At 69.8% G+C, this 226474-nt stretch carries 226 protein-coding genes, 1 tRNA gene and 1 pseudogene; 82 read left to right on the top strand and 146 right to left on the bottom strand.

Annotated features, from left to right (window positions below):
- Positions 1-202, top strand: a 202-nt coding sequence (locus ABD708_RS18280; RefSeq protein WP_344757178.1) for a hypothetical protein, incomplete at its 5' end; no start/stop codon positions are given.
- 204 nt (positions 203-406) lie between these two features.
- Here the strand turns inward: ABD708_RS18280 and tyrS are convergent.
- Positions 407-1711, bottom strand: coding sequence for a tyrosine--tRNA ligase (tyrS, locus tag ABD708_RS18275; protein ID WP_344757177.1), 1305 nt, complete (start codon positions 1709-1711; stop codon positions 407-409).
- 118 nt (positions 1712-1829) lie between these two features.
- On the opposite strand from tyrS, the gene ABD708_RS18270 reads away from it, so the two are divergent.
- Positions 1830-2453: a DNA-binding protein gene (locus tag ABD708_RS18270; RefSeq protein ID WP_344757175.1), complete on the top strand. Its 624-nt coding sequence runs from the start codon at positions 1830-1832 to the stop codon at positions 2451-2453.
- A gap of 3 nt (positions 2454-2456) precedes the next feature.
- Positions 2457-3035 (top strand): hypothetical protein, encoded by a 579-nt coding sequence (locus ABD708_RS18265; protein WP_344757173.1) that lies wholly within the window; start codon positions 2457-2459, stop codon positions 3033-3035.
- Here ABD708_RS18265 and ABD708_RS18260 read toward each other — a convergent pair.
- The 14 genes from ABD708_RS18260 to infC all read right to left on the bottom strand — a co-directional run bounded on the left by ABD708_RS18260 (position 2983) and on the right by infC (position 16591).
- Positions 2983-3669: a DNA-3-methyladenine glycosylase gene (locus ABD708_RS18260; RefSeq protein ID WP_344757171.1), complete on the bottom strand. Its 687-nt coding sequence runs from the start codon at positions 3667-3669 to the stop codon at positions 2983-2985. The two genes, ABD708_RS18265 and ABD708_RS18260, sit on opposite strands and share 53 nt — an antisense overlap.
- Position 3670: 1 nt before the next feature.
- A complete protein-coding gene (locus ABD708_RS18255; RefSeq protein WP_344757169.1) occupies positions 3671-3814 on the bottom strand; it encodes a hypothetical protein in 144 nt (47 codons plus the stop codon).
- A complete protein-coding gene (argH, locus tag ABD708_RS18250; protein WP_344757167.1) occupies positions 3814-5259 on the bottom strand; it encodes an argininosuccinate lyase in 1446 nt (481 codons plus the stop codon). Before argH ends, ABD708_RS18255 begins: the two co-directional genes overlap by 1 nt.
- On the bottom strand, positions 5252-6199 hold the full coding sequence (argF, locus tag ABD708_RS18245) for an ornithine carbamoyltransferase (RefSeq protein ID WP_344757165.1): 948 nt from the start codon (positions 6197-6199) through the stop codon (positions 5252-5254). The genes argH and argF overlap by 8 nt, the downstream gene beginning before the upstream one ends.
- The gene (locus tag ABD708_RS18240) at positions 6196-7428 is read right to left on the bottom strand and encodes an acetylornithine transaminase (protein WP_344757163.1); all 1233 of its coding nucleotides are present in this window, start codon (positions 7426-7428) and stop codon (positions 6196-6198) included. The genes argF and ABD708_RS18240 overlap by 4 nt, the downstream gene beginning before the upstream one ends.
- Complete coding sequence (gene argB, locus ABD708_RS18235; protein ID WP_344757161.1) at positions 7425-8357, bottom strand: acetylglutamate kinase; 933 nt, start codon at positions 8355-8357, stop codon at positions 7425-7427. Before argB ends, ABD708_RS18240 begins: the two co-directional genes overlap by 4 nt.
- A 4-nt stretch (positions 8358-8361) precedes the next feature.
- Complete coding sequence (gene argJ, locus ABD708_RS18230) at positions 8362-9522, bottom strand: bifunctional glutamate N-acetyltransferase/amino-acid acetyltransferase ArgJ (protein ID WP_344757159.1); 1161 nt, start codon at positions 9520-9522, stop codon at positions 8362-8364.
- Positions 9519-10559, bottom strand: a complete 1041-nt coding sequence (argC, locus tag ABD708_RS18225) for an N-acetyl-gamma-glutamyl-phosphate reductase (protein ID WP_344757157.1) — start codon at positions 10557-10559, stop codon at positions 9519-9521. Before argC ends, argJ begins: the two co-directional genes overlap by 4 nt.
- Positions 10560-10764: 205 nt before the next feature.
- Positions 10765-13278 carry a phenylalanine--tRNA ligase subunit beta gene (pheT, locus tag ABD708_RS18220; protein WP_344757155.1) on the bottom strand — a complete coding sequence of 838 codons (2514 nt, stop codon included), beginning with the start codon at positions 13276-13278 and terminating at the stop codon, positions 10765-10767.
- Positions 13278-14321: a phenylalanine--tRNA ligase subunit alpha gene (gene pheS, locus ABD708_RS18215; protein ID WP_344757153.1), complete on the bottom strand. Its 1044-nt coding sequence runs from the start codon at positions 14319-14321 to the stop codon at positions 13278-13280. The genes pheT and pheS overlap by 1 nt, the downstream gene beginning before the upstream one ends.
- A 48-nt stretch (positions 14322-14369) precedes the next feature.
- Positions 14370-15170, bottom strand: coding sequence for a TrmH family RNA methyltransferase (locus ABD708_RS18210; RefSeq protein ID WP_344757151.1), 801 nt, complete (start codon positions 15168-15170; stop codon positions 14370-14372).
- 175 nt (positions 15171-15345) lie between these two features.
- Positions 15346-15729 (bottom strand): 50S ribosomal protein L20, encoded by a 384-nt coding sequence (rplT, locus tag ABD708_RS18205; RefSeq protein ID WP_344757149.1) that lies wholly within the window; start codon positions 15727-15729, stop codon positions 15346-15348.
- Positions 15730-15759: 30 nt separating this feature from the next.
- Positions 15760-15954, bottom strand: coding sequence for a 50S ribosomal protein L35 (rpmI, locus tag ABD708_RS18200; protein WP_344757147.1), 195 nt, complete (start codon positions 15952-15954; stop codon positions 15760-15762).
- 4 nt (positions 15955-15958) lie between these two features.
- Positions 15959-16591, bottom strand: coding sequence for a translation initiation factor IF-3 (infC, locus tag ABD708_RS18195; protein ID WP_344757192.1), 633 nt, complete (start codon positions 16589-16591; stop codon positions 15959-15961).
- A gap of 266 nt (positions 16592-16857) precedes the next feature.
- Here infC and ABD708_RS18190 point away from each other — a divergent pair, with 266 nt between their 5' ends.
- Together ABD708_RS18190 and ABD708_RS18185 are read left to right on the top strand one after the other, a co-directional pair.
- Positions 16858-17190, top strand: a complete 333-nt coding sequence (locus ABD708_RS18190) for a DUF1844 domain-containing protein (protein WP_344757145.1) — start codon at positions 16858-16860, stop codon at positions 17188-17190.
- 79 nt (positions 17191-17269) lie between these two features.
- Positions 17270-18187: a hypothetical protein gene (locus ABD708_RS18185; protein WP_344757143.1), complete on the top strand. Its 918-nt coding sequence runs from the start codon at positions 17270-17272 to the stop codon at positions 18185-18187.
- An 8-nt stretch (positions 18188-18195) separates the two neighbouring features.
- On the opposite strand, the gene ABD708_RS18180 is transcribed toward ABD708_RS18185, so the two are convergent.
- From ABD708_RS18180 to ABD708_RS18155, 6 genes are read right to left on the bottom strand one after another with little or no spacing between them, the layout of a single operon-like run.
- Positions 18196-18978 carry an SseB family protein gene (locus ABD708_RS18180; RefSeq protein ID WP_344757141.1) on the bottom strand — a complete coding sequence of 261 codons (783 nt, stop codon included), beginning with the start codon at positions 18976-18978 and terminating at the stop codon, positions 18196-18198.
- The gene (priA, locus tag ABD708_RS18175; RefSeq protein ID WP_344757139.1) at positions 18962-19705 is read right to left on the bottom strand and encodes a bifunctional 1-(5-phosphoribosyl)-5-((5-phosphoribosylamino)methylideneamino)imidazole-4-carboxamide isomerase/phosphoribosylanthranilate isomerase PriA; all 744 of its coding nucleotides are present in this window, start codon (positions 19703-19705) and stop codon (positions 18962-18964) included. The genes ABD708_RS18180 and priA overlap by 17 nt, the downstream gene beginning before the upstream one ends.
- A gap of 35 nt (positions 19706-19740) precedes the next feature.
- Positions 19741-20388: an imidazole glycerol phosphate synthase subunit HisH gene (hisH, locus tag ABD708_RS18170; RefSeq protein WP_344757137.1), complete on the bottom strand. Its 648-nt coding sequence runs from the start codon at positions 20386-20388 to the stop codon at positions 19741-19743.
- Complete coding sequence (hisB, locus tag ABD708_RS18165; protein ID WP_344757135.1) at positions 20385-20993, bottom strand: imidazoleglycerol-phosphate dehydratase HisB; 609 nt, start codon at positions 20991-20993, stop codon at positions 20385-20387. Before hisB ends, hisH begins: the two co-directional genes overlap by 4 nt.
- A gap of 5 nt (positions 20994-20998) precedes the next feature.
- On the bottom strand, positions 20999-22123 hold the full coding sequence (locus tag ABD708_RS18160; RefSeq protein WP_344757133.1) for a histidinol-phosphate transaminase: 1125 nt from the start codon (positions 22121-22123) through the stop codon (positions 20999-21001).
- 40 nt (positions 22124-22163) lie between these two features.
- Positions 22164-22526 (bottom strand): LysM peptidoglycan-binding domain-containing protein, encoded by a 363-nt coding sequence (locus tag ABD708_RS18155; protein WP_344757131.1) that lies wholly within the window; start codon positions 22524-22526, stop codon positions 22164-22166.
- A gap of 249 nt (positions 22527-22775) precedes the next feature.
- Between ABD708_RS18155 and lexA the strand changes: the two genes are divergently transcribed.
- The gene (gene lexA / locus ABD708_RS18150; RefSeq protein ID WP_344757129.1) at positions 22776-23477 is read left to right on the top strand and encodes a transcriptional repressor LexA; all 702 of its coding nucleotides are present in this window, start codon (positions 22776-22778) and stop codon (positions 23475-23477) included.
- A 23-nt stretch (positions 23478-23500) separates the two neighbouring features.
- On the opposite strand, the gene ABD708_RS18145 is transcribed toward lexA, so the two are convergent.
- Together ABD708_RS18145 and hflX are read right to left on the bottom strand one after the other, a co-directional pair.
- The gene (locus ABD708_RS18145; protein WP_344757127.1) at positions 23501-24472 is read right to left on the bottom strand and encodes a methylenetetrahydrofolate reductase; all 972 of its coding nucleotides are present in this window, start codon (positions 24470-24472) and stop codon (positions 23501-23503) included.
- A complete protein-coding gene (gene hflX, locus ABD708_RS18140) occupies positions 24469-26016 on the bottom strand; it encodes a GTPase HflX (protein WP_344757125.1) in 1548 nt (515 codons plus the stop codon). Before hflX ends, ABD708_RS18145 begins: the two co-directional genes overlap by 4 nt.
- A 45-nt stretch (positions 26017-26061) precedes the next feature.
- On the opposite strand from hflX, the gene ABD708_RS18135 reads away from it, so the two are divergent.
- Positions 26062-26679 carry a class I SAM-dependent methyltransferase gene (locus ABD708_RS18135; RefSeq protein WP_344757123.1) on the top strand — a complete coding sequence of 206 codons (618 nt, stop codon included), beginning with the start codon at positions 26062-26064 and terminating at the stop codon, positions 26677-26679.
- 21 nt (positions 26680-26700) lie between these two features.
- Here the strand turns inward: ABD708_RS18135 and dapF are convergent, their stop codons facing one another.
- From dapF to dapA, 14 genes are all read right to left on the bottom strand, one after another.
- Entirely contained in the window at positions 26701-27585 is an 885-nt protein-coding gene (gene dapF / locus ABD708_RS18130) for a diaminopimelate epimerase (protein WP_344757121.1), read from the bottom strand.
- Entirely contained in the window at positions 27498-28514 is a 1017-nt protein-coding gene (gene miaA / locus ABD708_RS18125) for a tRNA (adenosine(37)-N6)-dimethylallyltransferase MiaA (protein ID WP_425553325.1), read from the bottom strand. The genes dapF and miaA overlap by 88 nt, the downstream gene beginning before the upstream one ends.
- 2 nt (positions 28515-28516) lie before the next feature.
- Positions 28517-30157 carry a tRNA (N6-isopentenyl adenosine(37)-C2)-methylthiotransferase MiaB gene (miaB, locus tag ABD708_RS18120; RefSeq protein ID WP_344757119.1) on the bottom strand — a complete coding sequence of 547 codons (1641 nt, stop codon included), beginning with the start codon at positions 30155-30157 and terminating at the stop codon, positions 28517-28519.
- Positions 30158-30219: 62 nt separating this feature from the next.
- Positions 30220-30939: a regulatory protein RecX gene (locus ABD708_RS18115; RefSeq protein ID WP_344757117.1), complete on the bottom strand. Its 720-nt coding sequence runs from the start codon at positions 30937-30939 to the stop codon at positions 30220-30222.
- Positions 30940-30950: 11 nt separating this feature from the next.
- Complete coding sequence (recA, locus tag ABD708_RS18110) at positions 30951-32018, bottom strand: recombinase RecA (protein ID WP_344757115.1); 1068 nt, start codon at positions 32016-32018, stop codon at positions 30951-30953.
- 201 nt (positions 32019-32219) lie between these two features.
- A complete protein-coding gene (locus ABD708_RS18105) occupies positions 32220-32450 on the bottom strand; it encodes a DUF3046 domain-containing protein (RefSeq protein ID WP_344757113.1) in 231 nt (76 codons plus the stop codon).
- Between the two features lie 79 nt (positions 32451-32529).
- A complete protein-coding gene (locus ABD708_RS18100) occupies positions 32530-32844 on the bottom strand; it encodes a helix-turn-helix domain-containing protein (RefSeq protein ID WP_344757111.1) in 315 nt (104 codons plus the stop codon).
- A 145-nt stretch (positions 32845-32989) separates the two neighbouring features.
- On the bottom strand, positions 32990-33499 hold the full coding sequence (locus ABD708_RS18095) for a CinA family protein (protein WP_344757109.1): 510 nt from the start codon (positions 33497-33499) through the stop codon (positions 32990-32992).
- The gene (pgsA, locus tag ABD708_RS18090; protein WP_344757107.1) at positions 33492-34106 is read right to left on the bottom strand and encodes a CDP-diacylglycerol--glycerol-3-phosphate 3-phosphatidyltransferase; all 615 of its coding nucleotides are present in this window, start codon (positions 34104-34106) and stop codon (positions 33492-33494) included. The genes ABD708_RS18095 and pgsA overlap by 8 nt, the downstream gene beginning before the upstream one ends.
- Positions 34107-34134: 28 nt before the next feature.
- Positions 34135-34992: an alpha/beta hydrolase gene (locus ABD708_RS18085; RefSeq protein WP_344757105.1), complete on the bottom strand. Its 858-nt coding sequence runs from the start codon at positions 34990-34992 to the stop codon at positions 34135-34137.
- A gap of 93 nt (positions 34993-35085) precedes the next feature.
- Positions 35086-37896 carry an FtsK/SpoIIIE family DNA translocase gene (locus ABD708_RS18080; RefSeq protein ID WP_344757103.1) on the bottom strand — a complete coding sequence of 937 codons (2811 nt, stop codon included), beginning with the start codon at positions 37894-37896 and terminating at the stop codon, positions 35086-35088.
- A 64-nt stretch (positions 37897-37960) separates the two neighbouring features.
- A complete protein-coding gene (locus ABD708_RS18075) occupies positions 37961-38530 on the bottom strand; it encodes an RBBP9/YdeN family alpha/beta hydrolase (RefSeq protein ID WP_344757101.1) in 570 nt (189 codons plus the stop codon).
- Between the two features lie 4 nt (positions 38531-38534).
- Complete coding sequence (locus ABD708_RS18070; RefSeq protein ID WP_344757099.1) at positions 38535-40211, bottom strand: ribonuclease J; 1677 nt, start codon at positions 40209-40211, stop codon at positions 38535-38537.
- A 42-nt stretch (positions 40212-40253) separates the two neighbouring features.
- Positions 40254-41228 (bottom strand): 4-hydroxy-tetrahydrodipicolinate synthase, encoded by a 975-nt coding sequence (dapA, locus tag ABD708_RS18065; protein WP_344757097.1) that lies wholly within the window; start codon positions 41226-41228, stop codon positions 40254-40256.
- Positions 41229-41325: 97 nt separating this feature from the next.
- On the opposite strand from dapA, the gene ABD708_RS18060 reads away from it, so the two are divergent.
- The 3 genes from ABD708_RS18060 to ABD708_RS18050 all read left to right on the top strand — a co-directional run bounded on the left by ABD708_RS18060 (position 41326) and on the right by ABD708_RS18050 (position 42754).
- Complete coding sequence (locus tag ABD708_RS18060) at positions 41326-41775, top strand: TlpA family protein disulfide reductase (protein ID WP_344757095.1); 450 nt, start codon at positions 41326-41328, stop codon at positions 41773-41775.
- Entirely contained in the window at positions 41762-42250 is a 489-nt protein-coding gene (locus ABD708_RS18055) for a DUF4395 domain-containing protein (protein WP_344757093.1), read from the top strand. Before ABD708_RS18060 ends, ABD708_RS18055 begins: the two co-directional genes overlap by 14 nt.
- A 75-nt stretch (positions 42251-42325) precedes the next feature.
- Positions 42326-42754 carry an OsmC family peroxiredoxin gene (locus tag ABD708_RS18050; RefSeq protein WP_344757091.1) on the top strand — a complete coding sequence of 143 codons (429 nt, stop codon included), beginning with the start codon at positions 42326-42328 and terminating at the stop codon, positions 42752-42754.
- Positions 42755-42778: 24 nt separating this feature from the next.
- Here the strand turns inward: ABD708_RS18050 and ABD708_RS18045 are convergent, their stop codons facing one another.
- Genes ABD708_RS18045 through dapB form a run of 3 tightly spaced genes read right to left on the bottom strand, consistent with a single transcriptional unit; the run spans position 42779 to position 44527 of the window.
- Positions 42779-43315, bottom strand: coding sequence for an adenine phosphoribosyltransferase (locus ABD708_RS18045; protein ID WP_344757089.1), 537 nt, complete (start codon positions 43313-43315; stop codon positions 42779-42781).
- Between the two features lie 10 nt (positions 43316-43325).
- Positions 43326-43766 carry a hypothetical protein gene (locus ABD708_RS18040; protein ID WP_344757087.1) on the bottom strand — a complete coding sequence of 147 codons (441 nt, stop codon included), beginning with the start codon at positions 43764-43766 and terminating at the stop codon, positions 43326-43328.
- Positions 43763-44527, bottom strand: a complete 765-nt coding sequence (gene dapB / locus ABD708_RS18035) for a 4-hydroxy-tetrahydrodipicolinate reductase (RefSeq protein WP_344757085.1) — start codon at positions 44525-44527, stop codon at positions 43763-43765. Before dapB ends, ABD708_RS18040 begins: the two co-directional genes overlap by 4 nt.
- A gap of 24 nt (positions 44528-44551) precedes the next feature.
- Here dapB and ABD708_RS18030 point away from each other — a divergent pair, with 24 nt between their 5' ends.
- Entirely contained in the window at positions 44552-45034 is a 483-nt protein-coding gene (locus tag ABD708_RS18030; RefSeq protein WP_344757083.1) for a GNAT family N-acetyltransferase, read from the top strand.
- A 101-nt stretch (positions 45035-45135) separates the two neighbouring features.
- Here ABD708_RS18030 and ABD708_RS18025 read toward each other — a convergent pair whose 3' ends face one another.
- The gene (locus tag ABD708_RS18025) at positions 45136-45738 is read right to left on the bottom strand and encodes a histidine phosphatase family protein (protein WP_344757081.1); all 603 of its coding nucleotides are present in this window, start codon (positions 45736-45738) and stop codon (positions 45136-45138) included.
- Complete coding sequence (locus ABD708_RS18020) at positions 45735-47090, bottom strand: M16 family metallopeptidase (protein ID WP_344757079.1); 1356 nt, start codon at positions 47088-47090, stop codon at positions 45735-45737. Before ABD708_RS18020 ends, ABD708_RS18025 begins: the two co-directional genes overlap by 4 nt.
- A 207-nt stretch (positions 47091-47297) precedes the next feature.
- Here ABD708_RS18020 and ABD708_RS18015 point away from each other — a divergent pair, with 207 nt between their 5' ends.
- The gene (locus tag ABD708_RS18015) at positions 47298-47912 is read left to right on the top strand and encodes a TetR/AcrR family transcriptional regulator (protein WP_344757077.1); all 615 of its coding nucleotides are present in this window, start codon (positions 47298-47300) and stop codon (positions 47910-47912) included.
- Here ABD708_RS18015 and ABD708_RS18010 read toward each other — a convergent pair.
- The 5 genes from ABD708_RS18010 to ABD708_RS17990 all read right to left on the bottom strand — a co-directional run bounded on the left by ABD708_RS18010 (position 47902) and on the right by ABD708_RS17990 (position 55258).
- Positions 47902-49326: a pyridoxal phosphate-dependent decarboxylase family protein gene (locus ABD708_RS18010; protein ID WP_344757075.1), complete on the bottom strand. Its 1425-nt coding sequence runs from the start codon at positions 49324-49326 to the stop codon at positions 47902-47904. The two genes, ABD708_RS18015 and ABD708_RS18010, sit on opposite strands and share 11 nt — an antisense overlap.
- Positions 49327-49371: 45 nt before the next feature.
- Complete coding sequence (locus ABD708_RS18005; protein ID WP_344757073.1) at positions 49372-50493, bottom strand: aldo/keto reductase; 1122 nt, start codon at positions 50491-50493, stop codon at positions 49372-49374.
- A gap of 216 nt (positions 50494-50709) precedes the next feature.
- Positions 50710-52965, bottom strand: coding sequence for a polyribonucleotide nucleotidyltransferase (locus tag ABD708_RS18000; protein ID WP_344757071.1), 2256 nt, complete (start codon positions 52963-52965; stop codon positions 50710-50712).
- Between the two features lie 218 nt (positions 52966-53183).
- Complete coding sequence (locus tag ABD708_RS17995; RefSeq protein WP_344757069.1) at positions 53184-53963, bottom strand: fructosamine kinase family protein; 780 nt, start codon at positions 53961-53963, stop codon at positions 53184-53186.
- Positions 53964-54043: 80 nt separating this feature from the next.
- Entirely contained in the window at positions 54044-55258 is a 1215-nt protein-coding gene (locus tag ABD708_RS17990) for an MFS transporter (protein ID WP_344757067.1), read from the bottom strand.
- A 90-nt stretch (positions 55259-55348) separates the two neighbouring features.
- Here ABD708_RS17990 and ABD708_RS17985 point away from each other — a divergent pair, with 90 nt between their 5' ends.
- Positions 55349-56251, top strand: coding sequence for a LysR family transcriptional regulator (locus ABD708_RS17985; RefSeq protein ID WP_344757065.1), 903 nt, complete (start codon positions 55349-55351; stop codon positions 56249-56251).
- Here ABD708_RS17985 and ABD708_RS17980 read toward each other — a convergent pair.
- The 3 genes from ABD708_RS17980 to rpsO form a co-directional block, all read right to left on the bottom strand.
- Positions 56233-56730, bottom strand: coding sequence for a VanZ family protein (locus ABD708_RS17980; RefSeq protein WP_344757063.1), 498 nt, complete (start codon positions 56728-56730; stop codon positions 56233-56235). The genes ABD708_RS17985 and ABD708_RS17980 overlap by 19 nt on opposite strands.
- The gene (locus tag ABD708_RS17975) at positions 56730-57338 is read right to left on the bottom strand and encodes a hypothetical protein (protein WP_344757061.1); all 609 of its coding nucleotides are present in this window, start codon (positions 57336-57338) and stop codon (positions 56730-56732) included. Before ABD708_RS17975 ends, ABD708_RS17980 begins: the two co-directional genes overlap by 1 nt.
- A 164-nt stretch (positions 57339-57502) precedes the next feature.
- Positions 57503-57772 (bottom strand): 30S ribosomal protein S15, encoded by a 270-nt coding sequence (gene rpsO / locus ABD708_RS17970; RefSeq protein ID WP_344757059.1) that lies wholly within the window; start codon positions 57770-57772, stop codon positions 57503-57505.
- Between the two features lie 153 nt (positions 57773-57925).
- On the opposite strand from rpsO, the gene ABD708_RS17965 reads away from it, so the two are divergent.
- On the top strand, positions 57926-59272 hold the full coding sequence (locus tag ABD708_RS17965; RefSeq protein WP_344757057.1) for an MFS transporter: 1347 nt from the start codon (positions 57926-57928) through the stop codon (positions 59270-59272).
- Between the two features lie 85 nt (positions 59273-59357).
- On the opposite strand, the gene ABD708_RS17960 is transcribed toward ABD708_RS17965, so the two are convergent.
- The 3 genes from ABD708_RS17960 to ABD708_RS17950 form a co-directional block, all read right to left on the bottom strand.
- Positions 59358-59732: an FKBP-type peptidyl-prolyl cis-trans isomerase gene (locus ABD708_RS17960; RefSeq protein ID WP_344757055.1), complete on the bottom strand. Its 375-nt coding sequence runs from the start codon at positions 59730-59732 to the stop codon at positions 59358-59360.
- A gap of 199 nt (positions 59733-59931) precedes the next feature.
- A complete protein-coding gene (locus ABD708_RS17955; protein ID WP_344757053.1) occupies positions 59932-61104 on the bottom strand; it encodes a PrsW family intramembrane metalloprotease in 1173 nt (390 codons plus the stop codon).
- A gap of 7 nt (positions 61105-61111) precedes the next feature.
- Positions 61112-62494: an FAD-binding oxidoreductase gene (locus ABD708_RS17950; protein ID WP_344757051.1), complete on the bottom strand. Its 1383-nt coding sequence runs from the start codon at positions 62492-62494 to the stop codon at positions 61112-61114.
- Positions 62495-62547: 53 nt separating this feature from the next.
- Here ABD708_RS17950 and ABD708_RS17945 point away from each other — a divergent pair, with 53 nt between their 5' ends.
- Positions 62548-63315 carry a glycosyltransferase family 2 protein gene (locus ABD708_RS17945; protein WP_344757049.1) on the top strand — a complete coding sequence of 256 codons (768 nt, stop codon included), beginning with the start codon at positions 62548-62550 and terminating at the stop codon, positions 63313-63315.
- Here ABD708_RS17945 and ABD708_RS17940 read toward each other — a convergent pair.
- The 7 genes from ABD708_RS17940 to ABD708_RS17910 all read right to left on the bottom strand — a co-directional run bounded on the left by ABD708_RS17940 (position 63302) and on the right by ABD708_RS17910 (position 73024).
- On the bottom strand, positions 63302-64207 hold the full coding sequence (locus ABD708_RS17940) for an alpha/beta fold hydrolase (RefSeq protein ID WP_344757047.1): 906 nt from the start codon (positions 64205-64207) through the stop codon (positions 63302-63304). The two genes, ABD708_RS17945 and ABD708_RS17940, sit on opposite strands and share 14 nt — an antisense overlap.
- A complete protein-coding gene (locus ABD708_RS17935) occupies positions 64204-65100 on the bottom strand; it encodes an alpha/beta fold hydrolase (protein ID WP_344757045.1) in 897 nt (298 codons plus the stop codon). Before ABD708_RS17935 ends, ABD708_RS17940 begins: the two co-directional genes overlap by 4 nt.
- A gap of 132 nt (positions 65101-65232) precedes the next feature.
- Positions 65233-66588, bottom strand: a complete 1356-nt coding sequence (locus tag ABD708_RS17930; protein WP_344757043.1) for an HNH endonuclease signature motif containing protein — start codon at positions 66586-66588, stop codon at positions 65233-65235.
- A 315-nt stretch (positions 66589-66903) separates the two neighbouring features.
- Positions 66904-68643: a hypothetical protein gene (locus tag ABD708_RS17925; protein WP_344757041.1), complete on the bottom strand. Its 1740-nt coding sequence runs from the start codon at positions 68641-68643 to the stop codon at positions 66904-66906.
- Between the two features lie 122 nt (positions 68644-68765).
- Positions 68766-70157: an aspartate ammonia-lyase gene (locus ABD708_RS17920; protein WP_344757039.1), complete on the bottom strand. Its 1392-nt coding sequence runs from the start codon at positions 70155-70157 to the stop codon at positions 68766-68768.
- A gap of 16 nt (positions 70158-70173) precedes the next feature.
- The gene (locus ABD708_RS17915; protein ID WP_344757037.1) at positions 70174-71592 is read right to left on the bottom strand and encodes an aldehyde dehydrogenase family protein; all 1419 of its coding nucleotides are present in this window, start codon (positions 71590-71592) and stop codon (positions 70174-70176) included.
- 16 nt (positions 71593-71608) lie between these two features.
- Positions 71609-73024 (bottom strand): serine hydrolase domain-containing protein, encoded by a 1416-nt coding sequence (locus ABD708_RS17910; RefSeq protein ID WP_344757035.1) that lies wholly within the window; start codon positions 73022-73024, stop codon positions 71609-71611.
- Here ABD708_RS17910 and ABD708_RS17905 point away from each other — a divergent pair.
- The gene (locus ABD708_RS17905; RefSeq protein WP_425553326.1) at positions 73023-75026 is read left to right on the top strand and encodes an APC family permease; all 2004 of its coding nucleotides are present in this window, start codon (positions 73023-73025) and stop codon (positions 75024-75026) included. The genes ABD708_RS17910 and ABD708_RS17905 overlap by 2 nt on opposite strands.
- Here ABD708_RS17905 and ABD708_RS17900 read toward each other — a convergent pair.
- Together ABD708_RS17900 and ABD708_RS17895 are read right to left on the bottom strand one after the other, a co-directional pair.
- Complete coding sequence (locus tag ABD708_RS17900) at positions 74995-75990, bottom strand: alpha/beta hydrolase (protein WP_344757033.1); 996 nt, start codon at positions 75988-75990, stop codon at positions 74995-74997. The two genes, ABD708_RS17905 and ABD708_RS17900, sit on opposite strands and share 32 nt — an antisense overlap.
- Positions 75971-76393 (bottom strand): hypothetical protein, encoded by a 423-nt coding sequence (locus tag ABD708_RS17895; protein ID WP_344757031.1) that lies wholly within the window; start codon positions 76391-76393, stop codon positions 75971-75973. The genes ABD708_RS17900 and ABD708_RS17895 overlap by 20 nt, the downstream gene beginning before the upstream one ends.
- 162 nt (positions 76394-76555) lie before the next feature.
- Here ABD708_RS17895 and ABD708_RS17890 point away from each other — a divergent pair, with 162 nt between their 5' ends.
- Positions 76556-77008, top strand: coding sequence for an Hsp20/alpha crystallin family protein (locus ABD708_RS17890; RefSeq protein WP_344757029.1), 453 nt, complete (start codon positions 76556-76558; stop codon positions 77006-77008).
- Between the two features lie 64 nt (positions 77009-77072).
- Here the strand turns inward: ABD708_RS17890 and ABD708_RS17885 are convergent.
- Positions 77073-77928 (bottom strand): annotated as a pseudogene (locus ABD708_RS17885) (LD-carboxypeptidase).
- A 91-nt stretch (positions 77929-78019) separates the two neighbouring features.
- Positions 78020-78976 (bottom strand): NADP-dependent oxidoreductase, encoded by a 957-nt coding sequence (locus tag ABD708_RS17880; protein WP_344757027.1) that lies wholly within the window; start codon positions 78974-78976, stop codon positions 78020-78022.
- 24 nt (positions 78977-79000) lie between these two features.
- Between ABD708_RS17880 and ABD708_RS17875 the strand changes: the two genes are divergently transcribed.
- Positions 79001-81133 (top strand): S9 family peptidase, encoded by a 2133-nt coding sequence (locus ABD708_RS17875; protein WP_344757025.1) that lies wholly within the window; start codon positions 79001-79003, stop codon positions 81131-81133.
- Positions 81134-81157: 24 nt separating this feature from the next.
- Here the strand turns inward: ABD708_RS17875 and ABD708_RS17870 are convergent, their stop codons facing one another.
- On the bottom strand, positions 81158-82183 hold the full coding sequence (locus ABD708_RS17870) for an ATP-dependent 6-phosphofructokinase (RefSeq protein ID WP_344757022.1): 1026 nt from the start codon (positions 82181-82183) through the stop codon (positions 81158-81160).
- A gap of 22 nt (positions 82184-82205) precedes the next feature.
- Positions 82206-82859, bottom strand: coding sequence for a CYTH domain-containing protein (locus tag ABD708_RS17865; RefSeq protein WP_344757020.1), 654 nt, complete (start codon positions 82857-82859; stop codon positions 82206-82208).
- Positions 82860-82939: 80 nt separating this feature from the next.
- On the opposite strand from ABD708_RS17865, the gene ABD708_RS17860 reads away from it, so the two are divergent.
- Complete coding sequence (locus ABD708_RS17860) at positions 82940-83173, top strand: hypothetical protein (protein WP_344757018.1); 234 nt, start codon at positions 82940-82942, stop codon at positions 83171-83173.
- A 100-nt stretch (positions 83174-83273) separates the two neighbouring features.
- Here the strand turns inward: ABD708_RS17860 and ABD708_RS17855 are convergent, their stop codons facing one another.
- The 5 genes from ABD708_RS17855 to ABD708_RS17835 form a co-directional block, all read right to left on the bottom strand.
- Positions 83274-85439 carry a DEAD/DEAH box helicase gene (locus ABD708_RS17855; protein ID WP_344757016.1) on the bottom strand — a complete coding sequence of 722 codons (2166 nt, stop codon included), beginning with the start codon at positions 85437-85439 and terminating at the stop codon, positions 83274-83276.
- A gap of 295 nt (positions 85440-85734) precedes the next feature.
- On the bottom strand, positions 85735-86070 hold the full coding sequence (locus ABD708_RS17850) for a hypothetical protein (protein WP_344757014.1): 336 nt from the start codon (positions 86068-86070) through the stop codon (positions 85735-85737).
- Between the two features lie 44 nt (positions 86071-86114).
- Positions 86115-86573: an RbsD/FucU family protein gene (locus tag ABD708_RS17845; protein WP_344757186.1), complete on the bottom strand. Its 459-nt coding sequence runs from the start codon at positions 86571-86573 to the stop codon at positions 86115-86117.
- A 137-nt stretch (positions 86574-86710) separates the two neighbouring features.
- Complete coding sequence (locus tag ABD708_RS17840) at positions 86711-87229, bottom strand: GDSL-type esterase/lipase family protein (RefSeq protein WP_344757012.1); 519 nt, start codon at positions 87227-87229, stop codon at positions 86711-86713.
- 69 nt (positions 87230-87298) lie between these two features.
- Positions 87299-88147, bottom strand: a complete 849-nt coding sequence (locus tag ABD708_RS17835) for a LysR family transcriptional regulator (RefSeq protein WP_344757010.1) — start codon at positions 88145-88147, stop codon at positions 87299-87301.
- A 99-nt stretch (positions 88148-88246) separates the two neighbouring features.
- On the opposite strand from ABD708_RS17835, the gene ABD708_RS17830 reads away from it, so the two are divergent.
- Positions 88247-89572 (top strand): MFS transporter, encoded by a 1326-nt coding sequence (locus ABD708_RS17830; protein WP_344757008.1) that lies wholly within the window; start codon positions 88247-88249, stop codon positions 89570-89572.
- A 50-nt stretch (positions 89573-89622) separates the two neighbouring features.
- Entirely contained in the window at positions 89623-90567 is a 945-nt protein-coding gene (locus ABD708_RS17825) for an ROK family protein (protein WP_344757006.1), read from the top strand.
- A 91-nt stretch (positions 90568-90658) separates the two neighbouring features.
- Here ABD708_RS17825 and ABD708_RS17820 read toward each other — a convergent pair whose 3' ends face one another.
- From ABD708_RS17820 to ABD708_RS17800, 5 genes are read right to left on the bottom strand one after another with little or no spacing between them, the layout of a single operon-like run.
- Positions 90659-91591 (bottom strand): bifunctional riboflavin kinase/FAD synthetase, encoded by a 933-nt coding sequence (locus ABD708_RS17820; RefSeq protein WP_344757004.1) that lies wholly within the window; start codon positions 91589-91591, stop codon positions 90659-90661.
- The gene (locus ABD708_RS17815; protein ID WP_344757002.1) at positions 91588-92085 is read right to left on the bottom strand and encodes a hypothetical protein; all 498 of its coding nucleotides are present in this window, start codon (positions 92083-92085) and stop codon (positions 91588-91590) included. Before ABD708_RS17815 ends, ABD708_RS17820 begins: the two co-directional genes overlap by 4 nt.
- Before the next feature lie 25 nt (positions 92086-92110).
- Positions 92111-92479: a hypothetical protein gene (locus ABD708_RS17810; RefSeq protein ID WP_344757000.1), complete on the bottom strand. Its 369-nt coding sequence runs from the start codon at positions 92477-92479 to the stop codon at positions 92111-92113.
- The gene (truB, locus tag ABD708_RS17805) at positions 92480-93463 is read right to left on the bottom strand and encodes a tRNA pseudouridine(55) synthase TruB (RefSeq protein ID WP_344756998.1); all 984 of its coding nucleotides are present in this window, start codon (positions 93461-93463) and stop codon (positions 92480-92482) included.
- Positions 93460-94068, bottom strand: a complete 609-nt coding sequence (locus ABD708_RS17800; RefSeq protein ID WP_344756997.1) for a TetR/AcrR family transcriptional regulator — start codon at positions 94066-94068, stop codon at positions 93460-93462. Before ABD708_RS17800 ends, truB begins: the two co-directional genes overlap by 4 nt.
- A gap of 73 nt (positions 94069-94141) precedes the next feature.
- Between ABD708_RS17800 and ABD708_RS17795 the strand changes: the two genes are divergently transcribed.
- Together ABD708_RS17795 and ABD708_RS17790 are read left to right on the top strand one after the other, a co-directional pair.
- On the top strand, positions 94142-95593 hold the full coding sequence (locus tag ABD708_RS17795; protein ID WP_344756996.1) for a DHA2 family efflux MFS transporter permease subunit: 1452 nt from the start codon (positions 94142-94144) through the stop codon (positions 95591-95593).
- 87 nt (positions 95594-95680) lie between these two features.
- Entirely contained in the window at positions 95681-96661 is a 981-nt protein-coding gene (locus tag ABD708_RS17790; RefSeq protein ID WP_344756994.1) for a ketopantoate reductase family protein, read from the top strand.
- A 63-nt stretch (positions 96662-96724) separates the two neighbouring features.
- On the opposite strand, the gene ABD708_RS17785 is transcribed toward ABD708_RS17790, so the two are convergent.
- From ABD708_RS17785 to ABD708_RS17775, 3 genes are read right to left on the bottom strand one after another with little or no spacing between them, the layout of a single operon-like run.
- Positions 96725-97144, bottom strand: a complete 420-nt coding sequence (locus tag ABD708_RS17785; protein ID WP_344756992.1) for a TIGR03668 family PPOX class F420-dependent oxidoreductase — start codon at positions 97142-97144, stop codon at positions 96725-96727.
- Positions 97145-97149: 5 nt separating this feature from the next.
- On the bottom strand, positions 97150-98181 hold the full coding sequence (locus tag ABD708_RS17780; RefSeq protein WP_344756990.1) for an aldo/keto reductase: 1032 nt from the start codon (positions 98179-98181) through the stop codon (positions 97150-97152).
- Between the two features lie 33 nt (positions 98182-98214).
- Positions 98215-98784 carry a nucleoside/nucleotide kinase family protein gene (locus ABD708_RS17775; RefSeq protein ID WP_344756988.1) on the bottom strand — a complete coding sequence of 190 codons (570 nt, stop codon included), beginning with the start codon at positions 98782-98784 and terminating at the stop codon, positions 98215-98217.
- A 47-nt stretch (positions 98785-98831) separates the two neighbouring features.
- Between ABD708_RS17775 and ABD708_RS17770 the strand changes: the two genes are divergently transcribed.
- From ABD708_RS17770 to ABD708_RS17740, 7 genes are all read left to right on the top strand, one after another.
- Positions 98832-99713 (top strand): HhH-GPD family protein, encoded by an 882-nt coding sequence (locus ABD708_RS17770; protein WP_344756987.1) that lies wholly within the window; start codon positions 98832-98834, stop codon positions 99711-99713.
- 135 nt (positions 99714-99848) lie between these two features.
- Positions 99849-100802, top strand: a complete 954-nt coding sequence (locus ABD708_RS17765; RefSeq protein ID WP_344756986.1) for a J domain-containing protein — start codon at positions 99849-99851, stop codon at positions 100800-100802.
- 69 nt (positions 100803-100871) lie between these two features.
- On the top strand, positions 100872-101891 hold the full coding sequence (locus ABD708_RS17760; protein ID WP_344756984.1) for a siderophore-interacting protein: 1020 nt from the start codon (positions 100872-100874) through the stop codon (positions 101889-101891).
- Position 101892: 1 nt separating this feature from the next.
- Positions 101893-102897, top strand: a complete 1005-nt coding sequence (locus tag ABD708_RS17755; RefSeq protein WP_344756982.1) for a FecCD family ABC transporter permease — start codon at positions 101893-101895, stop codon at positions 102895-102897.
- Between the two features lie 2 nt (positions 102898-102899).
- Entirely contained in the window at positions 102900-103949 is a 1050-nt protein-coding gene (locus tag ABD708_RS17750; RefSeq protein WP_344757184.1) for a FecCD family ABC transporter permease, read from the top strand.
- Positions 103946-104785, top strand: a complete 840-nt coding sequence (locus tag ABD708_RS17745) for an ABC transporter ATP-binding protein (RefSeq protein ID WP_344756980.1) — start codon at positions 103946-103948, stop codon at positions 104783-104785. Before ABD708_RS17750 ends, ABD708_RS17745 begins: the two co-directional genes overlap by 4 nt.
- Positions 104782-105798 carry an iron-siderophore ABC transporter substrate-binding protein gene (locus ABD708_RS17740; RefSeq protein WP_344756978.1) on the top strand — a complete coding sequence of 339 codons (1017 nt, stop codon included), beginning with the start codon at positions 104782-104784 and terminating at the stop codon, positions 105796-105798. The genes ABD708_RS17745 and ABD708_RS17740 overlap by 4 nt, the downstream gene beginning before the upstream one ends.
- A 123-nt stretch (positions 105799-105921) precedes the next feature.
- On the opposite strand, the gene rbfA is transcribed toward ABD708_RS17740, so the two are convergent.
- The 5 genes from rbfA to ABD708_RS17715 all read right to left on the bottom strand — a co-directional run bounded on the left by rbfA (position 105922) and on the right by ABD708_RS17715 (position 111758).
- On the bottom strand, positions 105922-106368 hold the full coding sequence (gene rbfA, locus ABD708_RS17735) for a 30S ribosome-binding factor RbfA (protein WP_344756976.1): 447 nt from the start codon (positions 106366-106368) through the stop codon (positions 105922-105924).
- Entirely contained in the window at positions 106368-109127 is a 2760-nt protein-coding gene (gene infB, locus ABD708_RS17730; protein WP_425553324.1) for a translation initiation factor IF-2, read from the bottom strand. Before infB ends, rbfA begins: the two co-directional genes overlap by 1 nt.
- A gap of 87 nt (positions 109128-109214) precedes the next feature.
- Positions 109215-109472, bottom strand: a complete 258-nt coding sequence (locus ABD708_RS17725; protein WP_344756972.1) for a YlxR family protein — start codon at positions 109470-109472, stop codon at positions 109215-109217.
- A 55-nt stretch (positions 109473-109527) separates the two neighbouring features.
- Positions 109528-110568 (bottom strand): transcription termination factor NusA, encoded by a 1041-nt coding sequence (gene nusA / locus ABD708_RS17720; RefSeq protein WP_344756970.1) that lies wholly within the window; start codon positions 110566-110568, stop codon positions 109528-109530.
- A 233-nt stretch (positions 110569-110801) separates the two neighbouring features.
- Positions 110802-111758, bottom strand: coding sequence for an endonuclease domain-containing protein (locus ABD708_RS17715; protein ID WP_344756968.1), 957 nt, complete (start codon positions 111756-111758; stop codon positions 110802-110804).
- A 217-nt stretch (positions 111759-111975) separates the two neighbouring features.
- On the opposite strand from ABD708_RS17715, the gene ABD708_RS17710 reads away from it, so the two are divergent.
- Positions 111976-112539 (top strand): gamma carbonic anhydrase family protein, encoded by a 564-nt coding sequence (locus ABD708_RS17710; RefSeq protein WP_344756966.1) that lies wholly within the window; start codon positions 111976-111978, stop codon positions 112537-112539.
- Here ABD708_RS17710 and ABD708_RS17705 read toward each other — a convergent pair.
- Positions 112536-113495: an SDR family NAD(P)-dependent oxidoreductase gene (locus ABD708_RS17705; RefSeq protein ID WP_344756964.1), complete on the bottom strand. Its 960-nt coding sequence runs from the start codon at positions 113493-113495 to the stop codon at positions 112536-112538. The two genes, ABD708_RS17710 and ABD708_RS17705, sit on opposite strands and share 4 nt — an antisense overlap.
- Before the next feature lie 58 nt (positions 113496-113553).
- On the opposite strand from ABD708_RS17705, the gene ABD708_RS17700 reads away from it, so the two are divergent.
- Entirely contained in the window at positions 113554-114153 is a 600-nt protein-coding gene (locus tag ABD708_RS17700) for a TetR/AcrR family transcriptional regulator (RefSeq protein ID WP_344756962.1), read from the top strand.
- Positions 114154-114165: 12 nt separating this feature from the next.
- Here the strand turns inward: ABD708_RS17700 and ABD708_RS17695 are convergent, their stop codons facing one another.
- From ABD708_RS17695 to ABD708_RS17685, 3 genes are all read right to left on the bottom strand, one after another.
- Positions 114166-114759, bottom strand: coding sequence for a transglutaminase-like domain-containing protein (locus ABD708_RS17695; RefSeq protein ID WP_344756960.1), 594 nt, complete (start codon positions 114757-114759; stop codon positions 114166-114168).
- A 74-nt stretch (positions 114760-114833) separates the two neighbouring features.
- Positions 114834-115856, bottom strand: a complete 1023-nt coding sequence (locus ABD708_RS17690; RefSeq protein ID WP_344756958.1) for an LLM class flavin-dependent oxidoreductase — start codon at positions 115854-115856, stop codon at positions 114834-114836.
- Between the two features lie 28 nt (positions 115857-115884).
- The gene (locus ABD708_RS17685) at positions 115885-117651 is read right to left on the bottom strand and encodes a proline--tRNA ligase (RefSeq protein ID WP_344756956.1); all 1767 of its coding nucleotides are present in this window, start codon (positions 117649-117651) and stop codon (positions 115885-115887) included.
- Between the two features lie 126 nt (positions 117652-117777).
- On the opposite strand from ABD708_RS17685, the gene ABD708_RS17680 reads away from it, so the two are divergent.
- Together ABD708_RS17680 and ABD708_RS17675 are read left to right on the top strand one after the other, a co-directional pair.
- Positions 117778-117912: a hypothetical protein gene (locus ABD708_RS17680; protein ID WP_344756954.1), complete on the top strand. Its 135-nt coding sequence runs from the start codon at positions 117778-117780 to the stop codon at positions 117910-117912.
- An 18-nt stretch (positions 117913-117930) separates the two neighbouring features.
- On the top strand, positions 117931-119355 hold the full coding sequence (locus ABD708_RS17675; RefSeq protein WP_344756952.1) for an RNB domain-containing ribonuclease: 1425 nt from the start codon (positions 117931-117933) through the stop codon (positions 119353-119355).
- A 71-nt stretch (positions 119356-119426) separates the two neighbouring features.
- On the opposite strand, the gene ABD708_RS17670 is transcribed toward ABD708_RS17675, so the two are convergent.
- The 3 genes from ABD708_RS17670 to ABD708_RS17660 all read right to left on the bottom strand — a co-directional run bounded on the left by ABD708_RS17670 (position 119427) and on the right by ABD708_RS17660 (position 122756).
- Positions 119427-119969, bottom strand: a complete 543-nt coding sequence (locus ABD708_RS17670; protein ID WP_344756950.1) for an RNA polymerase sigma factor — start codon at positions 119967-119969, stop codon at positions 119427-119429.
- A gap of 177 nt (positions 119970-120146) precedes the next feature.
- Entirely contained in the window at positions 120147-121301 is a 1155-nt protein-coding gene (ispG, locus tag ABD708_RS17665) for a flavodoxin-dependent (E)-4-hydroxy-3-methylbut-2-enyl-diphosphate synthase (protein ID WP_344756948.1), read from the bottom strand.
- Between the two features lie 153 nt (positions 121302-121454).
- Positions 121455-122756, bottom strand: a complete 1302-nt coding sequence (locus ABD708_RS17660; RefSeq protein WP_344756946.1) for a M50 family metallopeptidase — start codon at positions 122754-122756, stop codon at positions 121455-121457.
- 101 nt (positions 122757-122857) lie between these two features.
- On the opposite strand from ABD708_RS17660, the gene ABD708_RS17655 reads away from it, so the two are divergent.
- Together ABD708_RS17655 and ABD708_RS17650 are read left to right on the top strand one after the other, a co-directional pair.
- Positions 122858-123772, top strand: coding sequence for a DsbA family protein (locus ABD708_RS17655; RefSeq protein WP_344756944.1), 915 nt, complete (start codon positions 122858-122860; stop codon positions 123770-123772).
- A gap of 62 nt (positions 123773-123834) precedes the next feature.
- The gene (locus ABD708_RS17650; protein ID WP_344756942.1) at positions 123835-124773 is read left to right on the top strand and encodes an NAD-dependent epimerase/dehydratase family protein; all 939 of its coding nucleotides are present in this window, start codon (positions 123835-123837) and stop codon (positions 124771-124773) included.
- Positions 124774-124866: 93 nt separating this feature from the next.
- Here the strand turns inward: ABD708_RS17650 and dxr are convergent, their stop codons facing one another.
- Together dxr and ABD708_RS17640 are read right to left on the bottom strand one after the other, a co-directional pair.
- Positions 124867-125952, bottom strand: coding sequence for a 1-deoxy-D-xylulose-5-phosphate reductoisomerase (dxr, locus tag ABD708_RS17645; protein WP_344757182.1), 1086 nt, complete (start codon positions 125950-125952; stop codon positions 124867-124869).
- Positions 125953-126128: 176 nt separating this feature from the next.
- Positions 126129-127154, bottom strand: a complete 1026-nt coding sequence (locus ABD708_RS17640) for an FKBP-type peptidyl-prolyl cis-trans isomerase (protein ID WP_344756940.1) — start codon at positions 127152-127154, stop codon at positions 126129-126131.
- 92 nt (positions 127155-127246) lie between these two features.
- Between ABD708_RS17640 and ABD708_RS17635 the strand changes: the two genes are divergently transcribed.
- Positions 127247-128173 (top strand): hypothetical protein, encoded by a 927-nt coding sequence (locus tag ABD708_RS17635; protein ID WP_344756938.1) that lies wholly within the window; start codon positions 127247-127249, stop codon positions 128171-128173.
- Positions 128174-128194: 21 nt separating this feature from the next.
- Complete coding sequence (locus ABD708_RS17630; RefSeq protein WP_344756936.1) at positions 128195-128995, top strand: lysophospholipid acyltransferase family protein; 801 nt, start codon at positions 128195-128197, stop codon at positions 128993-128995.
- Here ABD708_RS17630 and ABD708_RS17625 read toward each other — a convergent pair.
- Positions 128964-129452 (bottom strand): OsmC family protein, encoded by a 489-nt coding sequence (locus tag ABD708_RS17625; RefSeq protein ID WP_344756934.1) that lies wholly within the window; start codon positions 129450-129452, stop codon positions 128964-128966. The genes ABD708_RS17630 and ABD708_RS17625 overlap by 32 nt on opposite strands.
- 66 nt (positions 129453-129518) lie before the next feature.
- Between ABD708_RS17625 and ABD708_RS17620 the strand changes: the two genes are divergently transcribed.
- Both ABD708_RS17620 and ald read left to right on the top strand, forming a co-directional pair.
- Complete coding sequence (locus ABD708_RS17620) at positions 129519-130565, top strand: asparaginase (RefSeq protein ID WP_344756932.1); 1047 nt, start codon at positions 129519-129521, stop codon at positions 130563-130565.
- A 139-nt stretch (positions 130566-130704) separates the two neighbouring features.
- Complete coding sequence (gene ald / locus ABD708_RS17615; protein ID WP_344756930.1) at positions 130705-131823, top strand: alanine dehydrogenase; 1119 nt, start codon at positions 130705-130707, stop codon at positions 131821-131823.
- Between the two features lie 177 nt (positions 131824-132000).
- On the opposite strand, the gene ABD708_RS17610 is transcribed toward ald, so the two are convergent.
- The 4 genes from ABD708_RS17610 to ABD708_RS17595 all read right to left on the bottom strand — a co-directional run bounded on the left by ABD708_RS17610 (position 132001) and on the right by ABD708_RS17595 (position 137938).
- Positions 132001-134826: an FtsK/SpoIIIE domain-containing protein gene (locus ABD708_RS17610; protein WP_344756928.1), complete on the bottom strand. Its 2826-nt coding sequence runs from the start codon at positions 134824-134826 to the stop codon at positions 132001-132003.
- Positions 134827-134919: 93 nt separating this feature from the next.
- Positions 134920-135513, bottom strand: coding sequence for a hypothetical protein (locus tag ABD708_RS17605; RefSeq protein WP_344756926.1), 594 nt, complete (start codon positions 135511-135513; stop codon positions 134920-134922).
- Positions 135514-135553: 40 nt separating this feature from the next.
- On the bottom strand, positions 135554-136408 hold the full coding sequence (locus tag ABD708_RS17600) for a PP2C family protein-serine/threonine phosphatase (protein ID WP_344756924.1): 855 nt from the start codon (positions 136406-136408) through the stop codon (positions 135554-135556).
- Positions 136409-136498: 90 nt separating this feature from the next.
- Positions 136499-137938 (bottom strand): aminobutyraldehyde dehydrogenase, encoded by a 1440-nt coding sequence (locus tag ABD708_RS17595; RefSeq protein ID WP_344756922.1) that lies wholly within the window; start codon positions 137936-137938, stop codon positions 136499-136501.
- Positions 137939-138026: 88 nt separating this feature from the next.
- Between ABD708_RS17595 and ABD708_RS17590 the strand changes: the two genes are divergently transcribed.
- Together ABD708_RS17590 and ABD708_RS17585 are read left to right on the top strand one after the other, a co-directional pair.
- On the top strand, positions 138027-138509 hold the full coding sequence (locus ABD708_RS17590) for an Lrp/AsnC family transcriptional regulator (RefSeq protein WP_344756920.1): 483 nt from the start codon (positions 138027-138029) through the stop codon (positions 138507-138509).
- A 34-nt stretch (positions 138510-138543) separates the two neighbouring features.
- A complete protein-coding gene (locus ABD708_RS17585; RefSeq protein WP_344756918.1) occupies positions 138544-139953 on the top strand; it encodes an aspartate aminotransferase family protein in 1410 nt (469 codons plus the stop codon).
- Between the two features lie 90 nt (positions 139954-140043).
- Here the strand turns inward: ABD708_RS17585 and ABD708_RS17580 are convergent, their stop codons facing one another.
- The 5 genes from ABD708_RS17580 to ABD708_RS17560 all read right to left on the bottom strand — a co-directional run bounded on the left by ABD708_RS17580 (position 140044) and on the right by ABD708_RS17560 (position 146402).
- Positions 140044-140799, bottom strand: coding sequence for an HAD-IIB family hydrolase (locus ABD708_RS17580; protein ID WP_344756916.1), 756 nt, complete (start codon positions 140797-140799; stop codon positions 140044-140046).
- 67 nt (positions 140800-140866) lie between these two features.
- Entirely contained in the window at positions 140867-141943 is a 1077-nt protein-coding gene (locus tag ABD708_RS17575) for a DUF4192 family protein (RefSeq protein ID WP_344756914.1), read from the bottom strand.
- A gap of 96 nt (positions 141944-142039) precedes the next feature.
- Positions 142040-144034 carry an ABC transporter ATP-binding protein gene (locus ABD708_RS17570; RefSeq protein WP_344756912.1) on the bottom strand — a complete coding sequence of 665 codons (1995 nt, stop codon included), beginning with the start codon at positions 144032-144034 and terminating at the stop codon, positions 142040-142042.
- Positions 144031-145761: an ABC transporter ATP-binding protein gene (locus tag ABD708_RS17565; RefSeq protein ID WP_344756910.1), complete on the bottom strand. Its 1731-nt coding sequence runs from the start codon at positions 145759-145761 to the stop codon at positions 144031-144033. Before ABD708_RS17565 ends, ABD708_RS17570 begins: the two co-directional genes overlap by 4 nt.
- The gene (locus ABD708_RS17560) at positions 145755-146402 is read right to left on the bottom strand and encodes a TetR/AcrR family transcriptional regulator (RefSeq protein ID WP_344756908.1); all 648 of its coding nucleotides are present in this window, start codon (positions 146400-146402) and stop codon (positions 145755-145757) included. Before ABD708_RS17560 ends, ABD708_RS17565 begins: the two co-directional genes overlap by 7 nt.
- Positions 146403-146478: 76 nt before the next feature.
- Here ABD708_RS17560 and ABD708_RS17555 point away from each other — a divergent pair, with 76 nt between their 5' ends.
- Together ABD708_RS17555 and ABD708_RS17550 are read left to right on the top strand one after the other, a co-directional pair.
- Positions 146479-146736 (top strand): type II toxin-antitoxin system Phd/YefM family antitoxin, encoded by a 258-nt coding sequence (locus ABD708_RS17555; RefSeq protein WP_344756906.1) that lies wholly within the window; start codon positions 146479-146481, stop codon positions 146734-146736.
- Entirely contained in the window at positions 146724-147113 is a 390-nt protein-coding gene (locus ABD708_RS17550; RefSeq protein ID WP_344756904.1) for a PIN domain-containing protein, read from the top strand. The genes ABD708_RS17555 and ABD708_RS17550 overlap by 13 nt, the downstream gene beginning before the upstream one ends.
- A gap of 18 nt (positions 147114-147131) precedes the next feature.
- Here the strand turns inward: ABD708_RS17550 and ABD708_RS17545 are convergent, their stop codons facing one another.
- Both ABD708_RS17545 and ABD708_RS17540 read right to left on the bottom strand, forming a co-directional pair.
- The gene (locus ABD708_RS17545) at positions 147132-148100 is read right to left on the bottom strand and encodes an aldo/keto reductase (protein ID WP_344756902.1); all 969 of its coding nucleotides are present in this window, start codon (positions 148098-148100) and stop codon (positions 147132-147134) included.
- A gap of 24 nt (positions 148101-148124) precedes the next feature.
- The gene (locus ABD708_RS17540) at positions 148125-149186 is read right to left on the bottom strand and encodes a dipeptidase (protein ID WP_344756900.1); all 1062 of its coding nucleotides are present in this window, start codon (positions 149184-149186) and stop codon (positions 148125-148127) included.
- Between the two features lie 153 nt (positions 149187-149339).
- On the opposite strand from ABD708_RS17540, the gene ABD708_RS17535 reads away from it, so the two are divergent.
- The gene (locus ABD708_RS17535; protein ID WP_344756898.1) at positions 149340-149840 is read left to right on the top strand and encodes a methylated-DNA--[protein]-cysteine S-methyltransferase; all 501 of its coding nucleotides are present in this window, start codon (positions 149340-149342) and stop codon (positions 149838-149840) included.
- Positions 149837-150421 (top strand): DNA-3-methyladenine glycosylase I, encoded by a 585-nt coding sequence (locus ABD708_RS17530; RefSeq protein WP_344756896.1) that lies wholly within the window; start codon positions 149837-149839, stop codon positions 150419-150421. The genes ABD708_RS17535 and ABD708_RS17530 overlap by 4 nt, the downstream gene beginning before the upstream one ends.
- Positions 150422-150662: 241 nt before the next feature.
- Here the strand turns inward: ABD708_RS17530 and ABD708_RS17525 are convergent, their stop codons facing one another.
- The 13 genes from ABD708_RS17525 to prmC form a co-directional block, all read right to left on the bottom strand.
- Positions 150663-151418, bottom strand: a complete 756-nt coding sequence (locus tag ABD708_RS17525) for a YaaA family protein (protein ID WP_344756894.1) — start codon at positions 151416-151418, stop codon at positions 150663-150665.
- Between the two features lie 167 nt (positions 151419-151585).
- Positions 151586-151849, bottom strand: coding sequence for a F0F1 ATP synthase subunit epsilon (locus ABD708_RS17520; RefSeq protein ID WP_344756892.1), 264 nt, complete (start codon positions 151847-151849; stop codon positions 151586-151588).
- A gap of 3 nt (positions 151850-151852) precedes the next feature.
- Positions 151853-153325, bottom strand: coding sequence for a F0F1 ATP synthase subunit beta (gene atpD, locus ABD708_RS17515; protein ID WP_344756890.1), 1473 nt, complete (start codon positions 153323-153325; stop codon positions 151853-151855).
- 40 nt (positions 153326-153365) lie between these two features.
- On the bottom strand, positions 153366-154268 hold the full coding sequence (locus ABD708_RS17510) for a F0F1 ATP synthase subunit gamma (protein ID WP_344756888.1): 903 nt from the start codon (positions 154266-154268) through the stop codon (positions 153366-153368).
- Between the two features lie 2 nt (positions 154269-154270).
- Positions 154271-155905 carry a F0F1 ATP synthase subunit alpha gene (gene atpA, locus ABD708_RS17505; protein WP_344756886.1) on the bottom strand — a complete coding sequence of 545 codons (1635 nt, stop codon included), beginning with the start codon at positions 155903-155905 and terminating at the stop codon, positions 154271-154273.
- A gap of 47 nt (positions 155906-155952) precedes the next feature.
- Positions 155953-156747, bottom strand: coding sequence for a F0F1 ATP synthase subunit delta (locus tag ABD708_RS17500; RefSeq protein WP_344756884.1), 795 nt, complete (start codon positions 156745-156747; stop codon positions 155953-155955).
- Positions 156747-157304, bottom strand: a complete 558-nt coding sequence (locus ABD708_RS17495) for a F0F1 ATP synthase subunit B (protein ID WP_344756882.1) — start codon at positions 157302-157304, stop codon at positions 156747-156749. The genes ABD708_RS17500 and ABD708_RS17495 overlap by 1 nt, the downstream gene beginning before the upstream one ends.
- A 31-nt stretch (positions 157305-157335) precedes the next feature.
- A complete protein-coding gene (gene atpE, locus ABD708_RS17490) occupies positions 157336-157560 on the bottom strand; it encodes an ATP synthase F0 subunit C (RefSeq protein ID WP_344756880.1) in 225 nt (74 codons plus the stop codon).
- 46 nt (positions 157561-157606) lie between these two features.
- Entirely contained in the window at positions 157607-158404 is a 798-nt protein-coding gene (gene atpB, locus ABD708_RS17485; protein ID WP_344756876.1) for a F0F1 ATP synthase subunit A, read from the bottom strand.
- 203 nt (positions 158405-158607) lie between these two features.
- The gene (locus ABD708_RS17480) at positions 158608-159081 is read right to left on the bottom strand and encodes a Cg1360 family ATP-synthase-associated protein (protein ID WP_344756874.1); all 474 of its coding nucleotides are present in this window, start codon (positions 159079-159081) and stop codon (positions 158608-158610) included.
- The gene (locus tag ABD708_RS17475) at positions 159078-160328 is read right to left on the bottom strand and encodes an MraY family glycosyltransferase (RefSeq protein WP_344756872.1); all 1251 of its coding nucleotides are present in this window, start codon (positions 160326-160328) and stop codon (positions 159078-159080) included. The genes ABD708_RS17480 and ABD708_RS17475 overlap by 4 nt, the downstream gene beginning before the upstream one ends.
- Before the next feature lie 6 nt (positions 160329-160334).
- On the bottom strand, positions 160335-161123 hold the full coding sequence (locus ABD708_RS17470; protein ID WP_344756870.1) for an L-threonylcarbamoyladenylate synthase: 789 nt from the start codon (positions 161121-161123) through the stop codon (positions 160335-160337).
- A gap of 58 nt (positions 161124-161181) precedes the next feature.
- Positions 161182-162060, bottom strand: a complete 879-nt coding sequence (prmC, locus tag ABD708_RS17465; protein ID WP_344756868.1) for a peptide chain release factor N(5)-glutamine methyltransferase — start codon at positions 162058-162060, stop codon at positions 161182-161184.
- Positions 162061-162085: 25 nt separating this feature from the next.
- On the opposite strand from prmC, the gene cysK reads away from it, so the two are divergent.
- Both cysK and cysE read left to right on the top strand, forming a co-directional pair.
- Positions 162086-163030, top strand: coding sequence for a cysteine synthase A (gene cysK / locus ABD708_RS17460; protein WP_344756866.1), 945 nt, complete (start codon positions 162086-162088; stop codon positions 163028-163030).
- Between the two features lies 1 nt (position 163031).
- Positions 163032-163568: a serine O-acetyltransferase gene (cysE, locus tag ABD708_RS17455; protein ID WP_344756864.1), complete on the top strand. Its 537-nt coding sequence runs from the start codon at positions 163032-163034 to the stop codon at positions 163566-163568.
- A 113-nt stretch (positions 163569-163681) separates the two neighbouring features.
- Here cysE and prfA read toward each other — a convergent pair whose 3' ends face one another.
- The 3 genes from prfA to ABD708_RS17440 all read right to left on the bottom strand — a co-directional run bounded on the left by prfA (position 163682) and on the right by ABD708_RS17440 (position 168015).
- Complete coding sequence (gene prfA, locus ABD708_RS17450; protein ID WP_344756862.1) at positions 163682-164764, bottom strand: peptide chain release factor 1; 1083 nt, start codon at positions 164762-164764, stop codon at positions 163682-163684.
- Complete coding sequence (gene rho / locus ABD708_RS17445; protein WP_344756860.1) at positions 164764-166794, bottom strand: transcription termination factor Rho; 2031 nt, start codon at positions 166792-166794, stop codon at positions 164764-164766. The genes prfA and rho overlap by 1 nt, the downstream gene beginning before the upstream one ends.
- A gap of 273 nt (positions 166795-167067) precedes the next feature.
- The gene (locus tag ABD708_RS17440; protein WP_344756858.1) at positions 167068-168015 is read right to left on the bottom strand and encodes a GlxA family transcriptional regulator; all 948 of its coding nucleotides are present in this window, start codon (positions 168013-168015) and stop codon (positions 167068-167070) included.
- 122 nt (positions 168016-168137) lie between these two features.
- On the opposite strand from ABD708_RS17440, the gene ABD708_RS17435 reads away from it, so the two are divergent.
- Genes ABD708_RS17435 through ABD708_RS17420 form a run of 4 tightly spaced genes read left to right on the top strand, consistent with a single transcriptional unit; the run spans position 168138 to position 169924 of the window.
- On the top strand, positions 168138-168797 hold the full coding sequence (locus ABD708_RS17435) for a DJ-1/PfpI family protein (RefSeq protein WP_344756856.1): 660 nt from the start codon (positions 168138-168140) through the stop codon (positions 168795-168797).
- 46 nt (positions 168798-168843) lie between these two features.
- Positions 168844-169161, top strand: coding sequence for a hypothetical protein (locus ABD708_RS17430; RefSeq protein ID WP_344756854.1), 318 nt, complete (start codon positions 168844-168846; stop codon positions 169159-169161).
- Positions 169158-169643, top strand: coding sequence for a DUF2269 family protein (locus ABD708_RS17425; RefSeq protein WP_344756852.1), 486 nt, complete (start codon positions 169158-169160; stop codon positions 169641-169643). The genes ABD708_RS17430 and ABD708_RS17425 overlap by 4 nt, the downstream gene beginning before the upstream one ends.
- Entirely contained in the window at positions 169640-169924 is a 285-nt protein-coding gene (locus ABD708_RS17420; protein ID WP_344756850.1) for a hypothetical protein, read from the top strand. The genes ABD708_RS17425 and ABD708_RS17420 overlap by 4 nt, the downstream gene beginning before the upstream one ends.
- On the opposite strand, the gene thrB is transcribed toward ABD708_RS17420, so the two are convergent.
- The 7 genes from thrB to argS all read right to left on the bottom strand — a co-directional run bounded on the left by thrB (position 169919) and on the right by argS (position 178623).
- Positions 169919-170872: a homoserine kinase gene (thrB, locus tag ABD708_RS17415; RefSeq protein ID WP_344757180.1), complete on the bottom strand. Its 954-nt coding sequence runs from the start codon at positions 170870-170872 to the stop codon at positions 169919-169921. The genes ABD708_RS17420 and thrB overlap by 6 nt on opposite strands.
- An 83-nt stretch (positions 170873-170955) precedes the next feature.
- A complete protein-coding gene (gene thrC / locus ABD708_RS17410) occupies positions 170956-172050 on the bottom strand; it encodes a threonine synthase (RefSeq protein WP_344756848.1) in 1095 nt (364 codons plus the stop codon).
- A gap of 5 nt (positions 172051-172055) precedes the next feature.
- A complete protein-coding gene (locus tag ABD708_RS17405; RefSeq protein ID WP_344756846.1) occupies positions 172056-173384 on the bottom strand; it encodes a homoserine dehydrogenase in 1329 nt (442 codons plus the stop codon).
- Positions 173381-174787 carry a diaminopimelate decarboxylase gene (gene lysA / locus ABD708_RS17400; protein WP_344756844.1) on the bottom strand — a complete coding sequence of 469 codons (1407 nt, stop codon included), beginning with the start codon at positions 174785-174787 and terminating at the stop codon, positions 173381-173383. The genes ABD708_RS17405 and lysA overlap by 4 nt, the downstream gene beginning before the upstream one ends.
- Positions 174788-174962: 175 nt before the next feature.
- Positions 174963-175577 (bottom strand): DUF559 domain-containing protein, encoded by a 615-nt coding sequence (locus ABD708_RS17395; protein ID WP_344756842.1) that lies wholly within the window; start codon positions 175575-175577, stop codon positions 174963-174965.
- Positions 175578-176200: 623 nt separating this feature from the next.
- A complete protein-coding gene (locus tag ABD708_RS17390) occupies positions 176201-176947 on the bottom strand; it encodes an LmeA family phospholipid-binding protein (protein ID WP_344756840.1) in 747 nt (248 codons plus the stop codon).
- 8 nt (positions 176948-176955) lie between these two features.
- Positions 176956-178623, bottom strand: a complete 1668-nt coding sequence (argS, locus tag ABD708_RS17385) for an arginine--tRNA ligase (RefSeq protein ID WP_344756838.1) — start codon at positions 178621-178623, stop codon at positions 176956-176958.
- A 127-nt stretch (positions 178624-178750) separates the two neighbouring features.
- Here argS and ABD708_RS17380 point away from each other — a divergent pair, with 127 nt between their 5' ends.
- The gene (locus ABD708_RS17380) at positions 178751-179380 is read left to right on the top strand and encodes an iron ABC transporter ATP-binding protein (RefSeq protein ID WP_344756836.1); all 630 of its coding nucleotides are present in this window, start codon (positions 178751-178753) and stop codon (positions 179378-179380) included.
- A 162-nt stretch (positions 179381-179542) separates the two neighbouring features.
- Here the strand turns inward: ABD708_RS17380 and ABD708_RS17375 are convergent, their stop codons facing one another.
- Entirely contained in the window at positions 179543-180367 is an 825-nt protein-coding gene (locus ABD708_RS17375) for an SDR family NAD(P)-dependent oxidoreductase (protein WP_344756834.1), read from the bottom strand.
- Positions 180368-180461: 94 nt separating this feature from the next.
- Here ABD708_RS17375 and ABD708_RS17370 point away from each other — a divergent pair, with 94 nt between their 5' ends.
- Positions 180462-181133, top strand: coding sequence for a PadR family transcriptional regulator (locus ABD708_RS17370; protein ID WP_344756832.1), 672 nt, complete (start codon positions 180462-180464; stop codon positions 181131-181133).
- 83 nt (positions 181134-181216) lie between these two features.
- On the opposite strand, the gene ABD708_RS17365 is transcribed toward ABD708_RS17370, so the two are convergent.
- On the bottom strand, positions 181217-181507 hold the full coding sequence (locus tag ABD708_RS17365) for a hypothetical protein (protein ID WP_344756830.1): 291 nt from the start codon (positions 181505-181507) through the stop codon (positions 181217-181219).
- Between the two features lie 62 nt (positions 181508-181569).
- Positions 181570-184485 carry a helix-turn-helix transcriptional regulator gene (locus ABD708_RS17360; protein WP_344756828.1) on the bottom strand — a complete coding sequence of 972 codons (2916 nt, stop codon included), beginning with the start codon at positions 184483-184485 and terminating at the stop codon, positions 181570-181572.
- Positions 184486-184627: 142 nt separating this feature from the next.
- Between ABD708_RS17360 and ABD708_RS17355 the strand changes: the two genes are divergently transcribed.
- Together ABD708_RS17355 and ABD708_RS17350 are read left to right on the top strand one after the other, a co-directional pair.
- Positions 184628-185707: a phosphotransferase family protein gene (locus tag ABD708_RS17355; protein ID WP_344756826.1), complete on the top strand. Its 1080-nt coding sequence runs from the start codon at positions 184628-184630 to the stop codon at positions 185705-185707.
- Positions 185704-186546 (top strand): T3SS effector HopA1 family protein, encoded by an 843-nt coding sequence (locus tag ABD708_RS17350; protein WP_344756824.1) that lies wholly within the window; start codon positions 185704-185706, stop codon positions 186544-186546. The genes ABD708_RS17355 and ABD708_RS17350 overlap by 4 nt, the downstream gene beginning before the upstream one ends.
- A 241-nt stretch (positions 186547-186787) precedes the next feature.
- Here ABD708_RS17350 and ABD708_RS17345 read toward each other — a convergent pair whose 3' ends face one another.
- A complete protein-coding gene (locus ABD708_RS17345) occupies positions 186788-187471 on the bottom strand; it encodes a DedA family protein (protein WP_344756822.1) in 684 nt (227 codons plus the stop codon).
- A 100-nt stretch (positions 187472-187571) separates the two neighbouring features.
- Here ABD708_RS17345 and ABD708_RS17340 point away from each other — a divergent pair, with 100 nt between their 5' ends.
- Both ABD708_RS17340 and ABD708_RS17335 read left to right on the top strand, forming a co-directional pair.
- Positions 187572-188960: a sensor histidine kinase gene (locus ABD708_RS17340; protein WP_344756820.1), complete on the top strand. Its 1389-nt coding sequence runs from the start codon at positions 187572-187574 to the stop codon at positions 188958-188960.
- Positions 188957-189649, top strand: a complete 693-nt coding sequence (locus ABD708_RS17335) for a response regulator (protein ID WP_344756818.1) — start codon at positions 188957-188959, stop codon at positions 189647-189649. Before ABD708_RS17340 ends, ABD708_RS17335 begins: the two co-directional genes overlap by 4 nt.
- Before the next feature lie 32 nt (positions 189650-189681).
- Here ABD708_RS17335 and map read toward each other — a convergent pair whose 3' ends face one another.
- Positions 189682-190458: a type I methionyl aminopeptidase gene (map, locus tag ABD708_RS17330; RefSeq protein ID WP_344756816.1), complete on the bottom strand. Its 777-nt coding sequence runs from the start codon at positions 190456-190458 to the stop codon at positions 189682-189684.
- A gap of 46 nt (positions 190459-190504) precedes the next feature.
- Between map and ABD708_RS17325 the strand changes: the two genes are divergently transcribed.
- Positions 190505-190768, top strand: coding sequence for a helix-turn-helix domain-containing protein (locus ABD708_RS17325; RefSeq protein ID WP_344756814.1), 264 nt, complete (start codon positions 190505-190507; stop codon positions 190766-190768).
- Between the two features lie 129 nt (positions 190769-190897).
- The gene (locus ABD708_RS17320; protein WP_344756812.1) at positions 190898-191203 is read left to right on the top strand and encodes a hypothetical protein; all 306 of its coding nucleotides are present in this window, start codon (positions 190898-190900) and stop codon (positions 191201-191203) included.
- Positions 191204-191233: 30 nt separating this feature from the next.
- Here the strand turns inward: ABD708_RS17320 and ABD708_RS17315 are convergent, their stop codons facing one another.
- The 3 genes from ABD708_RS17315 to ABD708_RS17305 are packed head-to-tail and all read right to left on the bottom strand — an operon-like array spanning position 191234 to position 197045.
- Positions 191234-194257 carry an FAD-binding and (Fe-S)-binding domain-containing protein gene (locus ABD708_RS17315; protein WP_344756810.1) on the bottom strand — a complete coding sequence of 1008 codons (3024 nt, stop codon included), beginning with the start codon at positions 194255-194257 and terminating at the stop codon, positions 191234-191236.
- Positions 194254-196092 (bottom strand): thiamine pyrophosphate-requiring protein, encoded by a 1839-nt coding sequence (locus tag ABD708_RS17310; RefSeq protein ID WP_344756808.1) that lies wholly within the window; start codon positions 196090-196092, stop codon positions 194254-194256. The genes ABD708_RS17315 and ABD708_RS17310 overlap by 4 nt, the downstream gene beginning before the upstream one ends.
- A gap of 44 nt (positions 196093-196136) precedes the next feature.
- Positions 196137-197045, bottom strand: coding sequence for a Rieske (2Fe-2S) protein (locus ABD708_RS17305; RefSeq protein WP_344756806.1), 909 nt, complete (start codon positions 197043-197045; stop codon positions 196137-196139).
- 125 nt (positions 197046-197170) lie between these two features.
- On the opposite strand from ABD708_RS17305, the gene ABD708_RS17300 reads away from it, so the two are divergent.
- Positions 197171-197635 (top strand): hypothetical protein, encoded by a 465-nt coding sequence (locus ABD708_RS17300; RefSeq protein ID WP_344756804.1) that lies wholly within the window; start codon positions 197171-197173, stop codon positions 197633-197635.
- Between the two features lie 4 nt (positions 197636-197639).
- On the opposite strand, the gene ABD708_RS17295 is transcribed toward ABD708_RS17300, so the two are convergent.
- Positions 197640-198068, bottom strand: a complete 429-nt coding sequence (locus tag ABD708_RS17295) for an iron chaperone (RefSeq protein WP_344756802.1) — start codon at positions 198066-198068, stop codon at positions 197640-197642.
- A 117-nt stretch (positions 198069-198185) separates the two neighbouring features.
- Here ABD708_RS17295 and ABD708_RS17290 point away from each other — a divergent pair, with 117 nt between their 5' ends.
- The 3 genes from ABD708_RS17290 to ABD708_RS17280 are packed head-to-tail and all read left to right on the top strand — an operon-like array spanning position 198186 to position 200114.
- Positions 198186-199190 (top strand): DNA topoisomerase IB, encoded by a 1005-nt coding sequence (locus ABD708_RS17290; protein WP_344756800.1) that lies wholly within the window; start codon positions 198186-198188, stop codon positions 199188-199190.
- A 28-nt stretch (positions 199191-199218) separates the two neighbouring features.
- Complete coding sequence (locus tag ABD708_RS17285) at positions 199219-199605, top strand: ChaB family protein (RefSeq protein WP_344756798.1); 387 nt, start codon at positions 199219-199221, stop codon at positions 199603-199605.
- Positions 199606-199649: 44 nt separating this feature from the next.
- Positions 199650-200114 (top strand): phage tail protein, encoded by a 465-nt coding sequence (locus ABD708_RS17280; protein WP_344756796.1) that lies wholly within the window; start codon positions 199650-199652, stop codon positions 200112-200114.
- Positions 200115-200197: 83 nt separating this feature from the next.
- On the opposite strand, the gene ABD708_RS17275 is transcribed toward ABD708_RS17280, so the two are convergent.
- Positions 200198-201094 (bottom strand): SDR family oxidoreductase, encoded by an 897-nt coding sequence (locus tag ABD708_RS17275; protein WP_344756794.1) that lies wholly within the window; start codon positions 201092-201094, stop codon positions 200198-200200.
- Between the two features lie 136 nt (positions 201095-201230).
- Between ABD708_RS17275 and ABD708_RS17270 the strand changes: the two genes are divergently transcribed.
- Complete coding sequence (locus ABD708_RS17270) at positions 201231-202040, top strand: sigma-70 family RNA polymerase sigma factor (protein WP_344756792.1); 810 nt, start codon at positions 201231-201233, stop codon at positions 202038-202040.
- A gap of 38 nt (positions 202041-202078) precedes the next feature.
- The gene (locus ABD708_RS17265) at positions 202079-203488 is read left to right on the top strand and encodes an aldehyde dehydrogenase family protein (protein ID WP_344756790.1); all 1410 of its coding nucleotides are present in this window, start codon (positions 202079-202081) and stop codon (positions 203486-203488) included.
- Positions 203489-203529: 41 nt separating this feature from the next.
- On the opposite strand, the gene ABD708_RS17260 is transcribed toward ABD708_RS17265, so the two are convergent.
- Both ABD708_RS17260 and ABD708_RS17255 read right to left on the bottom strand, forming a co-directional pair.
- A complete protein-coding gene (locus ABD708_RS17260; RefSeq protein ID WP_344756788.1) occupies positions 203530-204219 on the bottom strand; it encodes a GAF and ANTAR domain-containing protein in 690 nt (229 codons plus the stop codon).
- A 63-nt stretch (positions 204220-204282) separates the two neighbouring features.
- Positions 204283-204621, bottom strand: coding sequence for a DUF7882 family protein (locus tag ABD708_RS17255; RefSeq protein WP_344756786.1), 339 nt, complete (start codon positions 204619-204621; stop codon positions 204283-204285).
- Between the two features lie 134 nt (positions 204622-204755).
- On the opposite strand from ABD708_RS17255, the gene ABD708_RS17250 reads away from it, so the two are divergent.
- Positions 204756-206339, top strand: a complete 1584-nt coding sequence (locus ABD708_RS17250; protein WP_344756784.1) for an alpha-amylase family glycosyl hydrolase — start codon at positions 204756-204758, stop codon at positions 206337-206339.
- Between the two features lie 9 nt (positions 206340-206348).
- Here the strand turns inward: ABD708_RS17250 and ABD708_RS17245 are convergent, their stop codons facing one another.
- Genes ABD708_RS17245 through ABD708_RS17235 form a run of 3 tightly spaced genes read right to left on the bottom strand, consistent with a single transcriptional unit; the run spans position 206349 to position 208124 of the window.
- Positions 206349-207371 carry an SDR family oxidoreductase gene (locus ABD708_RS17245; RefSeq protein WP_344756782.1) on the bottom strand — a complete coding sequence of 341 codons (1023 nt, stop codon included), beginning with the start codon at positions 207369-207371 and terminating at the stop codon, positions 206349-206351.
- Positions 207368-207808: an SRPBCC family protein gene (locus tag ABD708_RS17240; protein WP_344756780.1), complete on the bottom strand. Its 441-nt coding sequence runs from the start codon at positions 207806-207808 to the stop codon at positions 207368-207370. The genes ABD708_RS17245 and ABD708_RS17240 overlap by 4 nt, the downstream gene beginning before the upstream one ends.
- Positions 207809-207863: 55 nt before the next feature.
- On the bottom strand, positions 207864-208124 hold the full coding sequence (locus ABD708_RS17235) for a hypothetical protein (protein ID WP_344756778.1): 261 nt from the start codon (positions 208122-208124) through the stop codon (positions 207864-207866).
- A 257-nt stretch (positions 208125-208381) separates the two neighbouring features.
- Here ABD708_RS17235 and ABD708_RS17230 point away from each other — a divergent pair, with 257 nt between their 5' ends.
- From ABD708_RS17230 to ABD708_RS17190, 9 genes are all read left to right on the top strand, one after another.
- Positions 208382-208573 carry a hypothetical protein gene (locus tag ABD708_RS17230; RefSeq protein WP_344756776.1) on the top strand — a complete coding sequence of 64 codons (192 nt, stop codon included), beginning with the start codon at positions 208382-208384 and terminating at the stop codon, positions 208571-208573.
- A gap of 151 nt (positions 208574-208724) precedes the next feature.
- A complete protein-coding gene (locus ABD708_RS17225) occupies positions 208725-209147 on the top strand; it encodes a RidA family protein (RefSeq protein WP_344756774.1) in 423 nt (140 codons plus the stop codon).
- Between the two features lie 257 nt (positions 209148-209404).
- A complete protein-coding gene (locus ABD708_RS17220) occupies positions 209405-211474 on the top strand; it encodes a hydantoinase/oxoprolinase family protein (protein ID WP_344756772.1) in 2070 nt (689 codons plus the stop codon).
- 2 nt (positions 211475-211476) lie between these two features.
- Entirely contained in the window at positions 211477-213126 is a 1650-nt protein-coding gene (locus ABD708_RS17215) for a hydantoinase B/oxoprolinase family protein (protein ID WP_344756770.1), read from the top strand.
- Between the two features lie 76 nt (positions 213127-213202).
- Positions 213203-214786: an ABC transporter substrate-binding protein gene (locus tag ABD708_RS17210; RefSeq protein ID WP_344756768.1), complete on the top strand. Its 1584-nt coding sequence runs from the start codon at positions 213203-213205 to the stop codon at positions 214784-214786.
- Between the two features lie 20 nt (positions 214787-214806).
- A complete protein-coding gene (locus tag ABD708_RS17205) occupies positions 214807-215754 on the top strand; it encodes an ABC transporter permease (protein ID WP_344756766.1) in 948 nt (315 codons plus the stop codon).
- 23 nt (positions 215755-215777) lie between these two features.
- On the top strand, positions 215778-216608 hold the full coding sequence (locus ABD708_RS17200) for an ABC transporter permease (protein ID WP_344756764.1): 831 nt from the start codon (positions 215778-215780) through the stop codon (positions 216606-216608).
- The gene (locus ABD708_RS17195; RefSeq protein ID WP_344756762.1) at positions 216598-218283 is read left to right on the top strand and encodes a dipeptide ABC transporter ATP-binding protein; all 1686 of its coding nucleotides are present in this window, start codon (positions 216598-216600) and stop codon (positions 218281-218283) included. Before ABD708_RS17200 ends, ABD708_RS17195 begins: the two co-directional genes overlap by 11 nt.
- 13 nt (positions 218284-218296) lie before the next feature.
- Complete coding sequence (locus ABD708_RS17190) at positions 218297-219196, top strand: LysR family transcriptional regulator (RefSeq protein ID WP_344756760.1); 900 nt, start codon at positions 218297-218299, stop codon at positions 219194-219196.
- Positions 219197-219220: 24 nt separating this feature from the next.
- On the opposite strand, the gene ABD708_RS17185 is transcribed toward ABD708_RS17190, so the two are convergent.
- Both ABD708_RS17185 and ABD708_RS17180 read right to left on the bottom strand, forming a co-directional pair.
- A tRNA-Arg gene (locus ABD708_RS17185) sits at positions 219221-219296 on the bottom strand.
- A gap of 146 nt (positions 219297-219442) precedes the next feature.
- Positions 219443-220099, bottom strand: coding sequence for an FMN-dependent NADH-azoreductase (locus ABD708_RS17180; RefSeq protein WP_344756758.1), 657 nt, complete (start codon positions 220097-220099; stop codon positions 219443-219445).
- 148 nt (positions 220100-220247) lie between these two features.
- Here ABD708_RS17180 and ABD708_RS17175 point away from each other — a divergent pair, with 148 nt between their 5' ends.
- Positions 220248-220739, top strand: a complete 492-nt coding sequence (locus ABD708_RS17175) for a MarR family winged helix-turn-helix transcriptional regulator (RefSeq protein WP_344756756.1) — start codon at positions 220248-220250, stop codon at positions 220737-220739.
- A gap of 36 nt (positions 220740-220775) precedes the next feature.
- Here ABD708_RS17175 and ABD708_RS17170 read toward each other — a convergent pair whose 3' ends face one another.
- Positions 220776-221657: a DUF3097 domain-containing protein gene (locus tag ABD708_RS17170; RefSeq protein ID WP_344756754.1), complete on the bottom strand. Its 882-nt coding sequence runs from the start codon at positions 221655-221657 to the stop codon at positions 220776-220778.
- Positions 221658-221773: 116 nt separating this feature from the next.
- Between ABD708_RS17170 and ABD708_RS17165 the strand changes: the two genes are divergently transcribed.
- Genes ABD708_RS17165 through ABD708_RS17145 form a run of 5 tightly spaced genes read left to right on the top strand, consistent with a single transcriptional unit; the run spans position 221774 to position 226350 of the window.
- Positions 221774-222769, top strand: a complete 996-nt coding sequence (locus ABD708_RS17165) for an SDR family oxidoreductase (protein WP_344756752.1) — start codon at positions 221774-221776, stop codon at positions 222767-222769.
- A gap of 47 nt (positions 222770-222816) precedes the next feature.
- Positions 222817-223677, top strand: coding sequence for an arginase family protein (locus tag ABD708_RS17160; RefSeq protein ID WP_344756750.1), 861 nt, complete (start codon positions 222817-222819; stop codon positions 223675-223677).
- A gap of 38 nt (positions 223678-223715) precedes the next feature.
- On the top strand, positions 223716-225155 hold the full coding sequence (locus ABD708_RS17155) for a dihydrolipoyl dehydrogenase family protein (RefSeq protein WP_344756748.1): 1440 nt from the start codon (positions 223716-223718) through the stop codon (positions 225153-225155).
- Positions 225152-225502 carry a Fe-S oxidoreductase gene (locus ABD708_RS17150; RefSeq protein WP_344756746.1) on the top strand — a complete coding sequence of 117 codons (351 nt, stop codon included), beginning with the start codon at positions 225152-225154 and terminating at the stop codon, positions 225500-225502. The genes ABD708_RS17155 and ABD708_RS17150 overlap by 4 nt, the downstream gene beginning before the upstream one ends.
- Positions 225499-226350: an SDR family NAD(P)-dependent oxidoreductase gene (locus ABD708_RS17145; protein WP_344756744.1), complete on the top strand. Its 852-nt coding sequence runs from the start codon at positions 225499-225501 to the stop codon at positions 226348-226350. Before ABD708_RS17150 ends, ABD708_RS17145 begins: the two co-directional genes overlap by 4 nt.
- Positions 226351-226474: the final 124 nt, after the last annotated feature.

Genomic DNA, 226474 nt, shown 5'->3' with positions numbered 1-226474 from the left:
ATCAAAACTGACATTCAATCAATCAAATAAACCAAAGGAATCCAACACCCAACCAAAAACGATCAGGCGCCGGGAATTGGCATTGACAATGTGCACGCTGTTGAGTTCTCAAAGACCGTACGCACCCGGCCTAGACCTTGCGGCCATCACACCGGAGCGACTTTCCAAATTTGCCACGCCTGCTGCTTCCCGCTGGTCGTGACGACACGGCAGGGAGCCGGTGTGGACTTCCCATCCTAGGCACTCGACTCCAGTCAAACAAGTGACCTTCGGAGTGCTGTGATGAGGTCCCGCTTGAGGCCGGCGAGCTGAGCAGCTCAGCCGCACCTTTGGGGTGACAAGTAAGTAATTTACGTGCCGGAGGGCAGCTCCTCAAATCGAAGTGACGGCCCGGGCGTGTCGCGTCCTACTCCTCCGCGAAGACGCCTGCGAGCGTCTTCTTGCCGCGCCGCAGGACCGCCAGCCGACCGGCGATCAGGCGGTCGCCGATCGTCGCCTGATCGTCGTCGATCTTCTGGTTGTTCACGTAGACGCCGCCCTGCGAGATCGCTCGGCGCGAATCCGAGAGGCTGTTGGTGAGGCCGGTCTCGACGAGCAGCTGCGCAACGGAGTCTGCCGGCGAGGCGGACACGCTCGGCAGTTCGCGAAGAGCGGCCTCGAGCGTTGCCGTGTCGAGCTGCTCCAGATCGCCGTTGCCGAAGAGCGCCTGCGATGCGAGAACGGCCGCGTTCGCGGCATCCGCCCCGTGCACCAGAGTCGTCACCTCGAGCGCGAGCGTACGCTGCGCCTCGCGCCGGAACGGCGCATCCGCGACGGCCTGCTCGAGCCGTTCGATCTCGGCCCGCGTGAGGAAGGTGAAGATCTTCAGCAGCGCGACTACGAGCGAGTCGTCCTGGTTGAGCCAGAACTGGTAGAAGGCGTATGGGCTGGTGCGCTTCTCGTCGAGCCAGACGGCGTTGCCCTCGCTCTTGCCGAACTTCTTCCCGTCGGCGTCCTCGATGATCGGAGTCCCGATGGCGTGCGCGGAGACGCCCTCGACGCGCCGGATCAGGTCGGTGCCGCTCGTGAGGTTGCCCCATTGATCGCTGCCACCCGTCTGCAGAACGCAGCCGTGCTGACGGTAGAGCTCGAGGAAGTCGAGGCCCTGGAGGATCTGGTAGCTGAACTCCGTGTACGAGATGCCGGCGTCGGAGTTGAGGCGCGCCGCCACCGCGTCCTTCTTGAGCATGGTTCCGACGCGGTAGTGCTTGCCGATGTCGCGCAAGAAGTCGATCGCACTGAGCTGCCCGAACCAGTCGAGGTTGTTGACGAGGTGCGCCGCGTTGTCGCCCTCGAAGCTCAGGAACCTCGAGACCTGGGCCTGCAGGTAGCCCACCCACTCCGCGACGGTCTCCTTGGTGTTGAGGGTGCGCTCCGAGCTGGGCCGCGGGTCGCCGATGAGCCCGGTCGAGCCGCCGACCAGCGCGAGCGGGTGATGGCCGGCGAGCTGCAGGCGACGCAGCAGCAGAAGCTGCACCAGATTGCCGAGGTGCAGGCTCGGGGCCGTCGGATCGAAGCCGCAGTAGTAGGTGATCGGGTCGCCCGCCAGGAGCTGCTTGAGCTCGTTCTCATCGGTGGAGACGTGGATGAGCCCGCGCCAGACGATCTCATCCCAGATGGTCTCGAAGGAGGGATCGTTGTGCTGCGCGGCCAGGATTTCAGGCGTTGACACGCGGTCAACGGTATCAGCGGGCGTTCGACGGCGAGTTCCAGCATTCGCCTGACTCTTGTGGGGTTAAGGCATCTGACTTTACTATGGTTGAGATAAGCTTGTGGGCTTAAGGAGGCGTATGTTCGTCATCACGGCCGATCAGATCGATTCGCGCGTCAACGCCGACCGGGTTGCTGCCGAGCTCGAGCGGATCAACGCGGCCCACCGGGACGAGCTGGCGCTTCCGGCAGACCGCACCGCAGGCGACGAGCTGCAGGCGCTGACCGAAGACGCGGCAACGACGCTCGCGCTCGCGCTCGAGCTCACCCGCTCGCGCGCCTTCCACGTCGGAATCGGCATCGGCGCGGTACGCGAGCCCCTGCCGGAGGCGACGCGCGAGGCGAGCGGCCCGGCGTTCTTCGCGGCACGCGACGCCGCGACGAGGGCGAAGAAGTCAGGCATCCGTCTCGCCATTCAATGGCAGGGCCAGCCGCAGGCCGACAGCAAGCGCGCAGACGACGCCGAGTCGCTGCTGGCGCTGCTGCTGATCGTGCGCGAGCGGCGATCGGATGCCGGGTGGGAGCTCTTCGACCTGCTCGCCGCCGGCCTCACGCAGGCGGATGCCGCCGCCCGGCTGGGCATCTCGGCTCCGGCCGCCAGCGCACGCGCGAAGGCCGCCAACATCAAGGCGGAGCTGGCCGCCCTGCCCGGCCTCACTAGGCTCTTGGAGCAGACCGACCTCGTGACGAGACAGGAGCACTAGCCGATGTACTACGCCGGTCCCGGGATCATCCTCGCGGTGGTGTTCTGGGCGATGCTCACGCTCGTCGTCGCAGGCGGGGTCGTCTTCTCTGTGCTCTCCGTCAAGGGCGGCCGCTGGATGACGATCGCGACGGGGGCGTTCCTGCTCGTCGCCGTCGTCATGGTCGGGCTGCCGCACCCCGGCGGTCCCTCCGTGCTCGGTGCGGTTCTCGCGCTCGGCGCCGTCGCGATCTCGGCATTCGGCGGCTCGCCCGCGGTCAGGACCGTGCTCGCGCTCGCGACCCGTCAGATCGAGGGCCAGGCGGGCGGGATCCTGGTCGCCCCGCGCGACGCGACCGAGCCGGGCGAGAAGCGGGAGGTGCTGCGCGGCGGGCTCACCATCGGCATCCTCGAGCGGATCGGGACGACGGCCTCGATCCTGGCCGGTGTGCCGGAGGCGATCGCGGTGATCATAGCCATCAAAGGCGTCGGCCGGTTCAGTGAGCTCGGCGCCTCGGAGGCACAGGAGCGCTTCATCATCGGCACCCTTGTCAGCCTGGGGTGGGCGGCTCTGTGCGGGGCGCTCGCGCACCTCGTCTGGTAGTTGAAAGGCGCTGCGCCGAACGGCGCTGCGCAGGGCGGTAGACGGAGACCGTCGGGTCGCCCGCGATCCAGAACCGCCACGGGTACGTCTCTTCCCCACCAGTGCCCGAGACGCCGACGCGCGGGCCGGTGAGGAACGCGGGCGGCTGCGTCTCGAGTGCGAGCGCGAAGGGCGCAGAGAGCGCGTCCGAGCCGTTCTCGTCGAGGCGGATGCCTGCCGCGACCGTGAGACGTGCGGGGCCGCGTGCCAGGTCGCGCGGCGGAGCGGCGCCCCGGCGGGACTGAGCCAGCGGGACGCCCTCGATCACTTCTGCGGCGCGCAGGAGGACCGCGGTCGCCGAGCCCTCTGGCGAGCACACGATGTTCGCACAGACGTGCATGCCGTAGGTGAAGTACACGTAGACGTGTCCGGGTGCCCCGTACATCACGCCGTTGCGGCGGGTCCGGCCGCGGAAGGCGTGCGAGCCGGGGTCGGCGCCGTCACCGAGGTACGCCTCGACCTCGGTGAGACGGAGGACGACGGGTCCGGCATCCGTCTCATGCGTCAGCCGTGCGCCGAGCAGCAGCGGGGCGATCTCGGTGGCCGGCCGCGCGAAGAACTCGCGGTCGGGAACGAAGAGACCCGTGCCGGGCACGTCAGAAGAGCGGGCCGCCGACGGCGATGGTCACGATGATGCCGGCGACGACCATCGCCGCCGCGACGCTCAGGATCGCCCACCAGAGCCAGCGGGGCATCGCCTTCTTCGGACGTGGGGTCGGGTCGAGTTTGAAGCGGGCCATCACAGCGCCTCCTGAGTCGCGCCGATGCGGGCGGTGACCTGCCGGACCCGGTCGGCGAGCAGGGCGCGCTGCTCGGCGACGCGCGCAGGCGCCGTGCCGGCGATGCCGTCGCGGCTCGCGACCGAGCCCTCGACGGTGAGCACCTCGCGCACGGCTGGGGTCAGGTGGGGCGAGATGCGGGCCAGCGACTCGTCGTCGACCTCTTCGAGCCCGATGCCACGGGATTCGGCGAAGGAGACGAGGTTGCCCGTGATCTCGTGCGCGTCGCGGAACGGCACGTGCCGCTTCACGAGCCATTCGGCGACGTCAGTCGCCAGCGAGTAGCCCTCGGGGGCGAGCTCGCGCATGCGGTCGGTGTGGAAGCGCAGGGTCGCGACCATGCCGGTGAACGCCGGAAGCAGGATCTCGAGCGTCTCGATCGAGTCGAAGACCGGCTCCTTGTCCTCCTGCAGATCGCGGTTGTACGCGAGCGGCAGGCCCTTGAGTGTCGTGAGCAGGCCCGTCAGATTGCCGATGAGGCGCCCCGACTTGCCGCGCGCGAGCTCGGCGATGTCCGGGTTCTTCTTCTGGGGCATGATCGACGAGCCCGTCGAGTAGGCGTCGTCGAGGGTGACGAAGCCGAACTCGCGGGTGTTCCAGAGGATGATCTCCTCGGCGAGGCGGGAGAGGTCGATGCCCAGCTGCGCGGTGACGTAGGCGAACTCCGCGACGATGTCGCGCGCGGCGGTCGCGTCGATCGAGTTGGGCACGACGGCGGCGAAGCCGAGTTCGTCGGCGATCAACGCGGCGTCGAGGCCGAGGGTGTTGCCCGCCAGCGCGCCGGAACCGTAAGGCGAGGCATCCGCTCGCCTGCGCCAGTCGTCGAGGCGCTCGAGGTCGCGCACGAGCGGCCAGCAGTGCGCGAGCAGATGGTGTGCCAGCAGGACGGGCTGCGCGTGCTGCAGGTGCGTGCGACCGGGCATGATCGCGTCGGCGTTCGCCTCGGCCTGAGCCGCGAGCGCGTCGATGAGGTCGACGACGAGGCGCGCGAGCTCGGCGGAGTGGTCGCGCAGCAGCATGCGGATGAGCGTCGCGATCTGATCGTTGCGGCTGCGGCCGGCGCGCAGCTTGCCGCCGAGCTCGGCGCCGGCGATCTCGATGAGGCCGCGCTCGAGCGCCGAGTGCACGTCTTCATCGGATGCCGCCGGGACGAACTCACCGGCCGAGACGCGGCGCTGCAGCTCGTCGATCGCCGCGATCATGCCCTCGAGCTCGGCGTCGTCGAGGTAGCCGGCGCGGTGCAGCGCGCGCGCGTGAGCGCGGGAGCCGGTCAGGTCGTAGTCGGCGAGCTGCCAGTCGAAGTGGGTGGACTTGCTGAGCCGGGCGAGCTCGGGCGAGGGGCCGCCCGCGAAGCGGCCGCCCCAGAGCGCGCCGGCTTCGCCCGCGCGGTTGACGTCCTCAGGCATCCGGCCCCTCCTTCTCGTCGGCCTGCGTGAGCAGCCACGCGAGCAGGGCCTTCTGCGCGTGCAGGCGGTTCTCTGCCTCATCCCACACGACGGACTGCGGGCCGTCGATCACCTCGGAGGTGACCTCGTAATCGCGGTAGGCGGGCAGGCAGTGCAGGAAGATCGCGTCGCTCTTGGCGCGCGCCATCAGCTCGGCGTCGACGCGATAATTCGCGAATACCAGTGCACGGGCATCCTTCTCGTCCTCCTGGCCCATCGAGGCCCAGGTGTCCGTGACCACGACGTCGGCACCTGCGGCGCCCTCCCCCGGGTCGGTCAGGACCGTCACCGAGCCGCCCGTCGCCTGGGCGATGCGCTCGGCGTCGGCGACGATGTCCGCCCGCGGCCGGTACTCGGCCGGCGTGACGATGCGCACGTGCATGCCGGCGGTCGCGCCGGCGAGCAGGAAGGAATGCGCCATATTGTTGGCACCGTCGCCGAGGTAGCTGACCGTGAGCCCCGCGAGCCGGCCCTTGTGCTCGCGGATCGTGAGCAGGTCGGCGAGCAGCTGGCAGGGATGGAAATCGTCGGTCAGGGCGTTCACCACGGGGACACCGGCGTATTCGGCCATGGTCTCGAGGGCCGACTGGGCGTACGTGCGCCAGACGATGGCGGCGACCTGGCGGCCGATGATGCGCGCCACGTCGGGAACGGACTCGCGCGTGCCGATCTTGGCCTTGCCGCCGTCGACGAGGAAGGGCATGCCCTGCAGCTCGGCCACGCCGACGGAGAACGAGGTCTGGGTGCGCAGCGTCGGCTTGTCCATGATGAGGGCGACGGTCTGCGGACCGGCGAGCGGGCTCTCGGCGAAGCGGTCGGCCTTGAGGCGCGCGGCGAGGTCGAGGATCTGCGCCTGCTCGGCGGGGGTCACGTCGTCGTCGCGCAGGAAGTGGCGAGTCATGCGGTCACCGCCGCGGCCGATGCTGCCACCTCGGCGAGCGCGGCGCCGAAGCGGGTGCGGAACTCGTCGAGCTCGATGTCGCCGATCACGAGCGGAGGGGCGAGACGGATGCTGTCGGGCCCGGTCGCGTTGATGATGAGCCCCTGCGCGCGCGCGGCGGCGACGAGCGCCTCGGCGACAGGGGTCGCGAGCGCGATGCCGATCAGCAGGCCGCGGCCGCGGGTGCCGGCGATGAGCGGGGAGCCGAAGCCGGCGATGATGCTCTTCAACTGCTCGCCGCGGGCGCGCGCGTTCTCGACCAGTCCGGAGGCCTCGATCTCGCCGAGCACCGCGTTCGCCGCGGCGGTCGCGAGCGGATTGCCGCCGAAGGTCGTGCCGTGCTGGCCGCGGTGGAAGAGAGCGGATGCCGCGCCGAAGGTGACGAGCGCGCCGATCGGGACGCCTCCTGCCATGCCCTTGGCGAGGGTGATCGCGTCGGGGGTGATGCCCTCGTGCTGGAATCCGAACCAGTCCCCCGTGCGGCCCGCGCCGGTCTGCACCTCGTCGACGATGAGGAGCGCGCCGTGCTGCGCGGTGAGCTCGCGCGCCCGGGCGATGAAGCCCTCGGGCAGCTCGATCACGCCCGCCTCGCCCTGCAGGGGCTCGACGAAGAGCGCGGCGACGGTGCCGTCGACGGCGGCTTCGAGCGCCTCGATCGTGGCCGGGATGTGCTCGACGCCCGCGATCATGGGCTGGAACGGGTCGCGCATGTACGCCTTGCCCGTGAGTGCGAGCGCACCCATGGTGCGGCCGTGGAACCCGTTCTGCAACGCGATGATGCGGGTCTTCTCGCCGTTCGCGCCGCGATTGAGACGTGCCAGCTTGAAGGCCGCCTCGTTCGCCTCCGTGCCGGAGTTCGCGAAGAACACCCGGCCGGCGTCGCCCGCACCGGTCAGCCGCTTGAGCCGCTCGGCGAGCTCGAGCTGCGGCGCCGAGGCGAACAGGTTCGAGACGTGCGCGGCGAGCGAGATCTGGCGGGTGACCGCCTCGATGAGCACCGGGTGAGCGTGCCCGAGCGAGTTGACGGCGATGCCGCCGAGGAAGTCCAGGTACTTGTTGCCGTCGGAGTCCCAGACCCAGGCGCCCTGGCCGTGGTCGAGGAGCAGGGGCGGCGTCGCGAAGGTCGAGACGAGGTCGGACTCGTACCGTGACTGCCATGCCCCGGTGGCGTGCGTGCTGTTGTCGGTCATGCGGTGACCTCCGTTCCGATGCCCTGCTGGGTGAAGATCTCGAGCAGGATCGAGTGCGGGATGCGGCCGTCGATGATGGCCGCCTTGGGGACGCCGCCCTGGACCGCGTCGAGGCAGGCCGACATCTTCGGGATCATGCCCGACTCGAGACTCGGGAGAAGCGCGTGCAGCTCGCCGGCCGAAATGCTCGTGAGCATCGAGGCGCGGTCAGGCCAATCTCGGTACAGCCCGGCCACATCGGTGAGGATGACGAGCTTCTCGGCTCCCAGTCCGACGGCGAGGGCTGCGGCCGCGGCATCCGCGTTCACATTCAGCGACTGGCCGGGGACGTCGCCGTCGGGGGCGACCGACGACACGACGGGGATCCGACCGGCCGCGATCTGCGTCAGGATCACGTCGGGGTCGACGGCGACGACATCGCCGACGAGCCCCAGGTCGACGATCTCGCCGTCGACCATCGCACCGCGCTTGCGGCCGGTGAAGAGCCCTGCGTCTTCGCCGGACATCCCGATCGCGACGGCGGGGCTGAGTTCGTTGATCGATCGCACGATGCCGCGGTTGATGTGGCCGGTGAGCACCATGCGCACGACGTCCATCGCCTCGGGCGTCGTCACGCGGTAGCCGCCCTTGAACTCACTGGGGATGCCGAGCTTGTCGAGCATCGCCGAGATCTGCGGGCCGCCGCCATGCACGACGACCGGTTTCAGGCCGACGTGGTGGAGATACAGGATGTCCTCGGCGAAGGTGCGCTGCAGCTCCGGGCTGACCATGGCGTTGCCGCCGAACTTGACCACGACGATCTTGTCGTGGAACGCGCCGAGCCAGGACAACGACTCGATGAGGATCGCGGTCTTCTCGAGCGCCTCCTCGCGAGCGGCGACGATCTCGGCGTCGTCGGGATTGATGGTGGTGAGGGTCTCGTCTGCCATGGTCTCAGCTCGCGTACGCGCTGTTCTCGTGCACGTAGTCGTGCGTGAGGTCGTTAGTCAGGATGGTCGCGGTCTGCGTGCCGACCTTGAGGTCGATGCGGATGTCGACGGCGCGCGGTGTCAGATCGACGAGTTCGCGCGGCTGGTCGGGCTGGCCTGCGGCACAGACGCGCACGCCGTTGAACCAGACGTCGACGTCGTACGGGTCGAACTCGGCCTTGGTCGTGCCGACGGCGGCGAGCACGCGGCCCCAGTTGGGGTCGTTGCCGAAGATGGCGGCCTTGAAGAGGTTGTTGCGGGCGACGGCGCGGCCGACCTCGACGGCGTCGCTCTCGCTCGCCGCGTTCTCGACATGGATCGCGATGTCGTGGGATGCCCCCTCGGCGTCGCCTTGCAGCTGTTCGGCCAGGCTCCGGCAGACGTCGGTGAGGGCCGTCGTGAACTCGGCGAGGTCCGCCGTGACCCCGCTTGCGCCTGAGCCGAGCAGCGCGACCGTGTCGTTGGTCGACATGGCGCCGTCGGAGTCGAGGCGGTCGAAGGTGACGGCCGTCGCGGCGCGCAGCGCCTGGTCGAGCTCCGCACTGCCGAGGACGGCATCGGTCGTGATCACGACGAGCATGGTGGCGAGCCCTGGGGCGAGCATGCCGGCGCCCTTTGCCATGCCGCCGATCGTCCAGCCGGCCGGCGAGGTGCGCACGGCCTGCTTCGCGACCGTGTCGGTCGTCATGATCGCCTCGGCCGCCGCCTGGCCGGCCTCCGGCGTGCCGGCGAGTGCGGCTGCGGCATCCGTCACTCCCGCCGTCACCTTGGCGAGGTCGAGCTGCTCGCCGATCAGGCCGGTGGAGCAGACGAGGACGTCGCCCGCGGAGACGTCGAGCAGGTCGGCGACGCGCTCCGCCGTCGCGTGCGTGGTCTGGAAGCCCTGCGCACCGGTGTAGCAGTTGGCGCCGCCTGAGTTCAGGACGATCGCGGCGACGGTGCCGTCCTTGATGACCTCTTTGCTCCACAGCACGGGATTCGCCTGGCAGCGGTTGCTCGTGAAGACGGTGGCGGCGTTCTGCAGCGGGCCGACGTTGCGCACGAGCGCCACGTCGGACTTGCCCGTCGATTTGAGGCCGGCGGGGACGCCTGCCGCGAGGAAGCCGGCTGCTGCGGTGACGCTCACGGGGCGACTCCGTTCGTGGTCAGCGCGGTGCCCTCTGGCAGGCCCAGCGCGAGGTTGGCGGACTGGATGGCGGCACCCGCGGTGCCCTTGACGAGGTTGTCGACCGCGATCAGAGCGACGACTTTGCCCGCCGCCTCGTCGACGGTCACGCCGATGAGCGCCGTGTTCGCGCCGAGCACGTCGGCCGTGCGCGGCCAGGTGCCCTCGGGCAGCAGCTGCACGAACTGCTCGCCGGCATACGCGGCTTCCCAGGCATCCCGCACCTGCTGCTTCGTGACGCCCGGCTTGAGGGGCGCGGTGACGGTCGCGAGGATGCCGCGCGCCATCGGCACGAGCACGGGCGTGAACGACACCTTCGGGTCGGCGGCGCCCGCGAGCTTCAGGTTCTGGATGATCTCGGGGATGTGCCGGTGGCCGCCGCCGACGCCGTAGGGATTCGCGGAGCCCAGGACCTCACTCGCGAGGTTCGGCAGCTTGAGGCTCTTGCCCGCGCCCGAGGGGCCGACGGCCAGGACCGCCACGATGTCCTCGTCGATGAGCCCCGCGGTGATGCCGGGGGCGATGGCGAGCGAGACCGAGCTCGCGTTGCAGCCGGGCGCCGCGATCTTCTTCGCGCCCACGAGCCGATCGCGCAGCTTGCCGCCGTCGGCCGCGAGCTCGGGCACGCCATAGGCCCACGGCTCGTTGAACTCGCCGCCATAGAACTTCGCCCACGCCGCCTCGTCGGTGAGGCGGTGGTCGGCGCCGCAGTCGACGACAAGCACGTCGTCGGGCAGCTGGGCGGTGATGGCGCCGGAAGCCCCGTGCGGAAGGGCGAGGAACACGACGTCGTGGCCCGCGAGGACCTCGGGCGTCGTCTCCTGCAGGGTGAGGTGCGCGTAGGAGCGCAGGTGCGGCTGCAGCAGGGCGAGCGGCTTGCCTGCGTTCGAAGAGGCGGTCACGGTTGTGACCTCGAGATCCGGGTGGCCTGCGAGCAGCCGCAGGACCTCCCCGCCGGCGTAGCCGGATGCTCCGGCGACGGCGACCGTGTACGTCATGTGGGTTCCACCTTGTTATTTCTGGACGGCGACGGATTCTGAATCACGGCGACGCCTGCGTGGAACCGGCAGACTTCCGGTTACGCGAGCGCCGCCGAGCTTCGGCCGCCCAGGAAACGTCGACGCAGCACGCGACGCGCACCCGAGGGTGCGGCGACGGTGCGGCGGACGGAAGTCATGCGGTCAGCATATCGGTCGCCGCGGGTCACTCGCGAACCGTCGCACCGAACCGCTCGTGCGCGAGCGCCGCCCCTGCGAGCTTCGCCTCGCTGGCCTCGGCCGCCGTCAGCGTGCGGTCGGCCGCTCGGAAGCGCAGCGCGAAGGTGAGGCTCTTGCTGCCGTCGGCGACACCCTGGCCGCGGTAGTCGTCGACCAGTTGGGCATGCTCGAGCAGCTCGCCCGCACCCGTGACGACGGCGCTGAGCACGTCGCCCGCGGGGACCGCGAGCGGCACAACGAGGGAGAGGTCCTGCGTGGCCGCGGGGAACGAGGAGATGGGCGCGACGTCGAGCTGCTCGGGCGACGCGGCGATCAGCTTGCCGAGATCGGCCTCGAAGACAGCGACGACGCGCGGCAGGTCGAGTTCAGCGGCGAGTGCGGGCAACAGCTCGCCTGCGTAGCCGACGGATTCCTCACCGTCGGCGGTCTGGACGAAGAGCTCGGCCGTGCGGCCCGGGTGCAGGCTCGCGTGGGAGCCCTGGCGCACGGCGATCTCCACCCCGACGGCCGCGCCGAGGGTACGGACGGCCGCAAGCGCGTCGGCGAGCCCGGCAGGGACGGCCGGATGACCCGGCTGCTTCGGGGTCGCATTCCCGAGGAACAGGCCGGCGACGTAGCGCGGCTGCGGCGGGATGCTCGCATCGAGCGCGGCGAGCGTCGCCTCATCGGGACGCGCGGTGCCGATCGGCAGCCCGTCGACGCCGTAGCGCGCACCCTCCTCGGGGCGGAAGACGAGCCCGAGCTCGTAGATCGCGAGATCGGTGAGCCCACGCGAGAGGTTGCGCTGCGCGATGTCGATGAGACCCGGGATCAGCGTCGTGCGCAGGAAGGGCACACGCGCGTCGAGCGCGTTCGCGAGCTTCACCGCGGGCACCGGGTCACCGGTCGGCGAGCCGAAGGCGTTGTTCTGCGCGGCCGTGAGGAACGGGTAGGCGAGCACCTCGGTGAGACCGCTACCCGCAAGCACGCTGGCGACCTGGCGTCGCAGCTGCTGCTCGCGGGAGAGCCCGCCGCCCGGCGGGGCCACCGGGATCACGCTCGGAATCCGGTCGTATCCGGAAATGCGCGCGACCTCTTCCGCGAGAGTCGCGGCATCCGTCAGGTCGGGGCGCCACGTGGGCGGAACGACCGTGAGGCCGGAATCCGTGCTGGTCACTTCGGCGCCGATCGCGATCAGGATCCGCTCGACCTCGCTCGGCTCGTAGTCGACGCCGATCAGGCGATCGGCGAAGCCGAGAGGCAGCGCGATCGGCTGTGGCTCCGCCGCGTCGTCGATGACCGCACCCAGAGTGCTTGCGCGGCCGCCCGCGAGCTCTTCCAGGAGTTGCACGACACGCGCGGCCGCGGCGCGCGCGACAGCGGGGTCAACGCCGCGTTCGAATCGCTTGGACGCCTCGGAGGGCAGCTTGTGCCGGCGGGCCGTGCGCGCGATCGACACGGGGTCGAAGTTCGCGGCTTCGACGAGCACGCGGGTCGTCGTATCGGACATCTCGGTGTGCGCGCCGCCCATGACGCCCGCGAGACCGATGGCTCCGGAGTCGTCGGTGATCAGCAGGTCCTCGGCGTCGAGCTTCCTTTCGACGCCGTCGAGAGTGGCCAGCGTCTCGCCGGGCCGTGCGCGGCGCACCGTGATGCCGCCCTGCAGCTTGTCGAGGTCGTAGCCGTGGATCGGCTGGCCGAGCTCGAGCATGACGTAGTTTGTGATGTCGACGGGCAGCGAGAGCGAGCGGATGCCGGCGAGCCGCAGCCGCGCCGCCATCCAGGGCGGCGTCGGGCGGGTCGGGTCGATGCCTTCGACCGCGCGGGCGACGAACACCGAGGCTCCGACGTTCCCACGGATGGGCGCATCGTCGGCGATCGCCAGCGGGAAGCCCTCGGCCGGGGCATCCGTCTGCACCTGATCTGCCGGGTCGCGGAATGCTGCACCGGTCGCGTGGGAGTACTCCCGCGCGATGCCGCGGATCGAGAACGCGTAGCCGCGGTCGGGCGTGACGTTGACCTCGACTGCCGCGTCGTCGAGGCCGAGCAGCGAGATCGCGTCGGCGCCGACCTCGGGGTCGAGGCCGAGCGTCGAGAGCACGAGGATGCCGGCGTGCTCGTCGTTCAGGCCGAGCTCGCGGCCCGAGGCGATCATGCCGTCGCTCACGTGGCCGTATGTCTTGCGCGCCGCGATCGGGAACGGCCCGGGCAGCACGGCGCCGGGAAGCGTGACGGCCACCTTGTCGCCCGGCTGGAAGTTGTGGGCGCCGCAGACGATGCCGCGCACGCCGCCGTTCGCCTCGCCGACGTCGACCTGGCACCAGCGGATGGTCTTGCCGTTGCTCTGCGGCTCCTCGACGAACTCCAGCACCTGCCCGACCACGATGGGGCCGGTGACCTCGAAACGGTGGATCGCCTCCTCCTCGAGGCCGACCTTGACGAGCGCCGCGTGGACGTCCTCAGGGGTCGAGCCGGGAAGAAGATCGACGTACTCGGCGAGCCAGCTGAGTGGGACGCGCATCAGACCACCATTCCGAACTGCTGCGAGAAGCGGATGTCGCCCTCGACCATGTCGCGCATGTCATTGAGCTGCTCGCTGCGGAACTGGAGAGTGCGCTCGATGCCCATGCCGAAGGCGAAGCCGGAATACACCTCGGGGTCGACACCCGCTGCGCGCAGCACGTTGCCGTTCACCATGCCGCAACCGCCCCACTCGATCCAGCGGGGGCCGCCCTTGGCGTTCGGCTGCCAGACGTCCATCTCGGCGCTCGGCTCGGTGAAGGGGAAGAAATTGGGACGCAGGCGGATCTTGGCCTCCTGGCCGAACATCTGGCGTGCGAAGTGCTCGAGCGTGCCGCGCAGATGCGCCATGGTGAGGCCCTTGTCGACCGCGATGCCCTCGACCTGCGAGAAGACGGGCGTGTGGGTCGCGTCGAGCTCGTCCTTGCGGAAGACGCGCCCAGGGGCGACGACGTAAAGCGGCAGCTCTCGGCTCAGAAGCGAGCGGATCTGCACCGGCGAGGTCTGACTGCGCAGAACAAGATGAGAGCCCATGGGGTCCACATAGAACGTGTCCTGCTCGCTGCGCGCCGGATGATCGGCATCCGTGTTGAGCGCGTCGAAATTGAACCACTCGCTCTCGAGCTCGGGCCCTTCGCCGATCTCCCAGCCCATGCCGATGAAGATGTCGCCGATCCGCTCCTGCAGCAGCGAGAGCGGATGCCGGGCGCCGACGCGCCCCGGAATCGCGAGCGCCGTCACGTCGACGGCCTCAGCCGCGAGCTGCGCGCGCTCTTCTGCCGCCGAGATCTCGGACTCCTTCGCGGCGAACGCCTGGTTCACCTGGCCGCGGGCGCCGCCGACGAGCTTGCCGAGCGCGGCCTTCTGGTCATTGGGAACGTTGCGCAGCTGCCCGTTGAGGCGCGCGAGCGGCGAGTGCTCGCCGAGGTGCTGCGCGCGCACGTCCTTGAGGGCGGCGGAGTCGTCGGCTGCGGCGATGGCGGCGAGGGCGGCATCGACGGCAGCGCGGACGGACTCCTCGTTGAGCTCGGGAGTGTCTGACACGATCAACAAGCTTATCCGGGCGGCTCAGCGCCCCCGGACCCGCGGGGCTCAGCTGCGCTGGGCGAACGCCGACTCATAGAGGCAGACGGATGCCGCGGTAGCGAGGTTCATGGACTCGGCGTAGCCGTAGATCGGCACCGTGATCACTCGGTCGACGAGCTCGAGGTCGCCGTCGTCGAGGCCGCGCGCCTCATTGCCGAACACCCACGCGGTGGGCGCGGCGAGCAGGCTCTCGCGGCGCGCAACCAGCAGATCCTCGCCCTTCACATCGGCGGCGAGAACCTGGAGCCCCGCCTCGCGCGCCCGGCCGACGACATCGCCGAGGCTCGCGCCGACGGCGACCGGCAGATGGAAGATCGATCCCGTGGTCGAGCGCACGACCTTCGGGTTGTAGAGGTCGACGCTGCGGCCCGTGAAGATCACGGCATCGGCCCCCGCCGAATCGGCGGCGCGCACGATGGTGCCGGCATTGCCGGGGTCGCGCACCTCCTCGAGCACGGCGATGAGCTTGGGCGCGCTGGCGAAGATGTCTTTGACGGATGTCGGGAACTGGTGCACGACGCCCACGAAGCCCTGCGGCGTGACCGTGTCAGACATCACGGCGAGCACCTCTTCGGTGACGAACTCGACGTCGACGCCCGCGTCGACCGCCGTCTGAGCGATGTCGGTGTACCGTTCGAGCGCGGTCGGCGTCGCATACAGCTCGACGATCAGCTCAGGGCGGTAGCTGAGCACCTCGCTCGCGGCCTGCGGGCCCTCGAGCAGGAACATGCCGGTGTCGGCTCTGGCGCTCTTCTTCGCGAGCTTGGCAACGCTGCGCACGCGCGGAGAGCGGGGATTGTCGAGCACGCTCCGAGTCTACAAACGGGTCGCCTCACGCCGCCGAACCGCCGAGCGGTGCGAAAGGTACGCCTGGAGCGAGTTCAACGTAACTTTCGCACCGCTCCGCGTCTCGTTTGCCTGCCCGGACGACGAAAGGCCCGGCCACCGCAGTGGGTGACCGGGCCTTTCGAGCGGATGCAGGTTACGCAGCCTTGGGGGCCGAGGTGTCAGCCGGGAGCGCTTTCTTGGCGGCCTCGACGAGACCCGCGAAGGTGGCGGGCTCGTTGACGGCCAGCTCGGCGAGGATGCGGCGGTCGACCTCGATGCCGGCCAGGTTCAGACCCTGGATGAGGCGGTTGTAGGTCAGGCCGTTCTGGCGGGCCGCAGCGTTGATGCGCTGGATCCACAGGCGGCGGAACTCGCCCTTGCGAGCGTGGCGGTCGCGGTAGGCGTAGACGAGCGAGTGGGTGACCTGCTCCTTCGCCTTGCGGTAGAGGCGCGAGCGCTGGCCGCGGTAGCCTTCCGCGCGCTCGAGGATGGTCCGGCGCTTCTTGTGTGCGTTTACTGCGCGCTTGACACGAGCCATTTCTTTACTTCCTTAAACGTCGGGCCGGGCTCAGTTGGCGAGCAGGCGCTTGATGATCTTGGCGTCGCTGTTCGGGAGGACCTGGTCCTCGTTGAGGCGACGGGTACGGCGGCTCGACTTGAGCTCGAGGTTGTGGCGCATGCCGGCCTGCTGCTTCATGACCTTGCCGCTGCCGGTGATCTTGAAGCGCTTCTTGGCGCCCGAGTGGGACTTCTGCTTGGGCATTGTGTTATTCCTTCTCGTTCGTCGCCTCGGGCTGAGGGGCCTCAGCCGGCGAGCTGTTCGTGTCCTGCGAACGCGACTCGGCCTTCGCCTGCGCGCGCCGCGCGTTGGCCTCGGCCTTCGCATCCGCCTTGTTCTTCAGCGGACCGATGACCATGACCATGTTTCGACCGTCGATGGTCGGGTTCGATTCGACAGAACCGAATTCCGCCACATCTTCGGCAAATCTCTGAAGCAGACGGACGCCCTGCTCGGGGCGGGACTGCTCACGACCGCGGAAGAGGATCATCGCCTTGACCTTGTCCCCCGTCTGGAGGAATCCGATGGCCCGCTTCATCTTGGTCTCGTAATCGTGCTTGTCGATCTTGAGGCGGAAACGAACCTCTTTGAGGATCGTGTTCGCCTGGTTGCGCCTGGCCTCCTTGGCCTTCTGCGCAGCCTCGTACTTGAACTTGCCGTAGTCCATGATCTTCACCACGGGCGGCTTGGAGTTCGGGGCGACCTCTACGAGGTCGAGATCCGCTTCCTGCGCCAGGCGCAGCGCGACCTCGATCTTCACGACGCCGATCTGCTCGCCGCTGGGGCCGACGAGTCGCACTTCGGGGACGCGGATACGGTCGTTGGTACGGGGATCGCTGATGCGTTGCTCCTCTGTTCGAGAGTGTTTCGGCTGCAGTGCTGCAACGAGAGGAGAACGACTTTCACCGCGACGCCCGCGCACATACGCGTGCAATCACTCGGCACACCCCCGAAGTGCTTGCGGCACCGACCGGCGGACCGGCGGAGGGTATCGACCCGGTAACCTGTTGAGGCGGTCAACGCGGGTGGGAAGAGATTCCACTTTCGTTCCGACGCACAGAGGCGGCGGAGCCAATAGACGAGTCTACCAGACACGAAGGCAGGGTTATGAGCGACGTCGAGGATGCCACCAGGGACATCGCCGAGGTGCCTGCCGCCGAGCTGATCACCACGGTCTCGGTGCACCTGATGAGCGCCGCCGCGGTCAAGCTCGGGCTGGCCGAGAGCGGCGAGGCCGACCTCGATCTCGATGAGGCGCGCAAGCTGGTCGACGCGCTGGCCGGTCTCGTGACGGCATCCGCCCCGCACATCGGCGATCAGCACGCGCGCCCGCTGCGCGACGGCCTGCGCACGTTGCAGCTGGCGTTCCGCGAGGCCTCGCAGATCCCCGACGAGCCGGGCAAGGGCCCCGGCGAGAAGTGGACCGGCTCCGTCGTATGAGCTGATCGACCGGCGATCCCAAGGTCATTCGGCGCTCGCGTCCGGGTTCTGCCCAGACGCCCCGATTAGCGTCGTCGGCGTGGGTAGGCGACAGGCACTCGGATGGCTCGGCGCAGCCGTCTGCTCTGTCGCGCTCGTCATCGCAGGCGGCCTCGTGCTGAGCAGCGTCGCGGTGCACCGCTATCTGCAGGCGTCGAGCTCCGCGCAGCAGCGCGGCGACTCGACCGACGGCGGAGCGACGCCAGAGCCCAGCGAGCTCGCGAGCGTCGAGCGCGCGGTCACCGCTCTGTCGGCCATGCCCGGCGTCGCGACCGCGACGAGCTCGATCGACACGAGCGTCTCGCCCGAGCCGTCCATGATGCTGAGCACCCGCACCGCACCGGCGCCCACGCGCGCCCCGAAGACGCTGAGCTATGACGTCTCTGTGATCATGAACCCCGATGCCAGCTCCGCCGAGTGCGCCGATGTGGTGTTCACCCTGACGCAGCAGCTTCAGAACGCGCGAGTCAACCTCGAGCTGTCCTCGCCGGCGGGTGACGGGCATGCGGCATCCGTCATCGACTACCGCAACGCCTTCGACACCCCTGTGCCGCGCTCGACGGTCGACTCGGTGTCTCGTGCGGTCGCTGTCGCGACCGCCGTGCCCGGCGTGAAGTCGGTCCATGTCACGGTGCCGTACACCTGGAACCTCGCGACCGGCGACCTCTCCGTAGAGCTGGCCGCAGGCGACGAGCACCAGTCGACCGCACTCGAGGACGCGCTGGCGCATACGGCCTTCGCGGGGCTCGACTGGTCGAAGCCGCGGGCCTCTTCGAATGCGCCGAGTGCGACGAGCTCGCCGACGCGGTCGCAGCGTCCTGGCGCCGCCGACTCCCCGGCACCCACGCACTCGCCTGCTCCGACGCACACGCGGCGACCGAGCTCGCCGTCGAAGCCGACCCAGACGTCGACCCCCTCCGTCTCACCGACGCCGACGCCGACCGAGTCGTCGCGCTGAGGGCGCGATCAGGCTTTGATGAGCTGCACCACCAGGGAATCGACGCCGTTCGCGATCTCGGCTGAGGCCGCCCAGCGCTCGGAGAGCCGGCTGACCAGCCGCTGCAGTTCCTCCTGATCGAGGCCGTCGCGCAGGCTGAGGCGCACGGCCACTTCCGCCGCACGCAGACGCTGCGCCGGGTCGGCCGCGACCAGGTCGACGCCGAGGGCGTCCGGCTCGCCTTCGAGCGAACGCGCGAACGCCGCGCGGATCGCGGGGTCGCGATGAGGAGCCGACCACGCGGCTCCCGTCGCGAGCGCATAGACGGCCGGGCGGCGCAGCACGAACTCGGTCGGCCCCGCGGGGTCGATGACGATCAGCTCGGTCTGCTCGCTCGCTGCGGCGAGCGCCACCCGGGGACCGGCAGCCGGCACGGGGCGCGCCTTCGGGTCCCATGCGGCAAGGGCCTCGACCGAGGTGAACGCGGGCAGCACCTTGCGGCCGTCGGGGCCGGCGACCGTGACGATCGACAGCTCCTGCGTCTTGTCGACGAGATGGCCGTCGGGCGCCGTGCCCAGTTCACCCGCGTGAGCGAGCAGCGGGATCAGCAGGCGGGCACCGCGGAAGGCGGCGACCACATCTTCTGCGAGGGCGGTGCCGGCCAGGAATCCGTTCAGCGCCGCGAGCAGCGCGGGGTCTGCGGAACCGTCGTCGGCCGCCGCGGGATTCGGCGTGAAGCTGCGGCCGGCCCATGGCTGGCCGGCCGAGTCGGCGGCCCCACCGAGGTGCGGGGTCTCAGGCACCGGCGACATGGAGCGCCTCGGTCAGGGTGAAGCGCCCTGAGTAGAGGGCCTTGCCGACAATCGCCCCCTCGACACCATTCGGAACGAGGGCGCGCAGCGCCACGATGTCGTCGAGGCTCGAGATGCCGCCCGAGGCGATGACGGGCTTGTCGGTCTTCGCCGTGAGCTCGGCGAGAAGCTCGACGTTCGGGCCGCGCAGCGTGCCGTCCTTCGTGACGTCGGTGACGACGTAGCGCCGGCAGCCCGCCGCTTCGAGACGCGCGAGGACCTCCCACAGCTCGCCCCCCTCGCGGGTCCAACCGCGGGCGGCGAGGGTCGTGCCGCGCACGTCGAGGCCGACCGCGATCGCGTCGCCGTATCTGCCGATCACCGCGTCGGCCCACTCGGGGTTCTCGAGGGCGGCGGTGCCCAGGTTCACCCGCGTGGCGCCGAGCTCGAGGGCGTGCTCGAGCGACGCGTCGTCGCGGATGCCGCCCGAGAGCTCGATCTTGACGCCCTGCACCTCGCGGAGCACGTCGCGCATGACGGAGCGGTTCTCGCCGCGCCCGAACGCCGCGTCGAGGTCGACGAGGTGGATCCACTCCGCGCCCTGCCGTGCCCAATCGAGCGCCGCGTCGATCGGACTGCCGTAGCTCGTCTCGCTCCCCGCCTCGCCCTGGGTGAGACGGACGGCCTGTCCGCCCGCGACGTCGACGGCGGGCAGGAGCACGAGCTGGGGCGCGGTGGGTTCGGTCATCTCTTGCTTTCTGATGGTGCGGGTGCCGGGCACGCTCATGCGCGCAGCGAGTCGACCCAGTTGGTGAGCAGACGGATGCCAGCCTGCCCAGACTTCTCGGGGTGGAACTGCGTGGCGCTGAGCGGGCCGTTCTCGACGGCCGCGACGAATCGCGTGCCATGCTCGGCCCAGGTCACACGAGAAGACGGGAACGGCGCGTGGGTCTCGAGCGTCCAGCTCTGCGCGGCGTAGGAGTGCACGAAGTAGAAGCGCTCGCCTTCGATGCCACGGAACAGCAGGGAGTCCGCAGGCGCATCGACCGTGTTCCAGCCGATGTGCGGCAGCACGGGAGCGTCGAGCTCGGTGACGTCGCCGGGCCACTCCCCCAGTCCCTGGGTCTCGGTGCCGCGCTCGTCACCGCGTTCGAACAGCACCTGCATGCCGACGCAGATGCCGAGGACCGGCCGCCCGCCGGCGAGTCGCCGCTCGATGAGCTCGTCACCGCGCACCGCCTTGAGCTGATCGACCACCGCGCGGAACGCGCCGACTCCGGGCACAAGCAGCCCGTCGGCATCCATCACCGCCTGGCGGTCGCGGGTGATCGTGACGTCGGCGCCCGCCGCCTCAAGCGCCTTCGCAGCCGAGTGCACGTTGCCGCTGCCGTAGTCGAGCAGCGCGACGGTGGGCCGAGCGCGATCGTTCACAGCGCGCCCTTGGTCGAGGGGATGCCGCTGACCGCGGGATCAAGCGCCTTGGCCTGCCGGAATGCGCGCGCGAACGCCTTGAACTCGGCTTCCGCGATGTGGTGCGGGTCGCGGCCGTCGAGCACGCGCACGTGCACCGTGAGCGCGGCGTTGAAGGCGATGGCCTCGAAGACGTGGCGGACCATCGACCCCGTGAAGTGGCCGCCGATGAGGTGCAGCTCGAAACCGGCCGGCTCGCCGGAGTGCACCAAGTACGGACGCCCCGAGACGTCGACGACGGCCTGCACGAGCGCGTCATCGAGGGGCACGACGGCGTCGCCGAAGCGGCCGATGCCGCTCTTGTCACCGAGCGCCTGGCGGATCGCCTGGCCGAGCACGATGCCCGTGTCCTCGACGGTGTGGTGGACGTCGATGTCGGTATCGCCGCTCGCCCGCACGGTGAGGTCTGTCAGCGAGTGCTTCGCGAACGCAGTCAGGAGGTGGTCGTAGAACGGGACAGAGGTCTGGATGTCGGCGCTGCCCGAGCCGTCGAGATCGAGGTTCAGCTCGATGCGCGACTCGCTGGTCTCGCGCGTGATGGCTGCGGTGCGGGGGCCTGCGGTCATGGCCCTCAGCCTACCGGGGCGTGCTCGGCGGAGACGATGGCGCCTGCCCCGTGCCGGGCGACGTAGCGGGCCATCGCGTCGAGGAACTCGCCCGTCTCCGACGCGGTTCCCGCCGAGACGCGCAGGCTGTTCGGGATGCCCATCTCGCGGATGATGATGCCCTCTGCGAGCAGCTCGTCGAACACCTCTCGCGGGTTCGCGACATTGTCGAACAGCACGAAGTTGCTCCACGTGCGGTACGGGTGGAAGCCAAGCTCGCCGAGCCCGGCGACGATCCGGTCGCGCTGCACCTTGATCTCGTCGACCATCGCCAGCATCTCGGGCGCGTGCGCCAGCGCGCCGAGCGCGGCGGCCTGGGTGAGGGCGGACAGGTGGTACGGCAGCCGGACGAGGCGCAGGGCGTCGGCGATCGCCGGGTCCGCGGCGAGATAGCCGAGTCGCACGCCGGCGTAGGCGAAGGCCTTGCTCATGGTGCGCGACACCACGAGGCGCTCTCGCCCCGGCAGCAGCGTGATGGCGCTCGGCTCGCCCGCGGGGAAGAACTCAGCGTATGCTTCGTCGACGATCACGATGCCGGGCGCCGCGTCGTAGACGGCCTCGACGACATCCAGGCCCAGCGGTGTCCCGGTCGGGTTGTTCGGAGAGCACAGGATCACGACGTCGGGCTGTGTGCGTCGCACCCATTCGACGGCGCGCACGGCGGATAGCTCGAAGTCGACGTCACGGTCGCCCGCGATCCATTCGGTTCCCGTACCGGATGCCAGCAGCGGGTACATCGAGTAGGTGGGTGCGAAGCCGAGCACCGTGCGCCCAGGACCCCCGAATGCCTGCAGGAGCTGCTGCAGGATCTCGTTGGAGCCATTGGCGGCCCAGAGATTGTCGCGGTTCAAGCCGTGACCGAGGTAAGCGGCGAGCGCGTCGCGCAGTTCGACGAACTCACGATCGGGATAGCGATTGGCACCGGCGACCGCGTTCGCGAGCCGGGCGAGCACATCGGCCTGCACCTCGTCGGGGATGGGGTGCGTGTTCTCGTTGACGTTCAGCTCGACCCGCACATGCTTCTGCGGCGCCCCGTAGGGCTCGCGCCCACGCAGGTCGTCACGGATCGGCAGATCGGAAAGAGACGTCACCTCACCATCGTAGGCGCGGTACGAGGGAGCACCTTGGCGGTTACTTCGCGTACTGCGGAGGGATCGCGAGCGACTCCCCCGGCGTGACGACCGAGCTCTGCAAGCCGTTCATGTCGACGATCGCATCGATGACCTCGCGAGGGTCGTCGTGGGGCGCCACCGTCTCGGCGATCTGCCAGAGCGACTCGCCGGGGCGCACCGTCACATGCTCGATGCTCGCCGGCGCGCCGGCGGAGACTCCGCCGGCTGCCGCCGAGCCGGAGCTCACGCCGAACCAGACGGCGGCCGCGACGAGCGGCGCGGCCGCAGCGGCCACAAGCACCAGCCTGCCGCGCCGGGTGAGGCGCAGGTGCGAGCGCGCGGCGGGGGCCGCAGCCGTGCGGCGCACGGGCCCTGCAGACATGTGAACTGTGATGCTGGTCATCTCAGTACCTCTACCTTCGTCACCTGATTCGGAACGCATGTTCGACGTATTCGACATTTCCGAACCTATCTTCGATTCGATGTGAGCGCAAGCCCCGGCTCATTAGCGAAGTTATCCACCGGTTTCGGCGACTCGCTCGAACAAATCCCCTACACAGAGGGCGTTTGACGCTAATGTGTGGCTCACTGGTCGAAATGCAACCAGGGACCACTGACATTGGGGATTCACGTGACCACAGACGCCGTCAGCAAGGACACCGGCACCGCACCCAAGCGGCGCACCCGACGCCGCAAGAACCTCAGCGACAAGCAGCTCGCCATCCTCGACGTGATCAAGAAGTCGCTGGCCGCGCGAGGCTATCCGCCGAGCATGCGCGAGATCGGCGACGCCGTGGGCCTCGCCTCGCTGTCGAGCGTGACCCACCAGCTCAACCAGCTCGAGCTCTCCGGCTACCTGCGCCGCGACCCAAACCGGCCGCGCGCGCTCGAGATCCTAATCGACCCGCCCTCGCCGACCGAGCAGACCGATGACTTCGAGGCGAAGGCGCCCGTCGGTGACGCCATGCTCGTGCCGCTCGTCGGCCGCATCGCGGCCGGCGTGCCCATCACGGCGGAACAGCAGGTGGAAGAGGTCTTCCCGCTCCCCCGCCGGCTCGTCGGCAACGGCGACCTCTTCATGCTCAAGGTCGCGGGCGAGTCGATGATCGACGCAGCGATCTGCGATGGCGACTGGGTGGTCGTTCGACAGCAGCAAGACGCGATCAACGGCGACATCGTCGCCGCGATGCTCGAAGGCGAGGCAACCGTCAAGGTGTTCCGGCAGCGTGACGGCCACACCTGGCTGCTGCCGCGGAACTCCGCCTTCGAGCCGATCCTCGGGGACGAGGCGGTCGTGCTCGGCAAGGTCGTGGCGGTGCTGCGCGCCGTCTGAGCGCACTCAGAGGCTCTCGAGACTCAGGGAAGCGGCGCCGCAGCGAAGTCCGGCGCCACGAGCTCGCTGTAGCGCGTCGCGTCGATGAACGCCGCGCGCGCGAGCACCGCCAGCGGTGTCTCGTGCAGGTTGCGGGTGTAGAGATGGATGCCCGGAGCGCCGCCCTCGACCAGCCGCTCCGCCAGCCGCGCCGCGTAGTCGATGCCGACCTCGCGCTGGCCCTCGGAAGTCGTCTCCGCATCGAGCGCAGCGGCGAGGTCAGAGGGCATCGGCTCGCCGGACAGCTCAAGGCTGCGTGCGAGAGCCGGCAGCGTCGTCACGGGCATGATCCCGGGCAGAATCGGGAACTCGACCCCTGCGGCGCGCGCCCTATCGAGCAGGCGGAAGTAGTCGTCGGCGTGGAAGAACAGCTGCGTGATCGCGAGATTGGCACCGGCCGCCTGCTTCGCGAGCAAGGTGTCGATGTCCTGCTCGACGGACCGCGACGAGGGATGCCCGTTCGCGAACGCGGCCACGGCGATGACGATCCGCTCGCGGCCGTCTCGATCAAGGGTGATGCCGCGCGTGCCGGGTAAAGGCACCTCGCGCCACGGAGTGCGCTCGTGCTGCACAGCGTGGATCAGCTGGACGAGCTCGGCCCCCGAGCGAAGATCACCGGGGAAGGCGCCTTCGCTGAACCCCGCCGGGAGGTCACCGCGCACGGCGAGGAAGCTGTGCACTCCGGCATCCAGAAAGGTCCGCACGGTCTCGTGCGTGCCTTGCACGGTCGAGCCCACGCACGTGAGGTGCGCCATGGTGCGCACCTCGGGGTGGTGGTCGATCAGAAGCCTCAGCACGTCGAGCGAGGCGCCCTGCGACGACCCGCCGGCACCGTAGGTCACCGACATGAACTCCGGCCCCGCGGCCGCGAGCCGCGCGATGCGACCGGGCAGCTGCTGCGCGATCAGCGGCGAGCGGGCGGGGTGCAGCTCGAAGGAGAACGGGACGTGCCTCACGCCCGGTCGACCGCCTCGAGTCGGTACGGCTCGAACTGCGCCACGCGGCTGGGGTCGATGAGCGCCGAGACGCGCGTGCCCTCTTCCGTGTACTCCTGCGACGTGACCCGCCCGCGCGCATGCAGCGCCGCGATGACCTCGCCGTGCTCGTACGGCACGAGCAACTCGATCGGCACCGAGCGGTCCGGGATCAGATGGGCGATGCGCGCGAGCACCTCGTCGATGCCCTCACCAGTGCGCGCACTGGCGAACACCGCCCCCGGCACGAGGCCGCGCAGCACGAGACGGGTGTCGTCGTCGATCAGATCCGACTTGTTGAAGACGACGAGCTCGGGGATGTCGCGGGCGCCGACCTCGCCGATCACGTCGCGCACCGTCTGAAGTTGGCTGGCGGGATCGGGATGCGAGGCGTCGACGACGTGGACGATCACCTCGGCGTCCTGCACCTCCTCGAGCGTCGAGCGGAAGGCCTCGACGAGCTGGTGCGGGAGGTTGCGCACGAAGCCGACCGTGTCGGCGAGCGTGTACGGGCGCCCGTCGACGGTCTGCGAGCGGCGCACCGTGGAGTCGAGCGTCGCGAAGAGCGCGTTCTCGACGAGCACGCCGGCCCGCGTGATGCGGTTCAGCATGCTCGACTTGCCGGCGTTGGTGTAGCCGGCGATGGCGACAGACGGCACCTCGTTGCGGCGTCGGTTGGCACGTTTCGCCTCGCGTGCCGGCTTCATCTCCTTGATCTGCCTGCGCAGCTTCGCCATGCGGGAGTGGATGCGGCGGCGGTCGAGCTCGATCTTCGTCTCACCGGGCCCACGGCTTCCCATGCCGTTGCCCGCACCGCCCACCTGGCCGCCGGCCTGGCGGCTCATGGACTCGCCCCAGCCGCGCAGGCGGGGAAGCAGATACTCGAGTTGCGCGAGCTCGACCTGGGCTTTGCCCTCGCGGCTCTTCGCGTGCTGGCTGAAGATGTCGAGGATGACCGCAGTGCGGTCGATGACCTTGACCTTGACGACGTCTTCGAGGGCACGTCGCTGGCTGGGCGCCAGCTCGGTGTCGGCGATCACGGTGTCGGCGCCGAGATGCGCGACGACGGCCGCGAGCTCCTCCGCCTTTCCTCGGCCGAAGTAGGTGCTCGGATCGGGGTGCGGGCGGCGCTGCAGCAAGCCGTCGAGCACCACGGCGCCCGCGGTCTCGGCGAGCGCCGCGAGCTCGCGCAGCGAGTTCTCGGCGTCCTCGAGCGAGCCGCCCGAGTACACCCCGATGAGGATGACGTTCTCGAGCCGCAGCTGCCGGTACTCGACCTCGGTGACGTCCTCGAGCTCGGTGGAGAGCCCGCCGACGCGACGCAGCGCTGCACGGTCGTCACGGTCGAGCTGCTCGCCGTCGGTGTCGCCGAAGCCTGCGGCATCCGTCGTCTGCAATGCCTGCGCGCGCTGCCCGAACAGGGCGTAGCCGGCCGCATGCGAGTCCGCGTTCGCGAGGACGCGGGCGACGACGTCGTCGTCTGCGCGGGTGCCGGTCTCGCTGGAGGTGGTGTGATCTGCGGTCATTATTGAGGACTAACTCTACTTCCGTCGGTGCTGTACGTTTCTGACATGTCTTCCGGTGACCACTACTTCAGCGCGTCACCGGGAAGCGACCCGAAGCTGCGGCCGATCGACGTGCGCCTCGCCGATCGCGATCTCACGGTCACGACCGGCGCCGGGGTGTTCAGCCCCGACCACGTCGACACCGGCACGGCCGTGCTGCTGGCCAATACCCCGGAGCCGCCGCCCGGCGGCCACCTGCTCGATCTGGGCTGCGGTTGGGGGCCGATCGCCCTGTCGCTCGCGCTCGGTTCGCCGCACGCGACGGTGTGGGCCGTCGACGTCAATGAGCGGGCACTCGAACTCGTCGCGCGCAACGCGGCCGACCTCGGACTCACCAATGTGAACGCTGTGCGGCCCGAGGATGTTCCGGCCGAGGTCGCGTTCATGACCATCTGGTCGAACCCGCCCATTCGCGTCGGGAAGAACGAGTTGCACAGCATGCTGCAGACCTGGCTGCCGCGACTCGAGGTGGGGTCGGATGCCTGGCTCGTGGCCGCACGGAATCTGGGCTCCGATTCGCTGCAGCGCTGGCTCGACACCGCGCTGCCCGGCTTCGGCACCACGCGCGCAGCGACCAGTAAGGGCTTCCGGGTGTTGCGAGTGCGCAGGCACGCCGGCCAGTAGTCGGGCCAGACGCCTGCCCGCTCAGGCGAGCGTGATCTCGCCGTCGTAGACGAGCTCAGCAGGGCCCGAGAGGGAGAGGTGCTCGCCGTCGTCCTCGGTGGGGAACATGCGCACGGAGACCGTTCCGCCCGGAATGCTGACCCGCCAGTCGTTGGGCGCCCGGTCGCCGGCCCAGTGGCGGACCGCGAGCGCCGCAGCGACGGTGCCCGTGCCGCACGACAGGGTCTCGCCCACCCCGCGCTCGTGCACGCGCATACGGACGTGGCCGACGCCGTCCTTCACGAGCGGGTCGCCCGGCACCACGAATTCGACGTTAGCACCGTGCTCGGGCGAGGGGTCGATGACGGGAAGGTAGGACAGATCGAGCGCCTCGAGTTCGGCGTCGTCGGAGAGGGCGACCACGACGTGCGGGTTGCCCACGTCGATGCTCAGCCCGGGACGGGCTACCCCCAGCCCCTTGGCGTTCACGAGCGGCTCGTCATCGCCGATCCACCAGCCGCCCATGTCGACCTGGTAGCCGAGGGCCGAGCGCTGCACGTCGCGCACGCCCGCGCGCGTGCCGATGGGCAGGATCGCCCCCGCGGCCAGCTCGACGAGTCCGCTGCGGGTGAGGAACTCGGCATAGACGCGGATGCCATTGCCGCACATCTCGGCGACGGAACCGTCTGCGTTGTAGTAGTCCATGTACCATTCGGCGCCCGGGTTCTCGACGAGCGCCGCAGCGCCGGCATCGAGGCTCCGCGAGCGCACGGCGCGGATGACGCCGTCGGCGCCGATGCCGAAGTGCCGGTCGCAGAGGACCTGGATCTGGGCCGGGGTCAGCTCGAGGGAGCCGTCGGGGTCGGCGAAGAGGATGAAGTCGTTCCCGGTGCCGTGACCCTTGCTGAAGTGGAGCTTGACCGCCATTCGTCCAGCCTATCGACGGCCGCGTGGGCGCGCTGTGAGGCATCCACCGCCTCGGTGTCGAGCCATGCGACGTGCTCGTAGCGCTTGAACCAGCTCACCTGCCGGCGGGCGTAGCGGCGCGTCAGCGCCTGGGTCTGCGCGATCGCCTCTCCCTCGTCGAGCTCGCCGCGCAGCTGCGCGAGCGCCTGCGCATAGCCGATCGCCCGCGAGGCCGTCACGCCGCGCTCGATGCCCGCCGCCCGCAGGCCGTCGGCCTCGTCGACGAGGCCCGCGGCCCACATCGACCGGACCCGCGCGTCGAGCCGCTGCACGAGCAGCTCGCGCGGCGTGGTGAGCCCGATGAGGAGCGACGGATGCCACAGCCGAGGCGACTCGGGCAGGGCGGCGCCGTGCCCGAGCTCGGCAAGCTCATGGATCTCGAGGGCGCGGACGATGCGCCGGCCGTTGGCGGGGTCGAGCTTCGCGGCCGTGGCGGGGTCCGCGGCCCTGAGACGCGCGTAGAGCAGCCCCGGCCCCTGCTCGGCGAGCTCGGCCTCGAGGCGCGCGCGCAGCTCGCGGTCGCGGCCGGGGAAGCGGAAGTCGTAGACCACGCTCGACACGTAGAGACCCGAGCCGCCGACCAGGATCGGGACGGCGCCCCGGGCGAGGACAGTCTCGATCGCGGCGCGCGCGTCGCGCTGGTAGGCGGCAACGCTCGCCTCGTCTGTGACGTCGAGCACATCGAGGAGGTGATGCGGGATGCCGCGCCGGCCTTCGGCCGGGACCTTCGCCGTGCCGATGTCCATGCCGCGGTAGAGCTGCATGGCATCCGCATTGACGATCTCGGCGCGCTCGCCGCGATCACGCAGCAGCTCGGCCAGCCCGATCGCGAGGTCCGTCTTGCCGGTGCCGGTCGCGCCGACGATGACGAGGAGCGGCGCGCGACTCACACTCAGCGCAGTTCGTCGTTCGGGTCGTAGATCGGTGCCGTCGCCACGCTGATGGCGTTCTCGCCGAGCGGCCGCAGGGTCGGCATGCCGAGCGACACGGAGCCCGCCGCGCCGGCTGAGCCGCCGTGGTCGTGGCCGCTCGGGATGCCGCAGGCCTCGGCCTGCTCGCGGTCCCACGCATCGCCGGCGCGGGTGCGGCGGATCGCCAGCGGGGCGCCGTCGACCGAATCGGCGAGCAGGTGGAAGGGCGCGGCATGGGTGACGACGACGGTCACGACGTCGCCGGGGCGCGGCATGGGCGACCCCGCAGGCACCTCGAAATGGACCAGGCGGCTGTCCTCGGCGCGGCCGCTCATGCGGTGCGTCTCGCCGTCCTTCTTGCCCTCGCCCGTGGAGACGAGCACCTCGACGGTGCGGCCGAGCTGCTTCTCGTTCTCCTCGAGCGAGATGCGCTCCTGCAGGGCGATGAGGCGGTCGTAGCGGTCCTGGACGACGGCCTTCGGCACCTGGTCGGCCATGGTCGCGGCCGGCGTGCCGGGGCGGATCGAGTACTGGAAGGTGAAGGCCGATGCGAACCGCGCCTGCTCGACGACGCGCAGCGTCTCCTGGAAGTCCTCCTCGGTCTCGCCGGGGAAGCCGACGATGATGTCGGTCGAGATCGCCGCGTTCGGCATCTTCGCGCGCACGCGGTCGAGGATGCCGAGGAACTTCTCGGAGCGGTAGGAGCGGCGCATGGCCCGCAGGATGCGATCGGAGCCCGACTGCAGCGGCATGTGGAGCTGCGGCATGACGTTCGGCGTCTCGGCCATGGCGTCGATCACGTCGTCGGTGAACGCGGCCGGGTGTGGGCTCGTGAAGCGCACACGCTCGAGGCCCTCGATCTTCCCCGCGGCGCGCAGCAGCTTGCCGAAGGCCTGCCGGTCGCCGAACTCGACGCCGTAGGAGTTCACGTTCTGGCCGAGCAGGGTGACCTCGATCGCACCCTGATCGACGAGCGACTGCACCTCGGCGAGGATCTCACCGGGCCGACGGTCGCGCTCCTTCCCGCGCAGCGACGGCACGATGCAGAAGGTGCAGGTGTTGTTGCACCCGACCGAGATCGACACCCAGCCGCTGTAGCTCGAATCGCGCTTGGTCGGCAGTGTCGAGGGAAAGGTCTCGAGTGCCTCGAGGATCTCGATCTCGGCTTCGTCGTTGTGGCGGGCCCGCTCGAGCAGGCCCGGCAGCGAGCCCATGTTGTGCGTGCCGAACACCACGTCGACCCACGGCGCCTTCTCGAGGATGACGCTCTTGTCCTTCTGGGCGAGACAGCCGCCGACGGCGATCTGCATGCCGGCGTGGCGGCGCTTCACGGAGGCCAGGTGACCCAGATTTCCGTACAGCTTGTTGTCGGCGTTCTCGCGCACCGCGCAGGTGTTGATCACGACGATGTCGGCCTCTTCGCCGTTCGCCGGAAGATAGCCCGCGGCCTCGAGCGAGCCGGCCAGCCGCTCGGAGTCGTGCACGTTCATCTGGCACCCGTAGGTGCGCACCTCGTAGGTGCGGTGCCGCCCGGACTCGTCGACGGCGGCGTCGGACGGAGCGATGAGGGTCGGCGCCTCACTGGGCCGGATCACCTCGCGGCTGGGGATGACGGTGCTCATAGTGCGTCAAGTCTACGATCGCGGCGCCCGGGTGTGCGTCGCCGACCGAGGCCGCTGCTGTCTCAGCGCGCGTCGCGCCTGCTGCGCATCGCGTCGCCGACCGCGATGCCGACCGCCTCGCCGGAGTAGCCGCGCCGCTGCAGGTAGCCGTAGAGGCGCCGCTCCGCCGTCTGGTCGTCGACGTCGCGCAGCTGGCCGACGCGCTTCAGGGCGACCTCGATCGCGCGGTCGAGCTCGTCTTCCTCGTCGTAGTCCTCGAGTGCCGCCGCGATCGCGTCGTCGTCGATGTGCCGACGACGCAGCTCGCGCTCGATGGCCTGCCGCCCCTGGCCCTTCCGCGCTCGCGCGGCATAGACCAACGAGACCGCGAGCGCCTCGTCGTCGAGCAGCCCGACGCTCTCGAGGCGGTCGAGCTCTGCCTCGGCGGCCGCCTCGTCGACCTCGCGCTTGCGCAGCACCTGCTCGAGCTCCCACCGGGACATGCCGCGACGGGCGAGCTGGTGCAGTGACACGTTGGCCGCGCGCTTGCCCGCCTTCTCGCGCACCCGGTCGAGGGTGCGCTCGGCAGCGTCGCGCTCGGCAGCCGCCGCGGCGTCGGCCTCGGCGACCGAGCGCACGGCGGCCGCAGCCGCCTGCGCCCGCTCGGACGGCACCGCGCCCGGCAGATAGGCGATGGCCGCCTCGCCTGCCGGACGCCGCGCCGCGCGCCCCGCACCGCGGCGGCGCCCGTCATCGCCGTCGCCCGCTCGCTCGCTTTCAGAGGGGAAGAACCGCACGACCATGGCAGGCCCCGCTAGGCGCCCTTGCGCTGCGGCAGCTTGGCCACGTTCTCTGCGACGTCGGCCTCGGCCACAGCGTTCGGGTCTTTCACGACGCCGAGCTTGACCAGGATCTTCTGCTCGATCTCGGCGGCGATGTCGGCGTGCTCGATGAGGAAGTTGCGCGAGTTCTCCTTGCCCTGGCCGAGCTGGTCGCCCTCGTACGTGTACCACGCACCGGACTTCTTCACGATGCCGTGCTCCACGCCGAAGTCGAGCAGGCTGCCCTCGCGCGAGATGCCGACGCCGTAGAGGATGTCGAACTCGGCCTGCTTGAACGGCGGCGCCATCTTGTTCTTGACGACCTTGACGCGGGTGCGGTTGCCGACGGCGTCTGCGCCGTCTTTCAGCGTCTCGATGCGACGGATGTCGAGGCGCACCGACGCGTAGAACTTCAGCGCCTTGCCGCCCGAGGTCGTCTCGGGGCTGCCGAAGAACACGCCGACCTTCTCGCGCAGCTGGTTGATGAAGATCATCGTGGTGTTGGTCTGGTTGAGCGCACCGGTCAGCTTGCGCAGCGCCTGAGACATGAGGCGGGCCTGCAGGCCGACGTGGGAGTCGCCCATCTCGCCCTCGATCTCGGCGCGGGGCACGAGCGCGGCGACGGAGTCGATGACGATCAGGTCGATCGAGCCTGAGCGCACCAGCATGTCGGCGATCTCGAGCGCCTGCTCGCCCGTGTCGGGCTGTGAGACGAGCAGCGCGTCGATGTCGACGCCGAGCTTCTTCGCGTATTCGGGATCGAGCGCGTGCTCCGCGTCGACGAAGGCGGCGATGCCGCCGTTCTTCTGCGCGTTCGCGATCGCGTGCAGGGTCAGCGTCGTCTTGCCCGACGACTCAGGCCCGTAGATCTCGACGATGCGGCCGCGCGGCAGGCCGCCGATGCCGAGGGCGACGTCGAGGGCGATCGAGCCCGTCGGAACGACCTCGACAGGCGCGCGCTCGTCACTGCCGAGGCGCATGACGGAGCCCTTGCCGAACTGGCGATCGATCTGTGCGAGCGCGGTCTCAAGCGCCTTTTCGCGATCGGCTGGAGTAGGCATTTCGTTCCTTTCAACAGGACAGCAGCGGTGTCGTCTGCGACAGTACGCGCAGGGTCTGACATCGGCAGGCCGTGCACGCGTATCGGTGTGAAACTCGCCGACGACACGGCCTGTGCTGGTCGAGTCATCGCCGAGGACACGATAGCAACGGTCGAATCCGTGTTCGAGATCGACACGGCGTGTCGCCCGGCGAATGTCGTATCAGCCGCGCTTCTTCGGCTCGACCAGACCGGCGCCGTGCCGGCGCGCCACGGGCACGTCCATCGCCTCGCACAAAGCAAGCCACACGTCACGGGCGGGTACGCCGGCGGCGAGCGCCTGCTCGGCTGTGCGCGAGCCGAGCTCGACGATGACGAGCTCGCGCACGAGCTGGCCGCCGTAGGCCGCTCCGAACTCGTGCTCGACGGCGCGGGTGAACTCGCTCAATCGCATGGTGCTCCCCAGGCTACAAAGAAGAACGACGGATGCCCCGAGCCGAAGCCCGGGGCATCCGTATGGAAAATCGGATCGACTAGCGCTGGCTGACCAGTTCGCCGTCGAAGCCCGCCGCGAAGTCGTCGGGCAGGGCGTCGGGCACCATCGACTCGATGCCCTCGAGCACGGCGAGGCGGTCGCCCACCTCGCGCATGATGACCGAGATGGGGGTGTCGAGTGCTTCGGCGACGGAGGCGAGAATCTCGCTCGACGCCTCCTTCTGCCCGCGCTCGACCTCGCTCAGGTAGCCGAGCGCCACGCTCGCCTTGCTGGCGACCTGGCGAAGAGTACGGCCCTTCTGAAGGCGGAAGTCCCGCAGCACGTCGCCGATCTCCTGACGTACCAGAATCATGGGCGCCCCCTTCCTGCTCGGTCGGCCGAAAATCCGGCCCTGGGTGGAAGCTCTCATTCCGAGGGCTTCTTGCGTTGCACTGTAGTTCACGTTCCCTGCAATCCGCTGGCTAATCGTAGGAAAAGTAACGTGAGCGAAACGGGGTCTATTCCGCGAGCCTCGCGATGAGCGCCGCAACGGCCGCCGCAACGGTCTGAGAACGGATTCCTGCCCGGTCGCCGCTGAGCTGGAGGGCGTCGACCCACGTGTCCTGACCGATGGCGACGCCGACGTAGACCGTGCCGACCGGCTGGCCGCCCTGCGGATCAGGACCGGCGACACCGGTGGTCGCGAGACCGATGTCGGCCGCCCGGCCGCCGACGGCGAGCACCGCCCGCACGCGCTCGGCGAGCTGCCGCGCGACGTCCGGATGCACCGGCCCGTGCTCGCCGAGCAGCGACTCGTCGACGCCGACCACACTGTGCTTGAGCTCAGTGGCGTAGACAACCACGCCCCCGTTGACGACGGCCGAAGCCCCCGCAGGCCGCGTGAGCTCCGCCGTCAGCTGACCGCCCGTGAGCGACTCGGCGACGGCGACGGTGAGCCCCCGCAGGGTGAGCGTCGCGACGAGCCCGGCGGTCGCGTCGATTCCGGCCGCGGTCTGTGAGTCAGGCATCCGTCGCCTCCCCCTGCTGCCGGTGCAGCTTCACGGCGTTCCATGCGTAATCGAGCCCGGAGACGACCGTCAGCACGAGCGCGATGGCCATGAACACCCCGTTCACCCAGTGCACCCAGTCGCCGAGCGGAACCCAGAGCGGCACGAGCGCGAGCGAGATCGCGATCGCCTGCGCGATCGTCTTCAGCTTGCCCCCGCGGCTCGCCGGAATGACGCCGCCGCGGATCACCGCGAAGCGATAGACGGTGATGCCGATCTCGCGCACAAGGATGACGATGGTGACCCACCACCACAGCTCCCCGAGGATCGACAGGCCGACGAGGGCGGCCCCTGTGAGCACCTTGTCGGCGATCGGGTCGAGCAGCTTGCCGAGTTCGGTGACGAGCCCCCGGCTGCGCGCGAGGTAGCCGTCGACGCCGTCGGTCGCGATGCCGACGATGAAGAGCACGGCTGCCCACCAGCGCAGGGGGCCGTCGGCACCCGCGTCGGCGAGGAGCATCCAGAAGAAGACGGGCGCGAACAGGATCCGCACGATCGTGATCGCGTTGGGCAGGTTCCAGTTGCTCGGCCGGGCGGGCCGATCGGCTGCGGCACCGGACTGGGTCATGCCTCCAGCCTACGGGCCGCGCCCCCGGCTACTCCGGCTGAGGGGCGAAGCGGTCGACGAAGGCCAGCGCCTCTTGCGCGACCTCTGCCCAGCCGTGGTCGATGGTCAGCGAGTGGCCGCGCCCCGGGATCTCGAGGAACTCGGTCACACCCGGGTTCTTCTCCTGCTGCGCGAAGGTGCCCTTCGTGATCGCAAGGGGAACCGTGTTGTCGTTCGCGCCGGCGATGACGAGCAGCGGGCCGCGGTCCGGGTTCTTCACATCGACCGTCACCTCATTGTGGAACGGGTTGACGTTCGCGACGACCGCCTGGAAGAGCGGCACGCCCGAGGCGGGCACGTGGTACTCGTCATAGAGGCGACGCGCCTCGTCCTCATCCAGGTTGTTCGCCCACCCGTATTGGAACTGCTCGAAGGTGAGCGCGATCGCCTTGCCGCGGTTGGCCGGGTTGCCGAGCACGGGCGCCGCTGACTTGATCGACGAGAGCGGCACGGCGAGAACGCCCCGGAACGGCGCGTTGTCGATCGTGACCGTGACCGCCGCCGCGCCGGCGCCCGCGATCTTCTGGGCGATCAGTCCGCCGAAGGAGTGGCCGATGACGACCGGCTGCCTGGCGAGCTCGGCGATCGCGGCGAGGTAGTGGTCGGTGACCTGCTGCACCATCTTGTGCGCGAACACCTCAGGGTTCGCACGCGCCTCCTCGACGGTCGGCGGGTCGTCGGGCCAGCCCGGTGCCAGCGTCGTGTAGCCGCTGCCCTCGAACAGCTCGCGCCACGCCTTCCAGCTGCTCGAGAGCAGCCACAGCCCGTGCACGAACACGACGGGAGTCCTGCCCGACGCATTCGCGCGGTCGATCTCCTCCTTCTCCCACGCGGTCAGCTCGGGCATCCGGATCACACCTCTTCGTTCGGTGGTGCCAGGTCTGTGAGTCTTCGTCACATCATGGCGGCAACCGGGCCTGAGCGGAAGATGCGGAAGCGATCAGTCTCGGCCGGTCAGCCCCCAGGCATCCTCATCGGAGGATGCCTCGACCTCCTCGAGTCCGTCGAAGTCCTCGGCGAGCGGGTCGCTGCCGTAGCGATCGTCACCGGACGCGGCGGGTGAGGGAGCGGCGACGGATGCCTGGGGCGGAGCGCTCGGACCCGCGGCCGGCGCCGCGGGCGCGTCCTCGCCGCGGATCTTCGCCAGCACCCCGGGCAGCTGCTCGGCCGTGACGAGCACGTCGCGCGCCTTCGACCCTTCAGAGGGCCCGACGATCTCACGGGACTCGAGCAGGTCCATCAGGCGGCCCGCCTTCGCGAAGCCCACCCGCAGCTTGCGCTGCAGCATCGAGGTCGAGCCGAACTGGGTCGACACGACGAGCTCGGCCGCCGCGAGGAGGAGCTCGAGGTCGTCGCCGATGTCGGAGTCGATCTGCTTCTTCTCCGCGGCGGGCACGACGTCCTGCCGGTAGTCCGGCCGCGCCTGACGGGTGACGTGATCGACGACCTTCTGGATCTCGGACTCGTTGACCCACGCGCCTTGCACGCGCAACGGCTTGCCGGCGCCCATCGGCAGGAACAGGGCGTCGCCCTGGCCGATCAGCTTGTCGGCGCCCGGCTGGTCGAGGATGACGCGCGAGTCGGTCACCGAGGTCACCGCGAAGGCGAGGCGCGAGGGCACGTTCGCCTTGATGAGGCCGGTGACGACGTCGACCGACGGGCGCTGCGTCGCGAGCACGAGGTGGATGCCGGAGGCGCGCGCGAGCTGGGTGATGCGCACGATCGAGTCCTCGACGTCGCGCGGGGCGACCATCATCAGGTCGGCGAGCTCGTCGACCACGACGAGCAGGTACGGATACGGCTTGAGCTGGCGCTCGCTGCCCGGGGGCAGCACGATCTCGTTGTTCACGACGGCCTTGTTGAAGTCGTCGATGTGACGGAAACCGAACGACGCGAGGTCGTCGTAGCGCATGTCCATCTCCTTCACGACCCACTGCAGCGCCTCTGCCGCCTTCTTGGGGTTCGTGATGATGGGCGTGATGAGGTGCGGCACCCCGCCGTAGATGGTGAGCTCGACGCGCTTGGGGTCGATGAGCACCATGCGCACCTCTGTGGGCTTCGCACGCATCAGCAGCGAGGTGATCATCGAGTTGACGAAGGACGACTTGCCGGAGCCTGTCGAACCCGCGACGAGCAGGTGCGGCATCTTGGCGAGGTTCGCGACGACATAGCCGCCGCCCACGTCCTTGCCGACGCCGATCGTCATCGGATGCCTGCTGTTCGTCGCCGCCGCCGATCGCAGCACGTCGCCGAGCGACACCGTCTCGCGGTCGGTGTTCGGGATCTCGATGCCGATGGCGCTCTTGCCGGGGATCGGCGAGAGGATGCGGACCTCGTTCGAGGCGACCGCGTACGACAGGTTCTTCGACAGCGCCGTGACGCGCTCGACCTTGACGCCCGGGCCGAGCTCGATCTCGTACTGGGTCACTGTCGGGCCGCGCGAGAAGCCGGTGACCTTCGCGTCGACGCCGAACTGCGTCAGCACCTCGGTGATGGCGCGCACGACCTCGTCATTGGCGGCCGAGCGGGTCTTCGGCGGCGGACCCGCCGAGAGCGTGTTGGCCGACGGCAGCACGTAGGGCTTGGCGGGCTCAGCCGGCTTGATCACCGGAACGACATCGCCGGCCTCGTCGAGCGGCAACAGGTCGTCTGGAGGAATGACCTCGGTCATGTTGTCGCTGCGCAGCCCGGCCGCGCCGTCGGGGATCTCGCCCGTGAAGCGCTTGACGGCCTCTTCGGCGTTCTCGAGCTCGGCGAAGACGTCGATGCCCGACGGCTCGGGCGCCGGCTCGAGCGCCGACGAGAAGCCGCCCTCGGCGGGCTCGGACTCGCCGAAGACATCCGTCAGCCCGTTCGCGTCGTGCTCGAAGTCGGGATCCTCTTCGCGCCCGCTCTTGTTGCGGCGCCACCACGGCAGCTTGTCGGCGTCGGCCGGAGCGTCGTCGTCGACCCCGTCGAGCTCGACCGCGACGCTCTTCTCGGCCTTGGCGGCCTTCGCCGCCTCGCGCTCCTCGTCGGTCGGCAGGCTCGCACCGAACAGATAGGCGTAGAGCTCGTGCAGACGGCGGCCGATGCGGTTCGGCGGCGTCTTCGTGATGATCAGCAGGCTGAGCGCGAGCAGCACGATCATGATCGCGGTCGCCCCGTACTGCGTGGTGACGTGGATGAGCGACGCGCCGATCATCCAGCCGATGACGCCCCCGGCCTGGGCCAGCACGGGCATGCCGTCGACCGCCTGCGGCCGGTCGCTGAAGATGTGGCACAGACCGGACACGCTGATCAGTGCGATGACGAGGCCGATGCCGATGCGGGTGTTGTCGTGCACGGAGGACGGATGCCGGAACAGCCACACCGCGAAGACAAAGAGCACCACCGGCAGCACGAAGGCAACGCGCCCCAGCAGTCCGCCGAACGACCAGGCGTCGAGCGCGTGCGCCCACGACGCATTGATGAAGAACCACTCGACGCCGGCGCCCGCGACCGCGAGCAGCACGAGGAAGAACGGCAGCCCGTCGCGGCGCTCCTCTTTCGCGAGCGTCTCAGGCCCGAGGGCCCGGGCGGCGGCGCCCACGAGGTGGGCGAGCCCCATCCACGCCTTGGCGATCAGGGCATGCTCGGTGCTCTCCATCACGACGGTCTGATTCGCCGGAAGCTTCTTGGTCGGTGCGGTCTTCTGTCGAGTCGACTGACCGCGCGTGCTGCCGCCGCCCGCACCGCGGGCGCGCGCAGACGACTTGGTGCTCGTGGCCATGGTGCGAACGTAGCCGAGAGGTGCGACATCGTCCCGGAATGGGGTCGGAGAGTCTATGAGCCCGCTACGCGGGGAAGGCGCCGTCGACACACCAGCTCAGCACGTCCGGCCACGGGCCGTACCCGTCGTCGATCGTGAGATGACCGCCGCCCGGCACCAGTCGCACGGGAGCGCCGAGCGCGTCGGCGAACTCGACGGCCGGCCCCGCCGGACAATAGGGGTCGGCGTCACCCGACACGAAGAGCGCCTCGCGGGCGCCCAGGCGTGCGGCATCCGTCACCCTAAAGGCGAACTCGGCGACGATCTCGGCCTCGAGGAGCTCGCCTGCCGGCGCGCTCGCGAGCAGCAGGCGGTCGACCTCGAGGGCGCGATCGCGCTGGGCCGCGTGCAGCCACAGCGCGCACGCGAGGCTGTGGCAGATCACGGTGACGGATTCCGCGCCGTCGAGCGCCTCCAGCTCGGCGTGCAGCGCGGCGAGCCACGCCTCCAGCCGCGGCGCGTCCGCGTCGGGCAGCTGGGGGTAGCGCACGGTGTGGCCGCGCGCCACGAGCTCGTCGTGCAGCCGGCGCTGCCAGTGGCCGACGGGTCGGTGGTTCTCCCAGCCGTGCAGGATGAGGAAGGCGGGCGCGCCCACCCCGCTAGGCCTCGATGACCATCGGCACGATCATGGGACGACGGCGGTAGCTCGTGTTCACCCAGCGGCCCACCGTGCGGCGCACGAGCTGCGTGAGCGCGTGGTTGTCGCGCACGCCGTTGCCCGCCGCCTCGCGCAGCGCCTGCGCGATCTTCGGCTTGACGTCGTCGAACACGGCGTCGTCCTCCGCGAAGCCCCGTGCGTGGATCTCGGGCCCGGCGACGATGCGGCCGGTGGCCGCCTCGACGACGACGATGACCGAGATGAAGCCCTCTTCGCCGAGGATCCGGCGGTCCTTCAGGTCGGCATCCGTGATCTCGCCGACGCTCGAGCCGTCCACGTAGACGTAGCCGATGTCGAGCTGGCCCACGACCTGCGCGACCCCCTCGTGCAGGTCGACGACGGTGCCGTTCGAGGCGAGGATCGTGTTCTCGGCCGGGATGCCGGTCTGGCGCGCGAGCTTCGCGCTGGCATCCAGATGCCGATACTCGCCGTGCACCGGCATGACGAACGTCGGCTTCAGGATGTTGTAGCAGTACAGCAGCTCGCCTGCCGAGGCATGGCCGGAGACGTGCACCTTGGCGTTGCCCTTGTGGACGACGGTCGCGCCGAGCTTCGTCAGGCCGTCGATCACGCGGTAGACCGAGTTCTCGTTGCCGGGGATCAGGCTCGAGGCGAGGATGACGGTGTCGCCGGGGCCGAGCTCGATCTGGTGGTCGAGGTTGGCCATGCGCGCGAGCACCGCCATCGGCTCGCCCTGCGAGCCGGTCGACATGTAGACGATCTTGTTCTCGGGAAGGTCGGCCGCCTTCTTGTAGTCGATCAGCACGCCGTCAGGCACTTTGAGGTAGCCGAGCTCGGCGGCGATGCCCATGTTGCGCACCATCGAGCGGCCGAGCAGCGCCACGCGGCGCCCGTGCTGGGCGGCGGCGTCGAGCACCTGCTGAACGCGATGCACATGGCTCGAGAAGCTCGCCACGACGACGCGGCGCGGCGCGTTCGCGATGACGTTCGCGAGCACGGGGCCGATCTCGCGCTCGATGGGCGTGAAGCCCGGCACGTCGGCGTTGGTCGAGTCGGGCAGGAACAGGTCGACGCCGTTCTCGCCGAGGCGCGAGAAGGCGCGCAGGTCGGTCAGCCGCCCGTCGAGCGGCAGCTGGTCCATCTTGAAGTCGCCCGTGTGCAGCACGACGCCGGCCCAGGTCGTGATGGCGACGGCCAGGGCATCCGGAATGGAGTGGTTGACCGCGATGAACTCGAGCGTGAACGGCCCGAGGGTCTCGACGTCGCCCTCCTTCACCTGCAGCGTGTACGGCTTGATGCGGTGCTCCTTGAGCTTCGCCTCCACGAGCGCCAGGGTCAGGCCCGAGCCGATGAGCGGGATGTCGCCACGCAGCTTGAGCAGATAGGGCACGGCGCCGATGTGGTCCTCGTGGCCGTGCGTGAGCACGATGCCGATGACGTCGTCGAGGCGGTTCCTGATCGGCCCGAAGTCAGGCAGGATCAGGTCGACGCCGAGCTGGTCGGGCTCGGGGAAGAGCACGCCGCAGTCGACGATGAGGATCTTCCCGTCGATCTCGTACACCGTCATGTTGCGCCCGACTTCGCCGAGCCCCCCTGTGGGGAAGACACGCAGGGTGTGCGGCTCGAGTGCGGGCGGGTCGAAGACGGCTTCTGCCATGGATCCTTCTCTGTCGGTTGCGGATGCCTGACCCGAGCGTGCCTAGCGCGTTGCGCCGGCGACCTTGGGCAGGGCGCCGCCCGCGGCCGCGTTGCGGTCGGGGCGGAAGTTGCGGAAGTCGACGCCGTCGACCTCGCGGACGAGGCTGAGCTCGTCCTCGATGACGGCGGCTTCGTTGTCCTCGGGGCCGACGAGCGGCAGCCGCACGCGCGGCGAGCCGATGCGGCCGAGGCCGTGCAGGATGTACTTCGCCGAGACGGTGCCGGGGATGTGCGTCATGACGGCGCGCACGAGCGGCTCGAGCTTCCGATGCTGGGCCGTCGCGGCCTTGAGGTCGCCCCGGTTCACGGCGTCCACGATGGTGCGATAGGGGCGGGCCGTGATGTTCGCCGTCACGCCGATCAGCCCGGAGGCGCCGATCGCGAGGTGCGGCAGCACGTTGGCGTCGTCGCCGGAGAAGTACAGGAGATCGGTGTTGTTGAGCACCCGGCTCACCTCGGCGAAGTCGCCCTTGGCGTCCTTCACGGCGCGGATGTTGGGATGCTTTGCGGCCCGCAGCAGTGTCTCGTAGGTGATCGGGACCCCGGTGCGGCCCGGGATGTCGTAGAGGATCACCGGCAGGTCCGTCGCATCGGCGATCAGCCGGAAATGCGTCAAGATGCCCGACTGCGTCGGCTTGTTGTAGTACGGCGTGACGATCATGATGCCGTCGATGCCGAGCTTCTCGCTCTTCTTGTAGAGCTGGATCGCGTGCGCGGTCTCGTTCGAGCCGCCCGCCTGGATGATCTTGGCCCGCCCCGCCGCGACGCTTTTCGCGACCTCGATGAGCCTCAGCTTCTCGGCGTCCGTCAGCGTCGACGTCTCGCCCGTGGTGCCCGAGACGACGATTCCGTCTGCCCCGTTCACGATCACGTCGTCGATGTGCTTCTCGACGCCGGCCCAGTCCACTTCGCCGTCGGCGGTCATGGGCGTGACCAGGGCGACCAGCACCTGGCCGAACGGGTTCTCGGTCGACATGCCCTTCAGGTTACCGGTTCGCCCCGCCTTGGAACTGCGTCACTATTCGTCACGTCCCGCCCGAAGACGTCCGCGCGCACGTACCGTTGAATGCGAAATGTCTCCTCTCGCAGCAGTCCTCGCGGTCGTCGGCCTCATCGCCGTGACGACCGTCGTCGGCCTGATCTGGAAGCGGCGCAACGGTCGCGTGAGGCTCGCGGCCGACACCGCAGAGATCGTGAGGCCGACGGATGTCGGCACCGACGCCCCCTTCGGAGAGAGGGCGACCCTGCTGCAGTTCTCCACCGAGTTCTGCGCCTACTGCCCGGCCACCCGCCGGGTGCTCGGCGGTCTCGCCGATCACAACGACGGCGTCGAGCACGTCGACGTCGACCTGACGAACTCCCCCGAGCTCGCGCAGCGCTTCCGCGTGCTGCAGACGCCGACCACGCTGCTGCTCGACGGCCGCGGCGCGGTGCGGGCGCGGATCGGCGGCGCTCCGAAGCGCGCCGAGCTCGAGGCATCCCTCGCAGACATCCTGAATGGAACCCGACATGTCGCAGCCTGATCTCCGCCCCCTGCCCGGAACCCAGGGCATCGACCCGCGCGGGCCCCGATTCTCCGCCGGCATCACCGCCGTGCTGCTCGCCGTCGACCTCGTGCTCGGTCTCGTCGGCGCGACGCTCGCCGCCTGGATCCTGCTCGTGGTGATCGCCGTGCTGTTCCTCTGGGGCGCGGTCGCCGGTGTGCAGAGGCATCCGTACGGCGCGCTCTACCGCGCGCTGGCGCGCCCGCGCCTCGCGGCGCCCGCCGAGCTCGAGGACCCCGCTCCCCCGACCTTCGCGCAGCTCGTCGGCCTGATCATCACCGGCATCGGCGTGATCCTCGGGATCTGGTTCCCCGTGATCGTCGTGATCGCCGCCGCGCTCGCCTTCGTCGCCGCGTTCCTCAACTCGGTGTTCGGCTACTGCCTCGGCTGCCAGATCTATCTGCTGCTCGTCCGCGCGGGACTCATCCGCCGCGGCACAGGGTCTGCCGCGTAACCCTCCCCGCTCATAGGCTGGCGGGGAACCGCCCCTGCGGATGCGGGGCGGCCGACCCAACCGAGGAGGCACCCCATGGCTCTCACGAGCGAAGCATCGGCCGTCTGGACCGGCGACCTGGCGAGCGGCAGCGGCGACATCACGCTCGACTCGTCCAAGCTGGCGACGTTCTCCTACAACTGGAAGGCGCGCTCAGAGGGCGAGAGCGGCGTCTCGACGCCGGAGGAGCTGCTGGCCGCCGCGCACGCGGGCTGCTTCGCGATGGCGTTCTCCAACGAGCTCGCCTCTGCCGGGCACACCGCGACCCGCGTCGCGGCGACGGCCGCCGTGACCTTCGATGCCGGCCAGGGCGGCATCACCGGCAGCCACCTGACGGTGGATGCCGAGGTCCCCGGCATCTCGGAGGACAAGTTCCAGCAGATCGCCGCGGCCGCGAAGGCCGGCTGCCCGGTCTCGAAGGCGCTCGCCGGCGTCGAGATCACCCTCGAGGCGAAGCTGAGCTGACCGGCGTCATTGCGCTGCTAGCACCTAGTACTTCAGCAAGGAGAACGTCTCGATGCCGCGGGCCTCGAGCTTGGCGCGGCCGCCCAGCCCGTCGAGCTCGAGGGCCACGGCGAAACCGGCAACCTGCCAGCCGGCCCGTTCGATGAGGTTCACCGCGGCAAGAGCCGTGCCGCCCGTCGCGAGCACGTCGTCCACGATCAGCACCCGGCTCCCGGGCGGCAGCTGGTCGACGTGCACCTCGAGAGCTGCGGTGCTGTACTCGAGCGCGTACTCCTGACTGAGCACGGCGCGGGGCAGCTTCCCCGCCTTGCGCACACTCAGCACGCCCGCACCCGACACGAGCGAGGCGGCGCCGGCGATCAGGAATCCGCGCGCCTCCAGGCCACCGAGGTAGTCGAAGCGGCCGGCGAACGGAGCGGTGAGCGCCTCGGCGAGTGCCTTGAGCGCCGGGCCGTCGGCGAACACCGGCGTCAGGTCGCGGAAGGTCACGCCGTGCTCGGGGAAGTCGGGGATCGACGCGATCAGGCTGTCGACAAGGGCTGCTTCGGGGGTGAGGGTCACGGGAAGAAGCCTAGGCGCGCGGCCGGGAGAGCCGGATCGCCTCGCGCAGCGCCCAGCGGGCGCGTCGGCGGTCGCCTGAAGCGTCATAGGCGAGCCCGAGCCGGAACCACGCCCGCCAGCTCTCGGGCTCGGCTTCGACCTCTGCCTTGTACTTCGGAAACTCCTCGTCGGCGGCCTCGCGCACGGGGCGGCCGGATGCCGTGACCGCGTTCTCGACGGGCAGCCCGCCCTCCGCTGCGAGCTGCTTCACGAGCCGCTCGGTCTGGAACCCGAAGCGGATCTCGCGCCACAGCGCCCAGATCGCGATGAGCGGGAACACGATCAACGCCGAGCCCGCGACGATGCCGAGCGTCGTGCCCGCCTCGAACAGCAGCACCGCGCGCTGCCCCGCGATCACGATGTAGATCAGCAGCAGCAGCGCCATGAACAGCGCGGCGAGGCGGTTCCTCATCGCTCGCCCGGTGCGATCCCGAGGTCGATCAGTGCGTCGAGACCGACGGTCAGCCCGGTGCGCTCGGCCGCGGCGCGGAGCGCGAGCAGGATGCCGGCCGAGTACGCGCTCGGGCTGATGACGTCGTGCCTGATGACGAGGGTCTCGCCGTCCGCGCCGAAGGTGACCTCCTGCCGGGCGGAGACGCCGGGCAGCCGCAGGCTGTGGATCGGCACGGTGCCGACCTGCTGGCCGCGGGCGCGCTGGTCGATGTGCGGCGCCGCGACCGGGCCGAGCTCGCCGCGCGCGGCCTGGATCAGCTCGGCCGTGCGCACGGCCGTGCCCGACGGCGAGTCGACCTTGCCCGCGCCGTGCGTCTCGACGATCTCGATCGCGTCGAAGAACCGGCTCGCCGCCGCCGCGAAGGCGGTGCCGAGGGCGCTGCCGAGCGAGAAGTTGGGGATGACGACGACGCCGCGCTCCGGATGCCGCGCGAGCAGCGTGCTCAGGCCGGCCAGGCGCTCCGACGACCAGCCCGAGGTGCCGACGACGACGTTGCGGCCGTGCGTCACGGCGTAGTCGACGATGCCTGCGCTCACCTGGGGAAGCGTCACGTCGAGGACGACGTCGCTCGGGGCATCCGCCGGCCCCAGCATGTCGGCGTGCTCGCTCGCCGATCCGAGTCGCGCCACCACCTCGAAGCCGTCGGTGCGGTCGAGCAGCGCCGTCGCCGCAGAGCCCAGCTTGCCGGTCGCGCCGACCACGGCCACGCGGATCGTCATACTGTCCAGCCTAATGTTGATGGGGTGCCCTTCGAATCCGTGCCCGTGGCCGACGCCCGCGCCCAAGAGCTGCTGGCCGAGTACTTCGAATACCGCATCGCGACGTTTCCGTTGATGGGTGGCTACGTCGTGAAGCTGCCCGACGCCGCGGTGTTCACCCTCCCTGCCGGGGAGTTCGTGCTCGCGCTCGATGAGACGGGAGCGGCGATCGGATGCGGCGGCATCCGCCGTCTGCCCGATGACGTCCTCGGCGGCGAGCCGCGCGCGGTATGGGAGGTCAAGCACCTGTGGGTGCGGGACGCCGGCCGCGGACGGGGCACGGGCCGTGCGCTGCTCGCCGAGCTCGAGCGCCGGGCCGTCGGCCACGGCGCGACGACGATCGTGCTCGACACGAACAGGAGCCTCGTCGCCGCGAACAGGCTGTACACCTCGAGCGGCTACCTCTCGATCCCGCCCTACAACGACAACGGGAACGCGACCACCTGGTTCCGCAAGGACCTCTGCTGACGCAAGACGCTCTACGAGCCGGCGACGTGCTCACCGGCGAACGCATGGACTCGAGAAGCCGACTGCGGCGCGCCGGGCAGGGACCGGCGCGCAAGACAAACTCAGAACGGCAAGATCTCGGGCAAGCCGGTGCGCAGCTCGGCGGGCAGATGGCCGAGGTCGTTGAAGACCAGCAGCTCCGGCTTCTTGGCCGGACGGTGGCGGATGACCGTGAGCGACGCGTTCGCCGCGTTGAGGCCGAGCCAGCGCCAGGTGGGGGCATCCATCACCTCGCGCACGAACCAGGCGATCACGAAGTTGTGCGTGATCAGCAGGTCATGGCGATCGGCGCGCGACGGCGCGAGGAACTCGGCGACCGCGTCGTCCATCTGCGCGCGTCCCGCCTCGATCTGCGCCTCGCTGACGCCGTGGAAGAACGGCTCGAAGGATTTGGGGGTTCCCGGCTCCGGACCGGAGGGGATGCAGTCGAAGAGCAGGTTCGACGGCTCCGGTTCGATCGCGGGCAGCCGCTCCGCCAGCACGCGCGCGGTCTGCTCGCCGCGGGTGAGCGGCGAGTGATACGTGCCCGTGAACGGCACGCCCCCGAGCCGATCGGCCAGCATGCGGACCTGGCGGATGCCGCGCGGCGACAGGGGCCCGTCCTCCATGCCGTGCTCCGCGTCCTGCTGCTCGCCGTGGCGCACGAGGTACAGATAGTGCGTCATCCGATGCCCAACCCCTCGAAGGCGCTCTCGTCGAGGTCGCCCACCGCAGCCAGGGTCGGCGGCACCGCCGCCAGCTCGGCCGCGAGCTCACGTACCTCGGGCGCCGTGACGAGCGTGAGGCGGCGCAGGCTCTCGTCGAGGTCGCTGAACTCGCCCATGCTGATCTCGGCGCGGCCGAGCCGGGTCATCCGCGTGTCAGAGTCCTCGAGGGCGAGCGCCGTGGCGCCGGAGAGCTGCCCGACGGCTCGCCGCAGCTCCTCGCCCGTGATCCCGAACTCGGCGAGACGGGCGAGCTCTTCGCGAGCCAGCTCGACGACCTGGGGAGCCTTGTGCGGCGCGCAGCCGGCGTAGACGCCGAACAGGCCGGCATCCGAGAATCCCGCGGCGAAGGAGTAGACCGAGTACGCCAGCCCGCGCTTCTCGCGGATCTCCTGGAACAGGCGGCTCGACATGCCGCCGCCGAGCACCGAGTTGAGCACCGCGAGGGCCGTGCGCCGCTCATCGGTCGCGACGAGTCCGGGGACGCCGAGAAACAGGTTCACCTGCTCGACCGGGCGCTGCATCGTCACCACACGGGACCGGTACCCGAGTTCCGCCGGCGCCACCGGACGCCTGGCCGCGGGTTCGCCCTGGTCGGCGAACCCACCGCGGGCGAGCGCTGCCGTGACGTCGGCGACGAGGCGGTCGTGGTCGACGGCGCCCGCCGCGGCGACGACGAGCTGCTCCGGGCGGTGGGTCGCCCGGTAGTGCTGCCAGACGCCGTCTCGCGTCGCGGCGCGGATCGTGGCGGGGTCGCCGCCGATCGGACGGCCGAGCGGATGCCCGCCCAAGACGGCCTTGTAGAGCTGCTCGCTCGCGGCGTCGGCCGGATCGTCCTCGGCCATCGCGAGCTCTTCGAGGATCACCTGGCGCTCGTTGTCGAACTCGTCGGGGTCGATCAGGCTCGCGGTGATCATGTCGCCGATGACCTCGACCGCCATCGGCAGGTCCTTGTCCTGCACCTTGGCGTAGTAGCAGGTGTACTCCTTGCTCGTCGCCGCATTGTGCTCACCGCCGACCGCGTCGAACGACACGGCGATATCGAGAGCGGTGCGCGTCTGCGTACCCTTGAACAGCAGGTGCTCGAGGAAGTGCGTCGAGCCGAAGCTCGCGCTGTGTCCCTCGCCCGCACCGGTCTCATCGCGCGAGCCGACGGTCACCCAGAATCCGACCGTGGCGCTGCGCGCACCCGGCACGCGCTCGCTCAGCACGCGGGCGCCGCCCGGCAGGACCGTGCGACGCACCAGCGCGTCGCCGGATGCCGCGAACGCCAGCTCCGTCACATCCAGCGGAAGAGTCACAGCGCCGTTCATCACCTGCCACTCTATGGGGCTGCCGGAGCGCACCGCACGGCGGACGGATCCCCCTCTCCTTGTGACACACCGAGACGGCGTGTCCCCTGGAATGAGGACGCCCGGGCGCGCCGCTGGATATACTGTCGACCTGAGCGCCGGCCCCACAAGCGCGCTAGTTTTTCCCCGCCATCAGCATTTTCATAGCCCGCCAGAAGGACTCGCTGAATGATTCCGACCGCCGTCGCCCCACGGCCCCCCGCCCCCGCCAAGCTGAAGATCCTCGAAGTCGCGGATCGACTCTTCTACAACGAGGGCATTCACACGGTCGGTGTCGACCGGATCATCAACGAAGCGCACGTCACCAAGGCGACCTTCTACAAGCACTACCGCTCGAAGGACCTGCTGATCGTCGCCTATGTCGAAGGCAGGCACCTGCGAGCGAAGTACCTGATCGACGAGGCGCGGGCGAACCTCACCGACCCGGCCGCCGTGATGCGCGCGCTCGCGACCCTGATCGGGCAGATCGCCACCCGGCCCGGCTTCCACGGCTGCCCGTTCATCAACGCCGCCGCGCAGTTCAGCGACGCCGCGCACCCCGTACGGCAGGCGGTCTCGCGCCACCGCGCGTGGGAGCGCGCCCTCATCGTCGATGTCGTCGCCGAGCTCGGCCACCCCGCCCCCGAGGACGCGGTCGACGACCTGGTCCTGTTCCGGGACGGCGCGCTCTCGGGCAGCAACGTCGGCGACCCCGAGCGTGCCTATCGGGCATTGGCACGAGCCGTCGAGCGCATCATCGCCGAGCGGTCGGCCGGGGCGGGCGAGCAGCTGCTCAGCGCGTAGGCACGGCTTCCGCCGCAGCTGCCTCGGGCGCCGCGGCGAGACCGAGCTGCGCCGCCGCACGGGCGGCAGCATCGAGCGTGCGCGCCACGGCTGCGGCATCCGTCTGCGCGTTGCTGACCGAGAATCGCAGCACCGCCCGCCCGTGCCAGCGCGACGGCGACGCATAGGCGACCCCGCCCGCGAGCAGGGCGTCGCCCAGCGCGAGCGTGGCCGCGTCGTCCGGAGCGGCCACGCAGACCTGGGTGAACACCACGTCGTTGACGATGCGGAGGCCGGGGATGCCGCGCAGTCCGGCCTCGAGCGCGGCGGCCGCCGCAGCGAGCCCGTCGACCAGCGCCGCGACCCCGTCGCGGCCGAGCTCGCGCAAGGCGGCCCACACGGGAACGCCCCGTGCACGCCGCGAGAGCTCGGGCACGAGATCGTGCGGCTCCGACATGCTGCCGTCCTCGGGGAGGTAGGCCGCGGTGAAGCCCATCGCCTCGGTGAGCGCGCTGCGGTCGGCCACGACCGCGACACCGCAGTCGTACGGCGTGTTGAGGGTCTTGTGCGCGTCGGTCGCCCACGAGTCGGCTTCGGCGAGGCCGGCGGTCAGGTGCCGCAGTCGCGGCGACGCGGCGGCCCACAGTCCGAACGCGCCGTCGATGTGCGCCCACGCGCCCGCGGCGTGAACGACCTCGATCGCGGCGGCGAAGTCGTCGAAGCCGCCCGAGTGCACATTGCCGGCCTGCAGCGCCACGATCGCAGGCCCCTCCCCCTCCGCCAGAGCGCGCTCGAGCGCCGCGACGTCGACGCGGCCCTGGTCGTCGGCGGGAATCAGCTGCGGCAGGCCGAGCCCCGCCATACGACCCGCGGATTCGACGGACTCATGTCGCTCGGCCCCGGCGAGGAACCGCACGCGCGGACCGCCGGCGAGCCCGTCGCGGCCGCTGTTCCAGCCGACGCGGTCGAGCACGCGGTCGCGCGCCGCCGTGAGGCAGGTGAAATTCGCGGTCGTGGCGCCCGTCACGAAGCCGAGCCCTGCGGACGCCGGCAACCCGAGCAGCTCGAGCAGCCACCCCGCCGCGAGTTCCTCCGCGCCGGTCGTCGTCGGGGTCAGCCGCATCCCCGTGTTCTGATCCCAAGCGCTCACCAGCCAGTCGGCGCCGAGCGCGGCCGGCAGCGTACCGCCGATGACGAAGCCGAAGAAGCGGGGAGAGGGCATGCCGACGAGACCCGGCTCGCCGGCGACCGCCAGGCGCTCGACGACCTCTCGCGCAGAGGCACCGGTGGCCGGCAGCTCGCGCCCCAGGGCGTCTTTGATCTGGTCGATGTCGGCCTGCGGTGCGATCGGCCGCTCAGGCAGCTCGGCGAGCCAACGGCTCGCATGCCGGTGCGCGACCTCCAGCGCGGCGTCGAATTCCTCGAGCTCACTCATGAGACGGCATCATGGCCCGACGCGGGCGACGCCGCCATACGCGGTTCAGCGAACCGTTTCGACCGCCCTGTCGAGCTCGAGCATCTGCGCGCGCGTGAGGCGCACCGCCGCAGCGTCCATCAGCAGGTCGACCTGCTCCGGGCGCGTGACCTGCACGATCGGCGCGACCACGCCGCGCTTGGCGAGCAGCCAGGCGAGCTGCGTCGTCGCCGGCGGGGCACCGAGCTCGGCCGAGACCCGATCGAGCGCGACGCCGATGCGGTGCTCGCGCCCCCGGCCGGCGAGCACATCGGCGGCCCGCTCGGGCTCGGGCTTCACGACGCGCGCGTTCATGGCTTGGCTGAGGCGTGCGCTGCGACCCCACCCGGCCAGCACCTTGGGCGGCAAAGAGGGGCTCGCGAGCGCGAGCGAGGCAGCCGTCGCATCGGGGAGAAAGCTGAGCTGCTGTGCTGCGGCGACCATGCGCATCTCCGCGTCGTCGGTCGATTTGCCGGTGATGTCCCAGTCGAGGCGCACCGCGACGATGCGCGGCAGCCCGTTGCCCGCAAGCACCCGCGCCTCGAGCAACGCGTCGCCGCTCGCACCGACGGCGCCGAGGTGGCGCACCTTGCCCGCGGCGACCAGCTCGTCAGCGGCGCCGAGCAACTGCTCGAGCCCGAGATCGAGGCGGGCGGCCTCGCTGAGGTCGAGCACGAGGAGGTCGATGCGGGCGAGCCGCAGGCGCCGAAGAGCCGCCTCGACCGCACGCACAAGCCGGTTCGGCCCGCTGGCGCGCTCGCCGTCACGCTCGACCGAGGGCGTCAGCAGCGTCAGCGCCTTGCTCGGCCGGTTGCCGGCGAGCCAGGCCGCCACCAGTTCCTGGCTGCGGCCGGAGCCGTCGTCGTCGCTCACGTCGTAGAGGCTGCCCCCGCGGGTCGCGAAGCGGTGCAGGATGCGCTCCGCCGCGACCTCGTCGACGGCCGCCAACCGGGCGGTTCCGAGCGCGAGCGGGAACACCGAGAGCTCGGTCTCGCCGACGCGGCGCTCGGCCAGGATCGGCACGGGGCGGGTGAACGCGGCATCATCTTCGGCGAAGATCAGCGCTTCGCTCTCGACGCCCGTCTCCAGCGCGCCCCTGCCCGATTGGCTGACATGCGCTCGTGCTCCCACGGGCGAGTAGTCGCTCACGTGGCCCCCTTCCCCTGTGAGAACGGCGCGCCCCCGCACCGGCCTCACGGGATGAGGTTATGTCAGCCCTCCGACATCGGCTGCATCGGTGCGGGCGAATCACGCAACCGTTATCAAATGTTCGCCGAAGCGACAACAGGCAGAACACAAGAGAAGACGGATGCCCGTCCCAGATCGGCTGGGGCGGGCATCCGTCTTCGTTGAATCGCTGTTCGCCTACTCGGCGGCGACGGTCTCCTCCGCGGGAGCCGCGGCCTCGGCCTCGGCGATCACCGGGGCGAGCGAGAGCTTGCCGCGGTCGTCGATCTTGGTGATCTCGACGAGGATCTTCTGGCCGACGCCGAGCACGTCCTCGACGTTCTCGACGCGCTTGCCGCCGGCGAGCTTGCGCACCTCGGAGATGTGCAGCAGGCCGTCCTTGCCGGGAAGCAGCGAAATGAACGCACCAAAGGTCGCGATCTTGACGACCGTGCCCAGGAACTGCTCGCCGACCTCGGGGTTCGTCGGGTTCGCGATCGCGTTGACCTGCGCGCGGGCCGCCTCGGCGCTCGGGCCGTCGGTAGCGCCGATGTACACGGTGCCGTCCTCTTCGATCGAGATCTCGGCGCCGGTCTCGTCCTGGATGGCGTTGATCGTCTTGCCCTTCGGGCCGATCAGCTCACCGATCTTGTCGGTCGGGATCTGCACGCTGATGACGCGCGGCGCCGTCGGAGCCATCTCGTCAGGGCCGTCGATCGCCTGGTTGATGACGCCCAGGATCGTGATGCGGGCATCGTGCGCCTGCTGCAGCGCACCGGCGAGGACGGACGAGGGGATGCCGTCGAGCTTGGTGTCCAGCTGGATGGCCGTGACGAACTCGCTCGTGCCGGCGACCTTGAAGTCCATGTCGCCGAGCGCGTCCTCCGCGCCGAGGATGTCGGTGAGGGCCGCGTACTTGGTCTCGCCGTCGACCGTCTCGGAGATGAGCCCCATCGCGATGCCCGCGACCGGCGCCTTGAGCGGCACGCCCGCGTTGAGCAGCGAGAGCGTCGAGGCGCAGACGGAGCCCATCGAGGTCGAGCCGTTCGAGCCGAGCGCCTCGGACACCTGGCGGATGGCGTACGGGAACTCCTCACGCGAGGGCAGCACCGGGACGAGCGCGCGCTCGGCCAGGAATCCGTGCCCGATCTCGCGGCGCTTGGGGCTGCCGACCCGGCCGGTCTCACCGGTCGAGTACGGCGGGAAGTTGTAGTGGTGCAGGTAGCGCTTGTGCGTCACCGGCGACAGCGAGTCGATCTGCTGCTCCATCTTGAGCATGTTCAGCGTGGTGACGCCCAGGATCTGGGTCTCGCCGCGCTGGAAGATCGCCGAGCCATGGACGCGCGGGATGACCTGCACCTCGGCGTCGAGCGGGCGGATGTCGCGCAGGCCGCGGCCATCGATGCGGACGCCCTCGGAGAGGACGCGGCCACGCATGACCTTCTTGGTGACCGACTTGTAGGCCGCAGAGACCTCGCCGGTGGCCGACTCGGGCAGCTCGCCCGCCTGGACCTTGGCCGCGATGGTCTCCTTGACGCGCGCCTTGAGGGCGTCGTCGGCGTTCTGCCGCTCGATCTTGTCGGCGATCTGGTAGATCGGACCGAGCTCGGCGAGAGAGAGCGCCTCGACAGCGGCGTAGGTCTCAGCCGTGTACGGCAGGAAGATCGGGTAGTCCTGGACCTCCTTCGCCGACTGCGCGGCGAGCTTCGCCTGCGCCTCGACGAGGGTCTTGATGAACGGCTTCGCGGCCTCGAGACCCTGGGCGACGACGTCCTCGGAGGGCTTGGTCGCGCCGGCCTTGATGAGATCCCAGCTGTGCTCGGTGGCCTCGGCCTCGACCATCATGATCGCGACGTCCTCGTTGCCGGCGGCGTCGGTGATGACGCGGCCCGCGACGACGATGTCGAACACCGCGTTCTCGAGCTGCGAGTTCTTGGGGAAGGCGACCCACTGGCCATCGATGAGCGCAAGGCGCACCCCGGCGATCGGGCCGCTGAAGGGCAGGCCGGAGATCTGGGTCGAGGCGGATGCCGCGTTGATCGCGAGCGCGTCGTAGAACTCGTCGGGCGCGATCGAAAGCACGGTGATGACGATCTGCACCTCGTTGCGGATGCCGTCGGCGAACGACGGGCGCAGGGGACGGTCGATGAGACGGCAGACGAGGATCGCCTCGGTCGAGGGGCGGCCCTCGCGGCGGAAGAACGAGCCGGGGATCTTGCCGGCGGCGTACGAGCGCTCCTCGACGTCGACGGTCAGCGGGAAGAAGTCGAAGTTGTCCTTCGGCTGCTTGCTGACGCTCGTCGCGGAGAGCAGCATCGTGTCCTCGTCGAGGTAGGCGGCGACGGCGCCCTGCGCCTGCTGCGCGAGGCGGCCGGTCTCGAACCGGACGACGCGCTTGCCGAACTTGCCGTTGTCGAGAACGGCCTCGGCGAACTTGATTTCGGGACCTTCCATTGAGGTCTTACTCCTTTGAGTTTTCCGCGCCGCCGTGTTGCGGCCGCGGGCATACGCGAGGAGCAGGGATCAGACAGGACTGAGAGCGGTTGCGCTCGTGCTGGCCACCAGTAGAAGGTCACGGATGCCTGTGCTGTCGCACCGCGCCCGGAATCCACCACCGAGGACCAGCCCCTGTCGGCCTGCCCCTACCGCCGAAATGCTACCAGTGACCGCCTTCAGACTCCCGGAAGAGCGAGCACTCGCCTCGCCGCGTCGACGAGCTCGACGCCGTAGCCGCGGCCGTAGCTCGCGGCGTGCACCGCGAGGGGGTGCAGTTGGTGCACGGGAATCCGCTCGCGCCAGCCGTCCCGCAGCGGATGTTCGGATTCATAGCCAGCGACGATCTCGTCGAGGTACGGCGCGCCGAACAGTGCGAGCATGGCGAGGTCGGTCTCGCGATGGCCGCCGTGCGCGGCGGGGTCGATCAGGACGGCGCCCGTGTCATCCCACAGCAGGTTGCCGTTCCACAGGTCGCCGTGCAGACGCGCGGGCGGCTCGTCGTCGTCGAGCGCACCGCTCGCGATCAGCTCGCAGACATGACGGACGCCGCGCGCCTCGTCGCCTGTCACGCTGCCCGCGCTCTCCGCGATCTCGAGGAACGGCAGCACGCGGTCGCGGGCGTAGAACGCGCCCCAACTGGGCTCGTTCGCATATGTCTGCGGACGCTTCCCGATGAAGCCGGGGCCGTCCCACCCGGTGGGCGGCGCCCCGAATGCCTCGGCCCCGGCGCCGTGGGTGCGGGCGAGCGCGGCGCCGAACTCGCGGGCTGCGACTGCTGTCGGGCGGGCAGGGCGGATGCGCTCGAGCTCGATGCGGCCGGGCGAGACGGCGATCACCCGCGCGATGCGCGCTCCCCCGGCATCCGCCGTCTCCGCCAGCCAACGGAGCCCGGCCGCCTCCGCCTCGAAGAAGCCGTCGGGTGCGGCCGGGTTCTGCTTGACCAGCGTCTCGCTCACTCTCCCAGTCTCGCCCGGTCGTCAAGAACTCACGTCTCGCGGCCGCTCGGCGGGCTGTCGTGACGACCGGGGAGTTGCGTTCAATGACGGCGCAGCGACGGGATCGCTGTGACGACGACGATCACCAGCACGGCGAGGGCGAAGACCGTGAGCACGTTCGCGATCGGGAAGAAGGCGAGCGCGACACCGACGGCGATGACCGGCACCGTCAGCCCGGCGTATGCCGAGAGGAACATGCCCGAGAGTACCTCCCCGCGGTTGTCGGGCCCCGCTGAGGCCACCGCGACGGCGATCGACGAGCTGAACACGAGCCCGACGCCCGCCCCCGCCAGCATGCCGGCGACGAGCAGCAGGGCGAGCGACGGCGTGAAGCCGACGACCGCGACGAGCCCGAGGCCCGCGATCATGAGTGCGACGCCGAGTTGCAGCTTGGCACGACGGGCCAGGCGCGCGGTCGCCAGCTGGGAGACGGCGCTCGCCCCTGTCACGGCGAAGGCGACGACGCCGGCGATGAGGTGCCCGCTCAGGTGCAGCAGACCGATGACGATGCTCGCGGTGAGCGCAGTGAAGAAGCCCATCACACTGAATGCGGCGGCGGCTCCGATCGCAGCGGCGATGAAGGCCCCGCGCGCCTCGGGCGGCACGACGACCTTTTGCGGGGCGTAGGGGCGGCGTGCGGCGACGGTGTCGACCGTCTCGGGAACGAAAGCCAGGAAGACGATCGCCAGCACGATGATCACGAGGAACACCTCGAACGGGGTGAGGATCGGAGCCGGCAGGAACTGTGCGATCACACCCCCGAGCAGCGGGCCGAGGGCGATGCCCCCGAGGTTCACCGCCGACGCGACGGTTCCCGAGACGCGGCCGTCCTCGTGCGGGTGCGAGACCTTGCGCAGTTCACCCAGGTGCGCGGTGGCCGCTGCGGTCAGCGTCCCAATGCCGGCGCCGGAGACGAAGCGTGCGAGCAGGAGACCGCTGACGTCGTTCCAGAACAGGAACAGCAGTGCGGCGAGCGCCTGGATCGCGAGCGATGCGAGCACGAGGCGGCGGCGGCCGAGCCAATCGCTGACGTGACCGGCGAGATAGAGCGCGAGCATCACCCCGACCGCGTACGCGGCGAAGACGACCGTGATCACGTAGGCAGGGAACCCGTCGCGCTGCTCGTAGATCGGGTAGAGCGGGGTCGGCACCGCCGCGAACGCCATCGCCGTCATGAATGCGGCGGAGACGATCCAGAAGCCCGTGCGGTGTGCGGCCCGGCCGGCGGTGCGGTTCTCGGCTGTCATTGTGCTCATGCCAGGAAGAACGGCGGGCGGCATCCGTTCATTCATCATCGGCGACGAATGTTCTTGCACGCACCAATCGGATTCCTCGATAATCGGCTCGTGGACGAACGCCAGCTCGAGATCTTCGCCGCCGTCGCCGAAGAGAGCAGCTTCAGCCGGGCGGCGCGCCGGCTGTTCGCGGCGCAGTCGACGGTGTCGGCCGCGGTGCGCTCGCTCGAGCAGGAGCTGGGCGCGAAGCTGTTCGAGCGCTCGACGCGCTCGGTCGAGCTCACGCCGTTCGGTGAATCCGTTCTCGGCGACGCGCGCGCTGCGCTCGAGGCGATGGAGCGCATTCGCGCACGTGCCTCACCGGGCGCAGAGGGCCTGCGGGGCCGGGTGCGTCTCGGCATCTTCTCGAACCTCGAGTACCTGGATCTGCCCGAGCTGCTCGGCCGGTTCCATCGCGAGCACCCACTCGTGAATCTGCGGCTCGTCGTTTCGAGCGCGGGCTCGACCGGGCTCGTCGACGACCTGCGTCACTCGCGCCTCGACGTTGCGCTGGTCGGGCTGCCGCCGCAGGATCTCGGCGGCCTCGACGTCGCCCCGCTCGGGGAGGCCGAGTTCGTCGCCGTGCTGCCCGCCGGGCATCCGCTCGCCTCCCGCCGCAGCGTGAAGCTCGCCGAGCTCGCGGGCGAGTCCTTCGTCGACACGCCGCCCGGCTTCGGGAATCGGGTCGTCGTCGACCGCGCTTTCGAGCGACTGGGAAAGCCACGAACGGTCGTCGCCGAGGTTCCCGAGCTGCCGGCCGTGCCGCTCTACGTCGCCGAGGGGCTCGGCATCGCCGTCGTGCCCCTGATCACGACCGTGAGCGGGGCGCGCCTCGTGACGGTACCGCTGAAAGACGGCCCGGTGTGGACGCTCTCGGCCGTCGCCCGGCCACAGCACAACGCGGCCGCCGCCGCTCTGCTCGAGCTGCTCACGACGCATCGCGGCAGCACGGAGCCTCAGGCCACGTTGCGGTAGCGCGTCAGCTCGGCCTCGAGCTCGCGGATGCGGTGCCGGTCTCGCTCGCGCCGATAGGCGGGGATCGTCACGATCAACGCGACGATCACCCCGACCAGGCCGCCCACGCTGTTCGACACGATGTCACGCACATCGGACACCCTGCCGGGGATGAAGCGCTGGGCGGTCTCGATGAAGCCCGTCATCGCGACACAGAGCAGCACGGCGGCCCACCAGAAGCGGCGGCCGAGCAGCAGCACCAAGAAGAGCCCGATCGGGGCGAACATGGCCACGTTCGCGAGGAACTCCGCATGGTCGTACGTGAGCTGGGCCGCAAGGCGGGGCCAGTGCGGCGCCGTGAACGCACGCGCGTCGTGCAGCAGCACGAGCACCCAGTCCTGGCGCTGGTGGTCGAGGGGCTGGGGGCCGAGCGTGATCCACGCGACGAGCGCGAGATAGGCGAGGGTGAGCGGCGCGAGAATCGGGTGGCGGCGGAACATCAGACGGCCACTTCCTGCTCGCCGACGCGCAGGCCCTCGAGCCGCACGTCGATCGTGAACGAGCGCGCGGCGCCCTTCACCTCGGCCGGCACGACCGCGAAGCGGCCCGCCGCGCGCAACCGGTCGACGACGGGCTGCCAGGCCACCTGCGCCTGATCGCCGAGACGACCGACGTGATGGAATCCGTCGTCGGCAAGCAGGTACACGGCGATGTCGGAGCGCAGGTTCCACCAGTTGCCGACATCCGGGATCACGAGCGCGCGCGGTGCGCCCGCGCTGCGGGCGAGCGCCGCGCCGATGCTGATCTGGTGGCGGGTGACGTCTGCGACGGTGATCGGATGCCCCGCGGCGGGCACCTCGACGAGGTCGAGCCCCTCGATACGGGCAAGCCGGCCCTCCGCCGTGAAGTTCGGACCGCGCCGGCGCGCTGCCGCCGCCATGCCGGCGGCCACGACGATGGCGAAGACGATCGTCACCACGATGCCCGCGAGGTAGGCGGCACCCGCCCCGACGTCGTGCAGCGAGCCCGTGACGAGCATGAGCAGGAGCAGCACCGCCCAGGGCAGCGGCGCCCACCGCAGGAAGGGCTTACGACGTGGCCTGGGCATCTCGCCAGGCTAACGGCACAGTGCTGAACACGTGCCGCACGACCGGTGTGAGACGGGTGGCGAGCGGCGCATCGTGAGCGGACCGTTATACCCCGGCATCCGTGCGCATCGAAAAGGGCCGCCACCCGAAACGGGTGACGGCCCTCGAAGCCGTGATAGGTGTCTCAGCGGCGCAGACCCAGTCGCTCGATCAGCGAGCGGTAGCGCTCGATGTCGATCTCCTGCAGGTAGCCCAGCAGGCGGCGACGGTGACCGACCAGGATCAGCAGGCCACGACGCGAGTGGTGGTCGTGCTTGTGCTCCTTGAGGTGCTCGGTCAGGTCCTTGATCCGCTTGGTGAGGATCGCGACCTGGACCTCAGGGGATCCGGTGTCACCGGGGTGGGTAGCGTACTCGTCGATGATCGCCTTCTTGGCCTCTGCATCAAGTGCCATGGATGGGATCCCCTTTCTCTCGCTGCGCGGTGCCCGGGGCAGGATGCCTGAGCTCTCTTGTTCCGCGGCCGTTGGACGGCAACCTTGAAAGTCTAACAGAGCACGAGGCCCGCCCAGGCCCGAGCACGCCCGCCGCTGCCGTAGCCTGGATCGGTGACAGACCCGGACCATGCCGACCCCGTCCGGGCCGCGGCTGCGGCGCCGCGCCGCTCGCTGTTCGTCGATCTCACGCCCCTGCGCGAGAGCCCGCCGTTCGCGCGGCTCTGGGCGGGCACAGCGATCGCCGGCATCGGCAGCCAGATCACCATCGTGGCCGTCGGCCTGCTGATCTACGACCTCACGCATTCGACCCTCGCCGTCTCGCTCGTCGCGCTGTTCGCGCTGCCGCCGATGATCGTCGTCGGCATCTACGGCGGCATGCTCGCCGACGTGTTCGACCGCCGGAAGGTGGCGCTCGTCGCCGCCGTCGGCGCATGGGCCTCCACCGCGGGAATCTGCGCGCTCGCGTGGGCGCACTCCCCGGCCGTCTGGCCGCTGTACCTGCTGACCATGCTCAACACCGTCGCGGCGACCGTGCTGTCCTCCGCAGACACCGCAAGCACGCCGCGGCTGCTGCGGAAGGAGCTGCTGCCCGCGGCGTCTGCCCTCAACGGCATCTCGACGGGCATCATGGTCACCGTCGGGCCCGCCGTCGCGGGGGTGCTCGTGGCGGCCGTCGGCTACGGGCCGACGTTCTCGATCGACGTCATCACCTTCACCTGCGCCTTCCTCGGCGTGCTGACCCTGCCGCCGATCGTGCCGGAGGGCGGCGCCGAGCGGCCCGGACTGCGCTCACTGGCTGAGGGTGCCCGGTTCCTGGTGCACGCCGCGAACATCCGCACCTCGTTCATCGCCGACATCATCGCGATGACCTTCGGGCAGCCCCGCGTGCTGTTCCCCGCCGTCGGCGCGCTGCTCATCGGCGGCGGGGCGGTGACGGTGGGCGTGCTGACCGCCGCCTACGCGATCGGCGGACTGCTGTCGAGCGTGTTCTCCGGACCGCTCGGGCACGTGCGGGCTCAGGGCCGCGCAGTGGGGCGCGCGATCACGGTCTACGGCCTTGCGATCCTCGTGTTCGGGGCCGTGCTGCTCGTGCAGACCATTGACGGGCGCGGGCGAGTCGGTGCCGACTGGTCGGAGGTGCACCTCCCGGCTCTGGCCGCCGGCGCCGCCGCGCTGTTCGTCGCGGGCGGGGCCGACAACGTGAGCGCGATCTTCCGCGGGACGATCCTGCAGGCATCCGCCCCCGACGCCATGCGCGGGCGCATCCAGAGCGTCTTCATCGTCGTCGTGACCGCGGGGCCCCGCCTCGGTGACCTGTACATCGGCGCGATGAGCACGATCGCGGCGCTCTGGGCGGGGCCGGTGGTCGGCGGCATCCTGATCGTGGCGCTCATGCTGCTCTATGTGCGTCGGCAGCGCTCGTTCCGCGCGTACGACGCGCTGCGGCCGGTTCCCTAGACACAGATGCGCCCGCCGCCGACAAGCGTGCCCAGGGCGATGGGCGCGGCTGTCGGCGGCGGGCACAGTTCAGGTGGTCGAGGCCCTACTTCACGCCAAGCAGGTCGATCACGAAGATCAGCGTCTGGCCACCGAGCGGGTGACCGCTGCCTGCGGGGCCGTAGGCGAGCTGCGGCGGGATGGTCAGCTTGCGCCGGCCGCCGACCTTCATGCCGGGGATGCCTTCCTGCCAGCCTGCGATGAGACCGCGCAGCGGGAACTGGATGGACTGGCCCCGGCTCCATGAGGAGTCGAACTCCTCGCCGCTGTCGAAGCCCACTCCGACGTAGTGCACGTCGACGGTGGCGCCAGGGACGGCCTCTGCACCGTCACCGACCTCGAGGTCGACGATCTCGAGCTCGGTGGGAGCGGGGCCCTCTGGCGCCTCGATCTCGGGCTTGGTCTTATCGGTATCTGCCATGCCCTCCATCCAAGCGGTGGGCTCATGCCGATGCAAAGCGCGGCGGGGATGCTTCAGTGGATGCCCAGCCGCACTTGCCTGATCGCGGCACCTGCGGGACACTGGAAACACGAACTCGTCGACCACTCGAGTTGCCGGCACAGCCGCACCAGGGTCGGCGAGTTTTACTGTGTGCGGCGCCGCTGCTGCGCCCCGGCACTCAGCCGGAGAGGACGCGCTGCCGATCAGCCGTCACGACGCGCAGCAGCCGGATCTCGTCGCGCTGCGCCCGCGCCCTGCTGTGGTCGCTCTGGATGCGCTGCCGAGTGTATGCGAGCGCGGTGGCGTCGCGGATGAAGCGGCGCATCGCGCGCTTCGTGCGCGGACCATGGCTCTTCGCCCACAGCCTGGCCTGCCGCCGACCGCCACTCGTGCCAAGCAGGTCCACTTCGGCCGCGGTGAACCAGCCGGCGCGCGCGTACAGCGTCAGCGCCTGGTAGGTGAGCTGGGCGTCGCGCCGGCGCGCGAACAGCACGAAGGCCGCGACCAGCCCGAAGATCGGCAGCTCGACGATCAGGTAGAAGAAGAACGCGCCGTTCTCGTTCAGCGCGGAGCCGAGGTTGAAACCTGCGTGCAGCACGATCGCGAGGGCGAGGCCACCGAGGAAGAGACCGATCGTGCGGCCGACGCGGCGGGGGCCGCGCGCGGCGTAGCCCAGCGCGATGCCGGTACACGAGGTGAAGGTCAGGTGCGCGAACGGAGAGAGCACGCCGCGCACGTAGAAGGTGTAGGCGAGATCGGTGTCCCCGCCGTCGCGCAGTGCGAGCCCGAAGTATTGGATGTTCTCGACGAAGGCGAAGCCCGCCGCGATCGTCGCCGCATACACGACCCCGTCGACCGGCCCATCGAAGGTGCGTTGCGCGATCAGGAAGATCAGGAGCACACCGACGCCCTTCGCGACCTCTTCGACGATCGGGGACTGCACCGTGATCATGAAGAACTGGCTGCGGCTCACGCCGAGGTGATGGCTGTAGACGTTCAGCGTCTCATCGACCACGAGCGCCGTGAGGATCGAGACGCCGGCGCCCCACATGAAGGCGAACACCCGTGCGGCGAACGGCTCGGGCTCCCAGCGGTCGACCCAGCGCACCACGGCGAGCACCGCGACGAGCGGCACGAGGGCGATCAGCCCGTTGAGGACCACGCCGCTGACGCCGAGCACGCTCACGAGGTAGGAGACGACCCACATCACCGCGATCGCGCAGACGGCGATGCCGACGACCACCACGACGGTCGTGGTGAGGTTCCGCGGCCGGCCGGAGGGCGCAGGCAGCACCGACGAGATCGGCCCGGTCGCCGACGTCGGCGGCGCATACGGATCAGTGGCGCTCATCGGAACCTCACTCGGTGATCTCGAACACCTTGCCGGGGTTGAGGATGCCCCGCGGGTCGAAGACGGCCTTCACACGGCGTTGAAGAGCATATGAGTCGGCACCGAGCTCGTCGATGAGATGGTGGCGCTTCAGGATGCCGACGCCGTGCTCGCCGGTCAGCGTGCCGCCCATCGCGAGCGCCGCGCGGAAGAGCTCGTCGGCCGCGGCCTTCAGCTGCGGCGTGAGCAGTCCGCCCTCGACCACGAAGTTCGGGTGCAGGTTGCCGTCGCCGGCGTGCGCCACGGTCGGGATGCGGACGCCGTGGCGCTCCGAGATCTCCGCGATGGCGTCGAAGGCGTCGGCGAGGCGCGAGCGCGGCACCGACACGTCCTCGATGAGCACCTCGCCGCTCGCCGCCAGGGCGGGATGGAAGGCGCGACGGATTCCGAGCAGCTGCTCCCCCGTTGCGGCATCCGTCGACACCCGCGGCTCGCCGCCTTCCCGCTCGATCAATTCGACGGCCCGCAGCACGGTCTCGGGGGCAGGCGACTCGTCGAACTGCACGAGCAGGAATCCGTCGCCCGTCGTCGGGCCCATGGCGTCGCGGATGACCGCGTCGCCGAGATAGCCGCGGACCGCCTCGAGCGCCTGGCCGTCGACCAGCTCCATCACGGCGGGACGCAGCTGCGCCTCGACGATCGCGCTCGACGCGAGCGCCGCCTGGCGAACCCGGGGGAAGAAGGCGCCGATCGTGACCACGTCGCCCGCGGGTCGCGGCAGCGCCCGCACCGTCGCCTCGACGACGACGCCCAGCGTGCCCTCCGAGCCGACGAACAGCGCCGTGAGGTCGTAACCCGTGACGCCCTTGACGGTGCGGTGCCCGGTCTCGAGCAGCCGGCCGTCGGCGAGCACCACCTTGAGGCCGAGCACCGCCTCGCGGGTGACGCCGTACTTCGCGCACAGCAGGCCGCCCGCGTTGGTCGCGATGTTGCCGCCGATCGACGAGATCGCCTTGCTGGCGGGGTCGGGTGCGTACCAGAGGCCATACGGCGCGAGCGCGTCGTCGAGGTCGGCGTTGATGACGCCGGGCTCGACGACGGCGAGCTCGTCGGCCGGGTTGATCTCGAGGATGCGGTTCATCTTGGCCACCGACAGCACGATGACGCCCGCGTCGCCGACCGCACCTGCCGCCAGACCCGTGCCCATGCCGCGGGGCACAATGCCGACGCCCGCCTCGTTGGCGAGCCGCAGCGTGGTCTGCACGTGCTCGACGCTCTCGGCCTCGACGAGCGCGAGGGGAAGGTTCGGGGCAATGAATCCGGACTTGTCCGTGCGCACCGCGTCGAGGCGCTCGGGATCGACGGTGACCGCGTCACCCAGTTCGGCGGTCAGGCGAGCGACAAGATCCATTACTCGATGCTATTGCCGACCTAACATAGATAGTGGAGAGGAGGGGATGTCACGTGAGCACGCTGAGCGTCGTGATCCCCGCTCTGAACGATGCCGAGATGCTCGAGCATGCACTCGCGGCGCTGGCTGTGCAGACCCGGCCGGTCGACGAGGTCATCGTGGTCGACAACGGCAGCACGGATGCCACGGCCGAGGTCGCCCGCGCGGGCGGCGCCCGCCTGCTCTTCCAGCCGCAGCGCGGCATCATGTCGGCCTCCGCGACGGGATACGACGCCGCGCGCACCGACCTCATCGCGCGCATCGACGCCGACTCGCGACCGCCGGCGGACTGGGCCGCGCGCGTCGTCGCGGAGTTCGACACGTCGCCCGCGATCGGGGTGCTCACGGGGCCCGGCGCGTTCTATGGGGCGCACGCGTGGGCGAACTGGCTGGGCGAGCGGCTCTACATCCCGGCGTACTTCCACATCGTCGGCCCGTGGCTCGGCGGGCCGCCGATCTTCGGCTCGAACTTCGTCATGCGGGCATCCGTCTGGAACGAGGTGCGCGACCGTGTGCACCGCGACGATCCGCGCATCCATGACGATCTGGACCTCGCCCTGCACTTGCCGCTCGACGTCGTCGTGCGCTACGACGAGAGCCTGCGGGTGGGCGTCTCGGCGCGGCCACTGGAAAGCTGGCACGGCATCGGGCGCCGACTCGCATGGGCCTATCACACCTTCGCGGAGCACTGGCCAGAGGCCTCCCCCTGGGGGCGGCGCGCGGCGCGCCGCGACTGGGTCGCGTCGCGCGCCGCTGAGCAGCAGGAGCTCAGCGCGCGCTGAGCCGCTCGCTGGTGCGGAAGAGCTGCACCATATCGAGCGCCAGCTGGTGCGGCGTGGTCTCGCACGGGCTGTGGCCCGTCGCGTAGACCGCCACCGAGGCGCCGATGCGCTTCGCGAAGCGGCGGTAGAGCTTGGCGCGCCACAGGTCGTGCTCGCCTGCGACGACCAGCTTGGGCACGGTCGAGTCGCGCAACTCCTGGTACAGATTGGGCGTCTTCATCATCAGTCCCACGATGCCGTCGACGCTCTCTCGCCGCGTATGGTCGAGGCGCGCGTTCGCAAACGCCAGCCGCTCGGGGGTGACCTTGCTGAAGTTCGTGCGGACGTTCCAGATCATCACGCCGCCGAAGTTGTGCTTCGTGAAGAACGGCAGCCGGGTGAGCCAGCCGAGAATGCGGATGCCGCGGAACACCTGCCCCGTGAGAGGAGGCGTCGCGAGCAGGGTCAGCGAGCGCACGAGCTCGGGGTGGCGCACCGTGACCAGCTGCGCGACGATGCCGGCGAAGGAGAAGCCGAGCAGGTGCGCGGGCGTCTCGCCCGCTTCGAGGAAGGCGAGCATGTCGTCGACGAAGAGCTCGTAGCTCCAACCCTCGGCGCCGGTGGGACCCGCGTCGGCGGATTCGTACTGCCCCGGCAGGTCGTAGCTCTGCACGAAGTACCCCTGGCCGGCGAGGATCGGCGCGAGCAGCGCGAAATCCTCCTTCGAGCCGGTGATGCCTGGCACCATCACGATGCGCTCGCCCGCAGGGTCGCCGAGGTCCCACGCGGCGAGCGAGCCGCTCGGCGCGTCGAAGCGGTAGGCGCGGGTGCCCTCAGGTGCGACGGCCCAGTCGATCTGCGGCAGTGCCTCGTCGAGCCCGTAGGCCGCCTCAGCGGTCATCGGAAGGCTCATGCGAGCTGCTCTGCGCGTCGGAAGGTCGTGATCATGTCCAGTGCGAGTTGGTTCGGGGTGGTCTCGCACGGGCTGTGGCCCGTGCGATAGACCGCCAGTTCTGCCCCGATCCTATCGGCGTACTCGGCGTGCAGCCGCACGGGCCAGAGGTCGTGCTGGCCGGTTGCGACCAGCAAGGGGACACCGGACGCCGCGACCGCGGCCGTCACGTCGGGGGTGGCCATCATGAGCCCGATGATGTCGTCGACGCTCTCGCGGCGCGTGACGGCGAGTCGGCGGCGCACGAAGTCGAGGCGGCTCTCATCGACGCCGTTCTTGTTGGTCTGGATGCCCCAGATCATCAGCCCCGCGCCGGTGTGCGCGGGCGCGAAGCGCGCGAACGGGCCGACGATCTTGACGCCGCGGAACACGTTGCCGGTGAGCGGCGGGCTCGTGAGCAGGGTGAGACTGCGGAAGAGCTCCGGTCGGCCGGCGAGGGCGAGTTGGGCGAGGATGCCGGCGAAGGAATACCCGAGCACGTGGGCGGGCTCCCCTGCCTCAAGGAACGCGACGAAGTCGGCGAGGTAGAGCGGGTAGTCCCAGCGCCCGGAGCTGCGGGACGGGCCGGCGCCGGCGGACTCGTACTGACCGGCGAGGTCGTAGGACTGCACGAAGTAGCCGGCGTCGACGAGCGGGGGCGCGAGCAGCACGAAGTCCTCTTTGGACCCGGTCGCACCGGGCACGAGCACGACCCGAGGATTCGCCGGGTCGCCGATCGACCAGGCGGCGAGGCTGCCGCTGGGGGCCTCGAAGCGGAAGGCGGTCGCGCGTGGGTCGGGCGCGGCCCAGTCGATGGGCTGCAGCAGCGCGTCGAGCTGAGCCGCCTGGACTCGAGTGTCGACCGCCGTCTCCATACCTGACATTCTGCTCTTCCTCAGAAATAAGCCACCTTTGCACCGCGGCAAGCGACTCGCTCAGTGCAGAACGGATCCGATGACGTGCGCATTCCCCCGTTCGTCATCGTGATGGGGGCTTGAGGCCCACGCTCATTCCCCGGGTGGTGCTTGTGCTCTGAGTCTCGAGGCGGTGCCGTTGCCGGCGGTCTTCCATTCGGTGTCGGTGCTGCCGTGGGTGTACCGGACTTCGGGTGTGCCGTGTTTCATGCGGATGCTCCACGGCCCGGTGTCGATCTCGTGGTGGTGGAAAAAGCAGACGAGGACGCCGTTGCACACGTCGGTGGGGCCGCCGTCCTGGTACGGGGTGACATGGTGGACCTCGCACCACTGCGCGGGCACGTCGCACCCCGGGATGATGCAGGTACCGCCGTCGCGGAGCGCGATCGCGCGGCGCTGCCGCTTCGTGAACCCCCGCACCTCCAAACCGAGGTTGAGGACATCGCCGTCTTTCCCGAAGATCACGGTCTGGATCCCACCCGCACACGCCGCCTGCACCGCCTCCGAGACGGGAACAGGTTCCGGGCTGCCGGCGTAGAACGCGAGCCCCGAACCGGACTGAAGTTCCGCGGCAGTGGTGCTGATCCACACGGTGGGGTGATCCCCGCCCATATCCGGCATTTCCGCCGACCTCGCGGCGGTGGCGAACACGTCCCTGAGGTGATCCGCGGCCTTCTGCCCGCGGGTGCGCACATTAGCCGGCGCGGCATCCGGGTCCGGGGCGAAGGTGACGGTCTTCTTCCCTTTCGGGTTCGAGAGCCCATCCAGCACACCCCGCACCACGGCGGCATGCCCGGCAGGAAGCAGCCCGGACACCCGGGCGGCGCCGTCGAGGGTGGGGCCGATCCAGAAGAACCGCTCCTGCATGGCCCTCGCGGCCTGGTCCTCGACGGTCTGCACGTTCAACGCGGCGGCTTTCTCGGCCGCACGGGCTTTCACCTCGTCCGCGCCCGCACCGGTGGCGAGCTCGACGAGCTCGGCCTGCAGGGTTTCGAGCTCGCGCGCCACAGGGGTTCCCAGCGCCGGCTGGAGGTTCTCGAGCTTCCCGCCGGCGGCTTTCTTCAACTCCCCGGTGATCGCCGCCGCCGCCTCACGTCCGATCCGCCCGTCCAGCACCGCAGCCTCCACCGCGGGCAGCTGCGCGAGATCCGAGGCATCTTTCACGAGCTTCGCAGCCTCCCTGCCCGAGGACTTCGTGATCCCGGCCAGCACCCCGGCCGCGGTCCTGAACCCCAACCGGCGGGCCAGCGAATCCGGGTCATCCCGCTCCGACCGCTCGGCCACGACCTGCGCCGCCGCGAGCTTCAACGCCTCCACCTGCCGGGAAGCCGCCTCCACCCGAGAGACGAAATCGAGAAGCTCCCCATCCGACAGTGCACCCGGATCCACCGGCAGCACCGCACCCAGACGCGACAGCGCCTCACAAGCTGCGGAACCGACCCTCGACATACCCCCGAGCCTACCCCGACAATCTCAAATTACAAGCATGAGTTTCGTAGACTTGTTCACAACCCCACTCACACCCAGAGTTTCCCACAGACCCCCGACAGCCCTCGCTGGTCCTGGGTCTCCGCTGCGATACCAGCGCCGTAAGATTCGGACGTAAACGACGAAGTCAGGAACGTTCAGCCCGCACTCTCCCAGATCGCAGAGCCCTGGCAGACGCATCGGCTCGTGAGCATCAGACGAGCTGACCTCGCCGCTGCGTGAGCTGAGCTAAGCCGGAGGGAGCAGTTTCGGGGGCAACCGAGCGAACCGACGCCGTTACTCGCTGAGCAGACGGCTGACCGCCGTGTTGACCTCGACCCCGTCGGCTTCTGCAATGGCGATCACCACCCCCGAGACAGCGAGGACAGTGCCTTCGAGCACAGCCCGGCCGTTGTGCCGCCGGATCAGAGTGTCGAGCTGGTCGAATGCATGCCCGTCTCGAGCCGCAACGAGGATGTCTTGCGCGGCGCGCCGTGCGGGCGCGTCCCATGGCATCGGTCGGACACGTTCCAGAACGGGCCTGATCTCGGCACCCCGATGCCACTGGTCGAGAACTCCGAGGCCGACTCCGATGACCTGCGCCACCGAGGGGCGGTTGCCCACAGGGTCTGGCTGGATTCCGTCGATCACGTGGCGCGCCAGATCGGTGCTGCCGTCGGCGAGCGCCTCGGCCGCGAGTCCGTGAACGGTGAGCGCCATCGCGCGCTGCTCCCCGACAGGAGTGAACAGTTCGAGGTTGCGGCGTTCCGTTGCACGGGCAAGGGCCGCGTTGACCCTCTCGAGGTCGACGTCGGCATCGAGATTGTCGAGGTCGATGCCCTCCTCCGCAAGGAGAGGAGCGAGCTCGCGCATCATCTCGGCCGCCATTCCCGGGGTGTGCACGACCCCCAAGCGAGCCATCTCGGCTTGCACCTCGGGATCGCCAAAGGGGTCTGCAGCGCCGCCGAAGTCGGCATCATCGACCCCCTCGTCGTCGAGCGCGTCAGCCGCGAAGGCCATGGCCAGGATCACACCCTGCGCGAAGGGGCCGCGGAGCAGCTCGGGAACTCGGACGGCGCCCGTTCGATCCCGCTCAAGGATGCCGAGCTTGGCGAGATCATCCAGGCTGCGCTGCGCGCGGGGCAGCAGTAGCTCCTCGAACGGGCTACGGGAATCATCCGCGATGTCGGGCTCAAGTATCTCGAGGGCTTGAACGATGGTGAGCCGTGCGATCAGGTCTGTCCAGGGGTCCGACCCCTCCCGCTGCGCTGTCGTCAGCAGCTGGGCGGTGACGGCGCCGACCAGCACACCCGCTTGGTCGAGAGGGGGAAGCTCTTCTGCAGCCCATGCGGACGCCGCAGGCCCCGGCCGCACCCGGGTACGCGTCAACTCGATGAGGTCGGCCGTCTGCAGAGCCTCCCACCACGCTGCGAGCGGGGGAAGATCCCACATCGATTGGGCAAGCAGCTCTCCCTCGACCTCGATCGCTCCGTCTCGGTACTCGCCCTCGGCCGGCAATTTCGCGACTCCGCGTGCGGCAAGCCCGAGCATCCCGGCCGCCTCCGCGATGTCCACGCGCCGCAGGGCGCCCGAGTCCGTGATCGCGCGCCCCGAACCGACCCACTCCAGCAGCGTGCGGACTGCGGAGACGAGTCGCACCTTCGCCAGCGCCTGCCGCCGCTGCTCGGGGTCCTGCCGTTCATAATCTTCGAGCGCATCCGAGAGCGCCGTCGGAACTCCGTCGCCGGTCGCCAACAGCTCTTCGAGCAGATCGTGCGCCTCCACCCAGCCGTCCTCAGGCTCGGTCTCAAGACGGAAGTGGACGAAGTCGTGAAACACGTCGAGCAGTTCCTCGCCCTCGGCATCCTCATCGAGCAAGAATTCGACGACACCTGCAGCGTCGTCCGCGGCAAGAGCATCCAGCCCGACCCGCGAAGCCGACGAGACCAGCACCTCAAGCTGCGCGACGCCGACTGCCGGGTCGGTGAATGTGGCCTCCGCCTCCTTCAGCCAACGTTCGAAGTCACGAACCGCCACTCGTCCCTGGAAGGACAGCCCGCGACGGGCAGGGTTACCCGATGGCCTCTTCTTGCGTCGCGACATGAATCAAGTCTGCCAGGGCTACCCTCCGACGCCGGGCAACATCGTGGACACCGACATCACTCCCCCGGCGCCCCCGAAAGCCGCTCGGGTGACAGCTCCAACTCCACCTGCTCGGGCGTCATGAGTCCGGCCTCGACAACCAGGTCGGCGATGCTGCGACCGGTCAGCAGCGCGGTCTTGGCGAGCGCGGCGGATGCCTGGTAGCCGATGAACGGGGTCAGCGCGGTCACGACGCTGACACTCGACCCGACCATGGCGGCGAGGCGCTGCTCGTTGGCGGTGATGCCCTCGACGCAGTTCACGCGCAGCGTGAGGAACGCCTGGCGCATCCAGGTGATCGACTGCAGCAGCGAGTGGGCGATGACCGGCTCGAAGGCGTTGAGCTGCAGCTGCCCGGCCTCGACCGCCATCGTGACGGTCACGTCGGCTCCGGCGACCGAGAAGGCGACCTGGTTGACCGCCTCGGGGATCACGGGGTTCACCTTTCCCGGCATGATGCTCGACCCGGCCTGCTTCGGCGGCAGGCTGATCTCGCCGAGCCCCGCCTGCGGGCCCGACGACAGCAGCCTGAGGTCGTTGCAGATCTTCGACAGCTTCACCGCCGCGCGCTTGAGCGCCGAGGAGAACGTCATGAAGACACCGGTGTCGCTCGTCGCCTCGATCAGATCGCTCGCGGTCACGAGGTCCAGCCCCGTGATCTCGGAGAGATGCTGCCGCACCGCCGCGGCGTAGCGCGGGTCGGCGTTGATGCCGGTGCCGATCGCGGTCGCCCCGAGGTTGATCTCCGACAGCAGCGGAAGGGTGTCCGTGATGCGGTCGATGTCCTCCGACATCGTGGTGGCCCAGCCGTGGAACTCCTGGCCGAGGGTGAGCGGCACGGCGTCCTGCAGCTGGGTGCGGCCGATCTTGAGGATGTGCGCGAACTCGGTCGCCTTTGCAGCGAACGCGTCGCGCAGCATCCGCATCTCCCCCAGCATGCTGGAAAGGGAATACATCATTGCGATCTTGATCGCGGTCGGGTAGACGTCGTTGGTCGACTGGCTGCGGTTGACGTCGTCCAGCGGGCTGAGGAATCCGTACTCGCCCTTCTCGTGGCCACCGAGTTCGAGCGCGCGGTTCGCGATCACCTCATTCGCGTTCATGTTCGTCGAGGTGCCGGCCCCGCCCTGAATGACCCCGACGACGAACTGCTCGTGCAGCCGCCCGCCGATCACCTCGGCGCAGGCGGCATCGATGAGCGCCGCCTTGTCGGGCGAGAGCACGCCCAGTTCGAGGTTCGCGCGCGCGGCGGCCTGCTTGACCGACGCGAGCGCCACCACGAGCTCCGGGTAGACCGAGATCGGCCGCTTGCTGATCGGGAAGTTGTCGACGGCCCGGGCGGTGTGGATGCCCCAATATGCCTCGTCGGGAATCTGACGTTCTCCCAGCGAATCCGTCTCGGTGCGCACCGCCTGCCCTTCCGGCTCAGCTGATCTTGCCGAGCACCTTCCGGATAAGTCTCTCGCGTGCAGGCGTGTACGGCGGTGCGACCAGCTGGATCGTGTCGGGTTTGAGCGGCTTGCTCAGCACGGCCTTCTCGTGGCTGAACGTCGTCAGCGAGCGGCGACCATGATACGAGCCCGCACCGCTTGCCCCGACGCCGCCGAACGGCAAGCCGTGCACGCCGATATGCCCGAGCGGGATGCCGAAGCCGAGCGCCCCCGAGGACGTCTGAGTGAGGAACCGGCGCCGCGTCTTCGCGTCCTCGCTGAAGACGTAGAGCGCCAGCGGTTTGTCGTGCGCATTGATGTAGTCGATCGCATCGTCGAGCCCGTCGACCGTCACGAACGGCAGGATCGGCCCGAAGATCTCCTGCTGCATGACGGGGGCGTCGCGTGGAACGTCAGCCAGCACCGTCGGCGCGAGATAGCGCTGCGAGGCATCCGTCTCGCCCCCCGCCACCAGGCGCCCGGCACCCAGCAATCCGGTGAGCCGCTGGAATTGGCGATCGTTGATCACGCGCCCGAAATCAGGGCTCTGGCGAGGGTCTGCGCCGAAGTAGCGCTCGATCCATTTCGCGACGAGTGGCCCGAGCTTCGCCTGCACGGCGCTCGTCGCGAGCACGTAGTCGGGGGCGATGCACGTCTGCCCCGCGTTGAGGAAGCGGCCCCAGACGAGCCGCGCCGCCGCGGCGTCGAGGTCGACGCTCTCGTCGACGTACGTCGGCGACTTCCCGCCGAGCTCGAGCGTCACGGGCGTGAGGTTCTTGGCCGCGGCCTCGAGCACAATGCGGCCGACCGTGCCGTTGCCCGTGTAGAAGATGTGGTCGAGCTTCTGCGCAAGAAGCTCGGTCGTCTCGGGCACCCCGCCCTGCACGACGGCGACGGCCGAGCGGTCGAGGTAGCGCGGCACGAGCTCGCCGAGCACGCGAGCGGTCGCGGGGGCGAGCTCGCTCGGCTTCAGCACGACGGCGTTCCCTGCGGCGAGCGCGCCGATCGCCGGAGCGAGGGTGAGCTGCACGGGGTAGTTCCACGGTGCGATGATCGCGACGACGCCGAGCGGCTCGAGCACGGTGCGCGCGGTCGCGGGCAGCAGCGCGGCAGGCGCCGGGACGCGCGTCGGCCGCAGCCAGCGCCTCAGGTGCTTCCGCACCGAGCCGAGCTCGGCGAGCGTGAAGCCGATCTCGGTGTACTGCGCCTCCGCCCCCGACTTGTGCAGGTCCTCCCAGAGCGCGCGCTCGAGCGCGGGCCCGTTGTCGCGCAGCAGGGCGCCGAGTCCCTTGAGTTGCGCGAGCCGCCAGGCGAGCGGCTTGGTGCGGCCGGTACCGTACGTCGCGCGCAGCCGCGCGACCGTGTCTGAGACGGATGCCTGACCTGCGGTCTCCCCCGCACCGGTGCTGCTCATGCGCGTCAGCCTAGCCTTACTGACCTGGCGTCAATAGGAGGTCGAGCTTCGACGCAAGACCGAGATCGGGGTGGAACCGGCTGACGAGCCGCGGCCCCTCGGGTCCGTCGGGGATGAGCCGCCAGATCCACCGGAAGGGCGTGCCGACGAGCTGCTGGTGCACCTCGAGCGCCCCGTTCAGCCAGCCCGCACGTGCCGCGACGGGCACCTCGCGCAGCGACTCGAGCGGCGTTCCGGGAAGGCGGCCATCGACCCACTCCGCGCGCCCCGCCACGAGCCGCCTCGTGCCGATCGCCGCCCCTGAGGTCTCGAGGGCGACGGTGTCGGCTGCGAACGAGATCGAGAGCCGCTCGATGCCCGTCGGGTTGCCGGGCAGCGAGAAGATCTGCCCGGCGAAGGCCGCCTCTGCCGCGGCATCCGTCGCCTCCAGGCGGGGATCGGGCACGTGCCGCCCGTCCAGCGCGAAGGCCGCGCCGTCGGGGTCGCCCGCGGGCTCGTGGCCGGGCGTGACGCCCGGCAGCAGCTCGCGCCAGATCGCCTCGAGGATGCGGTTCGCGTCAGGCGAGCCGGAGGTCGTGGCGATGACCAGATCGAGCTCGGGGATGACGACGGCGAACTGGCCGCACATGCCGTCGGCGCGGAATCCGTGACTGGACCGCCACAGCTGGAATCCGTAGCCCACCTCGGACTCGTGGCTGCCGAACCACGGGTTGCGCACCTGGTGCGCGCTCGCCTGGTCGACCCATTCGGCCGGTACCAGCTGCCTGCCGTCCCACTGCCCGCGCTGCAGCAGCAGCTGGCCGAACTGCGCGAGCTGCCGCGTCGTCAGCTTGAGGCCGGTGCCCCCGTGCTCGAGGCCGCGTGCGTCGCGCTCCCACTGCGGCGTCGCCCAGCCGAGCGGCCCGAACAGCCGCTCGTCGAGGTACTCGGTCAGGCTCACGCCCGCCCGCCGCACGACGGCCGCAGCCAGCACGTAGGTGCTCGCGGTGCTGTAGACGAAGTGGGTGCCGGGCGGGTACTCGGCCGGCGACTCGAAGAACAGCTCGACGCCGTCGCGTTCGGGCAGCGCCCGCAGCACACCCCACAGGTCGTCGCCGTGGCCCGTGGTCATGGTGAGCAGGTGCCGCACCGTCTGGCCGGGGATCTCGCGGAACTCGGGGAAGATCTCATGCGTCGGCTCGTCGAGGGCGAGCAGCCCTTCCGAGATCGCGAGCCCGACCGCCATCGAGGTGAACGCCTTGCTGACCGAGAACATCATGTGCGGCTCATCGGGGCGGTACGGATGCCACCAGCTCTCTGCCGCCACGCGCCCGTGCCGGGCGACGACGAGCCCGTGCACGCCCAGCCCCTTCGTGTCGACCGCGTCGGCGAAGGCCGTGATCGCAGCGGGGTCAATGCCCAGGGATGCCGGACTCGAGTACTCCATCGCCATGCTGTCGACAGTACGCTCCCGTACTATCTCGCCTGTGACGAACGACACCGCGGCGCGTCCCAGCCTGCGTGACTGGTTCCTGACCGGCATGACCGACATCCGCGGCACGCAGGTGGGTCCGCACGGCTCGGAGTCCGAGAAGCCCGCGTCGTGGTGGCGGGTCATGTGCCTGACCGGTGTCGACTACTTCTCGACCCTCGGCTACCAGCCGGCGATCGCGGCGCTGGCAGCTGGGCTGATCGCCCCGTTCGCGACCATCGTGCTCGTGCTCCTCACCCTGTGCTGCGCGCTGCCGGTCTATCGCCGGGTCGCCCGCGAGAGCTTCAAAGGGTCCGGCTCGATCGCGATGCTGGAGCGCACGCTGCCGTACTGGTGGGGCAAGCTGCTCGTGCTCGCGCTGCTCGGCTTCGCGGCGACCGACTTCATGATCACCATGACGCTGTCGGCGGCGGATGCCTCGGCGCACGCGCTCGAGAATCCGCTCACCCCCCACTGGTTCTCGGGCACGGGCTGGCAGATCGGCGTCACCCTCTTCCTGCTCGCGCTGCTCGCCGTGGTCTTCCTGCGCGGATTCAGGGAGGCGATCGGCATCGCCGTCGTCCTGGTCGCGGTCTACCTCGCCCTCAACGCCGTGGTCATCGTCGTCGCGTTCCTGCACATCGGGGCGCAGCCCGTCGTCGTGCACGACTGGTGGTCCGCGATGTTCCGGCAGAACGGCAACTGGGCCCAGATCATCGGCATCTCGCTGCTCGTCTTCCCGAAGCTCGCGCTCGGCATGTCGGGCTTCGAGACCGGCGTCGCGGTCATGCCGCAGATCAAGGGCGGCCCGCACGACACCCCGAAGCTGCCGATGGGACGCATCCGGGGCACGAAGCGCCTGCTCGGCACCGCGGCGGCGATCATGAGCGCCTTCCTCATTACCTCGAGCATCACGACGACGCTGCTCATCCCGCAGAAGGACTTCCAGGCGGGCGGACCCGCGAACGGCCGCGCGCTCGCCTACCTCGCCCACGAGTACCTCGGCTCGGCGTTCGGCTCGTTCTACGACCTGTCGACGATTCTCATCCTGTGGTTCGCCGGCGCCTCCGCCATGGCGGGGCTGCTCAACCTGGTGCCCCGCTACCTGCCGCGCTACGGCATGGCACCGCAGTGGGCGAGCGCGGTGCGGCCGCTCGTCGTCGTGTTCGCGCTGATCGCATTCCTGATCACGATCGTCTTCCGAGCGAACGTCGACGCACAGGGCGGCGCCTACGCCACCGGCGTGCTCGTGCTCATGGTGTCCGCCGCCTTCGCGGTCACGGTCTCGGCGTTCCGGCACAAACAGCGCAAGCGCATCTGGGCGTTCGGCTTCGTCACCGTTGCGTTCCTCTACTCGACCGTTGTGAACGTGATCGAGCGGCCGGACGGCGTGCGCATCGCGGCGCTGTTCATCCTCGCCATCCTCGTCATCTCGCTGGTCTCGCGCGCCAAGCGCTCCTTCGAGCTGCGCGCCTCATCGGTGACCTTCGACCCGGTCGCCGAGGCCTGGCTGCAGGAGGAAGCGGACGACGAATCCGGTGTCATCCGCATCGTCGCGCACGAGCCCGGGCCGGACACGAAGGACGAGTACAGCGGCAAGAGCAAGTCGGAGCGCTACTTCAGCCACATCCCGCAGGGCGCACGCCTGCTGTTCATCGAGGTGCTGCCGAAGCCGCGCACGCAGGAGGACTCGTCGGACTTCGTGGAGCAGCTGGTCGTGCGCGGTATCGAGAAGCACGGCTACCGCGTGCTGCAGCTCGAGAGCATCTCGGTCCCGAACGCGATCGCCGCAGTGCTGCTCGAGATCCGCGATCAGACCGGCATCGTGCCGAACGTGTATTTCCAGTGGAACGAGGGCAACCCGATCTCGAACATGGCCCGGTTCCTGCTCGACGGCACCGGCGAGATCGCTCCCGTGACGCGCGAGGTGCTGCGCGAGGCGGAGAAGAACCCTAAGCGCCGGCCGATCGTACACGTGAGCTGACCTGGCCGATGAAGTCCTGCAGGCGGGCGTAGACCTCTGCGGACTCCGGATGCGCGGCATCCTGCTGCCAGGTGTGCTCGGTACGCGAGTCCCAGCCGTAGCTGACGAACTCGACCGGGACGCCTGCGGCCTCCGCCCTCTTCGCGAAGTTGACGTTCGCGTGATAGAAGATGTCGCGCTCGCTCGTGGTCACGAGGACGGGCGGGAAGCTCTCGTCGACCCATTCGATGGGACTGAGCCAGCGGGATGCCCGTTGCAGCGACGCCGGCTTCATGCGGTGCCTGCGGTAGCCGGGCAGGAGCATCCGCACGAAGTCGTGGCTCATGATGAAGCCCGGCTCGAACAGGACGGAGAAGTCGACGGCGCCGCAGTGCAGAACGAGGCCGCCGAGCTCCTCGCGGGCGACGGCCGGGCGCAGCCGGAAGTGGTCGGCGAGCTTCGGCTGCGTGGTCGTGGCCGCGAGCAGCGCGGCGATCTGCGCGCCGGCCGAGTCGCCGCCGAGCACGATGGTGCTCGCGTCGCCGCCGTGCTCGCCGATGTGCGCGACCACCCAGCGCAGCGCCTCGTTGGCGTCGTGCAGCATATGCCGCATGCCGAAGCCGCCGCCGCGCAGCCCCGCCCGGCGGTAGTTGACGTTGACCACGACGATGCCGGTGTCGGCCTGCACCGCGCAGTACTTGGTCAGCGCGGACTTATCGCCGCTCGTCCAGCCGCCCCCGTGGAAGTAGACGTACACGGGCAGCTTCTCGGAACCGGCGGTGGCGCGGCCCGGCGTGAGCACATCGAGGCGGTGGCCGGGGTGATGGTCACCGACATAGTCGATGTCGAGCAGGTAGTCGACGGTGCGCACCGGAGCCGCGTTGAACTTGCGCGACTGCAGCGGCGCCCACGGCAGCATCATGGCCGTCCACAGCCAGGGGCCGACGGGGAACGGCGCCGAGCGGCTACCGGAGCGCCGCGACATCGAAGAGCGCCAAGAGGGCGAGGGCATAAGCGGATTCCGGATCGTCGGCGTCGAAAGGCTGAGAATTGTCGGCGGAGGTGCCGGAGGTGGTGACGCGCCAGCGCCCGGCAGGGTGGGCCTCCAGCGATCGGAAGGCGGCGCCGAGGCGCTCGCGCAGCTGGTCCTCGCGGGGCAGCCAGAGCGCCTGCTCGAGCGAGACCGAGTCGAGGGCCCACTCGGTCGTGCCGTTGAACCCGAGGATCGTGCCTGTGTCGAACTCGTGCGGCTCGACCGTCATGTCGGACACCGTGAAGGTCTCGTCCGAAGCGAATTCCGGGCCGTCGATCTGGAAGAAGTCACCGGGAGCGGGATGCCAATCGAGCCCGGCATCCCGCAGTTGCCGGGCTAACGAACTCGCGATCACCCGCTCATTATGACCCCGGAGTTCGCCGCCGGGCTGGGCGCTTCCTATGGGCTCGCGCAACGTGGAATGGATCTGGCACTCTCGACGTTCGAGTGCTAATGTGATCGCAGGTTGAGTCGAAGGGACTCAACTTACAAGACCACAGAGAAGGAGCTGATTCATATGGCAATGAACTTCGACCCGTTCCGTGAGTTCGATCGCCTCGCGGGCTCGTTCCTCGACCGGCCCGTAGGCCCGCGCCTCATGCCGATGGACCTCTACAAGGACGGCGACACCTACGTGCTGTCCGCCGACCTGCCCGGCATCGACCCCGGCTCGGTCGACATCGACGTCGACGGCCAGCTGCTGACCATCCGCGCACAGCGCACCCTCGCCACCGGTGACGGTGTGAAGTGGCTGACCCGCGAGCGCCAGGGCGGCACGTTCCTGCGCCAGCTGAGCCTCGGCCAGGGCATCGACACCGAGCGCATCGCCGCCGACTACTCGAACGGCGTGCTCTCGATCACGATCCCGATGAGCGAGAAGGCCAAGCCGCGCAAGATCGCGGTGTCGTCTCGCACCGAGACGGTGCATCCGGCCGTCGAGGAAGCGCACGCCGAGAACGCCGAGGCATAAGCCTCGCGACCCTGAAGGGCCCCGGTTCGCCGGGGCCCTTCGCATGTCTACGAAGGCGCGCGGATCAGTTGTAATCCGCAACGACCGTGCGCGTACGGCCATCAATTCGGATCCGGCCGCCGTACGGCACGATCCACTGCGGCCGCGTGTGCCCATCTCTTCACCCAGTCGGCAGGTGGTTCGAGCTCGCTCGTCTCGAGCAGGAGAACGATGCCTTCAAGCTCTCCGAGCGGAGGCAGCCTGTCTGCGAGCGCGAGCTGATCGAGCACCTCCAGGCATCCGCCCCAGGTCCGACCCTCGACGATCCGCTCCGGTCCGCTCCACACCCACTCCTCGGTCGCCTCTCGCGCACCGAACTCCACCAGCGCCCGCGGATCGCGCCAGTCGTGACCGAAATCCTCCGACTCCGGCGTCCTGGTCAGCTCGATCTCGCCACCCTCCAGGAGGGCAGCCCGAAGCGAGCGCAGGTGAACGTCGTCCACTCCCGGACCGGCACCGAGGTGCACTTGCGTCGAACCTCCGTAGTAACCGGGGATGCCGAGACCGAACAGCCAATTCAGAAGGTTGGTGTTGTCGCTGTAACCCAAGAACGGCTTCGGGCTGGCACGCACGATCTCCGCGTCGAGATGAGGGATCACCGTGATCTGATCATCGCCGCCGACGGTCGTGAGGATCGCACGGATGCCGGGATCGGCGAACGCTGCGTTCACGTCGGCAGCCCTCGCCTGAGGACTCGCGTCGAGTTGCCGCGTGGTCGGGAACTCGACCGGGATCAACCCGGTCAGTTCTCGCAATCGCCTCATCGCCTGCTCGTGCACTTCCGGTCCGATGCCAGGAGCAGCGAACGCCGGCGAGAGAATCGCCACGCGGTATCCCGGCACGAGCTTCGGCAGCGCGGCGAATCCGGCGGAAGAGCTCATGACCCCATCCAAGCGGATCGCTGACATCGAGAAGTGCCGCGATGTCGTCCGTTCTCGAAGAGCACGACATCGCGGCACTTCTCGGCGGGGACTACCTCGTGACCGCGACGATCTTGCCGCGCACGTGGCCCGTCTCGAGGTGCTCGTAGGCCTCGGCCAGCCGCTCGAGCGGATAGACCGCCTCGATGGGCACCGCGATCGCCCCGTCGGCCACGAGCCGCACGATTTCTGCGAACTGCTCCATCGTCGCCTGGGGGTTGCCGACGCCCTGCGCGCCGCGGTGTCCGCGGGCAGCGATCGTGTTGAGGCGATCGAGCGGCACGCCGAGGGCGAGCGCCGCGTCGACGGACTCCGGCCCGTGGTTGTCGAGCGCGGCGGTGAGACCCTGCGGTGCGGCATCCCGCAGCCGCTCGACCAGCCCGTCGCCGTACGCGACCGGCGTGATGCCGAGCGACCGCAGGAACTCGTGATTGCGCTCGCTCGCCGTGCCGACGACGGTCGCGCCACGCAGCACCGCGAGCTGGCCCGCGATGATGCCCACTCCCCCGGCCGCGGCGCTCACGAACACGGTGTCGCCGGGCCCCGCGCCGACGCGGTCGAGAGCCGCGATCGCCGTGCGGCCGGTCACCGGCAGTGCCGCGGCCGTGTCGTAGTCGAGCGCGTGGGGCTTCTCGATGAGAACGCCGTCGCGTTCGGCATCCGTGCCCTCCGCCCGCACGATGACGAAGTCGCCGATCGCATGGTGACGCCGCCCGCCGAGCACTGCGTCGCCCGGGCGGAAGCGGGTGACGCCCTCGCCCACCTCGTCGATGTCGCCGGCGAAGTCGAAGCCGACGCCCGTGCCGCGGCCGTCGGCGGCCGGCTCGGTGATGCCGTAGCGCTCCGCGTGCTCGCGCGCGTGCAGGATCTTGTAGTCCACGGGGTTGAGGCCGTTCGCGAAGACGTGCACACGGACCTCGCCCGGGCCCGGGTGCGGCGGTTCCTCGTGGACGATGCTCAGCACCTCGGCGGTCGGGCCGAAGCGGTGGAAGCGGGCGAATCGGGCCATGACCGCAACGCTAACGTGGAGCAGGTGAGCGAAGCCCCCGTTGCGAAGCGAATCCCCACCGAGCGCACCTTCCACGGCGACACCGTCGTCGATGACTACGAGTGGCTGCGCGCCAAGGACGACCCCGAGGTGATCGCGCACCTCACCGCCGAGAACGCGTATGCCGAGGCGCGGAACGAGCACCTCGCTCCCCTGCGCGAGACGATCTTCGAGGAGATCAAGGCGCGCACCCTCGAGACCGATCTGAGCGTGCCCGTGCGCGAGGGCGGCTGGTGGTATTACTCGCGCTCGTTCGAGGGGAAGCAGTACGGCGTGCAGTGCCGCGCGCCGATCGCCGGAGTCGACGACTGGGAGCCGCCGCAGCCCGCCGAGGTGGATGCCGCGACGCCCGCGCTGGCCGGAGAGCAGGTGCTCTTCGACTCGAATCTCGAAGCCGAGGGGCACGAGTTCTTCTCGCTCGGCTCGTTCGACGTGTCGGCCGACGGCACGCTGCTCGCTTATGCGGTCGACGTCGAGGGCGACGAGCGCTACACCCTGCGGGTGCGGGATCTCGCGACCGGGCGCGACCTCGACGACGAGGTCCCGAACACCTCGGCCGGCGCGTTCTTCTCGCCAGACGGACGCTTCGTCTTCTACACGACCGTCGATGACGCCTGGCGGCCCGACACGGTATGGCGGCACGAGGTCGGCACGCCCGCGTCCGCCGACGCGAAGGTGTTCCACGAGCCCGACGAGCGCTACTGGGTCGGCGCGGGCCTCACCCGCAGCCGCCGCTTCATCGAGGTGGGTGCATCGTCGTCCGTCACGAGCGAGTCGTGGCTGATCGACGCGGACGACCCGACCGGCGCCCCCCGCGTCGTGTGGCCGCGCCGCGAGGGCGTCGAGTACTCGGTCGACCATGCGGTCGTCGCTGGCGAGGACCGGCTGCTCATCCTGCACAACGACGGAGCCCTCGACTTCGAGCTCGTCGACGTGCCGGCATCCGACCCCTCCGCCGCCCCGCGGGTGCTGCTCGCGCACGACAGGGCCGTGCGACTCGACGACGTCGACGCGTTCGCCCAGCGCATCGTCGTCGAGTACCGCCGCGACGGGCTCACCCGCCTCGGCATCCTGCCCATCACCGCCGACGGCTACGGAACGCTCACCGAGGTGCCGTTCGGCGAGCCGCTGTACACGGTGCACGCCTCGGGCAACCCCGAATGGGATCAACCGACGATCCGCCTCGGCTACGGCTCACTGGTGACCCCGTCGACGGTCTACGACCTCGTGCCGGCGACCGGTGAGCTGCGGCTGCTGAAGCAGCAGCCCGTGCTCGGCGGCTACGACCCCGCGCTCTACGAGCAGCGCCGCGAGTGGGCGGTCGCCGACGATGGCACCCGCGTGCCGATCTCGCTCGTGTATCGCCGCGACCTCGTCGCGCTCGACGACAGCGGCGTGCTCGTGTCGCCGGCGCCGCTCGAGCTGTACGGCTACGGTTCGTACGAGCACAGCATCGACCCCGCCTTCGGAATCTCGCGGCTGTCGCTGCTCGACCGCGGCGTCGTGTTCGCGATCGCGCACGTGCGCGGCGGCGGTGAGCTCGGCCGTTCCTGGTATGAGGACGGCAAGAAGCTCGCGAAGAAGAACACCTTCACCGACTTCGTCGCCTGTGCGCGGCACCTCGTCGAGACCGGCTGGACCGCCCCGTCTCGGCTCGTCGCCGAGGGCGGCAGCGCGGGCGGTCTGCTGATGGGCGCTGTCGCGAACCTCGCGCCCGAGCTCTTCGCCGGCATCCTCGCCGACGTCCCGTTCGTCGATGCGCTGACATCGATCCTCGACCCGTCGCTGCCGCTCACCGTGATCGAGTGGGACGAGTGGGGCGACCCCCTGCACGACGCATCCGTCTACGCCTACATGCGCTCCTACACGCCGTACGAGAATCTGAGAACGGATGCCGCCTACCCGCCGATCCTCGCCGTGACCAGCCTCAACGACACGCGCGTGCTCTATGTCGAGCCCGCCAAGTGGGTCGCCCGGCTGCGCGCGCTGGGGGCGGATGCCCTGCTCAAGATCGAGATGGTCGCCGGCCACGGCGGCGTCTCGGGGCGCTACAACGCGTGGCGCGAGCGTGCGTGGGAACTCGCCTGGCTCCTCGACCGCCTCGGTCTCGCCGGCTGATCGCCGGGCGACGGGCCGGCGCGCTCAGCCGAACAGCAGCGCGGCCTCGTCCCAGCGGCGGCGCGGGACCGCGTTGAGGTTGCGCGTCGCGTCGGTGATGCTGACGTCGACGACGTCGGTGCCGCGCAGCGCCACCATGGTGCCCCACTTGCCCGCCTGGACCGCGTCGACCGAGGCGATGCCGAGACGCGTCGCAAGCACACGGTCGAAGGCGCTCGGCGCCCCGCCGCGCTGGATGTGGCCGATGACGGTCGCGCGCGACTCGATGCCTGTGCGCTCCTCGATCATGGGCGCGATGATGTCGGCGATGCCGCCCAGAAGCGGGCGGCCGAACGGGTCGAGGCCCTTGTGCGAGTGCGCGCCGTCCATGGTCGGCAGATGGAACCCCTCGCTCACGACGATGACCGGCGCCCGACCGCGGTCGCGCACCGACTCGACCCACTCGCAGATCTGCTCGATCGTGGCGCTGACCTCGGGGATCAGGATCGCGTGCGCGCCCGCGGCCATGCCCGCGTGCAGCGCGATCCAGCCGACGTACCGACCCATCACCTCGACGACCATGCAGCGCTGGTGGGATTCGGCTGTGGTGCGCAGGCGGTCGATCGCCTCCGTCGCGATGCCGACGGCGGTGTCGAAGCCGAAGGAGTAGTCCGTCGAGGCGATGTCGTTGTCGATCGTCTTCGGCACGCCGACGATCTTGAGCCCGTCGTCGCTGAGACGGCGGGCCGCCGTCAGGGTGCCCTCGCCGCCGATGGCGATGATCGCGTCGATGCCGTTCTTGTCGAGCACCTTCTGGATGTTCTCCGGCCCGCCGCCGGCCTCGTACGGGTTGGTGCGGCTCGAGCCGAGGATCGTGCCGCCCTCCTTCGACAGGCCGCGCACGCGGTGGCGGGGCAGCTCCATCAGGTCGCCCTCGACGACGCCCTTCCAACCCCACTTGAAGCCGACGAAATCGTGCCCGTACACGCGGTCGCCCTTGAGGACGGCGCCCCTGATGACGGCGTTCAGCCCGGGGCAGTCCCCGCCGGAGGTCAGAATCCCGATTCGCATTGCAGCTCCTTCTGCTTGGAGACTATCGATCAACCGGCCCTGAGCGGGACAGCCCGAGTGCGCGAGCGAGCTTCGACCCGGACGACGGCGACCGGGCCCCCGCAGCAACGAGCCTTTCCTCGATCGCATCGAGCAGGGCGGCACGATCGGATGCCTCGCCCACGGCGCCACCCGGCAGCAGCTCGGCCTCCCACTCCTGCCAGCGGCGCTCGGTGCCATACCCCGGCCCCTCGCGCAGATCGGTCGCGACGACGTGGTCGTCGGCGAGCTCGACGAGCGCCTCGCCCGCGGCGTCCCGCAGGACGGTCGCGACGCGATGGTTGCGCACGCGCGCGATCGGCACCAGCGCGGCGTCGCCGATGAGCTCGCCGAGCGCGACGCGGACGTCATCGGGCACACCCTCGTCGTCGCCGAGCTCGAACTGCTGCTCGCGGCGGCCTTCGGCCAGCGGCGGCCACTTGATGTGCCACCCGGCGTCGTGGCCGCCCAGGCGGCGACGCACGGCGACGCGCGCGTTCGCGAGAGTCAGGTCGGGGGTGTCGTAATACGTCGCGTCGAGGTCGAAGGCATCCGCCTCATCGGCTGCGGCCACGCGCCCTGCACCGACCAGTGACGGCACGCGGGCTGCCGCGTCGACGTCGTATTTCCGCTCGATCTCGACCTTGCCAGCGCTCATGTGAACAGTCTGTGCCCTGCGACCGGCGGAACCCGAATCGGGTATTGGCCTGCCTGCGCGCCCGGCGTAGCCTGCATGCCATGAGCGACAGCCGACGTGACGAATTCGACGATGACGACGTCGATCTCGAGGACGAGGCCCCCGAGGACGTCGAGGATTACCAGCCCGAGACGGAGACGTACGACGAGGACGACCTCGACCTCGATGACGACTTCGAGTCTGACGAGGAAGTCTTCCCCGATGACGAGCGGCCCACCGGCTACGACGACGAGCTCGACGAAGACGACGAGGAATTCGACGACTTCGACGAATAGTCGTTAGCAAGACGCTCTACGAGCGGGCGACTTGCTCGCCCGCGAACGCACGGACTCGAAAAGTCGACTGCGGTCGCGCCGGGCGGGGACCGGCGCGCAATCAGCTCAGCGCCTCGCGCAGCAGGCCGACGAGCGCGTCGAGCTGAACGGATGCCTCGGAGCCCGGCTCGACGTCGATGCCGTCGAGCGCGCGCAGGGCGAGTCCCTGCTTGGCGTCGATCAGCTCGGCGATCTTCGAGTCGATGGTCTGCGCGGCGATGATGCGCCATGCGGTGACCGGCTCCTCCTGACCGATGCGGTGCACGCGGTCGATCGCCTGCGTCTGCTCGGCCGAAGTCCAGGACAGCTCGGCGAGCACGACGTTCGACGACACCTGCAGGTTGATGCCGACACCGGCCGCCGTGAGCGAGCAGACCACGACCGAGACCTCTGGGTCGTTCTGGAATGCGTCGATCGCCTTCTGCCGCTCGATCGCGTTCTGGTCGCCGCGGATCGACACGGCCTTCAGCTCGCGGGCCGCGAACAGCGCCTCGGCCTGGTCCATGACGTCGATGTGCTTGGCGAAGAACACGACCTTGCCGGTCGAGCGCGCGAGCTGCGCGGCGTAGTCGGCGGCGAGGCCGGCCTTCGCCTGGCCGATGCGGCGCACCATCGTGAAGACGTTCTCGCCGGTCTTGGCGCTCTTGGACTCCTCGAGCTCGGCGTGGGCGACCACCCTGATGAGGTGCTCGCGTCGGGCATCCGTGCCGCCTTCGACGTTCTCGCCGACGCCGGCCGCGAGCGCGCGCTGATACCGCGCCACGAGGCGGCCCGCGAGCTCGCGCTCGGCGGCCTTGATCGAGCGGCCCAGCTCGTCGTCGAGTTCGACGGGCATGTCGACGATGCGCCGCGACGGCAGGTCGGCGGCGACGTCGATCTTGCGGCGACGCACGATGCCGAGGTCGATGACCGTCTCGCGCGCAACGGGATAGAACTCGTGGTCGGCGGGCGTGAGGCCGGTCTCCTCGAGGCGGTCCATGAGCTCGCGGGTCGGCTTGGTGCCGTCGATCCAGCCGAGGAACTGCCAGATCGCGCGGAAGTCGTCGATGTCGTTGATCAGCGGGGTGCCGGTGAGGGCGATGAGCAGCGGCTCGCCGCCCGGCGCCGTCTTGCGGATCGTATCGGCGAGGGCGAGCACGTGCTGCGAGCGCTGCGAGTGCAGGTTCTTGATGAAGTGCGCCTCGTCGACGACCATGCCCTTGAAGCCCATCTGGGCGATCCAGGACAGGTGCCGGTCGAGCACCTCGTAGTTGACGATCACGATGTCGGCGAAGGCGTCGAGGCCCGCGCCGTCGCCGTGGATGACGGTCGCGCGGCGCTGCGGCGTCCACCGCTCGACCTCGCGCTGCCAGTTCATCTTCACGACGTTGGGCACGACCGCGAGCAGCGGGTACGCGCCGGCGACGGATGCCGCGAGCAGGGACTGCGCCGTCTTGCCGAGGCCCGGCTCGTCGGCCAGCAGGAAGGTGCGGTGCCCGAGCCTGGCCGACTCGATGAACTGCGCCTGGTGGTGCATGAGCTCCATGCCGGGGGGCGCATAGCGGTCGATCTTCGGAGCGGGCGGCAGCTCCATGCTGGCGATCTGGCCGCCCGCGCCCTGCTCGAAGGACTTGAACAGGGGGCCGAGCAGCTCCCACGAGTCGAGGCGGCGACGCGGCGCGGGCGCGGCCTGCTCGGCGTAGCGGGTGAAATCGGGTGCCAGGAACGGGTTCGACAGCTGGCGGGCGCGCACGGACTGCGGCACGACCTGCTTCTCGGCGAGCTCGGCCGAGAGCACGGGCTTGTTGTCGAGGACCTTCGGCTCCTCGACCGTGATGATGAGGTCGTCGGGGCTGAGCGCGGTGCCCGACTCGAGCAGCCAGTCGCGGCGCATCGTCTGCGCGGCGGCCGACGGCGAGGCATCCGTCTCGAGCAGCTGGATCAGGCTGGTGTCGCGCGCCGCCGTCTTCGCCAGGATCTGCGCGATGCCGTCGAGCCGCTTCAGCTGCTCGGCGCGCTGGGCCTCGGTGAGCTCGGGGTCGGATTTGGCCCGAGCGCGCTCCTCGCGCATGAGCAGCGCGATGACCTGGAACTTGGTGCGGTTGGTCGGGCCGAGCTTCTTGCCGCCCTGTGCCTTGGCTTCGACCTCGCGCACGCGGCGCGCGAGGACGGGGATGAGGCCGTCGTTGTTCTGATGACGGCGCCCGGAGCGTCGCTGCTGTGCGACGCGCTCTCCGGTCTGGGACATGTGCCTCCACGATCTGCGGGCCCGCCCCGGCTTCCGGGGATCACGGCCGATGTTCTGCGTTTCACCACTCGATGCGGTGAACGCGGTGCACGGATGCCGGGGCCGTGGCACGAACGAGCAGCGGAAGCCTCTCGGGCCGCGGCGGAACGGGATTCCGGCGCAGAAACCATCCTACCCCAGGGGCGCGAGCGCGCCCGCACGGCTCTGCCGTGCTGCCGCGGCGCAAGGCGCCGCGTCAAGAGGCGCGAGCGGACCCGCACGGCTCCGCCGTGCTGCCGCGGCGCAAGGCGCCGCGTCAAGAGGAAGGCGTCACCTTGATCAGCACGCCGGCAGCGATCATCGTCGCCGCACCGGCGATGCTGAGGCCCTGGAAGGCGATGTCAGGAAAGGGCAGCGGGAACACCGGGTTCCAGATGACGACGATCGCGGCGAGGCCCGCGACGAACCACCACTGCTTCGCCTGGATGGCGAACCAGCCGGTGATCGCCGCGAGGATCGCGGCGGGGTACTCGATCCAGACGTAGCTCTTCGAGCCGATCAGCGCGAGCCCGGCCATCAGCACGATCGCGCCGAGGAAACCGGGAGCGAGTGCGAGTCGGGCGGGCTGGGGCGCATTCGTGGGGCGTGGCATGGCGAGGGAAGCCTATCGGGTGCGCCTCCCTCGCAGCCTCAGCCTCAGCCGACGGGTGCCGGCTCGCCCTTGCGCAGCAGGAAGGCAGCGGGCTCGCCGCTGCAGCTCGAACGCACCGTGAGCTCGGACTGGCGCGCGAGCAGGGCGAAGTCCTCGGAGTCGAGGCGCGACATCGGGACGCGGCGCAGCTCGGCGTCGGCGGCGATGCCGCAGACGGCGAAGACGACGTCGGGCAGCTCTTCCGACTCTTCGGCATTGTCGAGGTACACGATCGGTGCACCGGTCTGGTCGAGCGGCAGCACACTGAGGATCGCGGCGACCGCGGCCTCCGTCGAGATGTCGCTCAGTTCGATCATGCTGTGGTCGGGTCCACTAGCGGGGGTGGCGATCGGTCCGGCGGTCAGCGTCAGCCACTGGCCTGGGCGCATTCCATCGAGAACGGAAAGCAGCGTGCCGGACAGGATCGGGTCGAGGTTCTTGAGCACGGGTGTCTCTTTCAGCATCACAAAAATGACTCTCCCTCAACCCAAGATCGACCATAGCCGGAGGGGTGCACTCAGCAGAATTCCCCTAAGCGGGGGCCAGGTCGGAGCGTCCCGGCGACAGCATCCGTTCGGTCCCCGTGCCGCGCCCTGCGCGTTCAGTCGGCGAGAGCGGGGCGCAGCGCCTCGAACCACGCGGCGTAGCCGGCGTCGGTGAGGTGCAGACCGTCCGTCGTGAACTCGGCCTTGAGGCCGCCGTTCTCGTCGGCGAGGGCGGGCCAGAGGTCGACATAGCTGCACGGGACGGTGGGCACGAAGCGCTCGAGATGCTCGTTCACGCTGCGCACGATGTGCGCGTACTCGGGCTGACGGGGCAGGATGCTCTGCATCACGATCCTCGCCTCCGGCAGCTTCTCGCGCAGCGTGCGAAGGATCTCCTCGATGCCGCTCGCCACTTCTTCGAGCGGGATGCGCCAGGCGAAGTCGTTCGTTCCGATCTCGACGACGACCGTCGACGGTGCGGCGGCGACCACCTCGTCGATCCGGTCGAGCAGATCGTGCGTCGTGTTCCCGCCGACGCCGAAGTTGATGACGTGCTGGTCAGGCAGCAGTGCCTGCCAGTCGCCGTCCTCCGTCAGACTGTCGCCGACGAATGCCGTCACGGTCGCTTCGGTCATGTTCATGGCCTCCCTGTCGACTACATAAGCTAGCGAACTACCCGGCTCGCCGAAGCCCGTTGCGCGAGCTCAATGCACGAGCGTGCGCCCCATGATCGCGGAGCTGAGGGCGTCGACGGGGTCTGCGGCCGAATGCGGGTTGGCGATCAGCGTGAAATCGACGTCGCCGATCTCGGGAAGGCCGAGCCGGTTGCTGACCTTGACGAGGTCGCCCGGGATCAGCGTGCGCGGGAACACGGCGACGCCGAGGCCTGCCCGCACGGCGGAGAGCACGCCGTTCACTTCGCGCGTGTTGCAGGTGATGCGCCAGGTGCGGCCAGCGCTCTCGAGTGCGTCGATCGCCATCTGCCTGCTCATCGACGGGTCCTGGTACGAGACGAGCGGCACGGGCTCGTCGGGCCCGAGTTGGATGCCGTCGAGGGCCATCCAGACCATCTGATCGGTGCTCACCCGGGTGCCCTCGCCGGTGCCCGGCGTCTGCTTGATGAAGATCAAGTCGAGCTGGCCGGAGCTCAGGCGCCGGTGCAGGGCGCCGGACTGCCCGACCGTGAGCTCGAGGTTGAGCTGCGGGTGCAGTGCGCGGAAGTCGCGCAGGATGCGCGGCAGCTGCGTCATCGTGAAGTCGTCGGCAGCGCCGAAGCGCAGCCGGCCGCGCATCGCCTTGCCGCTGAAGTAGCTCTCCGCCGAGGCATGCGCCGCGAGGATGCTGCGCGCGAACCCCGCCATCGCGTCGCCGTTGTCAGTGAGCCGCACCTGCCGGGTGTCGCGATCGATCAGGATGCGCCCGGCCTGCGTCTCGAGCCGGCGCACGTGCTGGCTCACGGTCGGCTGGCTGAGCTGCAGACGCTGGCCGGCGCGCGTGAAGCTGCCCGTCTCGGCGACGGCGAGGAAGGTGCGCAGCAGTACGGGGTCGAACATCGCGGGGCTCCTTCGCACCGGTCATTGCGTTTTGCAATGGGAGTTATTGCCCTCATTCTAAGGACTTATCGAATCGTTGCGACTACCGTTAAACGCGCTGTGACTGCGACGCCTGCGAACCCCCCGACCGAGCCGATGCTGGTGCTGACGGCGAAGCCACGCTGGCGTGACATGTTCGCCTCGCTCAAGGTGCCGAACTATCGGCTCTACGCGAGCGGCCAGATCGTCTCGACGACGGCGCAGGGCATGCAGCGCATCGCGCAGGACTGGATCGTCCTGCAGCTCTCGGGCAACGTCGCCGACGTCGGCATCACCGTCGCGCTGCAGTTCGCGCCGATGCTCGTCTTCGGCCTCTACGGCGGCGTGATCGCCGACCGCTATCCCAAGCGGCGCATCCTGCAGGTCACCCAGACCGTCATGGCACTGCTCGCCGCGACGATGGCCGCGCTCATCTTCACGGGCACGCTGCAGGTCTGGATGATCTGGTGCGTCGCGCTCGTCGGGGGCTTCGCGACGCTCATCGACAACCCGGCGCGGCAGTCCTTCGTCTCCGAGGTCGTCGGCCCGAAGCTGCTTCGCAACGCGCTCAGCCTGAACTCCTCGACGTTCCAGCTCGGAGCCCTGATCGGGCCGGCTGTCGGCGGCATCCTGCTCTCCGCCATCGGCGGCGGCTGGTCGTTCGGCGTCAACGCGCTGGCCTGCCTGGGCACCGTGTTCGCGCTCAGCCGGCTCGATCCGTCGCAGCTGCTGCCCGCGCCGAAGGCGCCGCGCCGGAAGGGCCAGCTGCGCGAAGGGCTCGAGTACGCGGCGCGGAAGGACGAGATCCTCTTCACGCTCGTCGTGCTCACCTCGGTGGCGCTGTTCGTCTACACGCTGCCCGTGCTGCTCACGGCCTTCGCCGATCACGTCTACCACGTGGGCTCGTCCGGCTACGGGATCTTCAACGCCCTCGTGGCCCTCGGCGCGCTGAGCGGCGCGCTGCTGTCGAATCTGCGGGGAACCGTGACGCTGCGCACGGTGATCGTCGGCGCGATGGTGCTCGGCGTGGTGCAGGCCGCGGCCGGCCTTGCACCGCAGATCGCGATCTTCGGCGTGCTGCTCGTCGGCGCGGGGATGTCGCAGCTGCTGTACTTCATCGCCTCCAACTCGCTCGTGCAGATGTCGACCAACATCGCGATCCGCGGGCGGGTCATGGGCGTCTTCGTGCTGATCCAGCTCGGCGGCCAGTCGATCGGCGGCCCGCTGATGGGCTGGATCGTGGACAACTTCGGACCGCACGTCGGCATGACGATCTCAGGCGTCATGCCGCTGCTGACGGCCGCGGTCGCCGGCACGGTGCTGCTCAGGCGCCGCGGCCAGTCGGTGAGGACGGCGTTCGGCGCACAGCTGTGGCGACCCAGTGGGTCGCCACGCGCCGGACGCTGAGCGAGCTGTGCTCGCGAAGGGTAGATCCGGTCTCCAATAGGCTGAAAGCCATGTCTGACCCGCTCGTCCTCGCCGTCGACTTCGGCGGAACCAAGGTCGAGGCCGCTCTCGTGCGGCCCGACGGAACCCTCGTGCCCGGCTCCAGGAGCCGCGCCGCGACCGGCCGCAGCGCCGAGGTCGCCGCGCTCGAGGCATCCGTCACCCAGGTCGTGCTGCACGCCCTCGCCTCTCTCGGGGAGGGCACGGAACTGGCGGGGGCCGGGGTCGCCTGCGCCGGGCCGATCGACCGCGCGGCGGGCGCCATCTCGCCGCTGAACGTGCCGTCGTGGCGCGGCTACCCGATGCGCGCACTGGTCGAGCGTGTGGTGACGGATGCCGGGCACCGCGTTCCGACGCGCCTGGAGATGGACGGCGTGGCGATCGTCCTCGCCGAGCACTGGGTGGGGGCAGCGCAGGGCGCGCAGAACGTCATGGGCATGGTCGTCTCGACCGGCGTCGGCGGCGGCCTCATCTCGCACGGACGTGTCATCGTCGGCAAGACCGGCAACGCCGGGCACATCGGCCACGTCGAGGTGGCCGGCATCGTCGGTGAGGAGACCTTCGGCAATCCGAACGTGCTCGAGGCGATCGCAAGCGGCCCGCACACCGTGGCCTTCGCGCGCCGGGGCGGCTTCACGGGCACGACCGGCGAGGAACTCGCCGCGGCGTACGCCGCAGGCGACCCGGTCGCGCGCAGCGCGATCGAGCGCACGGGGCGTGCCATCGGCCAGGCGATCACGAGCGCGACCGCGCTGCTCGATCTCGAGGTCGTCGCCATCGGCGGCGGTTTCTCGCAGGCGACACCCGACCTCTTCGACATCATCCGGGCGCGGGTCGCCGAGCACCACCTCGAGTTCGTGCGACAGGTACGCGTCGTGCCCTCCGGCCTCTCGGGCGAGGGCCCGCTGATCGGCGCTGCGGCGCTGGTCTACCGCGCGGACATGATTCCGGCATAAGGCGCGTCGCGGTCCAACTGCGCCAGACGGTCACTGCTGCGCCCGAACGCCGTTCACCGCGCGCAGTGCTGACCGTTCGAAGCAGTCGGTTTCAGGCGCCGAGCAACTCACGGGCGACCTTGACGTCGTCGGCGATCTGCTCGATGAGGGCGGGCACGCCCTGGAAGGCGGTCATGCCGCGGATGCGCGCGGTGAAGACGACCTCGACCTCGTGGTCGTAGAGATCGATCGTCTCGCCGATCACGTGCGCCTCGACCTGCTTCTGCGGCACTCCCTCGAAGGTCGGGTTGTTCCCCACCGAGATCGCCGCGGGGTACCTCACGCCGTTGTCCACCAGCCAGCCGGCGTAGATGCCGTCGGCGGGAATGAGCCCCTCGGACTGCGGCGACAGGTTCGCGGTGGGGAAGCCGAGCTCGCGCCCGCGCTTCGCGCCGTGCACCACGAGCCCGCGCACCATCGGGGCGCGGCCCAGCAGCCGCTCGGCCTGCGCGACATCGCCCTCGGCGAGCAGCGCGCGGATGCGGGTCGACGACACGCGCTCCCCCGCGGTGCCCATGACATCGTCGATCAGCTCGACGGTGAATCCGTTCTGCTCCCCGAGCGCACGCAGCTGGGCGACGTCGCCCGCGTTGCCGCTGCCGAAGCGGAAATCGCTGCCCACAAAGATGCGTCGCGCGTGCAGCGCCTTGACGAGGTACTCGGTCACGAAGCGCTCGGCCGGCACGCGGGCGAAGGCCTCGTCGAAGCGGACCACGAGCGTGGCATCCACCCCCGTCTCGGCGAGCAGGTCGAGCTTCTGGTCCAGGCTCGCGAGCGCCTCGGGGCAGCGCTCGGGGGCGACGACCTCGAGCGGATTCCGGTCGAAGGTGACGACGACCGACACGAGCCCCTCGGCCTTCGCTTCGCGCACCAGGCGGTCGATCACGGCTCGATGGCCGGAGTGCACGCCGTCGAATTTGCCGATCGTGACGGCGCTCGGGCCGAAGTCGGCGTCGATCTCGGACTCCGAATGGAAGACCTTCACGCGTGCGCCTTTCCGGCCGCCTCGGCCCGACCGGCCCGGACCGGGTGCGTCTTCAGCCACCACATTCCCGCGAGCGGCAGCACAAGCGGCACGAACCAGTAGCCCTGCCCGAACACCGTCCAGACGGTGGCAGTGTCGCCGAAGGCGTTGCCGGAGTCGGGGCCGAGCGCGTCCGGAAAGAAGGCGGTGATCGCGCCGACGACGACGACGCCCGCGAACTCGATCGAGACGGTGACCCACGCGACGCGATACCACGCGCCTCGATGCACGATCAGGGCGACCATCGCGAGCACGTAGACGAGCGCCGAGACGCCCGAGATCGAGATCGCGATCGGCGCCTTCGAGAAGTGGTCGATGATCTGGAACGCGCTGCGCCCGACGGCCGCCATCACGAGCACCGCGTAGACCGCGACGAGCACCGTGAGGGTGCCGGTGCCGACCAGTCGCGGCATGACGGCCGAGAGCCTCTCGGTGACGGATCTGGACTCGGACATCGCTCAACGATTCTAGGTTGCCCGGCTATGCACCTTGGACGGTCCAGATGATCCACATTCGATAGAGCATCACCGAGACGGCCAGTCCAGAAACCCCCAGCACCACGACGCTCCACCGCCCGCGCTCGACGAGCGCCCACACCATCGCGAGCAGCGGCACGATGACGATCGCGATCTGGTACATCCAGAACTCGAGCAGGCTGCCGGTCGGGTGATTGCCGACGGCAGGTGCGATGGCGGCCATGACCAGCTGGGCGATCAGCAGCACCGCGACGAGCGCGATCGGCCCCATGCTGAGGTCACTCGGAGTCCGGCCGGCGAAGCCGAGCACGAGGCACAGCACCCCCGCGGCGAGCGCGATGAAGATCTGCGTGAAGGTGAACCACTCGACCACTCAGGACTCCTCGTTCGGGAAGCCGGTCTCGACGCGCACGACGCCGGTCGCCGACACGGACGCCAAGGCCACGAGGCGGCCGGCGTGATCGACGGCGGCGCGGATTCCCGGGTCGATCGCTTGGCGTGGCGATCCAGTGGATCGCCACTGCGATCGACCCTGAGCAAGCTGCGCTTGCGAAGCGTCGACCTTGATCTTCTTGCCGTGCCCGAGGTCGATCGCCTGCTGCGGGTCGAGTTCGAGCACGGGGAACAGTCTGGCAGCCGCATCGGCCGGGGAGCGCAGAACTGCGGCGACCGGCACACTGCCGCTGGCGAGCGCGTCGAGCGGGGTCGCGTCCGCGACGTCGAAAGGCCCGACGGCGGTGCGCCGCAGCGCCGTGAGATGGCCGCCCACCCCGAGGGAGCGCCCTAGGTCGCGGGCGAGCGCCCGGATATAGGTGCCCGAGGAGCAGGCGACGCGCACGTCGAGGTCGATCAGCCCCGGCATCCGTCTCGTCTCCTTCAACTCGAACGCGTGGATCGTGACCGAACGTGCCGCGAGCTCGACGTCTTCGCCTGCCCGCGCGCGGGCGTAGGCGCGCTTGCCGTCCACCTTGATCGCGCTGACGGTGCTCGGCACCTGCTCGATGGGCCCGGTGAGGCGACGGATGCCTGCCGCGATCGCCTCATCGCCGATGGCGTCGACCGCCTGGGTCTCGGCGCGCTCGACGAGCTCGCCCTCGGCGTCGTCGGTGACGGTGGACTCCCCCAGCCGGATCGTCGCCTCGTACACCTTGTCGGTGCCGACCACGTGGGTCAGCAGGCGGGTCGCCGTGCCGACGCCGACGATCAGCAGGCCGGTGGCCATGGGGTCGAGGGTGCCCGCGTGACCGACCTTGCGCGTGTTCGCGGCGCGCCGCACGCGGGCGACGACATCGTGGCTCGTGAGGTCCTGCGGCTTGTCGACGAGCAGGATGCCGCTCGGCACGGCAGCAGCCGTCACGACGCAGCCTTCGGCTTGAGAACCAGGTCGAGTTTCTCTCCGAAGGCGCACCCGAGCAGCTCGCGGGCGGTGTCGTCGGAGTCGTAGAGCCCGGTCATCTGCAGTGTCATCAGCGTGTTGAGCAGCATGCCGCCCGCGAGGAAGTCGCGGACCTCTTCGGGACTGAGCCCGGCCTCGTCACGCAGCAGCCGGTAGATGTCGAGGAAGCCCTCGCGCGCATATCTGCCGATCACCGGGTCGTGCCCGAGCAGGAAGCCCTGGGCGAGCGGCAGCACGATGTCGCCCTCGCCGACGAGGTCGACATAGGCGCGGCCGAGGAACTTCTTGAGTTCCTTGGCGTCGAGCGCCTTCACCTCGGGCCGGGCGAGCGCGGTGCGCAACCGCGTCTCGAGACTCTCCCGCGCACGCAGCAGCAGCTCGCAGAACAGCTTCTCCTTGCTGCCGAACATGCGCACAACGTAGGGCTGGCTGATGCCCGCGGCCTGGGCGACCTGGTCAGTGGTCGTGCCCGCGTAGCCCCGTTCGCCGAACACCTTCGCGGCAGCGTCGAGGATCTGCTCGCGGCGCTCGGCGGCAGGAATCCGCTCGCTCTTCGCCTCACTCATGCTTGACAGGTTATCAGTCGATAACTTACTGTCTCGGTTTGTAATCATTCAATTACCACGAACGGAGAACGCCGTGTCGGTTCCCACGCTCACGGATGCCGCGCAGACTGGCGCCGTGGCACCCCGCCCTCTGCGCCGACCGCTGTGGCTCGTCATCGCCGCGGCATCGCTGCCCATGTTCATGGGCACGCTCGACAACCTCGTCGTCACGAACGCCCTGCCCGTGATCGGCCGCGACCTCGCGGCCGGCATCGATGAGCTCGAATGGGTCATCAACGCCTACGCGCTGGCGTTCGCGAGCTTCATCCTCACCGCGGCCGCCCTCGGCGACCGCTTCGGCCGGCGCTCGGTGTTCATGATCGGCATCGGGCTGTTCACCGTCGCCTCCGCGCTCTCGGCGCTCAGCACCGAGCCGTGGCAGCTCATCGCCGCCCGCGCGCTGCAGGGCGTCGGCGCCGCCGCTCTCATGCCTCTGTCCCTCACCATGCTCGCGGGCTCAGTGAGCGAGAAAGCGCGGCCGGCGGCGATCGGTGTGTGGGGCGGCGTCGCCGGCCTCGGCGTCGCGCTGGGGCCGCTCATCGGCGGCGCGGTGACCCAGGGCTGGGCCTGGCAGGGCATCTTCTGGGTCAACGTGCCCGTCGGCATCATCGCCGTGCCGCTTGTGCTGTGGGCGCTGCCTAACAGCTTCGGCGCCCGGCTGCGCAGCGACCTGCTGGGCCTCGTGCTCGCGGGGGTCGGCGTCTTCGGCATCGTCTACGGCATCGTGCGGGGCAACGACGCGGGCTGGGACAGCGGCGAGGTGCTCGCCTCGCTCATCGGCGGCGGGGTGCTGCTCATCGCCTTCGTGTGGTGGGAGACGCGGGCCGCGGCCCCCATGCTCCCGCTGCGCCTGTTCCGCTTCCCGAGCTTCACGATCGCGAACGCCGTCGGCGTGATCTTCAGCTTCGGCATCTTCGGCTCGATCTTCATCCTGATCCAGTTCCTGCAGGTCGTGCAGGGCAAGAACCCGCTCGAGGCGGGCGAGATGACGATCCCCTGGACCATGCTGCCGCTCGTCGTCTCGCCGTTGACGGGGTTCCTGCTCGTGCCGCGATTCGGACCACGGATGCCGGTCGCAGCAGGTCTCGCCGTCTCAGCCGTCGCCATCGGCTGGATCGCCTGGGTCATGGCGCCCGACCTCGCCTACTCGCACATGGTGCCGCCGTTCCTGCTGGCCGGCCTCGGCATGGGGCTGATCTTCGCCCCGTCGTCGACCGCCGTGCTGATGGACATGCCAGAGGCCGACCACGCCAAGGCGTCCGGGGCGAACTCCACCCTGCGCGAGATCGGGACCGCGCTCGGCATCGCGGTGCTGACGGCTGTGTTCACCGGAGCGGGCGGGCAGCTGACGCCGACGGGTTATGTGGACGCCGCACAGAAGGCCGTCTACGTCGGCGCCGCCGTGCTGGCCGTCGCGGCCATCGTCTCGCTCTGGCTGCCCGGCTCGCGCCAGGCGCGGGCGGCACGCCTGTCATCCGAGGGGTGAGTTCGGGTTGCTCCCGCGCGGCCGCAGGGGCCCGAGAGCACCCTTCGGGTGCGGCCGGGCCCCGGGGCGTCGCCGTAAGGTGAGACCGTGCGAATCGGGGTCATCGGGGCGGGGGCGATCGGTGGCACCATCGCCGCACTCCTCGAGCGGGCCGGGCACGAGGTCGACGTGACGGCGCGGGGCGCGACCCTCGCCGCCATCGCGGCGACCGGCCTGCGCCTCGACGGCAAGTGGGGCGAGCACACCGCCCGGGTCGGGGCCGCCGAGACGCTCACCCGCACCCCCGAGCTGGCCTTCCTCGCCACGAAGGCCCAGGATGCGGCATCCGCCATCGCCTCGAACGCCGACCGCCTCGCGAACGTGCCGCTCGTCGTCGTGCAGAACGGGCTCGAGGGGCTCGACACCGTGCGGCGCGTGCTGCCCGGCTCCCCCGCGTTCGGTGCCCTGGCGCTCTACGCGGCGCAGAACGTCGAGCCCGGGCGTGTCACGATCACCGCGACCGGCACGACGGTGGTCGACCGCTCGCGGGAGGCGACGGAGCTGCTGGGCTCCGTGATGCCGGCGCAGGCCACCGACAACTTCCGCGGGGCGCAGTGGACCAAGCTCGTCATCAACATGGTCAACGGCACGCCCGCGGCGACCGGACTGCCGGTGCAGCAGACCGTCGCCGACCGGCGGCTGCGGCCGATCGTGACGGAACTGATCCGCGAAGCGGCGCGCGCGGGGCTCGCGCACGGCGTGCACTTCGACCCGATCCAGGGGCTGTCGCATGCGGGCGTGCGCTTCGTGGCCGCCGCGCCGCTCTGGGCGGGGCAGGTGCTGCCGCGGCTCATGGCGCGCCGCATGGGCACGGTGCCGAACCTGGGGTCGACGCTGCAGAGCCTGAAGCGCGGGCAGCTGACCGAGATCGACTATCTGAACGGCGCCGTCGTCGCGCAGGCCGCCGAGGTCGGGTTGCGCGCGCCCGTCAATCAGGCGGTGACGGATGCCGTGCACGAGGTCGAGCGCACGGGGAGGTTCTTCACGCCTGAGGAGCTGGCCGAGCGCGTGCGCGCGGCGCGGCGCTGACGTTCCGTCGCCGCGTTCGGGCCCAACGCGTCGATGTTGGGCCCGAAAGCGGCGACGCATGAACTAGTGCGCGCCCGTCCAGCCCGTCCATCGCTCGGCGCGGATCACGATCACGGGGCCGTCGGGGCGGCAGGCGCGGTACTGCGCGTAGCGGGCGGCGAGGACGTCGATCGGATGCCGCATCGCGTCGGCATCCGTCAGCACCTGTGCGCTCCCGTCGACACGCACCCACCACAGCGTGTCCCAGTCGTCGCTGTACGCGTCGGCGAGCAGCGCGACCCGGGGGTTGCCCTCGATGTTGCGCAGGCGCCGCAGCTCGCGCGTCGATTTCGGCTTGAAATCGACGGCCGTGTAGATCAGCTCACCCTCGACGGCAAAGGTGATCGGTACGAGGTGCGGGCGGCTGTCAGCGCCGACGGTGGCGAGCCGCAGGGACCGGGCGGCGGCAAGACGCTCGCGCGCGTCCGCCTCGCTCAGCCGCACGGCGGTCAGCGGCCGTTGCTGAGCGAGCGGCCGCGCTGGGCGACTCCGCCGGGGCCGTACGGGTAGTCCTCGACGCGGGGCGCGCTCGCCTCAGACAGCGCAGCAAGCTCAGCGGGAGAGAGTTCGAGGTCGACCGCCCCGAGATTGTCGGCGAGCTGCTCGAGGTTGCGGGCGCCGAGGATCACGCTCGTCACGGCCGGCTGCGCACCGAGCCACGCGAGGGCGACCTGCGACATCGACGTGCCTCGGTCATCGGCCACGCGCCTCACGGCGTCGATGACGGCCCAGGTGCGGTCGTCGGCGTTGCGGGCATCCCACGCCTCCATGCCGCGCTTAGGGTTCTCGCCGAGGCGGGTCGCGCCGGTCGGGTCGACGTCGCGCCGGTACTTGCCGCTGAGCCAGCCGCCCGCGAGCGGTGACCACGGCAGCAGGCTGACGCCCGCATCGAGCGCGGCGGGCACCACCTCGTGCTCGATGCCGCGCACCAGCAGGTTGTACTGGGGCTGCAGGGTGACGGGAGCCGGCCAGCCGTGTGCCCGGGCGACGTGCACGGCCTTGGTCAGCTGCCAGCCGAGGTAGTTCGAGAAGCCGTAGTAGGCGATCTTCCCGGCTGCGACTGCCTCTGCGAGAAATCCCAAGGTCTCCTCGATCGGCGTGTAGGCGTCCCACGCGTGCATCTGGTACAGGTCGATCTGCTCCACGCCGAGCCGCGCGAGCGAGGCGTCGAGGGCGCGCCCGAGGTGGCGGCGGCTCAGGCCGAGGTCGTTGACGCCCTCGCCCATGGGGAATCGGCCCTTGGTCGCGATGACGATGTCCTTCGCCTCGGTCGGGTGGGCGGAGAGCCAGTGGCCGATGATCGTCTCGGAGCCGCCGCGGCTGTAGACGTCGGCGGTGTCGACGAAGTTGCCTCCGGCGGCGACGAACGCGTCGAGGATGGCGTGCGAGGTCGCTTCGTCGGCCTCTGCGCCGAAGGTCATCGTGCCGAGGGTGTGTGCGGAGACGACGGTGCCGCTCGTCCCGAGAGTGACGTACTTCATGCTTTCCCTTCTCCCAGCCTCAGGCCGGTGCGATCAGCAGGAGTCGCTGAGCACGCGCTTCGGCGTCTCCGGAGCGCTCGTGTCGACGACGGCGGATGCCGAGAAGAACGGCGTCGTGCTCGCGAGGTAGTCGTCGTCGGGCTGCGCCTGCTGCGCGTCGACGTAGACGAGGAAATGCCAGATGCCCTTCAGCGAGCCGAGCAGGTAGGCGCCGTCGACGATCAGCACCGCATCCGCCGGAGCGGTCTTCCACTCCGAGAGAGCGGGGACATCGCGCGATGCGTCGAACGCCGAGGTCTGGAAGCCGGTGCTGCCGGCGAGCCGCCACGGGTCGAGCAGGACCCGGCGGAACGTGATCTCGTCGTAGGCCTGCTCGCCGGCGCCGCGGGCGCTGCGCGGCTTCAGGAAGTCACCCATGGACGCGCGGAAGGCGGGCACTCCCCCGTCGTCGAACACGGCGGCGAGGTCGTCGGCGAGCTCGCGCGCGCCGGCGCCGGGGAATCCGTCGACCCCGATGACGCGGCGGCCGCGCGGGTAGTTGGACAGGATCTCGTCGCGCAGACCGCGGAGGAACTCGACGCGGGGCGTTGACACGAGCTGCATGTCTCGAGCGTACGCCGACTCGCGAGCCGGACCGTAGGCTCGAAACCGTGCCCGCAACCGACACCGAGACGCTGCCGCGCGCCGTGAACGCCTGGTTCCGGGCCAACGCCCGCGAGCTGCCATGGCGGGAGCCGCAGTGCTCGGCATGGGGCATCCTGGTCTCCGAATTCATGCTGCAGCAGACGCCGGTCGCGCGGGTGCTGCCGCAGTGGCACGCGTGGCTCGAGCGCTGGCCCACCCCCGCCGCGCTCGCCTCGGTGCCGCCCGGCGAGGCGGTGCGCGCCTGGAACCGGCTCGGCTACCCGCGTCGCGCGCTCTGGCTGCACGCCTGCGCGGTCGCGATCACGGAGAAGCACGGCGGGGTCGTGCCCGCAGACGTCGACGAGCTGCTGGCGCTGCCGGGCATCGGGCCGTACACGGCGCGCGCCGTGGCTGCCTTCGCGTACGGTGTGCGGGTTCCCGTCGTCGACACGAACGTGCGGCGGGTGCTCGCGCGCGCCGTCGGCGGGCAGGCGGAGCCGGGGCCGCCGTCCGCGACGCGAGACTTGGCCGCGATGTCGGCGGTGCTGCCTCTCGATGAGGACGAGGCGCGGGTCTTCAACGCCGGCGCCATGGAGCTCGGCGCGATCGTGTGCACCGCGCGCGCTCCCCGGTGCGGCGACTGCCCGCTGGCATCCGTCTGCTCCTGGCGCCTTGCCGGATACCCGGCGTACGACGGGCCGCGGCGCGCGGTGCAGAAGAAGTACGAGGGCAGTGATCGGCACGTGCGTGGCCTCATCATGCGCGAGCTGCGCGCGGCGCATATGCCGGTGACGGATGCCGAGCTGTCGGCCCTCTGGCCCGACGAGGCGCAGTTCGGCCGAGCTCTCGCGGGCTTGCTCGCCGACGGCCTCGCCGTGCGCGAGGGCGCGGGCTACGTCCTGCCCTGACGGGTCGTCCCGGGGTTGCGCTGCTGCGATCCGCAGTGCGCGCCTCGGATCCGGACCGCGCACTGCGGATCCGAGCAGCGCAACCGCTCGGGGGACTCGAAGCTGCCGCATCGCCCGCGAAAGTAGTCTGAGGGGATGCCCGAGTCGCCGCTGTCTGCCTCACCGTACGAGGTGCTCGGCGTCGACCCCCGCGCGAGCGACGACGAGTTGAAGCGCGCCTATCGGAAGCGGCTGCGCGAGACGCACCCCGACACCGGCGGATCGGCCGCGGAGTTCCGCGCCGTGCAGGAGGCGTGGGAGCGCATCGGCACTCCCGAGGCGCGCGCCGCCTTCAACCGGAACCGCTCGCCGTTCACCGCAGAAGGCGGCGGATCGGCCGGCGATGACGGCGATGAGCATGTCTGGGCGACCTCGCGCACCGAGGGCGCGCGCCGTGACAGCCGGCCGCGATCCCGCTCGTACGGGCACCCGGGCGGCTGGCGCCGTGAGCGCTATCTCGCGATGATGCGCGAGTGGGCCGGGCGCGGCGCGGCGCTCGAAGACCCCTACGACCCCGCGCTCGTGCGCACCGCGCCCTACGAGATCCGACACACGCTGGCCGACGCCCTCGCCGAGGAGGCCACGGCGCGCGCGACGGCCGACCTCGGCATCGGCTACACCGTCTGGCACGACGTGTTCGCGCATGACGGCGGCAAGATCGACCACCTCGTGCTCGGCCCGACGGGCCTGTTCGCGCTGCAATCGGAGGACTACGGCGGCGCCGTCGGCGTCAAGCGCGGCGAGCTCGTTCCCGCCGAGCCCGGCGTCCAGCTGGACGGGCGCCCGGCCCACGATCTCGCCGACCGCGCCCGACACCTGGGCCGGGCGCTCGGCGTGAAGTTCGCGGGAGCCATCATCGTGCTGCCCGACGACGCCCTCGATGCCCCCGGAGTCGAGATCGGCAGGCATCGCGGCATCGCGCTGCTCGCCGTGCAGCGCTCGGTGCTCGGGCACCTGCTGCGCACCGGAGTGCCCGGGGTGCCGCGGGCCGTCGGCCTCGACCTGTTCGAGGTGCGCAGTCGCCTGCAGCGCGGGGTGCGCTTCATCTGACAACTCGTTGCTGGGGGAATCCGCAATCGACTTGCGCAATCGGATGCTTTCGCCTTAGCTATTTAGGTAATGCTTACCTTACCCACTGAGCTCGACCGTGTGCGCGACGACCGCCCCGCCTACCGCCCCTTCCGGGTGAGCGTGCGCTCCGTCGCACGCCTCTCGCCCTCGTTCCTGCGGGTGACCTTCACGGGCGACGAGCTCGCGACCTTCGGCCGGGCCGGGCTCGACCAGCGCATCAAGCTGCTGCTGCCCCTCGAGGGCGACGATGCGCCCCGCGGGTTCGACCACCTGGGCATCTGCGAGCCGGCCGCCATCGCCGACGGCAGCTGGTACGAGCTGTGGCGCGCCGCGCCCCATCACGTGCGCAACCCGTTCCGCACCTACACGGTCCGGGCGATCCGCCAGCACGAGCGCGAGCTCGACGTCGACTTCGCCGTGCACGGCGACGGCGGCCCCGCCAGCCGCTGGGTGCGGGGCGCCCGCTCGGGCGACGAGCTCGTGATCGTCGGCCCCGACGACGCGTCGACCGGCTGGCGCGTCGGCCTCGACTGGCAGCCGGGCCGCCGCGACGAGCTGCTGCTCGTCGGCGACGAGACGGCGGTGCCCGCGGTGTGCGCGATCCTCGAGTCGCTCCAGCCCGACGTGCGCGCACGGGCCTTCCTCGAGATCCCCGAGGCCGCCGACGCGCTCGACGTCGCGCTCTCCTGCTCCGACCACGTCGTGACCTGGCTGCCCCGCGACGACGGAGCCCGCGGCGAGCGGCTCATCGCCGAGGTGCGCGCGTGGGCGCTCGCGCACCGGCATGTCGTCGCTCCGGCATCCGTGCTCCGCATGCCCCACGCACACGGCGCGGCCTCGTCGAGTACGGAGGCGATGTCGCCATCGCCCGCGGAATCCGACGGCGACTCCGGACTCGTGTGGGATTCCCCTGCTGCCGCCGACGAGGCCGGCTTCTACGCGTGGATCGCCGGCGAGACCCAGACCGTCGTCGCCCTGCGGCGCTTCCTCGTCAAAGAGCTCGGCGCCGACCGCAGCCGCGTCGCGTTCATGGGCTACTGGCGCCAGGGCCGGTCGGAGCTGTCCTGACATGTCCCCCACCCGCGCAGCCACGACCCTCGTGGCCTGCTTCGCCGCGCTCGCCCTGCTCGCGCTGCTGAGCCTCGCGCTCGGCGCGCAGGCACTCTCACCGGCGCAGCTGCTTCAGGCGCTCGCCCATCCGCTGGGCGGCGGCCAGGCCGAGCGCATCGTCGTCGGGCTGCGTCTGCCCCGCACCGTCGTGGCGCTCGTCGCCGGCGCGGCACTCGGTCTCGCCGGCGCCGTGATGCAGGGCGTCACGCGCAACCCGCTCGCCGACCCCGGCCTGCTCGGCGTGAACGCCGGCGCCTCGCTCGCGGTCGTCACGGCGATCGGCGCCTTCGGCATCACAACGGCATCGGGCTATGTGTGGTTCGCGCTCGGCGGCGCCGCCGTCGCGGCGGCGGTCGTCTACGCCGTCGGTGTGCTCGGCCCGGGCGGCGCGACGCCCGTCAAGCTCGCGCTCGCCGGCGCGGCGCTCACGGCGACGCTCAGCTCGATCACGACGCTGGTGCTGCTCGCGCACCTCGACGTGTTCCAGCAGTTCCGCTTCTGGCAGGTCGGCTCGGTCGCCGGCCGGTCGCTGCCCGACGTCGGCGTCATCGCCCCGTTCGTGGTCGTCGGCGCCGCGCTCGCCCTCGTCGGCGGCCGGATGCTCGACGTGCTCGCCCTCGGCGACGACGCCGCCCGCGGACTCGGGCTCAACGTTCCCCTCGCCCGCGCGATCTGCGCCGTAGCGGTCGTGCTGCTCGCGGGCAGCGCGACCGCGATCGCCGGCCCGCTCGTGTTCGTCGGCCTCGTCGCCACCCACGCGGCACGCCCTATCGCGGGCAGCGACCACCGCTGGCTGATCGGACTCGCCGCGCTGATCGGAGCCGGCCTGCTCGTGGCTGCGGACCTCATCGGCCGCTTCATCGCGCCGCCGGGCGAACTCGAGGCGGGCGTGGTCATCGCACTGATCGGCGCGCCCGTCATGATCGCGCTGGTGCGCAGACGGCGGGCGGTGATGACGGCGTGACGATGCAGATCGGGGCGACGGATGCCGCAGCCGCACCCCTCGACGCCGTGCGCGCCGCCCTCTCGCTGGGCCGTCGCAGGCGCACCCTCGCGATCACGGGGCTCGCCGTGCTGTTCGCGCTGGTGGCGGTGCTGAGCCTCAGCCTCGGCACGATCCCGGTCTCGGCTGCGCGCCTGCCCGCGGTGCTGACGGGTCACGGCACGCCGATCGAGAACCTCGCCGTGCTCACGCTGCGGCTGCCCCGCTGGACGACGGGTGCCCTCGTCGGCATCGCCCTCGGCCTCGCAGGCGCGCTGTTCCAGACCACGCTGCGCAACCCGCTGGCCAGCCCTGACATCCTCGGTGTCTCCGGCGGCGCGAGCGTCGGCGCCGTGACGGCAATGCTCGTGTTCCATGCCACGGGAGTCGGGGTTCCGCTCGCGGCGCTCGGCGGCGGCACCGCTGTCGCGGCCGTGATCGGCCTGCTGTCGTGGCGCGAGGGCTTCACCGGGCAGCGCTTCGTGCTGATCGGCATCGCCGTGGCGTTCCTCGCGAGCGGCGGCCTCTCGTACCTCATCACGCGCACCGACGCGCGCGCCGCGCAGCAGGCGCTCGCCTGGACGGTGGGCAGCGTCAGCGACCCGAGCTGGTCGGAGACCGGGCTGCTCGCCGCCGCCCTCGTCGTGCTCGTGCCGCTCGCCCTCTGGCTCGCCGTTCCCCTGCGGGTGCTCGCGCTGGGCGCCGACGCCGCGCACGGGCTCGGCGTGCGCCCGGTCGGCGCGACCGTGCTGGCCGCTGCGGTCGGCGTCGCGCTGGCATCCGTCGCGACCGCGGTCGCAGGCCCCGTCGCCTTCGTCGCCTTTGTCGCCGCGCCGATCGCGCGCCGGCTGGTCGGCGCCGGCGGGCTGCAACCCGTGGCATCCGCCCTCACGGGTGCCGCGCTGGTCACGGCCGCCGACTTCGTGGCCGCGCGCCTCGGCGACTTCCAGGCGCCCGTCGGCCTCGTCACCGGCGTGATCGGCGCGCCGTATCTGCTGTGGCTGCTCACCCGGAAGGACGGTGTCGGCGCATGAGTGACGCGCTCCACCCCGCGACCCCGCGCACGCTCGCGGCGCACGGCCTGCAGCTCGCCTACGACGGCCGGGTCATCGTCCCTGAGCTCGATCTCGAGCTCGCACCGGGTCGCATCACCGCGATCATCGGCGCGAACGGCAGCGGCAAGTCGACCGTGCTGCGCGGGCTCGCCCGGCTGCTCGCGCCGCGGGCGGGGAGCGTCACCCTCGACGGCGAGGACGTGCACGGCATCCCCGGCCGCCGCCTGGCGCGCATGCTCGGCATCCTGCCGCAGGAGCCGATCGCCCCAGAGGGTGTCACCGTCACCGAGCTCGTGATGCGCGGGCGCCACCCGCACCAGGGTGTGTTCGGCGGCCGCGGCGCCGACGACGAGGCCGTCGTCGCCGAGGCACTGCGCCTCACCGACACCCTCGAACTCGCCGCGCGGCGGGTCGGCGAGCTCTCGGGCGGACAGCGCCAGCGCGTCTGGATCGCCCTCGCGCTCGCGCAGAACCCCGACGTGCTGCTGCTCGACGAGCCGACCACCTTCCTCGACATCGCCCACCAGCTCGAGGTGCTCGACCTGCTCGCCGAGCTCAACGCGCAGCTCGGCACGACGGTCGTCATGGTGCTGCACGACCTCAACATGGCCGCCCGCTACGCCGATCAGCTCGTCGTCGTCGCCGACGGCCGCGTGCTCGCCTCTGGCGCCCCCGCCGACGTCATCACCGAGCCCGTGCTCGCCACCGCGTTCGGCCTCGCCGCCCGGGTCATCGCCGACCCCGAGACCGGCTCCCCGCTCGTCATCCCCACCGCACGCACGACCCGACAGACCCCAAGAAGGGAACTCTCATGACCGCACGACGCAAGGCGCTCCTCGGCGCCGCCGTCGCCGTCGTCGCCGCGCTCGGCCTCGCCGGCTGCTCCTCGACCGGCGACTCCGCCGCGCCGAAGAGCACGAACACGGCATCCGCCGTCACGATCCACGACGCCTTCGGCAACACCGTCATCGAGACGAAGCCGAAGCGCGTCGTCACGCTCGGCTGGGGGGCGACCGAGGCCGCGCTCGCGATCGGCGTCGACCCTGTCGCCATGCCGTTCCAGGCATATGCTGGCGACAAGAACGGTGTGCTGCCCTGGATCAAGGACTACGTCGAGAAGAACGACCTCGACATGCCGACGGTGCTGCCGAACACCCCGGACGACCCGCCCTACGAGGCGATCGCCGCGGCCAAGCCCGATCTGATCCTCGCGCCGTACTCCGGCCTCACCGAGAAGCAGGACCAGCTGCTCAAGGCGATCGCGCCGACGGTCGCCTACCCCAAGGAGCCGTGGGCGACACCCTGGAAGGACATCATCTCGATCACCGGGAAGGCCCTGCACGAGCCCGCGAAGGCGGCGGAAGTGCAGGCCGGCATCGACAAGCAGATCACGGATGCCGCCGCAGCACACCCCGAGTTCAAAGGCAAGACGATCGCCGAGGTGTGGGCAAGCCCCTCGGACTTCAGCGTCTACAAGAAGGAGGATTCCCGCGTGCAGTTCGCGCTGGACCTCGGCTTCACCTCGGCGCCCAGCGTCGACAAGCTCGCGAACGGCGACTCGACATTCGTCTACACGCTCAGCACGGAGAAGGTCGATCAGCTGACGAGCGATGTGCTGGTCTCGTACGGGGACACGGATGCCGAGCAGCAGGCGTTCCTCACCTCCAGCTACGGCTCGGGAATGAGCCAGGTGAAAGCCGGAGCCGTCGCCCAGCTGACCGGGCCCGAGTTCATCTCAGCGGTCTCGCCGCCCACGGCGCTGTCGCTGTCGTGGGGTCTGAAGGACTACCTCGCGGCCCTCTCGAAGGCGGCGAAGGCGGCCGAGTAGCCGTTCGCAGGCTCCCGGCGGTTCTGGACGCCGGGCAGAAAAAGGAAGGCCCCGGAGAGGATCGCTCTCCGGGGCCTTCCGATGATCAGTGCGGGTGAACGGATGCCTCAGGCATCCGTTCACTCACTCCTCGATCTCTTCGTCGTCGTACTCGCGCGGCTTGACGTACGGGTCCTCGTCACCCGCATACTGCGCGGTCTGCGCGAGCGCAGCCACCTCGGAATCGCGGGCGGCGGCCGAGCGCAGCAGCTCGTCGATGTGGGCGGCGTTCTCGGGGATCGCGTCGGCGATGAACTCGAGCGTCGGGGTGAGCCGCACGCTGATGTTGCGACCCACCTCGGTGCGCAGCATGCCGGTCGCGGCCTTGAGGGCCTTGGCCGAGTCCGCGCGCTCCTGCTCGGTGCCGTACACCGTGTAGAAGACGCTCGCGTGCTGGAGGTCGCCCGTCACCCGGACGTCCGTGATGGTCACGAAGCCGAGGCGCGGGTCGCGCAGCCCCTTCTCGAGGCGCTTCGCGATGACGACCTTGATGCGGTCGGCGAGTTTGCGTGCGCGTTCCGGATCGGCCATTACGCCCTCGGCTTCTCGCGCATCTCGATGGTCTCGATCTCGTCGCCGACCTGGATGTCGTTGAACTTGCCGAGGCCGATACCGGCCTCGAAGTCCGTGCGCACCTCGGTGACGTCGTCCTTGAAGCGGCGCAGCGACTCGATGGCGAGGCCGTCGGCCAGCACCACCCCGTCGCGGATGACGCGCGCCTTGGCGTTGCGCGTGATCGTTCCGCTGCGGACGTAGACACCCGCGATGTTGCCCCACTTGGACGAGCGGAACACCTCGCGGATCTCCGCGAGACCCGACTGCACCTCTTCGAACTCCGGCTTGAGCATGCCCTTGAGGGACTGCTCGATGTCGTCGATCGCGTTGTAGATGACCGAGTAGAAGCGGATGTCGACACCCTCGCGGGCTGCGCGCTCGCGAGCCTTGACGTCCGGGCGGACGTTGAAGCCGACGATGATCGCGTTGTCGATCGTCGCGAGGTCCACATCGGACTCGGTGATCGCGCCGACACCGCGGTGCAGGATGCGCAGCTGGACGCTGTCGTCGACCTCGATCTTGAGCAGCGACTCCTCGAGCGCCTCGACGGCACCCGAGACATCACCCTTGATGATGAGGTTGAGCGACTCGACCTTGCCCTCTTCGAGAGCGCGGGTGAAGTCCTCGAGGCTGATGCGCTTGCGGGCCTTGGCCAGCTGGGCGTTGCGCTCGGCGGCCTCGCGTTTCTCGGCGATCTGGCGAGCCGTGCGGTCGTCCTCGGTCACGATGAAGACGTCACCGGCGCGCGGCACCGACGACAGGCCCTGCACCTGGACGGGGCGGCTCGGCAGAGCCTCCGCCACGTTCTCGCCGTTCTCGTCGAGCATCGCGCGGACGCGGCCGTAGGCCGTTCCCGCCACGATCGAGTCACCGACGTGCAGCGTTCCCGACTGGATGAGCACGGTCGCCACAGCGCCGCGGCCCTTGTCGAGCTTCGCCTCGATCGCGACACCGCGCGCGTCCTTGTCAGGGTTCGCGCGCAGGTCGAGACCCGCGTCGGCGGTGAGCAGCACCGCGTCCAGCAGATCGGTCAGGCCGATGTTCTCGCGCGCCGAGACGTCGACGAACATCGTGTCGCCGCCGTACTCCTCAGCCACGAGGCCGAACTCGGTGAGCTGCTGGCGCACCTTGGCCGGGTTGGCGTCGGGCTTGTCGATCTTGTTCACCGCGACCACGATCGGCACGTCGGCCGCCTGCATGTGGTTCAGCGCCTCGACCGTCTGCGGCATGATGCCGTCGTCGGCCGCGACCACCAGGATCGCGATGTCGGAGACCTGCGCACCACGGGCACGCATGGCGGTGAACGCCTCGTGACCGGGGGTGTCGATGAAGGTGATGGCGCGCTCGACGCCGTCGTGCTCCGTCCACACCTGATACGCACCGATGTGCTGCGTGATGCCGCCGGCCTCGCCTGCGATGACGTTGGTCTGGCGGATCGCGTCGAGAAGGCGCGTCTTACCGTGGTCGACGTGGCCGACGACGGTGACCACCGGGGGCCGGGGCAGGAGATCCTCATCGGATTCCTCCTCGAGTTCCTGGTCGAGGTCGATGTCGAAGCCCTCGAGGAGCTCCTTGTCCTCGTCCTCGGGCGAGACGATCTGGATCTTGTAGCCCAGCTCGGCGCCGAGGACCTCGAAGGTGGCCTCGTCGAGCGACTCGGTCGCCGTCGCCATCTCACCGAGGTGGAAGAGGACGGTGACCAGGTTGCCCGGGCTCGCGTCGATCTTGTCGGCGAAGTCGGAGATCGACGAGCCACGGCGCAGGCGGATGACCGTCGAGCCGTCGCCGCGGGGAACGCTCACGCCGCCGAGCGACGGCGCCTCCCGCATCTCGAACTCTTGGCGCTTCGTCCGCTTCGACTTGCGGGCGCGGCTCTTGCCGCCGCCGCGGCCGAAGGCACCCGCAGTGCCGCCGCCGGGGCCGCGGCCGCGACCGCCGCCACCGGGGCGCGGGCCGCCGAAGCCGCCGCCGGGCGCACCGCCGCCGGGCCGCTGGAAGCCGCCCGCGCCGCCACCGGGGCGCTGGAAGCCACCGGCGCCACCCGGGCGACCGGGACCGCCGGGACGACCCGCTCCGCCGGGGCGACCCTGACCTGCGCCCTGGCGCTGGAAGCCCTGACCGGGGCGCGGGGCACCCGGGCGCGGAGCGCCGGGACGCGGCGCCTGTGGGCGCGGGATGTTGCCGGGCGACGGGCGCTGGCCCATGCCCTGCGAGGAGGCGAAGGGGTTGTTACCCGGGCGCGGCGTACCGGCGGGGCGCTGGCCCATGCCCTGCGACGACGCGAAGGGGTTGTTACCCGGGCGCGGGGTGCCCTGCGGCCGCGGCGCGGCGGGCTTGGCCGCCCCAGGGGCGGGCGCGGAGCCGCCACGCGAGGCATCCGTCTGCTCGGCTGCGGGCTTCGCAGCGGGCGCGGCGGAAGGCGCGGGCGCCGCCTCGGCCTGAGGCGCGGCCTCGGCCTTGGCGGAAGGGGCGGGCGCAGGAGCCGGGCGCGGTGCGGCCGGCTTGGCCGGGCCGGGCTTCGCGGCGGCCGCGGGCGCCTTCGCGCCGGCGTCGCCCGAGACCAGCTCGGGGTGGTCATTCACATAAGCCCGCAGCTTGCGCACGGCAGGGGGCTCGATAGTCGATGAGGGGGTCTTGACGAACTCCTTGAGCTCGCCGTTGAGGATTTCGACCGCAGCCTTGCTCTCGATTCCGAGGTCCTTGGCGATCTCACTCACGCGTGGTTTGGCAGCCACATTTCTCCTGTTCCGAGGCCCGCCCTCGGTTCAGGGCAGGCGCTAGTGGTGGACGGGTCTCATTTCGAGCCGCTCATTAGTTATCCATTAGCCGTTCAGCCTGTTCTCTAGCTGGTGCGCGATCGATACCGTGTCGATCTCGCCTGACACCCGCAGCGCTCGCCCGAAGGCCTTGCGCTGGAGCGCCTTCTTCATGCATTCCGAGCTCGGGTGGAGCCACGCACCCCGACCCGGCAGCACAGCGGACTCGTCCACCACGATGACGGAACCTTGGGCGACGACCCTCAGAAGTGAGGATCTCGGAGCGCGAGAACGGCACCCGATGCACGTTCTGACGGGTTCCATTCTAGACCCCACTCTTAACGGGAATTGCCGAGGGGCGTATTCCGAGGCATCCGCCCTACTGTGCGCTGTCGGGCTGGATATCGATCTTGGCACCGGTCAGCTTGGCGGCCAGGCGCGCGTTCTGGCCCTCCTTGCCGATGGCCAGCGACAGCTGGTAGTCGGGCACGAGGGCGCGCACGGCCTTGAGGTTCTCGTCGACGACGTACGCCTTCGTGACCTTGGCAGGACTGAGGGCGGATGCCACGAACGCTGCCAGGTCCGGCGAGTAGTCGACGATGTCGATCTTCTCGTTGTTGAGCTCGGCCGTGACAGCGCGCACGCGCGAGCCCATCTCGCCGATGCACGCACCCTTCGCATTGATGCCGGGCTCGACCGCGCGCACGGCGATCTTCGTGCGGTGACCGGCCTCGCGGGCGAGCGAGACGATCTCGACGAGTCCGCCGGCGATCTCGGGCACCTCGAGCGCGAACAGCTTGCGCACGAGCGCCGGGTGGGTGCGGCTCACGGTGATCTGCGGGCCCTTGAGCCCCTTCGCGACGGACGTCACGTAGACGCGGATGCGGGAGCCGTGGGTGTATTCCTCGCCGGGCACTTGCTCTTCGGGCGGCAGGATCGCCTCGATCGAGCCGAGATCGACGTGCACCATGCGCGGGTTGGGCCCCTGCTGGATGATGCCGGCCACGATGTCGCCCTCGCGGCCCTTGAACTCGCCGAGCACCGACTCGTCCTGGATGTCGCGCAGGCGCTGGTTGATGACCTGCTTCGCTGCGAAGGCGGCGATGCGGCCGAAGTCGCTCGGGCTGTCCTCGGCCTCGCCGATGACGTTGCCCTCGTCGTCGTACTCGGGCACATAGACGGTGACGTGACCGGTCTTGCGGTCGAGGTGCACCCGCGCCGCCGGCTGCTTCGTCGCGGCCTCTGCGTGTGCGTCGGGCGTGTGCGATGCGGCGCCCGGGGCGCCGTGGTGGTGATCCGTCTGGCCTGTGTGCTTCAGGTAGGCGGTCAGGATCGCCTGCTCGATGATGTGGACGAGCTCGTCGAAGGGGATCTCCTTCTCGCGCTCCATCAAACGCAGGACGCTGAGGTCGATGTCCATGTGCCGGCCTCCTCTGTATTGACTTTCCGGTATTCAGTTCAGCGCACGCAAGTGCCCGCGCTCGCGCGCAGGCTAAACAACCACTCTAGACGAGCAGGATGCCCGGAACCAGGCATCCGTCGTCAACCTTGCGTCGCGGCCCTGCGTGCCCTGCTCCAGAGGTCATCCCTGACTAGCGGTGCGAAATGCACGTCGATCCGCGATCTAAGGTGCATTTCGCACCGCCCGACGGGTCAGGCCGCGGCGCGCATGGCGCGCGTGGCCAGGATGGTGCGGACGCGCGCGAGGAATGCCTCTGGGGCTACGAAGAGGTCCTGCGCGAAGACGCGGATCACTTTCCACCCCGCCTCCTCCATCAGCTCACGCCGCTGCTGGTCGCGAGCCCATTGCTTGCGGTCTCGCCAGTGATCCTCTCCTTCGTACTCGAAGGCGACGCGCCATCGCGGCAGCTTCAGATCGGGCCGAAGCACGATTCCGTCGGCGACCGGCGTCGGATCATTGACCAGCGGCTCCGGCAGGCCAGCCGCGACGAGAAGCAGACGCAGCAGCGATTCGGGTCGCGAGTCGACACCGGCCCGCACGCGCACGAGCGCCCACCGCAGCTTGCCGATGCCGCGCGCACGCGAGTGTCGCCGAACGGCGTCCTCCAGCTCGTTCAGCGTCGCGAGCGGCCTGCGGTACCCTCCATCCCGTGCGTCGCCCGAGAGCAGATAGTCGCCGACGGCGACGAGCTCCTCCCGGGAGAGCTCGCCGGCCAGCTGACACCACGCGTCGCCGGGCGAGACGATCGCAAGCCCGAAGGCGGTCTGTATCCGCACGCGCCCCTCGTCCACGCATATTCCGCGTACGCCGCGTGCGCGCGGGGGTGTCCTGGGCGAGAAGACGCCGATGGTCAGAGGTCGCTCGTCGAAGCCCGCCGGCAGGGGCGCCCGCCAGAGGAGCGCAGCGGTCGCGCCAGCGAAGAACTGACCGGGAAGCATCCGTGCGCCGTAGTCCGTGCACGCGCGCTGGGTGACCGTGAGGTGCGCTCGCATCGGGTCCGACGTGCGCTCGATGAGGTTCACTCCGTGGTAGGGATGATCGACACCCGGCTGGCGGAGCTGCGCCCGAGTCAGGCCCGCATCGCGCGCTGCCGATGTCGAGAGTGATTGCCCGTGGTGCCGCGAGTCGATGGGTTTTCGAACAGCCATGCGCGAAGCATCCTGCGCTCCTCACGCCTTGCATGCGCGCCCGCTTTATGCACTGTGCACTGCTTCACCCTTCCTGCGCGCCTGTGGAGAACGTCGCGCCGAGATGCGCGGGTGCGAAATGCACGCTCACGCGAAGATCGACGTGCATTTCGCACCGCTGAACGAGGGCGCGCTAGCGTGAGGCATGCTGTACGAACATCAAGGGGCCGCGCCTCGGGTGCATGACACCGCCGTCGTGGCGCCCAGTGCCGTGGTCAGCGGCGACGTCGCGCTCGAGGAAGGCGTGCAGGTGCTGCACGGGGCGGTCATCACCTCTGAGGGCGGGCCGGTGCGCATCGGCGCGTACACGATCGTGATGGAGAACGCCGTCATCCGCGGGGTCTCGGGCAACGCGGTGACGATCGGCGATCACTGCCTCGTGGGGCCGCACGCCTATGTATCCGGCGCAACGGTCGAACCAGAGGTGTTCCTCGCGACGGGAAGCCGCGTGTTCAACGGCGCCGTTGTCGGACGCGGCAGCGAGGTGCGCATCGACGCGATCGTGCACCTGCGCACCGAGCTGGCACCCGGCACGACCGTGCCCATCGGCTGGGTGGCGGTCGGCTCGCCGCCGCTTATCGCACCGGCCGAGCAGCACGACGAGCTCGAGGCGCGGCAGCGCGAGCTGGACTTCCCGGAGTACGTGTTCGGCCTCGACCGAGACACCCCCGACCTGATGGTGCAGCTCACCGAGCGCTATGGGGCGCGCCTCGGCCGGCACTCTGACGATCGGTCGGTCTAGCGCCCTTCCGGAAGGGGGGTCGCGAGCAGCTCCTCGGAGAGGGCCCACAGCCGTGCGGCATCCGTCTTGTCGATCGCATGGGGCGCGACGCCGCGACGGATGCCGGGAACGACGGGCCCCGCTTCCTGGCAGTCCTCGAAGTATCGGCCGGTCACGCCCTCGACGAGTGGAGAGGCGGCGAGCAGCACGGAGGTCGCTGCACCCTGCGCAACATTCTTGGGCGAGACGCCCGGCTCGTCGGCGCCCCTCGGGCCGACGGCCATCGCCGTGGGCGCGGTGCTCTTGATCAGGCCCGTGCTGGTGATGCGGCCCGGGTTGAGGGCGTTCGCCATGATCCCGTCGGTCGCCCAGCGCGCGGCAATCTCGACGGCCATGAGCACGTTGGCCGTCTTCGACTGGCTGTATGCGGCCCAGGGGTCGTAGGGGTGGTTGAGGAAGTTCGGATCGCCCCACAGGATGCCTCCCGTGAGGTGGCCGACCGAGCTCACGTCGACCACGCGCGCGCCGCCCGCCGCGGCGAGCGCATCGTGCAGCCCCGTCGTCAGCCCGAAGTGGCCGAGATGGTTGGTGGCGAACTGGAGCTCCCACCCCTCTGCCGTGCGTCTCTCGGGGGTCGCCATCACCCCGGCATTGTTGACGAGGATGTGGAGCGGGCCCTCCCACGCGGCGACGAAGCCACGCACAGAGCGGCGGTCGGAAAGCTCGAGCTCGCCCACGTGGACCGCCTGATTCCCGGTGTCCCGGGCGATCTCGGCTGCGACCTCGGCTCCGGCCTCCGGGTTGCGGACGGCGAGCGTCACCTCGGCCCCTGCCTTGGCCAGGGCGCGGGCCGTCTCCGTTCCGATGCCAGAGGATGCACCGGTGACGATCGCGCGCTTGCCGGCGAGATCGACGCCGGCGATCACCTCCTCGGCGGTGGATTCTGCCCCGAACGGTGTGGTGATGAGATCGCTCATGGTCGCTTGCTCTCCTGTCCAGCCTGAAGCGATAAGGTAATCGGAGTCGGCTCCGGTTATGATCATGGTAAGCGGAGTCGGCTCCGTTTTCAAATGCCAGGAGTCCAGACTCATGCCAGAGCACCTTCGCGCCGATGCGCAAGCGAACCGCGATCGCCTGCTGGAGGTTGCAGCGACGGCCTTCGAGCGGGAGGGCGCCAACGCCTCGCTCAAGGCGATCGCCGCTGAGGCGGGGGTGGGCATCGGCACCCTCTACCGACGCTTCCCGAACCGTGAGGCGCTCTACATCGCCGTCCATCGCCAGGAGATCACCCGAATCGCCGCCCGCGCCGATGAGCTCCTGGCCGCGCACGACCCGCTCGACGCGCTGCTCGCCTGGCTCGAGGAGTTCGCCGAGTTCTTGGGCGCGAAGGAAGGGATGTCAGAGATCTTCCGCACGGTTATGGCCGACGGCCAGAATCCGTTCCTCGATCTGCGTGCTCTCACCAACGACGCCGTGCGGCGCTTGATCAGCGCCGCCGCCGGCGACGGCGTCCGTCAGGATCTGGAGCCGCTCGATGTGCTCACCGCCGTACACGGCATCACCCTTGCGACGCGTGACCCGGGGCAACTCGAGCGTCTCATCCGGCTACTCCTGGCCGGGTTGCGCAGCAGCTGAAGCCGCCGACGGTCACTCGGGCAGCGCGTCGGGCAACCCTGTCAGACAGAGTGTGATGGCATCATCCGATTCCGCCAGCGCGGCACGCACCACAGTCGCGACCGTCGTATGGACGACCGGATAGTCGCGCTCACCGCGCTCGGGGTCGACGGGCCAGGCGAGCCGCTCCTCACTCAGGCTGAACTGGGCGTTCACGCGGTCGTTGTTCCCGCGCACGTCGAGCCGATGCCAGCCGTCGTCGAGGTAGATGGCGACGAGTCCGTGAAGGACATGTCCGTCCTCTTCGTTGCCGAGCCTCTGATAGCACAGGCCCGCCGGGATGCCTTGCGAACGAAGCAGCGCGGCGAAGAGGTGCGACTTCGCGAAGCAGAGCCCGACGCGTTGGTCGAGGACCTCCTCGGCCGACAACGTCACGCGAGAGTCCTGGGCGTCCCAGGAATGGGCGACCTCGTCGCGCACCCACTCGTAAGCGACTCTCGCGAATTCAGCGTCGGAGGCACCCTCAACCCGCAGCTGCCGCGCGAGGTTCACGACCTGCGGGCTCGCGCTCTGGATCACATCGTCTGAACCGAGATAATCGATGGGCGCGGAGGCGATGAGCTGCATGCAACCCATTCTCCAGCGGTCGCATGAGCGGCTCGCTTCGAGACGCGCGTTTTGCGTGCTCCTCACCGAGCGGTCTATCGCCAGCCGAGGCCCGGGGCGACGTGCGTCAGGATCGACTCGATGACGTGGGCGTTGTACTCGACGCCGAGCTGGTTCGGCACCGTGAGCAGCAGGGTGTCGGCGGCGGCGATCGCCTCGTCCTCGGCGAGCTGCTCGACGAGCTTGTCGGGCTCCGCCGCGTAGCTGCGGCCGAAGATGGAGCGGGTCTCGTCGATCATGCCGATCTGATCGTGCTCGTCACGGCCCTGGCCGAAGTAGGCGCGGTCCATGTCGTTCATCAGAGCGAAGATGCTGCGACTGACCGAGACGCGCGGCTCGCGCCCCCAGCCCTGCTCCTTCCACGCCTCGCGGTAGAGCCGGATCTGCTCGGCCTGCTGCTGGTGGAAGGGGCGGCCGTCCTCGTCGTCCTTGAGCGTCGAGCTCTGCAGGTTCATGCCGAGCTCTGCCGCCCACTTCGCCGTCGCGTTCGACCCGGCGCCCCACCAGATGCGGTCGCGCAGGCCTTCCGAGAACGGCTCGAGGGGCAGCGCGCCGGGCGGATTCGGGAACATGGGCCGCGGGCTCGGCTGCGCGAAGCCCTCGCCCTCGATCACCTTGAGGAACACCTCGACGCGGCGGCGCGCCATGTCGGCCCCGGTCGGGTCGTCATCGCCCGGGTCATAGCCGAAGTAGCGGAATCCGTCGACGACCTGCTCGGGTGACCCCCGCGAGACGCCGAGCTGCAAGCGGCCGCCGGCGATCAAGTCGGCCGCGCCTGCATCCTCTGCCATATAAAGAGGATTCTCGTACCGCAGATCGATCACCGCGGTGCCGAGCTCGATCTTCGAGGTGCGCGCGCCGGCCGCCGCGAGCAGCGGGAACGGCGAGGCGAGCTGCCTCGCGAAGTGGTGCACCCGGAAGTAGGCGCCGTCGGCGCCCAGCTCTTCCGCGGCCACCGCAAGCTCGATCGACTGCAGCAGGGCATCGGATGCCGAGCGGGTCTGCGAGTGCGGCGAGGGGGTCCAGTGGCCGAAGCTCAGGAATCCGATGTTCTTCACGGTTGCCTCAATCTGCGCAGACGAGCGCTCATGCCGTGAGCTGCGCGACCGCGTCGGCGATCGCGACCGTCTCACGCTCGCCCGTCGCGCGGTTCCACAGCTCGACTTGCCCGTCGGCGGCACCGCGGCCGACGACGAGCACACGCGGCACGCCGATCAGCTCGGCGTCGCCGAACTTGACGCCGGGCGAGACCTTGGGACGGTCGTCGTAGAGCACGTCGAGACCGGCCGCTTCGAGCTGCGCGATGACGTCCTCGGCGATGCCGTAAACCGCGTCGTCCTTGCCCGTCGCGACCACGTGCACGTCGAACGGGGCGACGGATTCCGGCCAGATCAGGCCCTTCTCGTCATTGTTCTCCTCCGCGATGATCGCGAGGATGCGCGTGACTCCGATGCCGTACGACCCCATCGTCACCGTGACGAGCTTGCCGTTCTCGTCGAGCACCTTGAGGCCGAGCACCTCGGCGTACTTGCGGCCGAGCTGGAAGACGTGGCCGATCTCCATGCCGCGTTCGATCGTGACGGGGCCAGACCCGTCGGGCGCCTCGTCGCCGGGCAGCACCTGGGCGGCCTCGATGACCCCGTCGTTGGCGAAGTCGCGGCCGGCGACCAGGCCGAGCACGTGCTTGCCCTCGATGTTGGCCCCGGTGACCCAGCCGGAACCGTCGACGACGCGCGGATCGACGAAATAACGGATGCCTGTGGACGAGTGCTCGCCCAGCACCGGGCCCTCCTCAGACCAGGGCCCGATGTAGCCCTTCACCAGACCGGGGTTCTTGGCGAAGTCGGCCTCCGTCGCCGGTTCGACCTCTGCAGGCTGGAAGGCGACCTCGGCACGCTTGAGGTCGAGCTCGCGGTTGCCGGGGATGCCGACGACGACGAGCTCGCGCGAGCCGTCGAGGTGCGTGAGCGCCAGCACCACGTTCTTGAGGGTGTCGGCGGCGGTCCAGGCGCGGCCGTCAGGACGCGGGTGGTTCTCGTTCGCGATGGCGACGAGCGACTCGATGGTGGGGGTGTTCGGGGTGTCGACGACCTGCTGCGGCGTGAGCTTCTCGTACGAACGCGCCTGCGGGGCGGTCGTCGTGAACGCCTCGACGTTGGCGGCGTAGCCGCCCGCCGACTGCACGAAGGTGTCCTCGCCGACGGGGGTCGGGTGCAGGAACTCCTCGCTGCGCGAGCCGCCCATCGCGCCGGCATCCGCCTGCACGATCACATAGCTCAGGCCGAGGCGCTGGAAGATGCGCTCATAGGCGTCGCGCTGCGCGAGGTAGGAGGCGTCGAGCCCGGCATCCGTGTAATCGAAGGAGTACGCGTCCTTCATCGTGAACTCGCGGCCGCGCAGCAGGCCCGCGCGGGGTCGCGCCTCGTCACGGTACTTGTCCTGGATCTGGAAGATCGTGAGCGGCAGGTCCTTGTAGCTCGAGTAGAGATCCTTCACGAGCAGCGTGAACATCTCCTCGTGCGTGGGCGCGAGCAGGTAGTCGGCGCCCTTGCGGTCCTTGAGACGGAAGATCAGGTCGCCGTACTCGGTCCACCGGTTGGTCGCCTCGTAGGGCTCGCGGGGCACGAGCGCCGGGAAGTGCACCTCGTGCGCGCCCGCCGCCGCCATCTCCTCGCGGATGATCTTCTCGATCTTCGCCTTGACCCTGAGGCCCAGCGGCAGCCACGAGAAGACGCCGGCCGCCGTGCGGCGGATGTACCCGGCGCGCACGAGCAGCTTGTGGCTCACGACATCGGCGTCGGCGGGGTCTTCGCGCAGGGTGCGCAGGAAGTAGTTGGAAAGACGAGTGGGCACGTCTCAAGTTTTCCACAAACTGTTTTGTGGGCTTGCCAGCGGCGAAGTCGGCACTGCGCCAACTCGTGCAAAATCCGCACACGTTCGCTTGACACCGCAAAGCCGGCCCGGCCTAGCGTCAGAAGCATGGAATTCACACTCAGCGAAGAAGAATTCAGAGCGCTCGCCCGCGCTGCGGAGATCGATGGATGCAGCGTCGAAGAGGCATTCAGTCGGGCGGTTCGTGCGTACCTGGTTTCTCCAACGCAGCGCGAGGACTGACGCCGGTAACCTCGAGCCATGGCGCGGCGCAGTTCTCGGCTCTCGGCATCCGCGGCGCAGAGTGAGCTCGCCAAGTCGCTCGCGGCACTGCGCGTGCAGCTCGGGGTTCCGGGCGAGTACCCCGCCGCGGCGGAGGAAGAGGCGCGGCAGGCATCCGATGCCCCGCTCGGTTCTCTGCCCGATCTCACCGAACTCGCATTCCTGACGATCGACCCGGCCGGGTCGACGGACCTCGACCAGGCGATGCACGTGAGAGCGACGGATGCCGGTTTCGAGGTGCACTACGCGATCGCCGATGTGCCGTTCTTCGTGACCCCGGCCGGCGCGCTCGACGCCGAGACGCGGCGGCGCGGGCAGACGCTCTACGCGCCGGACGGGCGGATTCCGCTGCACCCGCCCGTCATCTCGGAGGGTGCGGGCTCGCTGCTGCCGGGGCAGCGGCGGCGCGCGTTCGTGTGGCGGTTCTCGCTGGCACCCGATGGCACGGTGACGGCGACCTCGCTGACCCGCGCGATCGTGATGTCGCGCCGCCAGTGGAGCTACGACGAGGCGCAGCGGGCGCTCGACGACGGCAACGCTCCCCCGGAGCTCGCACCGCTGCCCGCGATCGGGAAGGCGCTCATCGCGCAAGAGGCGGCGCGCGGCGGGGCATCCCTCAACACTCCCGACCAAGAGGTAGTGCTGACCCCGCAGGGCTACGGCGTCGAGCGCCGGGTGCCGCTGCCGATCGAGGACTGGAACGCGCAGCTCTCGCTGCTGACCGGCATGGCGGCGGCGAGGATCATGCTCGACGGCGGCGTCGGGATCCTGCGCACCATGCCGCCCGCCGACGACGCGGCGATCGCCGCGTTCCGCGCGCGCACCGAGCTGCTCGGGCTGCCGTGGGTGCCCGGGGTCGAGTACGGCGCGTACCTGCGCGGCCTCGACCGCGCGCAGCCGCATGCGCTCGCGGTCTTGCAGGCGGCGGCCTCGCTGTTCCGCGGCGCCGGCTACGAAGCCTTCGACGGCGCGCCGCCCGCTCAGCCCGTCCAGGCGGCGCTCGCCGCACCCTACGCGCACGTGACCGCGCCGCTGCGCCGCCTCGTGGACCGCTGGGGGCTCGTCATCTGCGAGGCGCTCACGGCTGGGAATCCCGTGCCCGAGTGGGTGCGCGCCTCGCTGCCGGAGCTGCCGCACATCATGAACGTGACCACCTCGCTGTCGGCGCGGCTCGATTCCGGCGCCATCGACCGCGTCGAAGCCGCGGTGCTCTCGGGCCGCGTGGGCGAGGAGTTCGACGCCGTCGTGCTCGCGCAGAACCACACGAAGACGCGGATTCAGCTCGCGGAGCCCGCGGTCGAGGCATCCGTCGACTCCATCGCCGGTAATCCGGGCGATGTGGTGCGCGTGCGCCTGGTCTCGACGAGCATCGCGACGGGTGCGCTGGTTTTTACGCCGGCGTGACGCGTTGCGTCGCCGCGTTCAGGCCCAAGAATCGAGGATTGGGCCTGATAACGGCGACGCAACGACCGATGTCAGCGAGCGGATGCCTGCAGCAGCGCCTCGACGTAGGGCGTGAGGTCCACCGCGACGGTGTCAGGCAGCGCCACGGCCGCGGGACTCACTTGCTGGGGCATAGCAGTCCCCCCGTCGGGCCGCCGCCGGTGCATCCCGTCGAATCGAAGCCGCCGTCGGCGGACCGCGCCGGCCAGACGCCGGATCGCGGCGGCGGCGTCGAGCCGCTCCCCGTGATCGGCGACAGGATCGGTGACGAGGATGCTCGCCGCATCTGCCGCGACGAGCCCCTTCCACGCCCTGGCCTCGAGGCGCGCGTGCTTCCGCAGCAGCAGCGTGGCGATGCCGAGCAGCCAGGGCCGGGCATCCGTCTGCGCGCTGTCGAAGCTGCCGCGCTTCTCGAACGCGACCAGGAACGTCTCGGCCATGACGTCGGCGGTGATCTGCCCGCTCGTGCGCCGCGCCGTATAGCGGTGCACGGTGCGGGCGTGCCGGTCGTACAGCTCCCCGAATCTCTCGGGGGTCGTCAGCGATGCGCTGATGATCTCGCCGTCTGTGCTCACGTGAGGTATTGCACGTTCCGGCGATTCGAGTTCACGGACCCAGGATGCCGGAGCTCGCGGCATCCGTCAGGTACGTGTGCGTGCGCTGCTGCGATCCGCCGTGCGCTGTTCGGGTCCGAGGCGCGCACGCCGGATCGGAGCAGCGCAACCGAGTCAAAGCGCCGCGCGCCGCCGGGGTCAGTGCCCGACTGTCACCGAGGGCTCGCCGACCGGGGCGTCGGCACCCTGCTCGTCGGCGATGCGCTGCGCCTCGGCGATGAGCGTCTCGACGATCTCGGACTCGGGCACGGTCTTGATGACCTCGCCCTTGACGAAGATCTGGCCCTTGCCGTTGCCGGAGGCGACGCCGAGGTCGGCTTCGCGGGCCTCGCCCGGGCCGTTCACGACGCAGCCCATCACGGCGACGCGCAGCGGAACGGTGACGTGTTTGAGCCCCTCGGTGACATTCTCGGCGAGCGAGTAGACGTCGACCTGGGCGCGGCCGCAGGACGGGCACGAGACGATCTCGAGCTTGCGCTCGCGCAGGTTGAGCGACCGCAGGATCTGCAGGCCGACCTTGACCTCTTCCACCGGTGGGGCCGAGAGCGAGACGCGGATCGTGTCGCCGATGCCCTCGGAGAGCAGGATGCCGAACGCGGTCGCGCTCTTGATGGTGCCCTGGAACGCCGGGCCTGCCTCGGTGACGCCGAGGTGCAGCGGCCAGTCGCCGCGCTCGGCCAGCAGGCGGTAGGCCTTCACCATCACGACCGGGTCGTTGTGCTTGACCGAGATCTTGAAGTCGTGGAAGTCGTGCTCTTCGAAGAGCGAGGCCTCCCACACGGCAGACTCGACGAGCGCCTCGGCCGTCGGCTTGCCGTACTTCTGCAGCAGACTCGGCTCGAGCGAGCCCGCGTTCACGCCGATGCGCAGCGAGACGCCCGCGGCCTTCGCGCGGCGGGCGATCTCGCCGACCTGGTCGTCGAACTTGCGGATGTTGCCCGGGTTCACGCGCACGGCCGCGCAGCCGGCGTCGATCGCGGCGTAGACGTAGTTGGGCTGGAAGTGGATGTCGGCGATGACCGGGATCTGGCTCTTCTTCGCGATGATCGGCAGCGCCTCTGCGTCGTCGCGACTCGGCACGGCCACCCGCACGATGTCGCAGCCCGAGGCGGTGAGCTCGGCGATCTGCTGCAGCGTGGCGTTGATGTTCGTCGTCGGCGTCGTGGTCATCGACTGGACGCTGACAGGGGCGTCACCGCCGACCAGCACCTTGCCCACCTTGATCTGGCGGGACTTGCGACGAGGAGCGAGGACTTCGGGCGCCGACGGCATGCCCAGATTGATTGCTGCCACGGTTGCCAGTCTAGGTAGCCGTGTGCATGAACGCTGGGTGTCTACCCTGGTCGCGCTACAGCTGCGGATACGCGCGCCAGCCGCAGCGGCCGCGCTGTTCCGTAGGTGTAGCGCGACCTGCGCGTGCCCGCCCCGGGCAGGCGGCGGGGTGCGTCAGCCTGCCGAAATGGGCTTCACCAGGTCGGCGTAGGCGAGCAGCAGCTCCATCGCGATGAGCACCGTCACCACGCCGAAGGTGAGCGGCAGCAGACGGGCCATGTCGACGTGCTTGGGTGTGCGGCCGCGGCGGAAGATCGCGAAGTACCAGCGCTTGCCCTGCTCCCACAGCGCACCGACGATGTGCCCGCCGTCGAGCGGCAGCAGCGGCACCATGTTGAACACGAACAGCGAGATGTTGAGCGCCGCGATGATCGAGAGCAGCCACTCGAGGCGGTCGGCGAACGGCGTCGCGGTGTTGCTCGCGACGTCGCCGGCGAGACGCCCGACGCCGATCAGCCCGACCGGCCCATTGGCATCGCGCGCCTGCGAGCCGAAGGCCGCGTTCCAGACCTGCACCATGCGGTTCGGCAGGTTGAGGAACACGCCCGTTGTCGCCGAGAGCTGCTGACCGACGGCGCCCGGCACCGCGCTGAGCGGCTGCCGCACATTGGCCTGCGCGAAGGCGAAGCCCACCACCCCGGCCTGGATCGTCTTCTGCTTGCCCTGGGCGTCGTAGACCGTCTTGCTGGACTCCACGGGCGTCATCGACAGCGTCACGTCCCGCCCGTCACGCGCGACGACGACCGAGATCTGCTTGCCGGCCGACGCTCCGATGAGATCGGATGCCTTCTGGAAGTCGTTCCCGACGCGGTGCCCGTCGATGCTGACGATGCGGTCGCCCGGCTGCATTCCGGCGAGGGCGGCTGGGGCGACGGGGTCGTCCCCGGTGCAGGTCGTCGAGGTGCTGCTCGCCGGCTTCAGGCACTGCGACACCGAGTCCACCACCGGAACGCTCGACGGGATGCCGACACCCACCAGGATCACGCCGATCACGACGACGGCGATGACGAGGTTCATGAACGGGCCGGCGAACATGATGATGATCCGCTTCCAGGGGGCCGCCGCGTAGAACGCGCGGTGCTCCTCCCCCGCGGGAACCGTCTCGGCGCTCGACTGCCGCGCGCTGTCGATGAACTGCGCGAGGCGGCCGCGCCGGGGTTGCTTCCCGTCGGGCCCGGGCGGGAACATGCCGATCATCGCGATGTAGCCGCCGATCGGCAACGACTTCACGCCGTACTCGGTATCGCCCTTCTTGCGGCTCCACAGCGTGTTGCCGAATCCGATCATGTACTGCGTCACCTTGACGCCGAAGATCTTCGCGGCCGTCAGGTGCCCCAGCTCGTGCAGACCGATCGAGACGCCGATGCCGACGACGATGACGACGATGCCGAAGAGGAACAGGAGGGCGGATTCCACGCGTCGAATGTAGCGGCGCCGCCTTTGAACCTCCCGCAAGACGGCTATGTGTGACGCGCCCGCGCAGCTTCGGCATCCGTTGCTCATTTAGGCTGTGCCTCGTGACGAATCCCGAGCGCCAGACGAAGGCGCAGCGCCAGAACGCCGCCCGTGAGAAAGCCCGCATCATGCGGGAGGAGGCGAAGCGCAAGCAGCGCCGCAACCGGTTCATCGTGCAGGGCAGCATCGGGGTCGCCATCATCGCGGTGATCGCGATCGTCGTGCTCGTGGTGGTGAACGTCTCGAAGCCGACGTCGAACGCCGGGCCGAAGAACATGATCAGCGACGGATTCCTGCTGACGAGCACCACGCAGTACGTGGCCACCCCGGCGATCCCGCACAACGGCAAGCCCACCCCGACGACGCAGCCGGACGATGGCAAAGCTCACATCACGCTGTACCAGGACCTGCAGTGCCCGTACTGCGATCAGTTCGAAGAGGCAAACGACGAGCAGCTCTCGCAGTGGCTCGACGCCGGCACCGCGACGCTCGAGATCCATCCGATCTCCTTCCTCGACTCCAGTTCGAGCGGCAACAAGTACTCGACGCGCGCCGCCAACGCACTCGCGTGCGTCGCGAACTATGACCCGCAGGACTTCTTCGCCGTGAACAAGGCGCTCTACGACGACCAGCCGGAAGAGGGCACGAACGGCCGCACGGATGCACAGATCATCGCGACGCTCAAATCCGGGGGCGCTAGTGGAACCAGGATCAGCGACTGCGTGAAGAATCAGACCTTCGTCGGCTGGGTCGGGAAGGCGACGAACCGTGCAATGCACGGCACGAGCGTGCCGAACTCCAGCCTGACGCAGGTCACCGGCACGCCGACCATCATCGTCAACGGCAAGCAGTACCCCTCGAGCACCGCGAACAACCTCACCGACCCGACCATCTTCGCGAACTTCGTGAAGTCGACGGTGTCGGGCTGGTCGCCGACCGCCGCGAGCGCCTCCCCGACGCCCACGCCAGCGGGCTGAGCACAGCCAACGATTACGCAGGGGGCTGGCCCGCCGCCATCGGCGCGGGCTAGCCTCCTGCCATGTCCGGCTCGGCTCACGTCGTGGTGGGCGCGGGCCTGATCGGCCGCCGCGTCGCACGACTGCTCATCGACCGCGGCGACGCCGTCACGCTGCTGACCCGCCGGGGCACGGAGCTGCCCGGGGCGAGACCCGTCACCGCCGACGCGTCGGACACGGCGGCTCTGACGGCCGCCGCTGAGGGCGCCCGCACGATCTTCCTGTGCGCGAACCCCGCGGTCTACAGCGCCGAAGAATGGGGCAAGACGTGGCCGCCGATCTTCCGCGCGGCGATCGGCGCGGCGCACAGCACCGGCGCGGGGCTCGTCGTGATGGGCAATCTCTACCCGTACGGGCAGCAGGACGGACCGATGACCGAGCACTCCCCCGAGCTCACGACGAGCCCGAAAGGATTGATCCGCAAGGCGGGGTGGGAGGCGGTCAAGGCGGCGCACGACGCGGGCGAACTGCGCGGGGTCGAGGTGCGCGCGTCGGACTATTTCGGCGCGGGGTCGTCGGGCACCGCCCATCTCGGCGAAGGCTTCTTCGTGCCGATCATGGAGTCGAAGACCGCGCGCGTCGTCGGCGACCCGACGGCGCCGCACAGCTGGAGCTACCTCGACGACATCGCGACGACGCTCGTCGCCGCCGCGGACTACGACGGCGAATGGGGCCGCGTCTGGCACGTGCCGAGCGGCGAGCCGCATGCCCGCACCGAGATCGCCGCGACCCTGGACGACTGGTTCGGCACGCGCGGGCACGTGGCCGGCATCCCGCAGCTGGTGCTGCGCACCATGGCGCTCGGCAGCCCCATGATGCGCGGCGTGCTCGAGGAGAGCTATCAGTTCCGGCATCCGTTCGTCATCGACGCAGCGGAGACCGAACGGATGCTGGGGGTGCACGCCACCCCGTGGGAAGAGGCCCTGCGCGACACGGCCCAGAGCTACCGCAAGCTTTTCTAGGGTGGACCACTCTCAACTGCGCCGGACGGTCACCGCTGCGTCGTGAGGGCGGAGATCCGGCGCAGAGGTGACCGTTCGAAGCAGTCGGGCGGGCTAGCGCGAGCGCGCGATGAGCTGGTCGGCGGTCGCGCGGGCCCAGTCCTCGGCGGCGGCGAGGGACTCGCGGGTGAGCGAGCCCTCGGGTGCGTGCGCGTCGACGACACGCTGCACGGTGTCGACGATGTCGAGGAATCCGATCTGCCGCGCGTGGAAGGCGTGCACCGCCTGCTCGTTCGCCGCGTTGAACACCGCGGGGTAGGTGCCGCCGGCCTCGCCGACGCGCTTCGCGAGCGCCACCGCCGGAAACGCGGCGTCGTCGAGCGGCTCGAAGGTCCACGAGTGAGCGCGGGTCCAGTCGAGCGGCACGCCGACGCCCGCGACGCGGTGCGGCCAGTCGAGGCCGAGCGAGATCGGCAGGCGCATGTCGGGCGGGCTCGCCTGGGCGAGCGTCGAGCCGTCGACGAACTCGACCAGCGAGTGCACGACCGACTGCGGGTGCACCGTGACCTCGATGCGGTCGAACGGCACGTCGAAGAGCAGGTGCGCCTCGATCACCTCGAGGCCCTTGTTGACGAGGGTGGCCGAGTTGGTGGTGACCATGAGGCCCATGTCCCAGGTGGGGTGCGCGAGCGCCTCAGCGGGAGTGACGGATGCCAGCGAGTCGCGGCTGCGTCCGCGGAACGGGCCGCCCGATGCCGTCACCACGAGCCGCCGCACCTCGTCGTGCGTGCCCGAGCGCAGGGCCTGCGCGAGCGCCGAGTGCTCGGAGTCGACGGGCACGAGCTGCCCCGGCTTCGCCAGCTCGGTGACGAGCGAGCCGCCGACGATGAGGCTCTCCTTGTTGGCGAGCGCCAGCGTGCGGCCGGTCTCGAGCGCCGCGAGCGTCGGGCCGAGGCCGACCGAGCCGGTGATGCCGTTCAGCACCACGTCGGCGTCGACCTCGCGCACGAGCGCCTCGGCCTCGGCCGCTCCCAGCGCAGTGTGGGCGACGGAGAATTCGGATGCCTGGGCGGCCAGGCCTGCGGCATCCGTGCGCGCCGCCAGCCCCACGACCTCGAAGCGGTCGCGGTTCGCCCTGATGACGTCGAGCGCCTGCGTTCCGATCGAGCCGGTGGAGCCGAGAATCAGGACACGGCGTATATTCATCGCGCCGGTCCTAGCCCGGCGCGAGTTCCTCGCGAGCACAGCTCGCTCGGCGCAGCCGCGCGCGATGGCCCACCGGGCCATCGCTGTGCGAGCGGCTGCGCGCGACGCGCCGTACACGCCGCCGCGTCGCTATGGCTGGGTTCGCGATGCACGATACGACGCTAGCGCGGTCAGCGCGCGGCGGTCGTGCCCAGGATGTCGACGACGAACACCAGGGTGTCGGTGGCGCCGATGCCGGCCTGCGAGTTGCCCTGGCTGCCGTAGCCCTCGGCCGGCGGGATGACGGCCTCGATCTGCGAGCCGACCGTGTGGCCGACGAGCGCCTTGGTGAACCCGCTGACCACCTGATCGGTGAGGAAGGGCGACGGCTTGCCGCGCGACCAGCTGGAGTCGAACACCTTGCCCGTCGTCCAATCCATGCCGATGTAGTGGGCGGTGACGACATCGCCGTCCTTGACAGTCGCGCCCGTGCCCTTCTTGAGCACCTCGAGATCGGTCGTCGTCTTGCCGAGGCTCTGCGTCTTGGGAAGCGTGATGGTCGGGGTGCCGTCGCCGGCGAGCTTCACGGTCGGGAAGTTGGCGGCGGGCTGCTGGGCTGCGCCGTCGGCCTTGCTGATGGCCGGCTGGGGGACGACCTTGAGCACGTCCGCCACCATGACGACCGAGTCGGACTTCGTGAGCCCCGTCTGCGAGAGGTTGCTCTCGCCGCCGAAGGCGGTCGCCGCCGGCGCGACGTAAGCCACCCGCGAGCCCGCCTGCAGGCACTCGATGGCCTCGTTGAACAGCGGAAGCGAGCTGTTCGGGCCGAGCTGCGCCAGGTACGGGTCCTGCGAGGTGTCGTAGCCGACCGGGTCGCTGATGGGGTCACCGCTCGTGCCGTTGTACGCCGTGAAGGCGATGGTCACGGCGCTGCCCTCCTGCGCCTTCTCGCCGCTGCCGGTGATCAGCACCGAGCGCTGCTCGGACTTGGCCGAGATGCCCTTCTTGAACGTGATCTTCGGCGCGGACTTCTGGTCACCCGTGACCGTGACGCTGTCGGACGCGGAGCCCGACTTCACGTCGCAGCCGGAGACGGCCGCGGCGCTCGAAGTGGACTTCGGCGTGCTCTTCGCCTTCGAGTCGCCGCCACCCGAGCAGGCGGTCAGCAGGAGGGCGGAGGCCACCGCGAGAACGGCGATGGAGGCGGATTTGCGCACGGAAAGAACTCTCGATCGGGGTGGGTGAGGTTCCCAGTCTGCCGTACGGACCTATCCGGAAGATCAAGACGCGGTGCACGTATGGTGGGCGCGTGCAACTGAGCCGACTCGCGTTCCGAGCAGGCCGGGGTGTCTGGGCCGCCCGAGCCGCCGCCACGGCGGTGCTGCTCATCATGGTGGTCGCGCTCTCCGTTCTGACGGCGCAGACCGTCGCCTCGAGCCGCGCGGCGCAGCAGCCCCGCGCGACGCACCTCACTGCGACGACGTCCATTCCCTCGTTCCAGGCGGGGGAGCTGATCAGCGACGACGCGTTCTACAACGCGCAGGCGATGACGCAGGCCGGCATCCAGCAGTGGCTGCTTCAGATGCCCTGCGTTCCGCAGGACAACTCCCCCTGCCTCGCCTTCTTCAACCAGAAGACCACGACACGCCCGGCGAACAGCAACTGCGCGCGCTATCCGGGCGCCGCAGACGAGACCGCGGCCGCCATCGTGTCGAAGGTCGCGCGGTCGTGCGGCATCAGCCCGCGCGTGCTGCTCGTCCTGGTGCAGAAGGAGCAGTCGCTCATCACCCGGCCGAGCGCGTACGGCTACGAGCGGGCGACCGGCTACGCCTGCCCCGACACGGGTGAGTGCGAGGCGAAATATTACGGATTCTTCAATCAGCTGTACTCCGCGGCGTGGCAGTTCCGCGAGTACGCGAACCCGCACGATCACTGGTCGATCCGGCCGGGAACGGCGAAGCTGCGGTACTCGCCGGAGGCGTCGTGCGGGGAATCCGTCGTCCACATCGCCAACCAGGCGACCGCGAGCCTGTACCTCTACACGCCGTATCAGCCGGATGCCCATACGAAGGCCCACCCGGACGGCCCCGCCGATCGGTGCGCGGCCTACGGCAACCTCAACTTCTTCCGCCTCTACAACGTGTGGTTCGGCGACTCGCGGGCGGTCCGATTCCCGGAGTGGTGGGGGCCCTGCCTCGACCATGTGGACGGGATCGCATGCCGCACCAGGAATTGATCTGCGATTACCCTTGGCGGAATGGCACTCGAAGCTGACACCTCCGAGGCGGCGGACGACGGCGAGCCCGACCTCGAGGTCGCGGAGGAGCCCGACATCCGTCACACCAACCGGGGCCTCTACACCCTGGCTCGGCTGACCATCTCGCCGCTCGCGCGGATGGTGTTCCGCCCGCGGGTCATCGGGCGCCACAATGTGCCGAAGCACGGCCCCGTCATCATCGCCAGCAACCACCTGTCGTTCATCGACTCCGTCGCGATCCCCATGGTCGCGCCGCGGAGGGTGCGCTTCCTCGCGAAGTCCTCGTACTTCGACGGCACCGGCGCACGCGGCCGGCTGCAGCGCCTCTTCTTCAGCTCGGTCGGCGCGATCCCGGTCGTGCGTGGCGCGGGCAGCGCGGCGCAGGCGGCGCTCGATCAGTCGCGGCGCATCATCGAGTCGGGGGATGCCTTCGCCCTGTACCCCGAGGGCACGCGCTCACTGGACGGGCGGCTGTACAAGGGGCGCACCGGCGCCGCATGGCTCGCCCTCACGACCGGTGCCCCCGTCGTTCCAGTCGGGCTCAAGCGCACCAATGAATTCCTGCCCGTCGGGGCGAAGTTCCCACGCCGGGTGCGCATCACGATCGAGTTCGGCAAGCCGCTCGACCTCACCCACCTGGGCTCGGCCGACTCGGGCAGGGCCCGACGACAGGCGACGGACGAGATCATGTCCGCGATCCAGGCGCTGTCGGGGCAAGAGCTCGCAGGCAGCTACAACGAGGCGCCGCCGAGCGGCACCGTCGAGCGGGTCAGGCGGATGCTTCCCCACGAACGACGGTAGTCGTCGGCTCGTGCTCGACGGGGAAGTTCACCGAGGAGGCGATGAAGCACATGCGGCTCGCCTCGGCGTGCAGCTCTTCGGCGAGCGCGAGCTGCGCGGCATCCGTGATCTCGATGCGCGGCCGCAGCGTGACGGACGTGAAATGACCGCCGCCGTCGGGCGTCTGCGCCATCGTGCCGATCGCGTCGTCCTCGTACGAGACGACCGTGACGCCCGCGGTCGCGGCGGCGTGCAGGTAGCTCAGCATGTGGCACTGCGACAGCGCGGCGAGCAGCAGCTCCTCAGGATTCCACCGCTCGGCGTCGCCGCGAAACGCCGGGTCGGCGCTGCCCGCGATGTCGGCTTTGCCGTCGGCGGCGACGGTGTGCTCGCGGCCGTAGCCGCGGTAGCCGCTGGTGCCGGTGCCGCGGTTCCCGCTCCAGCTCACGGTCACGGCGTAGTGGTGCTCGAGTGCCATGCCGCCAGTCTGTCACCCACCGCCTGGCACCCGGGTCGGGGCAGGGGTCGCCGATACACTTTCCGCATGAGCTCACCCACGCCCGGCCATGGCCTCTCCGACCTGACCAGCGTCACGAGCAGGGCCGAGGCGACCGCGACGCTCGCGGATTCCGCCGAGTTGGCGGTCGTCGTGCGCGGCGACTTCGTCGAGTCGCGGCACGCGGGAAGCGCGGTCGTGCTCGGGCAGGACGCCGCGCTGCTGCGCACCGTCGGCGACCCCGCCGCGCCGGTGTTCGGGCGGTCGTCGCTCAAGCCGCTGCAGGCCCTCGCAGCTCTGTCGGCCGGGGCCGAGCTCGAGGGCGTCGAGCTCGCCGTCGCCTCGGCGAGCCACGCGGGCACGCCGGCCCATGTCGAGGCCGTGCGCAGCATCCTCGCGAAGGCGAACCTGCCCGAGAGCGCCCTGCAGTGCCCGGCCGTGATGCCGGCCGACGCGGATGCCCGTGCCGGTGTGCGTGCGAGCGGCGGCGGCCCCTCGCCGATCTACATGGAGTGCTCCGGCAAGCACGCGGCCATGCTGCTCGCCTGCGTCGCGAACGGCTGGGAGATCGAGGGCTACCTCGACGCGGAGCACCCCGTGCAGAAGCACATCGTCGACACGATCGAGCGGCTCACGGGCGAGAAAGTCTCGAACCTCGCGGTCGACGGCTGCGGCGCCCCGACCTTCGCCATCACGCTGACCGGGCTCGCGCGCGGCATCCAGCGGGTGGCGACGGCGCAGGCCGCCTCCCCCTTCCCGCTCTACAAGAAGGCGGCCGCGGTGACGCAGGCGATCCGCGACTTCCCGTGGGCGATCCACGGCCAGGGGCGCAGCGACAGCGTGCTCGTCGAGCGGCTCGGAGTGCTCGCCAAGCGCGGCGCTGAAGGGCTGCTCGTCGTCGCCGCGCCCGACGGGACGACCGTCGCGCTCAAGGTGCTCGACGGCGCGCACCGGCCTGCCACGGTCGTCGCGCTCACGCTGCTCGTGAAGGCGGGGGCGCTGCCTGCGGCATCCGTCGCGGCCGTGCTGCCCGATGTCGTGAGCCCGGTTCTCGGCGGCGGCCGCCCGGTCGGCGAAGTGCGCCCGGTCGTCTGAGTGCGGCAACCGATTCCGCTCTTCTGAGTCGGTCAGGTTACGGATTCCGTCGCAGATCGTCTCTGATGCTGTCGATCTCGCCTATTTTCGCTAGCCTGTTCCTCGGCCCACGAGGCCGGCCGGCTACGACAGGAGCGACATGCGCATCGCGATTCCCCGCGAGATCAAAGACAACGAATTCCGGGTGGCGATCACGCCGGCCGGCGTGCACGCCCTGAGCGGCAGCGGCCACACGGTCGTCGTCGAGGCGGGCGCGGGGCTGGGCTCGTCGATCACCGACGACGAGTATCTCGATGCGGGGGCCGTGATCGAGCCGGATGCCTCCACCGTGTGGGGCGCTGCCGAGCTCGTGCTCAAGGTGAAGGAGCCGATCGCGAGCGAATACGGCTACTTCCGCGACGGTCTCGTGCTGTTCACCTACCTGCACCTCGCGGCCGATCGGCCGCTGACCGAGGCGCTCGCCGCCTCGGGCGTGACTGCGATCGCCTATGAGACCGTGCAGCTGCCGAGCCGGCAGCTTCCCCTGCTCGCGCCCATGAGCGAGGTCGCCGGACGGCTCGCGCCGATCGTCGGGGCGAACACGCTGATGAAGCCCGCCGGCGGCGTCGGTCTGCTCGTTCCGGGGGTGCCGGGCACCCGGCCGGCCGACGTGGTGATCATCGGCGGCGGCGTCGCCGGATCGAACGCCATCACCACCGCCGTCGGGCTCGGCGCGCAGGTCACCGTGCTCGACACCAACATCGAGCGGCTGCGCCAGCTCGACGACCTCTACCAGGGACGCATCAAGACGATCGCCTCCAACCCGTTCGAGATCGAGAAAGCCGTGACGGCGGCCGACCTCGTCGTCGGCTCGGTGCTGATCCCCGGCGCGAAGGCACCGAAGCTCGTCACGAACGAGCTGGTCTCGCGCATGCGGCCGGGCAGCGTGCTCGTCGACATCGCGATCGATCAGGGCGGGTGCTTCGAGGACAGCCGACCCACGACCCACAGCGCCCCGACGTTCCGGGTGCACGACTCGATCTTCTACTGCGTGGCCAACATGCCGGGCGCGGTCGCACAGACCTCGACGTATGCGCTGACGAACGCCACCCTGCCGTACCTGCGTGCCATCGCGGGCCGAGGGTGGAAGGCCGCGCTGTCGGCGGACTCGTCGCTCGCGCTCGGGCTGAACGTGTACGCGGGCGCTGTCGTGAACCCTGGCGTCGCCGAGGCGCACGGGTTGACGCTGGGGTCGCTGCAGGCGGCTCTCGCGGCGTAGTCGCCGTCGCTGGCACCTTGAGACGCCGCTTCGCGGCTCCTCAAGGTGCGGGTGCTCACGGCCCATTCGTCATCATTCGCACGTTTTGTCACATCAAACCGCGGCATCGATGTGACGAATCGCGCGTGACGCGACGAATCCGTCGGCGCCTCAGCATCACGAGATCCTTCGCGGGTGCTATGCGGCGAGGACGCATCGGCGCATCCGCCCATCGGCGAAGACGAGCCACCCGGCCCCTGAGCCGGGAGCGAGCGGCGGCGGAAGAACCCGGCTACGGGTGAGCGCCCGCACGTCGGCCTGGTCGCAGCCGGAGAACACGACGGGGTGGCGTGCCTTGAGGGTCGCGAAGAGGGACCAGCGGCCCATCCACGCGTCGGGGTCGCCGATCACCAGCACGCCGGTCGGAAGCCGGCCGTCCTCGAGCAGCGACTCGGGCGTCGGCGTGCCGGGGACCGGCGGCTGCGTCAGGTCGACGACGGCCTCGGCGGGCAGACCGGCGGCACGAGCGCGCGAAACGGCCCGCGCCGGGGCACGGCTGACCACGATCGTCGCCCCGCCGCGCGGTGGCACGAGGGGAACCCGCGCAGGAGGCTCCCCCGGCGCCTCGTCGCGGAGGACCGCCGAGGTCTCCAGATGCGGCGGCGCGAGGAACTGCACGCGCCTGCCGCGCCAGACGCCGCCGCCCGCGGGCACCGCGTCGTCCCACAGCTCGGCGGGCGCTCCGGCGAGTACGTGCTCCTGCTTGCTCGGCTGACGCAGCAGCACTGTCTCGCGGGCGAGTCCGAGCGCGCCGCGCAGTGGGCCCGTCTGGCGCTGCGCGGCCACCACGGCGTAGACGCCCGCTGCCGGGCCGTCGCGCAGCACCCGTGCCAGCCGCTCGCACCACACCGCCGCATACTCGTCGCCCAGACGCGCGCACACCGCGTCGGCGTCGTCGATGGCGAGCAGCAGCGCAGGCGCCGACGATGCGTCGGGATCCTCGCAGCGCTCGGCCGCCGCCTCGACGGCATCCCACGCCTGCTCACGGTCGGAGCCGACGACGACCGGCTCAAGCCCCGAGGCCTCGGCGAGCAGCCGCAGCAGGCTCGACTTGCCGCTGCGCCCCGCGCCGAGCACCACCAGCGGGGCCTGCTGCGGTTGGAACTCGAGCATCGCCCGGCGCTGCTCTTCAGGCAGATCGGCGACGCCGACCACCTGGGCGGTGGCGCGCTCGGGAAGCTGGGCGCGGGTGAGCACGGCGGGCAGCGGGTCGAGCCAGGGTCGCTTGGGCGGGGGTGCCGCGGGCGCGGCCTCGACCAGCGCGGCGAGATCGGCGCTCGTCGTGCGGGCGATCTGCACCTCGGTCGCAGCGCCGTCGATCGACACGATGCACCGCCCAGGTGTCGCGGCCGAGAGCCTGCTCGCAGCGTCGGTGCCGACGACCCACCTGCTGTCGGCATCCGATTGCACGCGCAGGCTGAGCCGCAGCGGGCAGTTCGCCACCAGCGCGTCGCGCATCACGCCGGCCGGCCGCTGGGTCGCGAGGATGAGGTGGATGCCGAGCGCGCGCCCGCGCGCGGCGATGTCGGCGAACAGAGGCCCGAAGTCGGGGAACTGGTCGATCATCGCGGCGAACTCGTCGACGACGATGACGAGCCGCGGCAGTGCGCCGCGCGCCTCGACCACGTCGCGCGCACCGAGCCGGGCGAGCTCGGCCTCACGGCGGCGCAGCTCGGCGGACAGGCTGCTGAGCGCACGCGCCGCCTCCCCGTGCTGCAGGTCGGTCACGACCCCGACGACGTGCGGCAGCGCGGCGAGCGGGCGGAAGGCGGTGCCGCCCTTGAAGTCCACGAGCAGCACGACGACCTCGTCGCTCGAACGGCCGGAGACCATGCCGGCGACCCAGGTGACGAGCAGCTCGCTCTTGCCACTGCCCGTCACTCCGGCGACGACGGCGTGCGGGCCGTCGGCGACAAGGTCGAGCTCGGCGATGCCGTGCAGGGTGCGGCCGATCGACGCGCCGAGCCGGGGGCCACCGGCCGCGGGCAGGTCGCCGAACGCGACCTCGGCGGGCAGGGCGCGGGTCGCGGCGCCGAGCCCGAGCGCCGCGGCACGCGAAGAGAGCACGGCGACGAACCTCTCGACCTCGGCATACGCGACGAGCTCAGGGACGACGGATGCCTCGACCGGGGCATGCTCGGCCGCGATTCCCGTCGCAGGCGCACCCGGGAAGACCTCGACCGTCGCCGCCACCGGCGACACCAGCGAGACGACCGCCCTGAACCCCGGCGGAACCAGCCGCGCCTCCTCGAAGACGCCGAACCGGGGCACGACGCCCGAGGCCGAGCCCACGCCATGAGGAAGCCTCTCGAGCCAGTCCCACTCGCCCCGCGCACAGCCGGCTGCGTCGACGAGCTCAGGCGGAGCGAGCCGACCAGGGGGAAGCGCCGCGTAGAGCTGCACGAGAAGGCCGCGCAGATAGGCGCGCGCAAGCAGGCCCGGGCCGCAGACCGCGATGCCGTCTTCCGGCATTGCCAATACGGGAGCGTCATCGAGACGCGCCGCGGCGCGCTGCAGCTCAAGCTCGTCCGTTGTCCGCGCATCGCCGCCGAGCACCAGCCCGCTGTCGACCGCGCCGCGACCGAGGCTCACGACCGTCTCATCGCCCTTCCAGAGCCCCGAGCCGTCGAGCCCGTCGATCGCCACGGCCGCGCCAGGTGCCCGGCGCAGCAGCCCGCGCCGCAGCGTCTCGTGCGATGCCGCGACACGCTCGCGCAACCGCTCGAGTTCGGCTGCCCGCTCTGCCTGTGCTGCGCGGCGATCGCGCCCGCCGCCCCGCCGCCCCTCGATGAGCGACATCACGGCGCCGATGGGCCCGAGCGCCGCGAAGGCGAGGGAGTACGGCGACCGAGTCATGAGCCAGAGCGCGCCCGCCATCACGATGGGCGTGATGAACGCCGCCCAGGACATGCGCGACGGGCGCGGCGCGGGTGGCGCCGGCGGGAGTGCGAGCGGAGTGGTCACGCTCTCAGGACAGCACGGGTGAGGCATCCGTCATCGGCCTGCGCCCCCGAAATGTGGAGAACACGAGCGATCTCGTGGCAGTGCTGGGGAAGATCAGCCCACGATCAGGTACTGGTCGCCGATCTCGACGCGCGAGCCGCGCGCGACCCGGTAGCGGCGGCCGGGCTCGCACTCGCGGCGCAGGCCGTCTGCTCCGACGATCGCGGTTCCGTTCGACGAGAAGCGGTCGAGCACCCACAGCTCGTCGGCCTCGACGCCGAACTCGAGGTGCGTCTTCGACACGGAGCGCCCGCTGTCGGCGATGGGCACGAGTTGGTCGAAGCTCTCGCCCTCTGCGGCGACCGGCTTGCGCCCGACGAGGCCGCTTCCGGCGACGATGACCCGCTCACCCGTCGAGGCGGCGAGCACCCACGTCGGCACGGGTGTCGACAGATCTCCCTGGTCGGGCAACGCGGACTGCTCGATCACCGCCGGCCGGGCCTCCGCCGCCTTGCGGCGGGCCGCCGACTCGCTGATCGTGCGCAGCACAGACGCGGTCACGACCTGCGTGTCGGTCGGGCGGCTGTCATCGATGGGCTTGCGCAGATACGGCGTCACCTCGACGGCGCTGCCGCACTCCCCGCAGAAGATCGCGCCGTCGAAGAGCTCGCTTCCGCAGACGCGGCAGGTCAATGCTCCAGTCCCCACGCCCCCAAGATAACCCCGCCGCCCTGGGCTGCGGCCGAGGTCACGCCGTGACCGGGCCGGTCCGCGCCCGCCTTCCTGCGCCCCCAGTTCGGGGCTTCACGGCGGCCAGCTCGGGTGTTCCGAGCACGTCGACCACGACGACGCTGACGTTGTCACGGCCGCCGTTGCCGAGCGCGGCGTCCATCAGCCGGTTCGCCGTGTCGGCCGCCGTGGTGCCGATGGAGAGGAAATGACGGATGCCGTGCTCGGTGAGCTCCTTGGTGAGCCCGTCGGAGCAGACCAGCAGGCGGGCCCCCGCCACGATCGGGATCAGCCAGAAGTCGGGCACCGGGTCCTCGTTGAAGCCGACGGCACGCGTGATGACGTTCGCGTGCGGGTGCACCTCGGCCTCAGCCTGCGTGATGAGCCCGCGGTCGAGCAGCTGCTGCACGATGCTGTGGTCGACCGTGAGCTGCTCGAGCACGCCCCCCTGCAGCTGGTAGACCCGCGAGTCGCCGATGTTGAAGACGAGCCAGTACGGATCGCTGTCTTTCAGGGTGAGCGCGACGCCCGTGACCGTGGTGCCCGTGCCGAGGTCGGTCATGCCGACGCCGCGTGTCATGTCGTCGACCGCGGCGCGCAGCGCGTCGCTGATCTCGGGCGGGGCGATGAAGCGGCGGCCGAGCTGCTCGGCGAGCCGGGTGATGACCGCGGAGCTCGCGAAGTCGCCCGCCTCGTGGCCGCCCATGCCGTCGGCGACGGCGAAGATCGGGGCGCGGGCCAACACACTGTCCTCGTTGACCGCGCGGCGATGGCCGCGATCGCTCGCCGCAGACCACGACAGCGTGATGCGCGCGCCGTCGTGCTCGGGCACGGCGATGTCGTGCCGCCTGCTGCTGCGACCGATCTGAGTCACAGAGATCTCCCGGGATGGAGTCGTTCGTGGGTCGCAGACAGCCTAGTCAGTGAAGCCGCCCGCGGTCACCACCGATCGGGCCTTATTGACTCATTCTCCAATAAAAGACATGACGTGCTTGATGCGGGTGTAATCCTCGAACCCGTATTGCGAGAGATCCTTGCCGTAACCCGAGTGCTTGAATCCGCCGTGCGGCATCTCCGCCACGATCGGAATGTGCGTGTTGATCCACACACAGCCGAAGTCGAGGCCCTTGGCGAAGCGCATCGCGCGGCCGTGGTCGCGGGTCCAGACCGAGGAGGCGAGGCCGTACTGCACGCCGTTCGCGTGCCGCATCGCCTCGCCCTCGTCGCGGAACGTCTGCACCGTGATGACCGGGCCGAAGATCTCGGTCTGGATGTGCTCGTCGTCCTGGCGGAGGCCGTCGAGCACGGTCGGTTCGATGAGGAATCCGCTCTCCCCCTTGCGCGTGCCGCCGGTGACGACCGACGCATGGTCGGGCAGCCGATCGAAGAAGCCCATCACCCGGGCGAACTGGTCGGCGTTGTTGACGGCGCCGAAGTACGCGTCGGGGTCATCGGGCGCGCCGACCGGGGTGCTGGCCCGGGCGTAGGCGGCGAGCGCGGCGACGAAGTCGTCGTGGATGTTCTCGTGCACGAGCACGCGGGTGGCGGCCGTGCAGTCCTGCCCGGCGTTGAAGTACCCGGCGCCCGCGATTCCGGCGACCGCCTTCTCGAGGTCCGCGTCGTCGAAGACGATGACGGGGGCCTTGCCGCCGAGTTCGAGATGCACGCGCTTGAGATCGGCGGATGCCGCCCGCGCGACTTCCATGCCGGCCCGCACCGACCCGGTGATCGACACCAGCTGCGGCGCCTTGTGGTCGATCATCGCGGCACCGGTGGTGCGATCCCCGACGACGACGTTGAGCACGCCTCTGGGAAGGAACTCGGCGGCGACCTCGGCGAGCAGCAGCGTGGACTGCGGCGTCGTGTCCGAGGGCTTCAGCACGGTCGTGTTGCCCGCAGCGAGCGCGGGGGCGAACTTCCACACCGCCATGTTGAGCGGGTAGTTCCAGGGCGTGACCTGGCCGACGACACCGATGGGCTCGCGGCGCACGAAGCTCGTGTGGTCCTTCATGTACTCGGCGGCGGCGCGGCCCTCGAGGTTGCGGGCGGCACCCGCGAAGAAGCGGATCTGGTCGACCGAGAGCAGGATCTCGTCGGCCACGAGGTTCGCGCGGGGCTTGCCCGTGTCCTGCGACTCGAGGTCGGCGAACTCGTCGGCGCGCTGCTCCATGGCGTCCGCGATGCGGAAGAGGGCGAGCTGCCGCTCGGCGGGCGTCATGTCACGCCACACCTCGAAGGCATCGGATGCCGCGCGGAAGGCGCGGTCGACGTCCGCAGCGGTCGAGACCGGGGATTGCGCATACTCGAGCTCGGTCGCCGGGTCGATCAGGGGCAGGCTGCGCTCGCCCCCGGCATCCGTATATCCGCCATCGATGAAGTTCTTGAGCGTGCGCGTTGGGGCCATGCGCCGACTCTATCGATTTCGTCATCAAACAGCGCTGTGCAGTGCGGAATCATTTGCCGATCATCGATTCCGCTGACAGAATCGCTACATGTCGACCGTTCCGCGCCCGATCGCGCCCCGACCCCAGCCTCTCGATGACGTCTCCAAGGCGATCATCGAGCAGCTACAGGCCGACGGCCGCCGGTCGTATGCGGAGATCGGGAAGGCGGTCGGCCTGTCGGAGGCCGCGGTGCGGCAGCGGGTGCAGAAGCTGACGGAATCCGGCGTGATGCAGATCGTCGCCGTGACCGACCCGCTGCAGCTCGGCTTCTTCCGGCAGGCGATGATCGGCATCCGTGCGAGCGGTGACACTCGCGTCGTCGCCGAGAAGCTCGCAGCGCTCGACGCCGTCGACTACGTCGTGCTCACTGCGGGCGACTTCGACATCCTCGTCGAGGTCGTGTGCGAGAGCGACGACGAGCTGATCTCGCTGCTCAATGCGGAGATCCGCGCCATCGAGAACGTGGTCTCCACCGAGACCTTCGTCTATCTCAAGCTGCAGAAGCAGCACTACAACTGGGGCACGCGCTGATTCGGCGCGGCTTCGAAAGGGAAATACGGCAATCATGACCGACACCATCTCTGCGGGTCTCTACACCGCAGCTGAAGACGCGGCCCTGCGCGCGAAGGCGAAGGACCACCTGTGGATGCACATGTCCTCGCAGGGCCCGCTCGAGGCCGGCGAGACGCCCATCATCGTGCGCGGCGAGGGCCACACCATCTGGGACAGCCGCGGCAAGTCGTACATCGACGGCCTCGCCGGGCTGTTCGTCGTGAACGCCGGCCACGGCCGCCGCCGTCTCGCCGAGGTCGCCGCCAAGCAGGCCGAGCAGCTCGCGTTCTTCCCGCTGTGGTCCTACGCGCACCCCGCTGCGATCGAGCTGGCCGACCGGCTCGCCGACTTCGCTCCGGGCGATCTCAACCGCGTGTTCTTCTCGACGGGCGGCGGCGAGGCGGTCGAGACCGCGTTCAAGCTCGCGAAGAACTACTGGAAGTTGGTCGGCCGACCGCTCAAGCACAAGGTGATCTCGCGGGCCATCGCCTATCACGGCACCCCGCAGGGGGCACTCGCCATCACGGGCCTGCCGGGGCTCAAGCAGCAGTTCGAGCCGCTGACGCCCGGCGGCTTCCGTGTGCCGAACACGAACTACTACCGCGCGGCCGAGGCCGGCTTCCCCGGCGGTACCGAGGAGGAGTTCGGGCTGTGGGCCGCCGAGCGGATCCGCCAGCAGATCGAGTTCGAGGGGCCAGAGACCGTCGCTGCCGTCTTCCTCGAGCCCGTGCAGAACTCGGGCGGATGCTTCCCGCCGCCCCCCGGCTATTTCCAGCGCGTGCGCGAGATCTGCGACGAGTACGACGTGCTGCTGGTCTCCGACGAGGTCATCTGCGCCTTCGGCCGCATCGGCTCGATGTTCGCCGCCGACGACTTCGGCTACGTGCCCGACATGATCACCTGCGCGAAGGCACTCACCTCGGGCTACTCTCCCATCGGCGCGACCATCGTGAGCGACCGCATCTACGAGCCGTTCCGCACCGGGGAGAACAACTTCTACCACGGCTACACCTTCGCCGGGCATCCGGTCTCGGCCGCCGTGGCCCTCGAGAACCTCGACATCTTCGAGGAGGAGGGGCTGAACCAGCGGGTCCGCGATAACTCGCCGCTGTTCCGCGCTGAGCTCGAGAAGCTGCTCGCACTGCCGATCGTCGGCGACGTGCGCGGCGCCGGCTACTTCTTCGGCATCGAACTCGTGAAAGACAAAGCCACGAAGGAGACCTTCACGGACGAGGAGTCCGAGCGCATTCTCAAGGGCTTCGTGTCGCACGAGCTCTTCGAGAACGGGCTCTACTGCCGCGCCGACGACCGCGGCGACCCCGTCATCCAGCTCTCGCCGCCCCTCACCATCGGGCCGGCCGAGTTCGTGCAGATGCGCGAGATCCTCGAGGGCGTGCTCTCGGAGGCGTGGACCAAGATCTAGCGCGCCGATTCGTCACAAGACGCACGATTCGTCACCCGGCCGGCTCGGTTCGGGGTGACGAATCGTGCGTCTTGTCGTCGGCCGCCGACCTCAGTCGGCGAGGAGCCCCTCGAGATACGCGACCGTGGCCTCCCAGCCGGTGACAGCGTGGGTGCGCACGCCCGTGCGCACCACCGGGTAGTCGTTGCCGTCGGGGTCGAGACGGTCGCCGACGAAGATCATGTCGTCGATGGGGATGCCGGAGACGTCGACGAGGCGCTCCAGGGCGTAGCCCTTGTCGACGCCCTTGCGCGTGATGTCGATCGACGTCGAGCCGCCTGAGCGCACCGAGAGCTGCGGCAGCTGCTGCTGCACGGATGCCGCGAGACGGTTCTTCTTCTCCCCCGTCGGGTCCCACGCCTTCTTCGCGTCGACCGGCGCCCGCTGCCCGAGCGCCGAGAAGGTGATCTGCGAGCCGCGATCCTCGAGGATCGGGCCCCAGGTCTCGCTCGCCCAGTAGCCGAACTCCTTCGCGGTGGTCTCGATGGCCGACAGCGCCGCCGACTTCTCCGCCTCGGTGAGCCCATCCTCGTACTGCATGACCCACGCGCCGCCCGTGAAGCGCCAGTACTGCGTTCCGGTGACGGGCATGAGGTGCAGTCGGCCGAGGCGCTCCGGCGAGGCATCCGTCAGCCTCTCGATGACCTGCTGACGGAACTGGCCGATCTGGCCGCCGGAGATGATCGCCACCGCTGCGCGTTCGAGCAAGCGGGCGAGCACGGCCGCCACGGGGTCGGGCAGAGGGGACTTGGATGGCGCCAGCGTGTCGTCGAGGTCGAAGGCGATCAGCTGGGCGTCGATGGTCATGCGGTCTTCCTCCACGGGCGGCGATGATCTCCCCCGATGGTAGTCGGCACTGCCGCCGACACCCGCCTCACTCCCCCGGCATCACGAAGGCCCAGTTCGGCAGGTGCCCCTGGTGCAGCACGGTCTGGAGCAGCTCGGCCAGGCCGTACGACGGGTCGAGCTCACGGGCCTGGTCGACGAAGCGGCCGGCGACGGAGCCGCGCCCCTGCGACCAGTGCAGCCAGGCGAGGACCGTGAGCGGCACGTGCGCGACGTCGTCGGGTGCGAGCGCGGCGAGGCGCGACATCAGCGCGATCGCCCGGGCGATGCGCTCGCGATCGGGCGGCTCGGCGTCGCCGATGCCCATCAGGTCGAGGGCGATGGTGTCGTCGCCCGGGCCGATCTCGCCCTCGTCGATGCGCTCGGCCTCGTCGAGCAGCTCGAGGCCCCGCTCGCCGTCCCACGCCCAGGTGAACAGCACCGCATCGCGCAGCTCGGGATGCAGCAGGACGTGCGTGAGCGCCGCGAAGTCGTCGCTGCTCGCCGTTGCGGGATCGAGGGCGAGCGCCTCCTCCGCGGCGAGGACGGGCCTGATGAGGGATGTCTCGCGCAGCGCACGGTCGAGAGCGAGGTCGAAGGCGCGTCTGGCCAGGTAGCCGACGGCGGGCAGCTCAGCGAGCTCGGCGGCCTCGGCAAGCGGCGGGTCGGCGTCTTCCGCCCCAGGCGGCGCCTCATCGAGCTCGTCGAGCCGGTGCGGGATGCCGGCGTCGTGCCCGTCGTAAGCGCCCCACGCGTCGTCGGCGACGCACAGCGCGTCATGAACGACGAAGCCGTTCGCGAGCAGCCTGCTGATCAGCGGACGGACGAAAGAAGCGCGGGACACGTCGCCGCCCGCATCGAACGGCCCGTCGGCATAGACCACGATCAGCATGCGGTCGACCTCGGGCACCTTGCACAGCATGCCCGCCAGCGAGGTGATGAACCTCTTCTCGACCGCGGGCGGCGCGGGCGCCGGCAGGTCGACGCGCAAGGTCGAGACGCGGCCGTCGGCGTGCGTGTTGATGAAGACGATGCTGCGGCGCGGGCGGTAGCCGAGCAGGCGGGAGGCGGCGGCCACCACGTCGCGGGAACTGCGGAGGCGCATCACAGGAACGGTCTGGGTCATGCAGGAAACTCTGCGTGAGGAATCCGTTGCCTTATGCAACGAATCTGGCAGAACTGCAATAACTCGCGAAAATCCGCCCGGTGTAGGCCAAGAGGACTACACCTCGTCGACCACCGCTCCCGCGAACTGGGCCTGATACAGCCGGGCGTACGCCCCGCCCGCCTCAAGCAGGGAGGCATGAGTGCCCTGCTCGACGATGTCGCCGTGCTCCATCACGAGGATCAGATCGGCGTCGCGGATCGTCGACAGCCGGTGCGCGATCACGAACGAGGTGCGCCCCGCCCGCAGAGCGCTCATCGCCTGCTGCACGAGCACCTCGGTGCGCGTGTCGACCGAGCTCGTCGCCTCATCGAGGATCAGCACCGACGGCCGCGACAGGAACGCCCGCGCGATCGTCAGCAGCTGTTTCTCGCCCGCCGAGACGTTCGCGCCCTCGTCCTCGAGCATGGTGTCGTAGCCGTCCGGCAGCGAGTGCACGAAGCGGTCGACGTAGGCGGCGCGCGCCGCGTCGAGGATCTCCTCCTCCGTGGCATCCGGCCGCCCGTACGCGATGTTCTCGCGGATCGTCCCCGCGAACAGCCAGGTGTCCTGCAGCACCATGCCCATCGCGTCGCGCAGCTCCTGCCGACGCAGGCGCCGGGTGTCGACGCCGTCGAGCGTGATGCGACCGGAATCCGGGTCGTAGAAGCGCATCATGAGGTTCACGAGCGTCGTCTTCCCCGCACCCGTCGGACCGACGATCGCGACCGTCTGGCCCGGCTCGGCGACCAGGTTCAGCGAGGTGATCAGCGGCACCTCCGGTGAGTACGAGAACGCCACGTTCTCGAACGCGAAGCGCCCGATGACCGTGCGCAGCGGCTCGGCATCCGCGTCGTCGGGCTCCTGCTCCTCCGCGCCCAGCACCCGGAAGACGCGCTCGGCGCTCGCGACACCCGACTGCAGCAGGTTCGCCATCGACCCGAGCTGGGTGAGCGGCTGGGTGAACTGGCGCGAGTACTGGATGAATGCCTGCACGCTGCCGAGCGAGAGCGAGCCGCTCGTGATCAGCAGACCGCCGACGACCGCGATGACGACATACACGAGGTTCCCGATGAACATCATCGCCGGCATGATGATGCCGCTCACGAACTGCGCCCCGAAGCTCGCGTCGAACAGCTCGTCGTTCTTCGCGGCGAAGCGTGCCTCGACCTCGCGGTGCCGGCCGAAGACCTTCACGAGCGCGTGCCCGCTGAAGGCCTCCTCGATCTGCGCGTTCAGCTGGCCGGTGTGCCGCCACTGGGCTACGAACTGCTTCTGCGAGCGCTTCGCGATCTGCTGCGTGACGACGATCGTGAGCGGCACGGTGACGAGCGCGATGATCGCGAGCAGCCACGAGGTCCAGAACATGAAGGCGAGCACGCCGATCACGGTGAGCAGCGACTGCAGCAGCTGGCTCATGGTCTGCTGCAGGCTCTGCTGCACGTTGTCGATGTCGTTGGTCACCCGCGAGAGCAGCTCGCCGCGCGGCATCCGATCGAAGTAGGAAAGGGGCAGCCGGTGGATCTTCGCCTCGACGTCCTGCCGCAGCGCGAAGGTCGTTCGGGCGACCACGCCGTTCATGATCCAGCCCTGCGCCCAGCTGAAAAACGCGGAGATCACGTACAGCAGCAGGACCCACATCAGGAGGTGCGCGAGCGAGGTGAAGTCGATGCCCTGCCCCGGCGTGAAGTCCATGTGCCGCAGCAGATCTGCCATCTGGCCGTTGCCCTGGTGCTCGAGCCCCGAGATCACCTCGGCGCGCGTCGTGCCGGCGGGCAGGTGCGCGAACTGACGGCCGATGAACCCCGCGAAGACGATGTTCGTCGCATCGCCGAGCAGCTTGGGCCCGATCACGGTGGAGGCGACGGATGCCGCCCCGAGCACGGCCACGAGCACGACCGCCAGCCGCTCGCGCTCGAGCCGGCCGAGCAGCCGCCGCGCGCTCGGACCGAAGTGGGATGCCTTCTCGGCCGGCGCTCCCATGCCCATCGGGCCGCCGCCGCCCATGGGCCCGCGGCGGGGACCTGCGGCCGGGCCGGTCGACGCAGCCGGCGCTGCGGTGCGCTCGCTCATCGTGCCTCCTCCGCGGTGAGCTGCGAGCTCACGATCTCGGCGTACGTCTCATTGCCCTCGAGCAGCTCCTCGTGCGTTCCTGAGCCGACCACGCGGCCGTCGTCGAGCACGATGATGCGGTCGGCGTCGACGATCGTCGACACCCGCTGCGCGACGATCACGAAGGTCGCGCCGTCGACCTCTCTTCTCAGGGCGGCGCGCAGCCGGGCATCCGTCGCCAGGTCCAACGCAGAGAACGAGTCGTCGAAAACGTAGATCTCGGGGCGCTTCACGAGAGCGCGGGCGATCGCGAGGCGCTGCCGCTGGCCACCCGAGACGTTCGTGCCGCCCTGGGCGATGGCGGCGTCGAGGCCGCCTTCCATCTCGCGCACGAAGTCCTCGGCCTGGGCGATGCGCAGCGCGGCCCAGAGCTCGTCCTCGGTGGCGTCGGGCTTGCCGTAGCGCAGATTGCTCGCGACCGTGCCCGAGAACAGGTAGGGCCACTGGGGCACGAGGCCGATGCGGCTCCACAGCAGCTCGGGGTCGAGCTCGGCGACGTCGACGCCGTCGACGAGCACGGTGCCGCTCGTCGCGTCGAAGAGACGGGGCAGCAGGTTCACGAGAGTGGTCTTGCCCGCACCGGTCGAGCCGATGATCGCCAAGGTCTGCCCGCGCTCGGCACGGAAGGAGATGTCGGTGAGCACCGGCTGCTCGGCGCCCGGGTAGTGGAATCCGACGTCGAAGAGCTCGATCGTGCCGCGCTCGTGCAGCTCGGTGACCGGCGCGGCGGGCGCCTCGATCGACGGCTCGGTGTCGAGCACCTCGCCGATGCGGGTCGCCGAGACGGCGGCGCGCGGCACCATGACCGCCATGAACGTCGCCATCATGACCGACATGAGGATCTGCGCGAGGTAGGCGAGGAACGCGGTCAGCGCGCCGATCGGCATGCCGTCCTGCACGCGGAACGCCCCGAACCAGATCACGGCGACGCTCGACAGGTTGAGGATCAGCATGACGATGGGGAACATCGTCGTCATCCACCGGCCGGCGTTGAGCGCGGCCTCCATGACGTCCTTGTTGACGTCTTCGAAGCGGCGCGTCTCGATGTCCTCGCGCACGAACGCACGCACGACGCGGATGCCGGTGAGCTGCTCGCGCAGCACGCGGTTGACGGCGTCGATGCGCCCCTGCATCTTGCGGAACCACGGCACCATGCGGCTCACCACGGCGCCCACACAGATGAGCAGCACGGGGACGGCGACCGCGATGATCCACGACAGCCGCCCGTCCTGCTGCACCGCGAGGATCACCCCGCCCACCGCGGTGATCGGGGCGGAGACCATCATGGTGCAGCTCATCAGCACGAGCATCTGGACCTGCTGCACATCGTTCGTCGACCGCGTGATGAGGCTCGGAGCGCCGAACAGCTGCACCTCGCGCTCGCTGAACGCGCCGACCCGGGTGAAGATGTTGAGCCTGAGATCGCGGCCGAGGCTCATGGCCGCGCGCGCCCCGAAGTACACGGCCGTGATCGAGCAGGCGATCTGAGCGAGCGTGACGAGCAGCATCCACGCGCCGACGCGCATGATGTAGCCCGTGTCGCCCTTGGCGACGCCGTTGTCGATGATGTCGGCGTTGAGGGTCGGCAGGTAGAGCGCCGCGAGCGACTGGGCGAGCTGGAACACCAGCACGCCGACGAGCAGCTTCCAGTGCGGACCGAGATGGCGGCGCAGCAGGGTGATCAGCATGGGTTTTCCTCGGATCGAGTGGGGGTGACGGATGCCTGGGACGAGGTCCTGTCGCCCGTGATGCCATGGAGGGCGAGGTCGACGAGCTCGTCGATCTCGATGGGGTCGGAGGCCTGGAAGGGCCCGATGGAGGTGACGAACGAGAGCGCGCGCAGGAACGGCGCGATCCGGTCGGCGGGGATGCCGAGCCGGTCGGCATCCGGCGCGAAGAGCTCGGCGATGACCTGCGTATAGCCCTCGCCGGTGTTCCTCTGCACCGGCGGCCGCTCGCGCAAGCCCACCGCGGCCATCATCGCGAAGACCCCCTGGAAGCGCTGCTGCAGCATCGAGATGACCTGGCGCACCTTGAACTCGAGAGGCAGGGTCGCGTCGATGGCGCCCAGCCGCGCCCGCAGCGGCCCGGGCTCGAGATACTTCCGGACCGCGGCGTCGATCACGGCGTCCTTGTCGCCGAAGGCGCGGAACACCGTGCCCTCGGCCACTCCCGCGGCCTCGGCGATCTGCTTCGAGGTGACGGCGGCGCCGTTCGCGAGGACGAGCGGGATCGTCGCGTCGACGATCTGCGCACGCCGGTCCTCGGGGCTCATGGCGGGGGCGCGCCGGGGCGCGGCCACGTCGGCTGAAGCATCCGTCTTGGTCACGCGCTCACTCTAGTGAGTGAGCGCTCACTCGGCAATTGATGGACCGGTATCTGATTGATCAGAGTACGATCAGAGCATGAGAACGATCACGGCGACGCAGGCATCGCGCGGCTTCTCCGCCCTCCTCGATGCAGTCGAGCACGGCGCCGAAGAGATCGTCATCGAGCGCGACGGCCGCGCCGTGGCCCGCATGCTTCCTATGACGCGCCACCGGGCATCCGCGCTGATCGAGTCGATCAAAAGGCTGCCGACGGCCGATCACGACGACGACCTTGGCGCAGTGATCGACGAGACGCGGGCACTCCTCACGACGGATGAGCCGTGGCACGCCTGATCCTCGACACGAATCTGCTCGTTGCCGCCGAGCGCACCGGGGAACTCGTGGGCGTCCAGCCGGACGACGACCTCGCGGTCGCCGCGATCTCACTCGCCGAATTCGAGGTCGGCATCCTCGCCGCATCCACCCGCAAGGCGACAGCTCGGCGCCAGGCGCTCTTCGACGAGATCCTGGCAACGACTCAGGTGCTCGACTACACCCGCCACACCGCAGCCGCTCATGCCGCATTGCTCGAGCATGTTCGAGAATCCGGCACACCGCGCGGCGCGCACGACCTCATCATCGCTGCGCACGCACGCGAGACGGGGCGCGCAATCGCGTCGACCGACCGCCGGGCGCGCTTCGCCGAACTGCCTGGCGTCACCGTCAGGTAGTCGACCGGTCGCGAAGCCTCACACGTACGCGGCGAAGATGCGCGAGATCTCGGCGACGTCCTCGGGCGACGGATGCCAGGCCGAGGCCGCCGCGACGTTCGCCTCGATCTGCGCGGGGCTCGTCGCGCCCGCGATCACCGAGCTGAGGCCGGGCTGCGCGAGCAGCCACCCGAAGGTCGCCTCGAGCATCGTCACGCCCCGCGCGTCGCAGAGCGCCTGGTACTCGTCGAGCAGCTCCCACGGGGCGTTGTCGACGATGTGCCTGCGCTGCTGCATGATGCGGCTGTCGGCGGGACCGCCCTCGCGGGTGAACTTGCCGGTGAACAGGCCGTTCTGCAGCGGGAAGAACGGCAGGAAGCCGAGCCCGTACCGGTTCACGGCGGGCAGCACCTCGCGCTCGGCGCCGCGCACCAGAAGGTTGTACTCGTTCTGTGCCGAGACGAACTTCGGGTGGCCGTGCAGCACGGCCTGGTACTCGGCGTCCGCGATCTCCCACCCGGCGAGATTCGAGTGGCCGATGTAGCGCACCTTCCCCTCGCCGATGAGGTCGTCGAGCACCTCGAGGGTCTCCTCGATCGGCGTCACACCGTCGAGGCGGTGCAGCTGGTAGAGGTCGATCCAGTCGGTCTGCAGCCGGGTCAACGATGCCTCGACGGCGCGGCGCACGTAGCGGCGCGAGGCGCGGGCGCCCCAGTCGGGGCCGTTCGTGCCGCCCATGTCCATGCCGAACTTGGTGGCGAGCACGACTCGGTCGCGCTTGCCCTTGAAAGCGTTCCCCATGAGCGTCTCCGACAGACCTTTACCGCCGTAGATGTCGGCGGTGTCGAAGAGCGTCACCCCCGCATCGACGGCGGCGTCGATCACCGCACTCGTGCCCTCCTGCGTCTCGGTCGCGGTTCCGACGCGGCCGAAGTTGTTGCAGCCGAGTCCGATGGTCGAGACGACGAGGCCGGAGCGGCCGAGGGTGCGGTATTCGATTTCTGCCATGAACTAGAGCCTAGGAGCGAACGATCAGACGCGGGATGCCTCGAATGCGACATCCGTCGCCCGCAGCACGCGCAGCGTGTTGCCGCCCGCGAGTGCGGCGAGATCGTCGGCCGACCAGCCACGCCGAGCGAGCTCTTCGAGCAGCGCGGGGTAACCGGCCACGCTCTCGAGGCCCACCGGCATGTCGGGCGTGCCGTCGAAGTCGCCGCCGAGGCCGATGTGGTCGACGCCGGCGACGGCCCGTGCGTGCTCGACGTGATCGGCGACGTCAGCCACAGTGACGCGCGGCTTCACACCCTCGCGGCCCGCCGCGAGCCACTCGCGGTAGTCGTTCGAGACGAACTGGGGCACGAAGGTGATCATGACGACGCCGCCGTTCTCCGGCATCCGCTGCAGCACGTCATCCGGCACGTTGCGCACGTGATCGGTGACGGCGCGGCATGAGCTGTGGCTGAAGATGACGGGGGCGGATGCCTCGTCGAGCGCGTCCCGCATCGTCGTCTCCGCCACATGAGAGAGGTCGACGAGCATGCCGAGCCGGTTCAGCTCGCGCACGAGCTGCCGGCCCAGGTCGGAGAGGCCGCCGTGCCGCGGGTCGTCGGTCGCGGAATCCGCGAACTCGCTCGTGCGCCAGTGGGTGAGGGTGAGGTAGCGCACACCCAGGCGGGCGTACTGCTGCAGCACGGCGAGCGAGCCGTCGAGCTGGTGGCTGCCCTCTGCACCCAGGAAGCTCGCGACCTTGCCGCTGCGCCGCGCCGCCTCGACGTCATCCGCTGTGCGCGCGAGGGCGAAGTGCTGGGGGTAGCGCGTCGCGAGCCGCTGCACGACGTCGATCTGCTCAAGCGTCTCGCGCACGTGCTCGGCGCCGGCACCGCGGTCTTCGACATAGACCGACCAGAACTGGCCGCCCACTCCCCCTTTTCCGAGTCGTGGGACATCGGTGTGGAAGTGGGCGCTCTGGTCCCCGTCGAGGCCGTCGAGCGCGCCGTCGCGCTGTTCGCGGAGCGCCCATGGCCAGTCGTTGTGGCCGTCGATGATCGGATGCCGGGCGAGGGCGTCTCGGACAATGGCAGCAGCATCGGTCACGCCTCCATCCTGGTCTGCCGGAGCGGTGGATCGTGCGCGAATTGCGCGCGAATTGCGCAGGACTCCCCCAGCACAGGCGGCCGCGTCGTTCCGTTCTCAACCGATGTCCGATTCCCGCGAGCGGGTGTCGGTGGCCGCGGTTACTGTCGAGACATGACCACCGCGATTCCCCTCTTCCTGGCGCGCACCGATTCGCCGATCGGCCGCCTCGAGCTGACCAGCGACGGCGATGCCGTCACTTCGCTGTCGATCGCCCGCGACGGGCACCTTCCCCTCGAGGCGCTGCCCGAGAACTCCAACGCCGTGCTCGATGAGGCCGTGCGGCAGCTGGGCGAGTACTTCGCCGGCGAGCGCACCGCCTTCGACCTTCCGCTGCATCTCGCCGGCACCGATTTCCAGAAGTCGGTGTGGGCCGTGCTCGCCAAGCTGCCGTTCGGCGAGTTCACCTCTTACGGCGAGATCGGGCACGAGCTCGGCCTGCTCACGGGTGGCCGCGCGGTGGGCGGCGCCGTCGGCGCCAATCCCGTGCCGCTGCTCATCGGCTGCCACCGAGTGCTGTCGTCGAGCGGCAGGGTCACGGGCTACAGCGGGGGCGATGGCATCCCGACGAAGCTCTGGCTGCTCGCCCACGAGGGCATCACCCTCGCGGCATGAGCGGCTATCGTGACGCCGTCGCGGGCGCCGACGGCAAGCTGCGCTGCGCCTGGTCGGTGTCCAGCCCCGAGTACATCGCGTACCACGATGACGAGTGGGGCTACCCGCTGAAAGACGAGCGGCGCCTCTTCGAGAAGATCTGCCTCGAGGGCTTCCAGGCCGGCCTGTCGTGGATCACGATCCTGCGCAGACGCGAGGGCTTCCGCGCCGCCTTCGACGGTTTCGATCCCGCCATCGTCGCGCAATACGGCGAGGCCGACATCGCCCGGCTGCTCGGGGACGAGCGCATCATCCGCCACCGCGGCAAGATCGAGGCGACGATCGGCAACGCGCAAGCGCTGCTCGCCCTCGACGAGCCGCTCGTCGAGCTGGTGTGGTCGTTCGCGCCCGAGCCGGGCTCGCGGCCGCGGCCTGCCTCATTCCTCGACGTTCCGGCCGTCACCCCTGAGAGCACGGCGCTCAGCAAGGAGCTGCGGAAGCGGGGGTTCCGCTTCGTCGGCCCGACCACGATGTATGCGCTGATGCAATCCGCCGGCCTCGTCGATGATCACGTCACCGGTTGCTGGCGTGCTGATGCATAGTCGGACCGAGGCGCACCCCTAGACGCGTACCGAATCCCATCGCCCCGCATGTCACGCTGCTGCCCGACCGCAGAGCGTGTTCTTGGGGGAGAATGCGGGGCGGCGACCGATTCGCGCGTGCCCCTCGGCCCGACCTAGATTGAGCATATCTCACTTACGGGCCGCGATGGGGTTTTCCCTGGACGACCGACTACCCCTTTTCGGGGACCGTCCTGAACGGGGTGAGAGCGCTCGGAGCGACTCAGCCGGTGACGAGGGTGATGCGCCGCGTCTCCGCTGGGCTTGCCGGCCCGGCCTCGAGCCGGAAGCCGTGAGCGGCTCCCCACTCGACCAGTTCGGCGACGGTCTGTGGCCGCTCGCCGCTGAGGGCGTAGACGCGCGCCAGTTCACCCTTCGCGTGCTTGTTGAAGTGGTTGAGGGCGCGGCGGCGGCCATCGGCACTCTCTGCGACGACCTCGAGCCACACCCCGTGCGGAACCGGACCGAGCGCTGCATAGCCCCGCGAGCGGGCGTCGAGCACGAGGCCGCTTTCTGCCGCCAGCGCCTCGGCCGCGGCATCCGCCCAGATCGCCTTCAGCCGCATGCCGGGAAGGCGCGAGTCGTGAGACAGCCGGTAGTCGGGGATCGCGTCGAGAGCCCCGATCGGTCCGAGCACCGCGGAGTGGATCACGACGTTCCGGCCGAGGTGCTCACGCGCCGGGGCCGGCAGGCTTGCTGCATCGAGGGCGTCGTACAGCACGCCGGTATAGCGCTCGGCGGCCGGCAGCAGTTCCGAGCTCTCGAGCACACGGTTCTTCGCCACCTCGTGGTGCTGCCTCACGCCGAGCTTCAGCGCTGTGACCGCCGCCTCGTGATCCTGCGCCAAGGCGGTCACGGCGTCGAGGGTGGCGCGCCGGGCGGCCGTCAGCGTCGGGTAGCGCAGCGTCGACAGCGTGAGCCGCGTGCCGGGCTCGCCACCGGGGCGCTTGGTCTCGGACGGCGGGAGAAGGAGGAGCAATCGGATTCCTGACGGAGACGGCGGAAGTCCCGCCCCGAAACCGGGACGGGACTTCCGTGAGAGACAGAGACGTAGCCGGCGCAATCACTCAGCCGCAGCGAGGCGGCTACGTGCTCGCCGCCTCGCGCAACGACTCGCGCTTGGCCAGGACAGGCGCGGCAATGAACTCAGACGAGCTCTGCGCGGCTCGCGACGATCGTGACGATGTCGGCGGCGACGGAGAAGAATCCGCCCTCGGCGTTCGCCGTGATCCGCTCGCCGCCCGGCAGCGTCAGACGCACCTGGCCGCTGGCGAGCAGGCCGAGCAGCGGCTCGCGACCGGGCAGCACGCCGATCTCGCCGTCGGTGGTCTTGGCGACCACCATGGCCGCCTCGCCCGACCAGACTTTGTGGTCGGCGGCGACGACGCTGACGTTGAGCAGCTTCGCCATGGCCTACGCGTTCTCCTTCTGGATCTGCGCCCACTTCTCCTCGACGTCGGAGATGGCGCCGACGTTGAAGAACGCCTGGACGGCGACGTGGTCGAACTCGCCCTTGGCGATCGCGTCGAACGACTCGATGGTCTCCTTGATGGGGACCGTGGAGCCCTCGACACCGGTGAACTTCTTCGCCATGTAGGTGTTCTGCGAGAGGAACTGCTGGATGCGGCGAGCACGCTCGACCGTGATCTTGTCCTCTTCGGAGAGCTCATCGACACCGAGGATCGCGATGATCTCCTGCAGTTCCTTGTTCTTCTGCAGGATCTGCTTCACGGTGGTGGCCACGCGGTAGTGGTCCTCGCCGATGTAGCGCGGGTCGAGGATGCGGCTCGTCGAGGCCAGCGGGTCGACCGCGGGGTACAGACCCTGCGAGGCGATCTCACGCGAGAGTTCGGTGGTCGCGTCGAGGTGCGCGAAGGTGGTCGCCGGGGCCGGGTCGGTGTAGTCGTCGGCCGGCACATAGATCGCCTGCAGCGAGGTGATCGAGTGGCCGCGCGTCGAGGTGATGCGCTCCTGGAGCACACCCATCTCGTCGGCGAGGTTCGGCTGATAGCCCACCGCGGAGGGCATGCGGCCGAGCAGCGTCGACACCTCGGAGCCCGCCTGCGTGAAACGGAAGATGTTGTCGATGAACAGCAGCACGTCCTGCTTCTGCACATCGCGGAAGTACTCGGCCATGGTCAGCGCCGAGAGGGCGACGCGCAGACGGGTCCCCGGCGGCTCGTCCATCTGGCCGAACACGAGGGCGGTCTTGTCGAAGACGCCGGCCTCCTCCATCTCGTGGATGAGGTCGTTGCCCTCACGGGTGCGCTCGCCGACACCGGCGAACACCGACACACCGCCGTGGTCCTGCGCGACGCGCTGGATCATCTCCTGGATGAGGACGGTCTTACCGACGCCCGCACCGCCGAACAGGCCGATCTTGCCGCCCTGCACGTACGGGGTGAGCAGGTCGATGACCTTGATGCCCGTCTCGAACATGGTGGTCTTCGACTCGAGCTGATCGAACGACGGCGCCTTGCGGTGGATCGGCCAGCGCTCGGTGATCTCGATCTTCTCGCCGGGCTCGCCGTTCAGGATCTCGCCGGTCACATCGAAGACGCGGCCCTTGGTCACGTCGCCGACGGGCACGGAGATGGGGGCGCCGGTGTCGCGCACCTCCTGGCCGCGGATGATGCCGTCGGTCGGCTTCAGCGAGATGGCGCGCACGAGGTCGTCGCCGAGGTGCTGGGCGACCTCGAGCGTGATCTCACGCGCCTCCTCTTCGTCGCCGGAGAAGGCGATGGTGGTCTTGAGGGCGTTGTACACCTCGGGGATCGCGTCGTGGGGGAACTCGATGTCCACGACGGGACCGGTGACGCGCGCAACGCGGCCGACGCCGGGCGTCTTCTCGGCTGCGGCGCCGGGGGTCTCGGCGGTGATGGTCATTGTTGTCTCTCTCTGTCTGTCTCTCGAACAGCCTGTGGCGTCAGGAGGCGAGAGCGTCGGCGCCGCCGACGATCTCGGAGATCTGCTGCGTGATCTCGGCCTGGCGTGCGTTGTTGGCGAGGCGCGTGTAGTTGGTGATCAGCTTGTCGGCATTATCGGATGCCGACTTCATCGCCTTCTGCGTCGCGGCGTGCTTCGACGCGGCCGACTGCAGCAGGGCGTAGAACACCCGGCTCTCGATGTAGGCCGGCAGCAGCCGGTCGAGCACCGTCTCGGCGTCGGGCTCGAACTCGTAGAGCGGCGGCACGCCTTCGGCATCCGGCACGTCCTCGTCCTCGAGCTTGCCCTGGATCTCCAGGGGCAGCAGGCGGCGCACACGCGGGGTCTGGGTGATCGAGCTCACAAACTGGTTGAACACGCCGTGGATCTCGTTCACCCCGCCCTCGGACTCGTCGCGGATGAACAGCTCGATGAGCTTGTCGCTGATCTCCTTCGCGAGCTCGAACGAGGGCTGGTCGGTGTCGCCCGTCCAGCTCTCGAGGTACTCGCGGCGGCGGAACGCGAAGTAGCCGACGGCCTTGCGGCCGACGAGGTACCACACGACCTCTTTGCCCTGCTCGACGAGCAGCTGCTCGAGCTGCAGCGCCTGCCGGATCACCTGCGAGTTGAACGCCCCCGCGAGGCCGCGGTCGGAGGTGTAGACCACGATCAGGGCCCGCTTGATCGACTCCGGCTCGGTCGTGAGCACATGCTTCACGTTCGAGCGGTGGGCGACGAGGGAGACCGCCTTGGAGATCTCGTTGGTGTACGGACCGGCCTCGTTCACGCGCGCGAGCGCCTTCGCGATGCGGCTCGCGCTGATGAGCTCCATCGCGCGGGTGATCTTCTTCGTCGTCTGCGCCGACCGGATCTTCGACCGGTAGATGCGGAGTTGGGCTCCCACGCCTACCGGCCCCCGGGGATCTTCTCCTGCTCGACAGCCTCGGCCTCAAGGGCGTCGTGCTGCTCCGTGCCGGGTGCGGCCAGCGGCTGGCCCTTGCCGGTCTGGAACTCGAGCTTGAACTTGTCGATCTCGGACGAGATCTCGGACACCGTCTCATCGGAGAGCTGGCCGGACTCGCGCAGCGTGTCGAGCACCTTGGTGTTGCGACGCAGGTGGTCGAGCAGCTCGCTCTCGAAGCGCAGGATGTCCTCCACCTCGATGTCGTCGAGCTTGCCGTTCGTGCCGGCCCAGATCGAGACGACCTGCTCCTCGACGGGGTACGGCGAGTACTGCGGCTGACGCAGCAGCTCGGTCAGGCGCGCACCGCGCTCGAGCTGACGGCGCGAGGCCGCATCGAGGTCCGATGCGAACATCGCGAACGCCTGCAGCGAGCGATACTGGGCGAGCTCGAGCTTCAGGGTGCCCGAGACCTTCTTGATGTGCTTCAGCTGCGCGTCGCCGCCGACGCGCGAGACCGAGATGCCCACGTCGACCGCGGGGCGCTGGTTCGCGTTGAACAGGTCGGACTGCAGGAAGATCTGGCCGTCGGTGATCGAGATCACGTTGGTCGGGATGTACGCCGAGACGTCGTTCGCCTTCGTCTCGATGATCGGCAGGCCGGTCATCGAGCCGTGGCCCAGCTCGTCGGACAGCTTCGCGCAGCGCTCGAGCAGGCGCGAGTGCAGGTAGAAGACGTCACCGGGGTACGCCTCGCGGCCCGGCGGGCGGCGCAGCAGCAGCGACACGGCGCGGTAGGCCTCGGCCTGCTTGGTGAGGTCGTCGAAGATGATCAGGACGTGCTTGCCGCCGTACATCCAGTGCTGGCCGATGGCCGAGCCGGTGTAGGGGGCGAGGTACTTGAAGCCGGCCGGGTCGGAGGCGGGGGCCGCGACGATGGTCGTGTACTCCATCGCGCCGGCCTCTTCGAGGGCGCCCTTCACCGAGGCGATGGTCGAGCCCTTCTGGCCGATCGCGACGTAGATGCAGCGCACCTGCTTGTCGGGGTCGCCCGTCGCCCAGTTGTCCTTCTGGTTGATGATCGTGTCGATCGCGATGGCGGTCTTGCCGGTCTGGCGGTCGCCGATGATCAGCTGGCGCTGGCCGCGGCCGATCGGGATCATGGCGTCGATCGCCTTGATGCCGGTCTGCATGGGCTCGTGCACCGACTTGCGCTGCATGACGCCGGGCGCCTGCAGCTCGAGTGCGCGCCGGCCCTCCGTGGCGATCTCGCCGAGGCCGTCGATCGGGTTGCCCAGCGGGTCGACGACGCGGCCGAGGTAGCCGTCGCCGATGCCGACGGAGAGCACCTCGCCGGTGCGGGTGACTTCCTGGCCCTCTTCGATGCCGGCGAACTCGCCGAGCACGACGACGCCGATCTCGTTCTCGTCGAGGTTCAGCGCGAGGCCGAGGGTGCCGTCCGCGAAGCGGACGAGCTCGTTCGCCATGACGCCCGGAAGCCCCTCGACGTGAGCGATGCCGTCAGCGGCGTCGAGCACATGGCCGACCTCGGTGGCGGTCGCCTTGCTGGGCTCGTACGACGTGACGAAGTCCTTCAGCGCGTCCCGGATCTCGTCGGGGCTGATGGAGATGTCTGCCATGTTGTTCCTTTTGATAGCGAGGCGGCTGGCCTCAGTGTGAAGACCGGTTATGCGAGCTGGAGCCGCACGTCGGAGAGGCGTGTGGCGATGCTCGAGTCGATGACGTCGTCGCCGACCCGCACACGCAGGCCGCCGATGAGCTGGGGGTCGACGACCGTGTTGAAGGCGATCGCCTTGTCGTAGCGCTTCGCGAGCACACCGCGCAGGCGGTCGAGCTGGGCGGCGGACAACGGCTGAGCGCTGGTCACGGTCGCGAGCACGGCCTGCTTCTGGTCGGCGACGGTCTGCTGCGCCCAGCGCAGGGACTCGCGGATGCCGCGGCCGCGCGGGTCGGCGACGAGCTGTCGCACGATCGCGACCGTCTGGCCGGAGACCTTGCCGGCCAGCAGGCGGTCGACCACGCCGACCTTGGCCGCCGGGTCGGCGAGCTTGCTGCGCAGGGCGAGCTCGAGCTGGGCGTCACTTGCCACGGCGCGGCCCACCTCGAACAGCTCGTCGCTGATCGAGAGGGAACCGGGCGCGCTCTGGGCGATCGCCCGCACGCCCGCCTCTTCCAGGCCGTCGATGATGTCGCCCGGCTCTGACCAGCGCTGCTGCGCCGCGGTGCTGAGCACGGCGAGGGCCGGGGCGGAGACCTTGCCGCTGAAGGCGCGCTCGACGAGCGCGCCCTTCTCCGCGGCTTCGGCCGAGGGGTCGGCGACGGCATTGCGCAGCTGCACCGACGAGCCGAGCAGGCGCGCCAGGGAGAACAGCTCTTCTGCGACGCCGAGGTCGGCAGCGCCGCCCTGCTGCGCGAGGGTGTCTCGCACGGCGGTCAGCGCTTCGCGGGTGGCACTGCCCATCAGGCCTGCGCCCCCGCCTTGCCGTCGCTCGCCTCGAGCTCGGCCAGGAAGCGGTCGACGATGCCCGCCGCCTTCGCGTCGTCCTTGAGGGACTCGCCGATGACACCGGAGGCCAGGTCGATCGCCAGGGTGCCGACCTCGCCGCGCAGCTGCGCGGCGGCCTGCTTGCGCTCGGCCTCGATCTGCGCCTGCGCGTTGGCGGTCACGCGGGCGGCCTCGACGGTCGCCTGCTCCTTCTGCTCTGCCACGATGCGCTTGCCCTCTTCACGGGCCTGCTCCTTGATGGCAGCGGCCTCGCTCCGGGCATCCGCCAGCTGCGCCGTGTACTGCTCGAGCAGCGCCTCCGCCTTGTTCTGCGCCTCGTCGGCCTTCGCGATGTTGCCCTCGATCGCCGCGGCGCGGTCGTCGAGCAGCTTCGTGAAGCTCGGGATGAACTTCCACACGAAGAACACGACCACGACGACGAAGCACAGCGCCGCCCAGATCAGGTCGGACCACTCCGGGATGAGCGGGTTGTGGTTGGTCGTCTCCGCCGCCGCTACGACTGCGTGAACCATCACGCCTCCTTATTGCTCGGTGCGGACGGAACTAGTTGGTGAAGATGAAGTACGTCGCGATGCCGATGAACGCGAGCGCCTCGGTGAACGCGATACCGATCCACATCAGGACCTGCAGGCGCGAGGCGAGCTCGGGCTGGCGTGCGACGCCCTCGATCGTCTTGCCGACGACGATGCCCACGCCGATGGCCGGGCCGATGGCCGCGAGGCCGTAACCGACGGTGGCGATGTTGCCGGAGATAGCAGCGATGTCCACTGTGTGTGTTTTCCTTCCGTGATCGAGACGGCGGTTGCCGGCCCGGTTAGTGCTCGTCCGCCACTGCCAACTGAATGTAGACAGTGGTGAGGATCGCGAAGACGTAGGCCTGCAGCAGGGCGACCAGCACCTCGAAGAGCTGGAACGCGAAGCCGAAGGCGAGGGTGCCGAGGCCGAAGGCCTTGAACGCGACCGGTCCCTCGATGAAGAAGAAGGTCGTCGCGGTGAAGAACAGCACCAGCAGCAGGTGGCCGACGATCATGTTCATCAGCAGTCGCAGGGTCAGCGTGACGGGGCGCACGATGAACGTCGAGATGAACTCGATCGGGGTCACGATGATGTACAGCGGCCACGGCACGCCGGCGGGGAAGAGCGAGTTCTTGAAGAAGTGGCCCGTTCCCTTGCGAACACCTGCGTAGATGAACGCCACATATGACACGGCGGCGAGCAGCAGCGGAACACCGATCACGGAGGAGCCCGCGATGTTCATGAACGGGATGACGCCCGTGATGTTCATGAACAGGACGAAGAAGAAGATCGAGGCGATCAGCGGGAAGAAGCGGCGGCCGTCCTTCTTGCCGAGCAGGTCCTCGACGACGCCGACGCGGATGAAGTCGAGCCCCATCTCAACGACCGACTGGAAGCGCGTGGGCACGAGCTTCATCGAGCGCGTGCCGATCCAGAAGAGGACGATGAGCGCGATCGTGGCGACGACGCGGACCAGCATCACGCGGTTCATCTCGAACACCGTGCCCCCGAAGAGCACCGGACCCGGGAAGAACTCGTCGATGGAAGGGCCGTGGAACTGACCGTCGTTGGCCGAGGCGGAAACCAACAGGTTCACAGCGTTACTGAACAGCGCTATCTCCTGATTCAGGCACCGAGCGCCCGATGAAAGGCGACGATGGAGTTATACAGCCGAGCCCTGCGCGGTGTGCGCCGCGGAGCAGGCAAGGGGATCGGAATCACTCTACAAGAGTTTCGGGCAGCGTCTAATCAATCGGCTGGTAATCGGCGCGGACATCTCGCGATTTCGTGAGCCTGGTCCTATTCTTTCTCGCCCGAATCGGACGAGCCGCGGACACCGGGCGCGACCGCGATCGGAATCCGGCTGCGCAGCACGACGACGACGTCCACGACGAGCGAGCCGATCACGCCCGCGATGATGGACAGGAAGAGCACGTAGCTGTTGATCCACGGCTGGTGCCGCAGCAGCACCGCGATCACGATGAACACGACGAACTTGAGGATCCAGCCGCCGAGCACGATCGCGAAGAAGATCGCAGCGAACAGCTCGCCGCCGGCCCAGCGATTGGCGAACAGGATGCTGGCGGCGGTGATGCCGAGGAACACGAGCCCCATCGCGGCGCCGATGAGCGCGCTCGTCACGCCCACTCCCCCAGCGACCAGCAGGCCGACCACGACGGCGACCACGGCGATGGCGGCGACGATGATCGCGTCCCACTTGAGGGCGGTGCGCATCACACGATTGACGGCGAGCTGGGGGCGCGGGGCGGTCATGAGGCCTCCTTGCGGGCGCGGTCGGTCTCGTCCGGCAGCGTGACCGGAGTCAGGACGGGGCTGCTCGGCGCGGCATCCGTGATCCTCGCCTCGGGCTCGACGCCGTGCGACTCCGCCGCCATGACGGCGCGGCGGCGGCCGAGCGGCGCGAGCGTGACCGCGGTGCACGCGATCAGGCCGACGACGACGAACACGATCGCGACCCAGACGGGAACGACGGGCGCGAACGAGAACAGCAGCATGCCGATCGAGACCACCGCCGTCCAGGCGTAGAAGATCAGCACGGCGTGGAAGTGCGAGTGCCCCATGTCGAGCAGGCGGTGGTGCAGGTGCTTGCGGTCGGCCGCCATGGGCGAGCGGCCCGCGTTCACGCGCCGGATCACCGCGAGGCCGAAATCGAGGAACGGGACGATCAACACGGCGAGCGGCAGCACGATCGGCAGGAACGCGGACACGAGGTGGGTGCGGCCGACGACGTGCTGCAGCGTGGACGGGTCGAACTGGCCCGTCACCGTCACAGCGCTGGCGGCCATCAGCAGGCCGACGAGCAGCGCGCCTGCATCGCCCATGAACATGCGCGCCGGGTGCCAGTTGAGCGGCAGGAATCCGACGCAGGCGCCGATCAGGATCGCGGTGATGACGGATGCCAGGGAGAAGTAGTTCAGCGGGCTCGTGCGCACCGTGATCGAGTAGGTGTACACGAGGAACACGCAGTTCGCGATGATCGCGACGCCGACGACGAGCCCGTCGAGGCCGTCGATGAAGTTGATCGCGTTCATGGTGAGCACGACCACGATGACCGTGATGATCACACTGGTCAGCGGCGACCAGACCGTGAGGCCGCCGAGCGGCAGAGAGAGGATCTGCACGCCCGACCAGGCGACGAGGCCCGCGGCGACCATCTGGCCGGCGAGCTTGGTCATCCAGTCCAGGTCGACGAGGTCGTCGACGACGCCGATCACGACGATCAGCAGGCTGCCGCCGAGGATGCCGAGCACGGGCTTCGGGTCGTTGAAGACGATCTGCAGCAGCGCGAAGCGCGCGGAGAACAGCCAGGCGGCGCCGAAGGCGATGAGCACGCCGAGGAACATCGCGACCCCGCCGAGGCGGGGCGTCGGGCGGGTGTGCACGTCGCGCTCGCGGATCGCCGGGTAGAGCTTGAAGCGCAGGGCGAAGCGGTAGACCGCCCACGACAGCCCGAAGGTCACGAGCGCGGTGAAGAGACCGAGCAGCGCGAGGAGGGTCATGGGGCGTCAGTCCTCCGGGTCGGAGGGCGCAGACTCTGGGGAGGGCTCCGCCTTCGCAGGCACAGCCTGCTCAGCGCCCTCAGCGCCGGACGCGGCCTGGACCTGCTCAGCCGTCTGCAGCTTGTCGCCGATGACGGCACGCAGCTCGTCGGCCGAGACGACGCCCTGGCGCAGAATCCGTACTCCGCTGCCGTCGGCGAGGCCCGTGACGTCGATGATCGTCGAGGACTCGCTGGCACCGGACTCGGCCACGCCGTCGTAGGCGGCGCCGGCAAGGCCCGCGTCGAGGTAGACGGCGATCGACTCGCCGAGCATCTCCTCGGCGGCGGCGGCCGTCTTGGCGGCGGCGAGGCCCGTCTTGTTGGCGCTCGAGACCGCGAGTGGTCCGGTCTCGCCGAGCAGCTCGAGGGTGAGCTTGTGGTCGGGCATGCGCAGGGCGACGGTGCCGTGCGTCTCGCCGAGATCCCAGACGAGCGACGGCTGGGCGCTGAAGACGATCGTGAGGCCGCCGGGCCAGAACGCCTCGGCCAGCTGTCGCGCCTCGTCGGGCACGTTCGCCGCGAGCGCATCGAGCGTCTTGAGGTCGGGGATCAGCACGGGCGGCGGCGACTGGCGGCCGCGGCCCTTCGCGTCGAGCAGCCGCTGCACCGCGGCGGCGTTGAAGGCGTCGGCAGCCACCCCGTAGACCGTGTCGGTGGGGATCACGACGAGCTCACCACGGCCGAGCGCCTGGCGGGCGAGGCGCGTGCCGGTGAGCAGCTCGTCGGGGTCGGAGCAGTCGTAGATCGAGGGCATGACGCCTGAAGTCTATCCACCGCCCCCTGCATCCTCTGTGCGCGCGGTGGAGTTGAGTTCAGGGTCGCAGCGCCGTCGTCGCGCGGTCGCGGCCGGTCAGATCGGGATGGGTGGATGCCGCGCGCCAGCCGTCCGCCGCGAGCAGCGCCCTGATCGCCTCCCCCTGCAGCTCGCCGTGCTCGATCACGAGCAGCGCCCCGGGGTGCGCGAGTCGCAGCGCGGTGCGCGACAGCGCGCGCACGAGGTCGAGCCCGTCGGGGCCGCCGTAGAGCGCCATCGCGGGGTCGAACAGACGCACCTCTGGGTCGCGGGGAATCGCCTCGTCAGGAACGTAAGGCGGGTTCGAGATCACGACGTCGACGCGGCCATCGAGCTGCGACAGCACGGCCGGGTCGGCGAGGTCGCCTTCGATAAGCGTCGCGTTGGCGGCACCGGATGCCGCGAAGTTGCGCCGGGTCCACGGCAGTGCCTCCGGCGATTTCTCGACGGCGAACACCCGCGCGTGCGGCACCTCGACGGCGAGCGACAGCGCGATCGCGCCGCTTCCGGAGCCCAGGTCGACGGCGAGCGGCTCGGGCGAGGCGGCCTGGCGCAACGCGTCGATCGCGAACTGGGCGACATGCTCGGTCTCAGGCCGCGGGACGAACACGCCGGGCCCGACCGCGAGCTCGAGCGAGCGGAACGCGGCGGTTCCCGTGATGTGCTGCAGCGGCTCGCGCGCGGCGCGGCGGGCGGCGAGCTCGCGGACGCGATCGACGATAGAAGCCTCGGCCTGGGCATCCGTCAGGGCCATCGCCTGCACGCGCCCGCGGGAGGCATCCGTCACAAATCCGATGAGCAGGGCGGCGTCGATGCCGGGGGTGGGCACATCTGCCGCGGAAAGCTGAGCGGTGACCTCGCTGAGCAAAGCTCGGATCGTAACGGGCGTCGTGTTCATACCCCCGCAACAATAGGCTTTCCCCATGGCCGAGATTCTTTCTGACATCACCAAGGCAGTGGGCGGAACGCCCCTCGTCAAGCTGAACCGCGTCACCGACGACGCCCCCGCGACCGTGCTCGCGAAGCTCGAGTTCTTCAACCCGGCATCCAGCGTGAAGGACCGCATCGCGGTCGCGATCGTCGACGCGGCCGAGGCCGACGGCGCCCTGGCCGAGGGCGGCACCATCGTCGAGGCGACGAGCGGCAACACCGGCATCGGACTCGCGATGGTCGGCGCGGCCCGCGGCTACAAGACGATCCTCGTCATGCCCGACACGATGAGCGTCGAGCGCCGGCTGATCCTGCGCGCCTTCGGCGCCGAGGTGGTGCTCACGCCCGGTGCTGAGGGCATCAAGGCGTCGATCGCCAAGGTGCAGGAGATCGTGGCGGCGACCGAGGGCGCGATCTGGGCCCGCCAGTTCGAGAACCAGGCGAACCCGACCATCCACTACACCACCACGGGCCCCGAGATCTGGGACGCGACCGGCGGCAACGTCGACGTGTTCGTCGCCGGCATCGGCACGGGCGGCACCATTACCGGTGCGGGCCGCTTCCTCAAGGAGAAGAACCCCGGCATCCGCATCGTCGCGGTCGAGCCGGCCGAGACCGAGATCCTGCGCGGCGGGGCGCACGGCCCGCACAAGATCCAGGGCATCGGCGCGGGATTCGTGCCGGAGGTGCTCGACACCGAGGTCTACGACGAGGTGCTCCCCGTGCCGAGCGACGACGCGATCGCGACCGCGCGCCGCCTCGCGGCGGAGGAGGGCGTGTTCGCCGGCATCTCCTCCGGTGCGGCCGTGTACGCCGCGACCCAGCTCGCCAAGCGCCCGGAGTTCGCCGGCAAGACGATCGTCGCCGTCGTGCCAGACACGGGCGAGCGCTACTTCTCGACCGCGCTGTACAAGCACCTCGCCGAGGCCGACGCCTAAGGTGCCCGCGCACCCCCTTCGTGCGCTGCGCGAGGACATCGCAGCGGTCAAGCGCCGCGACCCGGCCGCGCGCAACGCCGCCGAGATCGTCCTCGCGTACTCCGGCATGCACGCGATCTGGGCGTACCGCCTCGCGCACCGCTGGTGGCGGTCCCCCGGATTGAAGCTGCCGGCGCGTCTGCTGTCACAGCTCGCCCGCTCGGTGACCGGCGTCGAGATCCACCCAGGGGCCGTCATCGGCCGCCGGGTGGTGATCGACCACGGCATGGCTGTCGTGATCGGCGAGACGGCGGTCGTGGGCGATGACGTGCTGATCTACCACGGCGTGACGCTCGGCGGGAATAAGCGCGGCAGCAATGACAAGCGTCACCCGACGATCGGCAGCGACGTCGTGATCGGCGCGGGGGCGAAGCTCATCGGCGACATCTCGATCGGCTCCCACAGCCAGATCGGCGCCAACGCCGTCGTCACCCACGACTTCCCCGAGCACTCGGTGCTCACGGGCGTTCCGGCGATCAACCGCAGCGAGCGGGTATAGCGGGAGTCAGACGGATGCCGTGAGCCGCCTCGGCGCGAGGCATCCGTCTGCTTCCGCTCATCGTTTCGAGACGCACGCCTATGCATGCTCCTCAACGATCGGAGCGGTGTGCCTTACGCCTCGGTGTCGCCGAGGGCGGCGAGGCGGGCCTCCTCGTCGGCCTGGATCGCGGACTCCACCACCGGGTCGAGCGCACCGTTCATGACCTGGTCGAGGTTGTAGGCCTTGTAGCCGGTGCGGTGGTCGGCGATGCGGTTCTCGGGGAAGTTGTAGGTGCGGATCCGCTCGCTGCGGTCCATCGAGCGCACCTGCGATTTACGGGCATCGGATGCCGCGGCATCCAGCTCCTCCTGCTGCTTCGCGAGCAGCCGGGCCCGCAGCACGCGCATCGCGGCCTCGCGGTTCTGGATCTGCGACTTCTCGTTCTGCATCGACACGACGATGCCGGTCGGCAGGTGCGTGATGCGCACGGCCGAGTCGGTCGTGTTCACCGACTGGCCGCCGGGGCCGGACGAGCGGAAGACGTCCACCCGGATGTCGTTCGCCGCGATCTCGATCTCCTCGGGCTCGTCGACCTCAGGGAAGACGAGCACGCCGGCGGTCGAGGTCTGGATGCGGCCCTGTGACTCGGTCGCCGGAACGCGCTGCACGCGGTGCACGCCGCCCTCGTACTTGAGGTGCGCCCAGACGCCGTCCGCGGGGTCGGTCGCGTTCGACTTGATCGCGACCTGCACGTTCGTGTAGCCGCCGAGGTCGGTGGCATCCGCCTCGAGGATCTCGGACTTCCAGCCCTTCGAATCCGCGTAGTGCACGTACATGCGCAGCAGATCGGCCGCGAAGAGCGCGGCCTCCTCACCGCCGGCGCCGCCTTTGATCTCGAGGATCACGTCGCGGCCGTCGTCGGGATCGCGCGGGATCAGCAGGCGCCGCAGCTTCTCCTGCGCGGCGGTCTGCTTCTCCTCGAGGCCGGGGATCTCCTCGGCGAAGGCCTCGTCCTCGCGGGCGAGCTCGCGTGCGGCATCCAGATCGTCCACCGACTGCTGCCAGTCCTCGTAGGCCTTCTTGATCTGCGAGAGCTCGGCGTAGCGGCGGTTGACCTTCTTGGCGCGCGCCGCATCGGCGTGCAGGGCCGGGTCGGCGAGCTGCTGCTCGAGATCGCTGAATTCCTCGAGCAGTCCTGAGACCGACTCGAACATCAGCGGTGGTTGTTCTCGTTGCCGTGCGAGTGCCCGTTGCCGCCAGAGGTCGGGATCGACTTCTGCATCTGCACGAGGAACTCCACGTTCGACGAGGTCTCCTTCAGCTTGCCGAGCACGACCTCGAGCGCCTGCTGCTGGTCGAGGCCCGCGAGGGCACGGCGCAGCTTCCAGGTGATCTTGACCTCGTCGGGCGAGAGCAGCATCTCCTCGCGGCGCGTGGACGACGCGTTCACGTCGACGGCCGGGAAGATGCGCTTGTCGGCGAGCTGGCGCGAGAGGCGCAGCTCGCTGTTACCGGTGCCCTTGAACTCCTCGAAGATGACCTCGTCCATCTTGGATCCGGTCTCGACGAGCGCGGTCGCGAGGATCGTGAGCGAGCCGCCGTGCTCGATGTTGCGCGCGGCGCCGAAGAAGCGCTTGGGCGGGTACAGCGCGGAGGCGTCGACGCCGCCGGACAGGATGCGACCGGATGCCGGGGCGGAGACGTTGTACGCACGGCCGAGTCGCGTGATCGAGTCGAGCAGCACGACGACGTCGTGGCCGAGCTCGACGAGGCGCTTGGCGCGCTCGATGGCGAGCTCGGCGACCGTCGTGTGGTCCTCGGCGGGGCGGTCGAAGGTCGAGGCGATGACCTCGCCCTTCACCGTGCGCTGCATGTCGGTGACCTCTTCGGGCCGCTCGTCGACGAGCACGACCATGAGGTGGACCTCGGGGTTGTTCGTCGTGATCGCGTTCGCGATCTGCTGCAGCACGATCGTCTTGCCGGCCTTGGGCGGTGCGACGATGAGGCCGCGCTGCCCCTTCCCGATCGGGGCGACCAGGTCGATGATGCGCTGGGTCAGCTTCTCGGGCACCGTCTCGAGGCGCAGGCGCTCCTGCGGGTAGAGCGGGGTGAGCTTGCCGAACTCGACACGGCTCGCCGCCTCGTCGACGGTCTGGCCGTTGATCGAGTCGACGCGCACGAGTGCGTTGTACTTCTGGCGGGAGTTGTTCTCGTTCTCGCGCGGCTGGCGGATCGCGCCGACGACGGCGTCGCCCTTGCGCAGGCCGTACTTCTTGACCTGGCCGAGCGAGACGTAGACGTCGCTCGCCCCCGCGAGGTAGCCGGTGGTGCGCACGAAGGCGTAGTTGTCGAGGACGTCGAGGATGCCGGCGACGGGGATCAGCACGTCGTCTTCGCTCAGCTCGATCTCGGCGTCGTCGCCGCCGGGGGCACCGCGGCGCTTGCGGTCGCGGTAGCGGCTGCGACGGCCGCCCTCGCCCTGCTCGCCGTCCTGCTTGTTCTGGTTGTTGTTGCCCTGGCCGTTCTGGCCGCCCTGCTGGGCCTCGGGCTTGTCTGCCTCTTTGGCGGGCTGCTGCTCGCCGCTCTGGCCGCCGTTGCTCTGGCCGTTGTTCTCGCGGTCGGCGCGGTTGCGGTTCCGGTTGCGGCGGTTGCGGCGGCCGCGGCCGCCTTCGCCCTCGCCACCCTGCTGGCCGTTCTCGTCGGAGGAGTCGGCAGATGCCTCGCCCTCTGCCGCCTCGGACTGAGCGGGCGGCTCGCCGCGGCCCGCCTGGCGCTGCTCGGCGACCGCGTCGAGCGCGGAAAGCAGCGACTCGACACCGGTCTGGCCCGCGTTCACGTGGCCGGCGGCCGCCGTGACGGCGCCGCCGGTGGAGGCGCGACGGGAGCGGCGCGCGGGGCGGGTGGATGCCTCGGGCTCGGTCGCCTCGGTAGGCTCCGCCGTCTCGGCGACGGTCGGCGCCTGCTCGGCAGGAGAGTCTGCCTGGGGAAGCTCGAGCGGCAGCTCGACGGCAGGCTCCGCCGGCGTCTCGACGACGGGCGCCTCCGTTGCGGAATCCGTCTCGATGGCCTCGACCACGGCGTCTGAGGCGGCGCCGCGCGCTGCGTCAATGGCCGCAATGAGCTCGCCCTTGCGCAGCTTCGCGCCGCCGGCGATGCCGAGCTGGGTCGCGAGGGCCTGCAACTGCGGAACGCGCAGCGAGTTGAGGTCGACGTCAGCGGATTCGGCGCTGATCAGATCAGTCACTTGTCAGGGATTCCTATCTCCGAAGGGCGCATGAGGGCCACATCGGGAAAGCACTCGCATCGACTCTGTTGCGCGGCGGAACGTTTCGCCGCTGGGTAGGACTCGGGTTGGATCAACTCGATTGCGAGGCGTACGTGTTTCTGATTCACCCGCAGATTCCGATTCGCCGGCGAGCCGGGACTTCGGTGGGTGATGCGCCCTATCCTAACACCCACGGGTGGGCACCCGATGCGCCACGCGCGCGAGCGCAGAGCGCCCGCGAGTCAGCATCCGTCATGCAACAGTCTGTGCGCGGAACACCCTGCGATATGCACCTGGCGTCACGCCGAGGACCTGACCGAACTGCGCCCGGAAGTTGCTTGTGCTGGGGAATCCGGTCTGTGCAGCGATCCGGTCCACCGTGTGATCGGTTGTCTCCAGCAGTTCCTGTGCATGGCGGAGTCGCACGCCGCTGACCCACTGCATGGGGCTCTGCCCCGTCTCATCCTTGAACCGACGGGTCAGGGTGCGCGCGCTCATGCCCGCCGCTTCTGCGATGTCCGCGAGCGCGAGATTGCGGTGCGCGTTGGCCTCGATCCAGGCGAGCGTCCGCCCGAGGGTCGTTCGAGACGGCGGGCGATTCCGAACAATGTACTGCGCTTGCCCTCCTGGCCGGTGCAGCGGGGCGACGGCCAAGCGGGCCGCATCCGCCGCGATGGCAGTTCCGTAATCGCGCTCGACGATGTGCAGGCACAGATCGAGTCCGGATGCCGCGCCCGCCGAGGTGAGGATGTCGCCACTGTCCGTGTAGAGCACGTCGGCATTGAGACGAATAGCCGGATACCTGGATGCGAACTCGTCCGCGACGAGCCAATGGGTCGTCGCGTCCCGACCGTCGAGCAAGCCGGCCTCTGCGAGGCTGAACGCGCCCACGCAGATGGACGCGATCCGCGTCTTCCGCCCCGCAGCGGCTTGCAATGCGGCAAGGACCTCAGGCGACGCCGGCGCGAACGGATCGTTCCTGCCCGGCACGACGATGAGATCGGCGCGATCGAGTGCGTTCAGCCCCTCATCGATCGCCAACCGCAGCGGCCCCGCCTGAACTGACGGTTCCTGGCCGGCGACGAGAAGCCGGTAGCCGGGCCTTCCGTCCGGCAGGCGAACGCGCCCGAACGTTTCGATGGCCGTGGCCATATCGAACGCAATCGCATCTGGAAGAGCGAGCACAGCGACCGTGTACATCCGTGAATTTTAGAACGAATATCGGTGTCTAGATTCAGGCATAAGTCGTCTATATAGCCGTCGCGGCGTACGCCTGCTCGGCCAGAGGATGAGAACGACCCCTCAATGAACAGGAATCCCCCATGCCTCAGCTCCGCGCCCAGTTCGTGCTCTTCGACGGATTCGACCCCCTCGACGTCATCGCCCCGTTCGAGGCCCTCGTCGCAGGCAGCGATGTCCTCGCCGGTGCCCTGTCCGTCGAGTTGGTGAGCGCGGCCGGCCCAGGTCCCGTGCAATCCGGACTCCCCCAGATCGCGCTCACGGCGACTGCCGCCCTCGACCCCCATGCCCCCGGCTACATCCTCGTCCCCGGAGCGGTCGGTCCCGTCGACGGCGACCCGGACGCCGGGGACGAGACCATCCCCGTGCTCCTGGCCAGATTCGCCGCGAGCGAGGCCATGCCGCTGATCGCTCGCGCACTCGACGACTCGGAGGTCACCGTTGCGGCGTACTGCGGGGGCTCGCTCGCTCTCGCGATGGCCGACCTGATCGAAGGCCGCACCGCAACCACCCACGTCCTCGGCATCGACATGCTCGATGCCACCGGGGTGAATGCCGTTCGTGCGCGCGTGGTGGACGACGGCGACCTCATCAGCGGCGGCGGCGTCACCTCAGGACTCGACGTCGCCCTGTATCTGCTCGAACGCGATTTCGGCTCGACGACCGCACACGCGGTCGAGGAGCTGTTCGAGTACGAACGACGCGGCGTCACCGTGCGAACCGAACGACCGGCGGCGGCCTGACCAGACGCATCCACGCTCACCCAACGAACGGAAAGAGACAAGACGAATGAGCGCCATCACCGGAACCTGGTTGCTGCGTATGAAAACCCCTGTCGGGACCATCGAGGCCGAGTACCGCTTCGAAGAGGACGACGGGGTGCTCTGCGGCAGCGCACGAGGCAATGGAGAGACCACACCGCTCACGGACATCGCCGTCACGGACGGCGCAGAGGGCGAACGCGTCACCTGGCGGCAGCGGATAACGAGACCGCTCCGCCTCAATCTTGAGTACGACGTCATCGTCACCGGCGACACCCTGGTCGGCGAGTCCCGCGCCGGACGACTGCCACGCAGCCGCGTCACCGGCGAACGAGCGCACGCATGAGCGCCTTCCTGCTCTCGGTCCATGTGCTGGCCGCCATCCTCGCCATCGGTCCTGTCTCCATCGCCGCGAGCATGTTCCCGCGATTCGCTCGCATCGGGCTTGCGGCACCCGATGACCTGAAAGCCGGCGCCGCCGCGCACATCCTGCATCAGATCACGCGGGTCTACGCAGTCATTGGCGTGCTTGTGCCCGTATTCGGCATCGCCACCGGCGCCAGCAACGGCGCTCTCGGCGACACCTGGCTGATCGTCTCCATGATCCTCACCGCCATGGCCGCGGCACTCCTGATCGTCCTCATCCTGCCGAATCAAACACGCGTGATCCAGGCGCTCGATGCCGGTGCGGACGGACTGCGCGACCCGGCACTCGACGGGATCACACGCCGACTCGGAATGCTGACGGGCGTGTTCAACCTGCTCTGGGTGATCGTGGTCGTCCTCATGATCTACCGCCCCGGATCGACGACGGGCGTCGGGCTGTGAACCCGCGGCGCATCCTGCAAATCGTCGGCACTGCGGAGCTCATCACGCTCGCACTGATGCTCGCGAACCTCGCCACCGTCCACCTGCCGGCGGTGTCGCACCTGCTCGGACCGCTCCACGGGCTCGCATATACCGGCACGGTCATTGTGGCTGCCCTCGTCAGCGGTGGGCATCACCGCGTCTGGCTGTGGTCGCTCGTCCCGGGAATCGGAGGCCTTCTCGCAGCCCGCGTCGCGTCCCCAACGGAGACGGCCCGACGCTTCCCAGGCGACGAGCTATAGGGCAGGCACGGATGCGGTTCCCTGAGCCACCGTCGCGCCCTTGAAGTCAACCGCGAGCATGAGCGTCTCCCACGGCACGGGCGATGTCGCCGCGACCAGCTCGGCTGCGGCCAGCCGATCGGCCGGCCGCTCGCAGAGCACGAGTACGCTCGGCCCCGCGCCCGAGACGACGGCCGGAAAGCCCGCGTCGCGCAGCAGGCGCACGAGCGCGTGCGTGTCGGGCATGGCGGCGGCGCGGTAGTCCTGGTGCAGCTTGTCCTCGGTGGCCGAAAGCAGCAGCTCGGGGCTCTGGATGAGCGCCGCGATCAGCAGTGCCGACCGTGACAGATTGAACACCGCGTCTTCGTGAGGGACCTGCGCGGGCTGCAGCGAGCGTGCGAGCTTCGTCGGCACGGTGTGCGCCGGCACGAATACGACCGGCGAGACGCCGCGGTGCACGTTGAGCTTCTTGTGCTGCGGGCCGCTCGGCTCGAGCCAGGCGATCGTGAGCCCGCCGAAGAGGGCGGGGGCGACGTTGTCCGGATGCCCCTCAAGCTCGGTCGCGATCGCGAGCAGCTCGGCCGAGCCGAGCTCGACGATGCCCTCGAGCAGCCCCTTGGCCGCCATGATGCCGCCGACGATCGCGGCGCCCGATGAGCCGAGGCCTCGGCCGTGCGGGATCGCGTTGTGCGCGACGATGTCGAGGCCGGGCACCATCGCGCCTTTGCGGCTCAGCACATCGAGAATGACGGATGCCACGAGATTCGAGGCATCCGTCGGAACGGAGCCGTCCGAGCCCACGCCCCTGACCGTGACGCGCACGCCGGGCGTCCCCGAGACGGTCGCGTCGATCTCGTCATAGAGCGACAGCGCGAGGCCGAGGGTGTCGAAGCCGGGACCCAGGTTGGCCGTGGTGGCGGGCACGCGCACGTGCACACGGCGGCCGACCGGGATCGCCGGCCTGGGCATCATTCCGCCGGGGTCGGCCCCGGAGGTCATCTTGCGCGATGACGCGGCGGAGCCTGCGTCGGCGGGAACCGCCGACTCCGAATTCATACAGCGGCTCCGACGGGCGCCTTCTCGAGGCCGATCGCGCCGGCGACGGCGTCGGCCGAGACCTCGACGACGGTCGGCTGCACCTCGGATCCGTCGGCCTGGCGCAGGGCCCACTGCGGGTCCTTGAGGCCGTGGCCCGTGACGGTGATCGTCACGACCGAGCCCTCGGGGATCGCGCCGGCGGCGGCCCGCTCGAGCAGCCCGGCGACACCGATGGCGCTCGCGGGCTCGACGAAGACACCGACCTCGGCCGCGAGCAGCTTCTGCGCCGCGAGGATCGTCTCGTCATCGATGGCGCCGAAGTAGCCGTTGGTCCTGTCGCGCGCCTCGAGCGCGAGGCCCCACGAGGCCGGGTTGCCGATGCGGATCGCGGAGGCGACCGTCTCAGGGTCCTTCACGGGGTGGCCGAGCACGATCGGGGCCGAGCCGGCGGCCTGGAAGCCGTACATGCGGGGCAGCTTGGTCGTCGCGCCGCGCTCAAGCTCCTCGACGAAGCCGCGGGTGTACGCGGTGTAGTTGCCGGCGTTGCCGACGGGGATGAAGTGGAAGTCGGGGGCGTCGCCGAGGCGCTCGACGATCTCGAAGGCCGCCGTCTTCTGGCCCTCGATGCGGTCGTTGTTGACCGAGTTGACGAGGTGCACGGGGTACTCGGCGGCGAGCTCGCGCGCGACGTCGAGGCAGTCGTCGAAGTTGCCCGTGAGCTGCACGATCTCGGCGTCGTGCACGATCGCCTGGCTGAGCTTCCCGAGCGCGATCTTCCCCTCGGGGATGAGCACGACGGCCTTGATGCCCGCGTGGGCGGCGTAGGCGGCCGCCGATGCCGAGGTGTTACCGGTCGAGGCGCAGATGACGGCCTTCGCGCCGGCCTCGACGGCCTTCGAGATCGCCATCGTCATGCCGCGGTCCTTGAAGGAGCCCGTCGGGTTCATGCCCTCGTACTTGATGTACACGCGGGCGCCCGTGCGCTTCGAGAGCGCCGGGGCCTCGATCAGAGGCGTGCCGCCCTCGCCGAGGGTGACGATCGGGGTGGCATCCGTCACATCGAGGCGGTCGCGGTACTCGTGCAGGACTCCCTGCCACTGATGGGCCACTTGCTTTACGCTCCTTCGATCCGCAGCACGTGGGCGATCGAGGTGACCGCCGCGCTGGCGCGCAGAGCCTCGACGGTCGCGGCGAGCGACGCCTCGAGGGCTGCATGGGTTCCGATGACCAGGGTAGCCGTCGGCGGCTTCTCGCCCGCCGTGCCTGCCGCCCCGGCCGACGACTGCACGACGGTCTCGATCGACGCGCCGTTCTCGGCGAAGATGCGGGCGATCTCGGCGAGCACGCCGGGCTGGTCGGCGACGTGCAGCGTCACGTGGTAACGCGTCACGGCGGCCGAGACGGGCAGCACGGGCAGGTCGGCGTGCGTGGATTCCGCGACGCCGGGGCCGCCCGCCACGTGTCGACGCGCCGCCGAGACGACGTCGCCGAGCACGGCGGACGCGGTCTGGATGCCGCCCGCGCCGGCGCCGTAGAACATGAGGTCGCCCGCGGCCTCGGCCTGCACGAACACGGCGTTGTTCACGCCGTGCACCGCGGCGAGCGGATGCCGGTGCGGCACGAGCGCGGGGTAGACGCGCGCCGACACCGCGGCCTCGCCGGTGGCCGGGTCGGCGATGCGCTCGCAGATCGCGAGCAGCTTGACGACATAGCCCATGCTGCGGGCGAGGTCGACCTGCTCCTTCGTGACGTCTTCGATGCCTTCGCGGTAGACGGCGTCGAGCGGCACGTTGGTGTGGAAGGCGAGCCCCGCGAGCAGCGCCGCCTTGGCGGCCGCGTCGTAGCCGCCGATGTCGGCGGTCGGGTCGGCCTCTGCGTAGCCCAGCTCGGTGGCCACGGCGAGGGCGTCGCCGAGCTCGTCGCCGCCCGTATCCATGCGGTCGAGGACGAAGTTCGTGGTGCCGTTCACGATGCCGAGGATGCGGGTGACCGAGTCGCCGGCGAGGCTGTCGCGCAGCGGCCGGATGATCGGGATCGCCCCGCCGACCGCCGCCTCGTAGTACAGCTGCGCGCCGACTTGGCCGGCCAGGTCGAACAGCTCGGTGCCGTGCGTCGCGAGCAGCTGCTTGTTGCCCGTGACGACGTCGGCGCCCGAGTTCAGCGCCTTGATGATCAGCTCGCGCGCGGGCTCGATGCCGCCCATCAGCTCGACGACGATGTCGGCGCCGAGGATCAGCTGTTCGGCATCCGTCGTGAACAGCTCGCGCGGCAGGGCCGCGTCGCGCTTCTTGTCGAGGTCGCGCACCGCGATGCCCGCGAGCTCGACGCGCGCTCCGATGCGGCTCGACAGCTCGTCGCCGTTCTCGAGCAGCAGCCGCGCGACCTGCGCGCCGACGGTGCCGCCGCCGAGCAGCGCGATCCGCAGCGTTCGGTATTCGATCACAGGCTCACTCCAGCGTCGTGGGAAAGAAGGTCTTCCTCCGTCTCGCCGCGCACGATCAGACGGGCGGCCCCGTCGCGCACGGCGACGACAGCCGGGCGCGGCAGGTAGTTGTAGCGACTCGACAGGGAGAAGCAGTACGCGCCGGTCGCCGGGACGGCCAGTAGGTCGCCGGGAACGAGGTCGCCGGGCAGGTAGTCGGCGTCGACGATGATGTCGCCGGACTCGCAGTGTTTGCCCGCGATGCGGACGAGCGCCGGTGCGGCATCCGATCGCCTCGACACCAGCCGCACGCTGTAGTCGGCCTGATAGAGCGCGTACCGGGCGTTGTCGCTCATGCCGCCGTCGACGCTCGCGTACAGCCGCGTGGCCGTGCCGCCCTGCTCGGCGGGCAGAGCGACCTCGACGGGCTTGGTCGTGCCGAGCTCGTAGAGCGTGACGCCCGGGGTGCCGATGATCGAGCGGCCAGGCTCGAAGGCCAGGTGGGGCACCGGGATGCCGAGCTCGGCGCAGGTTTCGGCGACGGTGCTGACGATGTGGGCGGCGAGCTCGTCGATCGGCGTCGGGTCGTCGGCCGTCGTGTAGGCGATGCCGAAGCCGCCGCCGAGGTTCAGCTCCGGAACGGGGCCGCCGTCGAGCAGGCGCGCGTGCATGGCGAGCAGGCGGCGGGCGGATTCCGCGAACCCGTCAGACCCGAAGATCTGCGAGCCGATATGGCAGTGCAGGCCCACGAAGTCGAGCGAATCGTGGGCACGGATGCCTGCCACGATGCGCTCCACCTGCTCGAGCGGCAGACCGAACTTCTGGTCCTCGTGGGCGGTCGCGAGGAAATCGTGGGTGTGCGCGTGCACGCCCGAGTTGACGCGCAGGCGCACCCGCTGGCGGCGGCCGTGGCGCGTCGCGGCCTCGGCTACCCGCTCGATTTCCTGCTCAGAGTCGATGACGATCGTGCCGAGCCCCACGCTCACCGCGCGGTCGATCTCGGTGAGGGACTTGTTGTTGCCGTGCAGGCCGAGGCGCGCGGCATCCACGCCTGCGGCGAGCGCGACGGCGAGCTCGCCCGCGCTGCACGTGTCGACGTTGAGGCCGGCCTCGGTGACCCAGCGGGCGATCTCGGTCGACAGGAACGCCTTGCCCGCGTAGTAGACGGTCACCGTGGTGCCGGCGGCTTCCGCGGCGGCGGCGAAGGCGGCCAGGGTGCGGGCGGCTCGGGCCTTGGCATCCGTCTCATCGATCACATAGAGCGGGGTGCCGAACTGCGCCTTCAAGTCGGTCGCGCGCACTCCCCCGATGCTGACGACGCCGTCGGGATCGCGGCTCGTGCTCGCCGGCCAGATCGCGGCGGGCAGTTCGTTCGCGTCGTCGGGAACGGCGAGCCAGCTCGGCGCCAGGGGGTTGGTGGCCACGGGTGTCCTCTGTCGTTCGGGGATTCCGATCGAGTTTATCGGCCTCGCCTGGGCGCTCAGGACTTCATGATGGGGCGCTTCCATGCCAGCGCCGTCGCCGAGACGCGCAAAAACGGGGCTCTGCGCGATCAGAAGCCCGTTTTCGCGCGTCTCGGCGGAGCCTCCGATGCCGAGCTCAGCCGCGCCAGCCGCGCAGCGTGAGCGCTTCGCGGGTCATGCGCTCGACATCGGCGGCCGTGTGGTGCTTGCGCACCCTGATCACGGTCCACCCCGCGAGCACGAGCTTGTTGTAGCGATCGACGTCGATGCCCGACCAGCGGTCCTTGTGCCAGCGCTCACCCTCATATTCGATGACCACCTTGAAGCGCCGGTAGACGAGGTCGCCGATCGCGATGAGCTTCCCGTCCGACCCGTAGATGCGCAGGTTGCGCTCGGGCTCCGGCAGCCCGGCGCGCAGGATCACCAGACGCACCCAGGTCTCGCGCGGCGACCATACGTTCTCCCTGAGCTGAGGAAGCGCCTCGCGCAGCTTGCGGACCCCACGGCCGGAACCGTATGCCGCGAGCGCGCGCTCGAGATGACGCGGCGCGGCGAGCAGGAAGGGCTTGTCTGACAGCATCCGATCACCTGCCTGAATGAGTTCATCCACTTCCAGAACGGATGCCAACTCGCACCACACCTCGGCGAGAAAGCGCACGCGGCGGCCGTTGATCCATGACGTCTCGGCGCCCTTCGCGGTGTGCCCGATCACGTTCGAGCCGCGCGGGGTGTAACGCCCGGGTGCCGTCACGTGTACGACGGGCTGCTCAAGCCTCGTGGGTAGTGGGACCCCCGCTATGCGCGCCGCTGTCGGCCCGCTGAAGAACCAGCCGCGCGGCATCCGTGTCTGATACGCATCGCAGAGGAGTTCGAACCGCCTGTCGTCGTCAACATCTATCCAGAGCGCATGGGGAAGGCGCACACCATGAAAGGGATTCGCGAGATCGGATGCTCTGAGGCGATCTCGGGTAAGCCCTGCCGCATCGGCCGCGGCCACGGTGAACGGGGTGCCAGAGAGGTGATCGGGCAGTGCTGCTGGGTGGCGCATGCCGGAAGTCTGGCGAGGCGGCGGGTGGCGGCGTCTCGAGCGGGCCCGCTTTCTTGGACAACGGGCTCGCTGTCGCGCCTGTGCTGGGGAAGAGCGGCGCAACACGCGGCCTTTGCGCAGGGATCGGCCGTGGGCGGCGTTCTCACCGAGACGCGCAAAAACGGGGCTCTGCGCGATCAGAAGCCCGTTTTCGCGCGTCTCGGCGAGGCGTCCGCGTCTCGGCGAGGCGGGTGCGGCCCACGCGGCGCGTCTCGGCGAGGCTCGCGCGTCTCGGCGAGGCGGGCGCGGCCCACGGGCGGAGCGGCGAGGGGGCAGGAAGCCGACGGCTAGTCCGCGGGGCAGGCGCCGTGCGTCTGGAAGGTCTTCGGGTCGAGGGAGAAGTCGGTCGCCTGGAAGCCGATCGCCGCCTTGCTGCGCTCAATCGTGATGTCGCCGACGTCGAGTCCGGCGGGCAGGTACGGCGCGATGCAGACGTTGACCGGCTTGCCGTCGAAGATGCCGCCGAGCAGGGATTTCACGTCGAAGTGCACTGGACCTGACGTGACGTTGACGGATTCCGGGTAGAGGCGGATCATCGCGCCGTCGGCGACGGGGCGCACCGCCGCCGAGTAGCTGAGCGGCAATCCGAGCACCTGTGCCGTCGCCATATAGGTGACCGTCTTGGCGCTCAGCGCGATCGATGCCGTCGGGTCGGGCAGCGACACGAGGCTGTTCACCGCGGCCTGCGAGACGTGCAGCGTGCCGCGCGCCGAGCCCAGCACGGGTGCGGTACGGAAGGAGCGGTCGATGCGCACGTCGTTCGCCTCGACCGTCGCCGAGACGGAGCCCCGGGCGGTCGTGATGGCGGGGGCATCCACCTGCACCTGGTCGAAGCGCCCGGCCGCATACTGCGCCAAGAACGAGAAGCCGCGCACATGCACCTCGAGGCCCGGCGCCGTCACCCCCGCGGGAAGCGAGTTCGCGATCTCGGCTTCCATGCGCCTTTCGGCATATGCCCTCAGCGTGGCGTCGGCGCCGAAGGCCACCGCCACCACTGCGAGGAGGACGACGACAAGCCACGCGAGACGACGCATGCCGATCGCTACATCTTCTCCGGAGCAGAGACGCCGAGCAGCCCGAGGCCGTTGCGGATGACCTGGCCGGTCGCGTCGTTCAGCCACAGGCGCGTGCGGTGGATCGGCTCGACGGGCGCTTCACCCAGCGGGATGACGCGGCAGCTGTCGTACCAGCGGTGGTACAGCCCGGCGATCTCCTCGACGTAGCGGGCGACGCGGTGCGGCTGGCGCAGCTCCGCCGCCTGGGCGACGACGCGCGGGAACTCCTGCAGCGCGCCGAGCAGCGCCGACTCGGTCTCGTGCGTCAGCAGCTCGGGCGCGAACTCACTGCGATCCACGCCCGCCGCAGCCGCGTTGCGCGCGACGGACTGCGTGCGCGCGTGCGCGTACTGCACGTAGTACACCGGATTGTCGTTGCTGCGCTTGGCGAGCAGGTCGAGGTCGAGGTCGAGCGGGGTGTCGCTCGACGACCGCACGAGCGAATAGCGGCCGGCATCCACCCCGACGGCGTCGACCAGGTCGTCGAGCGTGACGATGTTGCCCGCGCGCTTGCTCATTCGCACCGGCTGGCCGTCCTTGAGCAGGTTGACCATCTGCCCGATGAGGATCTGCAGGTTCACGCCCGGCTGGTCGCCGAACGCGGCCGCCATCGCCATCATGCGGCCCACATAGCCGTGGTGGTCGGCGCCGAGCATGATGATGTTCTGCTCGAAGCCGCGCTCGCGCTTGTTCTGGTAGTAGCCGATGTCGCCCGACATATAGGCGGGCTCGCCGTTCGAGCGGATGATGACCCGGTCGCGGTCGTCGCCGAACTCGGTCGTGCGCAGCCAGGTCGCGCCGTCCTGCTCGAACACATGCCCCTGCGCGCGCAGCTGCTCGATCGCCTTGTCGACGGCGCCCGAGGTGTGCAGCGAGTCCTCGTGGAAGAACACGTCGAAGTCGACGCCGAACGAGTGCAGCTTCTGCTTGATCTCCTCGAACATGAGGTTCACGCCGATCGAGCGGAAGACCTCCTGCTGCTCATCGCGCGACAGCGCGGCGAGGTCGCCGTCGTAATCGCTGACGACCTGCTTCGCGATGTCCGCGATGTAGGCGCCGCCGTAGCCGTCCTCCGGCGTCGGCTCGCCGAGATAGCTGGCGAGCAGGCTGCGCGCGAAGCGGTCGATCTGCGAGCCGTGGTCGTTGAAGTAGTACTCGCGGGTCACGAGCCCGCCTTCGGCCTGCAGGATGCGCGCCAGGCTGTCGCCGACGGCCGCCCAGCGCACCCCGCCCATGTGGATCGGCCCCGTGGGGTTCGCGCTCACGAACTCGAGGTTGATGGTGATGCCGTCGTAGAGGTGGCCGTGGCCGTAGGCATCCCCCGCCTCCACGATGGTCTTCGCCAGCTGGCCCGCGGCCGCCGCGTCCAGACGGAAGTTGATGAAGCCCGGGCCGGCGATCTCGGCGGATGCGACCCCGGGCAACGACGACGCGGCTTCGGCGATCTCGGTCGCGAGCTCGCGCGGATTCGTGCCGAGTGGCTTCGCCAGCTTGAGCGCGACGTTGGTGGCCCAGTCGCCGTGCTCGCGGTTCTTCGGCCGCTCGAGCGTCACGTCGGACTCGGCGAACTCCGGCCCGTCGTTCTCGCCCCGGCGTCGCGCGACGATGGGCGCGACGAGGGCGAACAGGGCAGCGGAAAGCTCGGCGGGAGTCACAAATAACGATTCTATGGGAGCGCATTTCGCGGGTCCTGAGAAGGCCGGGCCGCTTGATAGGCTCGCGGCCAACGCGTGCCACTACCCCTTGCACGGCACGGATGCCTCGAACGAAAGCGCCCGCCCAATGCCCTCCGCTCGTCCCGCCCTCCGTCTCACGACCGCCCTCGCCGCCGCTGCCGTGACGGCAACGCTGCTCGCCGGCTGCGCGCCCGCGTCAAGCACCACGAAGGACACGTCGAAGCCGGGAAGCAGCTCGAGCGCAGCGCCCACCGACACCGACACGAGCGCCGCGTCGCCGACCCCGACGCCTACCCCGACCCCGACGCCCGTCACCCTGCAGCAAGGCCAGATCTGGACGGCGCAGCAGGTCTATGACTTCAACCCGAATTTCTCGCCGGATCCGAACTACAAGCTCGCCGACGGCAGCGCCGCCGCGAAGCTCGTGCAGCTGAGCGGCGTGAGCTTCGGATGGGTGAACCAGACCAGCGGCGACACCATCGAGGTCGCCGTCGCGCACCCGTCTGCCGAGAATGTCGACCAGTTCAGCGGCGCGGTCGCGTCGAGCGGCGCGCAGCAGGTGCCGATCGACGGCGCGCCGGCAGGGACCGTCAGCTACTTCACCGTCGCCGACGGGGTCGGCACGCTGCAGATCTTCACGGACAACGGCTACTGGGTCGTCGTCGACTCGAAGACCTTCCTCGAACCTGGCGACAGCTATCAGATCGCCAGCGACGTGATGGGGAACCTGAAGTAGCTCCCCCACGGAGCATGGCGTGGTTGCGCTGCTGCGATCCGCAATGCGCGCCTCGGATCCGAGCAGCGCCGGCCGCTTAGCGGCGGTGACCCAGTGGGTCACCGCGCGGCCGGCGCCGAGCGAGCTACGCTCGCGAGGGCGGATCCGAGCAGCGCAACCGCATTAGCGGCCCACGCGTGCGACGCGCTCGGCCAGCGCGTCGGGGGTGAGGCGCGCGAGCGCCACGATCAGCTTGTAGCGCAGACTCGGGATCGAGACCGCGCGCCCACGCATGGTGTCGATCAGGGCGGCGTGCACGACGTCGGGCGCTGAGAGCCACAGGAAGTCCGGCACCGCGTTCTCGAGCACCGCGGGGCGCGCCTCTGCACCGGGAAGAGCCGCGGTGTGGGCATCCGTCGCCAGCCTCTGATGGAATTCGGTGCGCACGAAACCGGGCGCGATCGCCGTGACCCGAACGCCGCGCCGCTTGTACGCCACGTTCGCCCACCGGCTGAAGGTGAGCAGCCACGCCTTCGCGGCGCTGTACGTGCCGCGCGGAGTGAAACCCGCGACCGAGGCGATGTTGATGATCGTGCCGGCGCCGGCCGGCAGCATGTGCCCGAGCGCCGCGTGCGTGAGGCGCAGCGGCACCTCGACGAGCATCGACAGCAGCTCGAGCTCGTCGTCGACCGGGTTCTGGTCGAAGTCGCGGGCGAGACCGAAGCCCGCATTGTTGACGAGCACATCGATGCGGCCGACGGATGCCGCAACGCGCGCCTCCGCCGCCTTGACGCCCGCCTTCGTCAGCAGGTCCGCGGGAAGCACCTCGACCTCGACGTCGTGGGCGGCGCGCAGCTCTGCGGCGAAGTCCTCGAGCCGGGCGGCATTGCGGGCGACCAGCACGAGGTCGAGGCCGTCGGCCGCGAGCTGGCGCGCGAACTCGGCGCCGATGCCGCTCGAGGCCCCCGTGATCAGGGCGCGGGTTCCGATCGCTCGGTTCAGGGGCATTGCCTCACGATAACCGCACTTGACATTTCATACTAACGATATATCGTTAACGTGTCTTTGAAGGTCAAAGACCTGTTTATAGAAAGGTCGACCGATGCGATACGACAACATGTCTCATCACGACAACACCGGACATCACGACTTCCACGGCCGGGAGGCGCGCGGCTTCCACGGCCGCCCCGACTTCGAGGGCGCCCACCACCATCACGATGACCCGCGCTTCGGCGGCGGCCCCTTCGGCGGCCGCGGCATGCGCGGCGGCTTCGGCGGTTTCGGGCCGAGCTTCGACCCTGCGGACTTCGCCCGGGGCGGCCGCGGCCGTCGCCGCGCCTCCCGCGGGGACATCCGCGCCGCCCTGCTCTCTCTGCTCGCCGAGGCGCCCGCCAGCGGCTACGCGCTCATCAAGGCGATCGGCGACAAGACCGACGGCCTCTGGGTGCCGAGCCCCGGCTCGGTCTACCCGACGCTGCAGCAGCTCGTCGACGAGGACCTCATCGCCCCGTCGGGCGAGGGCCGCAAGACCGAGTACACGCTGACGGATGCCGGCAAGGCCTACGTCGACGAGCACGCCGACGAGCTGGCCGCCGCCTGGCAGGCCGCGCCGTCACGCAGCGGAGCCGACGCCGAGCTGTTCACCGCCATCGGCAAGCTGATGGGCGCGATCCACCAGCTGCGCTTCGTCGCCAGCGACGAGCAGCGCTCGCAGGCCGCCGGCAAGATCGACGAGCTGCGCAAGTCTCTCTACGAGATCCTCGCCGAGAGCTGAGCGCACAACCTCGCCCCGCCCCGGCCGTCACGAACGCACGCGATCGGCCGGGCGGAGCGAGCATTCGTGACGGCCCAGGGCGGTCACACACCGGCCGTTGCCGTCGCAGCTTGCTTGCGCGCGACGAAGGCCTCCCAGCAGGTGGTGCAGATCGCGAAGTTCGGCACCACGACCGCGCCGAGGACCGTCGACGCATCGCCGCACAGGCTCTGCGTCGGCTGGCCTGCGGCCGGCGGAGTGGCCGGCGGCACATAGGCCTCGCTGATGTGGATGTAGGTGCCGGGGTTCGGGACAGGAACGCAGGGCTTGTAACGCGTCGGCAGCGCCCCTGCGAGGGCGGTGACGAGTTGAGTGATGGAGGTAGGGGTGCTCATGAGAATCTCTCTACTCTGCGCCCTCTACCCCGTCGACCCTCCATAATGAGGGACAAACGGCCCTACGTGACGCCAGAATCCACGGATCCGACCGCGCGGGCCGCCTCGGTGCGGTTGCGCACGCCGAGCTTCCCGAGAATGCGGCTGACATGCACGCCGACGGTGCGCTCGCTGATGAAGAGCCGTGCGGCGATATCGCGGTTCGACAGCCCCTGGGCGATCAGCTCGAGCACCTGCATCTCACGCTCACTGAGGCCACCGATGAACTCGCGGCGCTCGAGCTTCCGCGGCGTCGCGCCGAGCTTCACCCCACCCGCGTGCACGATGCCGAGGACTCTGTCGCTGAGTGGCCGCGCGCGCAACTGAGCGGCAATCTCATGGGCCCGCGCTAGGAGATCGGATGCCTCGCCCGATGCTCGTACGGAAAGGGCGCGCACTCCCGCTCGGTACCGCGCATACGCCTCTTCGAAGAGGTGGCCAGAAGCCAGCGCCGCCTCGGCGATCGCACGCCACTGCTTCGCGGTATCGCGTTCATACAGCCGTGCGAACTCGGCCTCGCTGCGGTGCAGCATCATCACCGCGAGTGGAGACAGCTCGTCCGCCTCCGCCACCCCGCGTGCCAGCCCGATGAGCGACGCAGCGACACTATCCGCCTGAGTGTTGCGCGCGCGAGGAAATCGCTCCTCGAACGCATCCGCGTGCGCCTGGAGACCCACCTCCACAGCCTGGAGAACCATCTCGGGATCCTCCTGCTCCCGCAGTTCGTCGAGGATGCCGCCGATCAAGTTGATGGCCTCACCCGGACGTTCTTGCCAGAGGGCGAACACAGCTTCGTTGAAGACGAGCTGCATGGCGTAAATGCCGTCACCGAACTGGCGGCGGGCAAGTTCGATGTGCTCGGCCGCATCTGCCCATTCGCCCCGCAAGGTCTGGACTTCGATGATCTCGTCGTGGAGGTAGATGCCCATGCTGGGTGAGACATGCTCCGCCAGCGCGGCCCGCGCGACTGACAAGGCCTCGTCCCATTCCCCCAGCGCCACCAACGCCGAGACATAGTTCGACGTCACACTCGACGCGATCGAGAGGACCGGCCCGTATCTGGCGCATTTCTCGAACGTCTCGCGGGCGACGGCGATCACCTCGGCCTCGCGCTCCGCGACTCCGAGCACGTAGGTGAGGTTCCCATAGGCGCGCATCGCCGCCTCGAGGTCGTCATCCGCGAGAGCGAGGCGCGCGCACTCGCGCAGCTCCGCCTCGGCGTAGCCGCTCGCGTCGGCGACGGGCTCGGGAACCAAGGTGCTCACGACGGCGCGCGTCACCCGCGCGTCGACCAGCGCGTGCCGCTCGCCCGCGGCAGCGGCATCCGCCATCGCCTGCCCCGCGGTGCGCACGCTCTCGGCCATGTCGCCCTGGTTCATCAGGTCGCGCGCGAGCGCCGCGAGCGTGCGCGCCCGCAGCCCGAGCTGCGCCGGGTCGGCAGGGTCGAGCAGCGCGAGCACGGCGCGGAAGCTCGACGCAGACTCGGCGACATGCCCCTCCGCCGAGAGCAGCCGCCCGCGCTCGTAGGCGATCTGGGCCTCGTCGGCCCCGTCGGCGCGGGCCGCCTCGTCGAGCAGCGCGAGGGCTGCCGTGACATCACCCGACCAGTGGTAGGCGGGCACGGCCTCGAGCAGCAGCGCGGCCCGCTCTGGCTCATCGGCGGTGCCCGCGCCAGACACCGCCGGCAGCGCGAGCAGCTCGGCGTAGGCATCCCGCGCCAGTGCGAACGACCGTGCCTCGAGCGCGTGCCGCGCGCCGCGCAGCAGCTGCCCGCGCGCCTCGTCGACGCGGCCGGCCGCGTGCAGGTGCCGGCCGAGCTCCAGCGCATGCTCGCCGTCGACGGGCCCGCGGGCCGACAGCATCTCGGCGGCCGCCGCGTGCACCGCGCGGCGCTGCTGCGGCGTGGCCGAGCTGCTCAGCACCTCGCCGTAGAGGGCGTGCCGCAGCCGCAGCTCGTCCCCCGCGTCGGTCAGGATGTCGCGGTCGATCAGCTCGTCGACCACCGCGCCGGCCCCGGGCAGCACGTCGAGGTCGTCGAACCGCGCCCGGCCGCCGACCGCGGCGACGAGGGTCGCAACCCGGCGCGCCTCGGGCGAGATGCCGCGCAGCTCGAAGCGCAGCAGCTGCTCGAGATCGCTCGGCAGCCCGGGCCGGACGCCGTGCCGCGCGAGGCGCGCCGCGAAGAACGGGCTGCCGGCAGCACGCGCGGTCAGCGCGGCCACGACCGGCGGCTCGAGCCCCGGCTCGGTCTCGGCGATGATCTCGGCGATCGCCACGTCCGGCAGCGGTTCGAGCTCGATCGTCTGTGCGACGCCGAGCCGGGTGAACTCGAAGACGAAGTCCGCCAGCTCGTCGCTCGGGCGCGGCGGCCGGCTGGTCGCGAGCAGCAGCAGGTTCTGGTCGGCGAGCTTGCGCGCCACGAAGCCGAGCAGGTCGAGGCTCGCGGCGTCGGCCCAGTGCAGGTCCTCGATGACGACCACCAGCGGCTGCTGCGCGGCGACGGCCGACAGCGTCACGATGACGGCGGCGAAGAGTCGGGCGTGGGACAGCGCGGGGTCGGCGGCGACCGCGGCCCCGGCATCCACCGCTCCCCCATCACCGTTCCAGCCCGCGACGATCGGCGCGAGACCCGCCCACACCTCGTCGGTGACGGCGTCGCGCAGCTCAGGATGCTGCTCGCGCAGATCGCGCATCAGGTCGGCGATCGGCCCGAACGGCAGGCGCGTCGCGCTCGACGGCGTGCAGTTGCCGCGCACGACCGTGTGCCCGCGCTCGGCGGCCGTGCGCGCCACCTCGTCGACGAGGCGGGTCTTGCCGGTGCCGGCGTCCGCCGTGATGAGGACAGCGGTGGGTACGCCGACCTCGCTCGCATCGAGGTAGGCAAGAAGCCGCGCGTACTCGGGTTCGCGGCCGATCATCCGGGGGGCGGGGCGGACCATGCTGTGCTCAGGGTAACCGCGTTGCGACCGCCCCGACAGCGTTGGCCGACACAGCGGGCAACACAGAATACGTAGTGCGGTGCGCGCCGAATACGTACTTCCACGGATTCGGCGACCGGGGCAGCACGGGCAGAGTCGCCTCATGCTCATTTCCGACCCGTTCGCGATCGACACCGTCGCCCGACTCGAGGCCCGCGGATTCTTCGCCGGCACCGCCGTCAGCGCCGTCGAGCCGCTGCACCGCCGCAGCCTCTGCTACCGCGTGCGCCTCGCCGACGGGCGGTCGCTGTTCGTGAAGCGCCGGTCGCGCTCGACCGCCGAGACGCTCGCCGCGAGCTTCGCCTATGAGCGTCGACTGACCGAGGTGCTCGCGGGGCGGCGCATCCGCATCCCCGCCGAGTTCCTGACGCTCTGCGCCGACGACGACGAGATCCTCGTCACCGAGGACCTGATCGGCTACGCGCCGCTCGCCGAGCGCCGCGCCGAGGCCGGCGGCACGAGCGAGACCTGGGCTTACGAGGTCGGGCGCCGGCTGGCCATGCTGCACCGCGCGACCTCGGGTGAGGCATCCGTCGATCTGCCGGGCAGCGGCGAGACCGAGGTGAGTCGCGTGCGCCTGCCCGAGCGCCTGCTCACCGCGCTCACCGTCGTCTCGCCGGGCCCCGCCACCGCCTGCTCGGACGGCTGGGTCGAGATGCTCGCGCTCGTGCGCCACGCCGGGCTGCTGCGCGGCCTCGAGACGGCGGTCGCGCACTGGACGCCGTCGTGCGTGATCCACGGCGATGTCACCGACGACAACCTGCAGTGCACGGAGAGCACGGATGCCCGCGAGCCCGTCGTCTTCGTCGACTGGGAGTCCGCCGGCTACGGCGACCCCCGCTGGGATTTCGGATGCCTGGTCGGCGAGTTCCTCGCCAGCTGGCTGCAGGGACTCGACTTCCACGACGGCACGACCCTCGACGAGTGGATCGCCGGCTCGGCCATCGCCTTCACCGATGTGCTCGCGGAGATCCGCGCAGGCATCGCCGGGTACGAATCCGTACTCCCCCAGACCCCCGAAGACCGCAGGCAGTGGGCCCGGTTCGCCGCGTTCAGCCTGCTGTCGAAAGTCGCCGGCGTCGCCGCCGACGCACCTGCCCTGCCCCCGCACTCCCTGGCCTGCCTGCAGGCCGCCGAACAACTCGCGCTGCGACCCGATGCGGCGCTGGAACTGCTCTCATGATGACCTTGGACCTCTCCCCCGTGACACCCGTGACCCCCGGTGCGCCCCGACGCACGAACATGCGCTGGTACCCCCTGCTGCGCCGCATCGCCCGCGAGGTCGAAGCGCCCACGACGGGCACCTCGCCCTACGAGCTCGATATGCTCACCCGCCGCCTGTACGCGGCCTACTTCCACCGCCACACGGATGCCGACGCCTGGCCGCCGCGCACCGACCGCGGCACCCTCAACCCGATCGGCGACCCCGACGACGTGTTCGTCGAGCGGCTGCACGCCGAGTTCGGCGGCCGCCACCGCCTGCGCACCCGGCTGCTCGGCTATCTCACGGTGCACGGCTCGAAGCAGGTGGGCGAGCCCGTGCCGCCGACGCTGCGCTGCTACCTGCATGTGAATCCGGATTCCGCGCCGCGCGTGTTCGCCGGGGTCGCCGCCGGACTCGAATCGGCAGGCGTCGCCTTCGCGGCGAAGCTGCTCGACAACCCGGCGAACTTCGGCCGGCCCGATGCGGCCGTGTTCTATACGACGCGTGCCGACGCGACCGCGCTCGTCAGGTCGGCGACGGCCATGTGGGACGAGGAGTCGTTCGGCGCCTCGGTGCCGGCGTTCACTCGCGAGGTGGCGCCCGGCATCGCGGTCGCCGACGACCCGGGCGACGGCGCGAGCTTCGGCTACCACCGCTGCGCGCTCATCGCCCACGGGCTCTCTGTTGCGGGGCGGGCCGACCCGCACGTGCGCCTCGGAGCGATCATCGACGCGTTCCTGCACGCCGGCATCGACCCCGCACGGCCGCACCTGGGGCCCGGCCAGGCCGAGCTCGTGCTCGACGGGGAGGCCGCGTGAGAACCCCTCGCTAGCCCGCCCTCGTCTCAGACCCGGGAGCGTCGACATCACACCCACCCCTTCTCCCTCAACCCTGTCGACGCCACCCGATGGCCGCTCGCGGCCGACACGGCGCCAGCCCCCTGCGATCCCAGTTCGCAGGGGGCTGGCCCATGCCATGGGCGGTCCAGCGGTGCGAGATGCACGTTCGAGCTGCCGCGAGCGTGCATCTCGCACCGCCCGAGGGGGACATCAGCCCAGGTCAGGCGGCGACGGGGGTGACGGCAGCCGGGGCGGCCGGGCGGCGAAATCGGGCGCGCACCGCCTTCACGACGAGGTCGAGCAGGATGCCGGCGACGATGCCGAAGGCGATCGCGACGCCCATCGCGATGAGCGGGTTGCCCAGCAGCGCGAACGCGGTCGACCCGACCACGGCGGCGAGCGCGACGTGGAAGGCGGTGTAGAAGGTCACCGAGGCGACCGCCAGGGGGAAGTAGCGGCGCAGCGGCATCCGCCCCGCTCCCGCTGTCATCGAGACCGCGACCCGCACGAACGGCAGGAACTTCGCCGTCATGAGGATCGAGGCGGGGCTCGCCTCGAGCCGGCGCTGCGCGAATCGGAAGGCGCGGGCGAGGCGCGGGCGCTTCGGGGTGATCCAGCGCTCGACGCCGAGCCGGCGGCCGAGGTGGTAGGCGATCAGGTCCCCGGCGAGCGCGGCGGGCACGGCCACGGCGAGCACGAGCCAGACGCTTCCGCCCGACGCGGCCGCCGCGGCGGCCGTCGCGACCACGAGCGTCTCGCCCGGCACGAACGGGAAGAAGCCGTCGATGACGAGGAACAGCGCGACCAGCGCGAGAGCCCAGGGTGAGGCGGCGGCGAGGGTGATGAGGTGCCCGATCGTGTCCATGTCATCGAAGGTACGGATGCCGCAGGCCCCGGTCGTCACCCTGTGGTCGCCTCTTGACCCCCTACTGCGGTATCGCTTTTCGCGCCGTGCGCGGGCGGCGGCGAGACGATGTGGGACCGTAGCTGTGAAAGGGGATGCCATGCCACGACTGCGCCGCGCGAAGGCGGCTGCGCCCGCAGCGCCGGTGGCTGAGCCCGCGCCTGCGGTGCCGGTCGCGCCTGCCCCGCGGCCGGTTCGACGCCGGCTACGCCTGCCGCGGTCCGCACGCGGCCGCCGCGCGCTGTTCTGGGTCGTGCTGGGCACCGTGGCCGCCGCCCTGTACGCGGTGCAGGTCCCCCTCTCCGTCTCGCTCTACGGCGTGCCCGTCGAGGTGGTCTTCGTCATCGTCGCGGCGCACGTCGGAGCGCTGCCGCTCGCGGTGTGGCGCCCGCGGGAGGCATCCGGTCTCGCGGTCATCGCCGCATTCATCCTCATGCTCATCTCGACGGGCGGCTCGCTGACGGCCCCGTGGCCATGGGCCGTCGCGCCGCTCATCACGCAGTCGCTCACGCTCGCCGTCGTCGCCTGGAAGGACACCTGGTGGTGGTCGCTCGTGGCGTGGGCGGGCAGCAGTGCGGCATCCGTGATCGCGGCGCTGCTGCTGTGGCGGCACCGTCCGCCGGCGGACAGCTTCACCGACATCGTCGTGTTCGCGAACATCGCGCTGTTCACGATCGCCGCCGCCATCGTGCTGCGCCTGCTGCTGCGCACCCGCGTGCAGCTCGCGGAGGAGCGCGAGACCAGCGAGAGCGAGCGCACCCGCCGCCAGCTCGCCGACGAGCGCACGCGCATCGCCCGGGAGCTGCACGACGTGGTCGCCCACGGCATGTCGATCCTCAACGTGCAGGCCACGAGCGCCCCCTACCGGCACCCCGGGCTGCCGCCCGAGGTCGTCACCGAGTTCGAGCAGATCGCCGCGCAGACGCGCACGACGCTCGCCGAGATGCGACGGCTGCTCGGGGTGCTGCGCGCTGAGGAGCCGGGTGACGCGGCGGGGGCGGCACACGCATCCGTCTCGTCCTCCTCTCCTTCTTCTACTCAGCCGACGGCGGTGCTCGAGCCGCAGCCCGGCCTCGCGCAGCTGCCGGCGCTGATCGAGCAGGCGCGGCAGGCGGGGGCCGAGATCCTCTCGCAGACGGGCGACGCGCTCGAGCGTCCGGTCGACGACGTGGTGGGCCTGTCGGCGTACCGCATCGTGCAGGAGGCGCTGAGCAACGCCCTGAGGCACGCGCCCGGCGCGACCGTCACGGTGACGATCACGCGCGACTCGCGCATGCTCGAGTTGACGGTCGTGAACGGACCTGCACGGATCCCCGTGCCCGGCTCGCCGCACCGCGAGACGGGGCAGCTCGCGGGCGCCGGCTTCGGGCTGCGCGGCATGCGCGAGCGAGCGGGAGCGGTCGGCGGCTCGGTCGAGTACGGGGCTCTGGATGCCGGCGGCTGGCAGGTCTCCGCCGTGCTGCCCGCCCACGCCGGGGGTGCGTCATGACCCGGCTCGTGATCGCCGACGACCAGGCGATGGTGCGCGCCGGCTTCGCCGCGCTGCTCGCCGCACAACACGACCTCGAGGTCGTGGGGCAGGCGGCCGACGGCGCCGAGGCGGTGCAGCTGGCGCTTTCGCTCGTTCCCGACGTGGTGCTGATGGACGTGCGGATGCCCGTCATGAACGGCATCGACGCGACGGCGGCGATCGCCGCGGCCGGCATTCCGACGCGGGTGCTGATGCTCACCACCTTCGACATCGACGACTACGTCTTCCAGGCGCTGCAGGCCGGGGCGAGCGGATTCCTGCTCAAGGACGCCCTGCCCGCCGAACTCGTCGATGCGGTGCGGGTCGTCGCCGCCGGCGAGGGCCTGTTGTCGCCCCGGCTCACCCGGCTCGTGATCGAGCAGTTCGCGCGGGCGGGAGCGGGGCAGGCATCCGTTTCTCCCTCTTCTTCTGCCCCATCTCCCTCGTCGCCGGCGATCGAGGAGCTGACGCAGCGGGAGAACGAGATCCTCGTGCTGGTCGCGCAGGGGCTGTCGAACAGCGAGATCGCGGGCCGTCTGTTCCTCGCGGAGCAGACGGTGAAGACCCACGTCTCGCGCATCTTCATGAAGCTCGGGCTGCGCGACCGTGCGCAGGCGGTGATCCTCGCGTATGAGAGAGGACTCGTGCGGCCCGGCTCCGATGGTTGAGGAAGCCGCTTCGCGGCTGTCTCGAAACCGTCTCAGGCCGTCAGCACCTTCGGCCCGGCATCCGTGATCGCGATCGTGTGCTCGCTGTGAGCGGTGCGGGCACCGGTGGCGCTGCGCAGAGTCCAGCCGTCGGCGTCGGTGACGAGCTCGGCGGTGTCGGCCATGACCCACGGCTCGATCGCGAGCAGCAGTCCGGGGCGCAGGCGGAAGCCGCGGCCGGGGCGGCCGGTGTTGGAGATGTGCGGGTCCTGATGCATGGTCGAGCCGACTCCGTGGCCGCCGAACTCGGTGTTGATCGGGTAGCCCGCGGCGCCCAGGACCGCGCCGATGGCCGCCGAGATGTCGCCGACCTTCGCGCCCGGCTGCGCGGCGTGGATGCCTGCTTCCAGAGCCCGCTCGGTGGCCGCGATCATGCGGGCGTCTTCTGCGCTTGTGCCTGCGCTCGCCGGTTCACCGACGATGAAGCTGACCGCGGCGTCGGCGACGATGCCCTCGACGGATGCCGCGAAATCGAGCGTCAGCAGGTCGCCGTCCTGCAGCGCGTAGTCATGCGGGAGGCCGTGCAGCACCGCGTCGTTGACTGACGTGCAGATGTAATGGCCGAACGGCCCGCGGCCGAAGGACGGGGCGTAGTCGACGTAGCACGAGACGGCCCCGGCTTCGGCGATCAGCCTTCGGGCGTGGTCGTCGATCTCGAGCAGGTTGGTGCCGGTCTTCGCCTCGGCGCGCAGTGTGCGCAGCACGTGGGCGACGAAGCTGCCGCTGGCCTCGGCGCGCTGAAGCTCGGTCGGGCTGAGGATCTCGATCATGCGGTAATACTATCCCGGATTACTATCCCGGTATTAGTATCGGGTCATGGTTCGCCTGCCCCTGTCCCCCACCGAGGTCGAGCGCGGGCGGCGGCTCGGGTCGCTGCTGCGGGACGCGCGTGGGGAACGGTCGATGATCGAGGTGGCTCTCGCCGCGGGGATCTCGCCCGAGACGCTGCGCAAGATCGAGACCGGCCGGGTGGCGACGCCGTCGTTCGCGACGGTCGCGGTCGTCGCAGGGGTGCTGGGGCTGTCGCTCGACGCGGTCTGGGCCTCGATCGACGAGACTGCGCCGGCCGTTTCGGCGTGAGAGCTGCGCGGGTCTTTCCGCGCACAGGCGGGGCTTCGCATTCGGACGGGTTCGCTGTCAAGCCCTGTCTTCCAGGGCCCCGCTCCGTCACGCTCATCTCGGGAGAGTCACTAGCCGAGGGGGAATCTCATGAGCCTGGTCACCGCAACACTGCACCGCCTGTCACGATCCGTTCACGAGGCGCCCGAGCTCGCCGAGGTCGAAGTGGTGGCCGTGACCGACGACGACTGGCGCGTCAGCCTTCCCGGCGGCAGCCCGTTCGGCCTGCTCGGGTTCGTCACGCTGACCGACGGCCGCTACCGCGTGCAGTCACTCAGCCGCCCGTTCGCCGACCGCACGGCCGACACGCTCGAGGGGGCGATCGAGCTGCTCCGTCCGCGTGCGGCGGACGTGCAGGCGATGCTCGCCGGCGTCCGGCCCCGCTGGGCGGCATAAGGCCGGCGGCGCGTCAGCCGCGACACACCCTCACGGCGTGCGCGGCGGGTAGCTCGCGAGCGCGTGCTCGACGACGCTGCGCGGCACTCGGGCATGTCGTCCTGGAGACGTCGGCGGCTCGGGCGCGCGCCCCTCGAGCGCGGCGGCGAGCACCTCTGCGAGATGCAGCCCGGTACGGCCTTCGCCCAGGTGCTCGAGCTGGGTGCGGCAGCTGAAGCCGTCGGCCAGCACCAGCGCATCGGCTGAGGCCTGCCGCACGGCGGGAAGCAGGTCGTGCTCCGCGACCGAGATCGACACGTCCAGGTGCCCGTCCTCGAAGCCGAAGTTGCCCGCGAGGCCGCAGCAGCCCTCGACCGTCTCTGCGTCGATGCCGGCCTTCTCCATCAGCGTCTGGTCCGCGGCGAAGCCGAGCACCGCGTGCTGGTGGCAGTGGGGCTGCACCACGGCCGGGCGGTCCACGCGCGGCGGCTCCCAGTCCGGGGTGTCGAGCAGCAGCTCGGCGAGCGTGCACGAGCGGTCACGGAGCAGCGCCACATCGGGGTCGGCGGGCAGCAGCTCGGGGCCGTCCGAGCGGAACACGGCGAGGCACGACGGCTCGAGGGCGACCAGCGGGGTGCCCGACACGAGGGAGGGCGCGAGCGCGCGGGCAGTGCGCACCAGCATCCGTTTCGCACTCGACAACTGCCCCGTCGACACGAGCGTGAGCCCGCAGCAGAGCGCCTCGTGCGGCACGACGACGCGGTACCCCGCGCTCTCGAGCACAGCGACGGCAGCCTGCGCGATGTGCGGGTGGAAGTTGTCGGTGAAGGTGTCCGGCCAGAGCAGCACGTCGCCGTGCGGCGCGGCGACGGGCGACGGATGCCGCGCGAACCAGTCCGTGAAGCGCTCCGGCTGGAACTGGGGCAGCGGCCGCTCGGGCTGCACTCCGCCGAGGCGCTTGGCGAGCCGCGCACCTCGCGATCGACCCAGCCGGTTGACGATTCCGGTCAGCCCCGGCGCAGCATGGGTGAGCCGCGCCCACAGCGGCAACCAGCCCATCGTGTAATGCGCCGCCGGTCGGATCCTGCCCTCGTAATGGTGCGAGAGGAACTCGGCCTTGTAGGTGGCCATGTCGACGTCGACGGGGCAGTCGGACGTGCAGCCCTTGCAGGACAGGCAGAGGTCGAGGGCGTCACGCACCTCGGTCGACCGCCAGCCGTCCTGGATCGGGCCGCCCTTCGCCTCGCCGTTCACCATCTCGAAGAGCAGCCGCGCGCGGCCTCGGGTCGAGTGCTCCTCTTCGCCCGTCGCGCGGTAGGAGGGGCACATGACGCCGCCCTCATGGCCGCGGCAGTTGCCGATGCCGACGCAGCGCAGCGCCGCGCGGTCGAAGCGGCCTTGGTCGTCGGGGTAGGAGAAGTGCAGCGCGACGTCGACCTTCGGGCGGTAGTCCGCCCCGAGCCGCAGATCGTCCGTGGGCTCGAGGGGCGCGTCGAAGCGGCCGCCTGCCGCGACGACCACCTTGCCGGGGTTCATGAGGTCGCCGGGGTCGAAGGCGGCCTTGAGCTCGGCGAAGGCGCGCGCGATGCGGTCGCCGAACATGACGGGCAGCAGCGCGCCGCGCGCCTGCCCGTCGCCGTGCTCGCCCGACAACGAGCCGCCGTAGGAGGCGACAAGGTGCGCAGCCCGCTCGATGAAGCGCGCGTAGTGGGCGATGCCCTGCTCCGTCTGCAGATCGAACGGGATGCGGCAGTGCACGCAGCCGTGCCCGAAATGGCCGTAGCGCGAAGCAGGTTCGTAGCCGAACTCGTCCAGCAGCTCGTGGAAGTCGCGCAAGTAGTCGCCGAGGCACTGCGGCGGAACGGCGGCATCCTCCCACCCCGGCCAGGTGTCGTGCTGGCCGGGAACCCAGGCGGTCGCGCCGAGCGCGCCTTCGCGCACGTCGAGGATCTCACGCTGCTGCGTGGCGTCATCGAACACCCTCACCGTCGGCGCGGGGTCGCGCCCGACGACATCGTCGATCATGCGGCGCGCACGCTCGTCGGCATCCTCGGCGTCTTCCCCCGGCATCTCGACGACGAGCCACGCATCGCCGGCCGGCATCAGGTGCAGGGCGGCCGTGTTCTCGCGCTTGGCGCGCTCGTTGCCGATGAGAATGCTGTCGAGCCCCTCGATGGAGAGCGGCTCGTGCTGGGCCACCGCGGGTGCGGCATCCGCCGCCTCTTCGATGGTCGGGAACCCGAAGACGACGTAGCTCTTCGCCGCCGGCACCGGAACCAGCTGCAGCTCCGCGTGCAGCACCGTGACCAGCGTCGCCTCCGACCCCGTGAGAGCTCTCGCCACGTCGAAGCCGTTCTCGGGCAGCAGCGCCTCGAGGTGATAGCCGGAGACCAGGCGCGGGATGTCGGGGAAGCGCGCCCTGATCTCCTCGCCGTAGTCGTCGGCGATGCGGCGCATCGCCTGGTACAGCTCGGCGCGGCGGCCGCCCTCCGCGACGATCGCCGCGTACTCGGCATCCGTCGTCGGTCCCACCCAGCAGCGCACGCCGTCATAGGTGACGATCTCGAGCCGTCGCACGTTGTCGCTGGTCTTTCCGTACGCCTGCGCGCTCGAGCCGCACGAGTCGTTGCCGATCATGCCGCCGAGGGTGCAGTGCGAGTGCGTCGCCGGCTTCGGCCCGAACTGCAGGCCGTGCGGCGCGAGCAGCGCGTTGAGCGTGTCGAGCGGGACGCCGGGCTCGACGACGCACGTGCGCGCCTCGACGTCGAGGGAGATCAGCGCGTCGCAGTGCTTCGACCAGTCGATGACCACGGCCTCGTTGCAGCACTCCCCCGCGAGGCTCGTGCCGCCGCCTCGCGACAGCACCGGCGCTCCGAAGCGGCGGCAGACCTCGAGCGCCCGCGCCCCCGCTTCGACCGAGTGCGGCACGACGACGGCGATCGGCACCTGGCGGTAGTTCGACGCGTCCGTCGCGTAGGCCGCGCGGGTGCCGTCGTCGAACCGCGCCTCGCCGTCGATCTCGTCTTCGAGCGCGGCGGCGAGCCCGCGCACATCGACGCCGGCCGAGGTGATCATTCCCGCTGGCCCGGCTCGTCGCTGCCGAGGTGCAGGGCGTTCTTCGCCCGCTGCAACGCCTCCGCCCCGAGCGCCTCTGCCGAGTCGACGACCGCGCCGACGCGCAGCGGGTCGCGCTTCGCGAGCGCCTTCAGCGTGTTGTTGCGGAACTCCTTCGTGATCTTCGGCGGCAGCGGCGGGGCGTTGCGCGTCACGTAGGCGTCGATCAGGGTGACGCCGTCGTGGCGCAGCGCCTGCTCCCAGGCATCCGCCGCCTCATCGTCGTGCCGCACGCGGATGCCGCGGAAGCCGAGCAGCTCGGCGTAACCCGCGTAGTCCATTGATTCGACGTCCTGCGAGCCGCGCCACACGGGGTCGGCGTCCTGCGTGCGCTGCTCCCAGGACACCTGTGAGAGGTCGTCGTTGTGCATCACGGCGATGATGAGCTGCTTGTTCGGCCAGCGCCCCAGGTATTTCTTCACCGTGATCAGCTCGTTCATGCCGAGCATCTGGAAGGCGCCGTCGCCGATCGTGCAGACGACAGGCCGGTCGGGGTAGGCGAACTTCGCCGCCACCGCGTAGGGCATCGCGGCGAGCATGCTCGCGAGCCGGCCCGAGAGGTCGCCGCGCATGCCGCGGCGCAGGCGCACGTGATGCGCGTACCAGTCGGCCGTGGTGCCGGCATCGGCGGTGACGATCGCGTTCTCGGGAAGCCGCTCGTTGAGCTCGAAGTAGACGCGTCGAGGGTTGACGCCGTCGGGGAAGCCGACCATCGCCTCGGCGCGCATCTCGCGCTCCCAGCCCTGGAACTCCTCGGCGATGCCCTGCTGCCAGCCGAGGTCGGACTTCTGCGCGACGAGCGGCAGCAGCGCGTCGAGGGTCGCGCCCACGTCGCCCCAGAGGTTCACCTCGGTCGGGTAGCGCACACCGAGCTGCTCGGGCTTGAGATCGACCTGCACCGCGCGGCACTGGCCCGTCTCGGGCAGGAACTCGCCGTACGGATAGTTCGTGCCGAGCAGCACGAGCGTGTCGCACTCCTTCATCTGATGGAGGCTCGGCAGCGTGCCGAGCAGGCCCAGCTGCTGGGTGTGGAACGGCACCTCGGACGGCACGACATCCTTGCCACGCAGCGCCGTCACGATGCCCGCGCCCGTCTTGCGGGCGAGTTCGAGGACCTGCTCGGTGGCGCCGCGCGCCCCCGCGCCGACGAGCAGGGTGACCTTAGAACCCGCATCGATGACGGATGCCGCAGCCTCGAGCGCCTCGGGAGCAGGAACGATCCGCGTCGAAGCGGGCGCCGAGCTCGAGCGGGAGACCCAGTGGGCGGCGGCCGGCTCCGCGGCATCCAGGGCCTGCACGTCGTGCGGCAGCACGATGACGGCGGGCGCGAGCCTCGCCTGCGCGGTGCGGAAGGCGGTGTCGACGACGGCCTGCGCCTGCTGCGGCGACACGATCGTCTCGACGTAGCAGGCGACGTCGGCGAACACCTGCTCGAGCTTGCTCTCCTGCTGGGTGAAGGTGCCGAGCGCGTCGAGACCCTGCTGGCCGACGATCGCGACGACGGGCACGTTGTCCATCTGGGCGTCGTAGAGCCCGTTGATCAGATGGAACGCGCCGGGACTCGACGTCGCGACGCACACGCCGACCTCGCCCGTGAACTTCGCGTGCGCCGTCGCCATGAAGGCGGCGATCTCCTCATGAGTGGGTCGGATGTACTCGATGCCGTCGCCCTCGACGTCGAGCTCGCCGAGCGCCCCGTCGAAGGCGCCGATGCCGTCGCCCGGGTAGCCGAAGATGCGGCGCACGCCCCATTCCTTGAGACGGTCGATGACGAAATCACTCACGGTCTTGGCCATGAGTGATGCGTACCCACCCGCGGCCGGCAGCGCACACAGCGCGCTCAGCCCGCGCCCGGAAGCATGACCTCGACGCGACCGCCCGTGACGCGAGCCTCGAACCGCGGCTGCGGCGCGGTCGCCGGGCCGTGCACGACGGCGCCGTCCTCGAGCGCGAAGACGCTGCCGTGCCACGGGCACGTGACGCACGGCCCGAGCTCGGCGTCGTCAGCGAGCTCGCCCTCGTGCAGCGGCGCCGAGAGGTGCGAGCACGTGTCCGCGAGCGCCAGGACGCGCTCGCCGTCGCGGTAGAGCAGCACAGGAGTCGTGCCGACCATCCGCTGCCGCAGCTGATGCTCGGGCAGCTCCGTGAGCAGCCCGAGATCGTGCCAGCCCGTCGGTGTGAGGTGCGGCACGTGCTCGGCGTGGTTGGCGCCCATCGCCTGGCGGTAGGCGAGATGGCCGCCGAGATAGCCGCCGACGGATGCCGCGACGAGGCCCGCGAGGGCGAGGCGCTTCCCCGCCTTCCTGTTCCCCGTGATCCGGGCGATGAAGGATGCTCCATAGAGCGTTCCGGCCGTCGCCACCGACGCCCAGTGCACCAGTCCGACGCGCTGCTGCTCGGGATGCGCCGCGGCGAAGTCGACGGCCCCCGCCGCGGCGGCCGGCAGGGCGGCCGCCGTGCCGACGCCGATGAGCGCCGTCGCCGGGATCCACCCGCCAGGCAGCAGGTCGAGCACGTTCGCCGAGGTCCAGGCGCCGAGCGGGACTTGTACGAGGAACGGGTGCGCCGGGTGCCCGAGCGGCACCCCGTGCAGCAGATCGCGCACCGGCCCCTCGGGCACGAGCTTCTGGATGAGGCCCGCGAGCTTCTGAGCGAGCGGGTCGAGCCGCGCCTCGCCCTCGATGGTCTTGATCAGCCGGCCGACCGCGCGCCCGGCATCCGTCACGGTCTTCGTCGTGAGCTCAGCCATGTGCGAGACGGTAGGCGCGTCTGCCGGCTCGCGCCAGCGCTTGACACCCGTCGCGTGACCGCCGTAGGGGGTCTTCCCTCACGACACTCTGGTCTGCCACAGTGAGCGCAAGAGATCGGAGCCCGATGACCGCCACGCTCGAAAAGGCCGCCGCCCGAACGCGAATGCCCCTCCCGGGTGCCCGGATGCTGCGGCGGACGCTGTGGCTCATCGTCGTGACCGGGCTGAGCATGCTCGCCTACGGCACCGTGCTGGTCGGAAGCCACGGCGGCGGCGCGGGCGACCCGGCGAACCCCTCCGCGACGGTCGACGCCCAGTTGCGGCCGAGCTTCGCGATGTACGCAGTGCTCGCCGTCATCGCGCTCGGGGCGATCGTGCTCGTGCTGCGGCGAGCCGCGGACGAGGCATCCGCTGTCCGCATCCTGACCATCGCGATGATCGTCGTCGCCGCCCTCACGGTCGCCGCGATCATCGTCGGCTATGTCTGGTTCTTCGCGGTTCCGCTGGACTACTGGGCGCAGCCCGGCTGGCACTTCGCGCCGTTCCCGTTCGGGTCGGTCCACGTGACCGTGACGCCGACGACTCCGTAGGGTCTCAGGACCCGGCAGCCTTGCGCACGATCTCAGCGATGCGCTTCTCGTCCTCCGGCGAGATCTCGGTGATCGCGAACGCGGTCGGCCACATGGTGCCGTCGTCGAGCTGCGCCGCCTCGAAGAAGGCGAAGTTGCCGTAGCGCACCTTGAACTTGGCGCGCTCCTGGTAGAAGCAGACGACCTTGCCGTCTGCGGTCGCGTAGGCCGGGCTGCCGTAAAAGGTGCGCGGTTTGAGCTGCGGCGCGACCTCGGTGATGATCGCGTGGATGCGCTCGGCGTTCGTCTTGTCGGGCTCGTCGAGCGAGGCGATCTTGTCGAGCACCGCCTGCAGGGCCTCCGCGGCGGATTCCTGCGCCTTGAGCTCCTTGGCGCGCTGACGCATGGCGGCGCGCTCTTCCGCGGTGAATCCGGTCTTCTTGGTGTCGGTCATGGGAGCCATTGTGATCGCGGACGACGACGGATGCTTCTTCGAAACTGCTCGCGTTGGGCATCCGGCCGCGCCTGCGCGCTTCGCCCCGTGCGCGGAGACGTGCGCCGAGACGTGGTCATGCCCGAGTGGTCCCCCGGGCACCGGGGAAGCATGCGTGTCCGTCGCAGCGACCCCTCCGCCCCCGGCTTCTCGCGTCTGCCCGGTCGGACCCCGCGCTATGTCGACGCGACCGGCAGCCCGGTCGACGACGCCGAGGTGATCGCGCGCATCGAAGCGCTTGTGATCCCGCCGGCGTGGCTCGACGTGTGGATCTCGCCGTACCCGAACGGGCACATCCAGGCCGTCGGCACCGACGCCGCGGGGCGACGGCAATACCTGTACCACGAGGAATGGCGCCGGAAGCGCGATGCTGCGAAGTTCGACCGCATGCTCGAGCTCGCCGCGGCGCTGCCCGGCGCCCGCCGCACGGTGACCCGCGATCTGCGACTGCCGGGCGTCGTGCGGGAGCGCACGCTCGCCGCCGCGTTCCGCATGATCGACCGAGCGGCCCTGCGCATCGGCGAGGAGCGCTATCGCCGGGCATACGGCACCCGCGGCCTCACGACGCTGCTCTGCCGCGACATCACCGTCGACGGGGCCGAGATCGAGCTGCGCTTCCCCTCGAAGAGCGGGCAGGGCTGGGACTCGTCCTTCCGCGACCCCGAGCTCGCGGAATACCTCGCTGAGCTCACCGCCCACCGCCGCGCGGGGGCGCGGCTGCTCGCGTGGCGCGACGCGCGGGCCGCGCACGACCGCCGCTGGCACACGCTGCGCCCGCTCGAGGTCAATGAGGACATCCGCCTGCGCACCGGCGTCGATGCCAGCGCAAAGGACTTCCGCACGCTACGCGGCACGATCATCGCCGCGGACGCCCTCGCCAGAGCCGGCGTGGCCGAGACGCGCCGAGCACGGGACACTGCCGAGCGCGAGGCGGTGCGGCTCGCGGCATCCGCCCTGGGCAACACGCCCGCCGTCGCCCGCGCGAGCTACATCGACCCGCGCGTGTTCGACAGATACCGCAACGGGGAACTCCTCGATGTGAGGCGCTCACCGGAGGCGGCGCTGGTCACGCTGCTCGCATGAGCTCGAGTGAAGAAAGAAGGAGGACAGGATGCCAGGCGCGAAGGATCTGCCCAGCACGCTGGAGCGCTCGCCCAAGCACGCGCAGGCGATCTGGGTGAAGGCGCACGACGCGGCGATCAAGGAATACGGCCGCGGCCGCCGCGCGCAGCAGACCGCCTATGCGGCGCTCAAGCACGAGTACGAGAAGGTGGGCGACCACTGGGTCGAGAAGGGGCACAAGGGCCCGTCGGATGCCGGGGCGAAGCGCCGCGGCGCAGGGACCGCCGGCGGCGTCGACGCCAACGCCTCGAAGTCGCACCTGATGGAGGTCGCGAAGAAGCTCGACATCAGGGGCCGATCGACGATGACGAAGCCCGAGCTCGTCAAGGCGATCCAGAGGGCGAACGACACGGCGACGCGCAAGGCGCGCGGGTAGCCTGCGGAACCATATCCGGCCGCCCTGGCCGGTACGGTGGGCGCATGCCGTACGCCGTCGACTTCGTCAATGTCTCCACAACGGGCCTCGAGTCCTCGCCGGTCGCCGACGCCCTGGCGGGCCTCCGGGCGAACGAGGCGCGCTACTTCAAGAGCAAGTACGACCATGTCTTCACGACGGTGCCCGCCGCTGAGGCATCCGCCGATCTCGCACGCGTCGAGAAGGTGCTCGCCGACGAGCGCGACATCGTGATCGCCTCGCCCGCGCTCGAAGTGAGCCGCTTCCAGGTCGAGGACATCGACTGGACCTACGTGTTCTACGAGTCCGGCCTGTCCGTCAATGTGCTCTACACGCTCGGCGATGCGGGCAAGCGGGCGGTCGGGTTCAAGCTGTCGCAGGGCATGGAGGTGCCGGCCGAGCTCGCGGAGAAATTCAAGTTCGCCCGGCAGCGCTCGAAACTCGCCGGTGAGATCCGCGGCTCGTACTTCGTCATCAAGGGCGAGTACTGACGCAAGACTGCGCTGAACGGTCACTGCTGCGCCGGGCATCCAGTCGCCCAGCGCAGCGGTGACCGTCTGGCGCAGTTGAACGCTTACGGCGTGGGCATGCCGCCCGTGACCGCGAGGGTCTCGCCCACCACATAGCTCGACTCCGGCGACGCGAGGAACACGTACGCCGGGGCGAGTTCGGCGGGCTGGCCTGCCCGGCCGAGCGCCGTCTGCTCGCCGAACTTCGGCAGCTTGGCGGGCGGCTGGCCCTGGCTCGGCTGCAACGGGGTCCAGATCGGCCCGGGCGCGACCGCGTTGACCCGGATGCCCTTCGGCGCGAGCTGGCCCGCGAGCGCCTTCGTGAACGCGTTGATGGCCGCCTTCGTGGTCGCGTAGTCGACGAGCTGCGCTCCCGGCAGGTACGCCTGCACCGAGGTCGTGTTGATGATCGTCGCACCGGCCGGCAGATGCGGCAGCGCGGCCTTCGTCAGGTAGAACATCGCGTGGATGTTCGTGCGCATCGTCAGCTCGAACTGGTCGTCGGGCAGCTGGGCGAGGTCCTCGCAGAAGATCTGCTTGCCGGCGTTGTTCACGAGGATGTCAAGGCCCCCGAGCGCATCGAGCGCGTGCTCGACGGCGACGCCGCAGAAGGCGCGCTCGGTGAGGTCGCCGGGGATCAGCACGGCCTTCCGCCCGGCCTTCTCGATCTGCTCGGCCACGTGGTTCGCGTCGACCTGCTCGGCCGGCAGGTAGACGATCGCGACGTCGGCGCCCTCGCGCGCGAACGCGATCGCCACGGCCGCGCCGATCCCGGAATCTCCCCCGGTCACAAGCGCTTTCCGCCCCTCCAGGCGCCCGCTGCCGACATAGCTGTCCTCGCCGTGGTCGGCGGGCGGATCGAGCTCGCTGTCGCGGCCCGGCTCGGCCACCATGTCCTCCGGCGGCTCGACCTTCGGATAGCGCGTGACGGGGTTGTCGAAAGTGTTCTGCGTCCAAGTCATCTCCCCACGAAAAGCAGAACGGGCCCGGTTCCGCAAGGGGGTTTCAGCCTCGGCCGCGGCTTGATCAGATCGAGAGCAAGTAGTCGAACAGCGCGCTACGCCACTCGTTCCACGAACACGGAGTGAGGCAGCACACATGAAGACCACAACGAACCCCGTCGCAACTCTCGAGGCCCGGCGGCGCCGCAGCGCCGAGACGACCGCGACCTTCGACAAGGTCCGCACCTCGACGCCGGCCGAGCGGATGCGGCTCGAGAACCAGGTGATCGTCGCGCACATCCCGCTCGCCGAGTCGATCGCCCGCCGCTACCGCCGCGGCGACGAGGACTACAGCGATCTGCGCCAGGTGGCCCTGCTCGGCCTCGTGAAGGCCGCCCGCCACTACGACCCCGAGCGCGGCACGCCCTTCGTGCCCTACGCGATGCCGACGATCGACGGCGAGCTCAAGCGGCACATCCGCGATCACGGCTGGCTCGTGCGCCCCGGTCGCCGCATGCAAGAGCTCTGCTCCGCGCTGATGCGGGCACGACCCCGCCTGGCCCAGAGCCTCGGCCGCGAGGCATCCGATCAGGAGCTGGCCGACGAACTGCACGTGACCGAACAGGATGTCCGTGCCGCCCGTGCCTGCCTCGACGCCCAGTCGCCGGTGACAGTCACCTCGGCCGGCGAGGACGACGACACCCCGTCGCTCATGCCCGCCTACGTCGACTCCGACTTCGACCGTGCAGAGCTGCGGGCGATGCTGCAGCGATCGCTGGTGCGGCTGAGCGAGCGCGAGGCGCTCATCCTCGAGCGCCGCTTCGGAGAGGAGAAGACCCAGGCCGAGATCGGCGAGGAGCTCGGCGTGAGCCAGATGCAAGTCTCGCGCCTGCTCGCCAAGATCCTCGACAAGTTGCGCAACGAGCTGGCGCCGACGTTCCCGGCGGGGCTCAGGGACGCCGCCTGAGCCGTGTGCCGGGCGGGCGCCCTGGGTACCCGCCCGGCATGGCGGCACTCGTATTCCCCGACTTCGCCCGACGCGGCGACGCGGAAGAAGAACTGACCATCACCGACCCGCGCACGGGCGAGGTCGTCGGCACCGTGATCTGCACGGGCGACGGGGAACTGCGGCAGACCGTCGACGCGGCCCGCATCGCCCAGGCCCTGTGGGAGCAGGCGCCGGCCGAGTCTCGGGGACGCCTGCTGCGCGAGGCCGCGGAGGTGATCGCGGCGCACGCCGATGAGCTCGCGGACCTCACGGCGCGCGAGACGGGACAGGCGCAGACGGATGCCAGGGCCTGCGTCTTCGCGGGCGTCGCGGCCCTGCGGCGATTCGCCGAGCTGGGCGCCGTGCACGGCGGCCGCAGCCTCGCGGGCGTGAGCACGGCGAGCGACTACACCCGCTTCGAGCCGCGCGGCGTCGCCGTCGTGCTGACGCCGTGGACGGATCCCGTCGCGGTGGCCTGCGGGCTGATCGGCGCGGCCGTCGTCACCGGCAACGCCGTGATCCACAAGCCGAGCGAGCGCGCCCCGCACACGGGGCTGCGCCTCGGCCGGCTGTTCTCAGACGTGCTGCCGCCCGACGTCGTGCAGACCGTCGTCGGCGGCCCCGGCGTCGGCGCGCGGCTCGTCGGCGACCCGATGATCGACGTCGTCGCGCACATCGGCTCGTCCGCGACCGGCGAGGTCGTCTCACGGCTCGCGTCGGTCACGGGCACGCATGTGGTGCGTGCCAACGGCGGCAACGACGCCCTCATCGTCGATGCCGGCCTCGACCCGCGCTGGTGCGCCCGCGAGGCTGCGCGCGGCGCGTTCGCGAACAGCGGGCAGCTCGGCACCGCGGTCGAGCGCATCTATGTGCACCGCGACGTCGCCGAGGCGTTCCTCACCGAGCTCACCGCCGCCGCCACGCAGCTCAACGAGAGCGGCGAGCTTGCGCCGCTCGTCGACGAGCGCATGTGCGCGCACGTCGACGAGCAGATCCGGGATGCCGTCGCGAACGGCGCCCGCGTGCTGGTGGGGGGCGAACCCGACCCCGGCCCCGGCTGCGGTTACCCTGCGACCGTGCTCACCGGCTGCACGCCGACGATGGCGGTCATGCGCGAGGAGACCTATGGACCCGTGGCACCCGTGCAAGTCGTCGACGACTTCGATGAGGCGCTCATCGCCGCGGGCAATGACCGCTACGGGCTGTCCGCCACCGTGCTGACCGGCGAGATCGCGCACGCCCAGCTCGCGATCGCCGAGCTGCAGGTCGGCAGCGTGAAGATCAACAATGTCTTCGGCGGGGCGCCCGGCGCCTCCTCGCAGCCACGGCGCGACAGCGGGCTGGGCTTCGCCTACGGCCCCGAACTGCTCGACGAGCTGAGCGTCGCAAAGCTCGTGCACCTGGCCGCCCCGGGCGTCCACCGCTGAGCGCCGCAGGGTGCCCCGCTCAGGCATCCGTCGCCCACGAATCAGGACGCGGCGATACCGCAGCCCGGCAATTCGCGATCGCGCACGACCTGCTCCGCCACGTCGTGCAGCTTCGTGTTGCCCTGCTGGGAGTAGCGCCGCAGGACCGAGAAGGCGGCGTCGGCGTCGAGTCCGAAGCGCTCCATCAGGATGCCCTCGGCCTGGCCGATCACGGTGCGGGCATCCACCGCCTGCTTGAGGTGATCGGTGCGGCGCACAGCGGCGAGCGCGACGGACGAGCGCCGCGCGAGCAGGGTCGCGATCGCGTTCTGCTCGGCGCCGAACGCCGCGGGCTGCTCCGAGTAGAGCTGCAGCACCGCGAACACCCGGCCGCGCTCGTGCAACGGCACCGTCAGGCTGCTGCGGAAACCGAGTTCCGCGACGTCGCCCGCCCACAGCGGCCAACGCCCGTCCGCGTTGAGATCGTCGCTCACGACGACCTCGCGCTCTTCGGCGGCCACACGACCCGGACCTTCCCCGAGGGAACCCTGCAGCTGCTCGGCGCGGTATGCGGCGCGCGAGGTTCCCGCGGCCGGCTGGATACGCCTGCCCGCCGCCACGAGGCTCACGGCCGCTGCATCGCAGCCGACGGCCTCGCGCCCGGTCTGGGCGATGCCGTCGGCGATACGGGTGGCATCACCCAGCGCATAGAGCTCGTCGGCGAGATCGGCGAAGTAGTCAGGGGTGCCCACAACCTCAGATTAGGCGTCCCCCCAACGGGGTAAGAAGGGGGTTGCGATCGAGGCACCCGGCCCCTATGGCGCCACGGCCCCGCCGGCGGCCTGCAGATAGCCGCCGACCTCGTTCTCGTGGATCAGCACCATTCCGCGGATGCCGTGCGAGGAGCGCTCGAGCGCCTCGAGCCACTCCCGGTTGAGCTCCGGCGGCTTCGGCGCCGAGAACACGAACTGCAGCGGGATCGCGGGTGAGAGCCAGATGCTGACGCGCCCCGAGCCCTGCTCAGCGGGAATGGTCCAGTTCAGCAGGAAGCTCTCCTGCCGACGCAGCTTCGTCGTGATGGCGATCTTGACGTGCGCGAGCGTGCGGTCGTCGATCTCGAACCGACCCGAGTCCCCATAGATCAGCGTTCCCATGTTCTCTCCCCGATACGGTCCGCGTGGGGTGGGACGCCTCGAGGGCGCTGACGCGGCCGTTGTCCAGAAATTAGCACGTGGGCGGCGCACTGCGGAGAAGTGTGATCGCCTCGAGGCGCGGGTAAGAACCCTGAGTGAGCCGTTCGACACCAACACACCGTCACGCATGGCCGCCCGCCGGGCTCGTCTATGGCGTCGACCCGTCCCGCTTCCAGGATTCCAACGGCGACGGCATCGGCGATCTGCCCGGCGTCACCGGCCGCCTCGACCACATCGCCGCGCTCGGCGCGGACTGGCTGTGGCTGCTTCCGGTGTATCCGAGCCTGCGGCGCGACAACGGCTACGACGTCGACGACCACGAGGCCATAGACCTCCGGTTCGGCACGCCGGCCGATTTCACGGCATTGGTCGACGGATGCCACGCGCGCGGCATCCATCTCATGATCGATCTCGTCATCCACCACACGTCGGAGCGGCACCGCTGGTTCCAGGCCGCGCGGCGCGATCACCGCTCGCGCCTCGGTTCCTATTACATCTGGTCGGAGGAGCCCATCGAGGCGCCCGGCGACGGCCCGGTGTTCCCCGGCGAGGAAGACAGCGTGTGGTCGTACGACGACGAGGCGGGCGCGTGGTACCACCACCAGTTCTACGGATTCCAGCCCGATCTCAACGTCGCCAACGACGATGTCTTCGAGGAGATCGTGCGCATCGCCGCGCTGTGGCTCGAGCGCGGGGTGGACGGATTCCGCATCGACGCGGCGATCCCCGCCGTGCGTCCCAAGCCGACCGCGGGCACGGGCGCCGACCCCGCGGACTTCTACGAGCGGCTGCGCCGGCGCCTGAGCGCCGTGCGCGAGGACGTCGTGCTCGTCGCCGAGGCGGATGTGCCGCCGCCCGAGTTCGCCGCGCTCGCCGACCACGGCCGCGTCGACGCGGTCGTCGACTTCTCGCTCAACAACTCGATCTTCCTCGCACTGGCGCGCGGCGAGGCGGGGCCGTTGCACACGGCGCTCGAGAGGCTGGACCGCTCGGTCGCGGCATCCGCTCGCCTCAACTTCGTGCGCAACGTCGACGAGCTCGACCTCGAGCAGCTCGAGGACGACGAGCGGGCGGAGGTGTTCGCCGCGTTCGGCGGAAGCCCCGACGCGTTCCTCTACGGTCGCGGGCTGCGGCGCGGCTGGGCGCCGATGATGGGCGACGAGCGCCGCTTCCGCATGTCGCTCAGCCTGCTCTTCGCCCTGCCGGGAGTCCCCCTGCTGATGTACGGGCAGGAGCTCGGCATCGGCGACGACCTGAGCGTCGAGGGGCGCGACGCGTGCCGGCCCGTCATGCAGTGGGCGGCGGCGCCGGGCGGCGGATTCACGAAGGCGTCGGATGCCCCGCTCATCCTTCCTGCGCAGCGGGGCGGCCCGTTCGGATTCCACCGCGTGAACGCCCGCGCCCAGGCGACCGACGAGGGCTCCCACCTCACGCTCGCGCGGCGGCTCGCGAAGCTTCGCGGCCGCGTCGACCTTGCGGCGCGTCCGGTGCGGCGCCACGAGCTGCCGGGCTCGCCCTCGGTGCTCGCATTGAGCGTCGACGGATGCCTCACGCTGCACAACCTCGGCAGCCAGACCGCCGAGGTGTTCGAGGCCTACGGGTCGAAGCCGATGCTCACGGAGCGCTGGAACGGACACCTGCTGGGACCGTACGGCTTCGCGTGGCTGCGGCGCGGGTAAAGCCGCCGCCTAGACCCGCCGCGCGGTGAGCAATCCCACGACCGCGGCCACCCCCACCAGGACGCCCGCGCCGGCGAGGGCGCGGCGGTGTCGCAGCGCCCACAGCTGCGGCGAGTCGTCGATCGCGCGGTCGTCGAAGGCGCCGTGCGCGCCGTGATCGCCGGGCACCGGCGCATAGAGGTTGTTCGGCAGCGCCGGCGCATCGCCCTTGTCCGGCGCCTGCTGACCCTGGAACCCGGTCTTCGCGAGGTAGCTGTCGAGCAGCCGGCTCGCCGCACGGTTGCCGAGCACCGTCGCGGCCGTGGGGCCGCCGACCCACGTGCGGCGCCGGGGCCGCTCGGCGACATCGGCGACCGCGCGCGCGCCGGCCTCCGGCTGGTACACCGGCGGCACCGGCTGGGGATGCTCGGGCAGCGACGACTTGACCCAGTCGAACTGGATCGTGTTGAGCGCCGGCATGTCGACCTGCGAGAGGCGCACGTGCGAGCCGTCGTGCAGCAGCTCGGCGAGCACGGATTCGGTGAAGCCTGTGATGGCGTGCTTCGCCCCGCAATAGGCGGCCTGCAGCGGAATCCCGCGGTGCGCGAGCGCGGAGCCGATCTGGATGATGTGGCCGCGGTCGCGCGGCTTCATGCGCGCGAGCGCGGCGCGCGTCCCGTTGACGGCGCCGAGGTACACGACCCGGGTGACGCGCTCGTAATCCTCGGGCGAGGCGTCGAGGAACTCGCCGAACACGCCCGTCATGGCGTTGTTCACCCAGAGCTCGATGGGCCCGAGCTCGGCCTCGATCCGCTCGGCGGCCGCCTCGACCTGTGCGTCGTCCGCGACGTCGGTCTCGACGGCGAGCGCTCGCCGCCCGGCCAGCTCCACGTCGTGCGCCGCGCCCGCGAGCCCCTCGAGGCCGCGGGCGAGGATCGCGACATCCCAGCCGCGTGCGGCCAGCTCGCGCACGATGGCGCGGCCGAGGCCGGCTGAGCCGCCCGTCACCACAGCGACGCCCCGGTCGCGCCGCCTATGGTGCTTGTCGCTCATGGCTGCTCCTTCCTCTCGGCGAGGTAGGCGAGGCGCTTCAACGCCTCCACCGTGCGGGGGAAGCCGAACACGTCGCGCAGGAGCTTCGGCACCAGCATCCCCGGTCCTGAGATCGCGTCCTCGTCCATGCGCACGACGCAGCCGTCAGTGCGCGGCTTGACGTCGAACTGCACGCGCGCGACGCCGAGGAAGCTGCCGTGCGCTTCGAGCACCGCGTGCCGGGGCGCGTTCCACTCGCGGATCTCGGTGCGGTCGTCGATGACGGCCGGCCAGAGTCCAAAGGAATGGTGCAGGGCGGCACCCGGTCGAGGCCACTCCCCCGCGACCGCTCGGGCGCGCGACGCGCCGACGACCCAGGACGGGTAGGTCCAGGGGTCCTCGAGCACGCCGAACAGCGCCTCGGGGGCGGCGTGCACGAGCCGGTATGCGACGGTCATGTCCTTCGGATACCCAGCTGGGCCGCCTGGCACCGAGGCCGGCAGCCCGTCGTTCTCACAGTCCGTCGTCGCCCACGCCGGAGCTTCCGTCGTCGAGGTCCGCAGGAGCGTCGTTCGGGTCGTCGTGCGCGTCGTGCTCGTGATACTCGGGCTGGAACTCGCGCGGCGAGCCGCCGGTCGGCCCGTCATTGCCCTCGCCGGCGCCGGGGTCGATCGTCTCACCGGCCACGGCGTCGTTAGTCGTCACGGTGTTGCGCTCGATGAACTCGAGCAGCTCGTCCTCGCGGGTGCCCTCTGTCTCGTTCTCATCACTCATGCCGTGCCGGTACCCGGCTTGCGCCGGTGTGCTCACGTGCGCTGCTCGGATCCGCATCGCGCTGCTCGGATCCGGACAGCGTCGGCCGCTCAGCGGCGGCGATCCAGTGGGTCGCCGCGCGGCCGGCACCGAGCGAGCTGCGCTCGCGAGGGCGGATTCGAGCCGCGCATGCCGCGGCCACGAGCAGAAGCGCCCGCCTCTTGCGGCTTGCCGGCAGCCCTTCGAAACTGTGCGCAACGCAAGGACAAGGAGGAGCTATGGCTGGCAAGCGCGGACGCGCATCGGACGGCGGTTGGGGGCTGATCTTCCTGATGGCCTATGTCGGCGCGGCGATCTACTTCATCTCGCACTCGGGCGGCGGCTTCTGGCCGGTGATCCTTGGCCTGCTGCAGGCGGCCGTGTGGCCGGTCTACGTGATGTACCACGTGCTGACGCTGCTGCACGCGTGACGTCGCGCATCAGTGCCTCGTGATTCGACATTCGGGTGAACTCATTCGAATTCGCCGATCTCAATCCGGACATCGCCAATCGCCGCATAGCGTCGCCTCAGTCGTCCCCTGCGTATGGGAGCGACTTCGTCAGAGCAGAAGAAGGAGCACTGTGCCCGAAGTAGTCAAGGTGAAATCCGGCAGCCCCTACGAAGAGCGCGAGAGCTATTCGCGTGTCGTCCGTGTCGGAGACGCGGTGTTCGTCTCGAACTGTGCAGGCCGGAACTACGCAACCCGCGAAATGTCAACCGACCCCGTCGAGCAGACCCGCCAGGCATTCAAGAACATCGAAGGCGCTCTGAGGAGCGTCGGGGCGGAAGTGGCCGACATCGTGCGATCACGAGTCACTGTCCCGAACCCGACGGATGCTCCGGACGTGATGGCCGAGGTCGGGAAAATCCTCCGTGGCGTGGATCCCGCGAGCACGGTGCTGTGCAGCCCTCTCGGCGGGCCCGACTACAAGGTCGAGATCGAAGTCACCGCCGTTGTCGGCGTTGGCGCGAGTGAGCAGGAGCGCAAGACCGTCATCCTCTGACCTCCGATCTGCATGTCGAAGGGGGCCCAGGCGTTGCCTGGGCCCCCTTCTTGCGCGTGTCTGCGGGAAGAACGGTTCGTCCGTTACCAATTCGCGCTGACTCCGTTACACACCGACAACATTCCGAGGGCATGATTTGTCGCGGAACAGATAAGCATTTACTTATAGTTCATACGCCTTTTGATATTGGACGTTGAATGCCGCTAGGCCGGAAATTGGACTCACGCCGCGCTTCGAGCGCTGAACGAGAGGACAACATGGCACTGCGATTGGGAGTGGATACGGGCGGCACGTTCACGGACGTCTGTCTGTACGACGAAGAGACTTCGGCGATCACGGTCGCCAAGGTCTCCAGCACTCCCGGAGACCCGGGGCTCGCGGTCATCAACGGTGTCAGGAAGGCGCTTTCGCTCGTGCCGGGGACCGAAGTGGCTGACATCAGCTACTTCGCCCACGGCACCACCGTGGCCACCAACGCGCTCCTCGAGGAGCGCGGTGCCAAGACCGGCCTCATCACCACGCGTGGCTTCCGCGACCTTTTGGAGTTGGGGCGGCAGAAGCGACCCAAGCTCTACGACCTGAACGCGCGGAAGCCGACACCACTTGCGTCGCGCGACCTGCGCCTCGAAGTGGACGAACGGGTGCTCTTCGACGGTCGAATCGAGACTCCTCTCGACCTGGAGCAGGTTCGCGAAGGAGCCCGACGATTGCGGCAGGCCGGAGTCGAGGCGGTCGGCGTCTGCTTCCTTTACAGCTATCTGCGACCCGAGCACGAGGCTGCAGTCAAGCGCGTGCTGATGGAGGAGCTGCCGGGCGTATTCCTCTCGGTGTCGCACGAGGTCCTGCCGGAATTCCGCGAATACGAGCGCGTCTCGACCGTCATGATCAACGCCTTCATCGGGCCTGTCATGGCAAGCTACCTCTCCGCCTTGCGTCAGAATCTCGCGCTCGAGGGGCTCAAGGTCGCGCCTCATGTGACCCAGAGCAACGGCGGGGTGATGTCGTTCCACGCGGCCGAGCAGCTGCCGGTCCGCACCGTTCTCTCTGGGCCGAGCACCGGCGTCGTTGGCGCGGCACGCATCGCATCGGCGGCCGGCATCCCGAACATCATCACCTTCGACATGGGTGGCACATCCAGCGACGTCGCTCTGGTCAATGAGGGCAAGCCCACCTCCTCGAGCGGGATGAGTCTGGATGGGCGACCGGTGCGCGCCCCGATGCTGGATATCAACACGGTTGGCGCTGGGGGCGGGTCCATCGCCTGGGTCGACGCAGGCGGCCACCTCAAGGTCGGTCCCCGCAGTGCCGGCGCAGTTCCCGGACCGGCTTGCTACGGGCTGGGGAACGACGAGCCGACAGTGACCGACGCGAATGTGGTTCTAGGCATCCTCAACCAGGAGCATCTCCTCGGCGGCAGCATGCCCATTGACGCCTCACGGTCTTTCGAGGCCGTTGAGAAGCTTGGGCAGAAGCTGGGCCTGAGCACACTTGAGACGGCGCAGGGCATCATCAGTGTCGTCACTGCGAACATGGCACGCGCCATCCGAGTGATCTCAGTGCAGCGGGGCTACGACCCGGCCGATTACGCGCTGGTTGCGTTCGGCGGTGCCGGTCCGCTTCATTCCGCTCGTCTGGCAGCGGCCCTGGACATCCCTCGCACCCTCATCCCTCAGCGGCCGGGCGCGCTTTCTGCACTCGGGATGTTGATGACTGATCTGCGCTCGGATTTCACCATCACGCGGGTATCTCCGCTGGTCACCGACAGCGTTGATGCGCTCTCGGATGCCTATGCGCGGCTCGAGGCTCAGGCCGGCGAATGGGCGACGGCCGAGGCCGTCGAGGATGCTGACGTCAACCGATTCGCTGATGTGCGATACGTCGGCCAGAACTACGAGCTCACTGTCGCAGCGCCTCGCGGCATGATCACCGCGGACTGGATCGAGACAGTAAAGCAGTCCTTTCACGAACTGCATCGCAGCCGCTATGGCTATGACACCCCGGATGCCCGGGTCGAAGTGGTCACGCTCCGTGTCGAGGTCGTCGGCCAGGTCCCTCAGGCAGAATTCCCCATCGTCGACGCGGCGTCCCTCTCAGTGGCATCGGCCCAGATCGGCACCCGCAGCGTCTACCTGTCCGAAGTCGACGACCGCGCGGAGGTCCCGCTTTACGATCGGTCGCTCCTTCAGCCAGGCCATTCGATCACCGGCCCCGCCGTGATCGAACAGTACGACACAACGTCCCTCATCCTGCCCGGGCAAAAGGCCGTCGTGAACGACCGCCTGGTCATCATCACTCACTCGATCGACGCCGAAGAAGAGGCACGCTGACAATGACCACCGAGACTGCTACCGCGCTGACCGAACTGACCTCCATCCACGTCGAGGTGATCGGGTCCGCCCTGGAGTCGATCTGTGACGAGATGGGCGAGACCCTCGTCAGGACCTCGTACTCCCCCAACATCAAAGAGCGGCGCGACTGCACGACCGCGCTCTTCGACGCTGCGGGAAACACGCTGGCGCAGGCCGAGCACATTCCGATCCACCTCGGCTCCCTCATGGGTATCGTGAAGGAGGTCATGCGGGCCTACCCTCTGGACGACATCAGAGACGGCGACGCCTTCCTAGGCAATGACCCGTACACCGGTGGGGGCACGCACCTGCACGACATCGTGCTGGTCTCACCGATCTTCGTCGACGGCGAACTCCGCGCTTGGGCGACCAACCTCGCGCACCACTCCGACTTCGCGGACCGGCAGCACAATCACATCTTCGAAGAAGGCTTGCGTATACCGCCGATCCGCTTCGTCCGCGATGGCGGGTACGTCCCCGACGTCTTCCGCTTCATCATGACCAACATGCAGGTCCCTGAGGAGCGCGTCGCGGATTTCAACGCGCAGGTGGCCTCCAACCGTCTGGCGGTCCGCCGTTATCGCGAGCTCTGCGACAAATACGACGCCGACACGCTCGACGAAGCAGGACGTTTGTTGCTCGACTACACCGAGCGCAAGACGCGGGCCGGCATCGCCGAGATCCCGAACGGGATTTACGCCTTCCACGACACCTTCGACTACACCGGCTTCGATCGCACCCTCGATATGTCGGTCACCGTGACTGTCGAAGACGAGCACATCCAGCTTGACTTCGATGCTCCGCCACAGGTCCGCGCAGGCTTCAACGTCGTGCGTACCGCGCTGGAGGCGACGGTCTACTACGCGATCAAGACGCTGGTCGGCAAGGACATCCCTTCAAACGGCGGCCTGTACCGGCCGATCACGGTCACGGCGCCGCTTGGCTCCGTGCTGAACTGCGTCAGCCCCGCCGCGGTGAATGTGCGCACCATGACCGCCCAAAGGGTCGTCGACCTCGTCTACGGCGCCCTGGCCGATGTCATCCCTGACCGCGTGTTCGCGGCCGCCAACGGAGCCGTCGCATCGATCGGGTTTTCCGGCATCAACCCTCGCACAGGGCGCTTCTACGTCTACGCCGAGAGCATCGGCGGTGGTTTGGGCGCCGGTTGCGAGTCGGATGGGCTCGACGGCGTTCAGGCGCACATCACCAATACGTCCAACCTGCCCGTTGAAGCTCTCGAAGCCGAGTATCCCCTTACCGTTCTGCGCTATGAGCTGGTCGACGGCTCGGCAGGCGCCGGCGAGCACCGGGGAGGCATGGGCATCCATCGGCAGATCCGAGCTGATCACGACGACTGCCGCACCGAGCTCGAGACGAGCCGGGTCCACTCGCAACCTTGGGGCCTGTTCGGCGGCGGCAACGGCGCCAGTTCGCGCATCGAGATCAACGGCACGGTACGGGACGAGGTCCAGGGCGTCCTCGCTGCCGGGGGCTACGCCAGCATCTTCACCGCGGGAGGAGGTGGTTACGGGGAGCCGTCGAAGCGACCACGAGAGGACGTCGAGCGCGACGTACGCGAAGGGCGTCTAACCGCAGAAGAGGCGGCGCGCCTCTACGGAGACCAATCCTGACCCTAACCGGGTCGAGTGCGGCGCACATCAACCATGCACCACCACACCACCCCATTCACATTGGAGATCAACAGTCATGCGATCACTCTTTTCCCGAAGGAGCGGGCAGAGCGGCGGCCATCACCGTCTCCGCATAACCGCCGCTGTCGCTGTCACGGTCGGAGGGCTTCTGCTCAGCGCCTGCTCGTCAGGCGGCTCTGACGGCGATGGATCCGCCGCGTCCACCAATCAGGTGTTGAAGTTCGGTTTCTCCGCCGAGCCTGCCAAGCCGACGACCAACGCAGGCACCGCGAGCACCGTGAACTACCAGCTGTACGGGCTCATGCACCGCGGAGTCATGATGTACTCCGACACCGGAAAGGTGGTTCCGGCGCTGGCCGAAAAGGCCGACCAAGTCGATGACACCACCTACACGTTCACGCTGCGCTCCGGCCTGAAGTTCTCAGATGGCTCTGCGCTGACGGCACAGAACGTGAAGAACTCGCTGCTGCACTATGCCGATCCGGCCAACTCAGCGCGCAGCTACCCCGGCATGAAGTACATCAAATCGATCGAGGTCACTGACGACCAGAACTTCACGATCACACTGTCATCGCCGAATTCATCTTTCCTTGAATTCCTCGCCGACCCCAGCGCGTTCATCGTGCCAGACAGTGAGCTCAAGGAGGGAGCCGAGGCAGACATCGGCGCCGGTCCCTTCAAGCTCACGAGCTGGAAGGACGGCGTAGGTCTGACACTCAAGAAATCGAACGACTATTACGACGCCAAGGATGTGAAGCTGAAGGAGATCGACGTCACGTTCTACCCCGACGCGACCGCGCGGGTCAACGCGCTCCAGTCGGGTGATGTCGACTTCATCGACTACGTCCCTTGGGAGAGCTTCGACCAGCTCAAGTCGGCGGGTCTTACCGTGAAGGGCGCGGTCAGCAGCTTCCAGGTCGCCCAGTTCAATGTCACTAAGGCCCCGTTCAACAACCCTCTGGTTCGCGAGGCCGTCGCGTACGCGATCAACCGCGACAACGCCAACAAGGCCGCCTTCTTCGGCAACGCGACCTCGCTGTACGGCATCCCCGACACAGGCTCGACCGGCGAGAAGCTGTGGAGCCACGATCCTGACAAGGCGAAAGAACTGCTGAAGCAGGCCGGCTACACCAACGGCGGCCCGACAGTCCACCTGCTCGCCAACTCGACCTACACATTCCTTCAGGACGTGGCGACTTCGCTCCAGGCTGACCTCGAGGCCGTCGGATTCAAGGTCGAGCTGACGAGCCCGGATTGGAACACCTTCACGGAGCAAGCGCTCAAAGGCCAATACGATGTCACGGTTCAAGGTGAGATCGCTAATGTGACCGACCCGTCAGCATGGCTAGCCGTGATGGTGCAGCCCCCGACAGCGGCCAACAAGACGTACGGCTACAACAACGACGCTTTGAACAAAGCACTCGGTTCGGCACTGAGCTCCACGGACAAGACGGCCAAGCAGAAGTACCTCGACGAGGCCTACCAGATCATCGGGACCGATGTTCCATTCGCCTCGATCGACCGCCGGACACAGGCCTACGCCTATGACTCGAAGGTCGCCGGCTTCAGCGTCATGAAGGGATTCACGCAGCCGTATTCGATCAACAACCTGACCAACGTCTACATGGCCGACAACTGAGTCGGTCGAGAGAGCCGGTGATGACCCCGTACATCGTGCGACGACTCGCATCAGGAATCCTCCTGGTGTGGATCGTGCTGACCTTGATCTTCCTCGCCATCCACGCCATCCCCGGCGACCCGGCCTACCAGCTAGCTGGAGGCGACAGCGGTGTCACCAAGGAGGGCCTCGAGCACATCCGGAATGGGCTTGGCCTCGACAAGCCGTTCCTCGTGCAGTACGGGGACTATCTGGGTGGGGTCGTCACCGGCAATCTCGGCACTTCATTCTCTACCGGGCAGAAAGTCACCGCGGCCATCGGAAGCCGTCTGCCCATCACCCTCGAGCTGATCTCATGTGCCGCGGTGCTCTCGATCATCATCGGATTGCCATTCGGCGCCTGGGCCGCTAGACGCCGTGGTTGGCGCGACTCAGTACTGTCCGGTGTTACGAGCATCGCCCTCGCCGTGCCGGTGTACGTGTTCGGCGCCGTCATGGTGCTGCTGTTCGCCGTCACGTGGCATGTGCTGCCGGCGGGAGGCCTTCCCCCGTTCGGCGCCGGCCCCGGGGCGCACATCGAACGCCTCATCATGCCGGTGGTGACGCTTTCGCTTGCGTTCCTGGCGATCATCGCTCGCATGACCCGCGCCAGTGTCGGCGAAACACTTCGGCAGGACTGGGTACGTACGGCGACCTCAATCGGATACCGCCCGAACGTCGTGTTCCGCGACCACGTCGTCCGCAATTCGCTGAATCCTGTCATCACGGTCATCGGGCTCGAGATCGGCACATTTCTCGGCTCGTCCGTCATCATCGAGCGAGTCTTCAACTTGCCCGGGCTCAGCTCGCTCCTCATCGACGGAGTCACCAGCCGCGATTACCCCGTCGTTCAAGGAGTCGTCATCGTTATCTCTGTCCTCTTCGTCGTGATCAACCTGATCGTCGACATTGTTTACGGCCTCCTCGATCCGCGCACGAGGCAGCGATGAACCGCGGCGGAATCAGGCGACTCGTGAGCGTCGCCTCACCGGTGAGCATCGCCGCGGCTCTATTCATCGTCATCGTCGTCGCGAGTGCAATTTTCGCTCCGTGGGTCGCGCCAGCTTCTCCTCTGGCTCAGCACATCCCCAACCGGCTTCAGTCGCCGGGTGCAGACGGGCACCTGCTCGGCACGGATGAATTCGGCCGCGACATCCTCTCCCGCCTCATCTACGGTGCCCGCGTCGAGCTCGTCATCGCCCTCGGCGCCACGGCGGTTGCATTCGTCCTCGGTTCATTCCTCGGCCTCATCGGCGCCTACATCGGCAGCTGGGTCGAATTGGTCTCCATGCGACTCGTCGAGGCGCTACTCGCCTTCCCGCCCATCTTGCTCGCCATGCTTGTCGTCACGATCTATGGGTCAGGCCAGCTGACCCTCATCGTGGTGCTCGGCCTCGTGTTCGCGCCGGCTTTCGCGCGCCTGACCTTCGCCCAGACGCTATCTGTGAAGTCGGCAGAATACGTCGAGGCTGCGCGCGCCTTCTCCGCAAAGACGCCGACCATCCTGGGCCGCGTCATCCTGCCCAACATCGCGGGAGCCCTTATCGCGCAGCTGCCCATCACGCTGGCCAACACGATCCTGCTCGAGTCGGGGCTCAGCTACCTAGGGCTCGGCATCACTCCCCCGACGCCCTCATGGGGTGGCATGGTCGCATCGGGGCAGCGCTTCATGGCCGTCGACCCCACCCTGCTCATCGTCTCCAGCGCGACCATCGTCCTGACCGTCCTGAGCTTCGGGCTGGTCGGCGACGCCGTTCGTGACTGGCTTGATCCCCGGGAGAGGAAGGCCCTCCGTGCCCGCTAATGAATCGCCCTCGCAGTCGCTCCTCGAGATCTCCGGCCTTCGCATCAGCTTTCCCAGCGCTGTTGGCCTCACCGAGGTCACTCACGGCACCGACGTCAGCGTCACGGTCGGCGAGGTGGTCGCGCTCGTCGGTGAATCCGGCTCCGGGAAAACCGTCACGGCGATGTCCATTCCGCGCCTGCTTCCAGCCGGTGCCTCCATGGCCGGAAGCATCCGCTTCGATGGCGAGGAACTGACGACAGCCTCCGATGAGCGGATCCGGCAGCTTCGGGGCAGCCAGATCTCCGTCGTCTTCCAGGAGCCGATGACCGCCCTCAATCCCGTATACACAATCGGTAGGCAACTCACTCGAGCCATCCGCCTCCATGACGACTGCACCTCGGCCGAGGCGCGCATCAGAGCGATCGAACTACTGCGGCAAGTCGACCTGCCTAATCCGGAGCAGATGCTCGCCCGCTTCCCCCATCAGATCTCGGGAGGACAGCGACAGCGCGCCCTCATCGCCATGGCCATCTCCGGTCGACCACGCCTGCTCATTGCGGACGAGCCGACCACCGCCCTCGACGTCACCGTGCAAGCGGGAATCCTGGCACTCCTGCGCCAGCTCGGCGCCCGTCATGGCATGGCAGTCCTGATCATCACCCACGACATGGGAGTCGTCGCCGATATCGCCGACAGAGTGGTCGTAATGCACAATGGATCTGTCGTCGAACACGGCACAGCAGATGAGGTGTTTTATCGACCGACGGACGATTACACGAGGTCGTTGCTGGCAGCTGTCCCGTCGATCACGACCGTAGACATTCCGGTCATCGAACCCGAGCGACCGCGAGCCGAACCTGTAGTCGAGCTCACCGACCTCGGAGTTCAGTACCCCGGCGGGTGCGGGTTCGGCCGCCCCCGATTCGACGCGCTCACTGAGGTCACCTTCGACGTCATGCCCGGCGAGATCGTCGGCCTCGTCGGCGAATCCGGGTCCGGGAAATCGACCTTGGGGCGCGCTGTACTCGGCCTGACCCGGATCACCAGCGGTTCGGCGAGCGTCGTCGGGGTGGACGTCACCAAAGCCGGCAGGGCAGAGTTGCGTCAGCTCAGACGACATACCTCTGTGGTGTTCCAGGATCCGGGTTCGTCGCTAAATCCCCGTGCGACCATCGGGCAGAGCATCACCGACCCGCTCAAGTGGACCGGTATCGAGCGCCGCCGCTCTGCGTTGGCCGCGCGCGCCGGCGAACTACTCGAACAAGTCCGACTCCCATCTTCCTGGGCAGACCGATATCCCCACGAGCTTTCAGGTGGTCAACGCCAGCGCATCGGCATCGCCCGCGCGATTGCCACGCGCCCTCGAGTCCTCGTCGCAGACGAGCCCACGTCGGCGCTCGACGTGTCAGTCCAGGCGACTGTCCTCGACCTGCTTCTCGAGTTGCAGTCCGAGCTCGGCTTCTCGTGCATTTTCATCAGCCACGATCTCGCAGTCGTCGAGAAGATCGCCAACCGTGTCGTTGTTCTGCAGGCTGGGCGGGTCGTTGAAGTCGATTCGGCGGCGCAGGTACTTCGAGCGCCTCGCGAGGAATACACGCGCAAGCTTCTGAGCGCTGTTCTCGTGCCGGATCCACACGCGCAACGCGAACGCCGTCTGAGCTTGACAAACGCTCAGTCACGCCCGACTGGCTAGTCTGATCCCCACAATGGAGACCCGACGACTGGAGTACTTCCTCACCCTCGCCAAAGAGCGCAGCTTTCGACGCGCGGCACGGAGTCTCTTCATCTCACAGCCCGCACTGAGTCAACAGATCCAACGGCTTGAGCAGGAGATCGGTGCGATCCTTATCGATCGGTCAGTTACACCGTTCGAGCTCACAGAGGCCGGTCGCGCGCTTCTCGACAACAGCAATCGCATTCTCGAGGAACTGCGGCAGATCGAGGGCGTAGCGTCGAGAGCGCGCGAAGGGCTTGTCGGCAAGTTGCGCGTAGGGATCGCACCATCGTTGATGTACAGCGGTCTGCCTGACCTTATTCGGAAGTTCAGAGCGTCACATCCGGATGTCCACTTCACACTGCTCAGGGAAGAGACGTCGACCATCCTCGAACTCGTACACCAGCAGCGGATGGACGTCGGCCTCCTCTTCTCGCAGCGAACCAGCGTGCCACTGGAATGGCAGAAGTTGTACGACGACTCGTTCGTGGTCGTCCTGCCTGAAGGACACGCCCTGACCGGCCGGCCGGCGGTAGGAATCGCCGACCTAGCTAGCGAGACGTTCATGCTGCTCCAGCGCCGCGGAGTACCGGACCTTCACGACGCAATCATCTCGGCCTGCGCAAATGCCGGATTCTCACCTCGGTCGAAAGACGTCGAGTTCCAAGCGGAAGGGGCTGGATTCGTAGATCAGATAGGCCTTGTCGCGGCGGGTTTCGGTATCGCACTGATACCAGCAGCCGTCGCCACGTTGACCATCCGAGGCGTGGTGTACCGACCGCTTGTGAAACCCTCGATCATGTTGCCGACGTCCGCATGCTGGAGCGTCGAGAACAAGAACCCGTCCATCTCTCGATTCATCGAGTTCTGTTCTTCGCGTGAAACCGCGTAATGCGATCAGCCGACATCGTCTCTCTGGTGCCCCATGTTGGATTCGAACCAACGGCCTTCTGCTCCGGAGGCAGACGCTCTATCCCCTGAGCTAATGGGGCCAGGGCTGAATCAGGTTATCAGAGCCGGAGCGTGCGAAAGGGGCGGATGCCTCAGGCATCCACCCCTTTCAGCTGTGCCCGACGCCGACGTTCGCGCCTTCGAAGGCGACCGCAACCGTCGGAAGGGCTCAGAAGGCCGCCGCGAGCTACGCGGCGATCTTGCCCGCAACGGCCTTGCCGTGGCTCTCGGCCGCCGCGTGCGCGTCGGCGAGCTTCTGGCGGGCGAGGTCGACGAGGCCGGCCATCGCCGGGGTCGACTCGGCGAGCGTCAGCTCGGCCTCGATGATGGTGACGTCGTAGCCCCAGACGTCTTTCAGGATGCGCTCGAGCCACGCCGAAGCGTGGTCCCAGCCGTAGCGGGGGGTGCCCTCGCCGTAGCCGCCACCACGCGAGATCACGATGAACGCCTGCTTGCCGGCGCCCGCCGGGGTCTCGGCGCCTGCCGAGAAGCGCGGGTCGGTCAGCACCAGGTCGAACCACGCCTTGGTGTGCTGCGTGACGCCCCAGTTGTAGAACGGCGCGCCGATGATGGCGACGTCGGCCGCGGCCAGCTCGTCGGCCAGCTGCGTCGCAAGGGCGACGGCGGCCTTCTGCTCGTCGGTGCGTCCCTCGGCAGGGGTGAAGCCGGCGAAGACGGCGGTCGCCCAGGCGTCCGACGGCAGCGGGTTCAGGCCGATGTCGCGGCGGGTGACCGTCACGTCATCGAGCTCGGACACGATGGCCGACTCGAGCGTGTCGGAGACGGCGCGGCTGACCGAGCCCTCTGGCTTGATGCTCGCGTCGAGACGGAAGACGGTGCTCATGGGAATGGTCTCCTTGATGGCTTGGTTGTAGAGCCCAGCGTTATTCTCAGCAGATGTTCTGCGATACAGACGATAATAAGCACAGACGATCTGAGAATCGCAACAACATGACCCAGAGATCGGAACCCCGGCGGATAAAGTGAGCGACATGGCGAGCACACAGGAGCGGCAGGCCGACCTCGGCTGGTCCCTCGGCGCGCTGCTGCGCGGCTACCTGAAGCTCTCCGCCGAGGCGCTCGGCGACTTGCCCGGCGGCGCTCGCGGTTTCCAGGTGCTCTCCATCGCCGCGTCGAACTCCTGCGGCAACCAGGCCCAGATCGCGGAATCCACGGGCCTCGACCGCACGGTTCTGACCTATCTCATCGACGACCTCGAGAAGGCCGGCCTCGTGGTGCGCACCCCGGATCCGAACGACCGCCGCTCGCGCCGCGTGACGCTGACGGATGCCGGCACCGAGCGCCTCACCCAGCTGACGAGCCGCATGAACCAGGTCGAAGACCGGCTGCTCTCGCGCCTGCCCCGCGACGACGCCGACAGCCTGCGCGCCGCCATCGTGCGCGCCGCCCACTCGCTCGACGACGACCCAGAGGGCGTGTGCGAGACGGTCGACCAGGTGACCGCAGAGGTCACGTCAGCCTAAGGGCCTCGATACGCCGCGCGGTGACTCGGCCGACGGCTACGTGGTGACGAAGTCGATCAGCTGCTCGACCCGCCCGAGCAGCGCCGGCTCGAGATCGGCATAGGTGCGCACCCGCCCGAGGATCCGCTGCCACAGCCGCGCGATGTCCTCCTGACTCTCGTGCGGCTGCCGCAGCGCCTGGGCGATGCCCTTCTTCCACTCGATCGAGCGCGGGATCTCGGGCCAGCGCTGCAGGCCGACGCGCTCGGGCTTCACCGCCTGCCAGATATCGACGAACGGATGCCCCACCACGAGCACGTCCGCCCCGTAGGGCCCCTTCGCGACGGCGTCGGCGATGCGGCTCTCCTTCGAGCCCTTCACGAGGTGGTCGACCAGCACGCCCACCCGCCGCCCCGGCCCGGGCTGGAACTCGGCCAGCAGCTCTTCGAGGTTGTCGACGCCCTCGAGATACTCGACGACGACACCCTCGACCCGCAGGTCGTGGCCCCACACCTTCTCGACGAGCTCGGCGTCGTGCCGGCCTTCGACGAAGATGCGGCTGCCGCGCGCGACCCGCGCCCTCACCTCGCCCGCGTGGAACGAGCCCGATGCACTGCGGGCATGCCCCGCGGGCGCCGCCGCCCGCGGCTTGATCAGCACGACGGGGCGGCCGTCGACGAGGAATCCGTGCCCCAAGGGGAAGACGCGCACCTTGCCGAAGCGGTCCTCGAGCTGCACGAGGCCGCCCTCGGCGATGCCGACGACCGCGCCGACGAAGCCGCCGTCGACCACTTCGACGACAAGGTCACGCTCGGCCGGAGTCTCGACCGGCTGCACGATTCCCCGGCGCCGCCAGTTCTTGTCGGCGAGAACGTCAGAGCCGTACGGGTCGTCCCAGGTCACCCGCTCGACGCTACCTGCGACCCACTGCTCGCCCACGCGGCGACACTCCATGTGGGAACACGGCGACGATTGGGCCGACTAATGTCGCCGCGCGACCGGCCCGGGGGTCGAATCGTTTCGACGATGGGCGCGACGCGACTAACGTGAGGCATATGGCGACGAAGACGTTTCTGTTCATCGGTGGCACCGGCACAATCTCGGCGAGCAGCGTACGGCTCGCCGTCGAGCGGGGTCACCGGGTCACGGTGCTGAACCGCGGCAAGGAGTCCAGCCGAAAGCTGCCCGCCGAGGTCGAGACGCTCACGGCAGACATCCGTGACCCCCAGTCCGTGCGCGAGGCGCTCGGGGACCGCGAGTTCGACGCCGTCGCCGAGTTCCTCGCTTTCACGCCCGAGCACCTGCAGACCGATCTGAGCCTCTTCGGCGGGCGCACGGGGCAGTACGTGTTCATCAGCTCGGCATCCGCCTATCAGACGCCGCCTGCCCGCATCCCGGTGACCGAGTCGACACCGCTCGTGAACCCGTTCTGGAAGTACTCGCAGGACAAGATCGCGTGCGAGGACCTGCTCTTCGCCGCCGTGCGCGAGCGAGGTCTGCCGATCACGATCGTGCGCCCCTCGCACACCTACGACGAAACGCGGCTGCCCACGACCGGCGGGTGGACCGACGTCGCCCGCATGCGCGCCGGCAAGCCGGTCGTGGTGCACGGCGACGGCACGAGCCTGTGGACCATCACGCACTCGCGCGACTTCGCGGTCGCCTTCGTCGGACTGCTCGGCAACCCGCTCGCCCTCGGCGAGACCTTCCACATCACGGGCGACCACGCGCCCACTTGGAACCAGATCTACACGTGGATCGGCCAGGCCGCCGGCGTGGCGGAGCCCGAGCTGGTGCACGTCGCGAGCGAGACGATCGGCCGCGTGCTGCCCGACCACCTCGCCGGACTCATCGGCGACAAGGCGCACTCGATGGTCTTCGACAACTCGAAGGTGAAGGCCCTCGTGCCCGAGTTCGAGACCACCGTGCCGTACTGGCAGGGCGCGGCCGAGACGATCGCCTGGTTCGACGCGCACCCCGATGCACAGAAGACGGATGCCGCACTCGACGCCGCCTTCGACAAGCTGGTCGCCCACGCGCGTTCGCTCTGAGCTTCCCGACCCTGCCAAGTGCGTACCCGCCTGGGTAGTGTGAGTTCATGGCAGCCAGGTTCCTCGTGGTCCCCCAGTGGCAGGGCTCCGGCTCGTCCCGCGCGATGCGGCTCAGCGATGGCGCGAACATCATCGCCGGCGATCTGCCCGCCGCCTCGACGACCCCCGTCGAGGTGCGCGTCGAAGCGGGCGAGGCGCTCGGCACGGGCGTGAACCGGTACTCGTCCATCCACGCGATCAAGCAGCAGGTCGAGGCGGTGCTCGACACCTTCGCCGACGATGAGACGGTGATCACCGTCGGCGGCGACTGCGGCGCGGACCTCGCGGGCGCGACCCGCGCCGCGGAGCGCTACGACGACCTGGCGCTCGTCTGGTTCGACGCGCACGGCGACCTGAACACGCCGGATTCCTCGCCCAGCGGCACCTTCAGCGGAATGGTGCTGCGCACGATCCTCGGCGACGGCGCAGAGGGGCTCGCTCCGCAGCCGGCGCCGCTCTCCCCCGAGCGCGTCGTGCACGCCGGCGCACGCGACCTCGACGACGCCGAGGTGGAGTACCTCGCGTCGTCGGACATCCGTTCTCTCTCCGTCGATCAGCTGTCGAGCCCCGACGCGCTCGTCGAAGCGGCGCTCGCGACGGGGGCGTCGCGCGTCTACATCCACGTCGACCTCGACGTGCTCGACCCCTCGGTCATCGAGGGCGTCGGCTACCCCGAGCCGTTCGGGCTCAGCATCGACGAGCTGACCGGCGCGATCCGCGCGCTGCGCGGGCGGCTGCAGCTCGTCGGCGGCGCCGTCACGGGCTTCGCCCCGGCCTCGCCCGACGCGGCCGTCGGCGACCTCTCGCCGATCCTGCGCGTGCTCGGCGCGCTCACCAGCCGGCTGCCGGCGGACGCCGCCGCGGCCTGACCACACCTGACCCGCATCCCGACCTTCCGGAGGAAGCAGTGACCGACTACGACGTCATCGTCATCGGCGGCGGTGCGATCGGCGAGAACGTCGCCGACCGCGCCGTGCAGGGCGGCATGCGCACCGTCATCGTCGAGGCTGAGCTGGTCGGCGGCGAGTGCTCGTACTGGGCGTGCATGCCGTCGAAGGCGCTGCTGCGCAGCGGTTCCGTGCTCGCGACCGCGCGGGCGGTTCCCGGCGCCGCCGAGGCGGTGACCGGCTCGCTCGATGTCGCCCGGGTGCTCGCCCGCCGCGACCAGGTCACGAGCAACTGGAAGGACGACGGGCAGCTCGAGTGGCTCGAGTCCGCCCACATCGACCTCGTGCGCGGGCACGCCGTCTTCACCGGGCCCAAAGCGCTGCGCGTGACCGCGGGCGACGGCACCGTCACGGAGCTCACCGCGAACCATGCGATCTGCGTCTCGACGGGCTCGCTGCCGCTGCTGCCCGACACCCCGGGGCTCGCCGAGGCCCAGCCCTGGACCAGCCGCGACGCCACCAGCGCGAAGACGATCCCGAGCTCGCTCGCGATCATCGGCGGCGGAGTGGTCGCGGCCGAGATGGCGACGGCGTACACCTCGCTCGGGGCATCCGTCACCCTCATCGCCCGCGGGAAGCTGCTCGCGAATCAGGAGCCGTTCGCCGGCGAGAAGGTCGCCGAGGCGCTCACGAAGGCGGGCGCCGACGTGCGGCTCGGGACCTCGGTCGAGCGAGTCGAGACAGCGGATTCCGAGAGCGGCCACACCCTGCTGCTGTCCGACGGCTCGGCGGTGGTGGCCGAGAAGATCCTTGTCGCAACGGGCCGCGTGCCGCGCTCGAGCGACCTCGGGCTCGAGGCGATCGGGCTGCCGGCGGGCGGATGGCTCACGACCGACGACTCGCTGCGCGTGCTCGACGCAGACGGCGCGCCGATCGACTGGCTGTATGCCGCGGGCGACGTCACCGGCCGTGCGCTGCTCACCCACCAGGGCAAGTACCAGGCGCGCATCGCGGGCGACGCGATCGCGGCGCGCGCCCTCGGGAAGCCCGTCGACACGAGCCCGTGGGGCGTCCATTCGGCGACGGCCGATCACGCCGCGGTGCCGCAGGTGACGTTCACGACCCCTGAGGTCGCGTCGGTGGGACTCACCGCGGCCGAGGCCGAGAAGCGCGGCATCCGCACCCGCGTCGTCGACTACGAGATCGGCTGGGTGGCGGGCGCGACTATCCACTCGGACGGCTACGAGGGCACCGCCCGAGCCGTGGTCGACGAGGACCGCCGCGTGCTCGTCGGGGTGACGTTCGTGGGTGCGGATGTCGGCGAGCTGCTGCACTCCGCCACGATCGCCGTCACCGCCGAGGTGCCGCTCGAGCGGCTCTGGCACGCCGTGCCGTCGTACCCGACGCTCAGCGAGGTGTGGCTCAGGCTGCTCGAGACCTACGGGCGCCCGACCGCATGAGGCCACTGCTGCGGCTGCTCTCGCTGCCGGGCTACCTGTTCGCCTGCGGAGTCGGCCTGGTGTGGGGCTTCCTCTGGTCGACCGGCGAGGTGCAACGGCGCTCGGGCCTCGTGGTGTTCACGGGCATGCCGACGTGGACCTTCGGCCGCGGCGGCTCATGCGTCGGCACCTGCTATCTCACCGCGCACAACGTCAGCGACGCGGTGCTCGAGCACGAGGCCGTGCACAAGCGGCAGTGGCAGACGTACGGCATGCTGTTCCCGTTCCTCTACGGGCTCGCCGGCCGCGACCCGCTGCGCAACCGCTTCGAGATCGAGGCGGGGCTCGAGAAGGGCGGGTACCTGTGAGCAGGGATTCCCGGGTCGTCGTGGTCACCGGAGCGAGCTCGGGCATCGGGCGCGAGACCGCGCGCGCCGCTGCCGGACGGGGCGACCACGTCGCGGTCGTCGGCAGGAACCCCGATCGCACGCGCTCGGTCGCGGCGGACATACGCGGTGAGGCATACGTCGCCGACTTCGATCGACTCGATGAGGTACGGATGCTGGCCGCGAAGCTGCTCGACCGCTACGACCGCATCGATGTGCTGGTGAACAATGCCGGCGGCCTCGTCAGCGAGCGGGCGCTCACGGTCGACGGCCACGAGCGCACGCTGCAGTCCAACGTGCTCGCCCCGTTCCTGCTGACGCAACTGCTGCGGCCCCGGCTGGAGGCGACCGCTGCGCTTCCCGAGGTCGTGCCGGGCACGGTGCGGGTGCTCGCGACCGCGTCCATGGCGAACCAGTGGGGGCGCATCGTGCCGGGCGACCTCGAATGGGCCGAGCGCCCCTACCGCCGCGGGTGGCCGGTCTACGGGGCGGCGAAGCTCGCGGTCGTGATGTGGATCCGCGAGCTGGCGGAGCGGCTCGCAGGCGCCGGGGTGGATGCCTATTCGGTGCACCCGGGCGCGGTGGCGACGAGCTTCGGCAGCAGCTCGCGGCTCGTCCGCCTGGGCAATGCCGTGCTGGGCGGCCACTGGGGCCGCTCGGCGCTGAGCGGCGCGGAGCCGCTGATCGCCTTCTCGAGCACCTTCCCCGTGGATGCCCCGAGCGGCACCTACTTCTCCCGGTTCCGTGCCGACGGCCGGGTCGCCGCCCAGGCGTCGGACGCCGAGCTGCGCCGCGAGCTGTTCGAACTGCTCGCCCGGCTCACCGGCTAGCTGTGATGTCCGGGGAGGTTGTCCCGCCGTGCGGCGGTGAGTCGATGTGACAGGGGAAGGCCTCCGGTTGTGGAGTGGAGCTGTCTAGTTCACCGCTTCACCTACCGGAGGCCTTCGTGTCCCA

It is taken from the genome of Gryllotalpicola koreensis (assembly GCF_039538185.1).
Taxonomy (GTDB): domain Bacteria; phylum Actinomycetota; class Actinomycetes; order Actinomycetales; family Microbacteriaceae; genus Gryllotalpicola; species Gryllotalpicola koreensis.
The sequence above is the reverse complement of the archived record's forward strand: the minus strand, read 5'-3'. Positions and strand labels throughout refer to the sequence as shown.

Coding starts and splice junctions, on each gene's coding strand:
- ABD708_RS17255 (WP_344756786.1), bottom strand. CDS start 204,621: ATGGGAACGCTGATCTATGGGGACTCGGGTCGGTTCGAGATCGACGAC.
- ABD708_RS17280 (WP_344756796.1), top strand. CDS start 199,650: ATGCCGTACGCCGTCGACTTCGTCAATGTCTCCACAACGGGCCTCGAG.
- ABD708_RS17620 (WP_344756932.1), top strand. CDS start 129,519: ATGAGCTCACCCACGCCCGGCCATGGCCTCTCCGACCTGACCAGCGTC.
- ABD708_RS17495 (WP_344756882.1), bottom strand. CDS start 157,304: ATGGTTCACGCAGTCGTAGCGGCGGCGGAGACGACCAACCACAACCCG.
- ABD708_RS18015 (WP_344757077.1), top strand. CDS start 47,298: ATGATTCCGACCGCCGTCGCCCCACGGCCCCCCGCCCCCGCCAAGCTG.
- ABD708_RS17190 (WP_344756760.1), top strand. CDS start 218,297: ATGGAGACCCGACGACTGGAGTACTTCCTCACCCTCGCCAAAGAGCGC.
- rplT (WP_344757149.1), bottom strand. CDS start 15,729: ATGGCTCGTGTCAAGCGCGCAGTAAACGCACACAAGAAGCGCCGGACC.
- ABD708_RS17905 (WP_425553326.1), top strand. CDS start 73,023: ATGCTGTCGACAGTACGCTCCCGTACTATCTCGCCTGTGACGAACGAC.
- ABD708_RS18095 (WP_344757109.1), bottom strand. CDS start 33,499: ATGCCTGACTCACAGACCGCGGCCGGAATCGACGCGACCGCCGGGCTC.
- ABD708_RS17245 (WP_344756782.1), bottom strand. CDS start 207,371: ATGAGCGACAAGCACCATAGGCGGCGCGACCGGGGCGTCGCTGTGGTG.
- ABD708_RS17990 (WP_344757067.1), bottom strand. CDS start 55,258: ATGAGCACAATGACAGCCGAGAACCGCACCGCCGGCCGGGCCGCACAC.
- ABD708_RS17165 (WP_344756752.1), top strand. CDS start 221,774: ATGGCGACGAAGACGTTTCTGTTCATCGGTGGCACCGGCACAATCTCG.
- ABD708_RS17290 (WP_344756800.1), top strand. CDS start 198,186: ATGCCCGAGTGGTCCCCCGGGCACCGGGGAAGCATGCGTGTCCGTCGC.
- ABD708_RS17835 (WP_344757010.1), bottom strand. CDS start 88,147: ATGTTCGACCCCGTACTGCTGCGCACCTTCCTCGCCGTCGCCGAGACG.
- ABD708_RS17430 (WP_344756854.1), top strand. CDS start 168,844: ATGAGCGCCATCACCGGAACCTGGTTGCTGCGTATGAAAACCCCTGTC.
- ABD708_RS17680 (WP_344756954.1), top strand. CDS start 117,778: ATGGAATTCACACTCAGCGAAGAAGAATTCAGAGCGCTCGCCCGCGCT.
- atpD (WP_344756890.1), bottom strand. CDS start 153,325: ATGACCATCACCGCCGAGACCCCCGGCGCCGCAGCCGAGAAGACGCCC.
- ABD708_RS18025 (WP_344757081.1), bottom strand. CDS start 45,738: ATGACGCACTATCTGTACCTCGTGCGCCACGGCGAGCAGCAGGACGCG.
- ABD708_RS17365 (WP_344756830.1), bottom strand. CDS start 181,507: ATGAGCACCCCTACCTCCATCACTCAACTCGTCACCGCCCTCGCAGGG.
- ABD708_RS17555 (WP_344756906.1), top strand. CDS start 146,479: ATGAGAACGATCACGGCGACGCAGGCATCGCGCGGCTTCTCCGCCCTC.
- ABD708_RS17625 (WP_344756934.1), bottom strand. CDS start 129,452: ATGGCACTCGAGCACCACTACGCCGTGACCGTGAGCTGGAGCGGGAAC.
- ABD708_RS18190 (WP_344757145.1), top strand. CDS start 16,858: ATGAGCGACGTCGAGGATGCCACCAGGGACATCGCCGAGGTGCCTGCC.
- miaB (WP_344757119.1), bottom strand. CDS start 30,157: ATGAGCACCGTCATCCCCAGCCGCGAGGTGATCCGGCCCAGTGAGGCG.
- ABD708_RS17650 (WP_344756942.1), top strand. CDS start 123,835: ATGTCCGGCTCGGCTCACGTCGTGGTGGGCGCGGGCCTGATCGGCCGC.
- ABD708_RS18085 (WP_344757105.1), bottom strand. CDS start 34,992: ATGCCCGAGCTGACCGCGTGGGAGAAGGAGGAGATCGACCGCGCGAAT.
- ABD708_RS17315 (WP_344756810.1), bottom strand. CDS start 194,257: ATGATCACCTCGGCCGGCGTCGATGTGCGCGGGCTCGCCGCCGCGCTC.
- ABD708_RS18135 (WP_344757123.1), top strand. CDS start 26,062: ATGTCTTCCGGTGACCACTACTTCAGCGCGTCACCGGGAAGCGACCCG.
- ABD708_RS17825 (WP_344757006.1), top strand. CDS start 89,623: ATGTCTGACCCGCTCGTCCTCGCCGTCGACTTCGGCGGAACCAAGGTC.
- argC (WP_344757157.1), bottom strand. CDS start 10,559: ATGACGTACACGGTCGCCGTCGCCGGAGCATCCGGCTACGCCGGCGGG.
- ABD708_RS17765 (WP_344756986.1), top strand. CDS start 99,849: ATGCCCGAGTCGCCGCTGTCTGCCTCACCGTACGAGGTGCTCGGCGTC.
- ABD708_RS17475 (WP_344756872.1), bottom strand. CDS start 160,328: ATGACCCTCCTCGCGCTGCTCGGTCTCTTCACCGCGCTCGTGACCTTC.
- ABD708_RS17840 (WP_344757012.1), bottom strand. CDS start 87,229: ATGACCGAAGCGACCGTGACGGCATTCGTCGGCGACAGTCTGACGGAG.
- ABD708_RS17575 (WP_344756914.1), bottom strand. CDS start 141,943: ATGACCCAGACCGTTCCTGTGATGCGCCTCCGCAGTTCCCGCGACGTG.
- ABD708_RS17215 (WP_344756770.1), top strand. CDS start 211,477: ATGACCACCGAGACTGCTACCGCGCTGACCGAACTGACCTCCATCCAC.
- ABD708_RS18115 (WP_344757117.1), bottom strand. CDS start 30,939: ATGGTCGTGCGGTTCTTCCCCTCTGAAAGCGAGCGAGCGGGCGACGGC.
- ABD708_RS17520 (WP_344756892.1), bottom strand. CDS start 151,849: ATGGCGAAGCTGCTCAACGTCAGCGTCGTCGCCGCCGACCACAAAGTC.
- ABD708_RS17240 (WP_344756780.1), bottom strand. CDS start 207,808: ATGACCGTCGCATACCGGCTCGTGCACGCCGCCCCCGAGGCGCTGTTC.
- ABD708_RS18180 (WP_344757141.1), bottom strand. CDS start 18,978: ATGTCGCCGGTGCCTGAGACCCCGCACCTCGGTGGGGCCGCCGACTCG.
- ABD708_RS17580 (WP_344756916.1), bottom strand. CDS start 140,799: ATGACCATCGACGCCCAGCTGATCGCCTTCGACCTCGACGACACGCTG.
- ABD708_RS17275 (WP_344756794.1), bottom strand. CDS start 201,094: ATGACTTGGACGCAGAACACTTTCGACAACCCCGTCACGCGCTATCCG.
- ABD708_RS17890 (WP_344757029.1), top strand. CDS start 76,556: ATGGCAATGAACTTCGACCCGTTCCGTGAGTTCGATCGCCTCGCGGGC.
- ABD708_RS17960 (WP_344757055.1), bottom strand. CDS start 59,732: ATGGCAGATACCGATAAGACCAAGCCCGAGATCGAGGCGCCAGAGGGC.
- atpA (WP_344756886.1), bottom strand. CDS start 155,905: ATGGCAGACATCTCCATCAGCCCCGACGAGATCCGGGACGCGCTGAAG.
- ABD708_RS17725 (WP_344756972.1), bottom strand. CDS start 109,472: ATGGAACCCGTCAGAACGTGCATCGGGTGCCGTTCTCGCGCTCCGAGA.
- ABD708_RS17270 (WP_344756792.1), top strand. CDS start 201,231: ATGAAGACCACAACGAACCCCGTCGCAACTCTCGAGGCCCGGCGGCGC.
- ABD708_RS17210 (WP_344756768.1), top strand. CDS start 213,203: ATGCGATCACTCTTTTCCCGAAGGAGCGGGCAGAGCGGCGGCCATCAC.
- ABD708_RS17870 (WP_344757022.1), bottom strand. CDS start 82,183: ATGCGAATCGGGATTCTGACCTCCGGCGGGGACTGCCCCGGGCTGAAC.
- ABD708_RS18050 (WP_344757091.1), top strand. CDS start 42,326: ATGGCTCTCACGAGCGAAGCATCGGCCGTCTGGACCGGCGACCTGGCG.
- rpmI (WP_344757147.1), bottom strand. CDS start 15,954: ATGCCCAAGCAGAAGTCCCACTCGGGCGCCAAGAAGCGCTTCAAGATC.
- ABD708_RS17760 (WP_344756984.1), top strand. CDS start 100,872: ATGCTTACCTTACCCACTGAGCTCGACCGTGTGCGCGACGACCGCCCC.
- ABD708_RS18060 (WP_344757095.1), top strand. CDS start 41,326: ATGTCTCCTCTCGCAGCAGTCCTCGCGGTCGTCGGCCTCATCGCCGTG.
- priA (WP_344757139.1), bottom strand. CDS start 19,705: ATGACCGAACCCACCGCGCCCCAGCTCGTGCTCCTGCCCGCCGTCGAC.
- ABD708_RS18010 (WP_344757075.1), bottom strand. CDS start 49,326: ATGAGTGAGCTCGAGGAATTCGACGCCGCGCTGGAGGTCGCGCACCGG.
- ABD708_RS17940 (WP_344757047.1), bottom strand. CDS start 64,207: ATGAGCCTTCCGATGACCGCTGAGGCGGCCTACGGGCTCGACGAGGCA.
- dapA (WP_344757097.1), bottom strand. CDS start 41,228: ATGTCGACCGAGAACCCGTTCGGCCAGGTGCTGGTCGCCCTGGTCACG.
- ABD708_RS17435 (WP_344756856.1), top strand. CDS start 168,138: ATGCCTCAGCTCCGCGCCCAGTTCGTGCTCTTCGACGGATTCGACCCC.
- ABD708_RS18265 (WP_344757173.1), top strand. CDS start 2,457: ATGTACTACGCCGGTCCCGGGATCATCCTCGCGGTGGTGTTCTGGGCG.
- prmC (WP_344756868.1), bottom strand. CDS start 162,060: ATGAACACGACGCCCGTTACGATCCGAGCTTTGCTCAGCGAGGTCACC.
- ABD708_RS17175 (WP_344756756.1), top strand. CDS start 220,248: ATGGCGAGCACACAGGAGCGGCAGGCCGACCTCGGCTGGTCCCTCGGC.
- ABD708_RS17150 (WP_344756746.1), top strand. CDS start 225,152: ATGAGGCCACTGCTGCGGCTGCTCTCGCTGCCGGGCTACCTGTTCGCC.
- ABD708_RS17715 (WP_344756968.1), bottom strand. CDS start 111,758: ATGGCTGTTCGAAAACCCATCGACTCGCGGCACCACGGGCAATCACTC.
- ABD708_RS17230 (WP_344756776.1), top strand. CDS start 208,382: ATGGCTGGCAAGCGCGGACGCGCATCGGACGGCGGTTGGGGGCTGATC.
- ABD708_RS18070 (WP_344757099.1), bottom strand. CDS start 40,211: ATGGCAGAAGCCGTCTTCGACCCGCCCGCACTCGAGCCGCACACCCTG.
- ABD708_RS18020 (WP_344757079.1), bottom strand. CDS start 47,090: ATGAACGGCGCTGTGACTCTTCCGCTGGATGTGACGGAGCTGGCGTTC.
- ABD708_RS17975 (WP_344757061.1), bottom strand. CDS start 57,338: ATGCCCAGGCCACGTCGTAAGCCCTTCCTGCGGTGGGCGCCGCTGCCC.
- ABD708_RS17705 (WP_344756964.1), bottom strand. CDS start 113,495: ATGAGCGATCTCATCACCACACCGTTCGGGGCAGAATCCACCGCCGAG.
- ABD708_RS17865 (WP_344757020.1), bottom strand. CDS start 82,859: ATGAGCGCTGGCAAGGTCGAGATCGAGCGGAAATACGACGTCGACGCG.
- ABD708_RS17850 (WP_344757014.1), bottom strand. CDS start 86,070: ATGCCACGCCCCACGAATGCGCCCCAGCCCGCCCGACTCGCACTCGCT.
- ABD708_RS17845 (WP_344757186.1), bottom strand. CDS start 86,573: ATGCTGAAAGAGACACCCGTGCTCAAGAACCTCGACCCGATCCTGTCC.
- thrB (WP_344757180.1), bottom strand. CDS start 170,872: ATGCCCAGGCCGGCGATCCCGGTCGGCCGCCGTGTGCACGTGCGCGTG.
- ABD708_RS17545 (WP_344756902.1), bottom strand. CDS start 148,100: ATGGCAGAAATCGAATACCGCACCCTCGGCCGCTCCGGCCTCGTCGTC.
- ABD708_RS17265 (WP_344756790.1), top strand. CDS start 202,079: ATGGCGGCACTCGTATTCCCCGACTTCGCCCGACGCGGCGACGCGGAA.
- ABD708_RS17335 (WP_344756818.1), top strand. CDS start 188,957: ATGACCCGGCTCGTGATCGCCGACGACCAGGCGATGGTGCGCGCCGGC.
- ABD708_RS17205 (WP_344756766.1), top strand. CDS start 214,807: ATGACCCCGTACATCGTGCGACGACTCGCATCAGGAATCCTCCTGGTG.
- nusA (WP_344756970.1), bottom strand. CDS start 110,568: ATGGACATCGACCTCAGCGTCCTGCGTTTGATGGAGCGCGAGAAGGAG.
- ABD708_RS17780 (WP_344756990.1), bottom strand. CDS start 98,181: ATGAAGTACGTCACTCTCGGGACGAGCGGCACCGTCGTCTCCGCACAC.
- ABD708_RS17425 (WP_344756852.1), top strand. CDS start 169,158: ATGAGCGCCTTCCTGCTCTCGGTCCATGTGCTGGCCGCCATCCTCGCC.
- ABD708_RS17980 (WP_344757063.1), bottom strand. CDS start 56,730: ATGTTCCGCCGCCACCCGATTCTCGCGCCGCTCACCCTCGCCTATCTC.
- ABD708_RS17860 (WP_344757018.1), top strand. CDS start 82,940: ATGAGCGACAGCCGACGTGACGAATTCGACGATGACGACGTCGATCTC.
- ABD708_RS17295 (WP_344756802.1), bottom strand. CDS start 198,068: ATGACCGACACCAAGAAGACCGGATTCACCGCGGAAGAGCGCGCCGCC.
- rbfA (WP_344756976.1), bottom strand. CDS start 106,368: ATGGCCGATCCGGAACGCGCACGCAAACTCGCCGACCGCATCAAGGTC.
- ABD708_RS17375 (WP_344756834.1), bottom strand. CDS start 180,367: ATGCCCCTGAACCGAGCGATCGGAACCCGCGCCCTGATCACGGGGGCC.
- ABD708_RS17220 (WP_344756772.1), top strand. CDS start 209,405: ATGGCACTGCGATTGGGAGTGGATACGGGCGGCACGTTCACGGACGTC.
- ABD708_RS18080 (WP_344757103.1), bottom strand. CDS start 37,896: ATGGCCACGAGCACCAAGTCGTCTGCGCGCGCCCGCGGTGCGGGCGGC.
- ABD708_RS17500 (WP_344756884.1), bottom strand. CDS start 156,747: ATGGGCAGTGCCACCCGCGAAGCGCTGACCGCCGTGCGAGACACCCTC.
- argH (WP_344757167.1), bottom strand. CDS start 5,259: ATGCCTGAGGACGTCAACCGCGCGGGCGAAGCCGGCGCGCTCTGGGGC.
- argF (WP_344757165.1), bottom strand. CDS start 6,199: ATGACTCGCCACTTCCTGCGCGACGACGACGTGACCCCCGCCGAGCAG.
- ABD708_RS17360 (WP_344756828.1), bottom strand. CDS start 184,485: ATGGTCCGCCCCGCCCCCCGGATGATCGGCCGCGAACCCGAGTACGCG.
- ABD708_RS17800 (WP_344756997.1), bottom strand. CDS start 94,068: ATGAGTGAGGCGAAGAGCGAGCGGATTCCTGCCGCCGAGCGCCGCGAG.
- prfA (WP_344756862.1), bottom strand. CDS start 164,764: ATGTTCGAGTCGGTCTCAGGACTGCTCGAGGAATTCAGCGATCTCGAG.
- map (WP_344756816.1), bottom strand. CDS start 190,458: ATGATCGAGATCCTCAGCCCGACCGAGCTTCAGCGCGCCGAGGCCAGC.
- rpsO (WP_344757059.1), bottom strand. CDS start 57,772: ATGGCACTTGATGCAGAGGCCAAGAAGGCGATCATCGACGAGTACGCT.
- ABD708_RS17955 (WP_344757053.1), bottom strand. CDS start 61,104: ATGAGCGCCACTGATCCGTATGCGCCGCCGACGTCGGCGACCGGGCCG.
- ABD708_RS17340 (WP_344756820.1), top strand. CDS start 187,572: ATGCCACGACTGCGCCGCGCGAAGGCGGCTGCGCCCGCAGCGCCGGTG.
- ABD708_RS17350 (WP_344756824.1), top strand. CDS start 185,704: ATGATGACCTTGGACCTCTCCCCCGTGACACCCGTGACCCCCGGTGCG.
- dapB (WP_344757085.1), bottom strand. CDS start 44,527: ATGACGATCCGCGTGGCCGTGGTCGGCGCGACCGGCAAGCTGGGCTCT.
- ABD708_RS18040 (WP_344757087.1), bottom strand. CDS start 43,766: ATGAGGAACCGCCTCGCCGCGCTGTTCATGGCGCTGCTGCTGCTGATC.
- ABD708_RS18100 (WP_344757111.1), bottom strand. CDS start 32,844: ATGATTCTGGTACGTCAGGAGATCGGCGACGTGCTGCGGGACTTCCGC.
- ABD708_RS17570 (WP_344756912.1), bottom strand. CDS start 144,034: ATGAGCGAGCGCACCGCAGCGCCGGCTGCGTCGACCGGCCCGGCCGCA.
- ABD708_RS18000 (WP_344757071.1), bottom strand. CDS start 52,965: ATGGAAGGTCCCGAAATCAAGTTCGCCGAGGCCGTTCTCGACAACGGC.
- ald (WP_344756930.1), top strand. CDS start 130,705: ATGCGCATCGCGATTCCCCGCGAGATCAAAGACAACGAATTCCGGGTG.
- ABD708_RS17595 (WP_344756922.1), bottom strand. CDS start 137,938: ATGGCCCCAACGCGCACGCTCAAGAACTTCATCGATGGCGGATATACG.
- ABD708_RS17530 (WP_344756896.1), top strand. CDS start 149,837: ATGAGCGGCTATCGTGACGCCGTCGCGGGCGCCGACGGCAAGCTGCGC.
- ABD708_RS17310 (WP_344756808.1), bottom strand. CDS start 196,092: ATGGCCAAGACCGTGAGTGATTTCGTCATCGACCGTCTCAAGGAATGG.
- ABD708_RS17630 (WP_344756936.1), top strand. CDS start 128,195: ATGGCACTCGAAGCTGACACCTCCGAGGCGGCGGACGACGGCGAGCCC.
- ABD708_RS17470 (WP_344756870.1), bottom strand. CDS start 161,123: ATGCCCTCGATCTACGACTGCTCCGACCCCGACGAGCTGCTCACCGGC.
- ABD708_RS18105 (WP_344757113.1), bottom strand. CDS start 32,450: ATGCGATTGAGCGAGTTCACCCGCGCCGTCGAGCACGAGTTCGGAGCG.
- ABD708_RS17815 (WP_344757002.1), bottom strand. CDS start 92,085: ATGTCCGAGTCCAGATCCGTCACCGAGAGGCTCTCGGCCGTCATGCCG.
- ABD708_RS17320 (WP_344756812.1), top strand. CDS start 190,898: ATGAGCCTGGTCACCGCAACACTGCACCGCCTGTCACGATCCGTTCAC.
- dapF (WP_344757121.1), bottom strand. CDS start 27,585: ATGGCGGTCAAGCTCCACTTCAGCAAGGGTCACGGCACCGGGAACGAC.
- ABD708_RS17755 (WP_344756982.1), top strand. CDS start 101,893: ATGTCCCCCACCCGCGCAGCCACGACCCTCGTGGCCTGCTTCGCCGCG.
- ABD708_RS17480 (WP_344756874.1), bottom strand. CDS start 159,081: ATGACCGCCCCGCGCCCCCAGCTCGCCGTCAATCGTGTGATGCGCACC.
- cysK (WP_344756866.1), top strand. CDS start 162,086: ATGGCCGAGATTCTTTCTGACATCACCAAGGCAGTGGGCGGAACGCCC.
- ABD708_RS17160 (WP_344756750.1), top strand. CDS start 222,817: ATGGCAGCCAGGTTCCTCGTGGTCCCCCAGTGGCAGGGCTCCGGCTCG.
- ABD708_RS17745 (WP_344756980.1), top strand. CDS start 103,946: ATGAGTGACGCGCTCCACCCCGCGACCCCGCGCACGCTCGCGGCGCAC.
- ABD708_RS17370 (WP_344756832.1), top strand. CDS start 180,462: ATGCGATACGACAACATGTCTCATCACGACAACACCGGACATCACGAC.
- ABD708_RS17285 (WP_344756798.1), top strand. CDS start 199,219: ATGCCAGGCGCGAAGGATCTGCCCAGCACGCTGGAGCGCTCGCCCAAG.
- ABD708_RS18255 (WP_344757169.1), bottom strand. CDS start 3,814: ATGGCCCGCTTCAAACTCGACCCGACCCCACGTCCGAAGAAGGCGATG.
- ABD708_RS17855 (WP_344757016.1), bottom strand. CDS start 85,439: ATGTCCCAGACCGGAGAGCGCGTCGCACAGCAGCGACGCTCCGGGCGC.
- ABD708_RS17910 (WP_344757035.1), bottom strand. CDS start 73,024: ATGGCGATGGAGTACTCGAGTCCGGCATCCCTGGGCATTGACCCCGCT.
- ABD708_RS17380 (WP_344756836.1), top strand. CDS start 178,751: ATGCCCTCCGCTCGTCCCGCCCTCCGTCTCACGACCGCCCTCGCCGCC.
- ABD708_RS18055 (WP_344757093.1), top strand. CDS start 41,762: ATGTCGCAGCCTGATCTCCGCCCCCTGCCCGGAACCCAGGGCATCGAC.
- hisB (WP_344757135.1), bottom strand. CDS start 20,993: ATGACCGCAGGCCCCCGCACCGCAGCCATCACGCGCGAGACCAGCGAG.
- ABD708_RS17355 (WP_344756826.1), top strand. CDS start 184,628: ATGCTCATTTCCGACCCGTTCGCGATCGACACCGTCGCCCGACTCGAG.
- ABD708_RS17950 (WP_344757051.1), bottom strand. CDS start 62,494: ATGGATCTTGTCGCTCGCCTGACCGCCGAACTGGGTGACGCGGTCACC.
- ABD708_RS17590 (WP_344756920.1), top strand. CDS start 138,027: ATGTCGACCGTTCCGCGCCCGATCGCGCCCCGACCCCAGCCTCTCGAT.
- ABD708_RS18270 (WP_344757175.1), top strand. CDS start 1,830: ATGTTCGTCATCACGGCCGATCAGATCGATTCGCGCGTCAACGCCGAC.
- ABD708_RS17325 (WP_344756814.1), top strand. CDS start 190,505: ATGGTTCGCCTGCCCCTGTCCCCCACCGAGGTCGAGCGCGGGCGGCGG.
- hflX (WP_344757125.1), bottom strand. CDS start 26,016: ATGACCGCAGATCACACCACCTCCAGCGAGACCGGCACCCGCGCAGAC.
- ABD708_RS17535 (WP_344756898.1), top strand. CDS start 149,340: ATGACCACCGCGATTCCCCTCTTCCTGGCGCGCACCGATTCGCCGATC.
- ABD708_RS17695 (WP_344756960.1), bottom strand. CDS start 114,759: ATGCAGCTCATCGCCTCCGCGCCCATCGATTATCTCGGTTCAGACGAT.
- ABD708_RS17180 (WP_344756758.1), bottom strand. CDS start 220,099: ATGAGCACCGTCTTCCGTCTCGACGCGAGCATCAAGCCAGAGGGCTCG.
- ABD708_RS17900 (WP_344757033.1), bottom strand. CDS start 75,990: ATGTCGCGGCGCTCCGGTAGCCGCTCGGCGCCGTTCCCCGTCGGCCCC.
- ABD708_RS17585 (WP_344756918.1), top strand. CDS start 138,544: ATGACCGACACCATCTCTGCGGGTCTCTACACCGCAGCTGAAGACGCG.
- recA (WP_344757115.1), bottom strand. CDS start 32,018: ATGCCTACTCCAGCCGATCGCGAAAAGGCGCTTGAGACCGCGCTCGCA.
- ABD708_RS17915 (WP_344757037.1), bottom strand. CDS start 71,592: ATGAGCAGCACCGGTGCGGGGGAGACCGCAGGTCAGGCATCCGTCTCA.
- ABD708_RS17740 (WP_344756978.1), top strand. CDS start 104,782: ATGACCGCACGACGCAAGGCGCTCCTCGGCGCCGCCGTCGCCGTCGTC.
- ABD708_RS17390 (WP_344756840.1), bottom strand. CDS start 176,947: ATGCGTCGTCTCGCGTGGCTTGTCGTCGTCCTCCTCGCAGTGGTGGCG.
- ABD708_RS17935 (WP_344757045.1), bottom strand. CDS start 65,100: ATGGAGACGGCGGTCGACACTCGAGTCCAGGCGGCTCAGCTCGACGCG.
- pheT (WP_344757155.1), bottom strand. CDS start 13,278: ATGCGCGTCCCACTCAGCTGGCTCGCCGAGTACGTCGATCTTCTTCCC.
- ABD708_RS17930 (WP_344757043.1), bottom strand. CDS start 66,588: ATGTCGAGGGTCGGTTCCGCAGCTTGTGAGGCGCTGTCGCGTCTGGGT.
- pgsA (WP_344757107.1), bottom strand. CDS start 34,106: ATGACCCAGTCCGGTGCCGCAGCCGATCGGCCCGCCCGGCCGAGCAAC.
- ABD708_RS17305 (WP_344756806.1), bottom strand. CDS start 197,045: ATGGCTGAGCTCACGACGAAGACCGTGACGGATGCCGGGCGCGCGGTC.
- ABD708_RS17700 (WP_344756962.1), top strand. CDS start 113,554: ATGATCATGGTAAGCGGAGTCGGCTCCGTTTTCAAATGCCAGGAGTCC.
- ABD708_RS17675 (WP_344756952.1), top strand. CDS start 117,931: ATGGCGCGGCGCAGTTCTCGGCTCTCGGCATCCGCGGCGCAGAGTGAG.
- ABD708_RS17750 (WP_344757184.1), top strand. CDS start 102,900: ATGCAGATCGGGGCGACGGATGCCGCAGCCGCACCCCTCGACGCCGTG.
- ABD708_RS18240 (WP_344757163.1), bottom strand. CDS start 7,428: ATGACCGACAACAGCACGCACGCCACCGGGGCATGGCAGTCACGGTAC.
- ABD708_RS17235 (WP_344756778.1), bottom strand. CDS start 208,124: ATGAGTGATGAGAACGAGACAGAGGGCACCCGCGAGGACGAGCTGCTC.
- ABD708_RS17880 (WP_344757027.1), bottom strand. CDS start 78,976: ATGGCCCGATTCGCCCGCTTCCACCGCTTCGGCCCGACCGCCGAGGTG.
- ABD708_RS17300 (WP_344756804.1), top strand. CDS start 197,171: ATGACCGCCACGCTCGAAAAGGCCGCCGCCCGAACGCGAATGCCCCTC.
- ABD708_RS18155 (WP_344757131.1), bottom strand. CDS start 22,526: ATGTCTGCAGGGCCCGTGCGCCGCACGGCTGCGGCCCCCGCCGCGCGC.
- argB (WP_344757161.1), bottom strand. CDS start 8,357: ATGGCAGACGAGACCCTCACCACCATCAATCCCGACGACGCCGAGATC.
- ABD708_RS17440 (WP_344756858.1), bottom strand. CDS start 168,015: ATGTACACGGTCGCTGTGCTCGCTCTTCCAGATGCGATTGCGTTCGAT.
- ABD708_RS17565 (WP_344756910.1), bottom strand. CDS start 145,761: ATGCTGATCACCCTGCTGCGCCGCCATCTCGGTCCGCACTGGAAGCTG.
- ABD708_RS17775 (WP_344756988.1), bottom strand. CDS start 98,784: ATGCAGCTCGTGTCAACGCCCCGCGTCGAGTTCCTCCGCGGTCTGCGC.